The sequence below is a fragment of the Pseudomonas sp. AL03 genome, assembly GCF_029960815.1.
Classification (GTDB): Bacteria; Pseudomonadota; Gammaproteobacteria; order Pseudomonadales; family Pseudomonadaceae; genus Aquipseudomonas.
In genome coordinates, this window is sequence record NZ_JASBRE010000004.1 from 57672 (window position 1) to 284690 (window position 227019).

Consider the following 227019-nt stretch of genomic DNA (forward strand, 5'->3'; position numbering starts at 1 on the left):
CTGGTTCTCGCAGGCTTCCTCGCGTTCCGCGGATACATGGACCTCAAAGTGGTCATGATCGTGGCGTTCCTCGGCAGTTATGCCGGTGATCAGCTGTGGTATTTCCTGGGGCGCAAGCACGGCCGCAAGTTGCTGGCGCGCAAACCGCGCTGGCAATTGATGGGCGACCGGGCGCTGGAACATATCCGCAGGCACCCGGACATCTGGGTGCTGAGCTTCCGCTTTGTCTATGGCTTGCGCACGGTGATGCCGGTAGCGATCGGCCTGTCGGGCTATCCGCCGGGACGTTATCTGCTGCTCAACGGGATTGGTGCAGCGATCTGGGCCGTCGCACTGGCTGCTGCTGCTTATCACTTCGGCGCGGTGCTCGAGGGCATGCTCGGCAGCGTCAAGAAGTACGAACTGTGGGTGCTTGGCGCCCTGTTGATACTGGGCTTTTGCCTGTGGTTGCGCCGACGCTTCAAGAATGCCCGTCTGGCGAAGAAGATCTACGCCGACGAGCAGGCCGAGTTGGCCAAGTCTAACGAGACTAAGACGCCAGCCGAGTGAAACGGTTTCTGCAACAGTAGAGACCGATCCCGCTGAGCAGGCTGTAACTGAGCAAGCCGACCCAGCCCACCGCGCTGGCCGGCCACAGCCCAACGACCGGCGCCAGCCACACCAGCGGCACATTCGACGCCAGGCGCAGCAGTTCCAGCTTCAGCGTCCACGGGCGATTCTCCAGGGCCACGCCCAACGTAAACAAACCCAGCGCCACGGCGCTCCAGCCGAGCACCAGCGCGGCGGTTGGCAAACGCTGCTCCAGGTTCATCAAATAACTGCCCAGCGCGATGTAGATGCAAAACTGCAACACGACGTAAAGCTGCTGACGTCCGTCCAGCGGCACCTCGAATTTACGGAACTGACTCAGATCCGGCTTGTTCATCGGGTACTTGGCCGCCACGTCCGCCGGCCGCCAACCGGTGCGCATGAACCAGATACGCAGCGTGTCCCAGTTGCTTTGCGCACGCCGCGCGTCATCCCACAGCTGCGCGTAGAACTGCACGTTCGCCCACAACGGGTTCCAGCTCGCCAGCGGCGTAGTCACGCCGAAAATCACCGGTTCGTTGTCGTCCTCTTCCTGGAACGAGCCAAATAGACGGTCCCAAATAATGAACACCCCGCCGTAGTTGCGATCCATGTAGAGAGCGTTCTGTGCATGGTGAGCCCGATGATTGGACGGCGTGACGAAGAACCACTCGAACCAGCCGAGCTTGGGAATGTGTTGGGTATGCACCCAGAATTGGTACAGCAAGTTCAGCGCGGCGACGCTGACGAACACCAGCAGCGGCACGCCGAGCACCGCCATCGGCAGGTAGAAAATCCAGCTCAACAGGAAGCCCGTACTGGTCTGGCGCAGCGCCGTGGAAAGGTTGTAGTCCTCGCTCTGGTGGTGCACCGAATGCGCAGCCCAGAGGATGTTGCGTTCGTGGCCCATGCGGTGCAGCCAGTAGTAGCAGAAGTCGTAGAGGACGAAAGCGAATAGCCAGACCCAAACGCTGTCGGCCGAGAGTTCTAAAAGCGCCAGATGCTCAAGGGCAAAGCCATAGGTCACCAGCCCGACACCTTTGGTCAACAGGCCAGTGGTGGTCGACAACACACCGGTGCTGATGCTGTTGATCGCGTCGGCCACGCGATAATTGCTCACCCCGCGCCAACGGTCGGCCAGCAGTTCGACGGCAATCAGCACAAAGAAAAACGGCACCGCATACAGAATGAAGTCCATGACGCGCCCCGATCGGAATCTTAAGGACAGATGCTAGGTGTAGCCGCGAATTAACCCTATGGCAACGAGTGACAAATTAGTGGACATTTAACGCCATGAATCTGGAGAAAAGCCCATGAGCAAAAAAATTGCAGTGATCCTATCCGGCTGTGGCGTGTACGACGGCGCCGAGATCCACGAAAGCGTGATCACCCTGCTGCGTCTGGACCAGCGGGGGGCTCTGGTGCAGTGTTTCGCACCGAGCATCGCGCAGTTAAATGTGATCAACCATCTGACCGGCGCAGAAATGCCCGAGTCGCGCAACGTACTGGTGGAATCGGCGCGGATCGCAAGGGGCAACATCAAGGATATCCGTGAAGCGAACGCCGAAGACTTCGACGCGCTGATCGTGCCTGGTGGTTTCGGGGCGGCCAAGAATCTGTCGAACTTTGCCATCGAAGGCGCCGGCTGCACCGTGCAACCGGACGTCCTGGCCCTGGCCGAAGCATTCGCCGAAGCGGGCAAACCGGTCGGTTTGATCTGCATTTCGCCTGCACTGGCGGCGAAGATCTATGGACCGGGGGTGACCTGCACCATCGGCAACGACGCCGACACAGCAGCCACCATGAATAAAATGGGCGCTACACACACAGACTGCGCGGTCACTGACATCGTTGAAGACAAAGCGCGCAAACTGGTGAGCACCCCGGCGTACATGCTGGCGCAGAGCATCAGTGAAGCGGCTTCGGGTATCAACAAACTGGTCGACCGTGTTCTGGAATTGACCCACGAAAACGACGCCTGAGACCTGATCGTTCCCACGCTCTGCGTGGGAACGATCATTGTGAACGGGATAACCGCGTGAGAATCCGGTCCAGCGCATTGGCAAACGCTTGCTTCTCGCGCTCGCCAAACGGCGCTGGCCCGCCGCTCATCTGCCCCTGTTCACGTAGATCGGTGAACAGGTTACGCACCGCCAACCGATCGCCCATGTTCTGCGCATCGAACTCTTTGCCCCGTGGATCCAGCGCCGCAACGCCCTTTTTCACCAGACGGTCGGCCAGCGGCACATCGCTGCAGATCACCAATTCGCCGGGTACCGCGTATTCCACCAGGTAGTCGTCGGCGGCATCCGGACCACTCGGCACCACGATCAGTTTCACCAGGGCCAAACCCGGCTTGATCTGCGGCTGTCCAGCCACCAACACCACTTCGAACTGGCGCTTGAGAGCGAACTTCACTACCAGATCCTTGGCCGCCCGAGGGCAGGCGTCGGCATCGATCCAGACACGCATTGTGTTTTTCCTTTTAAAGGATCACTCGCTCAGGAAGCCGGCACCCGCCGCTTCTCGGCCATCCGGCTGCGACTGTACAGCACGATGATCGCCATGATCGCCACGACCTGAGCACTCAGCGAATACGCATCAGCGTGGATGCCCAGCCAGTCGAAGTCAAAGAACGGCACCGGTCGGGTGCCGAAAATCCCGGCTTCCTGCAACGCCTTCACGCCGTGCCCGGCAAACACCACCGACAGCGCGCACAGCAAACCGGCGTTGATGCTGAAAAACAGCGACAGCGGCAGTTTCGCCGAGCCACGCAGAATCACCCAGGCCAGACCGACCAGCAACACCAACGCCGTCGCACCACCCGCCAACACCGCGTTATGACCCGCTGGACCGGCCTGCAGCCACAGGGTCTCGTAGAACAAAATCACTTCAAACAGCTCGCGATACACCGAGAAGAACGCCAACGTCGCAAACCCGAAACGCCCACCGCCACCCACCAGGCTGCTCTTGATGTAATCCTGCCAGGCCGCCGCGTGACGACGATCGTGCATCCACACGCCGAGCCAGAGCACCATGACAGCGGCAAACAACGCCGTCGTACCTTCCAGCAATTCGCGCTGCGAACCGCTGACATCGATCACGTACGCTGCCAGCGCCCAGGTCGCCAGACCCGCCAGCAGCGCCAGCCCCCAACCGACGTTGACGCTGCGCACCGCCGATTGCTGGCCGGTATTGCGCAGGAACGCGAGGATCGCTGCCAGCACCAGAATCGCTTCCAGGCCTTCGCGCAACAGAATCAACAAACCGGAAATGTAGCTCAGGGACCCACTTAAGCCATCGCTGCCCAGCAGGCCGGCGGATTCCTTCAACTTGGCCTTGGCCGCGTCCAGACGCTGCTGGGCCTGGACCACCGGCAAACCATCCTGCAACGACTGACGGTATGCCATCAGCGATTTTTCAGTGTCTTTGCGCACGTTGGCGTCGACGTTATCCAGCGAGCTTTCGACCAGTTCGAAACCCTCCAGATAAGCCGCCACCGACAGGTCATAGGCCTGATCGTGATCGCCGGCACGGTAGGCCGCCATGCTCTTGTCCAGGGTCGCTGCGGTGTAGTCGAGCAATTGCGCCGGGCCACGCTTGACCTGCGGCGGTTGCGCCCGCTGCGCACGGAAGGTCGCCGCCGCTTGCGGCCCCTCGGCGACCTGCACTTCTGCGGGAGTCTGACGGGCCAGGTCGGCGATGTTGTAGGTCTTTTCGGATTTTGCAGCAGCCGGGTCGGCGCTGAAGCTGGCGATATAGGTCGCCAGATCCCAACGCTGACGATCGTCCAGCTGATCGGCGAAGGCCGGCATGTCGGTGCCTTCGACACCGAGGCCCAAGGTGCTGTAGATCGCGTAGAGGCTCAGGTGATCCAGCCGCGTCGCATCACGCAGATTGGCCGGCGGCGGCGTCAGACCGACACCCGCCGGACCATCCCCGGCACCCGCGCCACCGTGGCAAACCGAACAATGCTGAGCGTACAGCGGCGCACCACGGGAAGGATCCGGCGTAATGATCGGTGCCTGGCTGACCTCATAGGCCACGGCCAGCCTGGCGCCGAGTTGCCGTGCCTGGCGACCGACATCCGCGCCGTCCTGACGCGCAGCGATCGCGTTGCGCAACGTGCTGACGCCCTGCTCCAGTCCATTTTTTTCCGGTTTGGTCGGCATCGCGGCGATCAAGCCTTGCAGTACCTTGATAAATTCCAGCTGCTCTCGGTATTCGGACTCATCAATGACCTTGCCCGCGTGCACCGTTTGCGGGTAATCCGCGCCGATGTAATCGAGCAAATGCAGCGCTTGCGGCGCGCCTTCCACGGTGTCAGCCAACAGATTGAAACTGCACAAGGCAAACAGCGGCAACACCAGCCAGGCCAGGAAACGGGACGGGGCAGTCATGAATGAATCTCAATTGGAAATACGAAGTAACACATTGTTCACTTCCAATCACTTTCACTCAAGCTTTGTTATGCATTGGCGGCACGGGTGGTGATCGGCGCCTTGGGTCGCGTTTCCGAGCCATAGTGGCATTCCGTGAAAACGCGCGGTTAAAAAGCCATTACATGGCCAGCATCCCTGTTTATAATGCCGCGCCCTCGTTATTGCGATTCGGCATTTAAGCTCCTCTTGTTATGAGGAATTGGCAGGAGGCCAACATCCCCGCCAGTAGGTCTTATCAGCCCGACCAGCATTTGTGGCTGCTTACATTCAGGGAAGAAGTATCCGCCATGGCATCCCGCGCCCTTACCTCGATCGCGCTCAGCGCCGTCACCTTGCTCTCCGGTTGTTCCGCCTTTCGCAACTACGATAGCGAACTTGCGCAAACCAACCAGCAACTGGCGTCCGGCAATGTCGACGCCGCGCTGACCTTGCTGGAAAAGAACAACACCGGCGAAGACAAGGACCTGCTCTATTACTTCGAGAAAGGTGAACTGCTGCGCGCCAAGGGCGATTTGTCCGGCAGCCAGAACGCCTGGACCCGTGCCGATCAAGTGGTGGGCAAGTGGGAAAACTCGGTCAAGCTTGATACCGCCAAGTACCTCGCCCAGTTCGGCAGTTTCCTGGTGAACGACAAAGTCCGTCGCTACGAAGGCTACGATTACGAAAAAGTCATGCTAACCACGCAGATGGCCCTCAACCTGCTGGCGGTCAACGACTTTGACGGCGCGCGCCTGTCGATCAAAAAGACCCACGAACGGGAAGCCGTGATCGCCGACCTGCGCGACAAGGAATACCTCAAGAGCGAAGAGCAAGCCGAGAAAGAAGGCGTCAAAACCCAGTACAAGGATTTGCAGGGTTACCCGGTCGCCAGCCTCGACGCACCGGAAGTAGTCAGCCTGAAAAACAGCTACCAGAGTGCGTTCAGCCACTACCTGGCCGGCTTCGTCTACGAAGCCCTGGGTGAAAAAGACCTGGCCGCACCGGGCTATCGTAAAGCCGTCGAACTGCGCCCGAACACCCCGTTGCTGGAACAGGCGCTGGTGAATCTCGACAAGCCAAGTGGCAAGGGAGAGGAAAGCGACATTCTGATCGTCGTGCAAAGTGGTCTGGCGCCCTCCCGGGACTCGATCCGCGTGCCCCTGCCTCTGCCAATCAGCGGCAATCTGGTGATCACCCCGCTGTCGTTCCCGATCATCAAGCCGGACACCTCCACCGCCACGCTCACCCAGATTGGTGTGGACGGTCAGCAACTGAACCTGACCCAACTCAACAGCACCACCGCCATGTCCCGCCGCGCCCTGCGTGACGACATGCCGGGCATCATCCTGCGCACCACCGTGCGTGCCGTGACCAAAGGCGTGGCGCAGAAGCAGATCAACGAAACCAACCCGCTGGCGGGCCTGGCAGTCGGTATCACTTCAGCCGTGCTCGAAGGTGCCGATACCCGTACGTGGCGCACCCTGCCGGACAACACCCAAGTGGTGCGTCTGCGCCTGAAGAAAGGTGAGCATCAAGTCACCCTGCCGAGCGCCGTGGGCGGTTCGGTGGTCAAGGTCACCGTCGACCAGCGTTACCAGGTCATCAGCCTGCGCGCCGTGGGCAATCAGGTGTTCGCCAGCGGCCTGGCCGCGCACGTGGTCCCGAGCGCCAACCCGACCGCCGTGGCCAGTCTCAAACCTTAAGAACGGAGTCTTTGCATGCGTTTCAAACTCATCACCGTTGTCGCCCTGGCCTTGCTGGCCGGGTGCGCCACCCCGCCACCGTCGGAACCTGGCAGCGCCGCCAGCAAGGTTGTGGCCATGGGCAAACTCAAGAACATCGTGGTCGGCGCCCTGCGCGTCGCCCGGGAAAACGGTTTCATGACGGTCAATGCGCAGCTGAGCAACACCAGCTTCAACAACAAGACCTTCTACTACCGTTTTGCCTGGCTCGGCCCTGAAGGCTTCCCCGTCGCCGAAGAAGAAACCTGGAAAAGCCAGATGATGTACGGCGAGCAGACCCGCTTCATTCAGGCGATCGCGCCAACCGCCAAAGCCGTGGATTTCCGTCTGGAAATCAAAACGCCTTAAGCCCGACACCCTATTCGTTCAGTTCTAGAGAGCATTCCCATGTTTGCACGCTTTTCGTTCATTGCCGTTATCGCCCTTCTGGCCAGCGGTTGCGCCAACACTTCGCCAACGCTGGGCAGCAAAAGCATCAGCTACGGCGACACCAAGGCTGTGGAAACCGTGACCAACGAGTTCGGTTCCACCGACCTGCAGATGATCGCTGAATCCATGACCCGCTCCCTGGCCCAGTCCGGCATCCTGCAGGGCCGTCCGGTGGTTCAGGTCTACGACGTGAAGAACAAGACCAGCGAGTACATCGACACGCGTGAAATAACCACCAGCATCAAGACCCAGCTGATGAAGACCGGCACCGCCCGTTTCGCCAGCGACAACACCGCCATGCAGAGCCAGGTCGACCAGCTCAAGCTGCAAAACCAGAGCGGTCTGTACAAGAAGAACACCGTGGCCAAGACCGGCAACATGATCGCCGCCAAATACCGTATCGAAGGTTCGATCAGCTCGATCGTCAAGCGCAGCAGCGACTACAAGGACGTCTTCTACAAATTCAGCCTGCAACTGATTGACGTTGAAAGCGGTCTGGCCGAGTGGATGGACGAGAAAGAAATCCGCAAGACCACGGAGCGTTAATCAATGCGCGCATGGATTGGCATGATGGCCCTGGCTTGCGCGTTCAGCGTGCAAGCGGCCCCGAAAGTCGCGGTGACGGACCTGGCGTACCAGGAGCGCGTGGAAGAGTACATCCACATTGTTTCGGCGCAGAGCAGCCACAGCCAAAGTTACTACGGCGCCAGCGGGTCTTCGAGTTACAACGAAATCGAAGCCACCAGCAGCTACATCGAACAAGGTGAATTGCGCAAATTCACCGGCGACATCAAAGGCGAGATTCTTCGTACCGGCATGTTCCAGCTGGTCCAGGGCACGCCTTATACATCGGCGTCCAAGGGTGACGTCTATGACGTGATCAAGCGGATCAAGGCCGGCAACTTCAAAGGTGCCGACTACGTGTTGTTCGGCACCGTGTCGGACATCGACTTCAACAACGACATCAACGAGCTCGCCAACACCGACAGCTACTCGGCGGTGCTGGCGTTGACCCTGGTGGCGGATTTCAGCCTGATCAACACCAAGACCTTCGAAATCACTTCGGCCTTCACGGCGATGGGCGAAGGTCAGGACACCAAACTGATGAACCATCGGGACATCCGTGTCTCGCTGAACCGCCCGCGGGTGGTGCGTGACGTGTCCAAGTCCTTGGGGGAAGACGTGGCGGGGCAACTGAGCCAACAGCTCGGTGGCGGCGGTTACGAACAGCCGGGCCAAGCCCCGCTGCGCAATCACCTGCCAGCGGACACAGCGCCGGTCATTCTGCGCTGATAGTGCCGAACGCGGAGCGTCCGTTGAGGCATTCCCACGCAGAGCGTGGGAACGATAAGGCGACCTGTAGAGGTCGCCTTTTTTGTGCCTGACGGTTTTACACCACCGCTTTGCGAAGGGTCGCCATGAACGCCGCCGCACCAATGAACAGCCCGGCAAAAGTGCGATTCATGCGTTTTTGCTGCTTGGGCGTGCGCAACAGGCGCAACACCCTGGAAGCCAGCCCGGTGTAACCGGCCATGACGATCAGGTCGACGCAGATCATGGTCACACCGAGGATCAGGTACTGCGCCACCAGCGGTGCCTGCGGATCAATGAATTGCGGCAGCACCGCGAGCATGAACACTAACGCCTTGGGGTTGCTGACGTTCACCAGGAAACCCCGGAACACCAGCGCCATCGGCTTGCCGATTTGCCGGACTGCCGCGTCGTCGCTCATGTCATTGGGCAGCGCGCGCCATTGCTTGACCGCCAGGTAAACCAGATAGGCCACGCCAAACCATTTGATCGCGTAGAAAGCGGTGGCCGACGCCGCAAGGATCGCACCGACACCGGCGGCGACAATCGCAATCTGTAACGCCAGACCCAGTTGCAGGCCCAGGGCGTTCCAATAACCGCGCCAGAAACCGTATCGCAGACCGCTGGACATCGACGCAATGGCGCCGGCACCGGGGGACAGGCTGATCACCCAGCAGGCGGCAAAAAACGCCAGCCATGTTTGAAGCACCATCGCACACCTCGACTCAGACTCGTGACAGATGTCTAAGCTAATGCGGCGTTGGGCCGATGACTACCGATTTTTTGCAGGACAGTACAGCTGCCGACCAGCGTGGTCGGCATTTCGGCTACTTTTCGAAACCGCTGGAAGGGGTTACATCGTTGCCGCGCCAGCGTCGAACCGAGCGCTGGAAGAACAGGCTGTTGGGCACTTGCACCATCGCGCTGCCGGTGCCGAGTTCTTCGGCTTCGATCAGCGTGGTGTAGAGCAGATTGATCGCCACTACCCGGCCTTTGACGCCAGGCTTGTCGGTGGTGTCCACCAACTCGACCACGTCGCCGAGGCGGAAGGGGCCGACGGTGAAGATCAGGATCGCGCACAGCAGATTGGAGAGCACGCTCCACATCGCGAAGAACGCCACCGCCGCTACCGCGACAAACCCGGACAACGCGGTCCAGAGCACCGTCGCCGACACCCCCAGGCGTTCCAGTACGAAGATCAGCGCACTGCCCATGATCAGCCAGCGCAGACCACCGCGCAGCGGCATCAGCAATTGCGGTGGAAACGGATACCGCTCACCCAGGCGCGTCAGGCACTTGGCGACGCAGCGCTGGGCGACATAGCCCGCCAACAGAATCAGCAGGATTTGCACAAAGAGCCAGATCGGCTCGATCAACACGGCAGGCAATGGCAGCTTGAAGGCTTCCATCAGGACAGCGCCTCCAGCTCCGCCTGCATGCTTTCGAGCAATTCCAGTGCTTCCATCCAGGCTTCTTCCAGCTCGGCTTCACGTACCTTCAGCTTGGCCTGTTCGGCCAGCAGATCACGCAATTCGTTTTTGCGCGCCGGTTCGTAAATGTCGCTGTCGCCGAGGCTGGTATCGATCTTCGCCAGTTTCTCGTGCAGCTTGCCCAGCTCGGCTTCGAGCTTGTCGGCCTCGCGCTTGTGCGGCGCCAGTTGCTGACGCAACGCAGCGGCGGCCTGGCGCTGGGCCTTCTTGTCGGTCTTGTCCGGGTTTACCGGGGTGTTGCTGACGGGCGCATTGCGCTGACGGTAGTCCACCAGCCAACGGGTGTAGTCTTCCAGATCGCCGTCGAATTCCTCGACCTTGCCGTCTGCCACCAGGTAAAAATTGTCGGTGGTGCTTTTAAGCAAATGGCGATCGTGGGAGACCACCAGTACCGCGCCGCTGAACTCCTGAAGCGCCATGGTCAGCGCCAGGCGCATTTCCAGGTCCAGGTGGTTGGTCGGTTCGTCGAGCAGCAGCAAGTTCGGCCGGCCCCAGGCGATTAACGCCAGCGCCAGACGAGCCTTCTCGCCACCGGAGAAATTCAACACCGGCTCATCGATCCGCGCGCCACGGAAGTCGAACCCGCCGAGGAAGTCGCGCAGGGTCTGCTCGCGCTCGGTCGGCGCCAGGCGCTGCATATGCAGCAACGGGCTGGCCTTGGAGTCGAGCGAATCCAGCTGATGCTGGGCGAAGTAACCGACGACGGTGTTCTCGCCACGGGTCAATCGACCGGACAACGGCTCGAGTTCACCGGCGAGGTTTTTGATCAGGGTGGATTTACCGGCACCGTTCGGGCCGAGCAAACCGATCCGTGCACCGGGGGTCAGTTGCAGCTTGACCTTTTCCAGCACGGCTTTGTCGCCATAACCCAGCCGAGCATCAGACAGGTCAATCAGCGGGCTGGAGATCTTCACCGATTCGCGGAAGACGAAATCGAACGGCGAATCAACGTGGGCGGCGGACAGTTCTTCCATCCGCTCCAGGGCCTTGATCCGGCTCTGGGCCTGACGGGCCTTGGTGGCCTGGGCCTTGAAGCGGGCGATGTAGCTTTCCATGTGCGCACGTTGCACCTGTTGCTTCTCGTAGGCCTGCTGTTGCTGGGCCAGACGTTCGGCACGGGCGCGTTCGAAGGCGCTATAACCACCGCGATACAGGGTGATCTTGCGCTGATCGACGTGGGCCACGTGATCGACCACGGCATCGAGGAAGTCCCGGTCGTGGGAAATCAGCATCAAGGTGCCGGGATAGCTTTTGAGCCATTCTTCGAGCCAGATGATGGCGTCGAGGTCCAAGTGGTTTGTCGGTTCGTCGAGTAGCAGAAGGTCCGAGGGGCACATCAAAGCCTGCGCCAAGTTCAAACGCATCCGCCAACCACCAGAGAAATCTCCTACCTGGCGATCCATTTGCTCGTTGGTGAACCCAAGCCCCGCCAGCAATTTGCGCGCTCGGGCGTCGGCGGTGTAACCGTCGGCGCTGTCGAGCTCGGAGTGCAGGCGGGCCTGGGCGGCACCGTCATGGGCCGCTTCGGCTGCGGCGAGATCGCGTTGCACCTCGCGCAGTCGCAGGTCACCATCGAGCACATAGTCGACCGCCACGCGATCGAGGGTGTCGATCTCCTGGCGCATGTGGGCGATGCGCCAGTCCGCCGGCAAGAAGCAATCACCCGAGTCCGGGTGCAGGTCACCCAGAAGCAAGGCGAACAGGCTCGATTTGCCGGCGCCGTTGGCACCGATGAGGCCGGCTTTGTGGCCGGCGTGCAGGGTCAGCTCGGCGTCTTCTAGCAGACGTTGCGGGCCACGCTGTAAAGTCAGGTTCTGAAGTCGAATCATAATGGCGGCGGAGTCTACCAGCTTCGCTCGCAACTGGCGCGAGTAGCACTATGTCCTCTGACCTGTGGAACTTTTCCCTTAGTACTTACGCCCGTCCCGGCGTTGAACACGCATGCCTGCGATTACAGGCGGCGGGCGTGAATGTGTGCCTGCTGCTCGGTGGATTGTGGCTGGCACAGCGGGGTGTTGCCTGTAACGAGCAGCGATTGCAGCTACTTCGCAATGTGGCCGAGCCCTGGGATACCGATGTCGTTCAACCGCTGCGAGCATTGCGCATGCAATGGAAAGCCGCCGCGACTGAGGATGCCGAGCTGACTACGTTGCGCGAACAAATGAAGACATTGGAGCTCGAGGCCGAACGACATCTGTTGTTGCGACTGGAGCGATCGGCGCAGAGTTGGCCGCAAGGTGAGGCCACCGATCTATCGGCCTGGCTGGAAGGTGTGACGGCAGGCGCCGCCCACCTGGACCGCGACGCGCTGCATCAGCTGCGCGTCGCGGTATCCGGCACTTAGGAAGCGCTGGTTGGGGTGGTTGCTGCACTCGAAGCGGTTGCCGGTGTTGACGCCGGCGTGGCTGTCGAGGTGGTTGCTGATGGAGCAGGCGTTGCAGCGGGTTTGGCGGTGGCCGGTTTGGCAACTGGTTTAGCGGCCGGCTTGGCCGCTGCTTTTACAGCGGGTTTGGCCGCGGTTCTCGCAGCAGGTTTTGCAGCGGTTTTAGTCGCGACAGATTTGGCGGCCGGCTTGGCAGCAGGTTTCGCCGCTGCAGTTTTGGCTGCTGGTCTTGCTGCGGGTTTAGCGGCCGTTTTTGCAGCTGGTTTTGCAGCGGCCGTTCTTGCAGCACCAGATTTGGCGGCGGCAGGCTTGGCAGCCGTCGTTTTAGCAGCCGGTTTCGCAGCGCTGGCAGCGACTGCGTTTCTCGCTGCTGGTTTTGCTGCGGCTTTCACCGGTGCTTTGGCAGCCGCAGCTTTCTTGACAGGAGCCGCAGCAGACTTGACCGGTGCTTTTGCAGCAGCCGGTTTGGCAGCGGCTTTCTTGGCAGGAGCCGCAGCAGGCTTGGCCGAACGCAGGGACAACGCCTTGCCGACAGCCTCTTGTACACGACCGACGCCTTGGGCCAATTTCAGGCTTTCTTGAGCATCGCGCTTGAGTTGCAGAATGTAGCTGCGAGTTTCCGATTGACGATCCTTGAGGGCATCAAGCAGGTCCTCAAGCTCCTTCGCCGCTCCCTTGGCTTTGGTTTGTGCCTTGGCCTTGCCGGCCGCCGCAGCGTCCTGCAATTTGGTACGGGACTTGTGCAATTTTTCCTGCGCTTTTCCGCGCTGCTTTTCCAGTTTGGCGAGCAGTTTTTCAGCATCAGCCAAGGCTTGGGAACAAGCGTTTTCCAGATGCTCGAGCAAGCTGCCCGAGAGTTGTTGGAGTAAGTGCAACGGAGTATTTACTGGCTTCTTGGTGGCCGACATGGTTTACCTCCTGGCTGACGTGGGTGCGGCTCATACTAGACCTCTGCTGCTACCGCCGCTAGGGCATGTTGACAGTATCCAAAGCGCTGTGTTGCAACGGATTGAAATTCTTCTTCACCTGCGCAAAACCAGTTCACCGTTGAGCGCATTCACACTGGCATAATCCTGCGCATCTCAGGTCGGAGAATGCCCATGTCGCGCTACCTTTTTTTATCACTGTGCGTGTTTTTTTCCGTGGCTCAGGCCGCCGAAAAACCCAAAGGAGATGACACTCACGATCTCTCTTACAGCTTGGGCGCAAGCCTCGGCGAACGCCTGCGCCAGGAGGTTCCCGATCTGCAACTTCAGGCGCTGATCGAAGGTTTGCAACAAGCCTATCAAGGCAAACCCCTGACGCTGAAAGATGAGCAGATCGAACAGATTCTTGCCGAGCACGAAGCCCAGGTCGCCTTGCAACCAACCCTGCCACAAAGCGAAATCGCTCTCCAAAAAGAGCGGGCGTTTCTCGACGAGGAAAAAGCCAAACCGGGCGTTCGCGAGCTGACCGATGGAATTTTGCTAACGGAGTTGGCGCCGGGCACTGGTGCCAAAGCCGGCCCCAACGGCAAAGTCCAAGTGCTGTATATCGGTCGCCTTCCCGACGGCACGGTGTTCGATCAGAACAGTCAGCCGCAGTGGTTCGGTCTCGACAGCGTGATCAGCGGATGGCGCAGCGCGTTGCAGCAAATGCCGGTCGGCGCGAAATGGCGTCTGGTGATTCCATCGGCCGAAGCCTATGGCGCCGAGGGTGCCGGCGACCTGATTGCGCCGTTTACACCGCTGGTATTCGAAGTCGAATTGCGCGGTGCCACAAGCTGAATACCGGCAACGAAAAACGGCGCGCATAGCGCACCGTTTTTGGAGGTCTTGCAGGAAGGGGTTCAGGCCTGAACCGAATCTTCTTCCTTGTGAGCGGTGTGCAGCACTTCGATCAGGCAGTCTTCCAGTTCGAAGCGTTCGTGCAACAGGCCACCCAGCTCTTTGAATTTCTCTGCCACGCATTGACCTGCATCACACAGGTCGTTGAACGCGAGCAGCTTCTCGGTGATGACGTCGATGCGCGGGTAAATTGTCTCGGCCAACTCCAGACCACGCTTGTCGTTGAAGGCCTTGGCCTCCCCCGTCAACTGTTCGTAGATCTCGAAGTGCCCGGCAGACACGTAATCGACCAGCACGCCGCAGAACTCCTGCAACGGCTTGCGGTTCTCGCTCAGAGTCTCAGGCTTGGCGCCGAGAGCATCATAGGCCCGAACCAGTTCGTGACGCTCCTGCAACCAGCGATCGATCAGCAGATGCACTCCACCCCAGCGTTCTTGAGCATTCTGACAACTTTCGAGCATGGTGATCTCTCTTCCCTTGTGGGTCATGCTGCCCTACACCCGTCGCACACTTGAAGGTCAAGTATCGGCCAGGCAGAGCGTCATTCGAGCAACATAATTCCAATGACACGTGCGGGCCAGATTATGCCCGCGCGACAATGGCTTCAAGGTACGCAGGAGATAAAGTTCATACAAGTGTTTAATCACCCGCCAGCGCCCGGTGTGACAACTCGCCGCTGAGCGGTCGCTGACAGGCTTTCCAGACAAGACGCAGCACCTGATAAATACCTAAAACCGTCATCGCCATGAAGAGCAGCAGACTCCACTCAGGAATGCTCAGATCGAACAGTGTCCAGGAAATTTCCGCGCACTCTGCCTCCCCTTTAAACATCTGCGTGACCTGACAGAACCAGGGCAGGTCCTCGTACTGAACAGCCAGACTGGGTGAGCACGTCAACAGCTGATGCATTGGATCGCTCTGCAGCAATACCTGCCGCCACGCCGTGACCGTTCCCGCCAGACTGCAAAGCAGACCGAGCATCCAATACAGAAAAGACCCGAAGCGGCCCGGCCCATGCACCGAAGCCATCAGGCAGATCCCCGTGAGTAACGCGAGGGAAAACCGCTGCAACAGGCACAACCCGCAGGGCTTGAGGCCGACCGCATATTCCAGGTAATAGGACACGCCCAGGGCCAGGGCACCTGCAATGAAAGCCATGAAAAACAAGGAGCGTGAGCAGGCCAAAGACATGGCATTTCCGTAACAGTAGAGACAGGCGGTTACGGTAGAGGAAAGCGCGCCAGCCTTTCAAGACAGGCCAGCAGGGACACTTCAACAGAAGTGTAGGGAATTCCCGACAGGAACGAGAGGATTAGGTGTAGTCCTCTGTAGGACTCTGCCGATGATGGACTACAAAGGTAAAATCCCGGCAGATTGCAGCCGACTGGATCGCCCGTTCGAGCGACCCGTCATTTACTCATCAAGCGTGAACAGGAACCGGTAACGGTGCCGCCAGCAAGCGCTCGTCCAACAAGCCCAAGCCCTCCTGGAACAACTGATTGCTGCGCTCGGTGTCACCCAGCTGCGCCAGCAACCGCGCCAGTTCCGCGCAGGCTTCGGGATTGCGCTGCATGCGCAAGCTGCTTTCCAGATAGTCCCGGGCCTTGCCCCAAAGGCTGCTTTGCAGACACAAACGCCCCAGGGTCAGCAGCAGGCTCGGGTCGGCCGGATGGTCTTTGAGCCAGCCCTCGGCGGTGTGCAGTTGACGTGCCGGATCACTGCCGCGAACGAGTCCATAGAGGCGTGCAAGATGACTGTTGTAGTTGCGCTTGAGCGCCGCTCGCAGGATTTCTTCGGCGTCGACCTGAGCACCCAGTTGCCGAAGTTGCTCGGCATAAGCGAGCACCAGTTGCGGCTCCTGACGCTGAGCGGAGGTCAACTGCTGCCAGGCGCGATTGAGCGATTGCAGGCCGACCGTCCCGTCTTCTTCCTGATGCGCCGCCAGGGACAGATTCTCACCCCAGGCCCGGCGTTCCAGTTCGGTCAGCTCGGCCGGTGGCAGGACCTTGTCCTTGCGTAGCTCCGGCAGCAGGCGAATCACCGCCGACCAGTCGCCCCGCTGTTGGTGCAAGCGCTGCAACTGACGCAAGGTCTGGACGTTATGAGGATGACGCTCGTGCATGGCTTGCAGGGTCACCAGGGCGCCTTCGGTATCGCCGCGGTCAGTCTGTAATTGGGCGTGGCTCAGGGCAATCGCCAATTCTGCCTGGGGTTGTCGCTCTAGAGCGCGCTCCAGCAGGTTGTCGCTTTCCTCGTAATGACCTTGTTCGTTCGCGGCCCGGGCAGCGCCGAGGTAGTAAAGCAAAGGCTGGCGCTCGGCTTCCGCAGCCCGATGCAGATGGCGCTGCGCACTGGCCCAGCGACCTTCGGCCAGATCCAGCTGACCGTGTTCAATCGCCACCTGCACCCGGCGACTACGGTTGCGTCGCGACCAGGGATTGACCACACCGCTGGAGGTCGTCACCAGTTCGATTAGCGCCTTGATGCCCCAGAACACCAGCCACAGCACGGCGACCAACGCCAGGGTTGCCCACAGGCTCGATTCGTAACGGAAACTTTTGTAGGCGATCAGCACGTAACCGGAATGCTCGGCAATCGCAAGCCCCAGCGCGGCAGCAGCGGCGATCACCAGGAACACGATCACATAGAGGCGTTTCATGGCGTCGCCTCCTGCGCGGTGTCCGCGGCAGGTTTGACCATCGGCTTGATCGAGTCCTCGGCGTTGACGTTACGCCGCTCCAGATACCCCTGAACCGCGCTCAGCGTGCCGGCCAGATCTGGCGTGACGACGGTGACCGGCTGCTTGCTCAACTCGCCAACCTGCTCAAGCATCACTTTGCTCTGAGGGTTGTCCGGATTGAAGTTGCCTTTGAGCACGTCCCGCGCCTCCGCCAGCGCTTGGGTGTAAACGGCTGCCTGGCCATTGAGCGCGGCCCATTGCGCCTGCTCCAGTGCCAGGCTCAGAGCCAGGCGAACCTGGCTCAGGCTCTGCCCAGCCAGCAATGGACGCACATTCTTGTCGGCGTTGAAGTCGATGCGGATGTAGCGCGAGACCTGATCCCACCATTGCGCCCAGCGATTCGCGCCGTCGCCATCGGCGGTGAGACCCAACAGGGATTCACCGCGATCCTTGTACTCGGGTGCCAGCTCGGTGAGGCTGATCACCTGATCGCGCAACGCCCCCAGTCGCAGGAACAGCCCGGTGCGATCCGGCTGCTCGATGCTACGCAATGCCACCAGCGTTTTGGCCACTTGCTCGCGAGCGGCAAAGGAACCCGGGTCGTTCTGTTCGCGCAGAATTTCATCCGCGCCCTGCACCAGGGCCTGGGCACTGCTGATGTCCTGCAACGCGGAAAGACGCAGGCTGGCCAGGCGCAGCAGGTGCTCGGCTTCGGCCAGACGCCAGTCCTTGCGGCTGGCGCCGAGGACCGTTTCCAGACGTTGATTCAACCGTTGCTGATCGCCTTGAAGTTGAGTGACTAAACGACTGCGCGCGTCGAGCTCGTCGGCGGCAGGCATTTGTTCCAGGCGGGCAGTCAGACGTTGTTCGTTGAGTTTCAGGTCCTGCGCCTGATCGTTCAATGCCTGAACCTGGCTCAACTGCTGTTGAGTATGGGCTTGCAGGTGACGCACCTGCCAGACTCCCCAACCGCCCACGGCGACACCGGCAGCGCCCAGCAACAGCGCGACGATTGCCAGCCCATTGCCTCGGCGCTGCACTGCCGCAGGTGGCCCGGTTTCAACCGGTGCATCGAGCACTGGCTGGACGTCATCTTTAGGCAAGGCTGTTTCGCTCACGTATCCATCCTTTGCATTAGAGAACGGGTCCGGGATGCTCCCGTAACGCCGTCAGCAAAGCCGCGGCACTGGCGCCGCGACAATCCACAACTGTTTGGGCCCCGGCGGCACGTGCCAGCTCGGCGACCCTGGGGCTTGGAACAAACAACGGCAACCGCGCCAATTGCGGCCAGGCATCGCCGGCCAATTGATGCAGGTGCTCAAAACCCTGTCCACTGCTGACCACCAGCCCGTTCAAGCGTTCCGCCCGGATCCGCTCAGGCAGGGCCGCTGACGGGTACTTCGGCAGGCGGCGACTGTACAACTCCAGATACTCGACACTAGCACCTAGCTCGCGCAAACGCTCAGCCAGCAACTCGCGTCCGCCCTCCCCGCGCATGATCAGCACGCGTGGACCGGGTCGTGCGATCGCCTCGCGCAACGAGGGAAGCTCAAGCAAGGCTTCGCTGTCATCGCCATCCACCGGGAAGTTGATGTCCAGCCCGCGATCCTCGAGGATCTGCGCGGTGGCTGCGCCCACGCTGAACCACTTCAGACGAGGGGGTTGCGGCCGATACCGGTCGAGCAGATCCACAGCGATTCTGGCGGCTGGCTTGCTGACTACGATCACCGCGCAAAAGCGATCCAGACCCTGAATCACCTCGCGCATTGTGTCAGAGACAGAAATCGGCTCGATCTCCAAAAGCGGCAAACTGCTGCTGAAAATCCCTTTTTCGGTCAAAAGACTGCTCAGTGCCGCCGACTCATCCGCGGGACGCGTCAGCAGCAGGCGCCAGCGCGTCACTCGTGACCTGCCTCGCCGTAGACTGCTTTGAGAATGTCGTTGGCGCCTTGACTCAGCAGGTCTTCAGCCACTTGCACGCCCAGGGCTTCGGCGTCGCTGCGTGGTGCTCGAGCCTCGGCGCTGAGCAGCAGACCACCGTTCGGATCACCGACAAGGCCACGCAACCAGATCTGCTCACCTTCAAGCACGGCGTAGCAGGCGATTGGCACTTGGCAGCCGCCATTCAAATGTTTGTTGAGAGCACGTTCGGCGGTCACGCGGGTGGCGGTGTCCTGATGGTGCAGCGGCGCCAACAGCGCGTGAATTTCGCTGTCGACGCTACGGCATTCGATACCCACCGCGCCTTGGCCACCGGCCGGCAGACTGTCGTCGACGCTGATGGCCGAGGTGATGCGTTCTTCAAAGCCAAGACGAATCAGGCCGGCAGCAGCAAGGATAATGGCGTCGTATTCGCCGGCATCGAGCTTGGCCAGGCGCGTGTTGACGTTACCGCGCAGGAAGCGGATCTCCAGGTCCGGACGCCGGGTCAGCAATTGAGCCTGACGGCGCAAACTGGAGGTGCCGACGATGCTGCCTTGCGGCAACTCATCCAGGCTGGCGTAGGTGTTGGAGACGAACGCATCGCGCGGGTCTTCGCGTTCGCAGATGCAGAACAGACCGAGACCTTCAGGGAAGTCCATCGGCACGTCTTTCATGGAGTGCACAGCGATGTCGGCTTCATTTTCCAGCAACGCGGTTTCAAGCTCTTTGACGAACAGGCCCTTGCCGCCGATTTTCGACAGTGGCGAGTCGAGCAACTTGTCACCGCGACTGACCATGGGCACCAACGTCACGAGCAGACCCGGATGGGCCTCTTCCAGACGAGCTTTGACGTATTCGGCCTGCCACAGGGCGAGAGCGCTTTTACGGGTGGCGATGCGGATTTCGCGAGAGGACATGGATCAATCCGTACTGAATAGATACGGCGGATAATAACAGCTCAGCCAAATCCACTTTGACTTGTATCAGAAACCGCGTGGCCTCCCTGGCCTCAGACACCCAGCAATCGGGATAAAACCCGCCCGTAAAAGGAGGATTAAAGCTGCTGCATCATCTTGCGCACGCCGGCCACATGCCGTCGGCTGACGATCAGGGCATCGCCGTTCAAGCCTCTGAGGAACAGCTGAAAATGCCCAAGAGGCGTGCGCTGCAGGCGTTCGATGCGTTCGCGGGCGACCAGCGCGTTGCGGTGGATGCGCACGAAGCGGTCGCCAAATTCATCTTCAAGTGCCTTGAGCGGCTCATCCAGCAGCACTTCGCCGCCTTCATGGCGCAAGGTCACGTATTTGTGATCCGCAATGAAATAGACCACCTGACCCAACGGGATCAGTTCGATACCTTTACGGGTACGGGCGCTGATGTGACTGCGTGGGCCGCTGCCACTTTCGGCCGCGGGACGGGTCAGGGCCGCGAGTTGGACGCGATTGGGCCGCTCAGCCTTTTTTAACGCTTCATGCAATTGTTCTGTACGCACAGGTTTCACCAGATAGCCTACGGCGCTGGCCTGTAAGGCTTCCACGGCAAATTCATCGGGCCCTGCGCAGAACACCACGGCGGGTGGGGTTTCGCGTTCGCACAATCGTGCAGCCACTTGCAGGCCATCGAGGCCCGGCATGCGGATATCGAGCAGCACGATATCCGGTTTGTGGCTGTCGATCAGTGCCAACGCCTCTTCGCCGTTCGTGGCGCCAGGCTCCAGGACACTGTATCCCTCGAGTTCGCCAACCATTCGGCTCAGGCGCTCGCGGGCAAGGGGTTCGTCATCAACGATCAGGACATTCATATTGCGCTGGATTCCTGCGTGAGTCTCGCACAAGGATAGCGTAGACAGGTGAAGTGACGTCCGTCACCGCGATCCACGCTAAGACTAGCGCGAGGGCCAAAAAGTGCCGCCCGACCGACGGCTAAATTTTCATCTGTCGTGCGTTTGGCGGCCCAGGCCCGCGTTGGCGAAGCATCGCCGTAGGGTTTGTTGATACACAATATGAACACCCCCTCTTCTTATAGTCAGTTGCAGCGCCTGGAAGTGCGCTGATCCACCTGTCCTACTGTCCAACTGTAGACGGTTGCCGGCACGATATTGCTCAATTGGAAAATATCGTTGCGCAATTCCCCGACGCGCTGGCTCGAGTATGGACCGCTGCATGAGAAAAAAACGTGTCGACCAGTGTCAGCGACAGGATTGGCAACCCTGTTATTATTCGCGACAGCTTTCAACGCCATCTTTCTTCAGCCGATACGAGCGAATTCATGAGCACTGACAAGACCAATCAGTCCTGGGGCGGCCGCTTCAGTGAACCCGTCGACGCCTTCGTCGCCCGCTTCACCGCCTCCGTCACTTTCGACCAGCGCCTGTATCGCCACGACATCATGGGTTCGATCGCTCACGCCACGATGCTGGCCAAGGTCGGCGTGCTGACCGATGCCGAGCGCGACAGCATCACCGATGGTCTGAAGACCATCCAGGGTGAAATCGAGGCCGGCCAGTTCGACTGGCGCATCGACCTCGAAGACGTGCACATGAACATCGAGGCGCGTCTGACCGACCGCATCGGCGTGACCGGTAAGAAGCTGCACACCGGCCGCAGCCGCAACGACCAGGTCGCCACCGACATCCGCCTGTGGCTGCGTGATGAGATCGACCTGATCCTGAGCGAAATCACCCGTCTGCAAAAAGGCTTGCTGGAGCAGGCCGAGCGCGAAGCCGGCAGCATCATGCCGGGCTTCACTCACCTGCAAACCGCGCAGCCGGTGACCTTCGGGCACCACATGCTGGCCTGGTTCGAAATGCTCAGCCGCGACTACGAGCGCCTGGTCGATTGCCGCAAACGTACCAATCGCATGCCACTGGGCAGCGCTGCACTGGCGGGCACCACCTACCCGATCGACCGCGAATTCACCGCCCAACTGTTGGGCTTCGACGCTGTTGGCGGTAACTCGCTGGACAACGTTTCCGATCGCGATTTCGCCATCGAATTCTGCTCGGCCGCGAGCATCGCGATGATGCACTTGTCGCGCTTCTCCGAAGAGCTGGTGCTGTGGACCAGCGCCCAGTTCCAGTTCATCGATCTGCCAGACCGTTTCTGCACCGGCAGCTCGATCATGCCGCAAAAGAAAAACCCGGACGTGCCGGAGTTGGTGCGTGGCAAGACCGGGCGCGTATTCGGCGCACTGATGGGCCTGCTGACCCTGATGAAAGGCCAGCCACTGGCCTACAACAAGGACAACCAGGAAGACAAGGAACCGCTGTTCGACGCCGCCGACACGTTGCGTGACTCGCTGCGAGCCTTTGCCGACATGATCCCGGCGATCAAACCCAAGCACGCGATGATGCGCGAAGCGGCCCTGCGCGGTTTCTCCACCGCCACCGACCTGGCCGACTACCTGGTACGTCGTGGCCTGCCGTTCCGTGACTGCCACGAAATCGTTGGCCATGCCGTGAAGTACGGCGTGGAAAGCGGTAAAGACTTGGCGGAAATGAGCCTGGAAGAGCTGCGCAAGTTCAGCGACCAGATCGATCAGGATGTGTTCGCCGTGTTGACGCTGGAAGGCTCGGTGAATGCCCGTGACCATACCGGCGGAACCGCGCCGGCGCAGGTCAAGAAGGCTGTGGTTCGCGGCCAGGCATTGCTGGCTAGCCGCTAAAAGCTTCGCGGGCAAGCCTCGCTCCTACAGATCACACAAATCCTGTAGGAGCGAGGCTTGCCCGCGAATGCGGTCTTGAAGACGCTAAAAAACCTACTTTTTGGACGCGACCATCGCCATAAACGCTGGCATCGCCGCTTCCTTGTCCTTTGCAATCCGCTGCACGTGCGGGTTCTGTTCCAGACGCTCCAGCAACGCTTTGGCCGCCGGCATCTCAGCCAGCAAATCCAGGTCAAACAGCTTCTGCGCCACCGCACACGCCAGCGGCACGCTGTAAAGGAAATACAAATCGGCAATGCTCAGGCTGTCACCTGCCACGTAAGGGGCAAATTTGCCGTGCCTGCTCAATGAGGCAAACCCCAGCAGCAACTCGGCTTTGGTCTTGTCTTTGATCGCCTCCGGCACGGTCATGCCGAAAAATGCTTCGCCATAGCAGGCGCGCCCCGGCAGTTCAATGTACAGCTCGATTTCCTTGGCAAGTGCCAAGACCTGGGACCGCTCAAAGGGATCGCTCGGCAACAGCGGCGCGCCTTTCTGGCTGTGTTCGAGGTATTCGAGAATCACGCTGGTTTCGTTGACGAAACCCTGTTCGACGCCCAGCACCGGTACCTTCCCGCGCGGGCTGATGGCGAACGCTTCGGCGCTCGGCCCTGGGTAAAACAATACTTCTTCAAACGGCAGTCCCTTCTCCAGCAGCGCCAGCTTGACCATGTTGTAGTAGTTGCTGACGGAAAATCCATAAAGCTTGAGCATCACTTAGCCTCCAGGCCGTGCAGGGGTTGGCAGTGCCCTTTATAGAACGCCGAGGTGCTTCTTGCCAGCAGCATCACAGCGCTGAATGCAGGTAAACTGGCCGCCTTAACTTGAGGAGCCTGCCATGAGCGAGCCAACCCCCGATAACAACCAAGACGACATCGACGAAGAAGAGTTCGCCGAAAACACCCTGATCGAAGCCATCGAAAACCAGATTGAAAGCGACAATCCGCCGGCCGCCAAGGCGACCTTCAACAAGCTGACATTGGTGGGTTACGAGCGTGAAGAAATCCTCAATCTGATGGCCCACGTTCTGGCAGTAGAAATCGACGCAATCCTCGAAGAAGACCGCGCGTTCAACACTGAATGGTATGAAACTGCGTTGCGTGCATTGCCAGAGTTGCCGCCCGAAAAGAAATGATCCCCCCTTCTCGTAGGAGCGAGGCTTGCCCGCGAAGACCACAACGCGGTCCCCCATAGAAACCGTGTCATCTTTCTTCGCGGACGAGCCTCGCTCCTACAAAGGCGAAAAAACCCTGTCGCGAGCACTGGACATGCCGCCCGAGTGAGATCACCTTAGGGGCGCTGTCGTCCAATTCCTAGAAAGTCTGGAGTCCTTATGTCGCTTACCCCTGAGTTGGTTGCCGAACTGGAAATCCTCGCACTCTTCAACCTGGACAGTTCCCAGGAAGGTTTGAAAATTCATCAGACCGCTGCCCCGAAAGCCATTGCCGCCGCCCAAAGACTGTTCGACAAAGAACTGATCACCCAGCCAGATGGTGGTTATCTGACCAGTCTGGGTCGTGACGCCGCGCAAAATGTGCAAACCGTTCTGACCATTCTCAACGTACGGGAAACTGCCTGAGCATTACCGCAGCGCCCACGGAAACCCCTGCTACGGGATTTCCGCGGGCTCACTCTGTTGCCTGCCGTCGCCCCGCGATAAAAATCTGACGCCAGAAAAACAAAATCAGCTTAAAAGTCCCAGGGCCGAAGCGCTAAACTGCCCCTCATCCTGAGACCTCCCACGTCCGAGCCCCGCAAGCCGGTTTGAGCTGATATGACCCGCACCCATGAAATCCGCCCCGATCTGGACGAGGGAATCGACCGCAAGGTTCTCAGCCAGCTGCGCGCACGTTTTCTGAAGCTCAACGAAGGCCGCATGGCCCGCGCCATGGAAGGGTTGTCGACCCGTCAGCAAGCGGTGCTGACCCTGTTGCCGCTGTTTTTCCACGTCAATCATCCGCTGTTGCCGGGATACGTTTCGGGCGGTACGCCAGCCGGGCTGTCGAATTACGAACCCGACGCCAACGCCCTTGCCGAAGCCCAACGCCTGACTCGCTCGTTTTCCTATAAGCCCCGCCACGGCAGCAATCCGCCGCGACCGATTCACGGCCTGTTCCTGATGGGCAGTCTCGGTACCCTGGCCCAGGCCGACCAGAGCGACATGGACGTGTGGGTCTGTCACGGGCCGGACTTGAGCGAAAACGAGCTCACTGAGCTGCGCAAAAAATGCCAGCTCCTCGAAGTCTGGGCTGCCAGCCAAGGCGCTGAGGCGCATTTCTTCCTGATCGACCCGACCCGTTTCGTACGCGGCGAACGTGATACGCAACTGAGCTCGGAAGACTGCGGCACCACCCAGCACTATTTGCTGCTGGACGAGTTCTATCGCACCGCGATCTGGCTGGCCGGCCGCACACCCATTTGGTGGCTGGTGCCCGTCTACGAAGAGGCAAGCTACGACCGGTACACCCACACGCTGATGTCCAAGCGCTTCATCCGTGCCGACGAAACCCTGGACTTGGGGCATCTGGCCTATATCCCACCCGGCGAGTTCATCGGTGCCGGGCTCTGGCAGTTGTTCAAGGGCATCGAATCGCCGTACAAATCGGTGCTCAAACTGCTGCTGACCGAGGTCTATGCCAGCGAACACCCCAAAGTCCATTGCCTGAGCCTGCGCTTCAAGCAAGCGGTGTTTGCCAATCGGCTCGACCTTGATGAGTTGGACCCGTACGTCGTGGTCTACCGGCGCATCGAGGAATACCTCACCGCCCGTGGCGAGCCGGAACGGCTGGAGCTGGTACGCCGGGCGTTGTACCTGAAGGTCAATCGCAAACTCACCGGCAACAGCAGTCGCACTCAGAGCTGGCAGCGTTCGTTGCTTAGACGCCTGGCCCACGAATGGCACTGGGATCAGCGTCAACTGGCCCTGCTCGATAGCCGCAGCCAGTGGAAAGTCCGTCAGGTCAGCGCTGAACGCAGGGCCTTGGTCAACGAGCTCAATTACAGCTACCGCTTCCTGACCGAGTTCGCCCGCAACGAACAGACGGTCAGCCTGATCAACAAACGCGACCTTAACGTGCTGGGTCGGCGGCTGTACGCGGCGTTCGAGCGCAAGGCCGACAAGGTCGAGTTCATCAACCCTGGCATTGCACCGGATATGGCCGAAGACACCCTCACGCTGGTGCAAGCGCCGAACAAAAAAGAATCGGGTCAACCTCAGTGGGGTTTGTACAACGGCAGCCTGACGGCCCTGGAGTGGGAGCATTTCGCACCGATCAAGCGCAGCCGCCAGTTGCTGGAACTGCTGACCTGGTGTCACCGCAATGGCGTGATCGACAGCAGCACTCGCCTGGCCTTGCACCCCGGCAGCAGCGACCTGAGCGAGTTCGAACTGTTCAACCTGCTCGGCAGCCTGCAACAGAGCATCGTCCTGCCGCTGACAACCGTCGCTGAAGAGCCGTTACTGCGTGCCAGTGTGCCGAGCGAAGTGCTGATTCTGGTAAACGTCGGTGTCGATCCACTCAAGCACCACCGCGACCTGAACATCCTGATGACCACCGAGCGCACCGATTCGCTCAGCTACGCCGGCGTTCGGGAAAACCTGGTGCTGACGCTGGATCAGGTCACGCTCAATAGTTGGAACGAAGTGCTGGTCAGCCGCTTCAACGGCCCCCACGCGCTGCTCGACTGCGTGCGCGATTACCTCAACAACCTGCCCAGCGGGCTACAACAACCCACGTTGCGAGTACGTTGCTTCTGCCACAACCGCGCACAGTTCATCGCCCAGCGGGTCGAAGAAATCCTCGACACCGCGCAGAACCTGCTGTTGAGCAAACTCAATCATCGTTACCTGATACAGGTCCAGCAGCACTACCACGTGCTGGAACTGGTACCCGGACAAGTCAATCATGTCGCCCTCGCCACGCTGCCGGCGCTGGTCGATTATCTGGGCGAAGAGCTGGCAAGCTACAGCCCGCTGCACCTGGACCCGATGGCACTGGAAGATCACGACCTGGCGCTAGTCCTGCCGATGGGTCAGCCCGACTGCATTCAGGTGTTCTACCGGATCAACGAATACCACGCCGACCTGTACGTACTGGATGAACTCAATGCCCTGTGGCAGCAGCGTTTGCCCTACCACGACGAGCAAAGCCTGCTGGTGCCCTTGCAACGTTTCCTGCAATCGCTCCAGTACCGGCGCGACGCATTGCTGCCGATGGATGTTGCCCAGCCGCTGACCCTGGACACCTTGTATTACCAACTGCTGCCCTCCGGCCCCGTACGGGCACGTCGGGTCGAAGCTCGGCCAGCGCCGCAAACCCCGGTCAACAAACCGTTCTACGACGTGCAGGCGATTGTCGGCAAAGCCGCACCGGGACAGGTGCAGGTCACGTTGTATTGCAATCAGCGGGAGTTTTCAGAGTTGGAGCATGGCGACCAACTGTTCAGCGTGGTCGCCCGGGAAATCGTCGAGCAACGCCGTGAAACCGAACGCTATCGCTGCTACATCACCGACCTGGATCTGTCGGGCCTGCTCGGTGATGGGCAGAACTCAAGCAATCTGTATTTGCGCTACAAGGCCGACCTGGAACGCGCATTGAATGACGCGCTCGAGCAGGTCTGAGGGGACGTCATTCCGGGAAGGCGCCGCCATTGGCAGGCTGCGATTCGACTTCCAGCAGCGTCAGCTTGAGGGTCTTGCCGCCCGGAGCCGGCCAGTCGATGTGCTGACCCACCTTCAGGCCGAGCAAGGCACTGCCCACTGGCGCCAGAATGGAAATCTTGCCTTCGTCGGCATTGGCATCCTTCGGGTAAACCAGCGTCAGGTGATAGTCCTTGCCACTGATTTCTTCACGGCAATGCACACGGGAGTTCATGGTCACGACATCGGCGGGCACATCTTCGTGACCGACCAGGGTATCGGCGCGGTCCAGTTCGGTTTGCAGCGCGATAACGCCCGGCAGCGTGTCATCCAGGCTGTCGATCAGGCGTTCCAGACGTTGAACGTCCAGACGGGTAAGGGTGATTGAAGGTGCGGTCATGATTTGGGCAGACTCCTTTCTTCTGCACAGAAAAAGCAAAACCCCGCCAGAAAAAGGCGGGGTTTTCACGAGCCTCGATGGGTTGAGGCGTAACCGGACACTATCACAGCTCAATAAATATACAAGTCAGGGCGACGACACACTTTTGTAGCAGCTGGCGAAGCCTGCGTTCGGCTGCGCAGCAGTCGTAAAACCTGAGTGCTCGGTATTCCTGATACACCTTAGCGCCTGATCTCACGACTGCTGCGCAGCCGAACGCAGGCTTCGCCAGCTGCTACAGGTCGCGTGAAGGCTTCAGGTGGAGGTCTTGCGCTGAACTGCTTGGGCGCAGATGACACGCCGCCGATCGTCATCGGCCGAGCGCCATTCGCGGATGTCTTCGACAGGGCGAAAACACCCAAGGCAGACCTTTCGCTCATCCAGCCGACACACACCGCTGCACGGCGAAGGCACCGCCGGGCTGACATTGCTGTAGAGCGGCTTGGGCGGACGAACGGGCGCAGGCTGGGTCACGATCTCACAGGCCTTCGAAATCGAGTTCGACGCCAGCTTGCTGCATGACGATGCGCTCAAGCATCTCGCCCAATTGCTCCTCGCTCTTGTCGCACATCCAGCGCTCGCTCTCTTCGTCGTAATCGAAGTGGAACCCGCCGGACACCGCCGCCAGCCACAACTGCCGCAGTGGCTCCTGACGGCTGAAGATCAACTGGCTGCCGTTTTCGAACTTGACGGTGAGCACACCGGCCGAGCTCTCCAGATCAATATCCAGGTCACTTTCGTCAAAAACATCCTCCAGCGTCTGCTGGGTGGCATCGACCAGATCGTGGAAACGGGCTTCAGTCAAACTCATTGCGGGAACCTCAAAAAGTGTCTACTCACGCTCAAGCGCCGCAAGATACGGGCGAGCCCCGGTGATTGCAAAGGATAACGACCAAGGGCCCGACAGCGTTACGAAATATCCGTGTACGGTGCAGGACAAGTTACCGCGCTACGGTCCAAGCCCCGCCGGACGGGAGCCCCGTCGCATAGGCAAGCTGCCGGGTGGCCGGTATACTCCGGCGCAATTAATGCATTTTCAAGGATTTCGCCATGAAGCGCCTGATCTCGTCCCTTGCTGCGCTCGCCGCGGTTGCCTGCCTTGTGTCGGCCTGTGGTCAAAAAGGCCCGCTGTACCTGCCCGATGACAGCCAGGACCCTGCAGAGCAGGCCAAGTCGTCGCAAAAACAGCCTGCATCCAAATCGCACAAGCACGACGTCTACTAAGGGAACGCCATGGACGCTTTTAACTACCGTGGCGGGGAGCTGTTCGCGGAACGTGTTGCCCTGTCCGCCATCGCTCAACGCTTTGGCACACCGACCTACGTCTACTCCCGCGCCCACATCGAAGCCCAGTACCTGGCTTTTGCCGATGCACTGGCCGGCATGCCGCACCTGGTCTGCTTTGCGGTCAAGGCCAACTCCAACCTGGGTGTACTGAACGTCCTGGCGCGTCTGGGCGCCGGTTTTGACATCGTCTCCCGTGGTGAGCTGGAACGCGTACTGGCCGCTGGTGGCAGCGCCGACAAGATCGTGTTCTCCGGTGTCGGCAAGACCCGTGACGACATGCGTCGTGCCCTGGAAGTCGGCGTGCACTGCTTCAACGTCGAATCCACCGATGAGCTGGAACGTTTGCAAGTCGTCGCCGCCGAGCTGGGCGTTCGCGCACCGATCTCGCTGCGCGTGAACCCGGATGTCGATGCCGGCACCCACCCGTACATTTCCACCGGTCTTAAAGAGAACAAGTTCGGCATCGCCATCGCCGACGCCGAAGACGTGTACATCCGTGCCGCCCAGTTGCCTAACCTGGAAGTGGTTGGCGTCGATTGCCACATCGGTTCGCAACTGACCACCCTGGCGCCATTCATCGATGCCCTCGACCGCCTGCTGGGCCTGGTCGACCGTCTCGGCGATTGCGGCATTTACCTGCGCCATATCGATCTCGGTGGTGGCCTGGGTGTGCGTTATCGCGATGAAGAGCCGCCATTGGCTGCCGACTACATCAAAGCCGTGCGCGAGCGTCTCGACGGCCGTGACCTGGCGCTGGTGTTCGAGCCGGGCCGCTTTATCGTCGCCAACGCCGGCGTGTTGCTGACCCAGGTCGAGTACCTCAAGCACACCGAACACAAAGACTTTGCCATCGTCGACGCGGCCATGAACGACCTGATCCGCCCGGCGCTGTACCAGGCCTGGATGGACGTCACCGCCGTGCGCCCGCGCAATACCGCTGCCCGTGCCTACGACATCGTCGGGCCGATCTGCGAGACCGGCGACTTCCTGGCCAAGGACCGTCAGCTGGCCCTGGAAGAAGGCGATCTGCTGGCCGTGCATTCGGCCGGTGCCTACGGGTTTGTCATGAGTTCCAACTACAACACCCGCGGTCGTGCCGCTGAAGTGTTGGTGGACGGTGATCAGGCATTTGAAGTGCGTCGCCGTGAGACGGTAGCCGAGTTGTTTGCTGGCGAAAGCCTGCTGCCGGAGTAAAACCATGCTGCTGCGTTTTACCAAGATGCACGGCCTGGGCAATGATTTCATGGTCCTCGACCTGGTCAGCCAGCACGCGCACATCCTGCCCAAACACGCAAAGCTTTGGGGCGATCGGCATACGGGTATCGGTTTCGACCAGTTGCTGATCGTCGAAGCGCCCAGCAACCCGGACGTGGATTTCCGCTATCGGATCTTCAACGCCGACGGCTCCGAAGTGGAACAGTGCGGCAACGGTGCACGCTGCTTCGCGCGCTTCGTGCTCGACAAGCGCCTGACCGCGAAACGGCTGATCCGCGTCGAGACCAAAAGTGGCATCATCGAACTGGATATCCGCAGCGACGGGCAGATCGGTGTCAACATGGGCGCACCGCGCCTGGTACCGGCCGACATTCCGTTCGACGCGCCGGAACAGGCCCTGAGTTATCAGGTTGACGTCGACGGCACTGCGGTCGAACTGGCCGCCGTGTCCATGGGCAACCCCCATGCCGTGCTACGGGTCAGCGATATCAACAACGCGCCGGTGCATGAACTGGGGCCGAAAATCGAAAATCATCCGCGCTTCCCGGCGCGGGTCAATGTCGGTTTTCTTCAGGTCATCGACCGGAACCGTGCGCAGCTGCGCGTTTGGGAACGCGGGGCCGGGGAAACCCAGGCGTGCGGAACCGGCGCTTGCGCTGCCGCAGTGGCCGCGATCAGCCAGGGGTGGATGGATTCGCCGCTATTGATCGACCTGCCCGGCGGGCGTTTGTCCATTGAATGGGCAGGCCCTGGCCAACCGGTCATGATGACCGGCCCGGCAGTGCGCGTATATGAAGGACAGGTGCGTCTTTGAGTGAGTTAAATCCATGACCGATAAGCCCCAGGTTCCCGCCCTACAGCCCGACGAATCCTCTTCCGAAAGCCTTGAGGCGGCGGCGATTGCCGCGTACCTGGAGGCTCATCCGGATTTCTTCGTCGAGCATGAAGAACTGCTCGCAACCTTGCGCATTCCGCACCAGCGCGGCGACACCATTTCGCTGGTCGAACGCCAGATGACCATCCTGCGCGACCGCAATATCGAGTTGCGTCATCGCCTCTCGCATTTGATGGACGTGGCCCGCGACAACGACCGCCTCTTCGACAAGACCCGCCGCCTGATTCTCGCGCTGATGGACGCCACCAGCCTGGAAGATGTGGTGATCAGCGTCGAAGACAGTCTGCGCCAGGACTTCCAGGTGCCCTTTGTCAGCCTGATTCTGCTGGGTGACAATCCCATGCCGGTGGGCCGCTGGGTGACCCATGCCGACGCGCAAACGGCCATCGGCGGCTTGCTCTCCGAAGACAAAAGCGTCAGCGGCAGCCTGCGTGAACATGAACTGGACTTCCTGTTTGGCGAAGAACAGCGCAAGCAGATTGGTTCCACCGCCGTCGTCGCCATCAGCTACCAGGGCATCCACGGCGTCCTGGCCATCGCCAGCCGCGACCCGCAGCACTACAAGAGCTCGGTGGGCACGCTATTTCTCAGCTACATCGCCGAAGTGATGGGCCGCGTGCTGCCGCGGGTCAACAGCTCCCTGCGCTCGGTACGCTGACCATGGAACGGCAACTGGACGCTTACTGCGAACACCTGCGCAGTGAGCGACAGGTGTCGCCCCATACGCTGTACGCCTACCGCCGCGACCTCGACAAAGTGCTGGGCTGGTGCGTCAAACAGAACATCAGCAGTTGGGCCGCCCTGGACATCCAGCGCCTGCGCAGCCTGGTCGCACGCCTGCATTCACAGGGTCAATCGTCCCGCAGCTTGGCGCGTTTACTGTCGGCAGTGCGTGGGCTCTATCACTACCTCAACCGCGAAGGCCTTTGCGATCACGACCCGGCCAACGGCCTGGCGCCGCCGAAGGGCGAACGTCGGCTGCCAAAAACCCTCGACACCGACCGCGCGCTGCAACTGCTTGAGGGCGCGGTGGAAGATGATTTCCTGGCGCGTCGGGATCAGGCGATTCTGGAGCTGTTCTATTCCTCAGGTTTGCGCCTTTCGGAACTGACCGGGCTCAATCTGGATCAGCTGGACCTGGCCGATGGCATGGTTCAAGTGCTCGGCAAGGGCAGCAAGACCCGACTGCTGCCGGTCGGCAAGAAAGCACGCGAAGCGCTGGAGTTGTGGCTGCCGCTACGGGCCATGAGCAACCCGGCGGACGACGCGGTGTTTGTCAGCCAGCAAGGCCGGCGCCTCGGCCCTAGGGCGATTCAGGTGCGGGTTAAAGCGGCTGGCGAGCGCGAACTGGGACAGAACCTGCATCCGCACATGCTGCGGCACTCCTTCGCCAGCCATTTGCTGGAGTCCTCCCAGGACTTGCGGGCGGTTCAGGAATTGCTCGGCCACTCGGACATCAAAACCACCCAGATCTACACCCACCTGGACTTCCAGCACCTGGCGACGGTTTACGACAGCGCCCATCCAAGGGCCAAACGCATCAAAGGCGATGATTCATGAGAATCCAATTGATCACCTTCGACCTCGACGACACCCTGTGGGACACCGCCCCGGTGATCGTCAGCGCCGAAGCCGTATTGCGTGAATGGCTGACCGAGCATGCACCGAATCTGGGCGCCGTGCCGGTGGAGCATTTGTGGGCGATTCGCGAGCGGATCCTCAGCAGCGAACCAAGCCTCAAGCACCGCATCAGCGCCCTGCGTCGCCGAGTCTTGTTCCACGCGCTGGAAGAGGCCGGTTACGACCCGGGTCAGGCCTCAGGCCTGGCCGATCAGAGTTTTGAGGTGTTTCTGCATGCCCGGCATCAGCTGGAAATATTCCCGGAGGTGCAACCGACCCTGGAGACTCTGGCCAATCACTACGCTCTCGGCGTGGTCACCAACGGCAACGCCGATGTGCGCCGGTTAGGGCTGGCGGACTACTTCAAGTTTGCCTTGTGCGCCGAAGACATCGGCATCGGCAAGCCGGATGCGCGACTGTTTCATGAGGCGTTGCAACGGGGTGGTGCGACGGCTGAAACGGCCGTGCATATCGGCGATCATCCGGGTGACGACATTGCCGGCGCCCAGCAGGCGGGGTTGCGGGCGATCTGGTTTAACCCGGCGGGCAAGGTGTGGGAAGCGCAGAAGGCGCCGGATGCCGAGATTCGCAGTTTGACCGAGTTGCCGGCGTTGTTGGCTCGCTGGAATGCGGCTTCGGCCTGAGCTCAAGAATTTTATTTCACCCATGAAAAAGCCCGCAGCGACGGCGGGCTTTTTCAGCAAGCAAGCTGCTGGCGCTTAGATAGGCCGACTGCCGTACTTGTTGTCAGGCTTCTTGGGAGGATCGGCGACCACATTGGCCTCCACTTCCTGCACCTTACCGCCTTTGGAGAGAAACTCCTCCATGGCGCGTGCCAGAGCGTCACGCTCTTTGTTCTTGGCTTCAACGCTCGGCAGTTCATCAACCGATACCGCTGCCTTGGCTTTGCCTTTGGCGGTCGGAACGGGCGCTTCACCGCCATCGTCGTCAGCAACGTCTTCCGCTGCAGTTTCCAGACCTTCTTCGGTTTCGTCGTCGCCTACTTCGAGGTCGTCGTTTTCCAGATCATCGTCGCTCATGTTCTACCTCATGACTTGCGAAAAGCAGATTAGTTATAGCCCAGCTTCGCCATCTGTCGAAGGCCGCCGGAAAAAATTCTACAACCGCTGGTAACCACGGTTTATGCCCCTTCACCGTAGACGGTGGCGAGGACTTTACGGGCACCGCCATAATCACGGTGCTCGCCCAGATAAACGCCTTGCCAGGTTCCCAGCGCCAGTCGGCCTGCCGAAATCGGCAAACTGAGCTGACAGCCAAGTACACTGGCCTTGAAGTGCGCCGGGAGGTCGTCCAGGCCTTCGTCGTTATGCTCATAGCCGTCTGTTCCTTGTGGGATCAGACGATTGAAAAATCGTTCGAAGTCGCGACGTACCGCCGGATCGGCGTTCTCGTTGATGGTCAACGACGCCGAGGTATGCTGCAGCCACAAATGCAACAGACCGACCCGACATGCCTTGAGTTCAGGCAGGCCAGCGAGTAATTCGTCCGTTACCAGATGAAAGCCCCGGGGCCTCGCCCGCAGGGTAATCAGAGTCTGTTGCCACATACAGTTCTCCGCACGTTCGGGGCGCATTCTAGCGCGCTCTGGGAAAAAACAAAGGCCCTAATATTCCTTCAATCATGTAAGCCATTGGCCGCAGAAAAACGCTCGTCGTAAACGCCACTAAACGTGTACGAAAAAACCTTTCAGCAGTTCCTTCACTGACAAACTCCAGACAAAAAAATGCCCGGCAAGCCGGGCAAGTTTTTTGTGCGCGTACTTACAAGTTGTAGCCGCGTTCGTTGTGAAGCGCCAAATCGATGCCGACCGCCTCTTCTTCTTCCGTGATACGCAGCCCCATGACGGCGTCCAGGACCTTGAGGATGACGAAGGTGACGATCGCGGTGTAGATCACCGTGAAGCCCACGCCTTTGCACTGAATCCAGACTTGTGCGGCGATGTCGGTGACCGTGCCGAAGCCGCCCAGCGATGGTGCAGCGAAGACACCGGTCAGGATCGCGCCGAGGATACCGCCGATGCCGTGCACACCGAAGGCGTCCAGGGAGTCGTCATAACCGAGTTTGCGTTTCAGGGTGGTGGCGCAGAAGAAGCACACCACGCCGGCTGCCAGGCCGATGACCAGAGCACCCATCGGGCCTACGGTGCCAGCGGCTGGTGTGATTGCAACCAGACCGGCCACAACACCCGAAGCGATACCCAGAGCACTTGGTTTGCCGTGAGTGATCCACTCGGCGAACATCCAGCCCAATGCAGCGGCGGCGGTTGCGATCTGGGTCACCAGCATCGCCATACCGGCAGTGCCGTTGGCCGCAGCAGCGGAACCGGCGTTGAAGCCGAACCAACCAACCCACAACATTGCAGCACCCATCAGGGTGTAACCGAGGTTGTGCGGCGCCATCGGAGTGGTCGGGAAGCCTTTGCGTTTGCCCAGTACCAGGCAGGCAATCAGACCGGCTACACCGGCGTTGATGTGCACCACGGTGCCGCCGGCGAAGTCCAGCACGCCCCAGTCCCACATCAGGCCGCCGTTACCGGACCAGACCATGTGCGCGATTGGTGCATAAACCAGGGTGAACCAAATGCCCATGAAGATCAGCATGGCGGAGAACTTCATCCGCTCGGCGAAAGCACCGACGATCAACGCTGGGGTGATGATGGCGAACGTCATCTGGAAGGTAATGAAGACCGCCTCGGGGAACAGCGCCGCGGGACCGGTCAGGCTCGATGGCGTGACACCGGCGAGAAACGCCTTGCCCATGCCGCCGAAGAATGAGTTGAAGTTGACGACGCCCTGTTCCATGCCGGTGGTGTCGAACGCGATGCTGTAGCCATAAATGACCCACAGAATGCTGATCAGACCGGTAATGGCGAAGCACTGCATCATCACGGAAAGAATGTTTTTGGAGCGAACCATGCCGCCGTAGAACAGCGCGAGGCCGGGAATGGTCATGAACAGCACGAGGGCTGTCGAGGTCATCATCCAGGCAGTGTCGCCGGAGTTGAGGACTGGGGCTGCCACTTCGTCTGCCGCCATAGCCAGGCTGGGCATTACGAGGGACAACAGGGCTCCTAGCCCTGCGAATTTACGCAGAGTCATATTGTTTTCTCCTGGGGCGTTGGGTTTGTGGCGGCTTAGATTGCGTCGGTATCGGTTTCGCCGGTACGGATGCGAATCGCCTGTTCCAGATTGACCACGAAGATCTTGCCGTCCCCGATCTTGCCGGTGTTGGCAGCCTTGGTTATCGCCTCGATAACCCGGTCAAGATCCTTGTCGTCAATGGCGACATCGATCTTCACCTTTGGCAGGAAATCGACCACGTATTCCGCGCCGCGGTACAGCTCGGTGTGACCCTTCTGCCGACCGAAGCCTTTGACTTCAGTAACGGTAATGCCCTGCACGCCGATCTCGGACAGCGACTCGCGTACGTCGTCCAGTTTGAACGGCTTGATGATGGCAGTGACTAGCTTCATGAAAACTCTCTCCCGAATTGGTGGACTTGCCCCAGGAAAACAAACCCGACTCAAGTCTAAGCGCAGTGCCTGGCTTTGTAACGCATCGTCGGCCTTACCTGCCCGTCCGACGCCTGCTAACCACTCCGCACGAAACACTTCCCCCGTTCCGCTTGGCGCACTGCATTCGTCACAGCGACTGCATCAGTGCATGGGTTACTACGGACTAAGCAGAAAGCTTGCCATCTCGCCAAAACCCACTGATTTCAAGCGTTTGGCCGCTGCCGCAAGCTACTTCGCTGCAATGACCCGACTGATACGCACAACAACAGTGCATTGCCGTCCGTCCGCATGCGCGAAAAGCGTGCAGCCCTGACTGCGAGATTGACTATAGACAGTGCGTGATACACTGCCCGCCATTGTTGACAGGACATTTCCCATGCTCGCACCCAAAGACTTCCTCGATGCCCTGAGCGGCACCGCCTCCCGCCTCTTCAGCGGCGACACCCCACTGCCGAAAAGCGAAATCGAAAGCCAGTTCAAGGCCCTGTTGCAGAGCGGCTTCAGCAAGCTGGATCTGGTGAGCCGGGAAGAATTCGATAGCCAGATGGTCGTGCTGGCACGGACGCGGGCACGGTTGGAAAGTCTTGAGGCGAAAGTGGCGGAGCTTGAGGTGAAGCTCAATCCGCCGACCGAATAACACCTCCGATCAACTGTGGGAGCGAGCTTGCTCGCGATAAGGGTCGCCTCAGTCTTCCAGCCATCCCACACTGGACCGACCACTCCTGTAGGAGCTGCCGAAGGCTGCGATCTTTTGATCTTCCGCCCCGCCACTATCTCGGCAACGTCCTACAAAGATCACACCGTCGTCCGATTGCGCCACAAAGCCCCGGTTCCTAAGCTCACCCAATGCTGAATGTTCAGCACTGGGTTTGGCGACCCGGATAGCATGTGACGCACCGCAACCACGTTCGACTCTGGGCATTATTCCCCTCTCGAATTATGGCGGCTGGGCGTGGGAGACCTTCGGGTCTGCCGGTTTTTCGCATGCACCGGTTCGCCAACCCGCGCACAGCTGCCACCCTTTTCGTTTGGCGACGATCAGCGGCAGTTTCCTTCATGCGAGTTTGAGTGATGCTCTATGGACGACAACTATCTGATCCCACACACCTTCACCCGCCACAAACTCCACCTCCACGCCCTCCTCCTGGAAAACCAGGCCTGGTTCAGCGCACGCGACCTCGGCCGATTGCTCAGACTATTCCTCGACGAACGAGCACTACGCAAACTCGATTCCGACCAGCGCCAATCTGTGCGAATGCTCATCCACGGCACGGTAGAAGACACACTGCTGATCAGCGAATCCGGCGTCTATGCATTACTGGTCTACCACTACTGCCCCGAACACCGAGGCCTGCGCGAATGGCTGACCCACGACGTAGTGCCAGCCCTCAGAGATGCCCAACAGCCAACGTCAACCGAACGCCCGATCCTGAGCCTGTTGAACTGGCCAGAGATGTCGCTGAGTTTGCTGCACTGGAATAACCAACCGTGGATTCGCTTGCAGGATGTTCCGCACATGCTGGCGGATAGTGAACGGCCGCAGCCTGCGGCCAATGCACCGTGGTGGAAGCGTGCTTCCCGAATACTCCAGGCATTCTGAACGACAAAAAAAACCCCACGTTATAGCGTGGGGTTCGTTCAGGAATTGAGGATCAGGCGCAGTGCGGAAGCCGCTCAACCTGATCCCGGATCGCTGCCCCTCGCTCAATCTCGGCTTTGCGCAAATCGTAAGTCGATTGCAGGTTCAGCCAAAATTCCGGGGTCGTGTCCAGACAGATAGATAGCCTTAGAGCCATATCAGCGCTGACACCCCGACGCTGGAGCACGATGTCGTTCACCGTTGGTGTCGAAACGCTCAATGCTCTAGCCAAGGCTGCCGCCGTAAGGCTCAGAGGCTCCAGGTATTCCTCTTTGAGGATCTCGCCGGGGTGAACCGGGCGCATACCATTCTTAGTCATTACTCACCTCAGTGATAATCGACGATTTCGACATTCTCTGGCCCGTTAAGACCCCAAACAAAGCAAATTCGCCATTGAGCGTTGATACGGATGCTGTGCTGACCTTTTCGGTTTCCCCCCAATGCCTCCAAGCGATTACCCGGCGGTGATCGAAGGTCAATCAGTACGGCAGCAGCATCAAGCATCGTCAGCTTTCGTTCCACGACACTCAGAATGGCTGACCACATACGGGTCTTACCATTGCGAAACAGGTACTCGGTCTCAGAACACTTAAAGCTAACGATCATAATTTAAAGCTTAACGTTATGCATTAATCTTGAGTGTATAACCTGAATTCACTTATGCAAATGCGCCAATGCGACTCTTGGCCACCCCTTCAAAGCTTTAGGAAAAGGACTACCAAGGGCCTTCAGAACTCCTTCCAAACCAAGACGCTTCCTACAAAAAGGAGCACCAATTCTCATTGCATCACTACCGCGCTCACCTCTTAAGCTGACCGACCTGTAAAACCATCTTCAATCCAAAAGAGATCGCTATGAAACCCGGAAAACGAAAAGCCAAACTGCTACTCATCGCTGGATATCATGCGGAGGCACTCCGGCTGGCCGGGAACGTATCAGCCACTCAACGTCGCTTTTTTGAGGTTGCTGCGGCTCGCGGTAAAGAATTGGAGCCAAGCGGCTGGCTCGCCGGTTACAGAGCACCCGCTACGCCTGATTCGACAACAAAAGGTGAACAACCTCAGCACCATGAGTGTATTCACTAAGGACGCAGGCCTTGGCCTCCCCGAAATCTGCACACAAAAAACCGCTTCCTCAAGGCGGTTTTTTTTCGCCTTCGATTCAGCTTTCGCCACCGTCCTTCATAGATCCAGGCAACGTCCTACAACAACCTCATCCCGCGACTGATTACGTCGCAAATCCCCACTCCCTTACGCTTCACCCATCAGAAAGACACTCGCAACATCCTGCGAAAATTTGGCGCCTGCGCCATTACGCGCCCCCGACTACCCTTCAAAAAACCGCAGGAAGCGGTTCCCGTAAAGCTCAAGGAACGACTATGTCACTCTCCATCGTTCACAGCCGCGCCCAGATTGGCGTGGATGCGCCCGCCGTTACCGTAGAAGTCCATCTGGCCAACGGTTTGCCGTCATTGACGATGGTTGGTTTACCCGAAGCGGCAGTAAAGGAAAGCAAGGACCGGGTACGTAGCGCGATCATCAATTCAGGCCTGCAATTTCCAGCGCGGCGCATCACGCTGAATCTCGCGCCTGCGGACTTACCGAAGGATGGCGGACGGTTTGATCTGGCGATTGCCTTGGGGATTCTGTCCGCCAGTGTGCAGGTGCCAACGTTGACGCTGGATGACATTGAATGCCTGGGAGAGTTGGCGTTGTCAGGCGCGGTACGTGCCGTGAGAGGCGTGTTGCCGGCTGCGCTGGCCGCACGCAAGGCCGGACGCTCGCTGATGGTGCCGCGGGCGAACGCCGAAGAGGCGTGCCTGGCGTCGGGGTTGAAGGTGTTTGCCGTGGATCACCTGCTGGAAGCCGTTGCGCACTTCAATGGACATACGCCAGTCGAGCCCTACGTTTCCAACGGGTTGCTCTATGCAAGTAAACCCTATCCGGACTTGAATGAAGTGCAGGGGCAAATCTCGGCCAAGCGCGCATTGCTGATTGCGGCGGCTGGAGCTCATAACCTGCTGTTTAGCGGACCGCCGGGGACCGGGAAAACACTGTTGGCGAGTCGGTTACCGGGGCTGCTTCCCCCGTTAGCCGAAAACGAGGCGCTGGAAGTCGCTGCCATTCAATCCGTCACCAGTTGCGTGCCCTTGAGCCACTGGCCGCAAAGACCATTCCGCCAACCCCATCACTCGGCCTCCGGCCCGGCGTTGGTGGGCGGCGGTTCGAAGCCGCAACCCGGCGAAATCACCCTCGCCCATCATGGCGTGCTGTTCCTCGACGAACTTCCGGAATTCGATCGCAAGGTGTTGGAGGTTTTAAGGGAGCCGCTGGAGTCCGGCCACATCGTGATTTCCCGCGCCAAGGATCGCGTGAGGTTTCCGGCGCGCTTTCAATTGGTGGCCGCGATGAACCCGTGTCCCTGTGGATATCTTGGCGAACCCAGCGGCAAATGCAGTTGTACACCGGATATGGTCCAGCGTTATCGCAACAAATTGTCTGGGCCGCTGCTGGATCGGATCGACCTGCACCTGACCGTCGCTCGGGAGGCCACAGCGTTGAATCCTGCGCTCAAACCCGGAGATGACACGGCAACCGCCGCGCTGCTGGTCGCCGACGCCAGGGAGCGCCAACACAAGCGCCAAGGCTGCGCAAATGCCTTCCTTGATCTGCCGGGACTGCGCCGGCACTGCAAGTTATCCACCGCCGACGAAACCTGGCTGGAAACTGCGTGTGAGCGACTGACACTGTCGCTGAGGTCGGCGCATCGGCTGCTGAAGGTAGCGCGGACGCTGGCCGACCTTGAGCAAGTCGATGCCATTACCCGGGAACACCTCGCCGAAGCGTTGCAGTATCGACCATCGACTCAGTAAGTGAGTAAACGAGTCGCCCCCCTTCGCGAGCAGGATCGCCGCCTCAAGAATGGTGGTCAACCAATCTCTGTGGGAGCGTGGCTTGCCCGCGAAGGCGGCTTCGAAGACGCCTCAACGAAACCGGTCGACCTCCGCTCGCAACTCCGCAGCCAGGCTTTCCAGCTCTTTAGCCGTGACGGCCAGATTCGATACCACTTCACGCTGCTCGCTGTTGGCCAGCGCAATGCTCTGCAGATTGCTGCTGAGCAATGTCGCGGTGCTGCTCTGCTCCTGCGTCGCCGTGGTAATCGCCGCGAATTGCTGCCCGGCAGAACGGCTTTGCTCATCAATCCGCGCCAGCGCCGAAGCGACGTTGGCGTTGCGCGACAGGCCTTCCTGCATCAACACGTTGCCCTGCTCCATAGTGCTGATGGCATTGCCAGTTTCCTGCTGAATGCTTTGGATCATGCCGGAAATTTCGTCAGTCGCTTTGCGAGTGCGTGAAGCCAGGTTGCGAACTTCATCGGCCACCACCGCAAAACCACGACCCTGCTCGCCGGCACGAGCGGCTTCGATGGCGGCGTTGAGCGCCAGGAGGTTGGTTTGATCGGCAATCGAAGTAATCACACCGACAATGCCACCGATTTCCTGGGAGCGCTGACCCAAGGTATTGATCACCGTCGCCGTGCTTTGAAGCGCGCCGGCGATTTGCTCAAGAGACGAGGACGCTTCGTCCATCGACGTACGACCGATCTGGGTTTGCTGTGCGTTTTCCTGAGCCAGACGCTGGGTGCTGCCCATGTTGTCGGCAATGTTCAGGGAGGTGGCGCTGAATTCTTCCACGGCGCCAGCCATGCTGGTGATTTCGCCCGACTGCTGCTCCATCCCTTCATAGGCACCGCCGGACAGACCGGACAAGGCCTGGGCACGGCTGTTGACCTCTTGCGAAGCTTTGCGGATGTGCTCGACCATGGTCGACAAAGCTTGGCTCATCTGGTTGAAAGCGCGGGCCAGCTGACCGATCTCGTCGTTGCTCGACACGTTCAGCCGCACGCTCAAATCACCGGCACCCAAGGCTTCAGCCTGACGCACCAAATCACCCAGCGGCGCGAGTTTGCTGCGCAACAGCCAGACTGCCGAGCCCACAGCGATCAACATCGCCAGCAGACTGCCAATCGCCAATTGAATACCGACACTCCAGGTCACGGCACGGATTTCGGTTTTCGGCATACTCGCCACCACCGACCATGGGCCGCCTTCAAACGGTACGGCAATGCTGTAGAAATCTTCGAACTTGTCGCTCCAGAACTCGCCCTTGCCCGGCGTCTTCGCCAACCCAACGATGCTCGGAGTCGCCTGATCCAGCGCTTGTACACCCGCTATCGGCACCAGCCATTTGTTCTGTTCATCCAGCAGCGCCAGGGAACCGGTCTGGCCGATACGGAAGCGCTTGAGGTTGGCGAACTGCGCGTTCTGCGCGTCGGTGTAGTCGAATCCTACGAACAGGACGGCGATCACCTTACCGCTGCTGTCGCGTACGGGGGTGTACTGAGTCATGTAGGAGCGCTCGAACAGCAAGGCACGACCGACATAGCTCTGCCCCGCCATCAAACGGGCATAGGCCGGGTTAGCGTGATCGAGCAGCGTGCCGATGGCCCGGTTGCCGTCCTGTTTGCTAAGTGAGGTGCTGACCCGAATAAAGTCTTCGCCGCTGCGCACGAACACCGTCGCAACGCCCGCCGTCATTTGCTTGAACTCGTCCACTTCCTTGAAGTTGTTGTTCAACACTTCGCTGCCCAGGTGCAGGCCCGGGGTCTGGGTGCCCGCCACGGTCACCGGTTCGTCCGGATGCACGCTCAGCCCCGCGCTGAAGCGCTTCTCGAACAAACCGGCCAGGCGCTGGGTACTTTCACGCAACGTGCCGTGAAAGGTACTCAACTGATCGGCCAGCAACCGGGCTTCACTGGCCAGGTGCTCTTCGCGGGTGGCGAGATTGGCGGTGTCCAGCGAACGCAGGGCGAACACGGTACTGCCGCTGATGACAATCGCCAGTATCACGGCAAGCGCAAGACCAAGCTGTGAGGCGATCCGGGCACGAGGTTGGGACATGACAGCTCCTGGCCGAGTGACCGGATCATCCTGATCACGACGCACACTCAGCAAAATTTCTAATGGGAATTACGTCGAACCTGCACGAAGGTTCCACCTGCAGACTTTCGGCGGCAAACCTGAATACTTGAGTAATTAACCGGGATATGGCTCAAGGCCGCCATTGCGGCGGCTCTATCGATTCAGCTCAAGTGCTCGACGTCCGGTAACTCCATGGCGCGAACTTCGCCTTGGAGGAAATCGCTGAGCCTGCGCAAACGTTCACCTCCGGGGCGTGTTTTCGGCCAGACGAGGTAATAATTCTCACCGCTGGCGACGGCCGTCGGCCACGGCAGACTCAGACGTCCCTGCGCCACATCCTCCGCCACCATCAGCAGATCGCCCATGGACACGCCGTAGCCTCGGGCGGCGGCGATCATGCCCAGCTCCAGCGTGTCGAACACCTGCCCGCCCTTGAGTGACACCTGGTCCGCCAGCCCCATGCGTTCCAGCCAGCTGCGCCAGTCACGACGATCCGGCGTCGGGTGCAGCAGTTCGGCATTGGCCAGTCGCGCGACATCCCACGGCTGATCCTGCAGAAGATTCGGCGCGCCGACTGGAATCAGCTCTTCCGGGAACAGGAAACTCGCCTCCCAGTCCGGCTGAAAATGCCCGTTGCTGAGGATGACGGCGCAGTCGAACGGTTCATGGTTGAAGTCCACCGAGTCGACGTCCATCCAGGCGCTGGTCAATTGCACCTCATTGCCTGGTTGTAGGTGCCGAAAGCGGCTGAGCCGTGCCAGCAGCCAACGCATGGTCAGGGTCGACGGCGCTTTCATGCGCAGAATGTCATCCTCGGCGCGCAAGGTACTGCAGGCCCGCTCCAGCGCGGTGAAGCCTTCACGAATGCCCGGCAGGATCAGCCGCGCCGATTCGGTCAATTGCAGATTGCGCCCGCTGCGGTGAAACAGCCGACAGGCAAAATGGTCTTCGAGCGTACGAATATGTCGGCTGACCGCACTTTGAGTGATCGATAATTCTTCGGCTGCACGGGTAAACGAGCTGTGCCGAGCCGCCGCTTCGAATGCGCGCAGGGCATACAAGGGAGGAAGACGACGGGACATTCGGAAACCTCCTATAGCGGGATTCGGTCACCCTAGCAGAAACTCTCCAGCATGAGTTTGAATCATGCCACCCATCCTTTTTATCCCTTTGTGCAAACCCCGTAGAGCGCCGAGAATCGACGCCTTCCTGTCCTCTTTGGCTTTCCTTTTCTCTTTAAGAGCGGAGCGTGACGACCATGCAGCATCCAGCACGTACCGAACTCTGGGCCATCCTGCGGCTGGCGGGGCCGTTGATTGCCTCGCAGTTGGCGCACATGCTGATGGTCCTCACCGACACCTTGATGATGGCGCGCCTGAGTCCCGAAGCGTTGGCCGGGGGTGGCCTGGGTGCGGCGACTTACTCGTTCGTGTCGATTTTCTGTATTGGCGTGATCGCCGCGGTCGGCACCCTCGTGGCAATCCGTCAGGGTGCCGGCGACATCGTCGGCGCCGCCAGGCTGACTCAGGCCGGGTTATGGCTGGCGTGGTTGATGGCGCTGGTGGCCGGGCTGCTGCTGTGGAACCTGAAACCGGTCTTGCTGCTGTTCGGCCAGACCGAAACCAACGTCCATGCGGCAGGACAGTTCCTGCTGATCCTGCCGTTCGCCCTGCCCGGCTACCTGAGCTTCATGGCCCTGCGCGGCTTCACCAGCGCCATCGGCCGGGCGACGCCGGTGATGGTGATCAGCCTGGGTGGCACCGTGGCCAACTTCGTCCTCAACTACGCGTTCATCACCGGGATGTTCGGCTTGCCAAAAATGGGCCTGGTGGGGATTGGCCTGGTCACCGCGATCGTCGCCAACCTGATGGCCGTGGCACTGGCGCTGCACATCCGTCGGCATCCGGCCTACGACGCTTATCCCTTGCGTCAGGGCCTGTCGCGGCCCAACCGTCAGTACCTTAAAGAACTGTGGCGCCTGGGCCTGCCCATCGGCGGTACCTATGCAGTGGAAGTCGGGCTGTTTGCCTTTGCGGCGCTGTGCATGGGCACCATGGGCAGTACGCAACTGGGCGCACACCAGATCGCCCTGCAAATCGTCTCGGTGGCGTTCATGGTTCCGGCGGGGCTTTCCTATGCGATCACCATGCGTATCGGTCAGCACTACGGCGCTGGGCAACTGCTGGATGCACGGCTGGCCGGACGGGTCGGGATTGCCTTTGGCGCGGCGGCGATGCTGGGCTTCGCCATGGTCTTCTGGTTGCTGCCGAATCAGCTGATCGGTTTGTTCCTGGACCACAATGACCCGGCGTTTCGCGAAGTCATCAACCTGGCCGTGAGTCTGTTGGCGGTGGCCGCGTGGTTCGAGCTGTTCGACGGCACGCAAACCATCGCCATGGGCTGCATTCGCGGGCTCAAGGATGCCAAGACGACGTTTCTGGTGGGTTTGGGCTGCTATTGGCTGATTGGCGCGCCAGCCGCCTGGTGGATGGCCTTCCATTTGGATTGGGGGCCAACGGGTGTCTGGTGGGGATTGGCGCTGGGGTTGGCGTGCGCGGCGGTGAGCCTGACGTTGGCGTTTGAGTGGAAGATGACGCGGATGATTCGGCGGGAGCCGTCGTCAGGGGCAAGCTTCCAAATCGCCCAGCCTGACTGAGATCCCTTGTAGGAGCGAGGCTTGCCCGCGAAGAGGCCATATCTGATACCACATGTGTTGAATGTCAGACCGCCTTCGCGGGCAAGCCTCGCTCCTACAGGGTCTGTGGTTAGCTCACGACTTCCAATGCGGGCTGCTGATTGCTGCCGAAGCTCAAATACTCAACCAGCTCCGTCAGCGGCAATGGCTTGCTGATCAGATATCCCTGCACCTGGTCGCAACCAAACCCGCGCAAAAGTTCCAGTTGCTCCGGCGTTTCTACGCCCTCGGCAACCACTTCAAGGTTGAGGTTGTGCGCCAGATTGATCATCGCGTGGACCAGTTTGCGATTCTCTTCGCGCTGTTCCATGCCGCCGACAAAGCTCTTGTCGATCTTCAGCAAGGTAATGGGCAAGCTGTTGAGGTGCACAAACGAAGAGAAACCGGTACCGAAGTCATCCAGCGAGAAGCGTACGCCCAGTCGCCCGAGGGCATCCATGGTCTGCTTCACCAGATCGCTGCGACGCATGACGGCGGTTTCGGTCAGTTCGAATTCCAGCCATTGCGCCTCGACGCCGCGCTCGGCAATCAACCGACTCAGCGTCGACAGTAACTGGCTGTCCTGAAACTGCCGGAACGAGAGGTTGATCGCCATGTGCAACGCCGGCAAACCCCGTTCGCGCAACGCCTGCATGTCGCGCAAGGCGCGGGAAATCACCCAGTAACCGAGCGGCACGATCAAGCCGCTATGCTCGGCCAGCGGCACGAATTCGCTGGGTGGCAGCAAGCCTCGCTCGCCATGACGCCAGCGCACCAAAGCTTCGAGGCCGACGATCTGCCCGTCCTCAAGGTTTAGGCGTGGCTGGTAATGCAGCTCCAGTTCATCCCGACGCAACGCCCGGCGCAGCTCGCTTTCGAGGTCGGCCATGCTGCGGGCATTGCGATTGATGCGTTCGTTGAAAATGTGAAAGGTGCAGCCCTGAGTGCTTTTGGCTTGTTGCATGGCGATGTGCGCGTGCCACATCAGCGGGTCGGCGCCGGCCTGGGCCCGGGCGTGGGCAATACCGAGGCTTGAGCCGATCAACAGGCTTTCGCCGTCGACCCAGTAAGGTTCGGCCAGCGCTTCGGTAATGCGTTCGGCCATCCATTCGGCGCGCTGAGGCGCGCGGCGGGTGTCGATCAGCAGGGCAAATTCATCGCTGCCCAACCGCGCCAGTTGATCGCCGGCCTCAAGCTGGCTTTTCAGCCGCGCGACCACTTGCAGAATCAGCCGGTCACCGGCCTGATGGCCGAGGGCGTCGTTGGCGTGACGGAAGTTATCGAGGTCGAGGTGACCAAGGGCCAGGCCGCGGCCGTCGTTTTCCGCCAGGCGTGCCGCCAGCAAGGTCTGGAAACCCTGACGGTTGGCGATGCCGGTCAGCGGGTCTTGCGCGGCCAGGCGTTGCAGTGTGTTTTCCAGCACGCCGCGCTCACGCACATGGCGCAGGCAACGGCGCAACATGCCGGGATCGAGCAGATCGCGCACCAGCCAGTCACTGACACCATCGGGCGGCGACAGCGGCTCATGCTCGAGCAGCAACACCGTCGGCAGGCTGCAACGGCCGGGCAAAGGCTGGAGAGCCGGGATCGTCAATAACACCGCGCTGCGGTTGTCATCAAATAGACTGCTGACCGACTCCCAGCTCGGCGCGCTGATCAGCACGGCCGAGTTCCCCATCGGAGCCAGGCACTCGCGCAACAACGCTGCCCACGCTGGCTCTTCCGCCAGTAGCAGCAAACGCAAGGGTTCGACAGGCGTAGACAAGCTAGCTCCCTAGACTCTGCAAAGATGTAGGCGACGGGCATTATGCAGCGCCGGTAACCAATGACCAAATGACATCGGTTATCAACCGTTGCTTTGTATCGTGAATGACGAACATTAGACGCAAACTCATCGCGCATCCTGCGTGAAAGTATCAAAACCGGCAAATATAGATAGCGTGCTGCGTCACAAGTCGGAGAGAGCAGCACAATTCGCTGAGCCTGTTAAAATGCCGGCCCATTTCGCAAACGACTCCCTGATTTCGTATGTCCCGACTCAATCCCCGGCAGCAAGAAGCCGTGAGCTACGTCGGCGGCCCTCTTTTGGTGCTCGCCGGCGCAGGCTCCGGCAAGACCAGCGTGATCACCCGCAAAATTGCGCATCTGATCCAGAACTGCGGCATCCGCGCCCAGTACATCGTCGCCATGACCTTTACCAACAAGGCCGCGCGCGAGATGAAGGAGCGGGTCGGCACCCTGCTCAAGGGCGGCGAGGGTCGCGGCCTGACCGTCTGCACTTTCCACAACCTGGGCCTGAACATCATCCGCAAGGAACATGTACGGCTGGGCTACAAACCGGGTTTCTCGATCTTCGACGAAACCGATGTCAAAGCCCTGATGACCGACATCATGCAGAAAGAATACTCGGGCGACGACGGCGTCGACGAGATCAAGAACATGATCGGCTCGTGGAAGAACGACCTGATCCTGCCGCCCGAAGCCCTGGAAAACGCGCGCAATCCCAAGGAACAGACCGCCGCCATCGTCTACACCCACTATCAGCGCACGCTCAAGGCGTTCAACGCGGTGGACTTCGACGACCTGATCCTGCAGCCGGTGAAGCTGTTCCAGGAACACCCCGACATCCTCGAAAAATGGCAGAACAAAGTCCGCTACCTGCTGGTGGACGAGTATCAGGACACCAACGCCAGCCAATATTTGCTGGTGAAGTTGCTGATCGGCACGCGCAACCAGTTCACCGTGGTCGGTGACGACGACCAGTCGATTTATGCCTGGCGCGGCGCGCGGCCGGAAAACCTGATGTTGCTCAAGGACGATTACCCGTCCCTGAAAGTGGTGATGCTGGAGCAAAACTATCGCTCCACGAGTCGCATCCTGCGGTGCGCCAACGTGCTGATCTCGAACAACCCGCACGAATTCGAGAAGCAGTTGTGGAGCGAGATGGGCCACGGCGACGAGATCCGCGTGATCCGCTGCCGCAACGAAGACGCCGAAGCCGAACGGGTGGCCGTGGAACTGCTGACCCTGCACTTGCGCACGGATCGGCCGTACAGCGATTTCGCGATTCTGTATCGCGGTAACTACCAGGCCAAGCTGATCGAGCTGAAGCTGCAACATCACCAGATTCCGTATCGCCTGTCCGGTGGCAACAGCTTTTTCGGACGTCAGGAAGTAAAAGACCTGATGGCCTACTTCCGCCTGATCGTGAACCCGGACGACGACAACGCCTTCCTGCGGGTGATCAACGTCCCACGCCGGGAGATCGGTTCGACCACACTGGAAAAGCTTGGCAACTACGCCACCGGGCGAAAAATCTCGATGTACGCCGCCACCGACGAAATCGGTCTGGGCGAACATCTGGATGCGCGCTTCACTGATCGCCTGTCGCGCTTCAAGCGTTTCATGGACAAGGTCCGCGAGCAGTGCACCGGCGAAGACCCGATTTCGGCGCTGCGCAGCATGGTCATGGACATCGACTACGAGAACTGGCTGCGCACCAACAGCTCCAGCGACAAGGCCGCCGATTACCGCATGGGTAACGTCTGGTTCCTGATCGAGGCGTTGAAGAATACCCTCGAAAAAGACGAAGAAGGCGAGATGACCGTCGAAGACGCCATCGGCAAACTCGTCCTGCGCGACATGCTGGAACGTCAGCAGGAAGAGGAGGACGGCGCCGAAGGTGTGCAGATGATGACCCTGCACGCCTCCAAGGGTCTGGAATTTCCTTACGTGTTCATCATGGGCATGGAAGAGGAAATCCTCCCGCACCGCTCCAGTATCGAAGCCGACACCATCGAAGAAGAACGCCGGCTGGCCTACGTCGGAATTACCCGAGCGCGTCAGACACTGGCCTTCACCTTTGCTGCCAAGCGTAAGCAATATGGCGAGATCATCGATTGTGCGCCGAGCCGCTTCCTCGATGAATTGCCGCCGGACGACCTGGCCTGGGAAGGCAACGACGACACACCGGTTGAAGTCAAAGCTGTTCGCGGTAATACCGCATTGGCGGATATACGCGCGATGTTAAAGCGCTAGAATCGACTGCTTTTTAACCGAACCTTCGGCGCACAAGGCGCCAGTAGAGGAAAGCTTCATGGAAGCACTGCACAAGAAAATTCGCGAAGAAGGCATCGTGCTTTCCGACCAGGTCCTGAAAGTCGACGCCTTTCTGAACCACCAGATCGACCCGGCCCTGATGAAGCTGATCGGCGACGAATTCGCCACGCTGTTCAAGGATTCGGGCATCACCAAGATCGTCACCATCGAAGCCTCGGGCATTGCCCCGGCGATCATGACCGGTCTGAACCTCGGCGTGCCGGTGATTTTTGCGCGCAAGCATCAGTCCCTGACCCTGACCGAAAACCTGCTGTCGGCGACCGTTTACTCGTTCACCAAGCAGACCGAAAGCACCGTGGCGATCTCTCCCCGCCACCTGACCAGCAGCGATCGCGTGCTGATCATCGATGACTTTTTGGCCAACGGTAAGGCGTCGCAAGCGCTGATCTCGATCATCAAACAGGCCGGCGCGACCGTGGCGGGTTTGGGTATCGTGATTGAGAAATCCTTCCAGGGCGGCCGTGCGGAGCTGGATGCTCAGGGTTATCGTGTTGAATCGTTGGCACGGGTTCAATCCCTTGCCGGCGGCGTTGTAACCTTCATCGAATAACCCTCGCTGATGATCGTTCCCACGCTCCGCGTGGGAATGCCTCAAGGGACGCTCCGCGTTCCAGCTTTCGAATGGGACGCGGAGCGTCCCGGGCTGTATTCCCACGCAGAGCGTGGGAACGATCAGTCACGATCAGGTTTGCGTGGTGGCTTTCAGGCCCGTGAGCAGCAGCCGCTGAAACAAATCCTCTTTCAGCCCTTCCGGGTTGGTCAGCTGCATCCGTTCCAGATGCACGGGAAACTCCGACGCCTGCGGCGCATCCAGTGCAGCCTTGCCCAGTTCCAGAATCTCCGTGAGTTTGAACTTGCTCTTCAGCCAGTTCAGCGCCCGCAACAGGTCCCGCTCTTCAGCGGTGAAATCACAGCCCAACGGATACTCCGGAAACAAATTCGGATGCAGCGCCTGAATCGCCTGCAAACGCTGCGGGCTGTTATTGGCGAACCGTGGATCAATGCGGAAGTTCTTCGGCAATTTACCAACGTTCTGCGCCTGCTCGATCAACCCCGACTGGAAACGTGAATCGCTGATGTTCAGCAACGCCTCGATCACTGCCGCATCGGTCTTGCCCCGCAGATCGGCGATGCCGTACTCGGTGACCACGATGTCCCGCAAATGCCGCGGGATCGTGCAATGGCCGTACTCCCAGACGATGTTCGAACTCACCTCACCGCCCGACTCGCGCCAGCTGCGCAGGAGCAACACCGAACGCGCCCCTTCCAGCGCATGGCCCTGGGCGACGAAGTTGTATTGCCCGCCGACACCGCTGAGCACTCGCCCGTCTTCGAGCTGATCAGCCACGCCTGCACCCAGCAAGGTCATGGTGAACACGGTGTTGATGAAGCGCGCATCGAGGCGTTGCAAGCGTTTGAGTTCTTCCTGACCGTAGAGCTCGTTGATGTAGCTGATGCGGGTCATGTTGAATTCGAGCCGCTTGCTTTGCGGCAGCTCGCGCAGGCGCTCATAGAAACTGCGCGGCCCGAGGAAAAACCCGCCATGCACCGAGATGCCGTCAGTCTGCGCGGCTTCATCCAGCGTGCCGGCATTGGCCTGTTGCTGGGTCGGCACATCGGGATAGACCTTGCGCCGCACAATCCCGGCGTCGGCCAGCACCAGCAAACCGTTGACGAACATTTCGCTGCAACCGTAAAGGCCTTTGGCGAAGGGTTCGACGCCGCCTTCGTGGTCGATGAGTTGCGCCCACTGACTGAGATTCACGTCCGCCAGCAACGCCTTGTAACCGTCATTGTCGGCCTGCCGCGCCAGCAACGCAGCGGTCAGCGCGTCGCCCATGGCGCCGATGCCGATCTGCAAAGTGCCGCCGTCGCGTACTAGCGTGCTGGCGTACAGTCCGATGAAGTGATCCTGGAAACCCACCGGCATGTTCGGCGTGGAGAACAGCGTGGTGCTGTCCTTCTCGTCGATCAGCAGGTCGAGCGTGTCGATACCAATTTCGGCATCGCCGGGCATGTACGGCAAATCGTTGTGCACCTGGCCCACCAACAAGATCGTCTCCCCCGCCGCCCGACGCTTGGCGATCATGGGGAAGAGGTCGAGGGTGATGTCCGGGTTGCAGCTCAGGCTCAGGCGATCGAGATGTTCGCTGTGGCTGGCCACCAATTGCGCCACCAGGTTCAACCCGGCGGCGTTGATGTCTCGAGCGGCGTGGCTGTAATTGCTGCTGACGTAATCCTGCTGGGCCTGTGCGCTGTGGAGCAGGCTGCCGGGCTGCATGAAGAATTGCTGAACATGGATGTTGGACGGCAGGCTGTCGCGATGCAGCTCTGCAAGGAAGTCCAGTTCCGGATAATCGCCGAAAACCCGTTCGATAAAGGGTTCGAGAAAACGCTTTTGCAAACCGTCGCCCAAGGCGGGACGGCCCAGGCACAGGGCGGTGTAGATCGTCAGCTGCCGTTCGGGCAACTGCGCAATGCGTTGGAACAGCGCGTTGACGAAGTGGTTGGGTTTGCCCAGACCGAGGGGCAGGCCCATGTGGATATGCACTGGCAACCGTGCCAAGACGTCATCGACCGCTTGCTCGATAGAACACAGCTGAACCATCTGATCCTCCCTTACATTCCGTGAACTGGGGTTGGACCGAGCTTGCCGGGCCTTTGCTGCAAAGAATAGTCCCAGGCGCAAATCGCGGGCACAAAAAAGCCGCTCGCAAGCGGCTTTTTCGCTGAAGATGGAGGCTTATTTCAAGCCGGACATCTTCTGGATGGCGCCCTTGAGATCTGCATCAGAGCAGTCGGCGCAGGTACCTTTAGGCGGCATCGCGTTGACGCCGGAGATCGCCTTCGCCAGCAAGCCGTCAAGGCCGCCTTGTTTCTTGGCGCGGTCGCCCCAGGCTGTCGCATCACCGACTTTCGGCGCGCCCAACAGGCCGGTGCCGTGGCAAGCGTTACAATGTTTTGCAATCACGGAATCAGGGGTTTTGGCATCACCACCACCCGCCGAAGCAGCGACTTCCATCCCCTTGCACTCTTTACCCTGAACGCAAACCTGGCCGACTGGCTCAAGGCGTTTAGCAATATCGTCGTTGGTCGCAGCTTGTGCGCTGACTGCCCATAGGGCCAATACGGTTGCTGGTACGGCCAGCATTTTCATAATTAGATTCACGCGTTCACCCTCAATGGTGGCTAGTCACGCCCACGGCCACGGTTCGCAGGCGGGCGCAAGTATAACGGTAAGCCCGCCACACTGAAACAACCCCAAAGTCGAAGGGGTCTTATGCGTGGCGAAAAAACAACTCGGGCACCTGCGCAATGCTGGCGGGACGCCTCTTTTTTTAGAAATTTGCTGGAGTAGCTGCGCTGATTAGTCGCGCCGGCGCATCGAACGGATTACGGAAACGGTGCGGTTTAGTACTTTCAAAGTAGTAGCTGTCGCCGGCTTCGAGCACAAAAGTTTCGAGCCCTACCACCAGTTCAAGTCGACCTTCGAGCAAAATCCCGGTTTCCTCGCCCTCATGGGTGAGCATCTCGTCACCGGTGTCGGCGCCTGGCGGGTAGATTTCGTTGAGGAACGCGATGGCCCGGCTCGGATGAGCCCTGCCGACCAGTTTCATGGTCACTGCGCCATCGGAAATATCGATCAGCTCGTTGGCTTTGTAGACGATCTGAGTCGGTTTTTCCTGCAGGATCTCTTCGGAAAAGAACTCGACCATGGACATGGGAATCCCGCCCAGCACCTTCCTCAGCGAACTGATCGAGGGGCTGACGCTGTTCTTCTCGATCATCGAAATGGTGCTGTTGGTGACGCCCGCGCGTTTGGCGAGTTCACGCTGGGAAAGTCCTTTGAGCTTACGGATGGATTGCAGTCGTTCACCGACGTCCAAGCTTGCGCCTCCAAGATTCAGGTTGTTGGAATATTGAGCGTTATCATGGCGACAGCGTTCAGTATTTACAACACTTGGACCTGAATCCTGTTTGGCGAAGCGACTTTCGGTCGGCGCGCTTTGCGTCAAGCCCCGGAATAGAGCATTGACACCCGGCGCAGGTTGCAGAAGATCTGGTAAGGAATCGTGCCCGCGGCCGCAGCCACGTCACTGGCGAGGATATTTTTGCCCCACAACTCGACGGTCGAACCGAGACCGGCTTGCGGCGCATCGGTCAGGTCGATACAGAGCATGTCCATCGACACTCTGCCAATCAACTGGCTGCGCTGTCCGGCAACCATCACTGGCGTACCGGTCGGTGCCTGACGTGGGTAGCCGTCGGCGTAACCCATGGCTACCACGCCCACGCGCATCGGTTTCTGGGTGATGAATTGGGCGCCGTAACCGATCGGCTCGCCGGCCGGCAGTTCACGCACGCAAATCACTTTCGATTCGAGGGTCATCACCGGTTGCAGGCGCGACGCCACGGCATTGGCTTCTTCGAATGGCGTAGCGCCGTAGAGCATGATGCCCGGGCGAACCCAATCACTGGGAATCTGCGGCCAACCGAGCACTGCTGGCGAGTTGCGCAGGCTGACCTCGGCCGACAAGCCCTGACGCGCGGCTTCGAACACGGCGACCTGTTCTGCACTGGCCTGACTGTGCAGCTCATCGGCCCGGGCAAAGTGGCTCATCAGAACAATCTTCGCAACCTTGCCGCTGGCCAGCAGCCGTTGATAGGCCGCCTGATAATCCTTTGGATGCAAGCCAACCCGATGCATGCCCGAATCGAGCTTGAGCCAGACCGTGATCGGCTTGCTCAGTGCAGCGTTCTCGATGGCTTCGAGCTGCCACAGCGAATGCACCACGCACCAGAAGTCATGCTCAACGATCAGCGACAGCTCATCGGCCTCGAAAAAACCTTCCAGCAACAACACCGGCGCACGAATGCCCGCGGCTCGCAGCGCCAGGGCCTCTTCAATACAAGCCACGGCAAATCCGTCCGCGCAGGCTTCCAGTGCCTGGGCGCAACGCACCGCGCCATGGCCATAGGCATCGGCCTTGATCACCGCGAGGGCCTTGGCCCCCGTGACTTCACGGGCGATTTGGTAGTTGTGACGCAGGGCTTGAAGGTCGATCAGGGCACGGGCAGGACGCATGGCGGCAGACTTCTGGTCGGTCATTGAGGAGGAAAAACCGGCGCTGGCTGACAGCGTGAACCGCGAGTAGCACCGGGAGAGGGATCTTTCTGAACACTTATGTCAGTGCAGTTATGGCAGAGCCGCGACAACTGACAGCTCAACCAGGATTTCCGGTTCACACAACTTCGATTCAACCGTGGCACGGGCCGGTGCGACGCCTTTTGGCAGCCACTTGTCCCAGACCGCATTCATGCCTTCGAAGTGCGCATCAATGTCTTTCAAGTAAATCGTCACCGACAGCAGGCGGCTCTTGTCGGTCCCGGCCAGATCCAGCAGACGCTCGATGTTGGCAAGCGTTTCACGGGTCTGTTGTTCAATCCCGGCGTTCATATCGTCGCCGACCTGCCCTGCCAGATACACGGTCCCGCTGTGGACTACGATCTGGCTCATGCGCTCATTGGTGAGCTGGCGCTGGATTGACATGTTTTGCTGACTCCTGAATTTTTTTGCCGTAACGGGAAATATCGAGGCCTTCGGCACTGATTTGCGGCGTTTTCTTCGCCATCAGATCAGCCAGCAAGCGACCGGAACCGCACGCCATGGTCCAACCAAGCGTACCGTGACCCGTGTTCAAAAACAGATTGCTGAACGGCGTAGCACCCACGATCGGCGTGCCGTCCGGGGTGGTCGGACGCAGACCGGTCCAGAAACTTGCCTGGGCCAGATCGCCGCCCTGAGGATAAAGATCGTTGACGATCATCTCCAGGGTTTCGCGCCGACGCGGGTTCAGCGACAGGTCAAAACCGGCTATTTCAGCCATGCCGCCGACGCGAATGCGATTGTCAAAGCGGGTGATCGCGACCTTGTAGGTCTCATCGAGGATAGTCGAAGTCGGGGCCATCGCCGGGTTGGTGATCGGCACGGTCAGGGAGTAACCCTTGAGCGGATACACCGGAGCCCTGATGCCCAACGGCTTTAGCAACTGCGGCGAATAGCTGCCCAGCGCCAACACATAGCGGTCAGCGGTTTCCAGCTTGCCGTCGATCCATACGCCGTTGATGCGATCACCGGCGTAGTCGAGGCGCTGAATGTCCTGGTCGAAGCGGAATTCCACACCGAGTTTCACGGCCATTTCGGCCAGGCGGGTGGTGAACATCTGGCAATCGCCGGTCTGGTCGTTCGGCAGGCGCAGGGCACCGGCGAGGATGTCGGTGACGCTGGCCAGCGCCGGCTCAACGCGAGCAATGCCAGCGCGGTCGAGCAGTTCGAACGGCACACCGGATTCTTTCAGCACGGCGATGTCTTTCCAGGCGCCGTCGAGTTGAGCCTGGGTGCGGAACAGTTGTGTAGTACCGAGGCTGCGGCCTTCGTAGGCAATGCCGGTTTCGGCGCGCAATTCGTCGAGGCAGTCACGGCTGTACTCGGACAGTCGGACCATGCGCTCCTTGTTCACCGCATAACGGTTGGCAGTGCAGTTGCGCAGCATTTGCGCCATCCACAGGTACTGGTCGATGTCGGCGGTGGCCTTGATCGCCAGCGGGGCGTGGCGCTGCAACAGCCACTTGATGGCCTTGAGCGGAACACCCGGCGCGGCCCATGGTGAGGCATAACCCGGCGATACCTGGCCGGCGTTGGCGAAACTGGTCTCCATGGCAGGGGCGGGCTGACGGTCCACGACCACCACTTCGAACCCGGCTCGAGCCAGATAATAAGCACTGGCGGTACCGATGACGCCGCTACCCAAGACCATAACGCGCATTTTCATATCCCTCATCGCGGCTTGCCGCTGACGTTCGTAGTTGTCGAGCATTGATGTGTGCAGTGTAAAAAAGATTAGGCAGTGCTTTTCACTATATAAGTGCCTATATTTGGCGAGAATTCTCGGCAAAATCCCTTTTCACGGAGGCGCATCCCCTATGCGTACCAACACTCAAACGAAACGTGAGCTGGACAAGATCGACCGCAACATCTTGCGGATCCTGCAAGCGGACGGGCGCATCTCCTTCACCGAGCTGGGGGAAAAGGTCGGGCTCTCGACCACGCCGTGTACCGAGCGGGTCCGGCGTCTGGAGCGCGAAGGAATCATCATGGGCTACAACGCCCGGCTCAATCCGCAGCACCTCAAGGGCAGTCTTCTGGTGTTCGTCGAGATCAGCCTCGACTACAAATCCGGTGATACTTTCGAAGAGTTCCGACGCGCGGTCCTGAAGCTTCCCCACGTGCTGGAGTGCCACCTGGTGTCAGGGGATTTCGACTATCTGGTGAAGGCGCGGATTTCCGAGATGGCCTCGTACCGCAAACTGCTGGGCGACATCCTGCTCAAGCTGCCGCATGTGCGCGAATCAAAGAGCTACATCGTGATGGAAGAGGTGAAAGAAAGCCTGAATCTGCCGATTCCGGATTGAGCCCACGATCAAACGAGGACTTGCCGAGTGCTGGCCATGTACTCGTGAATTTGCTTCTCGACCCGCGGATGAATCAGCTCCACCGGCCCGCGTCCATTGGGGCATGGCAAGGTCTTGGTAGTGCCGAACAGCCGACAGATCAGCGGCCGCTCGTCATACACGGTGCAGCCGTTGGGCCCCAAGTGGACGCAATTGAGTTCATCCATCGCGGCGTCCTGCTCGACCCGGGTCTTGCGCGGCAGGCGAGACATTTCTTCCGGTGAGGTGGTCACCGGCCCACAGCAGTCATGGCAGCCGGGCACGCACTCGAACGAGGGAATCTGCTGCCGTAGCGTGCGAATTTTCTGACTGTTGCAGCTCATCGAAGCGGTGACCAAAAGCGGAATAGAGCGCGATTCTGACGGAAAAGCCCCGATCCAGACAGCACCGATCGACCGACCAGTGTTGCCCGTGTCCGAAGGTCCGGCTTATGCTCCGTCAACTTTTCTAAACACAAGAATCAGGAACACGCACATGAATGCCCGTGCTCAGCAACCTGCCCCGAACCACCAGCACATTGCCTCTTATTACGCCGCCAGCAGCCTGCCGCAGCTCGATCATCCGGTGCTCACAGGCGATCTGGTGGCTGACGTGTGCGTCGTCGGTGGCGGGTTCTCCGGGTTGAACACGGCGCTCGAACTGGCCGAACGCGGCCTCAGCGTGATCCTGCTCGAAGCCCACAAAATCGGTTGGGGCGCCAGCGGACGCAACGGCGGGCAATTGATTCGTGGCGTCGGCCATGGCCTCGATCAGTTCGCTAACGTGATCGGTGCGGACGGCGTGCGTCAGATGAAACTCATGGGCCTGGAAGCGGTGGAAATCGTCCGACAGCGGGTCGAGCGTTTTCAGATCGCTTGCGACCTGACTTGGGGCTACTGCGACCTGGCCAACAAGCCCCGTGACCTCGAAGGCTTTGCCGAAGACGCCGAAGCGCTGCGCAGCCTCGGTTACCGTTACGAAACCCGTCTACTGCAAGCCAACGAAATGCACTCCGTAGTGGGGTCCGACCGCTACGTCGGCGGTTTGATCGACATGGGCTCGGGGCATCTGCATCCGCTGAACCTGGCGCTGGGCGAAGCGGCCGCCGCACAGCAGTTGGGGGTGAAGCTGTTCGAACAATCGGCGGTCACCCGCATCGATTATGGCCCCGAGGTCAAGGTCCATACCGCCCAGGGCTCGGTTCGCGCCAAGACGCTGGTGCTGGGCTGCAACGCCTACCTCAATGAACTCAGTCCCGAACTCAGCGGTAAAGTGCTGCCCGCCGGCAGCTACATCATCGCCACCGAACCCTTGAGTGAAGAGCTGGCTTACTCGCTACTGCCGCAGAATATGGCGGTCTGCGATCAACGGGTAGCGCTGGATTACTACCGACTCTCGGCGGACCGACGCTTGCTGTTTGGCGGCGCCTGTCATTATTCAGGTCGCGACCCGAAGGACATCGCCGCGTACATGCAGCCGAAGATGCTGGAAGTTTTCCCGCAACTGGCCGGCGTGAAGATCGATTTTCAATGGGGCGGGATGATCGGCATCGGCGCCAATCGCCTGCCGCAGATCGGGCGGCTAAAGGATCAACCGAATGTCTATTACGCCCAGGCTTATTCCGGTCATGGCGTGAATGCCACACACCTCGCGGGCAAACTGTTGGCTGAGGCTATTAGCGGTCAGCACAGTGGAGGCTTTGATCTGTTTGCCAAGGTGCCGCATATCACCTTCCCGGGTGGTAAGCATTTGCGCTCGCCGTTGCTGGCATTGGGGATGCTTTGGCATCGGCTTAAAGAGTGGGTCTGAACCTGATTCAGCGACATGTCCGCCCTTGTAGCAGCTGACGAGCACCGGGAGGCAGCGTTCGGCGGCGAAGCCGTCGCAAATGCTGCAACCGCGCTCTTTCAGGCAAACCACGGCGCCTGATTTACGACTGCTGCGCAGTCGGACGTCCGAACGCGGCCCGAACCTTCGGCAGTTGCTACAAGGGATCGCATTTCATCTCACAGACGCCAGAACGGCTTCAAGCCCTCCTCCCGCGCCTGCTCCCGACTTAATCCGACATCCCTGAGCTGTTCCGGTGTCAGCCCAAGCAACGCCTTGCGCGTGTGCAGACGATGCCAGAACAGACCCCAGCGACTCAGGCCGGACGGTGCGTTGCGCATGACCGCCTCGCGTGCGCCGTTGTTTTGCGCTGCCGCCAGTTCCTGACTGTGTAACGTGAGCCGCACATCGCTCAATCCGTTCATTTTGATTGCTCCTGTTTACTTGGGTAGCCAGAGCTTTCATGATGCGCGGACGACGAAAAGCATTACAGATTCAAAGCAACTGTATTATTTCCATACAGATTGACTGTTTAAAGCTCTGAATCCTGTATTTCTGCCCCATCTGTACTGGTCAACCGAATCACCTGCACCGAGGCTGCGCCATGACCCTTTACGTCAATCTCGCCGAATTGCTCGGCACGCGTATCGAACAAGGCTTCTATCGCCCCGGCGACCGGCTGCCGTCGGTGCGGGCGCTGAGTGTCGAACACGGGGTCAGCCTGAGCACCGTGCAGCAGGCTTATCGGGTGTTGGAAGACAGCGGGCTGGCGACCCCGAAACCGAAATCCGGGTACTTCGTGCCAGTCAGCCGTGAGCTGCCAGAACTGCCCGCCGTTGGCCGTCCGGCTCAACGCCCGGTGGACATTTCCCAGTGGGATCAGGTGCTGGAATTGATCCACGCAGTGCCACGCAAAGACGTGGTGCAGCTGGGCCGCGGCATGCCGGACATCACCTCGCCAACCATGAAGCCGCTGCTGCGCGGGCTGGCGCAGATCAGTCGGCGCCAGGACATGCCCGGCCTGTATTACGACAACATCCATGGCAACCTCGAACTGCGCGAACAGATCGCCCGCCTGATGCTCGATTCCGGTTGCCAGTTGAGCGCCGCAGTCTTGGTGGTGACCACCGGTTGCCACGAAGCGCTCTCCACCAGCATCCGGTCCATCTGCGAACCCGGCGACATTGTCGCGGTGGATTCGCCGAGCTTTCACGGCGCCATGCAGACCCTCAAGGGCCTGGGCATGAAAGCCCTGGAAATCCCCACCGACCCGATCACCGGCATCAGCCTCGATGCGCTGGAACTGGCCTTGGAGCAATGGCCGATCAAGGCCATACAGTTAACGCCCAACTGCAACAACCCTTTGGGCTACATCATGCCGGAGTCGCGCAAACGCGCGTTGTTGACACTCGCACAGCGCTTCGACGTGGCGATCATAGAGGACGATGTGTATGGCGAACTGGCCTACACCTACCCGCGCCCACGCACGATAAAATCCTTCGATGAAGACGGTCGCGTCCTGCTGTGCAGTTCCTTTTCCAAGACCCTGGCGCCAGGGCTGCGTATCGGTTGGGTGGCGCCGGGACGGTATCTGGAACGGGTGCTGCACATGAAATACATCAGCACCGGCTCTACGGCGCCGCAACCGCAGATCGCGATTGCCGAATTTCTCAAGGCAGGGCACTTCGAACCGCATTTGCGGCGGATGCGCACCCAATACCAGCGCAATCGCGACGTAATGATCGATTGGGTCAGCCGTTATTTTCCTGCCGGCACCCGCGCCAGTCGCCCCCAGGGCAGCTTCATGCTTTGGGTTGAGCTGCCGGAGGGCTTCGACACCCTGAAACTGAATCGTGCGTTGCACGATCAAGGCGTACAGATTGCCGTCGGCAGCATCTTTTCCGCCTCGGGCAAATACCGCAATTGCCTGCGCATGAACTACGCGGCCAAACCGACGCCACAGATCGAAGATGCGGTGCGCAAGGTTGGCGCTGCGGCGATCAAACTGTTGGCCGAGACTCCCACGGACTGAGGAAGTCCTACCCCGCCCGGCAAACTACCTCGACGGTTGCGTAAGGCAAAGACGATTCGGGAAGCCCGGCCGTGTCGAGTTCAAGATGACAGGGCCGATTATCAGGCAGCATCACTTGCAGTCGAACTTCGTCAGGCGCATCGGCCAGGTACACCAGGCCGGCGTCCACCACGCTGGTCAGGTACTCGCCCTGATTGCCATGAACCGACGCGCCTTTGGGCACCCAGTCGCCCTCGGCCGTACGCACATGCAGCATCAAACGGCGCACCGAGCTCACGCTGAAGTCCAGTCGCGGTACTGCGCCACGTCCGGCTTCGACTTCTTGATAGCCGTTGAGCACGTCCAGGTGACGCGGCAGGCTGACGGTGTCGATTTCGATACGACTGGTCTGGTAGGCCGGCAGGCTCGCAGCCACCGCCCGCCCGCCGCCATCGGTCCAGACCGGGCCTTGGGGCGTGCTGACCTTGACCCCGGCAGCATCGCCAACTTTGAGCAGGCCGAAGGTGTCACGCAACGGATAGGGTGACGGCGTCAGCCCTTCTTCATGGATCGCCAGGCCGCCGCGTAGCGTGAGGTCGTAACTGCTGGCGCCAACGCCACTGCGCGAATAGCCGAGGTCAACGCTGGTGTAACGGGGCAGGGCATTCAGGCGCCCGTTGACGTCCGTCTGACCACTGTCAGAACGGTCTGCACCGAGGCTGTAGCCCAGGGTATCGCTGATCTGTTCTGTGTAACGGGCGCCAGTGCGCAGTCCGTTTCGCTCATCATGGCGCCCGTAGGTATTGAGGCTACGGTTGCGCCCAAGGGGCAGACTGAGGCTGGCATAGAGACCCGTGCCACGGGCGTCGTCACCGCTGTCGCGCTGCACACTCAACGATAGGTTTGCACCACTGAACGCCCGTGACCACGAGGTGCTGACGCGCGAACGGTCCTGCCCGCCTCCCACGGCATACCGCGTCAACGATCCGGAAAACGCGCCCCATAGTGGGTTGGAATGGCTCAACGACGCACCCCACTGGCGCTCAGAGCGACTATCGAAGTCATCGGCAACAGACGCCAGTCCGGTGTCGGCCAGGTGTTGAAACCCTTGACTGCGCTGACTCGCCGTCAGGCTGGCGGACAACCCGGGACCCAATGCCGCGCTGAACGTGGCTTGCAGTTCGCGACCCTGGCCGCTTTGTGGCGTTCGCGAACTCAGCTGCTGGAAACTCACCACCGACCTTCGAGTCAGCGCTTGCTGCACGCCCCAACCCAAGGATTGATATTGACCAGCGCCCATCAACCCGCCACTTAACTGAGTCGCAGACCCCCACTGCCAGTCCTTGCTCACGGCAAAGAATGACGGCGCATCGCGCTCATCCCCGTGAAACCGTCGGACCTTGCCTGCCGCTATGCCATAGCCCGGCAACATCCCGACGCTGACGGGGCGTACGTTAGCCGCCGGTACGCGGAAGTCACGCTGTTCGCCGCTCTCTTCGAAGACGCTGACCTCAAGGTCCAGTCGATGGCTGAGCAACGGCAAGTCGCGCAGGGTGAACGGCCCGCTGGGAACGAGGGTGGTGTAGATCACCACGCCACTCTGGCGCACCTCGACCCGCGCCGGCGAATAGGCCAGCCCTTGCACCGCCGTCCCGGCCCCCAGGCCATCGCCATTTTGGGACGCGAGGGCCGTTTCCGGGAGGATCTGGAGGCCGGTGAACGCTTCCCCGGCAAACAGAGACGAACGCATGTTGAGCTGGCCCAGTTGCACGTTGGCCTGAAAACGCTCCCAAGTACGCGAGGCCTGGGTGTAAAGCGTTTCAAAACGCTCTACGCCCTGAAACGAGGTGTAGTTTTGCCGACTGCGCACCACCCAATCGCTGGCGTTGAAGCCCAACTCGGTGCCAAGACTGCGAAACTGGCTGGATTGCCCGGAGGCAGAACTGGTGAGCATCAGCGCGTCGTAGTTGAGCAACCCGGCCATACCGCCCGAGGCCCAGGTTCGCGGGCGCGGCGCTGATGCGAGCAGCAGGTCGGTTGGCACCAACAGCTGCACTTGTTGCTTGCCCGGGCCGAGCTGTACCTGCACACCCGTCAGACCATCGATGCTCCGTAAACACTGCGCACTGTCAGCGCTCGAGGGCAATCCCGATGGCGCGGCAATCCCGGCCTGATCAAGCAGATTCGAATCGAGGCACAACTGCCCGTCCGCATCGAAGGTCGCCACGACGTGTCCCGAAGGGGCGCCATTGACCTGCAGTGCCACTCGATTGCGCCCTGCCGAAAAGCGTGGCGCGCGACCAAAGTGCTCGGCGACTTTCGGATCGATGCCACGCGCCTTGAGCACTGACGGGTCGAACTCGGTGAGTGCCTCACCCCAGGCGTTGTCCATCGCCAACATGACCAGGGCAACGCCACCGGCCAGACGCCAACCGCTGCCATGACTCACTACTGCAAACTCAGCGGCGCATCGTAGTTGCCGACGGCAAACCCATAGGTTGTCGCGGGAAATAGCCGTACATGGGTGGCCAGGATCGACGGCGCACTGAGGCTCAGCACCTCTCCTGGCAGGATATAGGTGCGCCCCAGGTCCAGCGTCGCGCCACCGGGAATCAGGTTCACTGACCTGGCCAGCCGTACCACATAGGGACTGGGATTGCTGACCCGCACTTGATTGCCGGCGCCCGTCCAGACCAACCGTTTCCAGGGCATGCGCTCTACCGGGAGATTGGCCGGACGCAGGATGACCGGGATGTTCTGCCGGATCCCCAGGCTGACGTGTGCATCACTCGCATTCTGCCGAGGCTGGATGCCTTCCAGCACCACACGCTTGAGCCGTTCGGTTTCCAGGGGTCTGGCGCTACGCAGGATAAACCGCACTTGCTGGCTCTGACCCGGTTCGACGCGTGCCACTGGCGGGTTCAGCAACAACAGAGGCTCATTGTCCTCGGCGATATGCTCAATGGAGCTGTACAGCAACGCCGGTTGGTCGTCGGAGTTCCTGACGTTCAGGGTTGCCTCGCCCAACGCCTGGTCGACCATCACCACTGGCGTCTCGGGGATCATTCCGGCGGCATGCGTACTCGGATTCGTGAACGACAGGCACACAGCTGCGACGGCGCCGAGCACCTTGTAGGATTTAAAGGGGTACATGAAAGTCTCCAGAAGGCATCGACCGACGCTGTTAAACACAGCGCCAGCCGATAACCGTTGATGCAATGACGTCTGTCGATGACGGTCTTTCAGGTAAGCCGTCACCCAGGTTAGCGCCAGGCAAACCCCGTCAATCAGGCAGGTTCAGAGCACAGTGACGCAGTGGCTGCGTCGGTTCAGAGGTAATACATGTCAAAGGTGACCGAACCGTCGAGCAGGAACTCGTCGGTGGTCGGCGGCAGCTCGGAGGTGGCGCGAATGGCCGCTGCCACTCTCATCGGGAATGTGTGCAGACGGGCTGCGGCCGGACCTGCCGCCGCACTCGGCCCCCAGGAGTAGGAGGTCGGCGCATTGGACATCAATCCACTGACCGGAACACGCCACACCGGGTTGGCCGGCGAACGCACCAGGAACATCTGTAGGTTGCCATCGGTCGATGGCTGACCGGTCTCCAGACTGAAACCACCGATACCGACGCCCTGAGTACTGCCCAAGCCGTAGTAAAGAGCGTCGCTGGTCCGGCCATTGAACGTCAGACCCGGCACCTTGGTGGCACCACGGTTATCGGTGACGGCGATTTCCACCGCAGCCGGCGCATCGCAAGCGATCTTCAGGGTGATATCCCGTGGCGGCAGATTGTTTTGCGCGTTAGGGCTCAAGGTGGCGGAAGAGATTCGACCCAGATCGACATTGCTACCGCCGGCAAAGGCCGGAATGCACGATGTCGGGATGACCGTGCCCGAGACCGTCAGATCAACGCTGGCTGCCTGCACCGCCAAAGGCGCCAGTGCAGCGGCCAAAACGCTGACCCAATAAAACTTTTTCATAATCACTTACCTGTGAGATAGCTGGAGACATGGACGCACGGGCAGCGCACGGAAAAAGCCGCTGCCTGCTACCGCATCCGATGCCCAGTCATCATTCCGGGTTTTGTAGGACGTTTATGTAGGAAGCAATGGCAAATCAACGCGGTTTTATCTACAGACTTTGTAGTTTCTGAAAGCTCACGGAGAACTGTCCGACAACCAGCGACTTCACGTCCTGCAAAAGCGATGAATCACAATGACGTGCCATACTTCGGCCTTTGCAATCACCTGAGACGATCCGATTTGAGAGTCAGTCCGGCCCTGCGCTTCGCTCTTTTGCTCGCCTTGCTGCTCAATGGCTGTGCGAGCCTCGACGTCTCCCGTGAGCCCAGCCAGGCATTACCGGCGGCCAGTTCGGCATTCGGTCGCTCAATCCAGGCTCAGGCCGCGCCCCATGAGGGGCAATCCGGCTTTCGCCTGCTGCCCAATAGCACCGAGGCCTTCACCGCCCGCGCCGAGCTGATCCGCAACGCCCAAAGCAGCCTGGATTTGCAGTACTACATCGTTCACGACGGCATCAGCACACGGATGCTGGTGGACGAACTGCTAAAGGCGGCCGATCGCGGGGTGCGTGTGCGCATTCTGCTCGACGACACCACCAGCGATGGCCTGGACCGGATTATTGCCACTCTGGCGGCGCATCCGCAGATCCAGATCCGTGTGTTCAACCCTTTGCACCTGGGCCGCAGCACCGGCGTGACACGAACGGTGGGACGGTTGCTCAACCTCTCACAGCAACACCGACGCATGCACAACAAGCTCTGGCTGGCCGACAACAGCGTGGCCATCGTCGGCGGCCGCAATCTGGGGGACGAGTATTTCGATGCCGAACCCAACCTGAATTTCACTGACATCGACATGCTCAGCGTCGGCCCGGTCGCCGAACAGCTGGGGCACAGCTTCGACCAATACTGGAACAGTGCGCTGAGCAAGCCGATCGACGAGTTCCTCTCAAGCAAACCGACGGCCAAGGACCTGGAAAACACCCGGACCCGACTGGAGGAATCGCTTGAGGAAACGCGCAAACAGAATCACGCGCTCTACCAGCAGTTGATGACCTTTACCACCCATCCGCGCCTGGACATCTGGCGTCGGGAGTTGATCTGGGCCTGGAACCAGGCGCTGTGGGACGCACCGAGCAAGGTGCTGGCCGACGGCGAGCCCGACCCGCAGTTGCTGCTGACCACGCAGCTGGCGCCCGAGCTCAATGGCGTCAGCAAAGAACTGATCATGGTTTCGGCCTACTTTGTACCCGGTCAGCCGGGGCTGGCGTACCTGACCGGGCGCGCCGACGCCGGGGTGTCGGTGAAATTGCTGACCAACTCACTGGAAGCCACTGACGTGCCGGCGGTGCATGGCGGTTACGCGCCGTATCGCGAGGCTCTGCTGAAGCATGGCGTGCAGCTGTTCGAATTGCGTCGCCAGCCCGGCGAAAGCGGCGGCAACGGACCCTATTTGCTCTACAGCAAGTCCTACCGCGGCTCCGACTCCAGCCTGCACAGCAAGGCGATGATCTTCGACCAGCAGAAGTCTTTCATCGGCTCGTTCAACTTCGACCCGCGCTCGGTGCTGTGGAATACCGAAGTCGGGGTGCTGGTAGACAGCCCGGAACTCGCCGCGCGCGTCCGCGAATTGGCGATGCAGGGCATGGCGCCACCCCTGAGTTATCAGCCCAAGATTGAGAATGGCCAGATTGTCTGGGTCACTGAAGATGACGGCAAACTGCACACTCTGACCAAGGAACCCGGAAGCTGGTGGCGGCGCTTCAATGCGTGGATGAGCACCACCGTCGGCCTGGAACGGATGCTCTAGGCCGGTTCGGTCACCGCGCCAAACGCGCCTTGGCGCGACAGCAGAATTACCAACCCCAGCGCGCCTGCCGCCATCAACAGAGGCAACGCATGCCCGCTGATCCACTGACTGCCAGCACCGGCCGCCAACGGTCCGATCAGGCAACCGATACCCCACAGCTGCGCGATATGCGCATTGGCGCGCACCAGTGCATCGTCGCGATAGCGCTCGCCGATCAGGATCAGTGACAAGGTGAACAAGCCGCCGGCACTGGCACCGAACAACACCCACAACGGCCAGATCAGCAACGTGTCGATCAACGACGGGATGGCCAGGCTCGATATCAGCAGGACCACCGCACACCCGGTGAACAACGTGCGTCGTGACAAGCGATCAGCCAGCGCGCCAATCGGCAATTGCAGCAAGGCGTCACCGACCACCACCGTGCTGACCATCGCCAGCGCAATTTCCGTCGTGAAGCCCTGACGCAGGCAATAGACCGGCAACAAGGTCAGGATCATCGCTTCGAACGCCGCGAACAGCGACACCGCCCAGGCAATCGCCGGCAGGCCACGGCAGAAGGTCAGTAAGTCACCGAAGGTCACGCTGCTGGCTTCGCTGGAGGGCGCGCCGCTGCGGCCCAGCAGCAGGAAAGGTGCCGCCGTCAGCAAACCGACGCCGACCCAGAATCCGTAATCGTGTTCGGTGCCCACCACGCCCAGCAGCAACGGTCCGGCCAGCTGACTCAGTGCATAACTGCTGCCATACAGCGCCACCAATCGCCCGCGCCATTGCTCGACCACCAGTTGGTTGATCCAGCTTTCACCGAGGATGAAGACCAGCGTCAGGATCACCCCGATCATCAGCCGCAATACCAGCCAAATCGGATAGCTCGGCAACAGCGCCAGCAAACCGATGGACAACGCCCCGGCCCACAAGCACAGGCGCATCAGGTTGGCCGTGCCCAGACGCGCGGCCAGATGGCTGGAGATCTTGGCCCCCAGCAATACGCCCATGGCGGGCATCGCCGCCATCACGCCGATGGCGAAGGAGTCGTAACCCCAGCTTTCCAGGCGAAACGACACCAGCGGCATGCTGACGCCCAGGGCCAGGCCGACACTCAAGACAGACGCCAACACGGCGAAATAAGTCGCCCAACGCATGTTCCACGCTCCTGTGGATTGTTATTTTTTAACCGCCGCACAAAGCAATGTGGGAGCGAGCTTGCTCGCGATGACGGAGCAACATTCAACATTGACGTCGACTGTCATACCGCTATCGCGAGCAAGCTCGCTCCCACAAGGGATCTGCGTTGTATTGAGCTTACAACTTGATCCAGGTCGCCTTCAGCTCGGTGTACTTGTCGAACGCGTGCAGCGACTTGTCGCGACCGTTGCCGGACTGCTTGAAGCCACCGAACGGGGCCGTCATGTCGCCGCCGTCGTATTGGTTGACCCACACGCTACCGGCGCGCAGCGCTTTGGCGGTCAGGTGGGCCTTGGAAATATCCTTGGTCCACACCGCTGCAGCCAAACCATAAGGCGTGTCGTTGGCGATCTGGATGGCTTCTTCGGCGGTATCGAAAGTGATCACCGACAGCACCGGGCCGAAGATTTCTTCCTGAGCGATTTTCATCGCATTGCTGACGCCGTCGAAAATCGTCGGCTCAACGTAGGTGCCGCCGGTTTCCTGAAGAATGCGCTTGCCGCCCGCCACCAGTTTGGCGCCGTCGGCGTGGCCGGATTCGATATAGGACAGCACGGTGTTCATCTGCTGCGTATCCACCAGCGCGCCGACATTGGTCGCCGGGTCCAGCGGGTTGCCCGGTTTCCAGGTTTTGAGGGCCTCAATCACCAGTGGCAGGAATTTATCCTTGATCGAACGCTCCACCAGCAGACGCGAGCCGGCGGTGCAGACTTCGCCCTGGTTGAAGGCGATGGCACCAGCAGCCGATTCAGCGGCAGCTTGCAGGTCCGGAGCATCGGCGAACACGATGTTCGGGCTCTTGCCGCCGGCTTCGAGCCAGACGCGTTTCATGTTCGATTCGCCGGAGTAGATCAGCAATTGCTTGGCGATCTTGGTCGAACCGGTGAACACCAGGGTGTCCACGTCGTTGTGCAGGGCCAGGGCCTTGCCGACGGTGTGACCGTAACCTGGCAGGACGTTCAGCACGCCTTTCGGGATACCGGCCTCGACGGCCAGCGCAGCAATGCGGATAGCCGTCAGCGGCGATTTTTCGGACGGTTTGAGGATCACCGAGTTACCGGTGGACAGCGCCGGACCGAGTTTCCAGCAGGCCATCATCAGCGGGAAATTCCACGGCACGATGGCGCTGACAACGCCGACCGGCTCGCGAGTGACCAGACCCAACTGATCGTGCGGGGTCGCGGCCACTTCGTCGTAGATCTTGTCGATGGCTTCACCGCTCCAGCTCAGGGCCTGCGCCGCGCCTGGAACGTCGATGTACAGGGAATCGCTGATCGGCTTGCCCATGTCCAGGGTTTCAAGCAGGGCCAGCTCTTCGGCGTGCTGTTTCAGCAGGCCAGCGAAACGAATCATGGTGGCTTTGCGTTTGGTCGGCGCCAGGCGCGACCAGACGCCGGAATTGAAGGTGGCGCGGGCATTTTCAACAGCGCGCTGGGCATCGGCGGCGTCACAGCTGGCAATCTTGCCCAGCAGACGGCCATCGACCGGGCTGATGCACTCGAAGGTCTCGGCGGAGACAGCATCGGTGTATTCGCCATTGATGTAGGCGCGGCCTTCGATCTTCAGATCGCGAGCCCGTTGTTCCCAATCGGCACGAGTCAGGGTGGTCATATGAGTGTCCTCCTCTTGTTGAATACGAGCGCGCCGCGTTCTTCGTGGACGCCCTCAGGAATTCTGCCCGGCCAGCCTGCTTTTTCGGCCCAAGGCAAACGCCACCCTAAACCAGTGGCCGGGGTTGTTTCAATATATTTGACACAAGGTCGGCAAACGGCCTTGCGGTGTTCATTTTAATAAACATAGACTTTGGGCTTTCCAGTCACTTGCGCCGCAATCACGGGGGATTATAAGAATGAGCATCCAGGACATCGTCGACTTCAGCCAGGCCGCCACTGAGCCTGAGCGCTATAGACCGGACCAGGCCAAGATCCTGAAAGGTGACCCCGAACAAGTGGTTTACAACCACTACAACAGCCCCTGCGGCCAGTTGAACGCGGGGGTTTGGGAAGGCGCTGTTGGCCAGTGGCATGTGAACTTCACCGAGCATGAATACTGCGAAATCATTCAGGGCGTTTCAGTGCTGCGCGACAACGAAGGCAATGGCAAGACCCTTCGTGCGGGTGATCGCTTCGTGATCCCGGCCGGGTTCCGCGGCACCTGGGAAGTGCTGGAGCCGTGCCGCAAAATCTATGTGGCGTTTGAACAGAAGGCCTGAAGCCTTTCTTCAAGCCACAAAAAAGGCCCGTATCTCGCGATACGGGCCTTTTTCGTAAGTCGGAAAAATCAATTACTTGATTTTGCCTTCTTTGTAGATCACGTGCTTGCGAACAACCGGATCAAATTTCTTGATCTCGATTTTGTCCGGAGTAGTGCGCTTGTTCTTGTCGGTAGTGTAGAAGTGACCAGTACCGGCGCTCGAGATCAAACGAATCAATTCACGCATGATTATCTCCCTTAGATCTTGCCAGCTTTGCGGATTTCGGCCAGCACGACAGTGATGCCACGCTTGTCGATGATACGCATGCCTTTGGCAGATACGCGCAGACGCACAAAACGTTTCTCTTCTTCAACCCAGAAGCGGTGATGCTGCAGGTTCGGCAGGAAACGACGACGGGTTTTGTTGTTTGCGTGGGAAATGTTATTCCCAGTCACCGGACCCTTACCGGTAACTTGACAGACTCTCGACATGCCTCAGCCCTCTAAAACCACATGCCCAACCCGGCATGGGTTGGCCGCTTAATCTCTCAGTCATTTGGCGCCAGGCGCCGCGTTTCTTTAGAGGTCTTACCGGCTACACCTACAAGTGAAGGAACCGGGCCCCTAGAAAAGAGCGCTGTTTTATACCAGAAAGACTAGAGAGCAACAACATTCCGTGTGCGTTGAGTTGATAAAAACCCCACTTTTCTGGCTTCGAGCGCCTTGGATAAAGGCTCTCGTCGATAGAGACCGCTCGTCGCAGAGAATCGGCCAACACGCCAATCCAGGATTTTTCTCAGCCCGCACTCACGGAAAACAATCGCCTATAGTCCCCTTAAAATGAAAAAGGGGATAGTCATTTGCAAAAGAGCCCACTAGGGTAAGCCTTTTCCAGACTGCACTTGCAGATGGGCCTTCGATCTGTAAAGGAATCCGACCATGCGCCTCGCTGCCCTACCGCTGTTGCTCGCCCCTCTTCTGCTGAGCCCAATGGCCCATGCCGCCGCGCTGAGCGTCTGCACTGAGGCAAGCCCCGAAGGGTTCGACGTGGTGCAATACAACTCGCTGACCACCACCAATGCCTCGGCCGACGTGCTGATGAACCGTCTGGTGGACTTCGATACCGATAGTGGCAAAGTGGTCGCCGGCCTCGCGGACAGCTGGGAAGTCACGCCAGACGGTCTGACCTACGTCTTCAAGTTGCATCCGCAGGTGAAGTTCCACCGCACCGAGTACTTCAGCCCGACACGCGAACTGACCGCCGAAGACGTGAAGTTCAGCTTCGACCGCATGCTCGACCCGGCAAACCCATGGCACAAAGTCGCCCAGAGCGGCTTTCCACACGCCCAGTCGATGCAGTTGCCCGCACTGATCAAGAAGATCGACGCCCTGGACCCGCTGACCGTGCGCTTCACCCTCGACCACCCGGACTCGACCTTCCTCGCGACGTTGAGCATGGGCTTCGCCTCGATTTACTCGGCCGAGTACGCCGACAAACTGATGAAGGCCGGCACGCCGGAGAAGCTCAACAGCCAGCCGATCGGCAGCGGTCCTTTCATCTTCACGCGCTTCCAGAAAGATGCCTCGATTCGCTACAAGGCCAACCCGGATTACTTCCGCGGCAAGCCGTCGGTGGACCCCTTGATCTTCGCCATCACCCCGGACGCCAACGTACGGTTGCAGAAATTGCGCCGCAACGAGTGCCAGATCGCCCTGTCGCCCAAGCCTCTGGACGTACAGGCGGCACTGAAAGAACCGACGCTGCAAGTCGAAAAGACCGACGCCTTCATGACGGCGTTCGTCGGCATCAACAGCCAGCATCCGCCGCTGGACAAGCCTGAAGTGCGCCAGGCGATCAACCTCGCGTTCGACAAGGCCAACTACGTCAAGGCCGTATTCGAAGACACCGCCGAACCCGCCAATGGCCCCTACCCGCCTAACACCTGGAGCTACGCCAGAGGCTTGCCGGGCTACCCGCATGACGTCGAAAAGGCTCGGGCATTGATGGCCAAGGCCGGGCTCAAGGACGGTTTCCAGACCACCATCTGGACCCGACCTTCCGGCAGCCTGCTCAACCCGAACCCAAGCCTCAGCGCTCAAATGCTCCAATCCGACCTCGCGGAGATCGGTATTCAGGCCGAGATTCGAGTGATCGAATGGGGCGAACTGATTCGCCGCGCCAAGGCCGGTGAACATGACCTGCTGTTCATGGGCTGGGCCGGCGACAACGGTGACCCGGACAACTTCCTCACACCGCAGTTTTCCTGCGCCGCAGTCAAGTCCGGCACCAACTTCGCCCGCTACTGCAACCAGGACCTGGACAAGTTGATTAGCGCCGGCAAGACCACCGGCGAGCAAGGTGTGCGTACCAAGCTCTACGAACAGGCTCAGGCGCAGATCCAGCAGCAAGCGCTGTGGTTGCCGCTGGCCCACCCGACCGCATTCGCACTGATGCGCAAGGAAGTCGAGGGTTACTCGGTGAGCCCGTTTGGTCGTCAGGATTACTCGAAAGTCAGCCTTAAGTAATAGCCACACCACAAACCCCTGTGGGCATCGTATTTACCCTTTACATCCACCCATACTCAGCCATCGACAGCGGATCGCCATCGCCTATGATGAAATGGTCGAGTACCCGCACATCGATCAGGTCCAGCGCCTCTTGCAGGCGCTTGGTCAGCGTGCGGTCGGCTTGACTGGGGTTGGTGTTGCCCGACGGATGGTTGTGGCAGAGGATCAACGCTGCAGCGTTGTGGGCAAGTGCACGCTTGACCACCTGTCTTGGATGGACACTCGTGCTGTCGATTGAGCCGCGAAACAACGCTTCAAAGGCCAGCACTTGATGCTTGGAATCCAAAAACAGACACCCGAACACCTCGTGAGGCTCATGGCGCAGCATCGACTTCAGGTAATCACGAACCGCCTGCGGATTTTCCAATGCCGATTTTTGGCGCGCACGTTCGGCTAAATGCCGTCTGCCCATTTCCTGGACCGCTTGCAACTGAGCGAATTTCGCGGGTCCGAGCCCCAATTGCCTGCTGAATGCTTCCTGATCGGCCTCGAGCAGTGCGCGCAGGCTGCCAAACTGATTCAACAGGTGTCGCGCCAGATCTACCGCGCTTTTACCCGACACGCCGGTTCGTAAAAAAATCGCCAGCAGTTCGGCGCCCGAAAGACTCCCAGAGCCCAACTCAAGTAACCTCTCCCGCGGGCGCTCAGCCGCCGGCCAATCACGAATACTCATAGCACCTCCCTGTCGTGTGGGCGCCGCTGTTCCGTAGCGGTCGCTGTGATATCGTAGCCCATCTTTTTTGCTGGCGATTTCATCCCTGGGGAGGGGGTATCGCCATGCAGTCACCATCGAATTGAAAGGCAGACCTATGCAGCGGCTGTATCGGAAACGCATCGTTCTGGGCGTCGGCGGCGGTATCGCTGCCTACAAGAGCGCCGACCTGGTTCGCCGCCTGATCGACCAGGGCGCCGAAGTGCGCGTGGTCATGACCCGTGGCGGCAGCGAGTTCATCACCCCGTTGACCATGCAGGCCTTGTCAGGGCACCCGGTCCACCTCGACCTGCTGGACCCGGCGGCCGAAGCTGCGATGGGCCACATCGAGCTGGCCAAGTGGGCCGACCTGGTGCTGATCGCCCCCGCTACAGCGGACCTGATCGCCCGTCTGGCACAAGGCATTGCCGACGACCTGCTGACCACGCTGGTTCTGGCCACCGACGCCGTGGTCGCCGTTGCCCCGGCGATGAACCAGGCCATGTGGCGCGATCCAGCGACCCAGGCCAACCTGCAACTGCTCGAAAGCCGCCACCTGAAAGTCTTCGGCCCGGCCTCCGGCAGCCAGGCCTGTGGCGACGTCGGCATGGGCCGCATGCTCGAAGCCACCGACCTCGCGCAGTGCGCAGCGGACTGCTTCCAGCGCCAGGCGCTGACCGGCAAACACGTGCTGATCACCGCCGGGCCGACCCAGGAAAACATCGACCCGGTGCGCTACATCACCAACCACAGCTCCGGAAAAATGGGCTTTGCCCTGGCCGAAGCCGCGGTGGAAGCCGGCGCCCGTGTGACGCTGATCACCGGCCCAGTGCACCTGCCAACGCCAGATCGCGTCACCCGCATCGACGTGGTCAGCGCTCGCGACATGCTCGCCGCCTGTGAAGCCGCGATCCCTTGCGACCTGTTTATCGCTTCGGCAGCGGTCGCGGACTACCGCCCGGAAGTCGTCGCCCCACAGAAACTCAAGAAAGACCCTGCGAACGGCGACGGCTTGTTGCTACAGATGGTGCGCAACCCAGACATTCTGGCCACCATCGCCACGCGCCCTGACCGTCCGTTCAGTGTCGGTTTTGCCGCTGAAACCGAACACCTGCTCGACTACGCTGCACGCAAGTTGAAAGACAAGAACCTCGATTTGATCGTCGCCAACGACGTCGCCAACCCGAGTATCGGCTTCAACAGCGAAGAAAACGCCTGCAGCGTGATCGACCGCCAGCTACACGCCACACTTTTCGCCCAGACCAGCAAGAGCAAGATTGCCCGCCAGCTGATCACTTTTATCGCCGAACGTCTGAACCAGGTTTAATTTACATGCACGCTTTGCAAGCCAAGATCCTCGACCCTCGCATCGGTACCGATTTCCCGCTGCCGCAGTACGCCACGCCAGGCTCCGCCGGCCTCGACCTGCGCGCCATGCTGGAAAAAGACACCGTCATCAAGCCGGGCGAAACCCTGCTGATCCCTACCGGCCTGTCGGTGTACATCGGCGATCCGGGTTTGGCGGCGCTGATCCTGCCGCGCTCCGGCCTGGGCCATAAGCACGGCATCGTGCTGGGCAACCTGGTCGGCCTGATCGACTCCGATTACCAGGGTCCGCTGATGGTGTCGTGCTGGAACCGTGGCCAGACCGACTTCAACATGGTGGTGGGCGAGCGTTTGGCCCAGCTGGTTTTGGTGCCGGTCGTTCAAGCGCACTTCGAGATGGTCGAAGAGTTCGTTGAAACCGAGCGCGGCGCTGGTGGTTTCGGGCATTCCGGCAGCCATTGATCACAGGGTCGCAGGCTGGGCAGCCTGCCCGGCCTGACGCCAGTTTTTTTTGCATTCCAGGACGAAAATTGCACTAGCCTCATCTGGAAGGTTTACCGCCCAAAATCAAGGCATTGGCCGGCCAATCGCTAGCTAATGTTGGGGGCATGGCCTTTGCACACCACGAACTCTCAGTGGAAAACGCCGTCATACCCTTCAGTTTGAACCTGCCGACGAGTTCTTCGCAGCAGGTCCAGCCACCCTTCGAGATGGAGCATTTCCAGTAATGAGCAGCCCAGCCCAAGTCGCACCCAAGTTCCCCGACAGCATCTTCCGCGCCTACGACATTCGCGGCACCGTCCCGGAATTTTTGAACGCTGAAACCGCTTATTGGCTAGGTCGCGCCATCGGCTCCCAGAGCCTGGCCCAGGACGAACCGAATGTATCCGTTGGCCGTGACGGTCGCTTGTCCGGCCCGGAACTGGTGGAGCAACTGATCAAAGGCCTCGCCGACAGCGGTTGCCACGTCAGCGACGTCGGCCTGGTGCCAACACCTGCGCTGTACTACGCCGCCAACGTGCTGGAAGGCAAATCCGGCGTGATGCTCACCGGCAGCCACAACCCGTCGAACTACAACGGCTTCAAGATCGTCATCGCTGGCGACACCCTGGCCAACGAACAGATCCAGGCCCTGCACGAACGCCTCAAGACCAACAACCTGAGCACCGGCAAGGGCAGCATCACCCAGGTCGAAATCCTCGACCGCTACAACACCGAAATCGTCCAGGACATCAAACTGGCTCGCCGTCTGAAAGTCGTGGTCGACTGCGGTAACGGCGCCGCCGGCGTGATCGCCCCGCAACTGATCGAAGCCCTGAACTGCGAAGTCATCCCGCTGTTCTGCGATGTCGACGGCAACTTCCCGAACCACCATCCGGATCCGGGCAAGCCTGAAAACCTCGTGGACCTGATCGCCAAGGTCAAGGAAACCAACGCTGACCTCGGCCTGGCTTTCGACGGCGATGGCGACCGCGTCGGCGTGGTGACGAACACCGGCAGCATCGTCTTCCCGGACCGCCTGCTGATGCTGTTCGCCCGTGACGTGTTGGCGCGCAACGCTGACGCGGAGATCATCTTCGACGTCAAATGCACCCGTCGCCTGACGCCGCTGATCAAGGAATACGGCGGCCGTCCGCTCATGTGGAAGACTGGCCACTCGTTGATCAAAAAGAAAATGAAACAAACTGGCGCCCTGTTGGCCGGCGAAATGAGCGGGCACATCTTCTTCAAGGAACGCTGGTTCGGTTTCGACGACGGCATTTACAGCGCAGCGCGTCTGCTGGAGATCCTCAGCAAAGAAAAATCCACTGCGGAAGAGCTGTTTGCGACCTTTCCGAACGATATTTCTACGCCGGAAATCAATATCCATGTGACCGAAGAGAGCAAATTCAGCATCATTGATGCACTGCATGACGCGAAATGGGGCGAAGGCGCCAACCTGACCACCATTGACGGCGTGCGAGTCGACTACGCCAAAGGCTGGGGCCTGGTGCGCGCGTCCAACACCACACCGGTGCTGGTGCTGCGCTTCGAGGCCGATGACGAGGCTGAATTGCAGCGCATCAAGGATGTTTTCCACGTCCAACTGAAGCGCGTTGCACCTGATCTCCAACTACCGTTTTGACCTTCTGAAGCGCCCTTATTTGAAGTGCCGGAGCCCTGAATGACCCTCGAACGCGAAGCCGCCGCCAACACCGCCAAGGTCCTGTCCGAAGCGCTGCCTTACATTCGCCGCTATGTCGGCAAGACGCTGGTGATCAAATACGGCGGCAACGCGATGGAAAGCGAGGAGCTGAAAACCGGTTTCGCCCGCGACATCGTGCTGATGAAAGCTGTCGGCATTAACCCGGTGGTGGTTCACGGCGGCGGCCCGCAAATCGGCGACCTGCTCAAGCGTCTGTCGATCGAGAGCCACTTCATCGATGGCATGCGCGTGACTGATGCGCAAACCATGGACGTGGTGGAAATGGTCCTCGGCGGCCAGGTGAACAAGGACATCGTCAACCTGATTAACCGTCATGGCGGCAGCGCCATCGGCCTGACCGGTAAAGACGCCGAGCTGATTCGTGCGAAGAAGCTCACCGTGACCCGCCAGACGCCGGAGATGACCCAACCGGAAATCATCGACATCGGCCAGGTCGGAGAAGTAGTCGGCATCAACACCGACCTGCTGAACTTGCTGGTCAAAGGCGATTTCATTCCGGTGATCGCACCAATCGGCGTCGGTGCCAACGGCGAGTCGTACAACATCAACGCCGACCTGGTGGCCGGTAAAGTCGCCGAAGCGCTGAAAGCTGAAAAGCTGATGCTGCTGACCAACATCGCCGGCCTGATGGACAAGCAAGGCACGGTCCTGACCGGCCTGACCACCCAACAGGTCGACGACTTGATCGCCGACGGCACGATCTACGGCGGCATGCTGCCTAAGATCCGTTGTGCGCTGGAAGCGGTTCAGGGGGGTGTGGGCAGTTCGTTGATCATTGATGGTCGGGTGCCGAATGCGATTTTGCTGGAGATTTTCACCGATACGGGTGTGGGCACCTTGATCAGCAATCGCAAGCGTCACTGATTCCAGAACGTCAAAAGATCGCAACCTTCGTCAGCACCCACGGATGTACGAATATTCCGTAGGAGCTGACGAAGTCTGCGATCTTTTTATGCGCGAAGGAAATGCCTTACCTGACTCAGCGAAACGTCCGACATCGCGTAGAAAACAATCCGCCTAGGATCTTCTCTGTATCCACAGGAGATCTTCCCTATGCAGAAAAAACACGTTCCCTACGGCAGTGACGTTTCCGCAGGCAGCTATGCCTGCGCAGATTGCGGCCACACATATTCCAACCAGTCGAAGACGTCGCTTCCACCCTGCCCGAACTACGAGCCGAGCACTCACTCGCTCAATGGCTGGAACATTCTGTCGGGACGCGGCGATGCTGTTCGCGACCCTTATCCGACCAAGTAGTGGCGACATTGGAGCCTGAATAGGGCCCCAAAACAAAAAAGGCCCTGTTTTCACAGGGCCTTTTTGTTAGACGCCGAACTGAGCCCGATAGGCTTCAACCGCTGGCAAATGCTGCTTGAGCTGGGGGTCGTCCGCCAGGAATTCCAGCACCTGGTTCAACGAAACAATGCTGATCACCGGAATGCCGAAGTCACGCTCCACTTCCTGGATTGCCGACAACTCGCCGTTGCCACGCTCCTGACGGTTCAGGGCGATGAGTACGCCCGCAGCCTTGGCGCCGTCCTGGGAAGCGATGATCTGCATCACCTCGCGGATTGCAGTGCCTGCGGTGATGACGTCGTCGATGATCAGCACGTCGCCGGTCAATGGTGCGCCGACCAGACTGCCGCCTTCGCCGTGGGCCTTGGCCTCCTTGCGGTTGAAGCACCATGGCAGATCACGGTCATGATGCTCGGCCAACGCGACAGCGGTGGTGGCCGCCAGCGGGATGCCTTTGTAGGCCGGGCCGAAGAGTACGTCGAACGAAATACCGCTCTCGACGATGGCTGCCGCGTAGAAACGACCCAGCTGCGCAAGGGCCGATCCCGAGTTGAACAGGCCGGCATTGAAGAAGTAAGGACTGGTGCGCCCGGACTTCAGGGTGAACTCGCCGAAGCGCAAAACGCCGCGATCGATGGCAAAACGAATGAAATCGCGCTGATACGCTTGCATGAAAAAAACCCCAAATACCACGGATTTAGCTAATTAGGTTGACGCCGTGTATCATACACGCACGCGATTTTTGGGGCCATTTATGCGGATCATCAGTGTGAACGTCAATGGTATTCAGGCTGCAGTGGAGCGAGGTTTGCTCAGTTGGCTGCAAGCACAGAATGCCGACGTCATCTGCCTGCAGGACACCCGCGCCTCCGCCTTTGAACTGGACGATCCAGCCTTCCAACTGGATGGCTACTTCCTTTATGCCTGCGAAGCCGAAGTTCCCGCCCAAGGTGGCGTGGCTTTGTATTCGCGGCTGCAACCGAAGGCAGTCATCAGCGGTCTCGGGTTCGAGACGGCCGACCGCTACGGGCGCTACCTGCAAGCCGATTTCGACAAGGTCAGCATCGCGACCTTGCTGCTCCCTTCGGGGCAGAACGGCGATGAAGACTTGAACCAGAAGTTCAAGCTAATGGACGATTTCGCCCGTTATCTGGATAAACAGCGACGCAAACGTCGCGAGTACATTTACTGTGGCTCGCTGTACGTGGCGCAACAGAAGCTGGATATCAAGAACTGGCGCGACAGCCAGCAATCCCCGGGATTCCTGGCACCTGAGCGTGCCTGGATGGACGAGATTGTCGGCAACATGGGCTATGTTGACGCCCTGCGTGAAGTCAGCCGTGAAGGTGACCAGTACAGCTGGTGGCCGGATAACGAACAGGCTGAAATGCTCAACCTCGGTTGGCGTTTCGACTATCAGTTGCTGACGCCGGGTCTGCGCCGCTTCGTACGTAGCGCGCGCTTGCCTCGCCAGCCACGGTTCTCGCAGCACGCGCCGCTGATCGTGGACTACGACTGGACGCTGACCATCTAAAGCGTCTTTTCGCACACACAAAAAAGCCGACATCAGTGTCGGCTTTTTTGTGCGCAACGATTTATCTGATCAACCGCCACGTGAACGGATACCGGTAAGGCAGCCCTTCATTGGCCTTCACGCCACCGATGATGGTCAGCACCAGCGCACCGATCGCCAACAGACCGAACAGGAAGAACCCGACGATCACCACCATCAGCAGGAAGCAGATGGCGGAAGCAATGGCGACGGTGATCTGAAAGTTCAGCGCCTCCTTGCCCTGCGCATCGATGAACGGGTCCATCTCGCGCTTCATCTGCCAGAGAATCAGCGGACCGATCAACGTACCGAACGGAATCCAGATCCCCAGCAAGGCGGACAGGTGACAAAACATCGCCCACTGCCGAACCTCTTTGCTCGGGGTGGGAAGTAGCTGTTGCTCGTCACTCATAACGTCCTCCTTGCCTGGAGCGGTCCGATCAGTCGGCCAGTGCAGCCTTTTGCAGCTCGAAGATTTCGGTCATGCCTTTCTTCGCCAGTTCCAGCATAGCGTTCAGCTCTTCAGGCTGGAACGGTGCGCCTTCGGCAGTGCCCTGAACTTCGATGAAGCCGCCAGTGCTGGTCATCACCACGTTCAGGTCCGTCTCGGCAGCCGAGTCTTCCAGGTAGTCGAGGTCGAGCACAGGCTCGCCCTGATACATGCCCACAGAAACGGCAGCGATCATTTGCTTCAACGGGTCGCCGCCTTTCAGGCCGCCGCGCTTCTTGATCACTTTCAACGCGTCGACCAGTGCAACCATCGCACCGGTGATGGACGCAGTGCGGGTGCCGCCGTCAGCCTGGATCACGTCGCAGTCGACGTACAAGGTGACGTCGCCCAGCTTGGACATGTCCAGCGAAGCACGCAGGGAACGGCCGATCAGACGCTGGATTTCCAGGGTACGGCCGCCTTGCTTGCCGCGGCTCGCTTCACGCTGGTTACGCTCGCCAGTGGCGCGCGGCAGCATGCCGTATTCAGCGGTCAACCAGCCTTGGCCCTGACCTTTGAGGAACCGCGGCACGCCGTTCTCGACGCTGACGGTGCAGATGACTTTGGTATCACCGAACTCGACCAGTACAGATCCCTCGGCGTGTTTGGTGTAGTTGCGGGTAATGCGGATCGAGCGGAGCTGATCGGCAGCGCGACCACTTGGACGTTTCATAGGGAGTACCTGTACGGGGGACGGAAAACTGCGGAGCATTATAGAGCCGCAGGGCCGTGAGTGGGCACTTCTAAAAAAATCCCCCGACGACTGAAGGCCCTGAATAGCGCTTTACCGACGGCCTGCAGCCCTTTGTCACACCGTGTGTTTGGGCGCATTCGCCCCACTGCGCTACAATCCTGCGCCTTTGCTGCCTCTCGGCTTAAATTCATATAGATCAGGCCTGCGAAACCTTTGGTAACGCATGAACCTGCATTGCGAGGTACCTCCATGGTGCACAGCATGACCGCCTTCGCCCGCGTCGAAAAAGCCGGCGCCCAAGGCACCCTGAGCTGGGAACTGCGCTCGGTCAACAGCCGCTACCTGGAGCCGCACTTGCGTCTGCCGGAGTCCTTTCGCGACCTCGAAGGCGCGGTCCGCGAAGCCCTGCGCCAGGGAATCTCCCGGGGCAAGCTCGAATGCACCTTGCGCTTCACCGAAGAAAACACCGACAAACCACTGCAAGTGGACCGCGAGCGCGCCGCGCAATTGGTCGCCGCCGCCGAGACCATCGCCGGCCTGATCAAGAATCCCGCCGCACTGAACCCGCTGGAAGTCCTGGCCTGGCCCGGCGTGCTGGTGGGCGATGCGACCGACCCGCAAGCCTTGAATGCCGAAGCACTGGCGCTGTTCAACGAAGGTCTGAAAGAACTCAAGGCCGGCCGCGAGCGCGAAGGCGCGGAGCTGGCACGGTTGATCAATGATCGCCTGACCTCCATTGAAGAAGACGTGGTGACCCTGCGTGAACGGGTCCCGCAGATGCTCGCCACCCAGCGCCAGAAAGTGCTCGACCGCTTTGCCGACATGAAGGCCGAGATGGACCCGCAGCGGCTGGAGCAGGAAATGGTCATGCTCGCGCAAAAGAGCGACGTCGCCGAAGAACTGGATCGCCTGAGCACTCACATCATCGAAGTTCGCCGGGTACTCAAATCCGGTGGCGCTGCCGGTCGGCGCCTCGACTTCCTGATGCAGGAGCTCAACCGCGAAGCCAACACACTGGGCTCCAAAGCCTTCGACCCGCGCAGCACCCAGGCGGCGGTCAACCTCAAGGTGTTGATCGAGCAGATGCGCGAACAAGTGCAGAATATTGAGTAAGGCAAACCCCACATGACCCACAGCACTGGCACCCTGTACATCATTTCCGCACCTTCGGGCGCGGGCAAGAGCAGCCTGGTCAAGGCCCTGACCGACGCTAATCAGGAGATCCGCGTCTCCGTTTCCCACACCACCCGGGCCATGCGCCCCGGTGAAGTGAACGGTGTGAACTACAACTTCGTGTCGCGCGAAGAGTTCGTGAAGATGATCGAACACGGGGATTTCCTCGAGCGCGCCGAAGTGTTCGGCAATCTCTACGGCACTTCGCAAAGCCACCTGCAGCAGACCCTGGACGAAGGCCACGACCTGATTCTGGAAATCGACTGGCAGGGTGCAGAGCAAGTGCGCAAGTTGATGCCCCAGGCCCGTTCGATCTTCATTCTGCCGCCGTCGCTGCAGGCCTTGCACCAGCGCCTGACCAATCGCGGCCAGGACAGCGACGAGATCATCGAAGGCCGAATGCGCGAAGCCGTCAGCGAAATGAGCCACTACGTCGATTACGACTACCTGATCATCAACGACGATTTCGCCCACGCACTGAAGGATTTGCAGGCGATTTTCCGTGCCAATCAGCTGCATCAGAAGCGTCAGCAGCAGCGTAACGGAAAACTTTTGGCTGAATTGCTCGGCTAAACGGCGCTTCCCAAAACCGCTGCAAGGGCTTTACATTGGCACTTGCAGCGCGTTGAAGGGCTTGGTCAAAAAATCAGCGCTTCCCTAAACGCTGGTGATTTTTTAAACTGTTGAGTCCGCTCGCCCAACCGGGCAGCGCGCATATTGCATTCGCTCCGAGGAATACCATGGCCCGCGTAACCGTTGAAGATTGCCTAAACCACGTGGAAAACCGCTTTGAGCTGGTCATGCTGTCTACCAAGCGTGCCCGTCAACTGGCCACCGGCGGCAAAGAGCCACTGGTCCAGTGGGAAAACGACAAGCCTACCGTTGTAGCCTTGCGTGAAATCGCTGAAGGCCTGATGAGCTACGAGTTCATCGCCAATGCTGAAATCGTCGAAGACGAACCGCTGTTCGCAGCGTTCGAGGACGAGTCCAACGAGGCCGTCTAAGCCATGCCTGGTCGACGTAGCACGGCGCGGGGTCACAGCGAACGGCAGGATTCATCATGCCGAGCATAGACGCCCTCGCCGATCGCTTATCGACCTACCTCGGCAAGGACCAGGTCAACCTGGTCCGCCGAGCGTACTTCTACGCCGAACAAGCCCACGATGGCCAACGCCGCCGTAGCGGCGAGGCGTACGTCACGCACCCACTCGCGGTTGCGAATATTCTTGCCGAAATGCACATGGACCATCAGAGCCTGATGGCTGCGATGCTGCATGACGTGATCGAAGACACCGGTATTGCCAAGGAAGCGCTGCAAGCGCAGTTCGGCGAAACCGTGGCCGAACTGGTCGACGGGGTCAGCAAACTGACCCAGATGAACTTCGAGACCAAAGCCGAAGCCCAGGCCGAAAACTTCCAGAAAATGGCCATGGCCATGGCCCGCGACATTCGCGTGATCCTGGTCAAGCTGGCTGACCGCCTGCACAACATGCGCACGCTGGAAGTCCTGTCCGGCGAAAAGCGTCGGCGAATTGCCAAGGAAACCCTGGAAATCTATGCGCCCATTGCCAACCGGCTGGGCATGCACGCCATCCGCATAGAATTCGAAGACCTCGGCTTCAAGGCGATGCACCCGATGCGTTCCGCACGGATTAACCAGGCGGTCAAACGCGCCCGGGGCAACCGCAAGGAAATCGTCAACAAGATCGAAGAATCACTCAGCCACTGCCTGGCTATTGATGAAATCCAGGGCGAAGTCAGCGGTCGTCAGAAACACCTCTACGGCATCTACAAGAAAATGCGCGGCAAGCGTCGGGCCTTCAACGAGATCATGGACGTCTATGCGTTCCGGATCATCGTCGACAAGGTCGATACCTGCTACCGCGTGCTGGGTGCTGTGCATAATTTGTACAAGCCGTTGCCGGGGCGCTTCAAGGATTACATCGCGATCCCCAAAGCGAACGGCTACCAGTCGCTGCACACCACATTGTTCGGCATGCACGGTGTTCCGATCGAGATCCAGATCCGCACCCGTGAAATGGAAGAGATGGCCAACAACGGCATCGCCGCGCATTGGCTGTACAAATCCAGCGGCGACGAGCAGCCAAAAGGCACTCACGCCCGCGCCCGTCAGTGGGTCAAAGGCGTGCTGGAGATGCAGCAACGGGCCGGCAACTCGCTGGAATTCATCGAGAGCGTGAAGATTGACCTGTTCCCGGACGAGGTCTACGTGTTCACGCCCAAAGGCCGGATCATGGAGCTGCCCAAAGGCTCCACGGCGGTCGACTTCGCTTACGCGGTGCACACCGACGTGGGCAACAGCTGCATTGCGTGTCGGATCAATCGTCGTCTCGCACCGCTGTCCGAACCGCTGCAAAGCGGCTCCACGGTCGAGATCGTCAGCGCCCCCGGCGCGCGGCCGAACCCGGCGTGGCTCAACTTCGTGGTCACCGGCAAGGCGCGGACCCACATCCGCCATGCGCTGAAACTGCAGCGCCGCTCCGAATCCATCAGCCTCGGCGAACGCCTGCTGAACAAAGTGCTGAATGGCTTCGACAGCTCGCTGGAGAAAGTCGCGGTCGAGCGCGTCAAAGCGATGCTCACCGAGTACCGCCTGGAACTGATCGAAGACTTGCTCGAAGACATCGGCCTGGGCAATCGCATGGCTTACGTGGTGGCTCGCCGACTGCTTGGCGAAGGCGAACAGCTGCCGAGCGCGGAAGGCCCGCTGGCGATTCGTGGCACCGAGGGCCTGGTACTCAGCTACGCCAAGTGCTGCACACCGATCCCGGGCGACCCGATTGTCGGCCACCTGTCCGCGGGCAAAGGCATGGTCGTGCACCTGGACAACTGCCGCAACATCAGCGAAATCCGCCACAACCCGGAAAAATGCATCCAGCTCTCGTGGGCCAAGGATGTCACCGGCGAATTCAATGTCGAGCTGCGCGTCGAACTGGAACACCAGCGTGGCTTGATCGCTCTGCTGGCCAGCAGCGTCAACGCCGCCGACGGCAATATCGAAAAAATCAGCATGGACGAACGCGATGGTCGCATCAGCGTGGTCCAACTGGTGGTCAGCGTGCACGACCGCGTGCACCTGGCCCGCGTGATCAAGAAACTGCGCGCCCTGACCGGGGTGATTCGCATCACCCGCATGCGTGCGTAAGCCACTCATTACAAGGAGTCATTCATGACCAAAACAGTTATCACCAGCGACAAGGCCCCGGCTGCCATCGGTACTTACTCCCAGGCGATCAAGGCTGGCAACACCGTTTACATGTCGGGTCAAATTCCTCTGGACCCAAAAACCATGGAACTGGTTGAAGGCTTCGAAGCCCAGACCGTCCAGGTGTTCGAGAACCTCAAAGCCGTCGCCGAAGCGGCCGGCGGTTCGTTCAAGGACATCGTCAAACTGAACATCTTCCTCACCGACCTGAGCCACTTTGCCAAGGTCAACGAGATCATGGGCAAGTACTTTGACCAGCCTTATCCTGCCCGCGCCGCTATCGGCGTTGCGGCCCTGCCAAAGGGTTCGCAGGTTGAAATGGATGCCATTCTGGTCATTGAGTAATGCGCCCGGCGCAGCCCTTCACGGCTGCGCCGCTGCCGTACGTATAGAAAGCGTTTTGAAAGGATTCCACCATGCGCAAAGCGCTAGTTCTCTCGCTGCTCGCCCTATTTTTGAGCGGTTGTGCCAGCGACCCTGCCGACCGTGATATCAGCGGCACCTGGATCAATCAGTCGGCGATCGATGCTGCATCCAAAGGCGGCCCCCTGCGCGAAGCGCTCCAGGCCTATGGCCCGAACCTGGAATGGGACGTCAACACCAAGGCCAGTCAGGCCCGCTACACCAATGGTTTTGAAAACGTCGAAGGCAAGCTGCTGGGCGAAGAGTCCGGGGCCTGGAAGGTCGACTTTTATGGCAGCTCCGCCAGCGAGCTGAAGCGTGACGGCAAGCAACTGAGCCAGGCCGCCAACGACAATGAGCCGGAGCAGGTCTTCGATCGCGCGCTGACCCCGGTGCCGGACGGCGCGCCGATTGGCGCCAGCTTCGAACGGGCACTGTATTCGGCCTATATGGGTGGCAGCTGGAAAGTCGTCAGCGGTCCCGGTGAAGGCAGCACGGTGCAATTCCAGGCCGACGGCCAGGTTGCCGGCCTGCCGGGCGCGGATCGTTATGCCCTGTGCCTGGCGGGCGATTGCGCGTCGATGAGCGGCGGCAACGATAATATCTGGCTGCAACTCAACGGCCAGGGCAACACCTGGATCTTTGCGCGCAAGGGCAAAGAGCTGGAGATTTTCCAGACCGTGAACACCGCTCAGGCGGACGAGATGCCATCGTTCACGCCGGGTGATCGCAAGTGGTTGCTGGAGAAACAGTGATCCAGCAAAAAGGAGCCCAAGGGCTCCTTTTTCTTTGACTGGCAGATTAAGTCAGCTGCGCCCTTCAAGAATCGCAGCATAGCCTTCGCGAAAGCTTGGGTACTTCGGTGTCCAGCCCAAGGCTTTCGCCCGAGCATTGCTGCATTGCTTACTGCCAGTGCGACGCACGCTCGCGTCTTCGGCCCATTCGGTCACGCCCAGGTACTCACGCAACCAGCCCACCACTTCAGCCAGCGGCGCAGGCGCATCGTCCACACCAATGTAGACGTCATCCAGCGCCACACCGCGACGATCCGCTTCAAGCAGACACGCCATCAACCCCGCCGCGTCGTCGGCGTGAATGCGATTGCCGTACAACGGTGGATCGACGGCCACGCGATAACCCCGACGGACCTGCGTCAGCAGCCATTCGCGGCCCGGGCCGTAAATGCCGGTCAAACGTACGATGCTGGCCGGGATGCCGCTATCGAGCGCCACTTGCTCCGCCTCCAGCATCAATCGACCTGAATAGCCTGCTGCAATGGTCGGAGAAGTCTCGTCGACCCACTCGCCATCCTGCTGGCCATACACACTGCTGCTGGAAACAAACAGCAGGCGATTGGGCACCTGACCGTAGACGTTCAGCCAGTCCAGCACATGCTGCAAGCCCTGCACATAAGCGGAACGATAACCGGCTTCATCGTGATCGGTGGCGGCCGCGCAATACACCAGGTAATCCACCGCACCGACTGGCCAAGTCGCCGGGCAGTCTTCATTGAACAAGTCGCCGGCAACACCAATGACTCCCTCGGGTAGGCGCGAGACGTCACGCCTCAGGCCATGAACCTCCCACCCAGAAGCCACCAATTGCGTGGCCAGACGGCTACCAACATCACCGCAGCCGGCGATCAAAACAGAAGGCGCGGACATCAGAAAACTCCCATCAGAAAGGCACAGACTAGCGCTGGCAATGGACAAGCGGCTAGCAATGAAGGAAAAAAGATACTCTATTACTTTTGTTAACAAGAATTACTTGCAATAATGCCTGCCACTTTTGTTCTCGGCCTCACGAGGCCTGGAAGAGCATCTACCGTTTTTCTTTCTCAGGTCCGGCCAGCATGACACGCAATCAATTCCCCGCTTCGCCAACCAAACGACCTCGCGCCTGGAGCGCGGTAGCCGCCCTGCTGATCAGCTTGATGCTGGCGCCGACCGCCGCGTTCGCTGACGCGCAAACGCCAGCGGATCACGCCGCACCGGCCGTTACCGCGACCGGCCCGGCCCAGGCCGTAGACACCACCGCCGAAGACGTTCCTGAAGTCCTCGAAGCTGACAACTCCCTGGGCATGGCCCACGACCTGTCGCCGTGGGGCATGTACCAGAACGCCGACATCATCGTGAAAATCGTGATGATCGGTCTGGCCATCGCGTCGATCATCACCTGGACCATCTGGATCGCCAAGGGTTTCGAGCTGATGGGCGCCAAGCGTCGTCTGCGCACTGAAATCGCCCACCTGAAAAAAGCCACCACCCTTAAAGAAGCCAGCGCTTCGGCAACCAAGGCCGGCACCCTCGCCAACCTGCTGGTGCACGATGCACTGGAAGAAATGAAGCTGTCGGCCAACAGCCGCGAGAAAGAAGGCATCAAGGAACGTGTCAGTTTCCGCCTCGAGCGTCTCGTTGCAGCCTGCGGTCGCAACATGAGCAGCGGCACTGGTGTGCTCGCCACCATCGGCTCCACTGCGCCGTTCGTCGGGCTGTTCGGTACCGTGTGGGGCATCATGAACAGCTTCATCGGCATCGCCAAAACCCAGACCACCAACCTCGCCGTCGTCGCTCCCGGCATCGCCGAAGCCCTGCTGGCGACCGCACTGGGCCTGGTTGCCGCGATTCCGGCCGTTGTGATCTACAACGTCTTTGCCCGTTCCATCGCCGGTTACAAGGCGCAAGTGTCCGACGCTTCGGCAGAAGTCCTGCTGCTGGTCAGCCGCGACCTTGACCACTTGCCGCCCGAGCGCAGCTCGCAACCGCACATGGTGAAAGTGGGGTAATCGGCCATGGGCCTGCATTTGAAAGAAGGCGCAGACGACGATCTGGCCGAGAACCACGAAATCAACGTCACGCCGTTTATCGACGTGATGCTGGTGCTGTTGATCATCTTCATGGTGGCGGCCCCGCTCGCCACCGTGGACATCAAGGTCGACCTGCCCGCCTCGAGTGCCAAACCGGCGCCACGGCCAGAGAAACCGGTGTTCCTCAGCGTCAAGGCTGACCAACGCCTGTTCCTCGGCGAAGACGAAGTGAAGGCCGAAGCACTCGGCGCTACGCTCGACGCCAAGACCCAAGGCAAAAAAGACACGACGATCTTCTTCCAGGCCGATAAAGGCGTGGACTACGGCGACCTGATGAGCGTGATGGACAACCTGCGCTCCGCCGGGTACCTGAAGGTGGGCCTGGTCGGACTCGAGACGGCAGTCAAGAAATGATCACGACGCGCCAAAAGCTGACGCGTTACAGCGCGAGCCTGGCCGTGGTGCTGGGCGTCCATGCACTGGCCATTGCGCTGGCACTGAACTGGACGTCACGCCCACCGATCGAGCTGCCGCCGCAGGCGATGATGGTCGAGTTGGCGCCGGTTCCGGCCCCGCCACCGCCGGCACCGCCGAAGGTCATAACACCGCCACAGCCACCTGCCCCGGTGGAAGAACTGCCGATACCGAAACTGGCTGAAGTGCCGAAGGCCGAGATTGCGGTGCCGAAACCGGTTAAACCCAAGCCCAAGCCTCAACCGCCCAAGCCTGTGGAGAAAAAGCCGGAACCGCCAAAAGAGAAGCCGTCCGAGGAAAAACCGAGCGACGCGCAACCGACTCAGGCGCCAACGGAAAAATCCGCACAACCGGCACCGGGTCCATCACCGGCGCAGCAAGCGGCCAAGGCCAGCTGGCAAGGCACCCTGCTCGCTCACTTGGCCAAGTACAAGAAGTACCCGGCCAGTGCGCAGTCGCGGGGCAAGGAAGGCATGAACCGTCTGCGCTTCGTGGTGGATGCTGAAGGTAACGTGTTGTCGTTCGAGCTGGTGGGCGGCTCTGGCACTGCCGATCTGGACAGGGCCACCCTGGAAATGATCCGCCGCGCCCAACCACTGCCCAAGCCACCGGCTGACATGTTGACCAATGGCGCCATCGAAATCGTTGCACCGTTTGTTTACTCGCTGGAAAAACGCCGGCGATAAAACAAGTAGCAGCTGGCGCAGCCTGCGTTCGGCTGCGAAGCAGCCGTGAAATCAGGCAGCGCGGTATTTCATGTAGAGCGAGCGTTGCTGGGATTACGACTGCTGCGCAGCCGAACGCAGGCTGCGCCAGCTGCTACAGGGATATGCGTATAGCTCGAAAAAGGTACTGAAAGGTGCCTTTTACCTATCTGCCAGCGGCAAACTTGCTTGCCCGGTGTCACTTAACACACTCAGTCTGATAACGTGCGTCTATCGATTGCAGCCGGTATGCTTGGCCCGCAACTTCATGGACGCTTGCTATGACTCTTACAGAATTACGCTACATCGTTACCCTCGCCCAAGAGCAGCACTTCGGCCACGCGGCCGAGCGTTGCCATGTCAGCCAGCCGACCCTGTCGGTGGGCGTGAAAAAGCTTGAAGACGAACTCGGTGTGCTGATTTTCGAGCGCAGCAAGAGTGCCGTGCGCCTGACCCCGGTCGGCGAGGGCATTGTCGCCCAGGCGCAGAAAGTCCTGGAGCAGGCCCAAGGCATCCGCGAACTGGCCCAGGCCGGCAAGAACCAGCTGACCGCCCCGCTGAAAGTCGGCGCGATCTACACCGTCGGCCCATACCTGTTTCCGCACCTGATTCCACAACTGCACCGGGTCGCCCCGCAGATGCCGTTGTACATCGAAGAAAACTTCACCCACGTGCTGCGCGACAAACTGCGCAACGGCGAGCTCGACGCGATCATCATCGCCCTGCCGTTCAACGAAGCCGACGTGCTGACCCTGCAGCTCTACGACGAGCCGTTCTACGTCCTGATGCCGGCCCAGCACCCGTGGACCCAAAAAGAATCCATCGACGCCAGCCTGCTCAACGACAAAAGCTTGCTGCTGCTCGGCGAAGGCCACTGCTTCCGTGATCAAGTGTTGGAAGCGTGCCCGACCCTGGCCAAAGGCAACGACGGCGCCAAGCACACCACGGTGGAATCCAGCTCCCTGGAAACCATCCGCCACATGGTTGCGTCCGGTCTGGGTATCTCGATTCTGCCGCTCTCGGCCGTCGACAGCCATCACTACGCCCCCGGCGTGATTGAAGTGCGCCCACTGACGCCGCCGGTGCCGTTCCGCACCGTGGCCATCGCCTGGCGCGCGAGCTTCCCGCGGCCGAAGGCGATTGAAATCCTCGCTGACTCCATTCGCCTGTGCTCGGTGGCCAAGCCGCAAGCACCGGTGGTTGCGGCCTAAGTCGCTGCCATGACCGAGTTGTCGCAGGTGTCGGTGACGGCACTCAAGGGTGTCGGCGAAGCCATGGCCGAGAAATTGGCCAAGGTCGGCCTGGAGAATCTCCAGGACGTGCTATTCCACCTGCCGCTGCGCTATCAGGACCGCACTCGCGTGGTCCCGATCGGCCACTTGCGACCGGGCCAGGACGCCGTGATCGAAGGCACCGTCAGCGGCGCCGATGTGGTCATGGGCCGCCGCCGAAGCCTGGTGGTGCGTCTGCAGGACGGCACCGGCGGGCTCAGCCTGCGTTTCTACCATTTCAGCAACGCCCAGAAAGAAGGCCTCAAACGCGGCACGCGCATTCGCTGCTACGGCGAAGCGCGGCCCGGTGCATCGGGTCTGGAAATCTATCACCCGGAATACCGCGCCATCACCGGCGACGAGCCGCCGCCGATGGATGAAACCCTGACCCCGGTTTACCCGCTCACCGAAGGCCTGACCCAACAGCGCTTGCGTCAGTTGTGCATGCAGACCCTGACGATGCTCGGCCCGACCAGCCTGCCCGACTGGCTGCCAACTGAGCTGGCGCGGGACTATCAACTGGCGCCGCTGGCCGATGCGATTCGCTACCTGCATCACCCACCCGCCGATGCCGATGTCGATGAACTCGCCCTTGGTCATCACTGGGCGCAGCACCGTCTGGCCTTCGAAGAACTCCTGACGCATCAACTGTCCCAGCAGCGCCTGCGCGAGAGCATGCGTTCCCTGCGCGCGCCGGCGATGCCAAATGCCACCCGGCTGCCAGCCCAGTATCTGGCCAATCTTGGCTTCACTCCGACCGGTGCTCAGCAACGGGTCGGCAACGAAATCGCTTACGACCTCAATCAGCACGAGCCCATGCTGCGGCTGATTCAGGGCGACGTTGGCGCCGGTAAAACCGTGGTCGCGGCCCTCGCCGCACTCCAGGCCTTGGAGGCCGGCTATCAAGTGGCACTCATGGCGCCCACCGAAATCCTCGCCGAGCAGCATTTCGTCACCTTCAAACGCTGGCTCGAACCGCTGGGCATTGAAGTAGCGTGGCTGGCCGGCAAGCTCAAAGGCAAGAACCGCGTGGCCGCACTGGAGCAGATCGCCAGCGGCACACCGATGGTGGTCGGCACTCACGCACTGTTCCAGGACGAGGTGAAATTCAAGAACCTGGCCTTGGTGATCATCGACGAACAACACCGCTTCGGCGTGCAACAGCGCCTGGCGTTGCGGCAGAAAGGCGTCGGCGGGCGGATGTGTCCGCACCAGCTGATCATGACCGCCACACCGATTCCGCGGACGCTGGCCATGAGCGCCTACGCCGACCTCGACACCTCGATTCTCGACGAACTGCCGCCCGGTCGAACCCCGGTGAACACCGTGCTGATCACCGATACCCGGCGCGTCGAAGTCATCGAGCGGGTGCGCGGTGCCTGTGCCGAAGGGCGTCAGGCCTATTGGGTGTGCACGCTGATCGAAGAGTCGGAAGAGCTGACCTGCCAGGCCGCCGAAACCACTTACGAAGACCTCACCGCGGCCCTCGGCGAGCTGAAGGTCGGGCTCATCCACGGTCGCATGAAGCCCGTCGAGAAAGCCGCCGTCATGGCCGAATTCAAGGCCGGCAACCTGCAACTGCTGGTCGCGACCACCGTGATCGAAGTCGGCGTCGACGTGCCCAACGCCAGCCTGATGATCATCGAAAACCCTGAACGCCTCGGGCTCGCTCAGTTGCACCAGTTGCGCGGTCGCGTCGGTCGAGGCAGCGCCGCCAGCCATTGCGTGCTGCTTTACCATCCACCGCTGTCACAGATCGGTCGCCAGCGACTGGGCATCATGCGCGAAACCAACGACGGTTTTGTCATCGCCGAAAAAGACCTCGAGCTGCGCGGCCCTGGCGAAATGCTTGGTACGCGTCAGACCGGACTGCTGCAATTCAAGGTCGCCGACCTGATGCGCGACGCCGATCTGCTGCCCGCCGTGCGCGACGCCGCCCAAGCGCTGCTGGAGCGCTGGCCGGATCACGTGAGCCCGCTGCTCGACCGCTGGCTACGTCATGGGCAGCAATACGGCCAAGTGTGAGCACCGTCGCAGTTTCTGAACCCTCGTTCTGAGCAAGCTGGTTATACTCCTGCCATTGTTTTAAAACGGATACAGACCATGACCGAAGTTGCCCTCGCACCCGCCACCCCGCACGCTCCGTCGGTTATTCGGCTGCTGCTGGGCAAACTGGGTATCGCCTACGAAGAAGTCCTCGACCATCACGGCCTGAACGCCGCACGCAAAGTGCAGGCTGTTCTGCTTGGTGACGCCGTGGGCACGCTGATGGTGCTGTTCCCGCAGAGCCAATTGCTGGACCTCAATAGCCTCGCCGAACTGACCGGCCGCCACCTCACCGCCGTGCCCACCGAACGCCTGGTAAAAATGCTCGGCAAACACAACCTGAGCTTGCTGCCCGGCCAGCCGGGGCTCACCAGTTCACCGTGTCTGTATGAAGAAAGCCTGCTGCGCGAACCGAAGTTGCTGATCAACTCGGACGAGCCGGGCGTGTTGCTGGAAGTCACCAGCGAAGACTTCAAGACCATGCTGACCAAGTCCAGCGCCGCCAACTTCGGCGAAGCGTTGACCCGCATTCGCCCGAACCTCGATCGCCCCGATGATGACCGTGAGGAAATCACTCAGGCCGTTCAAGCGTTCACCGCGCGGCGCATCCAGCAGCGTCTGGAAGAGACCATCGAAATTCCGCCCTTGGCCGAGACTGCGCAGAAAATCATCAAACTGCGTGTCGATCCCAACGCCACCATCGACGACATCACCGGCGTCGTCGAAACCGACCCGGCCCTGGCCGCACAAGTGGTGAGCTGGGCGGCGTCGCCGTACTACGCCTCGCCGGGCAAGATTCGCTCAGTGGAAGACGCCATCGTCCGGGTGCTGGGTTTCGACCTGGTGATCAACCTGGCGCTGGGCCTGGCCCTGGGCAAAACCCTGAGCCTGCCCAAGGACCATCCGCAACACACCACGCCGTACTGGCAGCAATCGATTTACACCGCCGCCGTCATCGAAGGCCTGACCCGCGCCATGCCGCGCGCCCAGCGCCCGGAAGCCGGCCTGACCTACCTCGCCGGCCTGCTGCACAACTTCGGCTACTTGCTGCTCGCCCACGTGTTCCCGCCGCACTTCTCGCTGATCTGCCGCCACCTGGAGGTCAACCCGCACCTGTGCCACAGCTACGTCGAGCAACACTTGCTGGGCATCAGCCGCGAACAGATCGGCTCGTGGCTGATGCGCTACTGGGACATGCCGGATGAACTGGCCACCGCCCTGCGCTTCCAGCACGACCCGGGCTACGACGGCGATTACGCCGAGTACCCAAACCTCGTATGCCTGGCTGTACGCCTGCTGCGTAGCCGCGGCATTGGCTCCGGCCCGGACGAAGACATCCCGGACGCCTTGCTGGAACGCGTCGGCCTGACTCGCGAGAAAGCCAACGACGTCGTCAGCAAAGTGCTTGAAGCTGAAGTGCTGCTGCGTGAACTGGCTTCGCAATTCACCCAGCCCTGAAAAGCTTCGCGGGCAAGTCGGATCGCCGCACCGCTCGCTCCTACGGATCACTTAAATCCTGTAGGAGCGAGCGGTGCGGCGATCCGACTTGCCCGCGAAGAATCCACCCCGATCCAACTGGCTCTCCCTCGCCACAGGATCGCGCAGAATTCTCAAGCCTTAGACTTAGCCTTCCTCGGCTTCAAATACTTGGTCAACCCCTGAAACCAGATCACCAACGCCGGGTTGCCCTTGATCTGAATCGACTTGTCCTGAATCCCCGTCATAAACGCCAACTGCTTGTTCTTCGCCTGCATCGTGGCAAAGCCATACATCGCATCTTTAAAGGCAATCGCAAACGCAGGCTCGGCATGTACGCCGGACCTGCTGGTAATGCGCTGATCCTTCACAAAGAAATGCCGCGCCACCTTCCCGTCCAGGGTCTGTAATTGGAATACGAGCTCCTTGTCACCCAACTGTTGCTGAAACGCAGGATTAGTCCGACTGGCCTTACCCATCAACAAACCCAGCATCCACAGAAGAAAACGAAATTTCATGCGCACAGCCTCAAAAGGAAAATGAACGGCCGGCGCAGTGTAGCGGCTTCAAGCGAGAACGCCACCATTGCGCAGTGTTAGAAGAAGATGCCGCACTTTTTGACGCTGATGACTACCAAGTCATTGACGAAACGGATCGTTATGGCAGCTGTGTGTGGGAGACCTTCGAGTCTGCCGGTCACGCCCGAAGTTTCAGACGTTGCAGCAAAGACGAAGTGGCGCCCAAGGCGTCACGCAATTGGGCGGCGGTGATGGTGCGCTTGGCCGCATCGAAAGCCAGCGCCGTTCGCAGGGCTGGCCAGCAGTGTTTCGGTAGGTTCCGTGGAGCGTGCAGCTCGCGTTCGAGGTGGCCGTCGCGGGCCTCGGTCGAGGGCAAGCGGCGAAACGGGTGTTTGCCGCCCGCCAATTCGTAAAGCACGCAGGCCACGCCGTAGACGTCGGCACTGGCCGACAGTGGTTGGCCTTCGAGCAGTTCGGGGGCGGCGTAGCCGGGGGTCCAAGCGTTGAAGCGGTTGCGGCTCAGGTGTGGCAGGCCGGGCAAGATGCCCTCCTCGGCCTGGCCCAGACCGAAGTCGAACAGGCGCACGCCTTCTTCGCTGAGCATGACGTTGCTCGGCTTCATGTCACCGTGCAGCACGCCGCGAGCGTGGGCGAAGGCCAGCGCGTCGAGCAGCGGCAGCGCGATGTCGCGCAGTTCTTTCCACGGCAGGCCCAGCGGCCGCTCGCAGAGTAATTTGTCCAGGGTCAGCCCACGCATGAGTTCCATGGTGATGAAGGCGCGCTGGCAATCGGTGTCCACTTCAAAGCTGTGCAAACGCAGCACGTTGTCGTGGCGCAGGCGTCGGGTCAGGGCAAACTCGCTGTAGAGCAAGGCACTGGCGTCCGGCGATTCGGAAAATTCTTCGCTGAGGATTTTCAGCGCGATGTAAGGGTCGGGATCGCCGAACTGCTCGCTCAGCAGATCCCGTGCACGGTAAACCGTACCCATGCCGCCTGCACCAAGCAGGCGCTCGATGCGGTAACGGCCTGCGAGTACGTCGGGCATTTCGCCGACGCTGGCCTTTGTTGGCGCCAGCGCGGGCTCAGCTTTATGCGACTTGGCGAACGCAAAGTAAGTCAGGTTATTGGCTTCCTCGTCGGTCACCAGCAGGTCGTCGAGCGGCGGCATGAGTTCAGTCATTGGCGGATCACCACAGCAGTCAGGTTGTCCCGAGCCGAGCCCCGCAAAGCGCCATCGAACAGACGCTCCAGCGCGACATGCGGCGCGGTCAGGCTCAAGGCATTACCCATCGCGTCGCTGCTCAGCCCGTTGTACAAACCGTCGCTGCACAACAGAAACGTATCGCCCGGATAAACTTCGAGTTCGAGCACATCCAGCGTCAGCACATCGGCCGCCCCAACCGCACGAGTCAGGGCATGGGCCGACGGATGCGCGCGGGCGTCTTCGAGACTCATTTGTTGCTCGTCGATGAGTTGCTGTTGCAGCGAATGGTCTTTGGACAGTTGGTACAAACGCTGGCCACGCCACAGGTAGCAACGGCTGTCGCCGGCCCAGATGCAGGCCGCGCGATTGCCTTCCACCAGCAGCGCCACCACGGTGCTGCCCATGATGCTGTCATGGCGCCCGGCGGTGACGGTCAACTCCTGACCCAAGCGGCGATTCAACCAGTGAAGGCACTGGCGAATGCCTTTGAGTCGTTCGTCGAAATCGTCTTGCACCGGCAATTCCGCCAGGCTGGCGACGATCAACTGGCTGGCGATGTCGCCACCCTGATGACCGCCCATGCCGTCCGCGACCACCCACATACCCTGCCGTGGACAGTCCAGAAAAGCATCTTCGTTGCGCGCCCGAACCTTGCCCGGATCGGTACGCGCAGCGCTGCGCCAGGGACTGGCAACCCGCATCAGAGCTGCACCGGCATACGGAAGGTACGCAGCACGCCCATGTCGAACGGGTTCGGTGTGCGCTGGCTCGACAGCAAGTAGTTGGCGCGCAGGCCGCCTACGTCAGCTTTGAGTACCAGCACATCGCGACCGCTCAGGTACTCGGTCTGCATCAGGTCGAACAGACGGAACAGTGACCATGGGCCGGTGTTCTTCTCGATGCCGATCGGGCGGCCGGCCATTTTGTCGAGGACCAGGCTGGTGCGACCGTCTTCAGCGTCGGTCGGCCATTTGAACGACACCGGCACAATCGGGCCGTGGCGGTATTCGATGGTCTTGTCGCCAAACTTGAACTCGGAACGGCTGACGGCCGGGTCGAGGGTGTACGGCTCCAGTTTGAACTGCACTTGCGGCTCGGCCGGGTTGATGGCGAAGAAGCTCTGACGGATCACTTGTGCGGCGGCCATCTGATCGAGGTAGACCTTGGAGATCGGCATGCTATGACCGTCGATGCTGCGCAGACGGTAGTTGCCTGGATCGCCACTCACGAACGGACGCATATAGTTCTCGAAGAAGCGATCAGCAATACCCTGGGCCTTGAAGAACTCACGGAAGTCGCTGATCGCAACATCGCTGGTGCTGTGGGCGCTGAATGGATAATGCTTGTTGATCGCCTTGCCGTAGAAGCTGTACAGCTCGCGCTGATAACGCTGGTTCAGGTACTGGTAGGAATCGTTGAGCACCAGGCGCCAGGTGTCTTCGGCCAACACGTTGAACCACACGCTGACGGGGCGCGGCAGACGGTTCGACGCGTTACGCAGGTTGCTCAGCGCATCGCGCTGGCCGCTCATGCGAGTCTTGGCCATTTCGAACGCAGCCTGTTCTGGCGCGCTGGCACGGGCCAGGCTTGCCAGTTGCAGTTGCAAGTCGTTGAGCGCATTCAGTGCCGGAGTCAAATCAGCGGCAGGGCCGTTGTTGTCATCCAGCAAACGGTGCAGCGGTTCGAAGCGACGTTGCAGGGATTTCTTCGCGGTGTCGGGCAGCTGCTTTGCCATATTAGCCGCCATGTCCGACGCTTTGCCCGCTGCAGCAGCAGCCAGTTTGCCGAGCTTGCCGCCCTTCTCGCCCAGATTGTCAGCCGCATCGGCGGCTTCATCGGCGCTGTCCGCGATCACCGGGAAACGGGTGTTCTCACGCACTTCCACCAGCAGTTGCAGCACTGGGGAGTTGGCGGACGTCAGGCCAGCCAGTTGCTCGGCGCCTTCACCGGCGTCGTTGATCGGTGGCAAGGCAACCTGGCCGACCGCTTCACTCCAGAAGTTGGCGTAGTCGCGGAAGTACAGTTGCTCCAGCTCGACCATCAAGCGACGAAGGTCCATGCCGCTGATGCCCGCGCCTTCACCCAGCACCCAGTTATCACGCAGGATGTCGGTGACCAGCGCACTGCCCTGAATCGAGAAATACTGCTGATAACCCTGTTGGGTGTAGAAGCCCGGAATCACGTAATCGGTGCCGACAAACAGCGCACCTTGTGACCCCAAGTGTTGGCTGAAGCGGTATTCCGGCAGATTGCGAGCCTGCTCGCGCAGCATCCGGTAAACCACGTTGGCCAGGGACTCGCTACGCAAGACCTGACGCGCCTGGGCCACCAGTTGATCGTTCAGCGGGTAGATAAACGGTTGCTTGAGCAAGCGCTCGAAGTGCGTGTTCAGACCGTTCTGCACCGCGGTATTGCCGGCGTAACGCAGGGACCAGTCAGTGGCGACCCAATCCTTGAGCCATTCAGTGTCGCGACGATCTTTCATGTTCAGCATCAGGTACGCACGCAGGCTGTTGAGCAGGCGTTCGCGGTCCTTCATGTTGGCGCGGATCTGCCCTTCCAGCAGCGTGGCGACTTTCGGCAGCAGTTGCGCTTCGAGCTCGCGCTCGTAAGCCGCCCTGACCACCGGATTGACGTCTTCGCCCTGATACAGGCCGCCACGTTCGTGGTACGACACGTCACCCTTGTTCGGAAAAACCTGAGTCGCCGCGTAGCTGCTGTCGAGAGGTTTCAGTACGGCCATGGAATCATCACGCGCGGTCAGGGCCGAGCGTTGTTGCGTCCAGTTGGTCGCCAGGTCGCGCAGGTTTTCCAGACGCTCGTAGTTGGCCGAGAAACCGCCCGCCCACAGCATGCCGAACAGCGCCAACGACGCCAGAGCGCCGACGTACAACGCACGCTGGCCCCAATGGATGCGGCTGCGCTCGCGCTTGTCCAGACCGGCCAGATCAGCCTCGGGGAAAATCACTCGGCTGAGCAAGTGGTGAATGAAACGCGAACGGCCGCTGCGCAAGGTCGGCAGCACGCCGACGTTCATGCCCAGATTGGCGCCGATGCCGGCGGTGTCCGGGTCCATTTCCTCAGTCAGGTGCGGTGCGCTGGTCAGGTAGAAACCGCGCAACTGGCTGACACGCTGGTAGCGGTTGCCGGTGAACGCCATGTCGACGAACAGGCACAAGCGCTCGCCGATCTGCCCCAGTTGGTGCGGGAAGTCGAGGATGCGACCGCGGCGCTGGGTGTCGCGCTCCTGGTGCATGCGCATGATGACCTGGCTGTTCAGGCGACGCAGCAGTTCTTCGAACTCGCTACGCAACACAGCCACATCGGTGCCGCTCTGCTTTTTGCGGAAGCTGGTACCGAGCACCTGATCGCTTTCTTCGCTAGTCAGCTGATCGAAGAACTCGTCGAAACCAAGCAGCTTGTCAGCCTTGCTCAGCACCAGGTAAACCGGCACATCGACGTGCAGTTTCTGATGCACGTCCTGCAAGCGTGCACGCACCTGCCGAGCCAGGGTGTCGAGGTCTTGCTCGGTGTTGCCCAGCAGGGTTTCCACTGGAATGGTCACCAGCACGCCGTTCAACGGACGGTTGCGGCGACGCTTGCGCAGCAGGTCGAGCAAGGTGAGCCAGGCGCTGCCATCGACTTCAGCATCCGGCAGGGTCAGGTAACGCCCGGCGGTGTCGATCAACACCCCGTGGTCGGCGAAGTACCAGTCGCAATGACGGGTGCCAAGGGTGTCGCGGGTCAGCTTGCGGTCGATCTTGTTGATCGGAAACTCAAGACCAGAGAAGTCCAGCAGGCTGGTCTTGCCGCTGCCCTGTGGACCGATCAGCAAGTACCACGGCAAATCGCTGCGCCAGCGCTCGCTGCGACCGCGATAGAGGCTCGAGTTCTTCAGGGTTTTCAACGCATCCTTGAAGCGCACGCGAAGCTCTTTCTGCTCTTCGTCGATCAGCTCTTCACGGCGGATACGGTCCTGGCCGTCTTCAGTGTCTTCGATGGCTTTCTTGCGTACGCCAGCGCGCCAGCTAACGAAGACCATGCTCAGGCCCCAGATCAGGAACAGCACACTGATGGTCAGCAGGCGGGAGGTCGAACCTTCCCAGAACTTGTAGTCATTGACCGCCAGCAGCGGCCCGACGAGCCACACCAGCAGCGCGACAAACAGCACCACCAGCAAGGTCCAGACCCAGGTCTGGCGCAAGAATGCGCCGACTTTCTTGAAAAACTTTTTCATCACACGTCCCTGTTTACGGCTGCGACTGCGGCGCAGCGGCGGCCGGATCTAGCGGCTGATAAGGTTGCAGAACGGTTTCGCGTTGCTCGCCCAATACCCAGGCAAAACCCGAGTACATCACCACCAGGCAAACCACGGTGAACAGCACCACCATCCGAGCCGGCACGATGCGCACGAGGCTGCGGCGCTGATCGTTCAAGCCTTCCCAATGCGGCGACAGTTCCCGCGGCATGTCGCCGCGCAGTTGGCGAATCTGGCGATACAAGGCGTCGCGGATGCCTTCGAGTTCGAGCATGCCGCGGGCTTGCACGCGGTACTTGCCCTCAAAGCCCAGCGACAGACACAGGTACATCAGTTCCAGCATCGACAGGTGCTTGACCGGGTTTTTCGACAGGCGATCCAGCAGCTGGAAAAACTTCTCGCCGCCGAAGGTTTCGTTGTGGAAGCTGCTGAGCAGACTCATCTGCGACCATTCGCTTTCGTTGCCCCACGGCGTAGTAACGACGGCTTCATCGACCACGGTGCAAAGCACGTAACGCGCGGCCATCACCTGGCTGCTTTCGGCGCCGTTGTGCAGCGCACGCACTTCAAACAGTTTCAACCCGGCCGTCAGTCGCTCGTTGAGCGCGTACAGGTCTTCGCGAGTGTCGCTGTGCTTGAGTCGCACCACTTCCGACAACAGGTCGGACGCTGCGGCTACCAGCGAGTTGAGGCTGATGTTGAACGCTTCGGCCGGACGCAGGCGCGCGGCGTAAATCATCCGTTCTTCGAGCTGTTCGAAACGCGGTGGTGCGGCGAAATCTGTCAGCGGACTCGAAGCAGGGCCGTGGCCCTGACGGTCGAGCAGGACGGTTTTATCGTCCTGGTTATGTTCCATGTCCTTGATCATGTCGGTCAGTTCCTGATGGCCCAGAATTTCAGTTCAAGCTCGGCAAATTCGCCCGATACGTGGAACGCGAAGCCGCCGGAGCGCTCAAGTTGCGCCAGGTCTTCGGAACTGAGTTCGAGAATGAAATAGGTTTTGTTGGAGTGGAACGCGATCTGCCGCGGCGCCACCGGCAACGGTTTGACCTTGATGCCCGGCAGATGCAGGTTGACCAGTTGGCGGATGCGCTCCACCGGGCCGACCTTGAGGTGCGCCGGCAAGCGATGACGCAGTTCTTCGCCATCGCAGTTGGCACTGGCGGCGAGCACGAACGAGGCCGAGCCCAGCAGTTTGTGGTCGTGCAACGGCGAGACGATGATCCCGTACTGACGCGCTTGCAGGACCAGTTCGATGGCGTGCTGCTCGAGCACCATCGACAGCACCTGACGAATCGCTTCCATCAGTTTGCGGAAGCTCGCGCCCTGATCGCTGTGCTGGTAACGGCTGTCCAGACGCGGGCGTTTGCTGTCGCTGGAGAAGGTCGCCAGATCGCCGAGCATGGTCAGCAGCGTGCGGTACAACTCTTCCGGGTGAACCTGTTCCAGGCCGAGGTAGTGGCGCAGCAGCAGTTCGGTGCGGTTGATCAGCTGCAGCATCATGAAGTCGCCGACCTCCGCGCCACCGACTTTGCCGTTGGAACGGATCCGCTCGGCGATGGTGTCGCCTCGGTGGCCGAGCATGCTGATAACTTCCTTGAGGCACGACAGCAGGTAGCTGGACGAGTGCGCCTGAAGGAAGGTCGGGACGAAGTCCGGGTCGAGGCTGATTACGCCGTCGGGCGTGGTGTCGAGCACTTCGCAGATCTTCAGTTTCACGTAGGCCTGGTCGCTCTGCTGCTCGCCGAGCAACAGTTTGAAGTCCGGACGGCCGCAGGTGACCTGGCTGGCAGAGTCGTCGCCGGCGTTGGAGTCGGCGACTTCCGCTTCGTACGCGGTATAGCGCGCCAGCACGTCGGATTGATCCGGACGGCGCGACTCGATGTGGTTGCCGGTGACCAGTGGCAGCGCCAAGTAGATCGGCGTATTACCGGTGTTCGGCGGCACGTCGAGGGCCAGCGGCTCGGTGTTGCCGCCGAGTTCGAACAGGCTGCCGTCCGGCAGAATCCCCGAGGCCTGGCTGATCACCAGTTTGCCCATGTTGAGGAACTGCAAGTCGATGTCCAGGTTCAGGAAGCCCCAGGTGTAGCTGCCCAGCAACTGAGTGCGGGTTTTCATCTGGTGGTCGTAGTAGCGATCATTGTGCTGGAAGTGCTGCGGGCGCAGCAGCATGCCTTCCTGCCAAATCACTTTATGGGAATTCATGATCAGTCATCCGCCTTGGCGAGCGTTTCGTTGCTATTGCGGATACCCGCCTGGTCGAGGGTCAGATCAGCGTTGGTGACGTCCACCGGAGTGATTTGCACCGTGTAGCGCCATTTGGTTTCCGGCAGATCGCGGTAGGCGGCAAGGATGCCGACGTAACGACTGCCCTCCTCCACGCTGAGTTTCATCTCCACGGTTTCACCCGGGCGCAGCTCGATTTCTTCGCTGGCCACCAGGTCCGGGGCCAGGGATTCTTTGGCGCGCTCATACAGGCTGAAGAAGTCAGCGTTCTCGAACGTCACCGGATGCTTAAGCTCGAACAGACGCACAACGATTGGCGACGGACGCCCGTTGAGGTCCGGGTTCAGCTGATCGCTGGCAGTCAGCTTCAGGTTGAGCTTGGTGACGTTGGAATACGGCGACAGTGACGAGCAACCGGCCAGCAGCACGAGGGCCGCGAACGCCGTCAGCGTCTTGAAAAAAGCGGTCGAGCAGCGAGACATGCGCATCATCCTTGGTGGTCGGTGTGAAGGGTGGAAATCAGGCGGATCTGTTCTTCGTAGGCCTGGGCGAAGTCGCGGGCCAGCAGGCGCTCGCTCCAGTCATCGTCCTGACGCAAGGCCTGGTGATAACGACCGTAAGCTCTCCAGCGGCTGCCGGACGTGGCGAGCAACGGCTTGTTGTCGCGCTCGAATCTCAGGGTCAATTGCTGTGGCGAGAAGTGCTCCAGCGTGCCGCGAACGGCAGCGCGGCTAGCGGTCAACAGGGCGACCTGATGCGCCTGCAAATCGCGGAACGCACGGGAGATCGCCTGCTCGGCCGGCAACTGACCCGGCTTGTTCGGCTGCAACAGAATGTCCAGTGCTTCACCGGCATCGACGGCAAATTTGAGCGGGTTTTTGTGGGGGCCTTGCACGGTGGTCTGGGCCAGACGCAGTTCGTTTTTCAATTCCCTGCGGGTGCGCAGGCTCTGCTGCAAACCGCCGACGCTTTGCTTGAGCAGGCGTGCAGCGTTCAGCGCCAGCGCTTCGCGGGCGTCATGATCAAGGCCTTTGAGGTCCACGCCCAATGCCGCACCGAAGTGCTCCCAGAAACCTTCACTTTGACGCTTGACCGCTTTTGGCGGCGGGGCCGGTGCTGGCTCTGCCGGGGCGTTGATCAGCTCCGGGACCATCAGGCTTTCCATGTCGATACGTGCGTAGTCGGCCCGCTGACGGGTGTCCTCGAGGGTGGTGCTCGGGGAGATCAGTTCGTCGATTTCCGAATACACGCGCTCTTGCTGATCGAGGGCATTCAGCGGATCAAGGTCCAGAAACGCATCGTCCGGAATGATGCTGCCTGCCGCTTGCGGACGGCCGACTTCTACGTCGAAGGCCGCCGGGTCGCGAACCAGCCGCGCACGGATCTCGAAGTCACCCAGCACGTAGACGCTGCCGTGCTCGATGCGCATCGCTTCGCCCTTGCGCAGGCGCGCGCCGCTTTCGCTGTCCTGGATACCGTTGCTGCTGGTGTCGGTCAGGAAAAACGTGCCTTCGCGGTAGCTGATCAACGCGTGGTGGTTGGACAGGTGACGCTTGCGGTCGGGAATGATCCAGTCGCAATCCTCGCCCCGGCCGATCACGCCGCCGGCCTGTTTGAAGGTCTTCTGGCACAAATCCGTGGGCACGAACTGCTTGGTGTTCAGCATTTCGAAAACCAGTTCCATGGTGATACTCCTTGCGGTCACTTGCCGCGATTGACCGCCTGCGGATCACCCAATGGGCGATAGGTGTTGTCGTTGAATTTGTAATTGCCGCTACAGCCGCCGAGGCCGCAGAGAACGACGAGGGTCAGCAGGACGGCTTGCCAGTGACGAACAGGCATCAGAGGGTCTCCAGGGTTTGGGCGGCGCTGTTAGAAGCGGATGAAGTGAAGTCGACGGTCTTTTGCCTAGCCATCGAAATCACCCAAGTTGATATTCAGGCGCCCGAGGCGATACAGCAGCGTGCGGCGTGGCAGACCGAGTTCGCGGGCCGCGAGGGTCTGGTTGCCATCGTTTTTGCGCAGGCAATCGAGCAGCAGACTGCGCTCGACCTGCTCCAGGCGTTCGCGCAGGTTCAGGCCGCTGCTGTCTTCCGGCATGGCGTGCATGCGCAGAGAGAAATGCTCGGCCAATAACTCACCGCCCTCGCACAGCAATACCGCGCGTTCGACCAGGCCTTTGAGTTCACGCACGTTACCGGGGAAGGCATAACCGGACAGGTGATCCAGCGCCGCATCGGACCAGCGCACCGCATCGCGCTGCAAGAACGAGCAAGCCTTGTCGGCGAAGTGCCGTGCGAGGTCGAGGATGTCGCCTTCGCGCTGGCGCAACGCCGGCAATTCGATCGGGAATTGCGCGAGGCGGTAGTACAAGTCCTCGCGGAATCTGCCTTCACTGACCAGCACCGACAAATCCCGGTGAGTCGCGGCGATGATGCGCACGTCGATCTTGTGGGTGTCGTTGGAACCCAGCGGGCGGATCTCGCCTTCCTGCAGAACCCGCAACAGCTTGGCTTGCAGGGACAGTGGCATGTCGCCGATTTCATCCAGCAGCAAGGTGCCGCCGTTGGCCGCGTCGAACAGGCCGGCGCGATCTCGGTCGGCGCCGGTGAACGCACCTTTACGGTAGCCGAACAGTTCGCTTTCCAACAGGTTCTCGGGGAACGCCGCGCAGTTCTGCACGATGAACGCCTGGGAGTGTCGCGGGCCGCAATCGTGTATCGCCCGCGCGACCACTTCCTTGCCGGTGCCGGTTTCACCGCGCAGCAGCACGGTATAAGGGCTGTGCAGGACTTTGCTGATCAGCGAACAGGTCTGGCGCATGGCTGAACTCTTGCCGATCAAGCCGTAACCGCTGGCACTCGGGACGCTGACCTTCGCCGGTCGTGCATCACCGGTCGGTTGACGCAAACGTTGCAGCAAATGCAGTTGGCCAAGGACGAACGAGCCCAGTTGACCGAGGGAATCAGCGAAGCCTTGCAGGTCGATGTGCCGGCGACTGGCACACAGCAACAAGCCTTCGACGGCCTTCCGCTGATTGACCAGCGGCACACACAACAGCGACTGCCAAGGCGTGGCCTGAGGCGGCAGAAAACTGGTTTCGTGCAGGCTGCCGCTCAGCTCGCTGAGGCACACCGCACGGTTCTGGCACAGGGCGAATTGCAACAGTTGCTCACCGTTGTAATCCGCCGGCAGGCTCGCCGCTTCCCGGGGCTGCAGGATGCCGTTCAGGCACTCGGCGTTCATTCCCAGGCACGTGTGGGTCGCGTCCAGCAGGTACAACTGCGTCAGCTCACAACCGCTGAGCGCGGCCAACCCGCGCACCAAGTCACCCAGCAGTGCCGCCCCGTCCGCCGCCCGCGACAAACTGGCGAACTGCGCCAGCAAGGCTTCGGCATAGACCAGCGGTTGCGGCACTTGAGTGAACATCACACCCACCTCAGGCGAACTCGCAGGTCACGCTGGCGTTGCCGTCGAGCGTCGCGTGGACACGCTTGAGGCTTTCGCCTGTGGCCATCGCATCGAGCAAGCGGTCGGCCACCAGCGGCAGCACGTGCAGGTCGAGTAAATGGTCGATCAGGCGCGCGCCGCTGTCGCTCTGGGTGCAGCGTTCGGCCAAGTGATCGACGAGGTCCTGCGAGTAGGTGAAATCCAGCTGACGGCGGTTCAGGCGCTCGCCCAAACGATCGAGTTTGATTTCGATCAGCTCGCGCAGCACCGGGCCGCCCACCGGGTAGTAAGGCACCACGCGCATACGCGCCAGCAGCGCCGGTTTGAAGTGCTTGCTGAGGACCGGACGAATGGTTTCTTCGAGGACTTCGGCCGATGGGCGTGCGCCGTTTTCGCAGAGTTCGCTGATGCGGTCGCTGCCCAGGTTCGAGGTCATCAGGATCAGCGTGTTGCGGAAGTCGATCTCGCGCCCTTCCCCGTCGTTGGCCACGCCTTTGTCGAAGATTTGGTAGAACAGGTTGAGCACGTCCGGGTCGGCTTTCTCGACTTCATCGAGCAGGATGACGGAGTAAGGCTTCTGGCGCACGGCTTCGGTGAGCATGCCGCCTTCGCCGTAACCAACGTAACCCGGCGGTGCACCGATCAGGCGCGAGACGGTGTGTTTTTCCTGGAACTCGGACATGTTGATGGTGGTGATGAAGCGATCACCGCCGTACAGCAAATCCGCCAGGGCCAATGCGGTTTCGGTCTTGCCGACGCCGCTCGGGCCGACCAGCAGGAACACGCCGACCGGTGCATCAGGTTTGTTCAGACCGGCAGCGGTGGCGCGCATCGAGCGATCCAGTGCGTGAACCGCTTGTTCCTGACCACGGATGCGCGTGCGCAAATCAGTCGCGAAGCTCGCGACCTTGGCATTGTGCTCGCGGGCCAGTTGCGCCAGCGGCACGCCGGTCCAGGCGCTGATCACTTCAGCCACCAGACGCGGGCAGACTTCGAAGCTCACCAGACGCTCTTTGACCTGAGCCTCGGTCAGGGCGTGGTGGGTTTCGTTCAACGCAGCCTCCAGGGACGCGACGCTTTGCGCTTCGTCCCCTGACACTTCGAGGGTTTCGATCACGGTGCCTTCGGCGTCTTCTTCAACCGTGACGGTTGGCTCGACGGAGGCGACTTCACGGGCCTTGGCCAGTTGCTGACGCAGGTCCAGCAGGCGCTCGGCCAGTTCTTTCTGTTCGCTCCAGAGGGTTTCCAGCGCGACCCTCTCATCTTCGGCTTCGGCCAGACGATCTTCCAAAGCGTCCAGTGCTTCGTTATCGATCAACAGACCGGCCTCGGCATCGCGACGCAGGGCCTGACGCTGACGGCCACCTTCAGCCAGTTCGCCACGCAGACGCTCCAGGCTTTCCGGTGCGGCGGCAAGGCTGATGCGTACGCGGGCGCAGGCAGTGTCGAGCACATCGACGGCTTTGTCCGGCAGCTGACGGCCCGCGAGGTAGCGAGCGGACAACTCGGCCGCCGCAACCACCGCGTCATCGCGCAGGTAGATGCCATGGCTCTGCTCGTAAACCTGAGCCAGGCCACGGAGGATGGTCACCGCTTCGCTGACGGTCGGTTCGTGCAGTTGCACCGGCTGGAAACGACGGGCCAGGGCCGGGTCTTTCTCGAAGTACTTCTTGTACTCCGCCCAGGTGGTGGCGGCGATGGTGCGCAATTCCCCACGGGCCAGGGCTGGCTTGAGCAGGTTAGCCGCGTCGGAACCGCCGGCATTACCGCCCGCACCGATCAGCGTGTGGGCTTCGTCGATGAACAGGATGATCGGTTTCGGCGAGGCTTTGACTTCGTCGATCACGCCTTTGAGGCGACGTTCGAACTCACCTTTGACGCTGGCGCCCGCCTGCAACAGGCCCATGTCCAGCGACAGCAGCTCGACGCCTTTCAAGACTTGCGGCACTTCACCGGCCGCAATGCGCGAAGCCAGGCCTTCGACGATGGCGGTTTTACCGACGCCGGCTTCACCGACCACGATCGGGTTGTTTTTGCGGCGACGGGCAAGGATGTCGACCATCTGACGGATCGCGCCATCGCGGCACAACACCGGGTCAAGTTTGCCGTCGCGGGCCTGTTGGGTCAGGTTGTGGGTGAAGCGCTCCAGCAGCGATTCGCCGGGCACGGCCGTTTTACCCGTGGCCGGTTGCTCTTTTTGCGACAGGGTGAATTCTTTCAGGCGCTCGATATTTAGTTTGGCCAGCAACGGCTGGTAGCGGCTGCCGGCGTAGCGCATCGGATTGCGCAGCAACGCGAGGATCAACGCGGCTTGCTCGACTTGGCTTTGGCCCAGTTCAAGGTTGGCCACCAGCAACGCGTCTTGCAGCCACTGCACCAGTTCCGGGGCGAACACCGGGTTACGCGAGGCGCTGTGCTCGACCCGCGATTGCAGCGCGGCGCTCAGTTCACCGGCATCGACGTCGGCGTCTTGCAGCGCGCGTGCGAGCAGGCCTTGCGGGCGCTCCAGCAAGCCCAGCAACAAGTCTTCGACGAGGATCTTGCTGCCGCCACGGGCGACGCAGCGTTCGGCCGAACTTTCCAGATCACGACGGGTTTCGGCGTCCAGCGCCTGGATAAGTTGTTGCAGGTCTACGTTGATCATAGGTCTCACGTCCTTAATGAATTTTGCTGCCCAGAGTCACCACGCCGTCCGCTTTTTCGCGGCCGAGCCAACTGGTCCATCCCAGGCGACAAGCGTTCTGCTCACCGATGCGCAGTTCGCGGATTTCTTCCTGGCGCAGGACCAGGCGAATGTCGTAATCGAGCGGGTCACGCAGGGTGAACCGCACCAGCGCGCAGAGCGGCTGGTAGCCGAAACCGATCGGCAGGAATTCGTGAAAGCGTTGCCAGTCGAGCTCACGGATGTGAATGCGGAATTTGCCGCTGCGGTCGCGCACGTGTTCGCCCAGCACCAGGTCTTCGCCAAGCAGGCTGTTGGCGCGGCCCAAACGATTGCGCTGCTCATCGAGAATTTCGACGCGACGCTCGATGCACTGCTCGATGGTCAGTTCGGCGTGTTTGAAGTAGTAACGCAGCACCGCTTCGATCAGCGCCGCCGAGTGCGCCCGCAAGCTGAGCAAACCGAGGTACGGCAGCAGGCGTTTCCAGTTCAGCTCCTGGGCCTTGCGGATCTCTTCGCCACCGAGGCCGATCAACGCAAACAGCTGCGAAGAAAACGGGTCAAGGGCGCCGCTTTGGAAGCTCGCGCGGTAGCGGTACTTGCGCCAGATCGGCAGCATCAGCCGTTGCAGGCGATGGTGGAACAGGTCGAGAAAGTTGCGGGTCGGGTTGCCGTCTTCGCTATCGCCCAAGGCCTGTTCGCCGTAGAACGCCGGCAACGGCGAACCGGAACCGACCAGGCCGATCAGGTTGAAACGCAAACGTGCACGCATCTGCCCGTGCTCTTCGAAAAACTCCACGCGATCGACATCACTGCTGGGGAAACCCAGGCTCGGATTGGCCTGGAATTCCAGCTGGTCGTACAGATCGTCTTCGCTCAGGTACGGGTGCGCCTCGCGCAGCCGGTCAACCACCAGCAGCACGGCCTGAAACAGCGAGTACTCGCGTATTACCCGGGTCAGCCCGCTTAAAGCAGGGGTTGCAGACCCATACGTGGTGTCCATTGGTACACCTCTCCCTGTGTGCTTTTTACCCGCAGCTCGTGGTACGAATTGAGACTGGCGTAAAGCGCGAAAAACTCGTTAAGAACCGAAGCGAACACGAACAGGTCGCCCTCTCCGATATACCCTTGCGGGTCGATGGTCAGCTCAGTGCGCAACCCGCGTACCGGCAACCCTCGGTGCAAGCGGTCGACGTGTTGGTGCTTGATCGACTTGAGCCCGCCCAGCAGACGCTTGCTGACTTTTTCCGCGTGTTGGTCGTAGTAGCGCGGCAGGTCGTAGGTTTCGAGAATCACCTTCAACGCATTGACGTCGGCCAGCGACAGATAGTTGAGCGACATGTTGCTGATCAGCTTCCAGAGGAAGTCACGGTTCAGCGGCGGCGCATAACTGGGAGTGGCCGGGGTGATGTTGCGAAAACTGAGAAACTCCGGCGTCTCTTCGCACGCCTGGCTGATGTCGCCGAGCTTGAGCTTGCGCGGCAGGTTCTGGTTGGTGCACATCAGCTCGATCGACAGGGTTTCATAGGCTTCGGTGTGGCGAATGCCGAAGCTCAAGTAAGTGTCGAGGCCGTCGTGCAACGGGGACGAACGCTGGCGGATGCTGTAGTGCGGCCGGCTGTTGGGCACGTCGAAACTCGGGTCGTGCTCAAACGATTCGAACGGCACGTACTCTTGATAACCAAGGCCTCCGGGCTTCCATCCGGTGACGGTTTCCACGGAAAACACGCCGCAGTTTTCCAGGCCGTATTCGGCCGGCAGCAGCAAGTATTCGTCTTGTTTGCCGTCGAGGCGGATCGGCAACGCATCGTGTTTGAACAGATTGACGATCGGCGTGCAGTAGAGCTTCACGTTGTCCAGGGTCGGACGCAGACGCTGGATGCCGCTCTTGCGAATGTCGAAGCGCAATTCCAGGCCGCGCACCTGTTTGAGGGTGTCTTCCGGCAGCGCCTTGAGCAGGTCCAGACCGTTGATATCGACGAACAGGAATTTGTCCTGGAAAGCGAAATATTCCTGCAGGTAGCGATAGCCGCGGAAGGTGTTCAGCGGATACGGGATCAACGCTTCTTCTTCGGCAAAACCCACCGGCTGCACGCGGTCGCCAGGCATCTTGAACGCCATTGGCGTGTCGTTTACACCGTTGATCGGTTTGCCGGCACCGTCCAGCGGGACCAGTTCGATGCCTTCCAGGTTACGCAGCAGGCTCAGGTAAAGCATCTGGCTGATGTAACGCTCACCGGCAAAGTGCAGGCGCAGACGGCTCAGCGCCAGCTCCCCAAGGTGACCGTCAGCGCTCATCTCCAGGCGCAGGCTCAACAGCGACCCGTCGCCCTTCACCGAGTAATTCAGCGCAGCCAGATCCAGCGGCAAGACTTCGGTCGGGTAGCAGGTGCGGAACCGGCAACGTACGTCATCGATCGGCACACTCTCCACCGGCGTATCGCGCGCCACCATCAGCGCAGGACCCGATCGCTTCAACGGGTCGAACTGCAGAATGCTGAATGCCGGCAGCGGCCGCATGTAGTTGGGCCACAGCAGGTGCATCAGCGAGTGGCTGAGCTCCGGCAGTTCATCGTCGAGCTTCTGGCGCAGGCGCCCGGTCAGGAAGGCAAAACCTTCCAGCAACCGCTCCACATCCGGATCCCGCCCGGCCTGACCCAGAAAAGGCGCCAACGCCGGGCTACGCTCGGCGAATCGACGACCCAACTGGCGAAGTGCGGTGAGTTCGCTTTGGTAGTAGTGGTTAAAGGACACGGGGGTTACCTGTAAGTCGTTAGCTGACGCTGACCTGACCGCTACCATCCAGGCGTGCGGCGAAACTGACCTGGCGTTTGAAACCATCAACTTCCAGCAAGCCTTCGATGCTGAAGGACAGGCGAAGCTGATCGTGGTCACGCGGCAGGGAAATGACACGCACATTGCTCAGGCGTGGCTCGTAGGCTTCGATGAAATTTTCGATGGCCAAGCGGGCCTGACTCAGGGAGTCGTGCAGGCTCAGACGCATGTCATTGAGATCGGGTAGCCCGTAGTCGGACAGCGTTTGCACGCTGCCCGCACGGGTGCTGAGCATCTTGGCCAGATGGGCAGCCACGGACGCCATGGCGCAAACCTCGCGGCTCCAGCCGACGCGTTTGTCCGCGTCGCCACCCAGACGTTCGAAAAGGCTGCCGTATCCAGTCATGAGTCGCTCCGCTTACTCTTTGTCCAGCTTGCCAACCAGCGACAGGGTGAAATCGGCACCCATGTACTTGAAGTGCGGGCGCACGTTCAGGCTGACGCGGTACCAGCCAGGCTCGCCTTCAACATCGCTGACGATGATCTGGGCAGCGCGCAGTGGACGACGGCCACGCACTTCGGCACTCGGGTTTTCCTGGTCGGCCACGTACTGGCGGATCCACTTGTTGAGTTCCAGCTCGAGGTCGGTACGTTCTTTCCACGAACCGAGCTGCTCGCGCTGCAGCACTTTCAAGTAGTGAGCCAGGCGGTTGACGATCATCATGTACGGCAGTTGGGTGCCGAGCTTGTAGTTCAGCTCTGCCGCTTTACCTTCAGCGCTGATGCCGAAGAATTTCGCCTTCTGCACCGAGCTGGCGGAGAAGAACGCCGCGTTGTCGCTGCCTTTGCGCATGGTCAGGGAGATGAAGCCTTCCTCGGCCAGTTCGTATTCACGACGGTCGCTAACCAGTACTTCGGTCGGAATCTTGGTTTCGATTTCGCCCATGCTTTCGAAGTGGTGCAACGGCAGGTCTTCAACCGCGCCACCGCTCTGCGGGCCGATGATGTTCGGGCACCAGCGGAATTTGGCGAAACTGTCGGTCAGCTTGGTGCCGAACGCGTAGGCGGTGTTGCCCCACAGGTAATGCTCGTGGCTGTTGGCGACGGTTTCTTTGTACACGAACGATTTGACCGGGTTTTCTTCCGGGTCGTACGGGTTACGCAGCAGGAAACGCGGCACGGTCAGACCAACGTAACGAGAGTCTTCCGACTGGCGGAAGCTCTGCCATTTGGCGAATTGCGGGCCTTCGAAGTGATCTTTCAGATCCTTCAGGTCCGGCAGACCGGTGAAGCTTTCCAGGCCGAAGAATTTCGGGCCGGCCGCTGCGATGAACGGCGCGTGAGACATGCAGGCAACGCTGGAGACGTACTGCATCAGTTTCACGTCCGGCGAGCTTGGGGACATGAAGTAGTTGGCGATAATTGCGCCAACCGGCTGACCACCGAACTGGCCGTATTCAGCGGTGTAGATGTGCTTGTACAGGCCAGACTGCATCACTTCCGGTGAATCGTCGAAATCGTCCAGCAGGTCTTCTTTGGAGACGTTGAGGATTTCGATCTTGATGTTTTCACGGAAGTTGGTGCGATCAACCAGCAACTGCAGACCACGCCACGACGACTCCAGGGACTGGAAAGTCGGGTGGTGCAGGATTTCGTCCATCTGGCGGCTGAGCTTGGCATCGATCTCGGCGATCATGCGGTCAACCATGGCTTTTTTGACCGGCTCACCGTTGTTCTGCGGCTTGAGCAGCTCTTCGATGAACGCCGACACTCCGCGTTTGGCGATGTCATAGGCTTCGTCGTCCGGCGTCAGGCGGGTCTCGGCGATGATGCTGTCGAGAATGCTGTATTCGCCGTTCTCTTTGCTCTTTTGCAGTGCTGCGCTAATGCTCATTGTGTTGGCTTCCTTGGCTGATGGAGACTCAGGCGTCCTGGGCTGCGGCGTTCAGGCCCAGCTCACCCAGTACGCGACCGCGGGATTCGTCGTCGGCGAGAACGCCTTCGATGGCTTTGCGGAACGCAGGCGCGTTACCCAGCGGGCCTTTGAGGGCCACCAGCGCGTCGCGCAGTTCCATCAGTTTTTTCAACTCAGGCACTTGCTCGACCAGGCTGGCCGGGTTGAAGTCCTTCATCGAGTTGACGCGCAGTTGCACGCCCAGCTCTTCAGTGCTGCCTTCTTCCTGAAGACGGTTCGGCACGTTCAACGTCAGGCTCAGCTCTTGCTTGGCCAGCACTTCGTCGAACGTCATTTTGTCGATGCTGATCGGCTTGCGATCTTCGACTTTGCGTTCGTCCTTGCGGTGGGTGTAGTCACCGATTGCCAGTAGCTTCAACGGCAGTTCAATCTCTTCCTGTGCACCACCAGTGGCAGGTTTGAAAGTGACGTTGATGCGTTCCTTGGGGGCTACCGAGCCTTCTTTGGCCATGGCTTTTCTCCTTGCGGTTGTGGCCCTGGGGCCTATTCGAGTACCACTTCGAGATCGAGGTGGCACAGCCTGCGATAAATCTCTTCCTTGCGTTCACGTACGGCATGGTTCTGCGGTAACAACTCGCAACAGCTATGCAGTAAATGCAGCACTTCCAGCGCAAGATCGGGCTCCCAGGCGTGCAGGTCTGAGTCCTGTAATGTTTGGTCCAGGGTTTCGAGCTGGGTCTTGGCCAGTTCGTATTTCTTGGCCATGAAGCACAGCCGCGCGAGGGCGAACTGCCAGAAGAATCGGACGCGTCCGCCGTGGGCGCTTTGCAGGCCTTGCTTGAGGATCTGCACGGCGGCCTTGAGGCCGTCCTTGCGCAGGGTCGGCAGGACTTCTTCCAGAGCCACTTCCCAGGCCGGCTGGCTGTCAGCGACTTCGACCTTGCGCGGCGCACTGGCGCTTTGCAGGTGCGGCATGACGTGGGCGCTGACCCAGGCGCGGGTGGCGGGATCAGCAAACGGCGCACCGTCGTGGAAACGCAATTCGATGATGCCGGGCAGGCGCTGAATCAAAAGCGCGAAGTGGATTTCCACTTCGCGCATAGCCATCTCGGCGTTGAGCCCCTGAAGGCATTCCCAGACCATTCGCTGGCCATCGAACCAGAACGGCGCCTTCGCCAGGCTCGCCTCCAGCTCCACCAGCAGGTCAGCGTATTTGGCCTGGTCGTAACGGTCCTGGCAGGCCTTTAGCTTGTCGGCTGGCAAGCCGCGCAGAGCAGTGATTTGCTCGGCATTGCGCTCGGGCACCGCGTCGATGGGCAACCACAACAGTGTGCGATTAAGGCGCAAGGCGCGCAGGTCGGTGGCTTTCTGCTTGAGCCACCAGGCACACAGCGGACGGGCGTTTTCTTGCTGGGCGCGCAGGGCCTTTTGGGCTTCTTTCTCGTTGTCGATCGGCGCGCCGGGCGTGAACAGCTGCGTGGCGGCCTGCTTGACCTGGGCCACGGCGGCCCCTACCACACCGGGCTCCGGCTGGTTGTCAGCGGCGCGCTGGAGCATGTTTTTCAGGCGACGGGAGATCGGCAGCAGTAACGGCGCATCGTCGCCCAGGTGTTCGGTGCAGGCGCCATCGAGGCCCTCCAGATGTTCCATCAGACGGCGGAACAGCGGCAGCTGCTCTTTGATCGCAATGTTTTCGTTCAGCACCTGCTCAAGACGCGGCACCAACCAACTGATGGCCGCCGAGCGGGTGCGGGACTTGTTGGGATGAACCTCGGCCCAGTGGTTCTCGCACAGGTGGTGCAGAAGTCCGAGGCCGGCCAGCAGCCCCTGGAAGGATTCGCGCTGGTACAGCGCCCAGGTCAACCACGCGCCAACACGCAAATCCTTGGATTGAGTGCGGAGCAGGTTTTCGCTGTTTTCGCGGATTTTCAGCCAGTCGGTCTGACCGCTTTCGTGCATGGACTGGGCTTTGCCCAACTCGCTTTCCAGTGCTTCATATTCGCTCGAAAAGCGAACATCCTCGCCCGCGAAATTCTCTTTGGAAACAGAGGCTTTTGCGAGTTCAAGGTAATGGGCGGAAAGTTTGTTTGAGTAGGACATCCGTGTTCTTTAATTAGGTTTACTTTCATACAGTCATTGGGATTTCAACAGCATCAAAGATGCTGCGATGAGACTCATTTAATTGAGTTCGTTCTCTATAAAGAGCTCGCGGTTCGTAAAGCCGCGAATCATCACTGAGAATTCATACCCTGACGCTGGCGCCAAGCATGCCAAAAATAAAAAGTGATTAATGTAGGAACATTCCGAAACATTACCGGCATCGATAAATAAATCGTTGAGCGCAAACGGCCAAGTAAAAAAATGTATCGAACACTCTGAATGGGGAAATTTCAGACCTGGCTTCCGGACCCTTCCTACATTTTTCTCTAAATTGCCTTGTTAGCGTGCTCTGCAACTTACATTTGCCCAGGCCAAGTATGGTTTGAGCGTTGCAATTTGTTACTTCTTTCAGCTTAAGGACAAGCTGCTAATAGCAAAAGGATAAGCGTATGTTCGCACCGGCCAATGTTGCCCAGTTCACGCTTTTGATCCCAACGGTTCGCAATGATTTTAAGGTGCTGGCCTTTGAAGGCACTGAAGTCATCAGCACTTTGTATTCGATCCAGGTAGAACTGGTCAGCGAGTACCCCGATTTCAATCTGGAAAGTCTGCTCAACCAACCGGCTTTTCTCCAATTCGGCCTTTACGGCGAAGGGATTCATGGCTTTATCGCAGGGGTGTCCGCGGGTGATATCGGTAAGCGCCTGACCCGTTATCGCCTGACCCTGGTACCGGCGCTGCACTTCTTGCAGTTCAGCCACGATCAGCGGATTTTCCAGCGCCAGACGGTGCCGCAAATCATCGCTCAGGTACTCAAGGGGCATGGCATCCAGGCCGATGCTTTCAGCTTCAACGTCAGAACAAATCCCGAGCGCGAATACTGCACCCAATATCGGGAAAACGATTTCGAGTTCGTCCAGCGGTTGTGCGCCGAGGACGGCATCGCCTGGCATCACCAGCACTCCCGGAAAGGCCATGTGCTGGTGTTCACCGACGACCAAACCTTCTTCCCCACGCTGGGCGAAACCCCTTATCAGCAAAACTCCGGCAGGGTGGCGGAGTATTCGGTCGTCAGCCAGTTTTCCCTGGGTTTCAGCACCCGCCCCAGCAAGGTCATCCGCCGGCACTATGACCTGGAACGCCCGAGTCTGTTGCTGGAAAGCCATTTCGCCGCCGAGTTCAGCCCTGAGCTAGAAGACTATCGCTACCCGCTGTTTTTCAAGAGCGAAAAACGCGGTAAACAGCTCGCCCGACAGGCGCTGGAACGGCACCGTACCGATTACCAGTTGGCGGAGGGCGACAGTGACCAGCCGACCCTGCGCAGCGGCCACTTTTTCAGCCTGACGGAACACCCACGCGAAACGTACAACGAGCTATGGCTGTTGCTCAGTGTCACCCACGCTGGAAAACAACCCCAGGTGCTGGAAGAGACAGTCACTAGCGCTGCTGAACCTGAGAATGGTTTTACCCAGGGCTACCGCAACCGCTTCAGCGCGATTCCATGGGACGTGTTTTACCGGCCACCGATGCCCACCCTAAGACCGGCCCTGGTCTGCCAGACCGCCCGTGTCACCGGCCCCGTCGGCGAAGAGATCTACTGCGATGAATATGGTCGCGTCAAAGTCGAGTTCCACTGGGACCGGGCTGAGCGCAATAGCGAACAAAGCAGTTGCTGGCTGAGGGTGTCCTCCGGCTGGGCGGGGGATCATTTCGGCGCGGTGACCATTCCGCGTATCGGTATGGAAGTCGTTGTCACCTACCTGGAAGGCAATCCCGATGATCCGTTGATAACCGGTTGCGTGCCGAACAAGGTCACGTCCGTACCCTATGCCTTGCCCGAAAACAAAACCAAAACCGTACTGCGCAGCCATAGCTCCCCCAGCACGGGCGGTTACAACGAACTGTCGATTGAAGATCGCGCAGGGCAGGAACTGATCTACCTGCGGGCCCAACGCGACATCGAGCAACTGATCCTCAACGACAGCCACAGTCTGATCAACAACGACCGCTTCGAGCAGGTGGACAACCACAGCACCAGCCTGATCAAGGGCAAGGAGTTGCACACCACCCAAGGCATGCGAAGCACGGTGATCGGCGGTGATGAGTTGATCACTATCAGTGGCAACAGCAGCACGACGTCCGCTGGCTCGCTGGTGATTCAGGCCGGTCAACAGGCGCATTTCACCGCCACCAACGTGGTGATCGATGCGGGTATGAGCCTGACGCTCCAGGCGGGTGGTTATCACATCGTCATCAATGCCGGCGGGATCTTCAGCAGCGTGCCCATCGTCGAGGGTGGCGCGCCATTGGCGGGTATTCAGCCGCTACAGGCGCTACAAGCTCCGGCCCGCACAGCCAATGCCGTCATCGCCAACCCAATGTCCATCGTCGCCGGCGCCCGACAGCAGGCGGCGGACTACTGCCCGCTTTGTGAGGCCTGTCTTGCTGGCCAATGCAACATTGGAGACGTCGCATGAGTACGCTTGAACAATGGCTGTTCGATCAATCCCGGTCCGGACGGGAGCTCTATCTGGTGCTCGACTCGGACGGTCAGCTCGACGAGCGCAATGCGTTAACCAAGGAGCTGGGCGCCGATCAGTACCGTAATTTGTATGTGGGCACGGCAGCTAATTCAATGGCGCAAGCAGGCCCTGTTCTTTTTCAACTCGGAACCGTCAACCATCCGGTCATCCAGTCGCTGCTCGCCACGCCCGAGCGTCATTGGGGCTGGCTGGCCAGCGCCGCCCTCACGGACCTTGATACCTTGGTCACACATTGGCGCGACCGGTTGGTAGTCGGCGAGCGCCCGAATCTGGCGCTGTATCGCTTCCACGATAATCGCGTACTGGGGCGCGCCCTGAGCCATCTGCAACCTGAGCAGCACGCCGATTATCTGGGGCCGACCGCCAGCGTTTGTTACTGGCACGCCGAGCAATGGACGGTCACGGACAACCCTGACCCCGGCAAACATTCGCTGCCGCTCGATCCTGCCTGGTTGAAAACCCCGACGCCGGAGATTGTCTACGCGAACGTGCTGTTCGATAACACCCGGCGCTACCTCATCCGTGAGCACACCGAAGCCCTGGCCGCCCTCGCCGCAGAGCGCGATGTCGATGACTGGTTGTGGCGCTTGATTCAATGGGTACGTTTGTGGGGCTGGCAGCAACCTGAGCAGGTGCATTTTTTGCTGACTCAATGCTTGAAGGCGCCGGGTTACCTGCCGCTTAAGACATGGCAACCGAAGCCGGAAGAGGACCCAGCGGCGCATTTTGAGCGGGTGTATGAGCAGGTGCTGTATTGGCAGCGGGATGCGCCTGTATGAAAAGGATCTTTCAACGTTTGATCCTCGGCAGTTGCCTTTCCTTGACCTTGGGTTGTTCCGCGCTGGTGAAGTCGGAGAGCTTCACCTTTGTTCCCGATTTTCCACCTGACTTCAAGTACGAACTGACGGCCGACTACGTGCCCGCCAAAGGGCAAACGTGCACCGTGCCGGGCGGGAAAGGTACTCAGCTTGGATTCAACAAGGTCTACATGGAATACGAAGCGACTTCCGAGATCCCGCTTTACAGAACCGTGAGCGGCTGTCCGCTGGCGTTGAACCGTGTGGAGGTCGAGGTGACGGGCATCTTTGGCCCGGAACGAAGTGATAGAAGCACTGACTATGCCGTAATTGCCGTGCGTCCAGAGTTGTTAGAGCGACAAATGGGCACTTTCAACACTGACGGCGTAGGTGAGTTCTTTGGTGAATGCCAGTGGGCATTTCGCACAGTCGGCCCCAAGCGCTACCTGATAAAACTGCTTACTTGCAAAAAAACGGATGAACAGGGAAATGTCGCCCGAGGTCGTCCTTTCACGGCCTACACACTGACTCAGCTACCGGGGAAAACTGTAAGGCTGAAAATCAAGTTGGCCAAAGAGGAAAAACCAGCCATTGGTGATACCTGGAGCAAAGTACCCGGCGGATGGAAACGCTGCAGGGGCGACAGCGTCGAAGACCAGTACGCGTTTTGCTACGGCAATCACGAGGATTTCAGCACCTTCAAGATGTTGGATGAGCGTACTTGCACCATTTACCCGGGCTGCACGGAAAGCAAGGACGAAACCCCATGATGCATCAGAAAGCTTGGTATTGGCGAGGAGCTGTCCCGCCTTTGAAACGAGTCATTCAAAGCCTGACTTTCGGCATTTGCCTTTCCCTGACCGTGGGTTGTTCCGCGCTCGGCAAGTCTGAGAGCTTCACCTTCATTCCAGACTTCCCGCCTGATTTCACGTATGAACTTAAGGCCGTTTACCTTCCCGCCAAAGGGCAAACATGCACCCTCGCGGGAGGGAGAAATGCTCAGCTCGGCTTCAACAAACTCGACATGAAATACGAAACGACTTCTGAGATCGAGCTGTACAGGACAGTTGAAAACTGCCCGGTTGCGTTGAACCTTTTAGAAGTCAAAATCATTGGAGTCATCGGCAGAGATAGCAAGCGCAGTTACACCACCTACGAATTTATCTCAATCGCAGTGCGCCATGAGTTGCTTGAGAAATACAAAGGCGACTTCAACTCTGAAGGCGAAGGCAGTTTTTCCGGACAGTGCCAATGGTTGTTCCGAACAGTTGGCCCCAATCGCTACATCACAAAAATCCTCGACTGCAGAAAAACCGATGCACAAGGCAATGTCGTAAGGGGTCGTCCTTTTACGGCTTACACGCTGGATCAGCTACCGGGAAAAACCGTGAAGCTAAAGATCACCTTGGCCCAAGAGGAGGAGCCTTATATGGGTGACACATGGGTGAAGGTGCCTGACGGCTGGAAGCGCTGCATGGGGAAGGGTTTCGATGACCAGCATGCGTTTTGCTACGGCAATCACAAGGATTTCAGCACCTTCAGAATGTTGGATGAGCGTACTTGCACCATTTACCCAAACTGCACGGAAAACAAAGAGGAAACCCCATGAACGTCGTAGCTTTGGCTGCAAGTGATATTCCATTTATGAAGGGCAATATCCACGCTTGCCCGTTGCGCGGGCATTCGACAAGTTTTCAGCTGGTAGACGAGTTCGGTGATGGCAAGCCTTTCGCCGGTTTGACGTACGAAGTGACGGACTACGAAGACTCCGTTTACACCGGAAAACTGGACTCCACCGGCTCTGCCAAAGTGGAAAACCACTTCTGCGGCCCGGTGTTACTCAAACTGAGCGAGAAGTATCAAGGAGTTAATGATGATTACAGCGAATTAGTTCGCAGGAAGCATTACCCGCTCCCTATTACCGAACTACAAGTACGCGCCGAAAAAACCCGCTTTTCTGACAAATCAGGTATGCGCACTCTGGCAAATCCTGCGAAAGGTCTCGCTGATCCCAATGCCTACTACCAAGTCGAAGTGAGCGAACTGGTAAAGCACATAGCGCATCTGCCGCCCCTGACCTCGCGTAGCAACCCACCCAATATGGCGGTGCACTCGCTGTTCCGTCAGCCTGGCAAAACCAGAGCGCTCACAAAACAAAATGCCAGTGCCCCAGAGGATGGCATGAACGCGGTCATCTCTCAGCTGGACATGGCGAGGGGCGAGTTGGGATTTGAACCGCCTTCATCCAAATCAAAAGGCATTGCCTTATTGCCGAACAAGCATCATGTGCTGGAAGTACGCCCGATGAGGGCGCTACGACCGATGTTGTCGACCAGCAACGACTTTTGCGCACTCAACCTCTATCAACTGGCATTGATGTCGACGCTGAGTTACACCGATTTTGGTCAAGAGCCGAACACCCAACCCGTAACCACCGACAGCGTGTCATTTCCATCACGGCCGAGCAGCGGCAACTGGTTCGGTCATGCCTTGCCGCAATTTGAAGAGCTGTGGCAAGTCGATGACTCACAGACTGCGAAGTTCTACCCCCTGTATGAAGAGGTGCCTTACTCCAAACGTCTGGAAGTGGTGCCGTTCGATCCGCAGTTGTATCCAGAGGTCAACGACCCTGAACTAGGCGATGCGCAGGAAAACCCGGCGAGGCTGCACTTCCTTGATGATCGCAACCAAGAAAACGAGACCGACACTCAGGCCTTCATCAGCCATCACGACGAGTTGATATTGGTCAGTGTCAGAGGAACCAGTGAAAAATTGCCCGACGCCTGGCTTGATGCGGATGCCCACCAAGTACCCTTCGAGGAAGGGGATGGCAAAGTGCACAACGGTTTTTATCGGGCCGCGAAAGTAGCCTACCCGTTTGTTGTGAAATACCTGGATAAGTTCTTTAGCGGACAAAAAGTGGTGGTTACCGGGCATAGTCTGGGCGGAGCGGTGGCGCTGATCTTGTCTGAGATGTTGCGACGCGACAAACGATTTACGCCAGACATCGTGCTTTACACCTACGGCGCCCCCCGCGCCGCCGACTCAACCTTTATCGAAGCTGCAGAACCGCTGCACCACCACCGCATCGTCTTCCACAACGACCCCGTACCGAGCGTTCCTTCCACCTGGATGAACACGCCGTCCAACCGCGTTCCGGTATATGCCACCCATGGAGCGGTACTTGCCCTCCAGCCGGTCGGTGGTTTGGCTTTCTTCATCGACGGGATCATCAACTTCACGGGTGACCCCTATAGGCATCACGGCAAATTACGACACTTCATGCCGGTGGACTTCGACGATGGACGTAAATCCTCCATTCTCTGGGAACCGGGTTGTAGCACGATCAACGACCATGGCTGCGCCGAGGCGCTGCGACAGATCAATGGCTTGCCCAAGCGTGATTCGTTCCTGCGTCAGATAATAGACAGCGGCCATCACTCGATGGTCGGCAGTTACATTCCCGGCTGCTGGGCCAGCCTGCGCCGCTGGCAGGAAGCGCAGGAGAAAAGACGTTCGCGGGTGACGTTGACGGAATTCGACCGGGTCAGCGCCAACCTGAAAAACGTCAAAGGCCAATTAGAAGCACTGAGCACGAAAATCGAAAGGCAGTCTCGCGCTTATGCCAATCCTCAGAGAGATGCCCAAGACATCAGGGATCTTGAAAAAGAAGTCGAAAATCTCCGGATGACCCAGGCTCGCCTGGAAGCGCCGCACAAGCAGACAGTCACCGTGGCCGATGTTTATGGTAGCCATGCCGACCAGCCCGAGTGGGTGCAAGAAAGCCTGTTACGTTGGAGAGCCCACCCGAAAAATATTGCCCACGATCCACTGGCGATGATCCCGTCCCCCCCCGAAGACAATGACGCAGCTATTGCGGCAATTACGGGCGGTCATGCGGTGGGCAAACCGTTCCATTTGGATATTGATTCGATTGTATAGCGCTCGCCCGAATCAAAAAAAGTGGCAGTGTCGCTGCCACTTAAACACCGCTTGACGGAGCTTGTTTAAAAGCCTTGTAAGTTACTTCCTGAGAGCTACAACACCTTGCGTCGTTGCCTACGGCTACGCCAGAATCCGCCGGCTTGTGCGCCTTGGGGGCGGTCGGTAACTTGGTTTCTGTCACTGCCCATCAGTGATCGGGTTTAGCAGCCCGTGGTAGTTAGTGAGGTGCATAGCGTTTCCTTCAGTCAGGTATTCAAATCCCTGCACTTGATGGTGGCTGTGCGTGGGGCGCCCTCGGGCGCGCCGGTTTGCTAACTCCCCGGTCTGCTAACCCGCGCACAGCCGCCACCCTTCGTTTAGCAGCGACGTGTGATCGGCTCCAGATTTGGAGTTAGTCAATGTTCAAAGTCACCCCAAACCCGCCAGACACCGACCCAATCTCCCCATACGAAAGCCCCGACTCAAACAAACTCAACGAAGCCGCCGAACGCGCCCTCGACCATCACTTCCCGCCGGCCGAATCAAAACCACCAAAACCCAATGGCCAACTCTTCAGCGTTTGCCGAAACATCAACACCGAAACTCTGCTCGCTAATGCCTCGGCGGATTTGCTATCCATCAGCGCCATCGCCGCTGGCCTTGCCAACGATGTGGACGGCTCACGCCGCTCCGTAGCCCTGGCACTCAGCCGCATGGCCGACGGGGTGCAGTTGTTGGTAGAGCGCGCGCTGGATCATCTGGATGAGCCGGAGATGGCGGCGATTTTCGCCAAGCAAGAAAGCCAAGTGGGCTAACTCACTCCAGAATCTGACGGTGGCGCAAATCAAGGAGAGAAAATACGATGGCGGCGCATAGCGCCAATCACTCCCACGCAACGCGTGGGAGCGATCAAAGACCTACAAACTCAATCAAACATTCGGGCAAGGCACCGGTGCCCAGTCGCCCAGGTCCGGGTTTTTGCACATGCTGTTGACCTGAGTGGTGCCGGCGCTGGCGACCTGCTTGCTTTCAGCCTGTTTGGCTTGTGCGGTCTGCAGGGTTTTCTCGGTGGTGACCGCTTCTTTCGGCACGGCTGGCAGCACTGGTTTTTTCGCCGGTTTCACCGCTTTTTTGCTCTTGGTCGGGGTCGGGGTCACGACCGGCGTGGTTTCGGCGGTCGCCACGGTGACCACGTCGGTGCGCTGCACGCCTACTTGCTGCAGGTCTTTTTCATAGGCCTGGGTGTAGTTGTTCAGGTCTTCGTTGGCTTTGCCGTTAACCGCGACGATCAGGTCGTTGGACTCTTTGAGGCCCGCGACGATTTCTACCAGGCGCTTGCGGCCCTCGGTGTCGTTGACGGTCTTGGCCTTGCGGTCGGCGACCAGTTTGGTGAACGCGGTCTGGTAGCACTGCTGCGAAGTCTTGGCGTACGCAGTGCTGCGATCGATGTCGGCGGCGCTTTTGTTGACGTCGGTGGCGTAGGACGCGATGCGCTGGTTGTCATCGGCAATCTGCTTCTGACGCTCGGTGTAGTAACCGGCCGCGCCGCCCGCCAGGGCACCGCCCGCTGCACCGATGGCAGCGTTGCGGCCACGGTTCTCGGAATCGGTCAGGGCGCCCAGCAGTGCACCGCCGACAGCGCCGACGGCCGCGCCGGTGACGACCGACTTGGTCATGTTCGAATCGGTGGCACGCAGGTGCTGCACCGGCTCGTAGCAGTTGGGGTAGTACTCGACCTTGGTGCTCGAGGCGACCTTGGAGGTCGGCGACGTGGCGCAACCGGTCAGTACGGTGCTGAAGCCGACGGCGATCAGCAGCAGGTGACGCTTGGAAAGCGAAGCAAAAGGTTTACGGGAGGAAAGCATAGTTGTGTTCTCTTTTAAGTTTGACCAGCTCAGCACGGCCCACCGCCGCCTGAGTCCCTTCCAAGCTCGCTGTACAACGAACAATCAAGACCGCTGAGCGTTCGATGCGAGCAATTCCTTCAATATCGCCGCCGGGTCGGCTCGTCGTTGCTGACGATAATCACCGACATGGCGAACGAATAACGTCGCGCGCGTGACCAGGCTCTTGCCCAGTACCGGCTTGCGATCCAACTCTTCCTTGATGCGTTGAAACTGCGCCTGGATCACGGCATCGGTGTAGCGCGTGCCGGTTGCCAGGTTGTCGATGTAGATCGCCACCGCGCCGTCCAGCGCGCTGCGGCCGTTGTCGATGGCCGTGGCGAACAGCTTGGCGCTGGCCTCGTCCTTGACGTCCACGGCCTGCTGGCGACTCTTCTGCAAATTGGTCAGGCGAATGTTGTAGTTGTTGATGGTCTCGGCCACCAGGGCCGCTGACTGGATCAGGTTGCCGGCCGCTTCCTCGCGCTGCTGGGCGATGAGCGAGACGTTGCGCTTGAGCTCTTCGTTGACCAGCCCCAACTCGGCTTGCAGGCGTGGGTCGACACTGGCGGCGATGATGCTGTCCAGGCGTTTGGTCGGGTCCTGGGCGTCGTCGATAGCATCGGTCAGCGAAGCCAGCCGACCTTCTTTCTGCCATTGGGCGAACAGTTCCTTGTAGCGCGAACGTGGCGCCGACAACGCGCCAATCGCGACCCGGAACCCGGTGGTTTCGTTGCTTTGTTCGGTGCCGTCGGCGGCGAACAGCGGGTACTCGCGGCGCATCCCGGTGAACAAGGTGCCCTCGCCTTCCAGGTAGTTGCCGCCCTTGACCACGAAGCCGCCGTAGGTGCCTTGGCGGCGTCCGGCGTGCACGAGTTGGAAGGACTCCTGGACCATCTCGGCGGCGTTGCCGATCACGTCGAACAGGCCAATGGGGTTTGGCAGTTTGGTACCGATCGGCATCAGCCGCGCGGCCTGGCCGGTGCCGCCGGCGACCTGGTTGAAGACCGCCCAGTCCGCCAATGGGCCGTCGCTTTCGCTGCCTTCCAGACGACGGGGAAACAGGCGCCCTTCCAGGTCCTGACGGCTAATGGCCTGCCCGCCACGGGCAGCAAATTCCCATTCAACCTCGGTCGGCAAGCGCACAAACCCCAGCCCGCCCTCTTCAGCCGAGGTGCCGCGACCGCTCACCGGTAGAAGGTCCTTGTGGTATTTCATCAGCCAGGCGCTGTACACCGCCGAGAAGCGTTCGGCCTCGAATCGCGATAATTTCACCTTGGGCAAACGCCCGGCCATGCCTTGCGGCGCTTCGGCTTGCAATGCCTCGCAGGCCGGCGCCGGCTCGCCGCTGGCCAACGATTGCGCCTGGGCCATGACCTGGGCGTATTGGCGGGCGGTGACTTCGTATTTGCCGATGAAATAGAGCATCGGTTTAAGCGGGGTCTTGGTGTCTGTCTTGGGCATCAACGGGGAGAGGGTCTTGCCCCAATCCTTGGGCAGATCCTTGAGGGTGAACTGGCCGTTGATAAAGTCCCGGCGGTAACCGGAGATGAACGACTGTTGATAACCGGCCTCGTCCTCACTGAATGGATAGCCGAGGCTGATCTCGCGGTCGTCCAGAGTGCCCTGGGCCAGGATGTAGACGTAACGGAACACCATCTGCCCTTCGCACGGCAGCGGCAGGCTGACGTCATCGGGCAACGGCTTGGGGTTGTCTCGTTTGTCGGTGCTTTCATCGGCACCCACCAGACTCGCCATGGCCATGCTGGCCAGGCTCAGCGCCACGGCGGCGCCCAGTAACTTATACATCTCGGATTCCTTCAAACGCCTGGATACGCGCCACTCGCCAGCCACCACAGGCCGCTGCCACGGCGCTGACGCCAAGCACGGCCATCAGGGCCAACGCGTAGTGACGCGCCAGCAGATGGCTGGCGTACTCGCCTGGCATCTGCACAAATAAATGGTTCAGGCCCGATTGCGCCAGGCCATACAGCCCGGCACTCAACAGGGCGGCAAGGCCGGCGCTGTACAGCGCCTGCAACACCACAAACAAAAGCAACGCTGCCGTGGAAAACCCCAGCAGGCGCAACACCGACAACTCTCGGCGCTTGCGCTCGACCGCCGCCAGCGCGCCGGAAAAGATCGCCGCGAACGCTCCCGCTAAAGCCAATCCGGCGATGATCCAGAATACGATCGACAGGTTGCGGCTCAGTGATTGCACCTGGGCGATGGTCTGGGCCTGGGTCGAGACCAGCAGGTTCTGCGCAGCGAAGTATTGGCGCAGCGGTTCGACATCTTCGAGGCTGCGGGCATACAGGCGAAACGCCGGATACACCCGCTGCTCCGACGCGCCCACCGCATCACCTGGCCAACCGAACGCTGGCACGGCGCGACCGTCCCGGTAATCCTCAGCCGCTTCCAGTAACGTCAATGGCGCGAACAATCCGTCCCGGGCGAAGGCTTCCAGCGGCAGAACGTGCAGCACCTGGACGCGAGTGCGCTGCGCCTCGCCACGACCGGCCACCTGCCGGCCGACACTGGCCTGCAGCCAATCACCGGCCTTGGCCCCGAGCTTTTCGGCGGCGGTCTGGCTGAGCAGTACCTGATCCAGCCCTTGGGGCACCGGAAGACTGCCGAGCAAGGGGTCGTTGACGGCGGTGGGGATCATTTCGACGGTCACCGTCGCAGCGCCAGCGGTCAGATCCGCCGTCGCGGCAATTTGCCGGGTGCGCGGCAAGGCGAAAGTCACGTCGTTGCGCTGGCTCAACTGCTCGATGAACGCGGCACTGAACCGGCCGCCACCCTGGGGGATGATTTCCCGGGTGGCCGGGTCGTTTTCCAAGCGTTCGGTCAAACTGCTGACCAGGCCGAATTTCAAGCCGAACAGCACCAGCAGCGGCGCGACCACCGCCACCAGCGCCAGCACCGAACAGGCCGACAGCCACGCATCGTTGCGGTAATCCTGCCAGGCCAGGGAAGCCACCAACGCGTTGCGCATCAGCAGGCCTCCCCGAGGGTGGCGGTGACACCGCCATCGACGTCGCGACGACAACTGATGCGCCGCACCTGCAAACCGCTGGCGCGGGCCAGCGACTCGTCGTGGGTGGCGACAACGCAGCACACGCCGTGTTCGCGGGCCTGGGTCACCAGCAACTGCATCACTCGTTCCGCATTCAGCGGATCGAGGGCGGCGGTCGGTTCATCGGCCAGCAGCAGGCGCGGCCCATGGGCCAGGGCGCGGGCGCAACTCACCCGTTGCCGTTGGCCGACGGACAAGTCGCCCGGCTTTTTGCCCAGTTGATCGGCGATATCCAACGCCCCGGCCAGGCGATCCACGCTGCCGTCGTCTTTCAAGCCGAGCAGTTTGCGCGACAGGTCGATGTTGCCGCGCACGTCCAGAAAACCCAGCAGGCCGCCGGTTTGCAGCACGTAGCCCAAGTGCCGGCGACGCAGGTCCGCCAAGGCACTTTGAGCATCTGCGCGCCACAGCCCGGTAATGTCCGTCCTGGTTTGGTCGGGCGCAAAATCAAACTGCCCGGCCTGATCCGGAGCCAGCACCAGCGCCAGCAAATCCAGCAACGTGCTTTTGCCGCAACCACTGGGACCGACCACCGCCAGTTGTTCACCGGCACGCAGTTGCAGCCGTGGAATCACCAGGCTGTAGCGCTGGCTGCCGGCGCCCCGGCTTTTGTGCACCGCGCTCATGTTCAGCATCACGGCAGCGTCGACAACGGAACGCGGTACAAGGCATCACCCGGTTCGGCATCGCCGAAACGCACCCAGTTGGCCAAGTCGTTGTGGAAGGTTTCGTAGAGGCGGATTTTCGAATCCAGCTCGTCGATAAAGTCTTCCTGCTCGGCCACGCTCAGGGAAAGCCACAAGTCCTGAGTCATGTTCAACGACTTGCTGCGGTATGGCAGCCCTTCCAGGTACTCACCCAGAACCCCGCCATCGGCCAGGTTGCCACCCTTGCGCAAGGCCGAAGGATCGCGGCTCATGTAGGCACTGGCGCTGGCGATTTCCTGGAAGAAATTCTTCGGCGAGGTCTGGGTCTTGCGAGCGGCATCGACGATCAGTTTCAGCGATTGCTGCAAGTCGTTGAGCTGCAATTTGGTCAGCATCACGCACACCTGGAACGCCGGCAGTGCCGAGTTGGTCAGGTCGCGGTCGGCGGTCCAGGCGCTGACCAGTTGCGGTGCGTGGCTGGCGGCTTTACGCCCCAAAAAGTCCATGTGCATCGCATAGCCGACGGCCGCCGATTTGTCGGTCAGGCTCGGCGCTGCGCTCAGCAGTGGCACGGTTTGCGGCGTGTTGCTGCGCACCTGATGCACCAGGTCTGCAAACACCGAACCGATCTCGTCCACCCGCTGACCAAACTTGCGCACATCGGCGCCCGGTACCGGAATGTACAGGTCGCCGATCTGCGGGTTGGCGTCGGCGGTCAGGGTGCGGTATTGGCTTTGCGCACCGCCGTGGGTTTTCTTGCCGGCGTCGCTGAGCAGGTGCAAGGCGTAGATCTTGATCTGCTTGCCCAGCGCAGCTTGACGCACTTCAGCCTCGTTCATTTGCGTGGCGGCGTACGGGTCGTTCTTGCGCAGGGCGCCAGCATCGGTGACCAACAGAATCAAGCGCCCGCCATAACCGGACCAATCCATGCCCTCGACCGCTTCCATCACACCAGCAAACGCATCTTCGTTGAACGTATGGCTCGAGACCGTGGACGCCTTGACCTGCCGCGCCAGGTCCATGAAGCGCTGTGGGACGCGTCCCTGTTCCAGGGTGATCAAGGTTTTGGCGACGTATTCCAGGCCAGGGGTTTTCTGGGTGCTGCTGCGAAACCCCACCAGGCCGAAGCTGACGCTATCCTGCTCGCCGCGCTCGGCGATGCGGGTTTGCAGCTCGTGTACGACGTCGCGCACCTGATCGATGTAGGGCTGCATGGACACGGTGGTATCGACCACCAGCACCACGGCGGTGCGGAACGCGTCGGCATTGGCGGTGCTGATTGGCGTGTTGTTGGCAGCGACCTTCGGAGTATTACCGGGGTCGATGGACGCCACGTTCAGCAACTGCACCGGCAGGCCGTTTTCATCGAAGCTCTCGCGCGAATCGAAGATCGGCAACAGGTAAAACTGGTTCTGCGGCACCGCGCTGGCGGCCGGTTCCAGGGCCAACACTTGTTGATTGTCTTCGTGGTTCTGCTGGGTCTTGAGCAGCAGGTTTTTTGCCGCCGACGGATCGGCCAGCAGCTTCTCCACGTCGCCGGGATGACGCAGAAACATCACCGGCGCGCGGCCGGAGCGTTCAGTGAACTTGAGCACCAGGCTTTGCTTCCAGTCGCTGACCTGCGCGGCCGGCAACCAGCCGTCACTGCGCCCGTCGGTGGCGGCGCCGACACGCAGCCACGGGCTGCCATTAACCTCTTTGCGCTGATAGACGTAAAGCACGGAAAACGCCGGCAAGACCTTGCCAGGCGCGGCCCCCGCTTCGCTGGCGAGCTTCGCACCCGGCTTGCTGAGCACCCGCTGGAACAAGGTTTTTTTGCCGGCCATCAGCAGCGGACGCTGACCGCCATCGACCTCCGTCGCCGCCACGGCGGGCAGCGTATTGACCGGGGGTGTAGGGGTCGGCGGTGCTGAAACCACCGGCAGCTTCACGTCGGCATCGACTTCAGCATCACTGCCCAGCCACCAGTAACCCAAGCCGCCCAAGGCCAGCGCCACGGCCACCGCGACGGCAGCGAGTGCGAACACGGGGCCCTTTCGCTGCTCCGAGATCGAGGACTGCGGCGTCGGCTTGACGGTCGGCGGAACTGGCGTGGATCGGGGTTGTGGCTGCACGGGGCCGCTGGGTATGTCGATAGACACTGGCGTCAATCCCGCCAGGTCATCGCCGGTCGATTTCGGCGACATCGGAATCGGCAACGGCTGGATCAAGGTCGCTTCAACTTCAGCCGATTCCTTGGGCAAATTATCCAACGCCTGCAACAACGCCGCTGCATCCGGAAAACGCTCCGCCGGATCCTTGGCCAATAGCTTGCGCAGCACGTCCTGATAACGACCGTGGTGCACCGGCAGCTCCGGCAACGGTTCGGTCAAATGCGCCAGGGCCGTGGAGAGCGCGTCGTTGCCGGTGTACGGCAGCTTGCCGACAAGGATTTCGTAAAGCACCACGCCCAGGGCATAAAGGTCGGCCCGGCCGTCAATGTCCTGGCCGCGCGCCTGCTCCGGGCTCATGTAGCTGGGCGTGCCGACGGCGAAACCGGCCTGGGTGAACTGGGTGCGGTCGTCCAGGGACTTGGCGATGCCGAAGTCCGAGAGCACCGCCGTGCCATCGGCACGGAACAGAATGTTCGCCGGTTTGACGTCGCGATGAACCAGCCCCAGCCCATGGGCATAGCCCAGAGCCGAGGCGATCTGGCGGATGTAGATCAGGCCCTGCTCCGGCGTCAGGCCGGCGGCGATGCGCTCCTTGAGCGTGCCATTGGGCAGGTATTCCATGGCCATGTAATACAGCTCACCGACATTGCCGATGTCATGGATGGTGACCGTATGCGGGTGAGACAGGCGCGCCAGGGTTTTGCCTTCGCGCAGGAAGCGCTCGCAGAAGCTCGGGTCGGCCGCCAGCGCGGCGGCCATGATCTTCAATGCCACCTTGCGCTCCAGCGAGCGCTGGGTCGCAAGGTAAACGCTGGCCATGGCGCCTTTGCCGATCTCACCGCCGATGTCGTAACCCGGGATCAGAATGTTCGCGGTGAGGTTCATGAAGGCACCTTCACGACGATGACGGTGATGTTGTCCGGAGCACCGCGCATCAGGCCCAGGGACACCAGGCTGCTGGCGATTTCCCCGGGCTCGTCGTGGCCCAGTACCTCGGCGATTTCATGGTCCTCGACGGTCTTGTTCAGCCCGTCGCTGCACAACAGGTAACTGTCGCCGGGCATCAACAGCAGCTCGACCATCGTCAGCTCCAGTTGCGCCTCGACCCCGATGGCGCGGGTGACAATATTGGCCCGTGGATGCACCCGGGCTTCGGCTTCGCTGAGCAGGCCGTTGTCCTGCAAATCCTGAACGTAACTGTGGTCCCGGGAGATGCCTTCAAGCAGGCCGTCACGCAGGCGATACAAGCGACTGTCTCCCGCCCACAGGCACATCCCGCGCAGGTCACGCGTCGCCAGCACCACCACAGTGCTGCCCATCATGGTCACGCCACGGTTGGCGGTTTCTTCGCGCACGGCGGCGTTGACCCGCAGCAGATCGTTTTTCAGCGCCGCGGCGTATTCATCCAGCGAGCGGCCCACGGTAATGCTACGCAGACTGTCGACAATCAGACTGCTGACGTAGTCGCCCGCCGCGTGCCCGCCCATGCCATCGGCGACCACCCACAGGCCGTTTTCCGGCAGGTCCAGGCAAGCGTCTTCATTAACCTGGCGGACCATACCGACATGGCTCTTGCTTGCAGACTTGAACGTCTTTCCAGCGCTTGGACGCATCTACACAACACCTTCTTGGCCGAGCAAAAATTGCGCAAAATCGGCGGCGACAGGCAGGCCCTGACACCGCAATAAAGCGGGGGCGATACGCTCCGAACCCTGGCCCCACCACAGGCTTGCGCCTTCGCAGGCCAGTTCGGCAAGCGCGGTCATTCGCGCCTTCGGGTCGGTGGCATCAAAGCGATGCAGGCCGGCAAAACGGCTGCTTGGCGTGCGTGGCTGGCACGCCGGGCTGCCCAGTGTCTCCAGTCCTGCACCGAAGGCTTCAAAGTTCGCCTCCACGCTCAACGTGCTCAACAGCAATTGCTCAACCTGTTCAAACCAGACATCCGAACCGCCCACCACCGACGCCGGATCAGCGTCGTGATCCAGCAGCACCGCGACGGTCAGCGGAAAATACCGGCCAACTCGATCGATGCTCGGCATCACCACCCCAACGGCGGCCTGCGGCCCACATACACCGGGCCCGACCATAAAGCGCCACAGCGGACTGACCAGATAGGCGTCCAGCCAACGGTCCCCGAGGCTGGTCTGGCTGGCGAGCAGGCCGGCCGCCAGCCACGAATCCCAGGGGCCGATAAAACTCTGCGGCAAGTCACGGCTGACAAAGTCCCCGCGACTGGCCAACTTTCCATAGAAGCCCGGCGTGTTCATAACCGCTCCGGCAAGCTGAAACCGCCGAGCACACGGCCCTTGAACGGGTTGAAGGCGCTGTTGGCCCGCAGCTCATAAGAGGCGCTGGCGCCGTCGACCCGCAGCCGCAGGTTGAAGCGGTCCGGCGCATTGCCGGCCGTCAGATCCGATTGCTCCAGCAGGCGGAACCAGGCCCAGGGCCCGTCCAGGGTGATGCCGGAACGACCGCTGGCCGAAGGCGGCATGATCGAGATCCGCACCACGCCGATGCTGCCGGGGTTGGGCCATTGCATGGCGGTCGGGCGGCTCGGGCCGTGGTCATAGCTCAATTGCTGGCCATCGAGGTCGAGCAAAAACTGGGTGATGGTGGCGTCCATCGCCACTGGCTTGAGTTCGAAGCGCACCATCGGCTGGGTGCCGCCGGAACGGAAAAACGCATCCCGGATGGCCGCTGCCCGCTGGAAGGTTTGCAGCACGCCTGGGGCGATGCCGAGCTTCTGTGCGGCGCCCGGTTGCCAGCGCCAGGCCTGGGTCGAGGTATCCACGTACGGCTGCAGGTATTTACGGAAGTAGTTGTCCATCACCCCGCCCACGCCGAAGAACTGGCCGAAGTCGTCCAGGGTCGCGTCCCGCGCACTGCCCGGCGACATCGGATAACGCCCGGCCAGGGACTGGCGATAGATGTTCACCACTTCGCTGGTCCAGGCCGCGTTCAGTTGATTGCGTACCCCGCCCATCATGCTGTTGGTGGTGGAGTTGACCACCGACTTGACCAGGCCCTGCACCAACGCCGGTTGACGCTCGGCGTTGAGGCTGACCCGTGTCGCGGCCGCTGCGGCCTGGTTCTTGGCTTCGCCGAGCAAGGCGTCGCCGCTGGCACCGACCATGGCGCTGACCTGCACATACAGGGCATTCATGTCGGCCAGCAGGCCGTCGATGACCGCCGGTTCGCCTTCGTTTTTGCTGACGATGCTGTTGAGTTCAGCAAAATGCGCGGTGATTGGATCTTCACTCGCCTCAGGTGTGTTTTGCGTCGCCTGCTCCTGGCCGAGCAAGGTGCCCAGGCGCTCCTTGAGCTTGTCGACCCCACCTTCCACCGGCGCGCCCTTGGCGGCCAGCAGGCGTTCTTCCTGTTGCAGGTCGGTTTCCTTCGCCACCGCCACCAGCAGTTTTTTCAACGGCGAGGTCGGGCCGGAAATCACCCGCAACACATCGGCGGCCTGGGCCACGCTGGTGATCGGCACGAAGTCGATATCAGCCAGCAAGGCGTCCCACTGGCGCTGGTAATCCTGGAAATACAGGCGACGCACGTCGGCGGCCAGGCTGGCGACGTTCTGCTGTTCCGCCTGGTCGTGACCGAGCACCCACTGCTCCTCGGCCAGGGTGCCGGTCTGGTTCAGGCTGGTGAGCAAAAACCCTTGGCGATAACCCTTGGCGGTGAAGAAGCCGCTCAAGGGTTCGCCCAGCGGCTTGCCGCTCTTGCGGCTGAACACCAGCGCGGCGTCGCGCCCGGCCGCTTCGTTGATACGAAAGTCCGGAATGCCGTCCGGCAGTTTCTGCCGCTTGACCCGGTCATAGACACGCTGGGCCACCGGCAGTTGTTGCAACTGTCGGCGCAGGTCGTCGATCAGGCGTGGGTCCAGACGTGCAGTGGGCGGATGGCGCTCGAACAACGCCTGCAAGTGCTCCGCCAGGGCCATACGCTGCTCGGCCGGCAAGTCGCGCGGCAGGCTGCGGTCCCAGTCCAGGGCGATCCACGCCTTGATGAAGTCGGCATCGTAATGCTCGCTGTCGGCGAGCATCAGGTAGGCCTTCAAACCTTCATAAAGGAAGTCCGAATTGCCGCCGCCGTGCAGTTGCTCTTCGATGCGCGTGAGCAAGCGTGGCGCGAAGACCGCGATCAACAGCTTGCGATAGACGCTGCCGGACTCGGCCTCAAGCATGTCGCCCTGATACAGACCCAGGCCTTCGGCCCAGCTCGGCGCGTCGCCGGCCAGGTGCTTCACCGCGTTAAGCAGCGGCAATACAGCGAGCACGTCCCGCTGGGCCGGGCTGAGGTTTTGCACGGTCTGGCCCAGGGGCGCGACTTTCTGATCAACTTGCGCGATATACGCCTGGTTGGCGCGGTAGCTGACCCACCACAAGGTCCCGACCACCAGCACCAGAACCACAGTCGAGGCCAGCACACCCCGGGCGATCCACTTGCGCCGACGTTCGACTTTCGGGTTGACCCCCACCAGCCCACGCTCGGCAAAGGCCACGGCGCTGAAGAGTTTTTCGATGAAGTAACTGCGCCCGGTACCGTTCTGGCGCGCCAAGTGCTGGCGGTCCAGGTTCATGCTCTGGGCCATGGAGCCGATCAGCCGGTCAATCGGGCTGCCTTCCTGGGTGCCGCTGGTGAAATACACCCCGCGCAACAGCACCCGCTCTTCAAAGGCGTTGGGTTTGAATACGCCCTCAAGGAAGCTTTGCAGGCAATCCTTCAACGCGCCGAACTGCTGCGGGAAGCCGTAGATCAGATCGCGCCGCGCCGGGTCGCGTTCCTGCTGCAAACGCTCCACCAAACGATCGTTGAGGCGCTGTTCCAGGCCGGCGAACTCGCTTTGCAGATGGGCCAGCGGGCTGTCATTGCTTTTACCGTCATCCAGGGCAAAGGTCATGCCCCAGACCTGGGTCCGCTCTTCCTTGCTCAGGGTATCGAAATACTCCATGAACCCCGGCACCAGATCGAGCTTGGTCAGCATCAGGTAGATTGGAAAACGCACGCCCAGTTGGGTGTACAACTCCTGGATACGCAGGCGGATCGCGGCGGCATGGGCGGCGCGCTCGGCGTCGCTGCCCAGCAGCAGGTCGGAGAGGCTGATGGCGATGAACGCACCGTCAATCGGGCGTCGGGCCCGCTGTTTTTTCAACAGGCCGAGAAAGCCCAGCCACGCGGCTTTATCCACCGTCGCATCGCTGTCCTGGGTGGTGTAGCGCCCGGCGGTGTCGAGCAGCACGGCCTGATCGGTAAACCACCAATCGCAATTGCGCGTGCCACCGACGCCGCGTACCGCCCCGGCGCCCAACTGCGCCGCCAACGGAAAATGCAGCCCGGAATTGACCAGCGCGGTGGTCTTGCCCGAACCCGGCGGGCCGATGATCACGTACCACGGGAGTTCGTAGAGATTGCGGCGCTCGTCACCGCCCAGCCTGGCTTTCTTCAACAGCGCCAAGGCTTCGTCCATGCGCTGGCGCAGGGTTTCGAGCTCTTCGGTCGTGGCGATGCTGGTCGGGTCCGGCGGGGTTTGCGCCGCCAGGCTGCGCATCACTTCGGCGGCCTGACGGCGGGCCTGGATGATGCGAAACACCCGGTAGGCAATCCACACCGCGAACACCAGAACGATCAGCGCCCAGCGCCGACCTTCGGGCACCAGGATTTCGAGCAGCGGCCCGACAAACCAGATGATCAGGCTCAGGGCGATCAGCCCCAGCAGCGGGATGACCCAGCGGATGATAAAACTGAAAAACGCCTTCACTCGACCCCCTCCGCCAATACTGTGATTTCGACCCGACGATTGCGTGCGCGGCCCTCTGTTGTAGCGTTCGAGGCCAGCGGCTCGGTGTCGCTGCGGCCTTCGGCGCTGAAGCGCTCAGACTGGCCGGTCTTGACCGAGAGGATTTGCAGCACCGAATTGGCCCGCGCCTCGGACAAGGCCCAGTTCGATGGAAACCGCAGGGTGGCAATCGGGCGATTGTCGCTGTGGCCGGTCACCCGGACCTGGCCCTTGACCTTGCGAATGGCATCGGCGATGCGCAGCATCAGCGGCTGGAAATTGTCGATGATGCTGGCGCTGCCCGAGGCGAACAGCTCATCGCCACGGATGGTCACCACTGAACGGTCAACGGCGTCTTCCACCGAGATTCGACCGGCCTTGATTTCATCGGCAAGGAAGCCCGCTAGGCGCGGGCGCTCGATCAGTTTCGGTTGCACCACCGGACGGTCGATGGCCTGCACCGGAATTTCGCCCAGGGCATGGATATTTTTGAACACCGGTTCGGCATCAGAAGCCAGTTTCAAGCGCAGGCCGAACAGCAGTGCCAACAGCAACGCCACGCCGATGGCCACGGCGATCCATGGCGGCATGAATTGCGCCAGCCGGTCGCGGGCCACGGTGACGCCGCGCCAATGGGGTGACAGTTCACGCTCATAATCGCCACGGGCGCTGCGGATGACCGCACTGGTGCGTTCACGCAAGGCTTCCAGTTGGCTGCGACCGTCGTTCATGACCCGATAGCGCCCTTCGAAACCCAGGCACATGCACAGGTACAACAGCTCCAGCAGATACAAACGTTCGCGGGGGCTTTGCAGGCAATGTTCCAAGAGCTGGAACACCTTTTCGCCGCCCCAGGCTTCGTTGTGCACGGTGATCAGCAGGCTCTGTTTACCCCAGTCGCTGGTGCCGCCCCACGGCGTACTCAACACCGCTTCATCCAGGGCGGTGCACAAGGCGTAACGGGCCAGCAACACATCGTTGCGCACCACGCCGGCGGCCTCGGCGCGCTCTTCGAACTGGCGCAGGTAGGCCAACAATTGCGCCCGCAGGCTCGCCGGCGCCGGGTGGGCAATGGTGTTGCGCAAGCGGGTCAGCAAAGCCAGCAGCGGGCCAGCGGCGCTCTCCAGGGGATTGAGACCTTCGGCTTTACCGGTCAAAACCGGCGCGGCCGGCATCGAAAGCGGCGCGGGCTGGCCGCGGCCAGCATCCGGGTGGGCCGGAGCGGCGCCACGGCCACCGGGGGTCGGCATGAACTGGGTACGATCGTCATTGCTCATCGCGGTTTATCCTCGGATCGCCCAGAAAGCCAGGTTCAACCCCGGGAACTGCCCCGCGATGTGGAACGCAAAACCGCCGGAGTTGGCCAGTTGCTGCCAATGCTCGCTGCCCCGGTCCAGTTCGTAATAGGTGCAGCCGGCGTGGTAAGGAAGCTGCCGTGGTGCCACCGGCAGCGGCAGGAGGCCGATGCCCGGCAATTGCAGGTTGACCAGGTTGCGGATGTGCTCCACCGAGCCGACCTTGCTCTGCTGGCCGAAGTGGCCGCGCAGGGTCTCGGCGGGCACGTCGGCGCGCACCACCAGGATGAAACTGGCGCTGTCGAGCAGGGTCCTGTCGGCCAGCATCGCTACATGGACGCCGTAGGCTTTTTCGACAATCGGAATCGGCGTGGCCTTGCTGTCGATCAGCATCGACAGCGCCTCGCGCAGGGCTTGCATCACCGGCGCAAAACTCAGCGCCAGGTTATCGTGCTGGTACTGCGGGTATTCCTGCGGTCGCCGCCCGGAAGCGGTAAAGGTCGAGAACTCACCGGCCAGGCTTACCAGCTCACTGTAGAACCGCTCGGGGTGCAACGGGCTCAACTGGCTCAAGTGCTGGATCAACGGCTGAGCTCGGTTGACCAGTTGCAGCAGCATGAAGTCGGCAATTTCCGAGGCACCGCCGGCACCGGAAGCGACCACCCGCCCGGCGAGGGCTTCGCCACGTTGGTGCAGGAGGCCCAGCAGTTCGCTGCGAAACGCGGCCAGCGGTTTGGAGGCGGACACATCCAGCAGCGGCGGGATGTAAGCGTCGTCGAGCACCAGGGCGCGGTCGACGCGTTTCTCCTTGATTCGCACCAGGCCGATGGCGGCGTAGTCGCTGATGCCATCCTCGGCTATCAACAATCGCAGCGCCCTGGAACCCACGGCCACCGGCGCACGGTTTTCGAACGGCGCGTTGTCGTCCCGTACTTCGCGCACCTGGCTCACGTAGCGCGCAGCGCCCAGGGTTTCGCCGTCATCAACGGTGTCCCGCGCACCGGCGCGCTTGAGTGGCAAGGCCAGGTACACCAAACCATCGCGCAGGTTGTCATCGACATTCAGCGGGCTCGGCGCCAGGTCATCCTGGGGAATGTTGAATGGCGTGCCGTCCGGCAACAGGCCTCGCGCCGAGATGATTGCCAGTTTGCCCTGGGCCAACAGGCCCTGATCAATCAACAATTCGGAAAAACCCCAGGCGCCGGCCGACAACGGGCGGCTTCGGGCGTCGATGAGGTGTTCCAGGTAACGGTCATGCTGTTGGAAGTGCTGCGTTCCAATGAACATGCCTTCCGACCAGACCACGCGATTGTTCCAGGACATGGGGGCTCCGATTGCTTATTGGGCAGGGCTGGATGGGGGAACAACGACGGCGCTGCGCACGGCGCGCACATCGAGGCTGATCTGGTATTCGGTGTATTGGCGCGGCGCAACATTCATCACCGTGCGCCACTGCGCCTGATCCAGTTCGCGATACCCCACCAGCACACCGATGTGGCGGGTGGCCGGGTCGAGGTCGCGTTGCAAGCTCAATTGCTGGCCGGGCTGGACCAGCACTTCGTCCTGGTCGATCAGATCCGCGCCGAGCGTCGTCTGGGCCCGTTCGGCCAAGGCGAAATAATCCGCACGGCCGAAGGTGGCGGCATTTTTCAATTCGAAAATGCGCACCCGGACCGGGGCCGGCTGGGCGGTGGCGCCGGGGTTGAGGCCGGCGATGGCGTGGAAGTGCAACTCGACGGCGGCGGTGTCGGCCTCGGCCTCTTCGGGCTGGGGTTTGGCCGTATCCTTCGCACACGCGGTCAGCAGAAGCGCGGTGGCAACTGCGAGTAAAAACCTGGGAATCATCCTGCGTCCTCAATGACGTTCAGCTATCCGTTGTTCCGTTCGTTGCTATGAATGGCGTTATGAGGCGGCGCTCAGCCGCGGCACTGCCTTGTACTGTGCTCTTCGTAGGCGCGGCTGAACTCCCGACCGAACAGGTCCTGGAAATCCTCTTGGGCCTCACGGGAAATATTGCTGTAGAGCTCGGTGAACTGCTGCCAGTACTGGGCCTGTCGCGAGCCATTGAAAATGCTCGACAGGCCACCGGGCTTGCCCATGCGCTCTTCCAGTTGTGCCGGCTCGAAGCGCGCCAGCAGGTGCTTGATCGCCGCTTCCACACCGGCCATCACTGCCAATTGGTGGGCACGCAAGTCATCGAAGCTGTCGCGCACCGCCAGGTCCGGCGCCATGAACGCCTGATTGCTGTGGCGCAACAGCAACAGCAAGGCTTCATCGACGTTGGGAGCGAATTTCAGCGGGTTGTTTTCCACCGGTTGAATCATCGTCTGCTGAATGCGGAACTCGCCCTTGAGGCTGCTGCGGGCGCGCAAGACATCGATCAAGCCTTCGACCATCAGCCGATAACTGCGGCCGATGCTTTCCATTTGCGCTTCGGCCTGGGCCTTGTCCAGGCGCAACTGATCAAGCCCGGCGCCGCGCAGGAAGGCTTGCAACAGGTCGGGTTGAGCACTGTCGGCCGGGCTGACCGGATTGACCGGGCGTTCGACGATCGCCACGGGCGGCTCGCAAAGGGGTGCCGGCTCGATCGGTACGCTGATGTGAGGCACGGGTGGCTGCGTAACCTCTGCAACAGGCAAGGGGGCGACAGGCCGCGGGGCAACCGCCACCGGCGCAGGCTTGTCGCTGAACAGGTCCCAATCTTCCGGAATCACCGGGGCCGACGCTAACGGTACAGGCACAGCCATGGGCGTTGGGTCGGGGATCGGGGTCGGTGGGCGGAAGTCGTGCTGCTCGGCCGGGACATGGTCGGGCTGGGTGGCCGAAGGGACGCTGGCCGGTGCCAGAAAGTCGAACAGGTCCGGCAGAGTGTCCATGGCCGACACGCCCTGGAAATGTGCAGGGGGTGTCATGGGCAACGACGTCGGCGTATTCGCCACGGCGCCCTGGCGCCCCATCAGGGCCTCGAAGCTGTTGGACGAATCGGCGAAAGGGTTGCTGTCAGTCACCGGCAGACTGAAATCGATGCGCACCTGGATTTCATAATCACCGATGCGGATAACTTCGCCATCCTGCAATGGCTCGCTGTTTCCCTTGCGCAGACGAATGCCGGCCTTGACCAATTCCACACCATTAGTGCTGTTATCGGTTAAGTAGTAGCGGCCATCTTTGTATTGAATAACGCAATGTTTGCCGGAAATAAGGCGCTCAGGGTCAGGCAATACCCAGTCGTTATCAGAATTGCGGCCAATTGCCATCACGCCCTGATCCATGGATTTTTCAGAGCACTGACCTGGGGTAATCTTGTGATAACTAGTGATAGTCAAACACAGCGACATCTTGCCTCCTTGCTGAACACTTTGCGCGCGGGCGAGTGAGGGGGCCTACGCCCGAGCGACTCGCCAACAAACCTTGCAAACAACCTCTAAAACGGCTTTTTACTAGCATGATTGCTGATCTTAACCGGCTTTCGTGACAAAAAACCTGCACCAGTGCCTGCCTCGACCCACCGGTCGCGCGGGTTGTTAAGCACCTCACATCTGTCACACAGAGGAAATAGCTTACCTTGACAAGCCACAAGTACTACACCAAAAATGCACAACTTCTTGAATATGGGCGATGGCACTTCAAGATCACTGCGCCTCAAAAGAGCAATGACCGTCAAGGAAACATGTGAAGTTCCATCCGGAACTAGTGTGTGAAATGCCCGACTCTGTCAGCGGGCGATAGGGAGATCAAATTCAGTGGAAGTAACTTCGCTGCTCGCCGCCGTTTCCGAGACTTCGCCTTGCGGTGAAGATCTGGAATATGACCAGGCTTTTTTGCGCCTGGAACGCGATTCCCGCGGCCAGCCCGAGCGCAGCATGGGCGATTCGATATTGCCTGCCGAACCCCCTGAATGGCGCAGCATTCAGCAGCAAAGCCTGGATTTGTTGCAACGCAGCAAAGACCTGCGCATCACCCATTTCCTTTTGCAAAGTTCCCTTGCCCTTGAAGGCGTCACGGGCCTGGCCCGCGCCCTGACGCTGATCAGCGAATTGCTCAAGCAATACTGGACCGACCTGCATCCGCGCCTGGATGCCGATGACGACAACGATCCTACCGTGCGCATCAATGCCCTCGCCGGCCTGACGTCGGACACCACCGTTCGCCTGCTGCGCGAAAGCATCCTGGCCCGCTCGCGGACCTTTGGCCCTGTCAGCCTGCGCGCCGCCGCCAATGCCAGCGGCCTGCAAAGCTTCCCTGACGAAAACCTCGGCGCCGAGCAGCTCGCCGGGGCGTTCCTCGACAGCGATCCCGAGCAACTGGAAATCACCCGCGCAGCCTTGCACGAGGCCCGCAGCGCCGCCGAGGCCATCGAGCAACAGGTCAGCGAACACGTCGGCTCCGCCCAGGGCGTTGACCTTGGCCCGTTAAAGCAGCCGCTCAAAATGGCCCTGCAGATCCTCGGTCAGTTCGCCCCGCAGAGCGGCGACAGCCCCCTGCCCGATGCCATCAGCGACGACAGCGCCACGCCGGTTGAATACGCCACCGCACCGAGCGCACCGCGCAGTACCGGCACTGGCGAAATCAACAACCGCGACGACGTGCTACGCAGCCTGGACCGGATTCTTGCGTTCTACGCCCGTCAAGAGCCTTCCAGCCCGCTGCCGGTGCTGTTGAACCGGGCAAAGAATCTGGTGCACGCCGACTTTGCGGCCATCGTGCGCAACCTGATTCCCGATGGCATGAGCCAATTTGAAAACCTGCGCGGACCAGACAGCGAATAAAAGCGAACGGATCACGCAGTCACGTCACCGGTACCACCGATGACGCCAACACCGTCGCTTGAGCGACCAGGAGCAGCAACGTGGCGAAGCAAAGTTCTCAGAAATTCATCGCGCGCAACCGCGCGCCTCGAGTGCAGATCGAGTACGACGTCGAGCTCTACGGCGCCGAGAAAAAGGTCCAGTTGCCCTTCGTAATGGGGGTTATGGCTGACCTCGCCGGCAAGCCGGCCGAGCCTCTGGCCCCTGTGGCCGATCGCAAGTTCCTTGAAGTGGACGTCGACAACTTCGACTCGCGCCTCAAGGCCATGCAGCCACGCGTCGCGTTCCACGTGCCCAACGAGCTGACCGGCGAAGGCAACCTGAGCCTGGACATCACCTTTGAAAGCATGGACGACTTCAGCCCCGCCGCCGTGGCGCGCAAGGTCGACTCGCTGAACAAGCTGCTCGAAGCGCGCACCCAACTGGCCAACCTGCTGACCTACATGGACGGCAAGACCGGCGCCGAAGAAATCATCATGAAGGCCATCAAGGACCCGGCGCTGCTCCAGGCGCTTGCCAGTGCGCCGAAGCCAGCCGAGCCTCAGGCTTAATCAGGACGAATGATCATGACCGATTCAGTACGTGCAGACGCTCAGACACTGGGCACCACCGAAGAAGCCAGCGAGTTCGCCTCCCTGCTGCTACAAGAATTCAAACCCAAGACCGACCGCGCTCGCGAAGCCGTCGAGACCGCCGTGCGCACCCTGGCCGAACAGGCCCTGGCGCAGACCGACCTGGTGTCCAACGACGCGATCAAGTCGATCGAGTCGATCATTGCCGCCATCGACGCCAAACTCACCGCTCAGGTCAATCAGGTCATCCATCACCCGGACTTCCAACAACTGGAAAGCGCCTGGCGTGGCCTGCACTACTTGGTCAACAACACCGAGAGCGACGAGCAGCTCAAGATCCGCGTGCTCAACATCTCCAAGACCGACCTGCACAAGACCCTGAAGAAATTCAAGGGCACCGCGTGGGACCAGAGCCCGATCTTCAAGAAGATGTACGAGGAAGAATACGGCCAGTTCGGCGGCGAACCTTACGGTTGCCTCGTGGGCGATTACTACTTCGACCAGTCGCCGCCGGATGTTGAGTTGCTGGGCGAGTTGTCGAAAGTCTGCGCCGCCATGCACTCGCCGTTCATCGCCGCCGCCTCGCCGACCGTGATGGGCATGGGCTCGTGGCAGGAACTGTCGAACCCGCGCGACCTGACCAAGATCTTCACCACCCCGGAATACGCCGGCTGGCGCTCGCTGCGTGAATCGGAAGACTCGCGCTATATCGGCCTGACCATGCCGCGCTTCCTGGCGCGCCTGCCCTACGGCGCCAAGACCGACCCGGTGGAAGCCTTCGCCTTCGAAGAAAACACCGACGGCGCCGACAGCTCCAAGTACACCTGGGCCAACGCCGCTTACGCGATGGCGGTGAACATCAACCGCTCGTTCAAACACTTCGGCTGGTGCTCGCGCATTCGTGGCGTGGAATCTGGCGGCGAAGTGGAAAACCTGCCGGCTCACACCTTCCCGACCGATGACGGCGGCGTAGACATGAAGTGCCCTACCGAAATCGCCATTTCGGACCGCCGTGAAGCGGAACTGGCGAAGAACGGTTTCATGCCGCTGCTGCACAAGAAAAACACTGACTTCGCCGCCTTCATCGGTGCCCAATCGTTGCAGAAACCGGCCGAGTACGACGACCCGGATGCTACCGCCAACGCCAACCTGGCCGCGCGCCTGCCGTACCTGTTCGCCACTTGCCGTTTCGCCCATTACTTGAAGTGCATCGTGCGCGACAAGATCGGCTCTTTCAAAGAGAAGGACGAGATGCAGCGCTGGTTGCAGGACTGGATCCTCAACTACGTCGACGGTGACCCGGCGCACTCCACCGAAACCACCAAGGCCCAGCACCCATTGGCTGCGGCCGAAGTGATCGTCGAGGACGTGGAAGGCAACCCGGGGTACTACAACTCCAAGTTCTACCTGCGCCCGCACTATCAGCTCGAAGGTCTGACCGTGTCGCTGCGCCTGGTATCCAAGCTGCCTTCGGCCAAGGGCGCGTAAGACTGTCCTTGATCATTCCCATGCTCTGCGTGGGAACGATCAACGTAGAAATTTCGCAAGGTCGGCGTTAACAAAACAATGTGGTAGAGACCACACAGGGAGAAAACATGGCTGTTGATATTTTCATCAAGATCGGCGACATCAAGGGCGAGTCGATGGACAAGGCCCACAAGGATGAAATCGACGTCTTGAACTGGAGCTGGGGCATGTCCCAGTCCGGCAATATGCACGTTGGTGGTGGCGGTGGCGCGGGCAAGGTGAATGTCCAGGACCTGTCACTGACCAAGTATGTCGACAAGGCCTCGCCGAACCTGATGATGCACTGCGCCGCCGGCAAGCACGTCGACAAGGTCAAACTGACCGTGCGCAAGGCCGGCGGCGAAAGCCAGGTCGAGTACATGATCATCAACCTGGAAGAAGTTCTGATCACCTCCCTGAGCACCGGTGGCTCGGGTAGCGATGATCGCCTGACCGAAAACGTCACCCTGAACTTCGCCAAGGTGCTGGTGGACTACCAGCCGCAGAAAGCCGACGGCACCAAGGACGGCGGGCCGATCAAGTTTGGCTGGAACATCCGTCAGAACGTCAAGGCGTAATCGAAGATGCCCCCGGCGTTATGCGTCGGGGGGGTTTCCAATCCTTTCCCTTCGGTGTCTGAATCATGGCCAAGCCTTCGTTTATCAACTTGTGGAAAGCGTATTCCGATCTGCTGGTTACCCATCCTGACGCAAAGCCCTGTGGCGGCCCCTGGGCAAACCAGTGCGCTATCCGTATGAGCATCACGCTCAACGCAGAGCTGACCATCAAGGTCAACAAGTCCACCTACACCGAACCCAAGTGTGCTCATGAGCACGCGCGGGGTGCTGAATCACTGGCAAATTGGCTGTGGAAACATCACTTGGGCCGTCCAACTATTCTCGGGGGTGGCGCAGAAGAACGCCGCAAGCTGATGGACAAAAAAGGCCTTATCTTCTTCAAGGACTGCTTCCAACAACTGGGAGAGTCTTCAGACGGTCGCACCGGCGATCATATCGATCTTTGGAACCGTGGCCTTACCGCTAGCCGGTATGACGACCCTGCCTATCGATCAAGGGCGATCTGGTTCTGGGAGCTCTTATGATCAAGGCTCACTGCGCCGTATTTATTGGCTGCCTGTTATCAAGTCTGACTGCCTGTGCCGGGCAACGAGCCTCATCGGCAACACCCTCCGCAGCTGTGGATCAAGTGGTCTCAATGGGCGGGCAACAGCTAACGCTGGAGAACGACCAACAGCGCTGTGTGTTACGCAAACCAGACCAGACCCTATTGCCACTCGACTTGCCGTGGCCCTGCCAATTCACTGTCGACCGACAAGGCAAATCGTACGTCGAGACCTTCGGCAAGGTCCCCATTGTCATCGTTATTCATCTGGCAACAGACCCTGAGAATAGTCACGAATGTCGCTCCGAGTACCGCGCCATACGTCAGATCAATGGACAGCTCGAGCCTTCAATAATCGCTCGGAATGCCAGTTGCATGCGCGGCGCAGGTGACCAGAAGAATTACACGGGTCTATTTACTTGGTAACCGAAATCGCCACCCGCGATCGCCTGCAACCGTCCCTGCTGGATCGGTTGACCGACGACGACCCGGGCAACCTCAAGGAAAGCGCCGACAAGCGCGTGCTGTCCCTGACCCAATTGAAAGCCTCGGTGCTGCGTGACCTGGCGTGGCTGCTCAACACCACTTCATTGCTCAGCGCCGATGCGACGTTGCACACCCCGGCCGGTACTTCGGTGGTCAACTTCGGGCTGCCAGCCCTGGCTGGCAACAGCGCGTCGAACGTCGATATCGCGGCGCTTGAAGCGCTGATCCACCAGGCCATCGCCACGTTCGAACCGCGGATTCTGCGCAATACCCTGCGCGTGCGAGCTCGGGCATCCGCCGAAATGAACCACAACGCCCTGAGTTTCGAGATTGAAGGCGATCTTTGGGCGCAGCCGGTGCCGCTGCGCCTGATGCTGCAAACCGACCTGGACCTGGAATCCGGCCATGTGCGGGTGATCAACGCCGACCAGCGGAGACGCTCATGAACCCGCGCCTGCTGGAGCTGTACAACCAGGAATTGCTCCACGTGCGCGAAAGCGCGGCGGAGTTCGCCCTGGAATACCCGAAAATCGCCAGTCGGCTGACGTTGTCCGGCATGGACTGCGCCGACCCGTACGTCGAGCGCTTGCTGGAAGGGTTCGCCTACCTGACGGCGCGGGTACAGCTCAAGCTCGACGCCGAATACCCGACCTTCACCCACAACTTGCTGGAAATCGCTTACCCCCATTACCTGGCGCCGACACCGTCGATGACCGTGGTGCAACTGCAGGCCGACCCCGATGAAGGCTCGCTGAGCAGCGGCTTCCCGCTGCCCCGGGACACGGTCCTGCGCGCTGCCCTGGGTCGCGAAACCCAAACCTGCTGCGAGTACCGCACCGCCCACGCGGTGACGTTGTGGCCGCTGCAGGTCAGCCAGGCCGAGTACTTCGGCAACCCGTCCGCCGTGCTCGGGCGCCTGGCCGCCAGTGAACCCAAGGCCAAGGCCGGCCTGCGCCTGACCCTGCGCACCGGTGCCGAACTGCCATTCAACAGCCTGACCCTGGACAACCTGCCGCTGTACCTCAGCGGCGCAGACGAGCAGCCCTTCCGCCTTTACGAACAACTGCTGGGCAACGCCTGCGCCGTGTTCGCTCGTCAACCCGGCAGCGATTGGGTGGAACGCCTGCCGCAGGACGCACTGCGTTCCCTGGGATTCGACGATACCGACGCCGCGCTGCCAGTGGTCTCGCGAGCCTTCCAGGGCTATCGCTTGTTGCAGGAATACTTCGCCCTGCCCCACCGTTTTCTGTTTGTCGACTTCACCCAGTTGAACCGTGCGGTCAAACGCTGCGACGGCCAGGAACTGGAATTGATCGTGCTGTTCGACCGTCACGATCCGAGCCTGGAAGGCAGTGTCGGTGCCGCGCAGTTCCTGCCGTTCTGCACCCCGGCAATCAACTTGTTTCCCAAGCGCCTGGATCGCATCCACTTGTCCGAACGGGTCCATGAACACCATGTGATCGCCGACCGCACCCGGCCGATGGATTTCGAGATTCATTCCCTGACCACCCTCACCGGCCATGGTACCGGGTCAGAGCAGCCTTTTTTGCCGTTCTATGCGGTACGCGATCCGTCTCGCTACGGCCGCGATCAGGCCTGGTACACGGTGCGGCGCGAACCCCGTGTGCTGTCCAGCGGCCAGCGGCGCAACGGCCCGCGCTCGACTTACATCGGCAGCGAAACCTTCGTCAGCCTGGTGGACAGCCAGCAGGCACCCTATCGCCACGACCTGCGCCAACTGGGCGTAACGGCGTTGTGCACCAACCGCGACCTGCCGCTGTTCATGAGCGTGGGCAATAGCAAGACCGACTTCACCCTGGCCGACAGCGCCCCGGTAGCGGCGGTGCGTTGCGTGGCAGGCCCGAGCCGCCCACGCGCCAGCCATGCCCATGACGCCAAGGCCTGGCGGTTGATCAGCCAGCTTTCGCTGAACTACCTGTCCCTCAGCGAGCAAGGCCAGGGCGCCGCCGCCCTGCGCGAACTGCTGCGCCTGTACGGCGACAGCAACGATACGGCGCTGCAATTGCAGATCGAAGGCCTGCGCGAAGTCAGCAGCAAGGCCTGCACCCGACGTTTGCCAATGCCGGGCCCGATCGTGTTTGGTCGTGGCCTGGAGATCACTCTGGAATTCGATGAAAACGCGTTTCGCGGCACTGGGGTGTTCTTGCTCGGCGCAGTGTTCGAGCGCTTCCTGGCACGCTACGTGTCGATCAACAGTTTTACCGAGACGGTGATCCGTACCACCGAACGCGGCGAGATCATGCGATGGAAAGCCAAGCCCGGACGCCGTCCGACCCTGTGAGTACCCTGGACGCGATGCACCGGGAGCCTTGGGAATACGACTTCTTCCAGGCGTTGCGGCGCATTGAGTGCGAATCGCCTGAGCTGCCGCGCCTGGGCCATTCGTTGCGCCTGGCCGATGATCCCCTGCGCCTTGGGCAACAGGCCGATTGCACCTTCGCCCCGGCGACCCTGGCCTCGGTACAGCCAGGCATCGACGGTTCGCCGGCGCGCCTGGAGCAGTTCTTTTTCGGCCTCGGCGGCCCTAACGGCCCGTTACCGCTGCACATCACTGAGTATGTACGCGAACGCCAGCGCAACAACGCCGACAGCACCAGCAAACGCTTCCTGGATGTGTTCCACCATCGCCTGCTGAGCCTGTTTTACCGGGCCTGGGCCGAAGCGCGGCCGACGGTCAGCCATGATCGCCCGGACGATGACTACTGGTCGGCACGCCTGGCAGCACTGAGCGGCCGGGGCATGCCGAGCCTGCTCAAACAAGGGCTGATTCCCGACACGGCGAAGCTGCATTACAGCGGTCATCTGTCGGCACAAACCCGCTACCCGGACGGTTTGAAGGCCATTCTCAGCGAATACTTCGGCCTGCCGGTGGAGATCGAAGAGTACGTCGGCCAATGGCTGGAGCTGCCGGAACGCAGCCGCGTGGGCGTCAGCGCCCATCAATTGGGCATGGATTTTTGCCTGGGTCGTTACGTCTGGGATCGGCAGCACAAATTCCGCATTCGCCTGGGGCCACTCAAGCTGGATGACTACATGGGCATGCTGCCCGGCAGACAACCCTTCAATGAGCTGGTGGCCTGGGTGGCCGAATACCTGGGCCATGAACTGGACTGGGACTTGAACCTGATCCTGGAACAGCCCGAAGTACCGGCGCTGCAACTCAATGGCCGCTTCCGCCTGGGGTTCAATACCTGGCTGGGCCGGCCAGAAACAGATGCCAAGGATTTAATACTGGCCAGGCATTACGCCGAGCAGGCCAACACCTCACAGACCTCAAGGAGCCATGAGCATGGGTGAAATCAGTCGCGCCGCGTTGTTCGGCAAACTCAACAGCGTGGCCTACAAAGCCATCGAAGCCGCCACCGTGTTTTGCAAGTTGCGCGGTAACCCTTATGTGGAACTGGCCCACTGGTTTCATCAGTTGCTGCAATTGCAGGACTCGGACCTGCATCGCATTATCCGCCAGTTCAATATCGAACCGTCACGCCTGGCCCGGGACCTGACCGAAGCCCTGGACCGTTTGCCACGGGGCTCGACTTCAATCACTGACTTGTCCTCCCATGTGGAAGAAGCCGTGGAACGTGGCTGGGTCTACGGCAGCCTGATGTTCGGCGAAAGCCAGGTGCGAACCGGTTACCTGGTGCTGGGCATCCTCAAGACGCCGAGCCTGCGCCACGGGCTACTCGGGCTGTCGGCAGAGTTTGACAAGATCAAGGTCGAGGCCCTGAGCGAGCGGTTCGACGAATACGTCGGCGACTCGCCGGAAAATGCGCTCAGCGCCAGCGATGGTTTCAACGCAGGCAGCGTGCCCGGTGAAGCCAGCGGCGCCATGGCCCCAAGCGCCATGGGCAAGCAGGAAGCGCTCAAGCGTTTTACCGTCGACCTCACCGAGCAGGCCCGCAGCGGCAAGCTTGACCCGATTGTCGGCCGTGACGAAGAAATCCGCCAACTGGTGGACATCCTCATGCGTCGTCGGCAGAACAACCCGATTCTGACCGGTGAAGCCGGCGTCGGTAAAACCGCCGTGGTCGAAGGTTTTGCCCTGCGCATCGTCGCCGGTGACGTGCCGCCAGCGCTCAAGGATGTGGAACTGCGTAGCCTCGATGTCGGCCTGTTGCAGGCCGGCGCAAGCATGAAAGGTGAATTCGAACAGCGCCTGCGCCAGGTCATCGAAGACGTCCAGGCCTCGCCAAAACCGATCATCCTGTTTATCGACGAAGCCCACACGCTGGTAGGTGCCGGTGGCGCCGCCGGTACCGGGGACGCGGCCAACCTGCTCAAGCCGGCCCTGGCCCGGGGCACCCTGCGCACCGTGGCCGCCACCACTTGGGCCGAGTACAAGAAGCATATCGAAAAAGACCCGGCCCTGACCCGCCGCTTCCAGGTGGTGCAAGTGGCCGAGCCGTCGGAAGACAAGGCGTTGCTGATGATGCGCGGCGTGGCCTCGACGATGGAAAAACACCATCAGGTGCAGATCCTCGACGAAGCCCTGGAAGCGTCGGTCAAGCTGTCTCACCGCTACATCCCGGCGCGCCAGTTGCCGGACAAATCCGTGAGCCTGCTGGACACCGCCTGCGCCCGGGTCGCCATCAGCCTGCACGCCGTGCCGGCCGAAGTGGACGACAGCCGTCGCCGCATTGAGGCGTTGGAAACCGAGCTGCAAATCATCGCCCGCGAGCACGCCATCGGCATCGTCATCGGCGCCCGCCAGAGCAACAGCGAAAACCTGCTGGCCGCCGAGCGCGAACGCCTGGCCGAACTCGAAAGCCGCTGGGCCGAAGAGAAAACCCTGGTGGACGAACTGCTCGCCACCCGCGCCATCCTGCGTGAAAGCGTCGGTGTCGTGGACAGCGATGTCGGCAGCGAAGACAGCCACGCCCTGCGCGAGAAACTGGTGGACCTGCAACAGCGCCTCAGCGCCCTGCAAGGCGAAACCCCGTTGATCCTGCCGACCGTGGATTACCAGGCCGTGGCCTCGGTGGTCGCCGACTGGACCGGCATTCCGGTGGGCCGCATGGCCCGTAACGAACTGGAAACCGTGCTCAACCTCGACCAGCACCTGAAGAAACGCATCATCGGCCAGGACCACGCCTTGCAGATGATCGCCAAGCGCATCCAGACCTCCCGCGCCGGCCTCGACAACCCGAGCAAACCGATTGGCGTGTTCATGCTCGCCGGTACCTCCGGCGTGGGCAAGACCGAAACCGCCCTGGCGCTGGCCGAAGCCCTGTATGGCGGCGAGCAGAACGTCATCACCATCAACATGAGCGAATTCCAGGAAGCCCACACCGTGTCCACGCTCAAGGGCGCGCCACCGGGCTACATCGGCTATGGCGAAGGCGGCGTGCTGACCGAAGCCGTGCGGCGAAAACCCTACAGCGTGGTGCTGCTGGACGAGGTGGAAAAAGCCCACCCGGACGTGCACGAGATCTTCTTCCAGGTCTTCGACAAAGGCGTGATGGAGGACGGCGAAGGCCGGGTGATCGACTTCAAGAACACCTTGATTCTGCTGACCACCAACGCGGGCACCGAGCTGATTGCCCGGGTCTGCAAAGACCCGCAAAACGTGCCCGAGCCCGAAGAAATTGCCAAGGCCCTGCGCCAGCCGCTGCTGGAGATTTTCCCGCCGGCATTGCTGGGCCGCCTGGTGACCATTCCGTACTACCCGCTCAGCGACGAGATGCTCAAGGCCATTACCCGCCTGCAACTCAACCGCATCAAGAAGCGCGTGGAGAACACCCACAAAGTGGCGTTCGATTACGACGACGCGGTGATCGACCTGATCGTCTCCCGTTGCACCGAAACCGAAAGTGGTGGGCGGATGATCGACACCCTCCTGACCAACAGCCTGCTGCCGGACATGAGCCGCGAGTTCCTCACCCGCATGCTCGAAGGCAAAGCGCTGGCAGGTGTGCGGATCAGCGCCCGGGATAACGAATTGCACTACGACTTCAGCGACGCCGCCTAAGCGGCGAACCCCTCTGTAGGAACTGCCGAAGGCTGCGATCTCTTGATCTTTTAAAATCAAAAGATCGCAGCCTTCGGCAGCTCCTACGGAAGGAATCCAGCAGTAACAAGGGATACCTGATGCTATTCAAGCAACTCTCACGCCTGGCAAAAATCACCAGCCCCCTAGGGCCGGATGTGCTGTTGCTCCAGGACATGGGCGGCGGCGAAGAGCTGGGGCGGCTGTTCAACTATGAGTTGCAGCTGCACTCGCTGGACAACGCCATCGACCTCAACCAGTTGCTCGGCAAACCCATGTGCCTGAGCCTGCAGCTGGACGGTGGTGGCGAGCGTCATTTCCATGGCATCGTTGCCCGTTGCAGCCAGAACGTCGACCAGGGCCAGTTCGCCAGCTACCAGGCCACGCTACGGCCCTGGCTATGGCTGTTGACCCGCACCTCCGATTGCCGGATTTTCCAGAACCAGACCATCCCGCAGATCATCAAGCAGGTTTTTCGCGACCTGGGTTTTTCCGATTTCGAAGATGCCCTGAGCCGGCCCTATCGCGAGTGGGAATACTGCGTGCAGTATCGCGAAACCAGCTTCGATTTCGTCAGCCGCCTGATGGAGCAGGAAGGGATCTACTACTTCTTCCGCCATGAACAGGGGCGTCATGTGCTGGTGCTGGCCGATGCCTACGGCGCCCACACCAGCGCGCCCGGCTATACCTCGGTGCCCTACTACCCCAAGAATGAGCAGCAGCGCGAACGCGATCACATCCACGACTGGCACCTGGCCCAGCAAGTCCAGCCGGGCTCGCTGGAACTCAACGACTATGACTTCCAGCGCCCCAGCGCGCGCATCGACGTGCGCTCGGCCATGCCCCGTCCGCACACCGCCGGCGATTATCCGCTGTACGACTACCCCGGCACTTATGTGCAAAGCGAAGACGGCGAACACTATGCTCGCACCCGCATCGAAGCCTTGCAGACCCTGCACGAACAGGTCGAGTTCGCCGGCAACGCCCGGGGCCTGGGCTCGGGTCATTTGTTCAGCCTCACCGGCTTCAGCCGCCAGGACCAGAACCGCGAATACCTGATCGTCGGCGCCCGCTACCACATCGCCCAGGAAAGCCTGGAAACCAGCGGTGGCGCGCCTTCAGCGCAGTTCGAAAGCAGCCTGACCTGCATCGACGCCCAACAAAGCTACCGCCCGCTGCCCAACACCCACCGCCCCATCGTCAAAGGCCCGCAGACCGCACTGGTGGTTGGCCCCAAGGGCGAGGAAATCTGGACCGATCAGTTTGGCCGGGTGAAGGTGCATTTCTATTGGGACCGCCACGACCAATCCAACGAAAACAGTTCGTGCTGGATTCGCGTGTCGCAATCCTGGGCCGGTAAAAACTGGGGCTCGATGCAGATCCCACGGATCGGCCAGGAAGTGATCGTCAGCTTCCTCGAAGGCGACCCGGACCGGCCGATCATCACCGGCCGCGTCTACAACGCCGAACAGACCGTGCCCTACGACTTGCCCGAAAACGCCACCCAGAGCGGCATGAAAAGCCGATCAAGCAAGGGCGGCACGCCGGCAAATTTCAATGAAATTCGCATGGAAGACAAAAAAGGCGTCGAGCAGCTGTACATCCATGCCGAGCGCAATCAGGACATCGTGGTCGAGGTGGATGAAAGCCACTCGGTGGGCCACGACCGCAACAAGAGCATCGGGCATGACGAGACGGTCACCATCGGCAACAACCGCCTGCGCATCGTCAAACAAGAAGACATTCTTTCGGTGGGCCAGCGCAAGACCGACAGCATCAGCCAGAGCTACGTCATTGAAGTGGGTGAGAACCTGCGGCTGGTCTGTGGTGAAAGCATCCTGGAGCTCAATGCCAGCGGCCAGATCAACCTGACCGGCGTGCAAATCAGCTTCTATGCCAGCGGTGATGCCGAGTTCAACACCGGCGGCGTGCTGCACCTGAACAACGGCGGCGGCGCTGGCGCCACGCCTGACGGCCAGGGCGTCAAGGCCAGCATCGACGCCAACATCAATGCCGCGTTTCCCAAGCCCAAGGGCTAATCACGAGGTCTGTGTTCCATGACTTACCGAATCAATGAATTCCAGTTCCAGCTGCCGGCAAGCGAGTTGCTGGACGCGACGATCAACATCCTCAAGTTCCCCGAACTGGGCACTTCGCTGATTGTCAGCCGCAGCTTGCTGGCCGAGGGCGAAACCCTGCAAAGCAACTTCGACGACCAGCTCAAGCGCCTGGAAAAACAAGTGCAAGACTTGCGTTTTCAACCGGGCGTCGCCGTGCGCCTGGGCGCCAGTCAGGAAGTCGAAGGCATCGAGTTATGCAGCCAGTTCAACAAGGGCAACGACAAAGTCTTCCAATACCAGTTGGCACTGGTGTTGCCCGGCACCCGCAAAATGCTCGCCCTGAGCTACGTGAAGGCCGAAAAACTCGGCGATGCCGAAGCCGCGCATTGGGCGACCATCAAGCGTTCGCTGTTGTTCGACGTTCCGGCCTGACAGCCACCGCCAATCTCTGTGGGAGCGAGCTTGCTCCGGGCGGCGATCCGACGATGGCGGTGGGTCAGCTTTCTCGATGTCGAAGGAGTTCGCCCCATCAGATATTGGCAGGCACAAAATCCGGCCCACCCAATGTGTCCCGCACCATCACCGCCGAGCGCATCAACGGCGTCCACATACCATCCGGGCTGTTCCACGCCGCGCCTGCCCAACGGGTGTCGGCGACCAACTTGGCCTTGTGGCTTTCCAACTGGCGCTTGAGCGCCACGGCGACACTGCCCATATCCACGTCAAACAAATCGCCATAGGGTCCTTGCGGCTGCTTGCGCTGTTTGTCCTGGCAAAAGCGGTAATACCAAACCCAGTCGTGAGCGATGTAGATCGCTCGCGTGCGGTCTGGATAAGTCGCCAGCATCGTCAGCAAGGCCGACACGAAACGCATGGGGAAACTCGCGTCGTGGGTCTGGCGCCAATACGGCATGATCAACTGGTCGAACGCCGCCACTACGTTCTGTGGTTCGTCGTTTTCGTTCTTGGCTTCGAGAAAGTAGAACGGCTCACCCACCAGAAATTTGTCCAGTTCATCATTGGCCAGTGCCAACAGCAGCACGTTGTCTTGCGGGTTGCTCATTGGATTCTCACTACGTCTCGGGTCGTCATCAGCGCATTGATGTCGTTACCGTGGGAGATGGGTACGTTGTCCAGCACCGCTTCGCGCATGCCGCCGGGATGGGTCAGGCCGCCCGGTCGCCAGAGCGAGTTCACACCACCTTCGTTACCGGTAGGCATCAGCACCTTGGGGTTGTCCAGGTTCATCATGTAGATGTCCTTGCCAACCAGCGATCCCGGATCGTACCCCAAGGCCGACTCCAGTACCGAAACGTCGCCGGTTTTCTTGTACTCGCCGACCACAGTGTTCAGGTCGGATTTTGCCATGACGAACTTGTTCGGATTGAACGAGCCATACTTGGGGTTTGCGATGTCGTCGGAGGTGAAGAGGAAACTGCCGCCCTCGTCTTCGAAAGTCTTGAGGTGTTTGTCAACATACGGGCCTTCGAGATAGTCGCTCGGCGGCGGCCGACTGCCCTTGGGAATCGCCATGATATCGGCTTCGGTCATACCCGGTTTGTAGGCCGCCACACGGGGTTTCGGTGCTGCACCGAGACGAGCCATTTTCGGCCCCAGCCCCAACAGCGCCATACCGGCGATACCTTGAAGCAGGTCGCGATAGCCCGGTCCAAGACGGTCGCCCAACTCGCCCAACAGCGCCATGCCGCCCATCATCGCGCCGCCAATCACCACGAACCCGGCTAAAGCCGCCGCGCCTGCCATTGCGGCCAGTACGGCTGCGGCGCCCATGGCGACCAGCCCCAGTGCTTCGAGACCGGTGTGCAGCCAACCTTCGATATCGAGGACAAACGCAACGGAGATCGTTGGCCCGCCGATAAACGTATTGGGGCTGCCGCTCTTGATGTGCGCGCCGCAGACCATCTTGCTCTGCAACCGCGCCGCCGGTTTACCGTTGATGTAGACGCAGGCGCTGCCTTCGGCAATCAGCACCGGAAACGGCCAGACCGGATGATTCAGGGGCAGGCCCGAGCATTCGGCAGCGACGTCGATCCCTGCGCGCATCGCGTTGCGCCGATTAATGTGGACGTTAACGCTGCCCATGATCAACACCCCCGTGGTCGGTTCGGGCAGGTTGAAAAGGGTGTTCAGGCCCTTGATGATCTGGAACATCGACAGGCCGCCCGCCGCAATCGAACCGGCCATGATCGCCAGCGCCACGCCGCCGGTCGCCACGGTGGCCGCAACCACCGCCGCCCCGATCAACGCACCGGCGACGGCGCCCGCCACCATCGCGGCGACACCAAAACCATGGGCTATTTCATCGCCAAGGCGCGCGGCGGCTAGCATATCCATTGCGTTTATTGTCTTCCTGGAAGGTAATCAGGCGATCTGAGGCAGGAGCTTGAGGGTATGCATGGCAACTTTCCATGCCGGCTCGTGATACACGAGATCGTTCGGCGTGGTAGTCAGCGTCGTAATCAACCCCACAGGCTGACGGTCGATGAAAACCTGGCGCAGCATCAGCTCACGCCCTTCGCGCTGCCAGCTGTAATCGAGCAGCACGGCAGCATGGTCGTGGAGAAGGAAGTTCCACCGTTGGATCAGGCTGAATCCGGGCAATTGCTGTTCGGCGCTTGCCAGTTGCCCGTCAACGTAGTCACTGAACAGCGTGTCACCCCGGCTCGGATCGCGACTGATGACGAAACTGGCTTCCTTGGCACCGCCGACGGCGGGCAGCTTGAAGATGTTGATGCTCTGGTCCTGCCAACTGTCAGGTATATCGAGATCAGCTTCTTGAAGGCGATAGAGCGTCATGATACGGATCGTTTTCCAGGCTAGAGGGATGGCTCAATGAGCGGCTGATCTTCAAGCAATAAATGGCAACAATCAAGGCACCTGGACACGCCGTTTTCGAGGCCATGACGCCAGTCTCACTTTTGATGCCCGTACCAGGCTCTGCGGTGTAGTACGCTAACAACCGGGCCGAAGCTGATCAAACGCTTGAGGACTGCGCTAACGCGCATGCTGTAACCGACAAGGAGAAAGGTGCAATGGAAGGCATCGAGTTACGCAACAAATGCAACGATTGCGCGGCGGCTAGACCCTTGTGTCAGATGAGCACCGCGCATGTCTGACGCACTCTGGGCCGCCCGGCTGGGCGATGCCCTCAACCACACCTCAATGATGGCCGACATCCTCGGCGGCGTGCTGGAGGTGGCGGCCAACATCGCGATTACCGCACTGGCCACCGCCGCCGTGGTGGCGGCCACCGGCATCACCGTCGTCACTGGCGGATTAGGTTGCTTCGTGCTCGGCTTGGTGGTGGGCACGATTGTCGGCCTTGCCATGAGCAAGACCGGGGCCGACAAGGGCCTGAGCAATTTATGCGAAAGCTTTAGTAACGCACTGTTTCCGCCCACGGTGCAGGCGACGATTCTCACCGGCTCCACTAATACCCTCACCAACAACATCCCTGCTGCCCGGGCCGCTGGGGCGATTCCGTCCCATGTCGCGCCGGCCGGTACCGAGCTGGAAATACCCGAGCCGGAAGCCGAAGCCAGCTACCTGGACATGGCCGAGAGCTTCTTCTCCCAGATGTGGCGACCCACCGTCGCCCCCCCCGCGCCGGGCGCCGTGCCCAAGCCGCTGGACCTGCTCATCTGCATGAAGCATCCGCCGATGCCGCCGCAGTTTCTGGCCGAAGGTTCGGACAAGGTCACCATCAACGGCCAGCCTGCCGTGCGCAGCGGCGATCGCAGCACCTGCGATGCCACGGTGGTGTCGTCCGGGCTGATCTCCCCCAACGTGACCATCGGTGGCGGTTCGGTGGTGGTACGCGAGATCCGCAGCGGCAAGACCCCGGGCGTGGGGCTGGCGGTCACGGCGTTGCTGATGCTCAAGGGCGGCAAGGGCAAATTCCTCAGTAACCTGCCGTGCATGCTGATCGGCGGCGCGACGTCGATGGCCGTCAGCAGCGCGATGGGTGCGATGGCCAACGCCGCCATGGGCTCGGCGAACCCGGTGCACGCCGCGACCGGGGCCAAGGTGCTGGGTGGCGGCGAAGAGCTGGATTTCGTACTGCCCGGCGTCTTGCCGATGGATTGGCAACGCTTCTACAACAGCCGTGACGAGCGCCACGACGGGTTGTTCGGCGCCGGTTGGAGTGTGTCCTACGAGGTGCAGGTCGAGATCCTGCCACATCCAGAAGGCGGCGAAACGCTGGTCTATACCGATGAACAGGGCCGGCGTATCGACATGGGCTCGATCCCTCTGGGCGGCGCCGTGTTCAGTGCCGGTGAAGGGCTCAGCGTTCGGCGTCATCGCAATGGGCAGTTGTTGATTGAAAGCGATGACGGGCGGTACCGGCTGTTCGACGTCGCACCCGTTAACCCGTCTTTGTTGCGTCTGAATCAGCTCGGTGATCGCAACGACAACCGCATTTACCTCGACTACGACGGCGCCGGACGGTTGGTGCGGCTGCGCGACACCTTCGATCTGGTGCAGGTGGAGCTGATTCAAGAGCGCGGTCGTGTGGCTCGGGTGGAACGCCTGTATCCCGACCAGCATCGCGAAGTGCTCGTCAGTTATGGCTATGACGCGGTGGGCAACCTGACCGAAGTGCGCGACACAACCGGCCAGGTGCAACGGCGCTTCAGCTACGACGCCGGACAGCGGATGGTCGAGCATCAGTTACCCACGGGGCTGCGTTGTTTCTATGAATGGGCGTTGATTGAAGACCTTGAATGGCGCGTGGTCCGGCACTGGACCGACGAGGGCGACGCTTACCAGTTCGACTATGACCTCGTCGCCGGCGTCACGCGCATCACCGATGGCTTGCAGCGCGTCAGTACGCGGCGCTGGAACACCCAGCACCAGATCACCGAGTACACCGACAACCTCGGCCACACCTGGCAGTTCGAGTGGGACGATGAACGCCAACTGCTCAGCGCCACCGACCCACAGGGCGGACGCTACGAATACAGCTACGACGACGCCGGCAACCTGATTGGCGAAACCGACCCGCTGGGCCGCAGTGACTCGACCTTATGGCTGGAGCATTGGCCTTTGCCGCTGGTGGAAACCGACGACGCCGGCAACAGCTGGCAGTATCGCTACGATCAGCGCGGTAATTGCATCGCCGAGACCGATCCGCTGGGCCACATCACCCGCTACCGCTACGACGCCCACGGCCAGGTCGTGGAAATCATCGACGCCACCGGCAAAAGCAAAAAGCTGCGCTGGAACCCGTTCGGTCAACTGGTCGAGCACATCGATTGCTCGGGTTATCCGACGCGCTTCAGCTATGACAACCGGGGCTATCTGCAAGTCATCACCGACGCCCTCGGTGAACGCACCCAATTCAGCTACGACGCCCATGGCCGGCTGCTCAGCAGCCAATTGCCGGACGGGCGCACCGAGCACTATCAGCGCGACGTCAGCGGCCAGTTGACCGGCTATACCGACCCGGCCGGGCACACCACGCTCTATCAACACAACCGTCGCGGCCAGGTACGCCAGCGCACCGACGCCCAGGGTCGGCAGGTGCAATTCGCGTATGACGACTACGGGCGGCTGCAAGCGTTGACCAACGAAAATGGCGAAAGTTATCGGTTTGCCTGGGACGCCGCCGATCGACTGACCGAACAACAGGATCTGGATGGCAGCGCCAAGCGCTACGCCTATGACCTGTTGGATAACGTCGCGGCGGTCACGGCTGTTCCGGCGCCTTACGGCAACGGCCTGGCCGTGGTCCCCGAAGCGCCTTTGGCCCCCATCGTACATCGGTTAGAACGCGACGCCGTCGGCCGGCTGATCGCCAAAATCACCGACGATGGCCGCACCGACTACACCTACGACCTGCTGGACCAGCTCACCGCTGTCACCTTCACCAACCACCAGGGCAACGCACACACCCTGAGCTTCGCCTACGACGCCCTCGGCCAGTTGCTCGAAGAACAAAGCGCGGCTGGCAGCCTGCACCACCACTACGACGAACTCGGCAACCTGATCCAGACCCAACTGCCCGACGACCGCTGGATCAATCGCCTGTACTACGGCAGCGGCCACCTGCACCAGATCAACCTCGACGGCCAGGTCATCAGCGACTTCGAACGTGATCGTCTGCATCGCGAAGTGCTGCGCACCCAAGGCCAGATCAGCACCCGCAGCGAATACGACCGCAGCGGCCGCTTGCGCGCACGCCAACGCCAACACACCCGCCAGCCATCGCTGATGCCGGCAGCCGTGCAGAAACATTTCGAGTACGACCCCGCCGACAACCTGATCGGCAAACTCGACCAGCAACCCAACGCGCAACACCGCCAACTGCTGCACTACGACGCCACCGGCCGCATCATCGCCAGCCAGGACAGCCTGCACGGTCAGCGCGAAACCTTCGCCTACGACGCCGCCGCCAACCTGCTGGATGGCCCGCAACCTGGCGCCGGGCTGGTGGTGCACAACAAACTGCTGACCTATCAGGACAAGCGTTACCGCTACGACGCGTTCGGCCGGATGATCGAAAAACGCAGCGCTAAACGGAGCCTGCAACGCTTCGGTTACGACGCCGAAAGCCGCTTGATTGAAGTGCGCAATGAAAACGGCAGCGTGGTCCGGATGACCTACGACCCGCTGGGCCGGCGCATCGAAAAAACCGAGCACGACACCCACGGCTACCCACTCGGCGAAACCCGCTTCACCTGGGACGGCCTGCGCCTGTTGCAGGAACATCGCCATCAGCAGACCAGCCTTTACCTCTACGAAGACGAAGGCTACGAACCCCTGGCTCGCGTCGACGGCACCGGCCCGCTGCAAAAAATCCGCTATTACCACAACGACCTCAACGGCCTGCCGGAACAGCTCACCGAAGCGGACGGCCACAACGTCTGGCAGGCAACTTATCGGGTGTGGGGCAACACGCTAGAAGAGGTGCGCGAGCCGTACTACATTGAAGAGCAGAACCTGCGGTTTCAGGGGCAGTACCTGGACCGGGAGACAGGGCTGCATTTCAATACGTTCAGGTTTTATGATCCGGATATGGGGCGGTTTACGACGCCGGATCCGATTGGGTTGGCCGGTGGAATCAATCTATATCAATATGTAATCAATCCATTTGGGTGGATAGATCCGCTTGGACTCAAGTCTTGTGGCAGCGGACCGAAATGGACAAAAAAAGGTTGGAAACATGTTTACGAGCGTCACTTTAGAACTCCGGGCTCACGCTGGTCGCATAAGAGCAAGTTTACTGTCGGCAACGAGCAGAAATTGAAACTCATGGTGAACAAAACAGTTAAACGAGGCACCGCGACTTATCAGAAAGATAAGCAGGGCAATACAAAATACGAATATGAATTTGGACAGCCCGTTGGATCTCGGACCAACAAGCAAACCGGCATCGTTGAGCATCAAAATAAGATGACTGTTATCCTCAATAAACACGGCGAAGTGGTTACAGCCTTCCCGTCCTGAAAATTAGGTACCCCTATGCCGCTCGACTTTATGGCTTCAGAAAGTCAAAAAAATATCAATGAAAAAACCCCCATATTTTCTCTGAGTGAAAACGCACACGATATTCTGCTGAGCATCGCAAAACCCAAAAAAGACTTCCCCAAAATACATAAATTTTCCGATTACTACTCCGACACCTGCATTCTTTTTGGGGAAATAAAACCTCTAATAATTGAAATTGAAAAAGCAATGAAAACCGGCAAAACAAATTCAAGCGAACTGAATGACTTAATCAAATTCCTAAACAATACCTACGATGAAAATTTTAACTTATACATTTATTGCGATTAAACCAGCTGCACCTATGACGCGCAGATAACGTCGGTGACTGCTGTCCCATCGCCTGTATTACGGCAGTGGCCACCTCCACCAAATCAACCTCGACGGCCAGGTCATCAGCGACTTCGAACGTGATCGTCTGCACCGCGAAGTGCTGCGCACCCAAGGCCAGATCAGCACCCGCAGCGAATACGACAGCGACGGGCGCTTACGTTCACCCCAACGCCGACACACCAGCCATCCAGCCATTGCTGATGCCGGCAGCCGTGGAAAAAGGCAAAAAAAACGGGCACCCGATTCAATCGGCGTGCCCATTCTTTTCATTACCGTTTTCCCCTCAGTATTCGAGGTACTTGCAGCAATTATGGATTGACGCTGTCTTTCAACGACTTGCCTGGCTTGAAGGCGACGGTGTTGCTGGCCTTGATTTTGACCGGCTCACCGGTTTGCGGGTTTTTGCCGGTGCGGGCACCGCGATGGCGTTGCAGGAAGGTACCGAAGCCCACCAGCGTGACGCTGTCCTTGCGGTGCAGAGCGCCGGTGATTTCTTCGAGAACGGCGTTGAGAACGCGGTTGGCCTGCTCTTTGGTGAGGTCTGCTTTTTCAGCAATTGCAGCGGCGAGTTCTGGTTTACGCATGTTAGTGAAGCCCCTTTGACGGTTTTTTGTTGTTATGTCCGTGCTGTCCTCGTTGGAACAGCGCCCAAAGCGCCGCAGGTGCTCTACTCTGCGGCAGACGGGAGTGAGAATGGCATGCACGGAAGACCCGCGCCAGTCTCGGCGCGACCTTTGTAGTGGCAAAAGAGGGGTGATTCCGACAGAACGACCGGTATTTACGCCAGCAGTGCCGGAAGCTCTTTGTTCAGGGCCAGTTTTTCCATCACCGCCGCGCCTGTCAGGGCATATCCCAGCAGTTTGCCGCTGGCATCGCGGCACAATACCTTGATGTCCGCGCCCTGCCCTTCGACCGTCCAGACGCCTTCGAAACCCCGTGGCGGTGGTGAAACCACCAATGGGCAAACCGGGGTTTTCACGGTGATGGGCATCGGGCCATAACTCACCGCCGTCGGGTTTCCGGCGAGGGTCTGAGCCAGCGCTCTCGCACAGCTCATGAGGGGCATCACGTACAACAGATTCAGCCCATCGACCTCGCCGCAGTCGCCCAGAGCGTAGATGTTGGCGTGGGAGGTTTTCAGGTGACGATCGACCACCACCCCGCGATTGACCTGCACACCGGCAGCGGCCGCCAGGTCGATGCGCGGACGCAGACCAATGGCCGAAACAACCACGTCACAAGGAATCACCTGACCGTCAGAGAGATGCGCTTCCAGGCCGCCAGCCACGCGCTGCAAGCGATTGAGCACCGGCCCGAGGTGGAAGCGTGCGCCGAGGCTTTCCAGCCCGGCCTGGACCGCAGCGGCCGCCGCCGGGTGCAGCAAGGTCGGCATGACTTGCTCGCACGGTGCAACCAGTTGCACCTCGTAGCCGCCGAGGATCAGGTCGTTGGCGAACTCGCAGCCGATCAGACCGGCGCCGAGCAACAACACCCGACGTTTGCCGGCCGCCGCTGCGCGAAAGCGTGCGTAATCTTCCAGGTCGTTGATCGGGAAAACGGCGTCAGTCGCATCGCCTTCGATCGGCACCCGCACGGTTTCCGCGCCCCAAGCGAGGATCAGGTCACGGTAAATCACCGATTCCTCACCGATCCACAAGCGCTTGTGGCCCGGGTCAATGCCGCTGATGCGTGTGTGCGTGCGCACCTCGGCCTTCAATTGCTCGGCCATGGCGCCCGGTTCGGCCATGCTCAGGCCATCGGCGTCTTTGTTCTTGCCAAAACCAGTGGAAAGCATCGGCTTGGAGTAGGAGCGTCCGTCATCGGCAGTAATCAGCAGCAGCGGGGTTTCGCCATCGAGTTTGCGAAACTCCCGGGCCAGGTTGTAGCCAGCCAGCCCGGTGCCGACGATCACGACAGGTGCGTTCATTCCCTACTCCTCTAAATGTCTTAGTTGATTTCAATCATTTCGAAATCCATCTTGCCCACGCCGCAGTCCGGGCACAGCCAGTCTTCCGGCACGTCCTGCCACAGGGTGCCCGGCGAAATGCCGTCATCCGGCCAGCCGTCGGCTTCGTTATAAATCAGGCCGCAGACCACACATTGCCACTTTTTCATTCACATACATCCTCAGAATTCAGGCTTTTGCCGGCGCGAACGGTCAATGGTTGGAGCGCTGCCGTCCGGCTCAGGGGCGTTTTGTACTGATCGGGCCCGGCAGATGCAAGCCTGTTCGACGCGACGGCTGGCCGGATCAATCAAAATCGCCGGCTGACATGGTAAGCTCGCCACCTCATTTGCTGCCAATAATGACTCACTGTGCCGCACTCAAAATCCCCCACCATGACCCCGCTCTGGCTCCCTGAAAGCCAACTGACGCCCCTCCCCGACACGTCCACCCTCGACTGGCTGTTCGACGAAGGCTCTCTGACCCGACGGCTGATCCGTTTGTCGAATGACGGCTTCAGCGTCACGCCACTCTTCGAAGGCTGGCAGCCCCTGCGCGCCGACGAATGTGCCGCACTGGATCTGGCCGAAGGCAGCGAGGGCTGGGTTCGCGAGGTGTATCTGCGCGGCCACTGCGAGGCCTGGGTGTTTGCACGCAGTGTGGCGGCGCGCAGCGCGTTGCAGGGCGACGGTTTGCACATGGACGAATTGGGCAGCCGCTCTCTGGGCGAATTGCTGTTTTGTGATCAAGCGTTTCAGCGCCGTGCTATCGAGGTTTGTCACTATCCTCAACAGTGGCTGCCGATGGAGTCTCGGGCACCTGAACTCTGGGGCCGGCGCTCGCGTTTCGACCGCGGCGCCTTGAGCGTGCTGGTGGCCGAAATTTTCTTGCCGACCCTGTGGAACGCTACCCGCGCCCATCCGGAGAATTGCTGATGTACCAGAGCCTGCTCAAGTCCCTGAATCGCTTGAATCCACGGGCCTGGGATTTCGTTCAGCTGACCCGCATGGACAAGCCGATCGGCATTTATCTGCTGCTGTGGCCAACCCTGTGGGCATTGTGGATTGCCGGTAAAGGCTCGCCATCATTGGCCAACATCGTCATTTTCGTCCTTGGCGTGGTGCTGACCCGTGCCGGCGGCTGCGTAATCAATGACTGGGCGGACCGCAAAGTCGACGGCCACGTGAAGCGCACTGAACAGCGGCCATTAGTGAGCGGCAAGATCAGTTCCAAAGAAGCCCTGGTGTTCTTCGCGCTGCTGATGGGCGTGAGCTTTTTGCTGGTGCTGTGCACCAATGCCACGACGGTCTGGCTGTCGTTCGGTGGTTTGGCTCTGGCCTTCACTTACCCGTTCATGAAGCGCTACACCTATTACCCGCAAGTGGTGCTGGGCGCGGCGTTCTCTTGGGGCATGCCGATGGCATTCACCGCCGAGACTGGTGAACTGCCAGCGGCCGCCTGGCTGCTGTGGATCGCCAACCTGCTGTGGACGGTGGGCTACGACACCTATTACGCCATGACCGACCGCGACGACGATCTGAGAATCGGCGTTAAATCCACGGCGATTCTGTTTGGCGAAGCGGACCGGGTGATCATCCTGACGCTGCAAGGGTTGGCGTTGGGTTGCTTGCTGTTGGCCGGGTCGAAATTTGAGCTCGGCGGCTGGTTCCACTTGGGATTGCTGGCGGCAGCGGGCTGTTTTGCGTGGGAGTTCTGGTACACCCGCGGCAAGGACCGGATGCGTTGCTTCAAGGCTTTTTTGCACAACCACTGGGCCGGGTTGGCGATTTTTGTCGGGATTGTGCTGGATTACGGGTTGCGTTGAATCAAACCTGCTCCCGGCATGGGGGCAGGTTTGTGGTTTCTGGACTCGCTTACTTCTTCGGTCCGGTATTGGTGATGACGTGCCAGACGTCCTTCATTTTGTCGCCTACCATGTCACCGGGTTTTTTGTCACTCACGAACGTGTAAAGCGGTTTACCGTCGTAGGCATATTGACTCGTGCCGTCATCGCGCTTGATAACGCTCCACTTGCCTTCGGCCTTTGCACCCGCCGGAGCCATCATTGGCGGCCAGTTCTTGGCACAATCATCGTTACACATTGACTTGCCGCCAGCATCCTTGTCGAACGTGTACACCGTCATACCCTTATGATCGACCATCATTCCGTCTTTCATCATTGCTGGCTCAGCCGCGAAGGCCATCGATGGCAACGCCAGGGCCGCGGTCAGCATCAGAGCCTTGATGGATTGCGAGTATTGCTTCATGGAAACCTTCCTTTTGTGGTTGTCAGGATTCGGAATTAGAGCTTAGTTCAGGATCACAACAATCGCAGGGCGACTAAAATACTGTCACACGACTGCAATAATTCCGTTATCTAATGCGGCGCAAGACAGTTAAATGACAAGAGGATTAAAGGCATGGTTGGCAGGAGCATTCTGATCGTCGACGACGAAGCGCCCATTCGCGAGATGATCGCCGTTGCGTTGGAAATGGCCGGCTATGACTGCCTGGAGGCTGAGAACTCCCAGCAGGCCCACGCCATCATCGTTGACCGCAAGCCGGACCTGATCCTGCTCGACTGGATGCTGCCCGGCACGTCCGGCATCGAGCTGGCCCGGCGCCTCAAGCGCGATGAGCTGACCGGGGACATCCCGATCATCATGCTCACCGCCAAAGGCGAAGAGGACAACAAGATCCAGGGCCTGGAAGTCGGCGCCGATGACTACATCACCAAGCCTTTTTCCCCACGAGAGCTGGTGGCGCGCCTAAAGGCCGTGCTGCGCCGCGCCGGCCCTACCGATGGCGAGACGCCGATCGAAGTCGGTGGCCTGCTGCTGGACCCGATCAGCCACCGTGTGACCATCGACGGCAAACCCGCCGAGATGGGTCCGACCGAATACCGCCTGCTGCAGTTCTTCATGACCCACCAGGAGCGCGCCTACACCCGTGGCCAGTTGCTGGATCAGGTCTGGGGCGGCAACGTCTATGTCGAAGAGCGCACCGTCGACGTGCACATCCGTCGCCTGCGCAAAGCCCTCGGCGACGCCTACGAAAATCTGGTACAAACCGTGCGCGGCACCGGCTACCGGTTTTCCACCAAGGCCTGAGCTGACCGCCAGACTCGCTGACAAGGACGCATATTTTCCGTGAACCAAAACTGGCATGGCATCCTGATTCGCCACATGCTGTTGCTGGTCACCACCTGCCTGGTGATCGGCCTGATTTCCGGCTACTACGGCTGGAGCCTCGCCGCGGGCCTGGGCCTTTACCTGGCCTGGACGCTCAAGCAACTGCTGCGTCTGCACGAGTGGCTGCGCCTGCACAAATCCGATGAAGCACCGCCCGATGGCTATGGCCTGTGGGGTGAAGTGTTCGACAGCATCTACCACCTGCAACGCCGCGACCAACGGGTGCGCGGGCGTCTGCAAGCGGTGATCGACCGGGTCCAGGAATCCACCGCCGCGCTGAAAGACGCGGTGATCATGCTCGACAGCGACGGCAACCTGGAATGGTGGAACCGCGCCGCCGAAACCCTGCTCGGCCTCAAGACGCCGCAAGACAGCGGCCAGCCGGTGACCAACCTCGTACGCCATCCGAGCTTCAAAGAATACTTCGAGCAGAACAGCTACGCCGAGCCGCTGGAAATCCCGTCGCCGACCAATGATCGCCTGCGCATTCAGCTGTACATCACCCGCTACGGCAACAACGAACATTTAATGCTGGTACGCGACGTGACGCGTATCCATCAGCTGGAACAGATGCGCAAGGACTTCATCGCCAACGTCTCCCATGAACTGCGCACGCCGTTGACAGTGATCTGCGGTTATCTGGAAACCCTGCTCGACAACGTCGAGGAAGTGAACCCGCGCTGGACCCGTGCCTTGCAGCAGATGCAACAGCAAGGCGGACGCATGCAAACCTTGCTCAACGATTTACTGCTGTTGGCCAAACTGGAAGCCACCGATTACCCGTCGGACAACCAGCCGGTGGCCATCGACGGTTTGCTGCAATCGATCAAGAGCGACGCTCAGCAGCTGTCCGGTCAGCGTAACCAGACGATCATGCTGGAAGCCGACCCGACGATTCTGCTCAAGGGCAGCGAAGCCGAATTGCGCAGCGCATTTTCCAATCTGGTGTTCAACGCGGTGAAATACACACCGGCCGAAGGCAACATCCGCATTCGCTGGTGGGGTGATGAGCAAGGTGCACACCTGAGCGTGCAGGACTCCGGCATCGGCATCGACAGCAAACACCTGCCCCGCCTGACCGAACGCTTCTACCGTGTCGATTCCAGCCGCAACTCCAACACCGGTGGCACGGGGCTCGGGCTGGCGATCGTCAAACACGTGCTGCTGCGCCACCGCGCGCGAATGGAAATCAGCAGTTTGCCGGGCCACGGCAGCACCTTCACCTGCCACTTTCCGCCAGCCCAAGTCACAAAATCCCGAGTCATCAGCGCCACCGACTGATACCGGCCAGCACTCGCCCCTAGGCAATCGCCCGGTCAGCCGCTACATTGGCTGACTTGTGCCTGCCCTTCAGGCGCACTTTTTTCTTTCCTTTCGAATACACGGAACCCGCAAAACTCCATCATGGACCCTTCCCCTGGCTTGACCCTCGCGACACTCTTCGCCGATTTCGGCATGATTCTTTTTGCTCTGATCCTGGTATTGCTCAACGGCTTTTTCGTTGCGGCGGAATTTGCCATGGTCAAATTGCGCTCGACCCGGGTCGAAGCCATCGCTGAAAAAAACGGCTGGCGCGGACACATCCTGCGCACCGTTCACAGTCAGCTCGATGCTTACCTGTCGGCCTGCCAATTGGGCATCACCCTCGCCTCCCTGGGCCTTGGCTGGGTCGGTGAACCGGCGTTCGCGCACATCCTCGAACCGCTGCTTGAAGCCGTTGGCGTGCAGTCGGCCGAAGTGGTCAAAGGCGTGTCGTTCTTCACGGCGTTCTTCATCATTTCGTACCTGCACATTGTGATCGGCGAGTTGGCCCCGAAATCCTGGGCCATCCGCAAACCCGAGTTGCTGTCGCTCTGGACGGCCGTGCCGCTGTACCTGTTCTACTGGGCGATGTACCCGGCCATTTACCTGCTCAATGCCAGTGCCAACACGATTCTGCGGATCGCCGGCCAAGGTGAACCCGGCCCTCATCACGAACACCATTACAGCCGTGAAGAACTGAAACTGATCCTGCACTCCAGCCGTGGCCAGGACCCTAGCGACCAAGGCATGCGCGTATTGGCCTCGGCGGTGGAAATGGGCGAGTTGGAAGTGGTCGACTGGGCGAACTCCCGGGAAGACCTGGTGACGCTGGAGTTCAATGCGCCGCTGAAGGAAATCCTGGCGATGTTCCGTCGCCACAAATTCAGCCGTTATCCGGTGTACGACAGCGATAGTCAGGAGTTTGTCGGCCTGCTGCACATCAAGGATTTGCTGTTGGAACTGGCGGCCCTGGACCACATTCCCGAGTCGTTCAACCTCGCCGAACTGACCCGTCCGCTGGAGCGCGTCTCTCGTCACATGCCGCTGTCGCATCTGCTGGAACAGTTTCGCAAGGGCGGCTCGCACTTCGCCCTGGTTGAAGAAGCTGATGGCAACATCATCGGCTACCTGACCATGGAAGACGTGCTGGAAGTGCTGGTCGGCGATATTCAGGACGAACACCGCAAGGCTGAACGCGGGATCCTCGCGTACCAGCCGGGCAAGCTGCTGGTGCGTGGGGATACGCCGCTGTTCAAGGTCGAACGCCTGCTGGGCATCGACCTGGACCACATCGAAGCCGAAACCCTCGCCGGGCTGGTCTACGAAACCCTGAAACGGGTGCCGGAGGAGGAGGAAGTGCTGGAAGTCGAAGGCTTGCGGATCATCATCAAGAAGATGAAAGGGCCGAAAATTATTCTGGCCAAGGTGTTGATGCTCGATTGAGCATCAACCTTTGACTCACTGCTTGCCCAACGCAAAGTTGGGCAACGCGCCTACCGGTTGATTGAACTGGTACGGAATCGACACCAGCCCCAACCCGGTATTGCGCTGCACCACAAAATGCAGGTGCGGCCCACTGCTGTTGCCGGTGTTGCCCGACAGCGCCAACGCGGTGCCCACCGACACCCGTTGCCCCTCGCGAACGCTCACCGAACCTTGCTTGAGGTGCAGGTACACGCCCATGGTCCCGTCATTGTGCAGCACCCGCACGAAATTGCCCGACGGATCGGTGCCGCGTCCGGTCTGAGCATTTTCGGTTTTCACCACCACCCCGCCTCGCGCCGCGATGATCGGCGTGCCTTCGGGCATGGCGATGTCCATCGCGTAGCGGTTCTTTGGACCGAAGTGGCTGTACTGACCATTAACCCCCTGACTCAGCCGAAACGGTCCGCCGCGCCAGGGCAACGGGTATCGATAGGCCATGGCGGACCCTGAGGGGTCGCCCAGGGAATACTCGAACTTTGGGGTATACGCGAGCGCTCTTTCGGGGTGCGTGGCCGTGAGCAGCGCCAGACGAATACTGCTGCGTGCCGGCATCACCCGACGAATCGGTCGGCTCGGCGCACCGCTGACGTTTTTCAGCCCGCCGAAGCTCAATTCGATCTCTACCGGTGCATACAGGTCATTGCGCACGTAAACGCTGTCCACGCCCTTCTTTTTCGTAATGACGACGTACACCTGACGCTCAAGATTCTCGACCATGCGATCACGAAAAACGAACACCTTGGAGCCTGTCGTGGGGCGGTCGCTGTAGGAGACCACGCCATTGGCGTCGGTGGACTTGTAGATCGTCATGGCCGTCGCTGAGGTGGATGCCATAAAAAGACCACAGAAAAACAGCAGGCGCGCGAGCATGGGCAAGATTCTGTCGAGTAAGGCCTGGGTAGGAGCCTAGCAGCTGCAATGGACCCGGGTAGTCGGCAGATGTTTCAAATGATCGTTCCCACGCAGCGCGTGGGAACGATCAGCGGTACAAATTACGCGCCGGGCACGAAATGCTTCTGCGCCGTGCCACGGGCAATCAGGCGGGAGATGTAGTCGAGCTTCTGCGCATCCTGATCGACGAAGCGGAAGGTCAGTTGCAGCCACTCGCTGTCGGGCTTCTGCTCGTGGGCGACGATGGCGTGCAGGTAGCCGTTCAAGCGGGCGGTTTCGGCGTTATCGCCCTGCTCCAGGTCGAGCACGGCGCTGTCGAGCACTTGCGGCAGCGTATCGGTGCGCTTCACCACCAGCAGTGCTTCCTTGAGACTCAAGGCCTTGATCACACATTGCTGAATGCCGTTCGGCAGGCGCAGTTGGCCCTGGCCACGACCGCCAGTGGGTGCTGCAGAGGACGCTGGAGGCTTGATCGGCGGGCTGTTGAGCAGACCGCGAGACGGAGCAGCCGCCGGGGCTGACGCGGCGGCCACAGGTTTGGCGAACGGGTTGACCGGCGCCGCTGCGGGTGCGATCACGGCAGCCTTGCCACCCGTCAAGGCGCTCAGGGAATCGTTGCCGAACGCCGAGTTCATTTTGGTCGGCGCGCTGTTCATCAAGGTGTCGAGCTTGCCGACCTTGTTCAGGGCCTGCTTGACCTTGGTCAGTAGTTGCTCGTTGGTGAACGGCTTGCTGACGTAGCCGGAAACCCCGGCCTGGATCGCCTGGACCACGTTCTCTTTATCGCCCCGGCTGGTCACCATCACGAACGGCATGGTCTTGAGGTTGTCCTGCTCGCGGCACCAGGTCAGCAGTTCCAGCCCGGACATTTCCGGCATTTCCCAGTCGCACAGCACCAGGTCGAACGCTTCACGCGCCAGAATCGCCTGAGCCTTCTTGCCGTTGACCGCGTCTTCGATCCGGATCCCCGGGAAGTAGTTGCGCAAACACTTCTTCACCAGGTCACGAATGAACGACGCGTCGTCCACGACCAACACACTGACCTTACTCATCCATCACCCCTTTAAAAAATCCCGGCAAGCATACCGCTTTGCTGATGGCACATTGCCAAAAACCTTCAGTCACGCCGGGACTTTTCGTTCGCGGGTGCTGCTTTCGAATTCATTACCAAAAACAAAAACGCCCGGCCAGAAGGCCGGGCGCTTTTCTCAGGCAATCTTACTTATCGTCAGCTTTACCCGGAACATTAGCGGTTTCGCCACTTGTGCCTTCAACTTCTTCTTTCATGCGCTTGAGACCCAAGTGACGCACGTCGGTGCCGCGCACCAGGTAAATCACCAACTCCGAGATATTGCGCGCGTGGTCGCCGATCCGTTCCAGCGAACGCAGCACCCAGATAATGCTCAAGACCCGCGAGATAGAGCGCGGGTCTTCCATCATGTAGGTGGCCAGTTCGCGCAGCGCGGTTTTGTATTCACGGTCGATGATCTTGTCGTACTGCGCCACCGACAACGCCAGGTCGGCGTCGAAGCGGGCAAAGGCGTCCAGCGCATCGCGAACCATGTTACGGACCTGGTCGCCAATATGGCGAACCTCGACGTAGCCGCGTGGGGCTTCGCCTTCTTCGCACAGCTGGATGGCGCGACGGGCGATTTTGGTCGCTTCATCGCCAATGCGTTCCAGGTCGATCACCGACTTGGAGATGCTGATGATCAGACGCAGGTCCGACGCCGCAGGCTGTCGACGGGCCAGAATGCGCAGGCACTCTTCGTCGATGTTGCGTTCCATCTGGTTGATCTGGTCGTCGATCTCGCGAACCTGCTGGGCCAGACCGGAGTCGGCCTCGATAAGCGCGGTCACCGCGTCGTTGACCTGCTTTTCCACCAGCCCGCCCATGGCCAGGAGGTGGCTGCGCACTTCCTCGAGCTCGGCGTTGAACTGCGCGGAAATGTGGTGAGTAAGGCCTTCTTTACTAATCATGTTGGCGTCCTTGGAGCGTCCGGTAAGGTGCGGTGGACCGCAGCGTCAGTTCAGTGAGCAACAACAGCTTCCTAGCCGTAGCGACCAGTGATGTAGTCTTCGGTCTGCTTCTTCGCCGGATTGGTGAACAGGGTATCGGTGTCGCCGAATTCCACCAGTTTGCCCATGTACATGAACGCCGTGTAGTCGGAAACCCGCGCGGCCTGTTGCATGTTGTGGGTCACGATGACGATGGTGAACTTCGATTTCAGTTCGTAGATCAGCTCTTCGACTTTCAGCGTGGAGATCGGGTCGAGTGCCGAGCACGGTTCGTCGAGCAGCAGCACTTCTGGCTCCACGGCGATGGTGCGAGCGATCACCAGACGTTGTTGCTGACCACCGGACAGACCGAGTGCCGATTCATGCAGACGGTCTTTGACTTCGTCCCACAGCGCAGCGCCTTTCAACGCCCACTCGACGGCTTCGTCGAGGATGCGCTTCTTGTTGATGCCTTGAATGCGCAGGCCGTAGACCACGTTCTCGTAGATGGTTTTCGGGAACGGATTTGGCTTCTGGAACACCATGCCAACGCGACGACGCAGCTCGGCCACGTCTTCGCCCTTACGGTAGATGTTGTTGCCGTAGAGGTTGATCGCGCCTTCGACACGGCAGTCATCCACCAGGTCGTTCATGCGGTTGAACGTACGCAGCAGCGTGGACTTACCGCAGCCGGACGGGCCGATGAAGGCGGTCACGCGCTGTTTCGGGATGTTCAGGCTGACGTCGTACAGCGCTTGTTTGTCGCCGTAGAACAGGTTCAGGCCTGGTACTTCGATGGCGACGGTTTCCTGCTCGAGGCTCAAGCTCTGTTTATCGCGGCCCAAGGCCGACATGTTGATGCCGTGGGTATGTGGTTCGTGCTGCATGGGAGGCTCCCTGTGCTAACAAATTCGGTTCGGTTGGCCGCTGGCCTCACAAAAATGGGCCAGCGGTGTTGCCACTCTGTAGGAGCGAGGCTTGCCCGCGAAGGCGTCCTTGAAATCGCCTTCGCCGGCAAGCCTGGCTCCTACAGGGAGCAGCGGTAATCAGCTGTCCAGCGCTTTGTACTTCTCGCGCAGGTGGTTCCGGATGTATACGGCTGACAGGTTGAGCGTAGCGATCACCAGCACCAGCAGCAGCGCCGTGGCGTACACCAGCGGCCGCGCGGCCTCGACGTTCGGGCTCTGGAAGCCGACGTCATAGATGTGGAAGCCCAAGTGCATGATCTTCTGATCCAGGTGAAGGTACGGGTAGTTACCGTCCAGTGGCAGCGACGGTGCCAGTTTCACCACACCCACCAGCATCAGCGGCGCCACTTCACCGGCGGCGCGAGCCACGGCGAGGATCATGCCGGTCATCATCGCCGGGCTGGCCATTGGCAGCACGATCTTCCACAAGGTTTCAGCCTTGGTGGCGCCGAGGGCCAACGAGCCTTCACGCACGGTGCGAGGAATCCGCGCCAGGCCTTCTTCGGTGGCCACGATCACCACCGGCACCGCCAGCAAAGCCAGGGTCAGGGACGCCCAGAGCAGACCCGGCGTACCGAAGGTCGGTGCCGGCAGCGCTTCCGGGAAGAACAACCGGTCGACCGAACCGCCGAGTACGTAGACGAAGAAGCCCAGACCGAACACGCCGTAGACGATAGCCGGAACGCCCGCCAGGTTGTTCACCGCGATGCGGATCAGACGAGTCATGGTGTTCTGTTTCGCATACTCACGCAGGTAGACCGCCGCCAGCACGCCGAACGGCGTCACGACCATCGCCATGATCAGGGTCATCATCACAGTGCCGAAAATCGCCGGGAAGATCCCGCCTTCGGTGTTCGCTTCACGCGGGTCGTCGCTGAGGAATTCCCACATCTTGCTGAAGTAGAAACCGATCTTGGTGAAGGTGCCCATCGCGTTCGGCTGATAAGCGTGAACCACCTTGCCGATGCCGATTTCAATCTCTTTGCCGTTTGCATCGCGGGCCGTCAGGCTGTCGCGATTGAACTGGGCGTGCAGGTCGTTCAGGCGGACTTCGATGTCTTGATAACGAGCGTTGAGTTCGGCGCGCTCGGATTCCATGTCCGCTTGTGCGGTGGCATCGAGTTGGCCAGCCAGTTCCAGTTTGCGGCCGTGCAGACGGACGCGTTCAAGACCCGCGTTGATCGCACCGATGTCGGTTTTTTCCAGGCTCTTGAGCTGTGCCGCGAGTTTGTTGACACGATCGACACGGGCCTGCAACTCAGGCCACGCGGCCTCGCCTTCAGCGATGACCTTGCCATCCTGCTTGACGTTGACCAGGTAGCCGTAGAAGTTGCCCCACTCGCGACGCTCAATGGCCATCAACTCAGGCGGGGTCTTCTGGTTAGTCAGCCACTCGCCGACGATCCAGGTGAAGTCGTTGCCGTTCAAGTCACGGTTGCCGACCTTGATCAGCTCGCGAGTCATGAACTCCGGGCCCTGATCAGGCACCGGCAGGCCAGCGCTTTTCAGGCGCTCGCGCGGCACTTCTTCTTTCTGCACGATCTCGCCGATGACCAGGTGATTGGCCTGGCCCGGCACGTCGTAGCTGGCGTGAATCAAGTCCGCCGGCCAAAAATGACCCAGACCGCGCACGGCAATCACCGCCAGCAAGCCAATGGTCATGATGACCGCGATGGACACCGCGCCGCCGCTGATCCAGACGCCGGGGGCGCCGCTCTTGAACCATCCGTTCAGGGAGTTCTGTTTCACAGACTTCTACCTTTCTTAAAGCGACGAGTATTTCTTGCGCAGACGCTGACGAATCAGCTCCGCGAGGGTGTTCATGACGAAGGTGAACAGCAGCAGCACCAGCGCCGAGAGGAACAGCACGCGGTAGTGGCTGCCGCCGACTTCCGATTCGGGCATTTCCACTGCAACGTTAGCGGCCAGCGTTCGCAGACCTTCGAACAGGTTCATTTCCATGACCGGGGTGTTACCGGTGGCCATCAGCACGATCATGGTTTCACCGACCGCACGGCCCATGCCGATCATCAGTGCCGAGAAGATGCCCGGGCTGGCGGTGAGGATCACCACCCGCGTCATGGTCTGCCACGGCGTGGCACCGAGGGCCAGAGAACCGAGGGTCAATCCTCGAGGCACGCTGAACACGGCGTCTTCGGCGATGGAGTAGATGTTCGGGATCACCGCGAAGCCCATGGCCAGACCGACCACCAGTGCGTTGCGCTGGTCGTAGGTGATGCCCAGGTCGTGGGAGATCCACATGCGCATGTCGCCGCCGAAGAACCAGGTTTCCATGTACGGGCTCATGTACAGCGAGAGCCAGCCCACGAACAGAATCACCGGAATCAGAATCGCGCTTTCCCAGCCGTCCGGCACTTTCAGGCGGATGGACTCAGGCAGGCGGCTGAAGACGAAACCGGCCACCAGAATGCCGATCGGCAGGAGCATCAGCAGGCTGAAGATCCCCGGCAAATGCCCTTCCACATACGGCGCGAGAAACAGGCCGGCGAAGAAACCGAGGATCACCGTCGGCATCGCTTCCATCAATTCGATCACCGGTTTGACCTTGCGGCGCATGCCCGGGGCCATGAAGTATGCGGTGTAAATTGCAGCAGCGACGGCCAGCGGTGCGGCCAGCAGCATGGCGTAGAACGCGGCCTTCAGGGTGCCGAAGGTCAGTGGCGACAGGCTCAACTTCGGTTCGAAGTCGGTGTTGGCGGCGGTCGATTGCCAGACGTACTTAGGCTCGTCGTAGTTCTCGTACCAGACCTTGCTCCACAACGCGCTCCAGGAAACTTCCGGGTGCGGGTTGTCGAGAAGCAGCGGTTGCAGCTTGCCGCCCTGCTCCACAATGATGCGGTTGGCCCGTGGCGACATACCGAAAAGGCCTTGGCCATCGACCACCTGATCCACCAGCAAGGTGCGGTGAGCGGTGCTGTGGAACACGCCGAGCTTGCCTTCAGCGTCAAGGGCGATGAAGCCTTTGCGACGTTCTTCGGCGGTGATTTCAACGATCGGTGCGGTGCCCATCTGGAAGGTACGGATCTGCTTCAGGCGCTGTTCACCATCCGGGTCGCGGGCCATGAACCACTGGGCCAGACCACCCTTGGAATCGCCGAGGATAAGCGAGATACCGCCTACCAATTGAGTACTGGCGGTAATTTGCGTTTCGCCGTCTTCAAGCAGTTTGTAGCGACCGTTGAGGCTCTTGTCGCGCAGGCTGAACACATCGGCCTGGGCACGACCGTTAATCACGTATAGCCATTGCTGGCGCGGGTCGACGAAGATATTTTTCACCGGCTCGGTCATCTGCGGCAGATCGATGCGCTTCTGCTCGTTGGTGACTTCGCCGGTCATCATGTTTTCTTCGCTGGTCAGCGACAGCACATTGAGTTGCGCACCGGTCGAGCCGACGAGCATCAGCGTGGTGTCGGTGGCGTTGAGGCTGACATGCTCCAGCGCACCGCCCGCCTCGTTCAGCGCTATCGGGGTTTCGCCGTACGGGTACTCGATGGCTGGCGTGATCGTCTTCTTGCCATCCGGGTAGCTGACTTTATAGGTGTGACGGAACACCAAAGCCTGACCGTTGGAGAAACCCACCGCGACCAATGGATGGCCGGGCTGGTCTTCGCCGATGGACGTGACGCTGGCACCCGCCGGAACCGGCAGATCGACGCGCTTGAGTTCGGCGCCACTGTCGATGTCGAAGAACAGCGCCTGCCCCTTGTCGGAAACGCGCATGGCGACCTGGTTCTGTTCTTCCAGTGAGATCATCAACGGCTTGCCGGCGTCTTGCATCCAGGCCGGCGTGATGGCGTCCTTGGTCGTCAGGTCGGCACCCTGGAACAGAGGGAAGACGATGTAGGCGAGGAAGAAGAAGATCAGCGTGATCGCGCCGAGAACGGCAAGGCCGCCCACGAGGACGTACCAGCGGGTCAGGCGATCTTTGAGCGCGCGGATGCGGCGCTTGCGTTGCAGCTCAGGCGTATTGAAATCAATTCGCTTGGGAGGATTAGTAGTCATGGTGGAATTGGCCAGATCATTCATGCGCACACCCTAGCGGTCCTGTATGACAGAAAGATGACAATGCAGTGACGCAACAAATCCGCCGCCAGTGGGAACTGGCAGTGGATCAAAAATTTGGGGGTGTAGGAGCGGGCGTACCCGCTCCCACTGGAGCCCGGAAATCATCCCGGACTCAAGGTTTTACTTCTTTACGACGTTGCCGCCTTCTTGCAGACCCAGGTCAGCCAGTGCTTTTGCAGCAACCTTGGCCGGCAGTGGGATGTAGCCGTCTTTCACTACAACTTCCTGACCCTGTTTGGACAGAATCAGCTTCACGAACTCGGCTTCCAGCGGGGCCAGAGGCTTGTTCGGGGCTTTGTTGACGTAAACGTAGAGGAAACGCGACAGCGGGTACTTACCGTTCAGGGCGTTTTCTTCGGTGTCTTCGACGAACTCGGTGCTGCCTTTCTTGGCCAGAGCTACCGTCTTCACGCTAGCGGTTTTGTAGCCGATGCCCGAGTAACCAACGCCGTTCAGCGAGGAGCTGATCGACTGCACGACCGAAGCCGAACCTGGTTGTTCGTTGACGTTTGGCTTGTAGTCGCCTTTGCACAAGGCTTCTTCTTTGAAGTAGCCATAGGTGCCCGATACCGAGTTACGACCGAACAGTTGAACCGGCTTGTTCGCCAGGTCGCCGGTCACACCCAGGTCGCCCCAGGTTTTCACGTCGGTTTTAGCGCCGCACAGACGAGTGGACGAGAAGATCGCGTCGACTTGTTCCATGGTCATGTGCTGGATCGGGTTGTCTTTGTGCACAAACACTGCCAGGGCATCCACGGCAACCGGGATAGCGGTTGGCTTGTAACCATATTTGGTTTCGAAGGCCTGCAGCTCGTTGTCCTTCATCTTGCGGCTCATCGGGCCCAGGTTAGCGGTGCCTTCAGTCAGCGCAGGTGGCGCGGTCGACGAACCGGCGGCCTGGATCTGGATATTTACGTTCGGGTATTCTTTTTTGTAGTTCTCAGCCCACAGGGTCATGAGGTTGGCCAGGGTATCGGAGCCGACGCTGGACAGGTTGCCCGACACACCAGTGGTCTTGGTGTAGCTCGGGATAGCAGGGTCAACAGCGGCAACCGCGTTGGCAGTCGCAACGCCAGCAGCGACAAAAGTCATTGCCGCCATCAAACGCTTCAGTTTCATGCCTTACTCCTAGCAGATAGGTGTGTTAAGTCGGGGCCAAGTATCAGCAGGCCGTGTGAACACTCTATGGCTGAAATATGACAATTAGATGAAAGGCCAGCATTCGAAGTACAGAAGCGCCGAGATACAGAAGCAGGGTTGACAAATCAAAACAAAAATATAGCCTTGTCAACCACGAGGGGAACCCATGATCAACGACCGAATCCGCCGCGCTCGCCTTCTGCGAGGCATGTCTCTGGAAGCCTTGGCGCTCCAGCTTGGCGACATCACCAAGCAAGGCCTGAGCAAATACGAGAAAGGGTTAAGTACCCCGAACTCGGCGCGCCTGCTCCAAATGGCCAAGGTGCTGCAGGTCAATCCTGAATACTTCTTCCGTGCGGATGCCATGCCGCTTGCGCCGCTGGAGTTTCGTAAACTTGCCAAGATGCCCAAGTATCGCCAGGTTCAAGTCGAAGAACAGATTCGTGAACACCTTGAGCGTTACATTGCTCTGGAAGAATGCTTTGACCCGGTAGACATCCAGACTCCGGCCACCCCTGCGCAAATGCTGCCGGTCTCCTCTATCGAGGAAGCTGAACACGCTGCCGAGGCACTACGCGAATATTGGGGAATTGGTAGCGATCCAATTTCCAACCTGACCGAGCAACTGGAAGAGCACAGCATCAAGGTCGCGATGCTCATGGGGCCGGCTGACTTCGAAGGGGCCTGCGCAGCTACCGGTGACGGTCGCCACGTCTTGATCGCCCTGAACGCAGAGCGCCCAGGCGAACGCATACGCTTTACCGCGGCCCATGAACTCGGCCATTGGGTCATGCAATTACCCGACGACATGCCCGAGCGTGATAAGGAAAACTGCTGCCATCGCTTCGCCGGTGCGTTCCTCTACCCGGCTAAAGGTGTCACCAGTGACTTCGGTAGCCACCCTCGCTCACGCGTCCATCCCCGCGAGTTGCTCATCGCCAAGCGCCAATACGGGATTTCGATGCATGCAGCATTGAGGCGCCTCAAGGATCTGAATCTCCTTAGCGATAGTGGATATAAATCCCTGACCATCCAATTCAGCGCGAACGGCTGGCGCAAGGCCGAACCTGAACCCTTGCCATGCAAACCACCGCAACGTTTTGAATCGCTGGTGTTCTGGGGGCTAGCGGAAGGGTTGATCACCAAATCCCGTGCAGCCGAACTTCTACGCAAACCAGTGAGCGCTCTTGACCCCAATTTTCTGGGCTCACTGGAGAGTGCATGAGTCTGATCTACATCAGCGATACGAATATCTGGATCGATTTCAGAAATGCAGGACTGCTGGAGCAGATGTTCAATCTGCCATTCACTCTTTGCTGCACAGATTTTGTGCTGCATGAGCTCGAAGATTTCCCCCATGACGAATTACTCGGTCGGGGATTGATTGTGAATCCTTCGACGAACCGGGGGTTACCAGGCTGTTCAATCTCAAAATAGAGCACAACAACAGCTCATTAGCCGATGTGTCGTGCTACCTGCTCGCCCAAGAGACAGGCCGGCCGTTGCTCACCGGGGATGGCAAGTTAAGGCGTCAAGCGCAGAGGGATGGGTTACAAGTGCATGGCGCACTCTGGTTACTCGATTTGATGGTGGAGCATCAGGTTATTCAACCGAAGCACGCTGCGGATGCTCTGGACCATATGCTTGAGCATGAAGCACGTTTACCGGCGGGCGAGTGTGGAGTAAGGCTTTCGCACTGGCGAAAGCCTTAACTACTGGCGGTTTAGCGTTATCGGCCCTTCTTCCAGAGATACCCACCCACCAGAATCCCGACACCGCAAATGATCGCCACGTAATAGGCCGGCCCCATTGGGCTTTCCTTGAGCAGCAAAGTGACGACCATCGGGGTCAGGCCGCCGAAGATGGCGTAAGCCAGGTTGTAGGAGAACGACAGACCGCTGAAGCGCACCACTGCCGGGAAGGCTTTGACCATCACGTAAGGCACTGCACCGATGGTGCCGACCAGGAAGCCGGTCAAGGCGTACATCGGGAACAGCCAGTCAGGGTGGTTGAACAGGCTGTGATAGAAGGTCCACGAGCTGATCAGCAGCAGCGCACTGCCGAATACAATGATGCGACCAGCACCAAAGCGGTCAGCCAGTGCACCGGAGGCGACGCAGCCCACGCTCAGAAACACGATCGCCAGGCTGTTTGCCTGCAACGCGGTGGTTGGCGAGAAGTGGTAGACGGTCTGCAGCACGGTCGGGGTCATCAGAATGACCACGATGATGCCGGCGGACAGCAGCCAGGTCAGCAGCATGGAAATCAGGATCGCCCCACGATGGTCACGCAACACGGCGCGCAGCGGCACTTCTTCAGCCAGGGCCTTGCGCAGTTGCAGCTCGGCAAACACCGGCGTCTCGTGCAACCAGCGGCGCAGGTAAACCGAGAACAGGCCGAACACGCCGCCCAGCAGGAACGGAATCCGCCAGGCGTAATCCGACACTTCCACCGGGGTGTAAATGCTGTTGATCGCGGTGGCGACCAGCGACCCCAGCAGGATGCCAGCCGTCAGACCGCTGGTCAGGGTGCCGCAGGCGTAGCCGATATGACGCTGCGGTACGTGTTCGGAAACGAATACCCACGCGCCCGGCACTTCACCGCCAATCGCCGCGCCCTGAATCACCCGCATCACCAGCAACAGGATCGGCGCCCACATGCCGATCTGCGCATAAGTCGGCAGCAACCCCATGATCAGGGTCGGCACCGCCATCATGAAAATGCTCAGGGTGAACATCTTCTTGCGTCCCAGCAGGTCGCCGAAGTGTGCCATGACGATGCCGCCCAGTGGCCGCGCCAGGTAGCCGGCGGCAAAGATCCCGAAAGTCTGCATCAACCGCAGCCACTCAGGCATGTCGGCCGGGAAGAACAGCTTGCCCACCACCGTGGCGAAGAACACGAAAATGATGAAGTCGTAAAACTCCAGCGCGCCGCCCAGGGCGGACAGCGATAAAGTCTTGTAGTCGTTGCGGGTCAGCGGACGTGCGGACTGAGTGGGCTGCGCAATGCTCGAGGGCGCGGTGGTCATGGCAAGGCTTCTCTTATAGTCGGATCTGCAACCCCAACAACGCTGGCGGAGGCTTGGGCAGGTCCGGCACGATAGCAAATTGTTCGAAAAAGCACATAGAGGCGCGTAATTGACGGTCTAAATGAGAACCGGACGGTCGTCTCGGAGTCTACCGATCGATATACTCGCAATCCTGCACCTGCTTGTAAGGGGTTGCTGTGCGAAAACGTCGTTGGCACCTGTCAGCCGATTTCGCAGAGTTTCCCTTTAGGCGCCTTACGAAAAACGTGACGAACGTAGTATGTTCGGGGCTGAATCGTTTTTCCAAGACGGCTATTCACCCGCAACACTATGAAGAGTCACGGGTCAGAGGCCCCCCCGGCATGATAGAGCTCGAACAAGAAGATCCAATCCCGCAAGGCGACCTTGCCCTGCAAATTACCGCGCTCCCCCGCGAAACCAACGGCTTTGGCGATATTTTCGGCGGTTGGCTGGTGTCGCAGATGGATTTGGCCGGCACCGCAATGGCCAGCAAAGTCGCGGGTGGTCGCGTGGCCACCGTTGCGATTGACCGCATGGCGTTTCTGGTTCCGGTAGCGGTGGGCGCCCAGCTCTCCTTCTATACCCAGGCGCTGGAAATCGGCCGCAGCTCGATTCAGATGATGGTCGAAGTCTGGAGTGACGATCCGCTGTCCAGCGAGTGGCGTAAAGTGACCGAAGCCGTGTTTGTGTTCGTCGCCATCGATGGCAGCGGCCGCACCCGTTCGGTTCCGTCACGAGCTCGTTAAACACTGCGACCTTTCAGCGGTCCATTGCAGTCATTGTTCCTGATCGAGAGTTGCCCCATGAGCACGCCCAACGTTGAAGCCGTGAAACTGGATGAACTGAACTGCTGGCGCATCCGTCACGGTCAGGCCGAATTGCTGGTCGCCCAGCAAGGCGCGCACATCCTCAGTTATCAATTGGCCGGTCAACCGCCGCTGATCTGGCTCAACGACGAGGCCGTGTTCAAGACTGGCAAGAGCATCCGCGCCGGGGTTCCGGTGTGCTGGCCGTGGTTCGGTAACTTGCCGCGCAACCCGCAAAGTGTTCAAGCGATGCGTGTCAGCAACGAACCGCCGACCGCCCACGGGCTGGTGCGGGCGATGGACTGGGAACTGGGCGGCATTGAAACCGAGGGCGAAAGCCTGAAGGTGGAGTTTGTTCTGCCCTACCCTGAGGGCGGTTTGCCAGGTTGGCCACATCAGGTGGATTTGAAGCTGAGCATTCGTCTGGATGAGCAACTTCACATCAGCCTGACCAGCCACAACCAAGGCACTGACAACGTCACCATCAGCCAGGCGCTGCACAGTTATTTCGCGGTCAGCGATGTGCGCAATGTGCATATCGAAGGGCTGGATGGCTTGAGTTATATCGAGACGCTGGACGACTGGAAGACCGTCACTCAGACCGGCGATCTGCGTTTTGCCGGCGAGACTGATCGCATCTACCTCAATACCCCGGCAAAGCTGAGCATTGTCGATCCGGCCTGGGAACGGCGCATCGAGCTGACCAGCAGCGGTTCACGCTCGGCGGTGATCTGGAACCCGTGGATTGATCGCGCTGCGGCGTTCAGTGACATGGCGGACGATGGCTGGCAGCGGATGCTGTGCATCGAAACGGCGAATGTGATGGACGATGTGGTGACGCTAGCGCCGGGTGCCAGCCATACGCTGGGCGTGAGCATTGGCAGCGCACCTTTATAAGCAACACCATAGAACATTGTGGGAGCAAGCTTGCTCCCACAGTTGAGATTTTCTACAAATCCGACTCCTGCACCACCCGCACCTTCGCCGCATCCAGCGCATACGCCGCGTCAGCCAGGTCGTTGTTGACCTTCTCGACTTTCAGCGTGCCGGTCACCCACAGCGGTGTATAGATGTCATTCAGCTTCAAGCCTTTCGGATAACGCACCAACACCAGTTGATTAGGCGGTGGCGGCGGCACGTGGATGCAGGCGCCCGGATACGGCACGAGGAAGAACAGCGTGCTGCGGCCCTTGGCGTCGGACTCCAGCGGCACCGGATAACCACCTATGCGGATGTTCTTGTCGTTCATCGACGGCACGGTTTTGGTCGAATACATCACCGCCGGTAAGCCCTTGCTCTGCTTCATGCCACCCTTTTGATTAAAGGTGCCATTGGCTTCGGGGGAGTTGTGGTCGATTTCGGGCATGGCTTCGAGGGCTTTCTGGTCCGACTTGGGCATCAATTCGAGCCAGTCGGTTTCCGGCAGTTCGCCGGCGTGGGCAAGGCCCGTACCCAGTAAAAGGAGCGTGAACAGAAGACGGCGCATGGAGGTGCTCGGCAAAGGAGAGGACGATGCAACGCCGAGCATTCTAGCCCTCTCTGCGTGCGGCGCAGAGGGGGCTTTGTCGCTTTGAATCAGTTTCTTTTGATCAAGCCGTAGACCACCAGCAACACCACCGCGCCGACCAGCGCACCGATGAAGCCTGCGCCTTCGCCCGCGTGGTAGATGCCCAGAGCCTGGCCGCCGTAAGTGGCCGCCAGCGAACCGCCGATACCGAGCAAGATGGTCATGATCCAGCCCATGTTGTCATCGCCCGGTTTCAGGAACCTAGCCAGCAGGCCGACGATCAAGCCGATAAAGATGGTTCCAATAATTCCCATGGCATTTCCCTCTGATTAAGTGCTACGTCCAAGCCTAGTCAGACTTTGGCATCCTGCCATGAGAGAGCGGCGGCACCTGAATGGTTCCGCCGCTGCCACATGAAACTATTCGGCGATGAGCGCTTCGACCTTGAGGATCTGCTGCTCCAGCGTGGCCCTGTCGGCGCAGCGCAGATTGGCGTGACCGACCTTGCGACCGACCTTGAACGCCTTGCCATAGTGATGCAGATGGCAATCGGCAATGGCCAGGACTTTCTCGGTGTCCGGCACTTTACCGATGAAGTTGAGCATTGCGCTTTCACCGACCTTGGCCGTCGAACCCAGTGGCAGACCGGCAACGGCCCGCAGGTGGTTTTCGAACTGGCTGCACTCGGCGCCTTCAGTGGTCCAGTGACCCGAGTTGTGGACCCGCGGGGCAATCTCGTTGGCCTTGAGGCCACCGTCGACTTCGAAGAACTCGAACGCCATCACGCCGACGTAATTCAGCTGCTTGAGCACGCGGCTGGAATAGTCCTGCGCCAAGGCTTGCAGCGGATGGTCGGTGCTGGCTACGGACAGCTTGAGGATGCCGCTGTCGTGGGTGTTGTGAACCAGCGGATAAAACTGGGTCTCACCATCGCGAGCGCGCACGGCGATCAACGAGACTTCACCGGTGAACGGCACGAAGCCTTCCAGCAGGCAGGCCACGCTGCCCAGTTCGGCGAACGTGCCGGCCACGTCTTCAGGCTTGCGCAGGACTTTCTGGCCCTTGCCGTCATAACCCAGGGTGCGGGTTTTCAGCACGGCCGGCAGACCGATGGAAGCAATCGCAGCGTCCAGATCGGCTTGCGATTGAATGTCGGCGAACGCCGGGGTGGGAATCCCCAGGTCCTTGAACATGCTTTTTTCGAACCAGCGATCACGGGCGATGCGCAGGGCTTCGGCGCTTGGGTAGACCGGAACGAATTGCGACAGGAAGGCCACGGTTTCGGCCGGAACGCTCTCGAACTCGAAGGTCACCAGATCGACTTCATCGGCCAGCTGACGCAGGTGGTCCTGATCGCCGTAATCGGCCCGCAGGTGCTCGCCCAACGCAGCTGCGCAAGCATCCGGCGCGGGGTCCAGAAAAGCGAAGTTCATGCCCAGCGGAGTGCCCGCCAGCGCCAACATGCGACCCAACTGGCCGCCACCGATTACACCGATTTTCATCGTCAACAACCTCAGGCGATGCGTGGGTCTGGATTGTCCAGGACGCTGTCTGTCTGCTCAGCACGGAAAGTTTTCAGCACAGTGTGGAACTGCGGGTGCTTGGCGCCGAGGATACTCGCCGAGAGCAGCGCTGCGTTGATCGCACCGGCCTTGCCGATGGCCAGGGTAGCAACCGGGATGCCTGCGGGCATCTGCACGATAGACAGCAGCGAATCGACACCCGACAGCATCGACGACTGCACCGGCACGCCCAGTACCGGCAGGTGGGTCTTGGCCGCACACATGCCTGGCAAGTGGGCTGCGCCGCCGGCACCGGCGATGATCACCTCGATGCCACGCGCCTCAGCCTCTTCGGCGTACTGGAAGAGCAGGTCCGGGGTGCGGTGGGCAGAGACCACTTTCACCTCATAAGGGATGCCGAGCTTTTCCAGCATATCGGCGGTGTGGCTAAGGGTGGACCAATCGGACTTGGAGCCCATGATCACGCCAACCAGTGCACTCATCGTCGTGCCTCTTCTCTCTGGGCGCCCGCAGGCGCGTCAAAAAACAACAAACCACGCAAAATGCGTGGCTTGATTGTACGAATTATGGCCGGACGAACCGGCCAAAGGCCGCGCAGTATACCTCAATGCCACAGATAAACAGCCCCTGCGGTGACCATCTGTCATACGACTGGTTTCTATCAACGGCGGGCACCTTTATTGACTTTATAGTCAAAGCATCTGAACACGATTTTTCACCGCCCCTTTCCAATAAAACATTTCCTGCAATAAAGCCACCCATTACAAATAACGCGCCAAGTATTATTAATAACAGTCGGCGCAGAAAAAACGGTTCCGTCAACTAATCACACTTAACACGCTGATGCGGTGATCCACGCATTAAGTTCGAGATTCTCGATGTCAACACTCACCAGATTCACGCTTTTCTTGATAATTTTTCTAACAACTCAGATGGGCCATGCAACAACAGTACTGAACGATACTCCCTGGCCTCCAACCCACTCAAAAGCTTCTGTAACATTCAAAGGCTTCAGTACTACCTCTATAGAAAAAAAGCCGATTTTTGTCTTTGCATTTATTCATGACGACATACCCGAGTCGGCCATTGACTCGATTTTCCAACGTTATCTGCTGGATTGGGTTAAGGAAATCACAGCCATTTCAGGTCGACGCGTGTCGATGGAGTTCATCAGGAACAGGCCGCCCTACACAAATTATTCATACCAGGCTGCCAGCGAAACTTCTTATCGCGGATGGGAAACGCTTGCCCGAAACTACCGCGACGATCAGAACCTCCCGCACAACAGGACCACAAAATTTTTACTGTTGACCAACAGTGCAATGATCAACAATGAGGTTCTGGGCGTCGCGAGCCCTGGCCAACAGTTCGGTATTGCGTCACTGATCGGAAAACAAATAGTCGGCCATGAACTGGGACATATGTTCACTGCCAATCATGAACTTTCCGACGTTCAATACAACGGATGGTGGTGTGAAACTTTCATGCGCGATGTCACTCCCGGGCTGTCCAATTGTTATCGCTATAGCGACGGTAATCGGGAACTTATCAAGTCGTTCCTCGGTGACGTTCCGTAACCACTCGCTGTTTGTCCATCTCAGGTATTGCCCGCCGCCCCGCCCTCAAGCTTGCGCCACAGTAATCGTACGTTGGCCTTGCGCACCAACGCGCAGCGGTACAAACGAATCTCCAGCGGCACATGCCATTGCGGGCCGCCGCAGACCACCAGCTCACCGCGCGCCAGTTCGGCGCGCACGCTGAGCTGCGGCACCCAGGCGATGCCCAGCCCTTCAAGCGCCATACTTTTAAGGCTGTCGGCCATGGCTGTTTCATAAATGGTAGTGAAGCGCAGCGCCCGTTGGCGCAGCAGCATGTTCACCGAACGCCCGAGAAACGCCCCGGCGCTATAAGCGAGCAGCGGCACACTGCCTTCGCCTTCCAGGTCGAACAGTGGCTTGCCCTCGGCGTCCGCCGCGCAGACAGGAAGCATTTCGGTGGCTCCAAGGTGCAGTGACGGGAAGATTTCCGGGTCCATCTGCAGTGCAGCATCCGGGTCGTAGAACGCCAGCATCAGATCGCAACCGCCTTCACGCAGCGCATGCACCGCGTCGCCGACGTTGGTCGCCACCAAGCGCGTTGCGATGTTCAGGCCTTCATTACGCAATTGCGCGATCCAGCGCGGGAAGAACCCCAGCGCCAGAGAGTGAGCGGCGGCGACCTGCATCACCTCGCCCTGCCCGCCTTCCAGATGATGCAGGTGACGCAACACTTCACCGAGTTGTTCGACCACGGTCCGCGCGGTAACCAGGAACAACTGCCCCGCCGCCGTCAGCTCCACCGGGGTGCGCGAGCGATTGACCAGGGTCAGTCCCAGCGCGGCTTCAAGGCTGCGGATCCGCCGACTGAATGCCGGCTGCGTCACGAAGCGTCTTTCGGCAGCCTGGGAGAAGCTGCGGGTGGCAGCCAGAGCACTAAAGTCCTCAAGCCATTTACTTTCAAGGTTCATCACGACCTCCCGGACACGCACCAATTTAGGTCACACGCTCGCCGCAGACACGGCGTCACACGGGCATTATGCCGAATGTGCATAGGCTAGTGTTTAACAGCATTGGCCCAAAATTCTCCACAAGCCTAGCATTTGCGGTGTTCCGGCACAGACCGGGTCCCTATCGAGATGATTTCTATCATGTCTTCCGCTGCATCTTTCCGCACAGAAAAAGACCTGCTTGGCGTACTCGAAGTACCTGCTCAAGCGTACTACGGCATCCAGACCCTGCGAGCGGTGAACAACTTCCGTCTCTCCGGCGTTCCGATTTCGCATTACCCGAAGCTGGTTGTCGGTCTGGCGATGGTCAAACAGGCCGCCGCTGACGCCAACCGCGAGCTGGGTCACCTGAGCGAAGCCAAGCACGCTGCCATCAGCGAAGCCTGTGCACGTTTGATCCGCGGCGATTTCCACGAAGAGTTCGTGGTGGACATGATTCAAGGCGGCGCTGGCACTTCAACCAACATGAATGCCAACGAAGTCATCGCCAACATCGCACTGGAGGCCATGGGTCATCAGAAAGGCGAATACCAATACCTGCACCCGAACAACGACGTGAACATGGCGCAGTCGACCAACGACGCCTACCCGACCGCGATCCGTCTGGGTCTGCTGCTGGGTCACGATGCGTTGCTGGCCAGTCTCGACAGCCTGATCCAGTCGTTCGCGGCCAAAGGTGTAGAGTTCAGCCACGTATTGAAGATGGGTCGTACCCAGCTGCAAGACGCTGTGCCGATGACCCTGGGTCAAGAATTCCGCGCTTTCGCTACCACGCTGGGCGAAGACCTGGCGCGTCTGAAGACACTGGCTCCTGAGCTGCTGACCGAAGTGAACCTGGGCGGCACCGCGATTGGCACCGGCATCAACGCCGACCCACGCTACCAACTCCTGGCCGTTCAGCGTCTGGCACTGATCAGCGGTCAACCGCTGGTTCCAGCCGCCGACCTGATCGAAGCCACCTCCGACATGGGCGCCTTCGTGCTGTTCTCCGGCATGCTCAAGCGCACCGCGGTCAAGCTGTCGAAAATCTGCAACGACCTGCGCCTGCTGTCCAGCGGCCCACGCACCGGCATCAACGAAATCAACCTGCCGGCGCGTCAGCCAGGCAGCTCGATCATGCCCGGCAAGGTCAACCCGGTTATCCCGGAAGCGGTCAATCAGGTGGCGTTCCAGATCATCGGCAACGACTTGGCGCTGACCATCGCGGCCGAAGGCGGCCAATTGCAGCTGAACGTGATGGAGCCGCTGATCGCGTTCAAGATCTTCGACTCGATCCGCTTGCTGCAACGCGCCATGGACATGCTGCGCGAGCACTGCATCGTCGGCATCACCGCCAACGAAGAGCGTTGCCGCGAACTGGTCGAACACTCGATTGGCCTGGTCACCGCGCTGAACCCGTACATCGGCTACGAAAACGCCACTCGCATCGCCCGTATCGCGCTGGAAAGCGGCCGCGGCGTGCTGGAACTGGTGCGTGAAGAAGGCTTGCTCGACGACGAAATGCTCGCCGACATTCTGCGCCCGGAAAACATGATTGCTCCGCGTCTGGTGCCTCTGAAGGCTTAACCAAACGCAACGCCGGCGCTTGCTCTTTTAACGAAGAGCACGAAGCGCCACGCTCACCAGGTCGAGGGACTAGACACCTCTCACCTTTTGAGGGCTTGGGGATTTATTCCCCAAGCCCTTTTTTTTAACTCATTGGCAGGAAAAAGACTTCTGTGGAAATGGGGCTCTCGCCCTCCCACACGAGCCTGACTTCAAAAAAGTCAGGTGTTTCAAAGGCTTCGTTTCGTCGCTTGCACCACAACCGTGCAGACGGATGGCACGCTCATAGGTATAGTGCCGCCCCTCTTCGCGTGAGCGGTCGTCGGTAACGAGGCCCAAACCCATGCGAAACCCGAACTAATAACAAACCTGCGATATGGGCCCGGGACGAACACTCGCCTCACTGTTGTGCCACGCGCACGTCGGTGTAACGCGATGTTTCTACCTGCCCAGCATTTGCCTACACAAAAAACAGCGAGGAATAATCCATGCTCGAAGTCATTAACGACTTCCTCTCAGGGAAAGTACTGATCGTGCTCATTGTCGGGCTCGGTAGCTACTTCACGATCCGCTCGCGTTTCGTACAATTGCGCCACTTCTTCCACATGTTCGCGGTGTTCCGCGACAGCCTCAAAAGCAGCGCCGGTCAACTCAGTTCGTTCCAGGCCTTGATGCTCAGCCTCGCCGGCCGTGTCGGTGCGGGTAACATCGCCGGTGTCGGTATCGCCGTGACCCTGGGTGGTCCGGGCGCGGTGTTCTGGATGTGGGTGACTGCGTTGGTCGGCATGTCCAGCAGCTTCTTCGAATGTTCCCTCGGCCAGCTCTACAAGCGCTGCGATTCCGACGGCACGTACCGTGGCGGTCCGTCCTATTACATCCAGCACGGCCTGCAGAAACGCTGGCTGGGCATGATCATGGCCTTCCTGCTGCTGATCACCTTCGGCTTCGCCTTCAACGGTCTGCAATCCCACGCCGTGACCCACTCGCTGAAAAACGCTTTCGACCTCGACCCCACTTACACGGGCCTGGCCCTGGCGGTGTTGCTGGGTCTGGTGTTCATCGGTGGCATCAAGCGGATCGCCAAGGTCGCTGACCTGTTGGTGCCGGTGAAAACCCTGGTGTACATCGGCGTGACCCTCTACGTGATCGTGCTGCAATTCGACCACGTTCCGGGCATGTTGATGACCATCGTCAAAAGCGCCTTTGGTCTCGACCAGGCCTTCGGCGGCCTGATCGGCAGTGCCATCGTCATGGGCGTGAAGCGCGGCGTGTTCGCCAACGAAGCAGGCCTGGGCAGTGCGCCAAACGTGGCCGCTGTGGCCTCGGTCGAGCACCCGGTTTCGCAAGGCGTGGTTCAGGCGTTCAGCGTGTTCCTCGACACCTTTGTGATCTGCACCTGCACCGCGTTGCTGATCCTGCTCTCGGGCTTCTACACACCAGGCTTCGAAGGCGACGGCATTGCCCTGACCCAGAACTCGCTGGCCGCCGTCGTCGGTGACTGGGGCCGGAGTTTCATTTCCGTGGCCCTGTCGTTGTTCGTGTTCACCTCGATTCTCTACAACTACTACCTGGGCGAGAACAACCTGCGCTTCCTGATCGGTGAAAACCGCAAGGCGCTGATCGGCTACCGCGCATTGGTATTGGTGTTGATCTACTGGGGTGCGATCGAGAACCTGGGCACGGTGTTCGCGTTCGCCGACATCACCATGACCCTGCTGGCGTTCGTGAACCTGATCGCGCTGTTCCTGCTGTTCAAAGTCGGCATGCGCATCCTGCGTGACTACGATGATCAGCGCGCAGCCGGCATCAAGACGCCCGTGTTCGATTCGAGCAAATTCCCGGATCTGGACCTGGACTTGAAAGCCTGGCCAGCCAATCCACCAGCCGTTGCCCCTAAGGCTGAAGCTGAGCCGCAAGGCGTACCCGCAGCGCAACGCTGATCGGTAAAAACCCGGGCGCATCCCCTGCGCCCGACGTGACACAACGTGCGGTCAGCGTCATGCTCGACCGCATGCTGTCATCGTTCTCGGAGACCCCCCATGAATTCCTCGACCTATCCTGCCGCCCAGCACGTCATGGTGCTCTACACCGGTGGCACCATCGGTATGCAAGCCAGCGCTCACGGTCTGGCCCCGGCGTCCGGTTTCGAAGCGCGGATGCGCGAGTATCTGCACAGCCAGCCTGACCTTGTCGTGCCGCAGTGGCGCTTTCGCGAGATGTCGCCGCTGATCGACAGCGCCAACATGAGTCCGGCTTACTGGCAGCAACTGCGTGAAGCGGTGGTCGACGCCGTTGATGTCCAGGGCTGCGACAGCGTGCTGATCCTGCACGGCACCGACACCCTCGCCTACAGCGCCGCCGCCATGAGCTTTCAGTTGCTCGGCCTGCATGCCCGCGTGGTGTTCACCGGTTCCATGCTGCCAGCCGGCGTAGCCGACAGCGATGCCTGGGAGAACCTCAGTGGCGCGCTGGTTGCTCTGGGGCAAGGCCTTGCGCCGGGCGTTCATCTGTACTTCCACGGCGAGCTGCTGGACCCGACTCGTTGCGCGAAGGTTCGCAGTTTCGGTCGTCATCCGTTCAAGCGACTGGAGCGTCAGGGCGGCGGTGTGAAAGCGTCCTCAATTCCCGCGCAACTGAATTACAACCAGCCGAAGCAACTGGCGAACGTCGCAGTATTGCCATTGTTTCCCGGCATAAGCGCTGAAATTCTTGATGGACTGCTCGACAGCGGCATTCAGGGACTGGTGCTGGAGTGCTATGGCAGCGGCACCGGACCGAGCGATAACCCCGAGTTTCTCGCCAGCCTGGAACGGGCACGGGACAAGGGGGTTGTGGTTGTGGCGGTTACGCAGTGCCATGAAGGCGGCGTTGAGCTGGATGTTTACGAGGCCGGTAGCCGATTGCGCGGTGCAGGCGTGCTTTCGGGCGGCGGCATGACCCGTGAAGCGGCTTTCGGCAAGTTGCATGGGTTGCTCGGTGCCGGGCTCGACACCGCTGAAGCGCGGCGCCTTGTAGAACTGGACCTGTGCGGCGAACTTATCTGACACCACACGGTGCCTGTAGGAGCGAGGCTTGCCCGCGAAGGCGTTTTCGATAACGCCAAAAGCTTCGCGGGCAAGTCGGATCGCCGCACCGCTCGCTCCTACAGATGACTTGGACGCGGCACACAACTTGCTCCTTTTCCAGCATCTCAAGGCTGGAACCCCCCATGCTCCACTCCCACCTCACCACCCTCAACGCCGTCTCTCTGGTGCTCAACGCCTTCAAGGCCGAAGGCCTGTCCAGTGAAGCGCTGCTCGTGGGAAGCGGCATCAGCGCGGCAGACCTGAGCCGAGCGGACACACGCATCACTACGAACCAAGAGATGCAGGTCTGCGCCAATGCCGTCGCCCTCAAACGCGATATCGGCCTGGAACTTGGCCGGCGGATGCACGTTTCGTCCTACGGTATGCTCGGTTATGCGCTGCTCACCAGTGCCACCTTCGGTGACGCTTTACATCTGGCGATGCGCTATCCGGCGCTGTTAGGAACACTTTTCGAACTGAGCCTTGAAGATGACGGCGAGCGCATCTGGTTTGTCGCCGCTGATTACCGGGAGAATCCGGCGCTGGCGGTATTCAATGCCGAGTTCTGTCTGGTGTCGTTGAAAGTCACCTGCGACGATCTGCTCGGCCATACGCTGCCGCTACTGGCTGCACGCTTCGAACACGCAGCGCCCGACTATCAGGCGACCTACGCCGAGCACTTCGACTGCCCGCTGCACTTCGATGCGCGGGACAACGCCTTCGCCTTCGATAAACACTGGCTCGACCAACCGTTGCCACTGGCCGACGTCATCACCCATCAGGCCATGACTGAACGCTGTCGCAAACAGAACACCGAATTCACTGGCCGCCAGGCCTGGCTGGGGCGGATTCGCCAACTGCTCAGTACGCAATTGAATGCAGCGCCTGGCCTCGAAGGGTTGGCTGAACAGATGAATTGTTCGGCGCGAACCCTGCGCCGGCACCTCAAGGATCTGGGTTGCAGCTATCAGGAATTGCTCGACGAATTGCGCTTCGAACAGGCCAAACTAATGCTCTGTGAAGATCAAATGCCGATTTATCGAATCGCCGAGGCTTTGGGTTTCAGCGAAACCGCGAGTTTCCGCCATGCGTTTGTGCGCTGGAGCGGCGTGGCACCGAGCCAGTTCCGCCCCTGACTGATCGTTCACTCTGCATGGGAATGATCGGCTTGGGTACGCCCTACGCCGGGGCACCGTCGCGCCGATAAGGGGCGAATTTCGGTCAGATCTTTTGGCCATATCGATCCCCTTTTGGCCTTTCCTGCCGTTCTCCGAAACACCTCCTGCCGCAAGACTGTGTTCAACCGAATCAGCCTGCGGAGAACAAGAAATGCTGACGATCTACTCGGACGATCACCACCTGCACCACGGCCGTTGTGAATTGATGGACGGGCAATTGATGCCCTGCTTCGAAATGCCCTCGCGTGCCGACCATGTGCTGCAACGCGTGCAATACCGCGACCTCGGCCCGGTCGAAGCACCACAGGATTTCGGCCTCGAGCCGATTGCGCGCATCCACAGCCGCGACTACCTCGACTTCTTCAAAGGCGCCTGGGCACGCTGGACCGAATTCAATACCGACGGCGACTTGTTGCCCTACACCTGGCCGGCTCGTACGCTGCGCCGAATCATGCCCACCAGCCTGCACGGCCAGCTCGGCTATTACAGCTTCGACGGCGGCGCACCGATTACCGCCGGCACCTGGCAAGCGGCGTACAGTGCGGCGCAAGTTGCGTTGACCGCTCAAGCCGTCATTCAACGCGGCGCCCGCAGTGCCTTCGCTTTATGCCGTCCACCGGGACACCACGCCGCCAGCGATTTGATGGGCGGTTATTGCTACCTCAACAACGCCGCCATCGCCGCTCAAGCCTTCCTCGACCAGGGCCACAAGAAGGTCGCGATCCTCGACGTCGACTATCACCACGGCAACGGTACTCAGTCGATTTTCTATGAGCGCAGCGACGTGCTGTTCACCTCGATCCACGGTCATCCGGAAGCCGAGTTCCCCTTCTTCCTCGGTTATGAAGATGAGCTCGGCGAGGGGGCCGGCGAAGGTTTCAACTTCAACTACCCTTTGCCGGCTGGCAGCGGCTGGGACAGTTGGAGCGCCGCGCTGGAACACGCCTGCAAAGAGATCGAAAAATACGGCGCCGATATCGTCGTCGTCTCCCTGGGCGTGGATACGTTCAAGGACGATCCCATCTCCCAATTCAAGCTCGACAGCCCGGATTACCTGGCAATGGGCGCGCGCATCGCGGGCCTCGGCAAGCCGACGCTGTTCGTGATGGAAGGCGGCTACGCGGTTGAAGAAATCGGCATCAATGCCGTGAACGTTCTCGAAGGTTTTGAAAGCGCCCAATGAGGAATTAGAACAATGAACAGACTCAAGCGTTTTATCGCGCCAGCGCTCTTCCCCACAGTGCTGTGCACCACCGTGCTCTGTGGTGCCGCTCACGCGGAGGAGCGAACGTTGCGCGTCTACAACTGGTTTGACTACATCACCCCCAAAGCGCTGGAAGACTTCAAAGCCCAGAACACCCAGATCAAACTGGTCTACGACATCTTCGACACCAACGAAGCGCTGGAGGCCAAGTTGTTGACCGGCAATTCCGGCTATGACGTAGTCGTGCCGTCCAACGTGTTCCTCGCCAAGCAGATCGAGGCCGGCGTGTTCCAGCCGCTTGATCGCAGCAAATTGCCGAACTGGAACCACCTTGATCCCAAGCTGATGAAGCTGATCGAAGCCAACGATCCGGGCAACAAATTTGCCGTGCCTTACATGTACGGGACCATCCTTATCGGCTTCAACCCCGACAAGATCAAGGCTGCATTGGGTGACAACGCACCGGTGGACAGCTGGGACCTGATCTTCAAGGAGGAGAACATCAGCAAGCTCAAACAGTGCGGCGTGGCCCTGCTCGACTCGCCTTCGGAGATTCTGCCACTGGCCCTGCAACACCTCGGCCTGGACCCCAACAGCAAGAAGCCTGCGGACTACGAAAAGGCTGAAGCGCTGTTGATGAAGATTCGTCCGTACGTCACCTACTTCCATTCTTCGAAGTACATGGCCGACATCGCCAACGGTGACATCTGCGTCGCCGTCGGTTACTCCGGCAGCTTCTCCCAGGCCGCCAACCGCGCCAAAGAAGCCAAGAACGGCGTGATCGTCGACATGCGCCTGCCGAAAGAAGGCGCGCCGATCTGGTTCGACATGCTCTCGATCCCCAAAGGCGCGAAGAATCCGGAAGACGCCTACACCTTCATCAACTACTTGCTGCAGCCGCAGGTGATCGCGCCGGTCAGCGACTTCGTCGGCTACCCGAACCCGAACAAGGACGCCACGGAAATGGTCGACCCGGCGATCCGCAACAACCCGAACCTGTACCCGACCGAAGCGGCAATGGGCACGCTGTACACCTTGCAAGCTTTGCCTCGCGATGCTGAACGCGCGCGGACCCGGGCCTGGACCAAGATCAAGTCCGGAACCTGACCCGCTGCCGAAAGCCAAGACCCGCGCTGATGCGGGTCTTTTTTTGCCTGCGATATTTATCTACCGCCAAGTGTTCGGTCGAGTTCGCCATCCTGCCCTGATCCGGCGCTGCTCACGACAGCGGCCGCCGCCGTCAGACAAGGAAATGGTCATGCCCGAAACTTCAACACCAAGTGCTGTGGATGTACTGACTCAACTGGTGACAGGCCCTTCGCTCACCGAAGTCGCCGCGAATGCCTTGCGTCCCGCGCTCGCTACGCTTTACCCGCACCTGAAAATCGACCCGGCGCGGGCCATGGTTGCGACACCGACCTGGTTGACCGACGCAGAAACGGTCAAGGCTGGTCCCTGCCGATTCGAATCCCTCACCGATGCACTGGTTCGCCTCGCGCTGTCCGGCACCGCCGCGACCTGCATCGATGGCGAACACTTCCTCACCGAACAACCCGGCGTCGAACCGGTCACCCAGCTTCCAGTAAAGATCGAAGCGATCGCAGCCCGGCTCAACGAACTCGCCCCGCTGCTGTTCATCGCCTATCAGGAACAGCAGCTCGACTACTGGAACGAAACCACCGCGCCCGACCAGCCGCGCTGGCATCAGCTTTCGCACACCTTGCAGCAGCTGTGGAACGTCAGCGCTAACAACGGCTGGGATGAGGATCAACGGGCCATGGCGCACGCTGTGTTCGGGCAACCCGATAAATCACTGCGGCTGGCCACCGACAAGTACAAGACCCGCGTCTGCCTGATCGACCTTGATGACACGGCACACAAGCATCTCAACGTTCTGGACGCCGCTGTACTGGTGGGCACGCTCGGCAAGCGCACATTGATTCTCATGCACTCGCTGACGGAAGGATTTCAACGCTTCGATACGTTCGAGGAGTTGGGACAAACGCTGCAATCACTGGTGAAAAACGCTGCAAGCAGTCTGAGCTGGCGATTGTTCGAACCCGAGGGCAACTTTTTCGACCACCAGGCTTGCACCCTGATTGCGCTAGAGGCCGAGGCAATAGGCTCAATCGATTTTTTCCAGCGCTCGGACGATCCGATTATAACGGCACGACGCGGTGCACCCGACAACCAGCAAGCCATGACGGAGCAGCGAACACCTCATTTCTCGCGGCTGCAACATTCACTTCCGCAGTGGCTTGAAGACGCCACCCCCGCCGACCAAAACCGTTACAGCCGACACCTGCTGGACCTGGCGGTCATGCAGCAGCAAAACGCTGGTAAAACCTTTCAAAGCGAGCTGCCCGGTATCAAAAAATTCACTCGGGATGAGCTGGAGAAACAAATAAAACAGACACCTGCCCAGACAGAACATGTCGATTTGAAAGACGTGGAGATCACCGTCACCCGCGTCGAAGTCTGGGGCACTTTCGTGCCGCCGGGGCAGATAGACACTCAGACGCTGTCGCTTGTCGACCTTGCACTTGAGAATCTGGGCGCCCTGGCACTGGGAAATAAATCGGTGCGCCACCGGGACGGCGCTGTGCTGCCGGAATGGATGACCATTGGTTACCTGGAAGAACTGACGACAACGGTCGACATCGGCGAAGCCTATCCGGCCTTGCTGCAAAACAGGCTAATCGACGACACCTCCCAGGCCTCCCGCTTGCAGCAGCTCTTCACCCAGCAGTTGCCGCTCGAGCTGCCGTTGCTGGCCCTGCAAGACAAAATCCGCGGCGAAGGAGGCCTGACTGAGCAAGGTTACCGCTACGTCGTCGCGGCGCTGGCAAGCGAGCAGGTGGAACAACAGGTCGACGGCCAACGGATCGTGGTTCGTCCATTGGCCTTCGCCACTGGCGACTCCCCCAACGGGAAGACCGACGAGGTGGTCAACATGTTTGTGATCGGCCCACAGGATCAAGATAAGGGTCCGTGCCTGCTTTACCGTCCGTTGCTTGAACCTGCGCTGTTGCAATACCCGTCGACGGCCAATTTGCTGTATGCCATCAAACACTCAAGGTCACTGCGCCAGTCCGTACTGGCGTGGCTACCCGACAGCGTACGTTTCAATTACTCGCAATACGTTTTTCCAGGGGCGCTGCCTTCGGTGTGGACGGTGCCGCAACTTCTGATCGACTCCACCCTGTCACTGAACCTGCCAGGGCCAGTGACGCTCGGTCATCGGGTGATTGAAAACGATGTGCTGTCGACCTTGTTCAAGGCCAATGCCGAGGCACTGATCGCTCAAGCGAACAGCCAATCGGTGTCCAATGCCGAGGCGCGATGGGCTTCTCTCAAGCGTGGCGGATGGGCGCTGTTCAGTGTGGCGCTGCCATTTCTGGGTCGTGGAGTGAACACGGCCGCATGGATCTGGCAGATCCTGGACGACTTGCAGGACATCGCAGATGCCGCTGAGCAGCAGCAAAAACCTCTGGCCTGGGCGGCCCTGGCGGATCTCTTTTTGACGCTGGGCATGGTGCTCGCCCACCGAGCGGCCACTCGTAAAAAACCTCAACGAGCGTCGTTGGCCATCGACACGGAAAAAGCGCCCGCGGCGACGGAAGAAGTGAAGATAGCCCGTATCAGCGCGACCCGGTTGGCAGACATCCCTGATCATGAGCTGCCGAGCAGCCATGAACTGTCGTTGCACGATCTTGGCGCAGTGGATCGATCCCGACCAGGCCTGGGTACCGTGCTCGACAGCCTGAAAATCACGAAGCCAGAAACAAACGCCAAACCGGCAACCGAGGGCCCCTACAGGCACCTCACTGCCAGCGGTCAAAAATGGTACGCCCGAGTAGCCGAGCGCTGGTTCGAAGTCGAACTCAACGATAACGACGATGTGCAAATCATCGATTCTCGCCAGCAACCGCCGCGCAAGGGACCGTTACTGATCAGTAACCAGCGCGGCGAATGGTTTGTCGACCTGCGCTTGCGACTGCGCGGCGGCGGCCTGAGGAGCCGGCGCAAACAACTGCAACAACAGAATCAGGAGCAACTGCGCAAAAAGAAAGAAGACATCACCGCCTTTGACGCTGGCCTGACCGCCAAGCGATTGCAGCTGGTCGAAGTCCGTCGTGCCATGCTGGAGGCGACGCCTGAAACGGCCGACAGTGCGCGCCAGCACTTCCTCGACACGCTTGATACGCAGATCGATGAATACACCACCCACATTCAAGAACTGAAAGCACTGAACATTCTGGAAGCCGTCCCCAATTACCGGACTGCGATGCTGGACCGGATATCCCTGCAACTGTTCCTCATGCAGTCCTGGCTGAGCGAATGCGACACCACGTTCCACGATAGCCTGCGTATCACTATGGAACTGCTCGACGAAACAAACAGCGAATCCACGAGCAGCCGTTCCGAGCCTTTTGAAACGATGACCGAGTTGACACAGGGGGTGATCGACAAAGTCGAATTCGCGCAGACCCGTTTCGCAGAACTCAGCCTGTTGGGCAAAGAGGCCGCCGAGGTCACGCGTCAATACAAAGCCAGACTTCCACCTTTTTCGCTGGATGATCTGAAGATGCTGCAGATCACGCTAGGGCAGAAACTCTGTCTCAAGGGTGCCTCGGGTGCCGCTCGGGAAGAAGCTCAAGTCGCACTGGAAAGCCTGGTCGAAGATGCCGCACTCAACATTCAAAGCGCTTTGGATCTGAGCACGAATGAAAGCCTGAACAATCTCAGTGAACGGACAGACGCGCTGAACAACCTGGTCGAACAGTTCGCAATCATCGACCAGCGTTTTCTCGATTTCGCCGCCGAGTTTCCGGAGCATCAGGTACCCGACCGTCTCGAAAAAGTGCAGAAACGCGTCGCGGAATTTGGCCAACGTACTGCGCAACACTTATCGGATCTATTGCGCGAACAACGACACCTTGAGCCGGTCGCCGGCCCATCGAAACCTGCTGCCTCGACGGCAAAAAAAATCATCATCAAGACCCGTTTCAAAGGCACGCTCGTGGGTCAGCGACGCCAAAGCGCAAAGGGTAAAGACAGCCATCTGGTCGATGTGCTGGCGCCGCTGACGGGAAAGGTGATTGCCACTTTTCATGAGAAAACGCCAGGCGTCTGGCTGGAACGCGTCTCGGAAAAGAACACCCCGTCACCCAAAGCAAAGCCCGATCTGGCCAAAAGCATGCTCGATGGCAAGGCATTGCTGGACCAATTACCGGCGTTTAAACAGCGCACGCAGGCACACCTCAATCGGGCGCAGCGCAATCCAACGGAAACCGAGGAGGTCTATTACCTGCATGCCAATCGTCTACGTAACGTCATGGACAGGATTGATCAGGCGCTCACGGCGGGTAATAGCTCCACTACTGAAACGGCCACCGCCACGTTGCGTCAGCAGCTCGATACCGAAGCGACAGCTCTCTACGCCATGGGTCGCGTCAACCGCATCGCGATGACCAAGCAACAGGCCCCCACGGCGGCGCGAGTTGAATGGCTGCACGAGAAGGGTGAATTGCGCATTGCCAAGACTGCCGAGCGACGCCGGCTGAAAGGCCCGCGCAGAGACTATTTGCAGGAGTACGAAATACTCGACAAGAAAACCAACAAGGTTCTGTGGTACGCGCACTTTCACTACGCCAATCCCACAGATCCTCTGCCTTCATTCACCGCCGCGCACCTGAAAACTGTCGATCAGCGACGTCTCGGCGGTGCTTACGATTGGCGCGAAAACCACAGCAACCACGAGCTGATTGCCATCCACCGCAGCGCCATCAGCCGCTCGCAGGCAGCCGCGCTGTTCTTCTCCTGAGCCATCATTTGACTCACAAGCCCGTCGAGCGCGGGCTTCTTTTCAACCCATATATATCTACCACCTGACCCGGTGGATGCGCGGGTACTTTCGATTGCAGACGGCAGTCTGCCGTCACGCCCATCCCCAACCGGTCACGATGTCATGAGCAAAACAACCCGAACGAACACCGCCCCACTGCTGTTGAACAAAAGCCGTCTGGTGGAGCAATCCAGCGGTGGTCCGACCCTGCATGGCGCCGCTGCGCATTTACTGCGCAAGGCCTTGTTAAAAAGCTTTCCCGAGCAACAGATCGATCCCGACAAAGCCGTGTTGATGACCCCGTTATGGCATGAGCAGGGCGAGGAAATCGTCACCCGCAGCAGCCGTTTCGAATCATTGACGCACGCACTGGCGCGTATGGCCTTTACCCCAGCAACAGCCAACTACATCGAAAGTGAACACTTTCTGACCTTCACACCTTATGCCGCCGAACCCATCCATCTGCCGGTCAGCATGGACGCCATCACTACCTTGTTAAACGAGTACGCACCGTTGCTGTTCATTGGCTTCGAACAAAGCCAGCTGGACTATTGGAATGAAATCACCGAAAACTTGCCGCGCTGGCAGGTGTTGTCCGACACCCTGAAAGAGGCGCCCGATGTTCAGTCGGTCACTGGATGGGACTCGGATGAGTGCAGCCTCGGGCGACTCGTCTCGCAATACCCCGACAAGCTATTGCGCCCGGCTTCCGACAACGGGCTGTCGAACGTGCGCGCCGGCTTACTTGATCTCGATCTCGATCTCGCCGTTGAATCGGCAGAGGACGCTACCCGGCATCTGATGATCGGCGGCGCCTTGGTGCTGACCGCCACTTTGGGCAGCCGTAAGCTGATCACGATGTACACCATCGCCGGCGGCTACGAATCGTTCAGCTCAATGGAGCAACTGGGCACCAGCCTTCCCGCACGGATCGGCATCGATCTGAGCGGCCAGAGCCTGAAGTGGCGACTCTACGAACCTGAAGGCAATATTTTTGATGCCATGGTTTGGGCATTGGTGGGGTGTCAGATCGACTCCATTGATGCTCTCGATCCAGCCAGTCGCTCGCCCTTGGCCGGGTTTACCTCCCGACAGGACGAAAGCAGCACGATCAGCACCGGGGAAAAGGCGCGTATCGAACAGCTGGAAAGCTCAATTCCCTCGTGGCTATCAACGGGCTCACTTGACGATATCCAAGCCTACGGCGGGTACTTGACCGAGCTTGGAAACCTCAGAGACGAGACCGGCAATGACGCTTTTGACGCCAACGATATTCCGCTGATTCAAACCTATGCCCAGCAGCGCATGCGTGACGCCATGCTCGCCGACAAAACTGACACAGACGCCGTGAGCCTGCGCCTTGATGACGTTCGGATCACCGTCACCCATAGCTTCGAAGCCGGCGGTTTCACCCTGCCCGACCCGCGCAACGTCAGCGTCGAAACCCTGGGCGAATTCGCCCTGCAAAACACCCGCCCCTATAGCGCGACGGTGGCCTATGCCGATGGCACAGCCGTGCCAGAGTGGATGACGGTTACGTTCCTATTGCGTCTCGCCAACGCGATCAACCTCGGCAAAACCTATCCGCAGCTGATCAAACGCACACTCATCGATGACCCGGTGCAGGCCCGCCGTCACAAGGTCCGCTACTGCCGTCAGCTGCCGTTACTCCTGCCCATGTTGGCGCTGGAGTGCAAACTCAAGCGCCAAGGTGAAGTCGATGAGCTGGGTTACCGTCAGGTCTGCCAACTGATGGAGTCGATCAAAAACGACTCCCCCTCCGCCGAGTGGCCGGTGCAAATCCGCCCGCTGGCGTTCATGCCCCGCTACCGTCTTGGCAACACACCCGACACCGTCGCGAACATGTACATCATCGAGCCGCGCAAAGGCTCGAGCGGCCCATGCCTGCTTTATCGACCCTTGCTGGATCAACCGCTGCACCAGTTTCCTTCCGAGCAAAACATGCTGTACGCGTTTTATCAGTCGGGCGAAATGCGCGACTCGATACTGGCCTGGCTGCCTACCCGCGCGTTGAGTTTCGAGTACGCCCAGTATGTGTTTTCCAGCGGCATTCCCTCGCCCTGGACCATTACCGAACTGGCCTTCGAGCCATTTATTCACCTGGACCTGACCGCCTCGGTTGAACTGGCACACACACCTCTGAACGGCGACGTTCTCACGACCCTCTATACCCAAAATAGCCAAGCCATGGCCGAGCTCGCCGACCGCCAATCGACTTCCAATGGCGAGCGTCGCTGGGCGCTGCTGGCGGACAGTGGCTGGGCGACTTTCTCGGTGGCGGCCAACTTTCTCAGCGGCCCGGCGGGTACTGCGGTCTGGGTCTGGCAAAGCATCAGTCAGATCCAGCAGGCTCTGGATGCCAGAGAACGCGGCGACACACTCGTGGAATGGTCCTCGATCGGCGACCTGCTACTGACCCTGGGCATTCTTCTCTCGCAACGCGTCGCGACACGGCGAATTCAGCTATCAAGTCCCCTTGATGAAGTCTCTGCGCCGAAACGCGTGCCCATGGACGAACCTCAACTCATTACCTCCTCCGCTGAGGCTGTGATGGTTACGCATGACGCGACCCCGCTAAGCGCTGAACTGCCCGAGGCTCATCTGTGCGCCCTGGCGCCCGCCGGGCCGACCCGTAGCAGTGCAGAAGCCCAATTTTTACAAAAGATCGATCAACTGAAAGTATCGGCTCCGCACCTGCCAGATGGAACACTATCCAATGCCGACCATCTTTATGAGCACGAGGGAAAGCTGTACGCCCAGGTGGGTGTGCGATGGTTTCAGGTCAGCGCCGACGCGGACGAACCGGTGCTCGTTCTCGATCCGAATAATCCCGCCTACCCAGGATTTTGCGTGAAGTACGACGAAAAGGCAGGTAGCTGGCACTGGGATCTCAAGCTTCGGTTACGCGGCGGCGGCCCAACTCGCCGGATCGAAGCGATGCGGCGAGAAAAGATCAAAAAAAAGGACGATGCGTGGGCCGCACTGCATCGGTTCATCGAACAGGAAGCCATTCGAAAGGCCAGTGTGGATGAAGTCTTGAACCCTTTGGAAAGCAGCGACGAATCAGCCCCGATGTCCGACGAAACGATAGCCAGTTACATCTCCAGGTCCGATGAGGTGGCGAACGGATATGGCCAGGCGCTGGAAGCCCTCGAAACGTGGCGTGAAGCGGGTGGCGCTGGCGTGTTTTATCAGTCTCAGCTAATGCGTTTCACCATTGAACAACATCGCTACCTGAACGGCTGGATGCGAATGAAGTTGCGTGAATACGTGAAAATCATCGCGCCCCAGTTCAGTCAGACGGAACCTTCAACGACGAGATCCCGTGCCGCGCAAATGGAGGCGGCACAAAAGGCCATCGCCGTGAGCGATGAATTGATCGACCGTCTCGGCCGCATGCACGCCTCACTGGACCGGTTGATGAACCACACCGGTATCACGCGCAAGGTGGCTGGCGATCTGAGAAAGCTACTGCCCGCAATGTCCCAATACGACCTGAAGGCCAATGAAATTGGCATGTCCACGGAGCTTTGCCTGCATGAGGCGTCGGACAGTGAGATGAGTCAGGCACGTCAATCGGTCGTCGATATTTTTGAAAATGCGGCCGACGCGGGCCACAGCCTGGTCGAGCGGCGCAGTACCGCACAGCCTTCGCACATCCAGACACTCGATGTCGAGCAACTCACCGTGCTGGTAGACCGTCTGGCAGAAGCCGAGCGGCGTCTGGAGGAGTTGTCTGCCAGCTTGCTCGATCAGCTGGAACCCGTCCGCTTTGAGCGCGTTCAGACGTTGGTTGCCGAATTCCATCAACTGGCGCGCAGCCGTCTGCTCACTTTGCTTCCGGAAGCGGAAGAAATACCGGTGGCCCAGATGGCGAGACTTGAACCGGTGCCCTCTACTTCACGCGCCATCGGCAAAGTGAGCAAATCACGGCCACGAGTCGTCGAGGCGCAAAAAAAACCGTCTATCGAGACACCGCAGACTAGCGATGAGGTTCCCATTATCAAGACGGCTAACAGACGCCCGGTGCAACCGGCGGCGCTGAACGATCAAGACATCATCGGCAACGGGCTGTCTCTGAGTGTCGAACTCGATGCGTTCATTGAACGAATCCGCGCCGATGCGCAACGCCCCTACCGCGTTCCGGCAGACATGAAAGACCTGCTCGACCAGCAGGCGACCCGACTCGATCAATCGGCTGATGACGTTGCACTAATACTGGCTCGCAGAGCCGCCGACTTCCCCGTGGGGAGCCTGAATGCAGAACTGCGTACGGGGGCCGCAAAAGCCCGGCGCGAAGGGGTGAGCGTCTACCGCGCGATGCTCATCAAGCGCAGGCCCCGCGAAACTTACCTGAAATGGCTCATGGAGCACGATCAGGTATCAATCATCAAAGACGCACGCGGTCGTATCAAGACCCAACAGCGCAAAGACTACTTTCAGGAGTACGGCATTTTCGACAAGACACGCCAAAACAAAGCGTTGTGGGTCGCGCATTTCCATTACAACGAACTGACCGATCCGGATGAACGATTCACCGCCGCACATCTCAAGTTCGCCGAAGGCTATTTGAAAGAACTCCCGGCCAAGACCCGTCAGGAACTCGATGTCTTCGATGCACTGGACAATGCGTTGCGCCGAATCGTCGATCCGGCCATTCGGGATCTGTTCCTGAAACCCCAACCGAACGTAGCGCCTGAGGCATAAAAAACCACGTTCGGCATCAATTGCGTAATTGCATGGACGTGACCACCCATTTGCATTGCCGTTGACCAGTCAATTGCATTCGTACTGACCAACCGTTTGCATTCGACTTGACCAGCACACGTGGTAGTGACGACCGGCAAAGAACGGCCAGAAGCCGCCTTTCAGCTTGGCGGCCTAGGCAAGTACCGGCAATACCGACGCGCAGAACAACGTTAATCGCTCGCTCCGCATCCGAGTGCAGGTCGTGCGTTGTTTTCAAGGCTTACCCAAGGCAAGTGGAGAACCGACAGACCATTGCCTCGAAAAAATCAACTGGCCCAGGGGTTCTCTCGTTAGACCACTACACTCACATAAGTGCGTAGGCACACAGACCTACCCTTGCCTCACACGCGAACTTCTTCGCACGTTGCACTTGCAGCGCGACGATCCACATTAAGGAGGTTCATGATGAAAAAATTCTTATTCGCAATACTATCTATATTAACAGTGACACTGGCACTGTCTCTGCAAGCCGCTCCGAAAACAGAGAATAGCCTGTATGACCGGCTCGGCGGTGTCTTCGCCATCGCCGCGGTCGTTGACCACTTTAGCGACGCGATTGTACAGAACCCAATGGTGGGAAAGACTTCGCAGAACCCAGCCCTCAGGGAATGGCACACGAAGAACCTAGACAGGTTGCCGGGCCTCAAGTTCATGCGAACCCTGTGGGTCTGCGAGGTCACGGGCGGGCCGTTCAAATTCTCGCCAACAAAGCCGGGTAAAAGTCATTTAGGCCTTGAGGAGGCGCATCGCGACCTCAAGATCTCACCAGCAGAATTCGACGAGGTGGCGGCCGAACTGGGGCGCAGCCTAGACTTCGCCAAAGTGCCTGCGCGTGAAAAGGGAGAAGTCCTCGCCGCCTTCGCAGTGCATAAGAAGGAGGTAACGGCTGGCTACAAGACGAACTGATTTTGGCTGGCTTGCGCTTCAGCCCATTATTCATCACCCGCACCTAGGCTTGGCCAGCCATCAGCAAATCATCGTTCTTCTTTGCGGTTGCTGCCTTCTGGCCCTAGGTCGAGTTCCCGCCCGGGCTGCATTCATTGCAAGCGGTGATTTGGCCGTCGCCGTCGTCTTCGCTTCTTGGTTGTGCGCAGATAGTGCCCAACTCGCGGTTCAAGCCGTCAATTCGGGACGAGAAATTCCATTTTTTTCATTCGTTAAAGGTCTGCCTTCAAAGCGCCTGATTGGCAGCTTTGGGTCGATTGCAGTCCTTCAGTGCTTGGCTGACGCACTCCCCCTGAGTGGCACCCGCTGACACCCATCAACTGCAAGCAACTGGTCAGTGGCGATGCAATTAGGCGGTCAAGTGAGATGCAATTACGCGTCAATCGTCCCAAACTGTTTGCAACCGCTCCAGAGCCGCTTCGATAGCCGATTCTGGTACAGCGGCGAAACCCAGCACCAGCCCGGCTCGCTGATCCAGCGGTGTCTGCGAATCGGGCAACCAGTAACGACTCAAACCATTGACCTCAACGCCCACGCTTTCGGCTTGTTCAATCAATTCGCGTTCGCGCGCCACGCTGCTCACCGGGACTGTTAAGTGCAACCCGGCCACCACATTGGGCAGATCGCCAACGCCCTCGATGTTTATTGGCCAACGGGCCAACAGACAATTGCGTCGACTCAACGCGGCACGGCGCATGCGTCGGATATGCCGCTGGAAATGCCCCGCGGCCATGAACTCCGCCATGACCGCTTGGGTGCTGACTTCGGAATGTCGGACATCGACCGCGCGCCGCTGAGAGAAAGCGCTCACAAGCGCCGGCGGCAGGACCAGGTAACCCAGTCTTAGCGCTGGAAATGCAATCTTGCCAAACGTTCCGACATACAGCACCCGCCCCTGACGATCCAGCGCAGCCAACGGCGCCAGCGGAGCGCCGCTGTAACGGTATTCGCCATCGTAATCATCCTCGACGATCCAGCCCTGGGTGCGTTCGGCCCAGGCCAGCAACTCCAGGCGTCGCGCCAGACTCATCACCACCCCGGTCGGGTATTGATGCGACGGTGTGACATACGCCAATCGGCAATCGTTAAGCCCGTTCAATTCGGTGCAGTCGATACCCTCGCTGTCCACCGCCACCCCGTGCAATCGCGCACCGGCCACGGCGAACGCATGACCGGCCGCGCGGTATCCCGGATTTTCAATGGCCACCCCATCGCCTGGCTCGACCAGCAGCTGTGCACAAAGGCTAATCCCCTGCTGTGCGCCACTGGTGATCACTATTTGCTCAGCCGTGCATTGCATCCCCCGGGAACTGCGCAAGTACGCGGCAATTAGTCCGCGCAGACGCTCATCGCCCGCCGGATCGCCGTAACACAACTGCTGGAGATCCGGTTTACGCCAGAAAGCCGCATTCAGCTTGGCCCAGACCTCGAACGGGAACAGATCAAAAGCCGGAACACCCACCCGAAATGCGCGGGGTGGGCCGACGGGAGGCAGGGCCAAATGGTTCCTTTCAACGCGCCCCAATGCGCCGCTGTGGATAACTTTGCTGGATGAAACCACAGGTAAATCCAGCCAGTTTGTGGATAAGGCTGTGGGTAACCCTGTTGACAACCCTGTGGATACTTTTGTGGATAGTTTTTTTGCCGGGAGCGCGGTTTGCGGTAACTGTGCGACATAAGTCCCATCACCGACACGCCCATCAATAAAGCCCTCGGCGTAGAGCTGATCGTAGGCACGGACCACGCTGTTTCGGGAAATTGACAACGCCGCCGCCAGATCGCGACTCGCGGGTAATCGCGTACCGCCGGCCAGCCTTCCGTCGAGCACTCGTACGCGAAGCGCTTGATAGAGCTGGCGACTCAAACCCAGGCGGCGATCGAGTTCGATACCCGCTGGGTTGAATGACAAGGACTGTGGCTCGCGGGTCATGGCAATGGACCTATGAAATTTGTCGTTAATGGCTCTTACAACAGACCAATAGCCTGCCTAGGATGCAAGCATTCGCCAAGGAAAATCTCCATGTACAACCCAAGCAGCTTTGCCATAGAGGATTTGCATGAACTGCACCAACAGATACTCGGCACCCGCCTCGCTGTGTTGGTCACACACGGGGAACAAGGTCTGCAAGCCAGCCATTTGCCGGTGCTGTTGAGTTCAGACCAGGGTCCGAATGGCACCCTTTACGGACACTTCGCCAAGGCCAATCCGCAATGGAAGGCATTGCAGAGCGGCGCCGAAGCCCTGGTGATTTTTGCCGGCGCCGATGCTTACGTCAGCCCAGGGTTTTACCCGAGCAAAGCCGAGCACGGCAAAGTCGTGCCGACCTGGAACTACGTCGCCGTACATGCGTACGGCACGGCCGAAGTGTTCACCGACGCCGATCGCCTGCGCACTCTGGTCAGCGCCCTGACTGATCGTCATGAAGCGGGTCGCGCCAGTCCATGGAAAGTCGTCGATGCCCCCGCCGACTACATTGATGGGATGCTCAAGGCCATCGTTGGTTTTGCCATGCCGATCCAGCGTCTGAAAGGCAAGCGCAAGCTCAGCCAGAACCGCAACGTTGCAGACATTGCCGGTGTGCGCGAGGGGCTTGCCGCCAGCCCTGATGTGCACGACCAGGCCCTCGCCCACTTGATGCGTTAAGGAACGACCATGAGTCAGATCGACATCCGCCAGGTCACCGCCGACGACCACACCACCTGGTTGCCTTTGTGGCAAGCATACCTGCGCTTCTACAACACCGAACTGCCTGAGGCCGTCACCCAAAGCACATGGCAGCGCCTGCTCGACCCAAGCGAGCCGACCCATGCCGCGCTGGCCTGGGCCGACGGCAAAGCGGTGGGCATGGTGCACTTCATCTACCATCGTTCGAACTGGAGCATCGAAAACGCCTGCTACCTGCAAGATTTGCTGGTAGTGCCGGAAACGCGCGGCACCGGCGTCGGCCGACAGCTGATCGAATTCGTCTACGCCATCGCCAAAGAGGACGGTTGCTGCAAGGTCCACTGGCTGACTCACGAAACCAATGCCACCGCGATTCAGCTTTATGAGCGCATCGCCGAACGCCCCGGTTTCATCCAGTTTCGCAAAACCCTTTAAGGTTCGAGGAGAACAACATGTCGACTTCACTCACCGACTGGAAAGGCGTCCCGGCACCGTCGGTTCAAACCCTCGAAGGGCGCTTCATCCGCCTGGAAAAACTTGACCCGGCGCGTCATGGCGACGGTTTGTGGCAGGCCCTGCAAGGCCCGGGTTCCGACCCGAAACTCTGGGACTATTTGCCTTACGGTCCTTTTCCGGAGCGCAGCGCGTTCAACGATTGGCTGAACAATCATGCAGCCAATAACGACCCGTACTTCTTCAGCGTGATCGACCGTGCCAGCGGCGATGTGCAGGGCATCCTCAGTTTGATGTCGATTGTCCCTTCACAAGGTCGGATCGAGATTGGCCATGTCACGTTTGGTGCGCCGATGCAGCGCTCACCGAAAAGCACCGAGGCGGTTTATCTGCTCGCCAAAGAGTCGTTTGCCTTGGGTTACCGGCGCCTGGAGTGGAAGTGCAACAACGGCAATGCCCGCTCCAAGTACGCAGCCGAACGACTGGGGTTCAGTTTTGAAGGCGTGTTCCGCCAGCACATGGTGGTGAAGGGGCAGAACCGGGATACCGCGTGGTATTCGATTCTGGATTCGGAATGGCCGGCGAATGGGGCGGGGTTTGAGCGCTGGCTGTCCGATGAGAACCAGACGGATTCGGGGCAGGTGAAAACGTTAGCGGAGTGCCGCGGGTAATCTTCGGCGCCCGAACGGACGCCATCGTCGGAACGCCGCCCGGAGCAAGCTCGCTTGTATGTTTAGACTTGAAGGGGTGGGCGTGTTGATGGAAAGCTATCCACCCTTCTCGTTCCTCAATGATCAGAACCAGCTCGATGGATTTGACGTCGACGTGGCCAAGGCCGTGGCAGACAAGCTGGGCGTCAAACTGCGCCTCGAAACCCCGTCCTGGGACGTGATCGCTGCCGGTCGCTGGAGCGGGCTCCTCGCTGCTGGGCTTCATCACCGCCCTGGCGCGGCTGTCGAAAAGCGCTGTGGCCTTTGGGATTGCGAGCTTCTATGCCTCGTTCTTTCGTGGCACACCGCTACTGATCCAGATCCTGCTGATCTACCTCGGCCTGCCACAACTCGGCATCGTGCCCGGCGCCATCGCCGCCGGCATCATTGCCCTGTCGCTGAACTACGGCGCGTACCTGAGCGAAATCTTCCGCGCCGGCATCCTCGGCGCCCCTCACGGCCAACGCGAAGCATCCCTGGCGCTGGGCATGCGCGAAACCGTGATCTTCTGGCGCGTCACCCTGCCCCAGGCCATGCGCACCATCATCCCGCCGACCACCAACCAATTCATCTCGATGCTCAAAGACTCGTCGCTGATCTCGGTGATGGGGGTTTGGGAGGTGATGTTTCTGGCGCAATCATATGGGCGCTCGAGCTATCGCTACATCGAGATGCTGACGACGGCGGCGGTGATTTATTGGGTGATGTCGATTGGGCTGGAGCTGATTCAGGCGCGGATGGAGCGGCATTATGGGAAGGCGTATTTGAAGCGGAGTTAGCGAGAGGCAGATCAGTTTCCGATTTTTTGCGATAGCCGACCGTGTCTCGATTTGTTGTAAGAAATAGCGTCAGTTCGAGCGGATAAAGACAACCGACCTCGGGCATTTGGCAATTTTCTACACAACCATCTGACACTCCCCGCGAGCCCGTCGGAAGCAGCTGACATCGGCACCTGTTGCCTCCCTCTTAGAGTTTGGCCTCCTTTCAAAACAGGCCGAACTCGATGTCCGCTCAACACAAATACCGACCAAAACGCCTTGCCTTTGCGATTGCACTTGCCCTGAGTTGCGGTGAACTGGCGATTGCCCAGCAACCCAGTGCTGATCCATCTTCCGCACCTTTCGAAACGTCCGAAGATCTGATTACGAAACTCGATGCTTTCATCGGCGCCGATGATACCCAACCCCATTCGATCAACAAAATCGCGGAGTGGAACAAGCTGCAACCGAGTGAGCGTAACGATCTGGTCAGCGTGCTTTCCGGAGGAGGCTTTACCAAACGGCTGGACGGTGGTGGTGGCGTCGACGTCATACGACTTGATCACGCCAAAGGGGGCACGTTGGGTGAAACCCGACATTTCGCAGGCCTGGATATCAAACAGGGCGCATGGACCCTGAATGGCGCCAAAGACTCCGGGGACTTCCACATCGGTGCCTTGGTCCGCCCCGAAGCGATGCTCACCAACAACCGACATATCGAAGGGCGCGCTGTCGCTCAAGGCGCGTTGGTGAACAACGGCTCCATTGGCGGAAACGTCGAGGTGTACGAGTCGGGCACTTTCAGTGGCAAGGGCCGGGTTGGAGGGCTGGACGTGCGCGGTGAGCTTGTCGTCAACCGCCTGCACGGCGCTCCTGTCGTCGCGGGGGACATGAATTTGTCCAACACAGCACTACTTGCCTATGAGGTACACGCCGATGGCCGGGGTGAAACGATCAAAGTCGATGGCATCGCCAGCCTTGGACATTCAACCCTGAAAATTGTCGCAGCAGGTGATTATCCGCAAACCAGCCAGTACACCCTCATTAAGGCGGCCAAAGTCATGGGTCATTTCGGTGATATACAAAACGACCTCGTATTCATGACACCTGAATTAAATTACGACGATCCGGAGATTGTTAGCCTGACCTACACGCGTAACGGTGTCTCTTTAGACAGCGTCGCAACAAATGTAAGCGGCAAGCAGCTCGGTGCCAGCATTGTAGAACCAGTGGCCAGCCCGACCGGACAAAAGCTATCCAGCCCGACAAATACCGCCGTCACTGCCCTGCTCGGCTCCAATAGAGAAACCGCCGCCTACGCCCTCGAAATTCTGGCCGGCGACAGCAACGCCAATCTCGCGAAGGCGACCTTAAACAGTGACGGCCCGATCAGCGCCACCCTGCTCTCGGCGATGCGCCAGCTCGATAACGTCAGTGTTTCTTACAATCAAAACAGCGCGCCTCGTCTGGCGGCTGGAAGCGAAGCCAATGGCAGAGTCTGGCTCCAGGCGCTGGGACATAGCGGGAAACTGGATCGCGACTATGACCCGCTGCAACACTCCACCGAAGGATTGTTGCTGGGCGCCGACTGGCAGGTCAGCGAGCATTGGCGCCTGGGTGTGATGGGCGGCAACTCCCGCACTCGTCAGAAAAGCAGGGAACTCGACGGCGATCTGGACAGCTGGCATTTAGGCGCTTACGCACTTCGCCAGGATGGGCCGATGTCGTTGCGCCTGGGCGCAACACACAACAGCCACGACGGAAGCAGCGCGCGCCGGGTCGAATTCTACGGTTTCAAGGATCGCCCCAAGGGTAGTTACGAGGCCAATACCCAACAAGCCTTTGCAGAAGTGGGCTACAACCTGGGCCGCGCGAATGTCAGCATCGAGCCGTTTGCCAGTCTTGGATACCAACGGTATCAACGCGACAGCTTCACGGAAAAAGGCGGCGCTGCAGCACTGAAAATCCACGGGCAATCCGAGGAAAACTTCAGCAGCACATTCGGTCTGCGTCTGGCGAAGCTCAACACCCTGGGTAACGGTATGCAACTGACTCCGCGCGTTAGCGCAGGCTGGAAACACACGTACGGCGGGGTCTACACGGAAACCCGGCAACGTCTTGTCACAGGTGGCAACGACTACAGCGTCTACAGTGCGCCGCTGGATCGGGACAAACTCATGGTCGATGCCGGCGTGGACCTCAGGCTTTCCGCACGCAATACGCTCGGCGTGGCCCTCACGGGTGAAATGGGCAGCGATAGCCGCAGGCATGGCATCACGGGCCAGTGGGGAATGAGCTTCTAACCCCCCGACAAATCCCGGGCGAAAAAAAGGGGAGCACATGCCCCCCCGAGGTTTAAAGCGGTATATCGAGGCTGTTAACTCAGCCTTCGATCTCGATCAGGATTTCGCCCGGGTTCACCCGGTCGCCCTTGGCCACGTGGATGGCGGTGACTTTGCCGGCGATGGCCGATTGGACTTCGGTTTCCATCTTCATCGCTTCGGTGATCAGCACGGCCTGACCGGCTTTCACGGTGTCGCCTTCCTTGACCAGCACGTCGACGATGTTGCCCGGCATGGCGGTGCTGACGTGGCCCGGTGCAGTGGCTTGCTTGCGCTTGCTGCTGCCGCCGCTGACGAATTCGTTGAGCGGTTCGAACACCACTTCTTCCGGCATGCCGTCGATAGACAGGTAGAAGTGACGCTTGCCTTCAGCCTTGACGCCGACACCCGTGATGTCGACGCGGTAGGTTTCGCCGTGGACGTCGATGACGAACTCGGTCGGCACGCCTTCGCCACCGGCCGAGGTCACGCCGCCGGCTTCAGGAATCGGTAGCAGCACTTCTGGAGCCAAGGTGCCGGCGGCGCGTTCTTCGAGGAACTTGCGACCGATGTCCGGGAACATGGCGTAGGTCAGCACGTCTTCTTCAGACTTGGCCACCGTGCCGATTTCGGCACGCAGTTTGGTCATTTCCGGCTTGAGCAGGTCGGCCGGACGCACGTCGATCACTTCTTCGCTGCCGATGGCCTGGCGACGCAGTTTTTCGTTCACGATGCCTGGCGCCTTGCCGTAGCCACCCTGCAGGTAAAGCTTCACTTCGTTGGTGATGGTCTTGTAGCGCTCGCCGGCCAGCACGTTGAAGAACGCCTGGGTGCCGACGATCTGCGAGGTCGGGGTCACCAGCGGAGGGAAGCCGAGGTCTTCACGAACGCGCGGGATTTCGGCCAGCACTTCGGCCATGCGGTTCAGGGCGCCTTGCTCTTTCAACTGGTTGGCCAGGTTGGAAATCATCCCGCCCGGCACCTGGTTGACTTGCACGCGGGTATCGACGGCGGTGAACTCGCTTTCGAACTGGTGGTATTTCTTGCGCACGGCGTAGAAGTACAAGCCAATCTCTTGCAGCAGCTCCAGGTTCAGGCCGGTGTCGTACTCACTGCCTTTAAGGGCGGCAACCATCGACTCAGTACCTGGGTGGCTGGTGCCCGAGGCGAAGCTGGAGATCGCGGTGTCGATGTGATCGGCGCCGTTCTCGATGGCCTTCAGTTGGCACATCGTTGCCATGCCAGCGGTATCGTGCGAGTGAATGAACACGGGCAGCGATTGCTCGGATTTCAACGCCCTGACCAGTTCGCCGGTGGCGTACGGCGTCAGCAGGCCAGCCATGTCCTTGATGGCCACCGAGTCGCAACCCATGGCTTCCATTTGCCGGGCTTGCGCCACGAAGGCTTCGATGGTGTGCACCGGGCTGGTGGTGTACGCGATGGTGCCTTGGGCGTGTTTACCGGCAGCTTTTACTGCTTCGATAGCGACGCGCAGGTTACGCACGTCGTTCATGGCGTCGAAGATGCGGAACACATCGATGCCGTTGACCGCGGCCTTGGCAACAAAGGCTTTGACCACGTCATCGCTGTAGTGGCGATAGCCCAGCAGGTTCTGGCCACGCAGGAGCATTTGCAGACGCGTGTTAGGCAATGCCGCGCGCAGTTGGCGCAGGCGCTCCCAAGGGTCTTCTTTGAGGAAGCGTACGCAGGCGTCGAATGTCGCGCCGCCCCAGCATTCCAGCGACCAGTAGCCGACTTTGTCGAGCTTGTCGCAGATCGGCAGCATGTCTTCGGTGCGCATGCGGGTGGCGAGCAGCGATTGGTGGGCGTCGCGCAGGATTGTGTCGGTAACGTGTATCTTTTTAGAAACAGGGGTCTTAGTCATTGGAATATTCCTCACAGGCCTGCGTGGGCGGCAATGGCGGCGGCGATGGCCAGGGCCAGCTCTTCGGGTTTGCGCTTGATCGAGTAGTTGGTCAGTTCAGGATGGCTTTCAACGAAGCTGGTATTGAACTGGCCGCTACGGAATTCCGGATTACGCAGGATTTCCTGGTAGTACGCGGCGGTGGTCTTGACCCCTTGCAGGCGCATGTCGTCCAGAGCGCGCAAGCCACGATCCATCGCCTCTTCCCAAGTCAGCGCCCATACCACCAGTTTCAGACACATGGAGTCGTAGTACGGCGGAATGGTGTAGCCGGTGTAGATCGCCGTGTCGGTGCGCACGCCGGGGCCGCCGGGCGCGTAGTAACGGGTGATCTTGCCAAAGCTTGGCAGGAAGTTGTTTTTCGGGTCTTCGGCGTTGATCCGGAATTGCAGCGCGAAACCGCGGTGCTGGATGTCTTCCTGTTTCACCGAAAGCGGCAGGCCGGACGCGATGCGAATCTGCTCACGCACAATGTCGATGCCGGTGATTTCTTCGGTGATGGTGTGTTCCACCTGCACCCGGGTGTTCATCTCCATGAAGTACACCTCGCCCTCGGCGAGCAGGAACTCCACGGTGCCGGCGTTCTCGTAACCCACGGCCTTGGCCGCACGCACCGACAGGTCGCCGATGTAGGCACGCTGTTCCGGGGTCAGTTGCGGGCTCGGGGCGATTTCGATGAGCTTCTGGTTACGGCGCTGGATCGAGCAGTCACGCTCGAACAGGTGCACCACGTTGCCAAAGCTGTCGCCGAGGATCTGCGCTTCGATGTGTTTCGGATTGACGATGCATTTTTCCAGGAACACTTCCGCCGAACCGAAGGCCTTGGTGGCTTCGGAAATGACTCGCGGGAAGGCTTGTTCGAGTTCTTCTCGGCTGTCGCAGCGACGGATACCCCGGCCACCACCACCGGAAGTCGCCTTGAGCATCACCGGATAACCGATGCGGTCGCCTTCAATCAAGGCTTCGGCGATGTCCGCGACGTTGCCTTCGGTCCCCGGGGTGACGGGTACGCCGGCCTTGATCATGCTGCGACGGGCTTCAGTCTTGTCGCCCATACGGCGAATCACTTCAGCCGATGGACCGATGAACTTGATGCCGCGTTCTGCGCAGATATCTGCCAGTTCAGCGTTTTCCGAAAGAAAGCCGTAGCCGGGATGCAACGCATCACAACCGGTTTCCACCGCCAGATTCACCAGTTTACGCGCGTTCAGGTAACCAGCCAGTGGCTCGGCACCGATGCTGTGGGCCTCATCCGCACGCTTCACATGCAAGGCATGGCGGTCGGCGTCGGAATAGATCGCGACCGAGCGAATGCCCATCTCGGCGCAGGCACGCACGATTCGTACGGCAATCTCACCACGGTTGGCGATCAGGATCTTTTTTATCACTTGGAGGTTCCCTTGAGCCGGTGGTACCCACGACCTGGTAGCCCAGGTCGACGCGTGACCAAATGTTTCGATTCAGTCGCAGCCCCACACTAGCCCTCTCAAGGGATTAACAAAAATGAATAATAATTGGGTCAGCCATAAGTAAAGACTTATAGTTGACGCATCAGTCTGCAGCGAGAGCGCAAAAAAATGCGTAAGTCATTGATGCGTATGACATTGCGTCAATTACAGATCTTCAATGAAGTCTGTGATTTGAGGTCCTACAGCCGCGCAGCTGAAGAAATGTCTCTCACACAACCTGCCGTGAGCCTACAGATTCGTCAACTTGAGGAGCTGATTGGTCAACCGTTGTTCGATTACGTCGGCAAAAAGCTTTACATGACCGAGGCAGCCGAAGCCCTTCAGCGCGCCAGCCGGGATATTTTCGGACGCCTGGAAAACCTCGACATGCAGCTTTCAGACATGCAGGGATCGCTGCAAGGTCAGCTGAAACTGGCGGTCGAATCCAGCGCCAAGTATTTCGTGCCGCATCTGTTTGCCGCGTTCAAACGCCAGCATCCGGAAGTGAACCTGCACCTGACAGTGGTCAACCGCGGCCAAGTGATTCGACGCCTGTCGGACAACCGCGATGATCTGGTGATCATGTCGATGGTGCCGCAAGACATGGGGCTGGAGTTTCTGCCGTTTCTCAACAATCCAATTGTCGCCGTGGCGCCGCCGGATCACCCGCTGTCCCATATGGGACCGCTGCGCTTGCAGGATCTTGAGCCCTACACCCTGCTACTGCGCGAACCGGGCTCAGGTACGCGGCTGGCTTGCGAGGAGTATTTCAAGGAAAAGCGCGTGCACTTCACGCAGACCCAGGAAGTGGCGTCGGCTGAAGCCCAGCGTGAATGCGTACTGGCGGGTCTGGGCCTGGCACTATTGACGCGCCACGCCCTGAACCTTGAGTTGGCGACCGGCGCACTCATAGAGCTGCCGATCGAAGAGCTGCCGCTGTACCGCAGCTGGTGCCTGGTGCAGGCCAAGGCGAAACGGCTGTCGCCGGTGGCGCACGCGTTCCTTGCGTTTATTCGCAGCGAGCGGGTGCAGATCAGCGCGCTGGTTGAGCGCTTCGACGGGAAGTTGCCGGTGCGGCCTGCCAGTAGTTGAGCTCCAGATCGCCAGGAAAATCGCCGATCTCGGCCAGAAGCTGGCGGCGTTCGCAGCGATCTTCGATAGCGCGGCGAAATTCCATGCGGCGCTGGTCTTCCTGCTGACGACGGGTTCTGACGGCGCTGTTGCGTTCTTCGTAGGGCTGGGCCATTTCGAGTCTCCCAAGGCGATTACGGGAGTTACAGGATGGGCACCAGGGATGACGGTTTGGCGGCTTGCACGTTACAGGCAGATGAAAGTTGTCGTATTTGAGGACGCCTTCGCGGGCAAGCCTCGCTCCTACGGGCACCGCTTAACCTGTAGAAGCGAGGCTTGCCCGCGAAGACTTTCTCAAGCCAAACGACGAATCAATCGTCCAGCGCTTTTACCGATTTAGGCGACAGCCGCAAGCTGCGAAGGCTGCGCTTGACGCTCTTGAGGTGATTGACCAGGCTCGGCCCGCGCGCCATGGCCACGCCCATCGCCAACACGTCGATCACCACCAGGTGAGCGATCCGCGAGGTCAGCGGCGTATAGATCTCGGTGTCTTCGTGCACATCGATCGCCAGGTTGACGGTCGATAGCTCAGCCAACGGCGTCTGGCTCGGGCACAAGGTGATCAGCGAAGCGCCGCTTTCACGCACCAGATTGGCGGTGATCAACAGGTCCTTGGAACGCCCGGACTGGGAAATACAGATCGCCACATCGGTCGGTTTCAATGTGACCGCCGACATCGCCTGCATGTGCGGGTCGGAATACGCCGCCGCCGTCAGCAACAAACGGAAGAACTTGTGCTGGGCGTCTGCCGCCACTGCACCCGAAGCACCAAAGCCATAAAACTCGACCCGCTGGGCCTGCGACATGAGCGACACAGCGCGCTGCAACTCCACCGGATCGAGCTTCTCGCGAACCTCCATCAGGGTGTGCAGGGTGGTGTCGAAGATTTTCAGGCTGTAGTCAGCGACTGAATCGTCTTCATGAATCGCGAACTGCCCGAAGCTCGCGCCGGCAGCAAGACTCTGCGCCAGCTTCAGCTTCAAATCCTGGAAACCGGAACAACCGATGGCGCGGCAAAAGCGCACGATGGTCGGTTCGCTGATGCCCACGTTGTGGGCCAGGTCGGCCATGGAGCTGTGCATCACCGCCGCAGGATCAAGCAGCACGTGGTCGGCGACCTTGAGCTCCGACTTGCGTAAGAGGTGGCGTGACTGGGCGATGTGTTGCAGCAGATTCAAAGGGCTGGACTCTTTGTTATTGGCAGGTGCCGGGGATGTAGCGCGCTTGTAGTTATACTACAAGAATCGGCTTTTTGCCTGCTCAATGCGTAACTCGATGTCCCCATTTCACGCCACATGCGCTCCATGTAGCCCCTACAAGGGTTTCGCGTCCGCACGCAACAGCTCGGCCAGGCCATCGGCCTCGACCGGGCGGCTGATCAAATACCCCTGCACTTCATCGCAGTGCTCGGTTTTCAAAAACTCAAGCTGCTCCGGCCGCTCCACCCCTTCAGCCACTACTTTCAACGACAACCCGTGTGCCATGGCGATGATCGCCCGGGTGATCGCCGCGTCCTCGCTGCCCTCCCCCAGACCGCGGATAAACGCCTGATCGATCTTCACGTAATCCACCGGGATGCGCTTGAGGTAGCTCAGGGACGAATACCCGGTGCCAAAGTCATCAATCGCCAACTTGACCCCCAAATCCCGCAATTGCTGGAAGGTAGCGATAATGTGCTCGACGCTATCCAGCAACTGGCTTTCGGTGAGTTCCAGTTCGAGGTAGTGCGGCGCCAGGCCGGTTTCTTCCAGCACCTGGCGGACAAGGCTGACCAACTTGCCCTGACGCAGTTGATGCACCGACAGATTGACCGACACCCGAATCGGCGCAAGCCCCTGGCGCTGCCACTCACAGGCTTGCCAGCAGGCCTGACGCAACACGAACTCGCCGATCGGACCGATCAACCCCGTTTCCTCGGCCAGGCCGATGAAGTCCCCCGGCGGCACCCGCCCCATGGTCGGGTGATCCCAGCGCACCAGCGCCTCGGCGGCATTCAGTCGACCCGTGGCGAGGCACAGTTTCGGTTGGTAAAACACCTTCAACTGCTTCTCTTCGATGGCTTTACGCAGCTGATTTTCCAGCTGCAAGCGCTCCAACGTACTGGCTTGCAGGCTGTCGGTGTAGAACTGGAAGTTATTTCCGCCCAGGTGCTTGGCGTGCTGCATGGCCATATTCGACTGACTGACCAGCGCGGAAATTTCTCGCGCGTTGTCTGGCAACAGGCTGATGCCCATGGATGCGCTGACCACCAGTTCATGGCCATCGACAGTGATCGGCAAACGCAGCTTGGTCGACAGTCGGGTCGCTACCCGCGCCAGACTCGACAGGTTGCCGTAGGCATTGAACAACACGGCAAATTCATCGCCGGATAAGCGAGCGATGGTGTCCGCCTCAGGTAACGCATTGACCAGCCGCCGGGCCATTTTCTGCAAGAGTTGGTCGGCGATTTCATGGCCAAGGCTGTCGTTGAGCAGCTTGAAACGATCCAGATTGATATGCAGCAACGCCAGATTGCGGTGGCCGCCCTGGCGCACCCGCTGATGGGCCTCGCTTAGCCGTTCGCGGAACAGTGAACGGTTAGCCAGACCCGTCAATTCGTCGTAATGAATCAGGTAACGCATGCGTTCTTCGGATTCGCGGCGAGCCGATAGATCGGCGAAGAAGCCCACGATATGGCTCACATTTCCCCGAGCATCGCGCACAGCATTAAGTTGCAACCATTGCGGATACACCTCGCCATTCTTGCGGGTTTCTACCAGCTCGCCCTGCCAACTGCCGTGCTGCTCCAGCGCCTGATGAATCGCCGCGTAGTGCCGGCGGGCATCGCGACTGCATGGCAACTCAATCACGTTGCGTCCGATCATGTCTTCAATGTCGTAGCCGGTGACTCGACTGAAGGCCTGATTGATCGCGATCAGCGCGTAATTCGGATCGAAAATCACAATGCCTTCGCTGGCGGCCTCGAACACCGTCGCGGCCAATTGCCGCTGCTCTTCCAGACCTTTGCTGACACTGATGTCGCGACGGGTGCCGACCATGCGGATCACTCGGCCATTTTCGCCGCGCTCAACGGCTCGTCCTCGGTCCTCAATCCAGACCCAATGGCCATCGCCGTGGCGCACGCGGTACTCGATTTGGTAATCCTCGCTGCGCCCCTTCAAATGCTCGACCAGCGCGCGCTTGAGCGACGGCAAGTCATCAGGGTGCAAGCGCGGCTTGAGGTGGCGGAGCATCGCCGTTACGAGTTCCGGTTCCAGGCCGAACAGCTCCTGAAGGTGGGTGTGATGGACTTCGTCGGTTTGCAGGTTCCAGTCCCACAAGCCCAACTCACTGGCCTTCAACGCCAGCGCCAGACGCGCTTCACTCTTGCTCAGGGCCTGGTTGGCGGCGTCCAGCTCCAGGCTGCGCTGGGCGACGCGGCTTTCCAGCTCGATCTGAATTTGCCGCAGTTCGTCTTCGGCACGACGGCGCTGGTCGATTTCCTTGGCCAGCTTGTGATTGAGCTGGTCACTGCAACGTTGGGCCTGCTGCAAGTGCTCGATCAATGCCTGATTCTGGAAGCGCCGCAACAGCCCGCTATCGATGAGCCGATTGACCTGCCAGGCGACCACACTTAGCGCGCCCAGTAAAATCAACCCGAACCAGCCCCATCCCTGACCTTGTTCATCGCCGCCCCAGAACAGATAGCCGATGGCCGGCAACAAACAGGGCAAGGTAAAGGACAGAAACGCCGGCAGGTTGACCGCGTAGGCAACGCTGGCCGAAAGCGCCGCTGCGCCGATCAGGCCGAACACCCAGGCTTGCTGCATGAAATTGTCGGCGGGTACCAGGGCAATGCCGGCGCCGGCCAGGGTCAGGCCGGTCATGGCCGACCCCAGCAAAAACATGCGGCGCCAGATCGGCTGGGCTTGGCGGTTGGGTATCGCCGAATCAAAGGCTGCGACTTGAATCACCCGCAATGCCACCAGCGACAACAGCCACACCAGCCAGACGCTGACCAGGAAATAGCGCTGCGGACTCCAAAGCAAGCCAGCGCAGACCAGACCATTGATCAACATGAATAACGTGGGCAGCAACGAGCCCTGATAAAGCAGACGCGTGCGTTCGACCGCCATTTCCATCGCGTACTGTTTGCGGATAACCCGGGGCTCCACAACGGGGCCCGACAGGTCGGTGCTGAGGGTCATAGGCAATGTTCTTGTTCTTATAATGATGAGCATGAGCCCGAAACGTCGACGGAGCATACACAAGCAAATGCTCGGACCAAACTGCCCGAGATCATAAAAACGACAAAAACTGCCCCCCTCCTTAGCCGCTGAAAAGGCTTGGAGCGAGCCCCGCCAACGCCTGCAGCCAGTGACCGACCGGTCGTCATCCGTGCTTCTTTCATCGGCTAATGCAAAGCTCGGTTTGCCCGGTGTGACGGCGCACCCTAGAATGCCCCGATGCGCGATGATCTCTCCCTTCTGCTGAACTCCCTCAACGATGCCCAACGCCAGGCCGTAGCTGCCTCCGTGGGTCGTCAGTTGGTCCTGGCCGGTGCTGGTTCCGGTAAAACCCGAGTGCTGGTGCACCGTATCGCCTGGTTGATCCAGGTCGAAAACGCCTCGCCCCACTCGATCCTGTCGGTGACCTTCACCAATAAGGCCGCTGCCGAGATGCGTCATCGCATCGAGCAGCTGATGGGTATCAACCCGGCCGGCATGTGGGTCGGTACCTTCCACGGCCTGGCGCACCGCTTGTTGCGGGCGCACTGGCAGGAAGCCGGCCTGAGCCAGACTTTCCAGATTCTCGACAGCGACGACCAGCAACGGCTGGTCAAGCGGGTGATCCGCGAGCTGGGTCTGGATGAACAACGCTGGCCGGCCCGTCAGGCCCAGTGGTTCATCAACGGGCAGAAAGACGAAGGTCTGCGTCCGCAGCACATTCAAGCCAGCGGCGACCTGTTTTTGGCGACCATGCGCAGCATTTATGAAGCCTATGAGGCCGCGTGCCTGCGCGCCGGCGTGATTGACTTCTCCGAACTGCTGCTGCGCGCCCTCGATCTGTGGCGCGATCATCCGGGTCTGCTGGCGCACTATCAAAAGCGCTTCCGGCACATTCTGGTGGACGAGTTCCAGGACACCAACGCCGTGCAGTACGCCTGGTTGCGTTTGCTGGCCAAGGGCGGCGACAGCTTGATGGTGGTCGGCGACGACGACCAGTCGATTTACGGCTGGCGTGGCGCGAAAATCGAGAACATCTATCAGTACTCCGACGACTTCCCGGACGCCGAAACCATTCGTCTGGAGCAGAACTACCGCTCCACCGCCGGGATTCTCAAGGCCGCCAACGCCCTGATCGCCAACAACACCGGACGCATGGGCAAAGAGCTGTGGACCGACGGCGGCGAAGGCGAAGCGATCAACCTGTACGCCGCATTCAACGAGCACGATGAAGCACGCTACGTGGTGGAAACCATCGAAAGTGCGCTGAAAACCGGCTTGGCCCGCAGCGATATTGCGATTTTGTACCGCTCCAACGCCCAATCGCGCGTTTTGGAAGAAGCCTTGCTACGCGAGCGCATTCCGTACCGAATCTATGGCGGCCAGCGCTTCTTCGAGCGGGCAGAAATCAAGAACGCCATGGCTTACCTGCGTTTGCTCGAAGGTCGTGGCAACGATGCAGCGCTGGAGCGGGTGATCAACGTTCCGGCCCGTGGTATCGGTGAGAAAACCGTCGAAGCGATTCGCGACCATGCCCGTCACAGCGATGTGTCGATGTGGGAAGCCATGCACCTGCTGGTCGCCAATAAAGGCCTGACCGGTCGCGCCGCTGGCGCACTCGGGGCATTTATCGAGCTGATCGAGAACCTCGCCGCCAAGTGCATGGAAATGCCGCTGCACCTGATGACCCAGACCGTCATCGAGCAATCCGGGCTGATTGCCTATCACGAAGCGGAAAAAGGCGAGAAAGGCCAGGCCCGGGTAGAAAACCTTGAGGAACTGGTCAGCGCTGCGCGCAATTTCGAAAATGCTGAAGAAGACGAAGATCTGACGCCATTGGCGGCGTTCCTCGGTCACGCGTCGCTGGAGGCCGGGGATACTCAGGCCGACGAGCACGAAGACAGCATTCAGTTAATGACCCTGCACAGTGCCAAGGGCCTGGAATTCCCTTACGTGTTCCTGGTGGGCATGGAAGAAGGCCTGTTCCCGCACAAGATGAGCCTGGAAGAACCTGGCCGCCTTGAAGAGGAACGCCGTCTGGCCTACGTCGGCATCACCCGGGCCATGCAGAACCTGGTGATGACCTATGCTGAAACCCGACGCCTGTACGGCAGCGAGACCTACAACAAGGTGTCGCGTTTCGTACGTGAAGTACCGAAAGGCCTGATCCAGGAAGTGCGGCTGTCCAACAGCGTCAGCCGTCCGTTCGGCGGCGGCCAGCAGCAGAGCTCCAGCAGCCTGTTTGGCGGTAGCGAGATCCCGGATACCGGATTCAGCCTCGGCCAAGCGGTACGGCATTCGGTGTTCGGCGATGGCGTGATCCTGAACTTCGAAGGTGCCGGTGCACAGGCCCGGGTCCAAGTGAACTTCGGTGAAGGCAGCAAGTGGCTGATGCTGGGATACGCGAAGCTGGAAGCGATCTAAAGCCCGCCAGAGGGCTTATGTGGGAGCGGGCTTGCTCGCGAAGAACGATAACGCGGTGTTTCTGACAAACCGCGGTGCGGCCTTCGTCGGAACGCCGCCCGGAGCCGGCTCGCTCCCACAAGGTTTATCCGACCGGACACCCTTCCTACAGAACTTATCCACTCGTCCTACAGACCAAAGTTAACAGGCCTTATTGCGCTGACTGAAGCTGAACGCAACCTGTCAGGCAAAAGCCCGAAACACTCTGCCGCTAGCCAGTAACACTTCAGCTGTGCAACATGGCGCGCGTGCCTTCCACAAATGGGAATTCCCTTTATGAAACGTTTTCTTAGCATCGCCATGGCGTTGTGCATTGGCCTGACGATGAGCCTCGACGCCAATGCCGCCAAGCGCTTTGGTGGCGGCAAGAGCTCCGGCGCTGCGCCGACTCACCAGACCAGCCAAATGGCGCCTTCTACTGCCGCCGGTGGCGCTGCTGCTACTGCCGGCGCGGCCGGTGCCGCTGGCGCTGCCGCCAAGGCCGGCGGTGCTTCGCGCTGGCTCGGCCCTCTGGCCGGTATCGCTGCCGGTGGCCTGCTGGCCTCCATGTTCATGGGCGGCGGCTTCCAGGGCATGCAGATCTTTGACATCCTGATCATGGCGGTCATCGCCTTCCTGGTCTTCCGCTTCATTGCCGCTCGTCGCCGCAAGCAGCAAGAGCACCTGGCTCCAGCTGGCGCACCAATGCAGCGTGAAGTGTTGGAACAGAAGCCTGCAAGCGGTTCGATCTTCGGCGGCTCGGCAGCACCGGCTGCCGCTCGTCCGGTGATCAATGCTCCGGCCTGGTTCAATGAAAAGAGTTTCATTGAAGCGGCCCGCAACCACTTCCAGTCCCTGCAACAGCACTGGGACGCCAACGAAATGGACAAGATCTCCGAGTTCGTGACCCCACAGCTGCTGGAGTTCCTCAAGCGCGAACGTGCCGACCTGGGTGAAGGTTTCCAGTCCACCTACATTGATAACCTCAATGTACAACTGGACGGCGTGGATGATCGCGCCGACAAGACCATTGCCACCCTGACCTTCAGCGGTGTGTCGAAGACCTCGCGCTTTGACCAGGGCGAAGTGTTCAGCGAAAGCTGGAACATGGAACGTCCGCAGGGCGAGAACCAGCCTTGGCTGGTCGCCGGTATCCGCCAGAACGGCTGATCCCTCCTGCGTTAAGCATGCTGTAATGAAAACCCCGGCCTTTGCCGGGGTTTTCTATTTCGCGGTTGCATCTATAGCGAGCTACTGTATAAACCGCCCCAACTAAACCGCGCCATCAAGCAAGAGGATCCCGGACGTGGAAGAAATCATCGAACAACTGCGTGAAGCCAACGAACCGGTACCGGTCCCCTTGGAGTTGCCCGACGAAGATCAATTGGTGGAAATCGAAGAACAGCTGTTCATCGATATTCCGTTTGTCTTCAGAGAGTTTTTGCTGACCGTCAGCGACGTCGTCTACGGCAGCCTGGAACCGGTGACTGTTACCGACCCGCAATCCCACACTTACCTGCCGGACGTTGCCGCCAACGCCTGGGATGCGGGCGTTGATCGCAGCATGATTCCGATCTGCCAGGACGGTGACAACTACTACCTGGTCGAAGAAGACGGCACCGTGGTGTTGTGGTTGGCCGAAGAAGAGCTGATCGCCGAAGAAACCTGGGAATCGGTTTGGCACTGGGCGCGGGACGTCTGGCTGGAAAGCTGAACAAGGGCGACTTTGTAGCAGCTGGCGTAGCCTGCGTCCGGCTGCGCAGCAGTCGCAAAATAAAGCAATGAAGTGTTTCAGGCTAACTGAGTCGTCAGGGTTTACGACTGCTGCGCAGCCGGACGCAGGCTGCGCCAGCTGCTATGTATGGACTCGCCCCCACTGTCTACCCGCTTTTGAAAAACCG

At 60.0% G+C, this 227019-nt stretch carries 196 protein-coding genes and 3 pseudogenes (1 of these 199 cut by a window edge); 97 read left to right on the forward strand and 102 right to left on the reverse strand.

The genetic code is table 11. The annotated features are described in order from the left end of the window. On the forward strand, positions 1 to 549 hold the 3' portion of the coding sequence (locus QK293_RS05765) for a DedA family protein (protein WP_282376140.1). It extends 75 nt beyond the left edge of the window; 549 of the gene's 624 nt are visible here — the last part of the coding sequence; the start codon falls outside the window, past its left edge; it ends in the stop codon at positions 547 to 549. Here QK293_RS05765 and QK293_RS05770 read toward each other — a convergent pair. Further along, entirely contained in the window at positions 530 to 1765 is a 1236-nt protein-coding gene (locus QK293_RS05770) for a sterol desaturase family protein (protein ID WP_282376142.1), read from the reverse strand. The genes QK293_RS05765 and QK293_RS05770 overlap by 20 nt on opposite strands. 115 nt (positions 1766 to 1880) lie before the next feature. Between QK293_RS05770 and elbB the strand changes: the two genes are divergently transcribed. Then, a complete protein-coding gene (gene elbB / locus QK293_RS05775; RefSeq protein ID WP_282376143.1) occupies positions 1881 to 2549 on the forward strand; it encodes an isoprenoid biosynthesis glyoxalase ElbB in 669 nt (222 codons plus the stop codon). A 34-nt stretch (positions 2550 to 2583) separates the two neighbouring features. On the opposite strand, the gene QK293_RS05780 is transcribed toward elbB, so the two are convergent. Next, positions 2584 to 3039 carry a YaiI/YqxD family protein gene (locus QK293_RS05780; RefSeq protein ID WP_282376144.1) on the reverse strand — a complete coding sequence of 152 codons (456 nt, stop codon included), beginning with the start codon at positions 3037 to 3039 and terminating at the stop codon, positions 2584 to 2586. Positions 3040 to 3068: 29 nt separating this feature from the next. Further along, positions 3069 to 4967, reverse strand: coding sequence for a cytochrome c/FTR1 family iron permease (locus QK293_RS05785; protein WP_282376145.1), 1899 nt, complete (start codon positions 4965 to 4967; stop codon positions 3069 to 3071). 329 nt (positions 4968 to 5296) lie between these two features. On the opposite strand from QK293_RS05785, the gene QK293_RS05790 reads away from it, so the two are divergent. Genes QK293_RS05790 through QK293_RS05805 form a run of 4 tightly spaced genes read left to right on the forward strand, consistent with a single transcriptional unit; the run spans position 5297 to position 8452 of the window. Then, positions 5297 to 6691, forward strand: a complete 1395-nt coding sequence (locus QK293_RS05790) for a hypothetical protein (protein ID WP_282376146.1) — start codon at positions 5297 to 5299, stop codon at positions 6689 to 6691. A 15-nt stretch (positions 6692 to 6706) separates the two neighbouring features. After that, positions 6707 to 7078, forward strand: a complete 372-nt coding sequence (locus QK293_RS05795) for a YcfL family protein (protein ID WP_282376148.1) — start codon at positions 6707 to 6709, stop codon at positions 7076 to 7078. Between the two features lie 39 nt (positions 7079 to 7117). Then, entirely contained in the window at positions 7118 to 7705 is a 588-nt protein-coding gene (lpoB, locus tag QK293_RS05800; protein WP_282376149.1) for a penicillin-binding protein activator LpoB, read from the forward strand. A 3-nt stretch (positions 7706 to 7708) separates the two neighbouring features. Continuing rightward, positions 7709 to 8452 (forward strand): penicillin-binding protein activator LpoB, encoded by a 744-nt coding sequence (locus QK293_RS05805; protein ID WP_282376150.1) that lies wholly within the window; start codon positions 7709 to 7711, stop codon positions 8450 to 8452. 97 nt (positions 8453 to 8549) lie between these two features. On the opposite strand, the gene QK293_RS05810 is transcribed toward QK293_RS05805, so the two are convergent. The 3 genes from QK293_RS05810 to QK293_RS05820 all read right to left on the reverse strand — a co-directional run bounded on the left by QK293_RS05810 (position 8550) and on the right by QK293_RS05820 (position 11789). Beyond that, the gene (locus tag QK293_RS05810) at positions 8550 to 9182 is read right to left on the reverse strand and encodes a LysE family transporter (protein ID WP_282376151.1); all 633 of its coding nucleotides are present in this window, start codon (positions 9180 to 9182) and stop codon (positions 8550 to 8552) included. Positions 9183 to 9297: 115 nt separating this feature from the next. Then, positions 9298 to 9879 carry a mechanosensitive ion channel family protein gene (locus QK293_RS05815; protein ID WP_282376152.1) on the reverse strand — a complete coding sequence of 194 codons (582 nt, stop codon included), beginning with the start codon at positions 9877 to 9879 and terminating at the stop codon, positions 9298 to 9300. Beyond that, a complete protein-coding gene (locus tag QK293_RS05820; RefSeq protein WP_282376153.1) occupies positions 9879 to 11789 on the reverse strand; it encodes an ATP-binding cassette domain-containing protein in 1911 nt (636 codons plus the stop codon). Before QK293_RS05820 ends, QK293_RS05815 begins: the two co-directional genes overlap by 1 nt. Before the next feature lie 50 nt (positions 11790 to 11839). Between QK293_RS05820 and QK293_RS05825 the strand changes: the two genes are divergently transcribed. Next, entirely contained in the window at positions 11840 to 12304 is a 465-nt protein-coding gene (locus QK293_RS05825) for a TIGR02444 family protein (protein ID WP_282376154.1), read from the forward strand. Here QK293_RS05825 and QK293_RS05830 read toward each other — a convergent pair. Continuing rightward, positions 12301 to 13251, reverse strand: a complete 951-nt coding sequence (locus QK293_RS05830) for an AlgP family protein (protein WP_282376155.1) — start codon at positions 13249 to 13251, stop codon at positions 12301 to 12303. The two genes, QK293_RS05825 and QK293_RS05830, sit on opposite strands and share 4 nt — an antisense overlap. A gap of 192 nt (positions 13252 to 13443) precedes the next feature. Between QK293_RS05830 and QK293_RS05835 the strand changes: the two genes are divergently transcribed. Beyond that, the gene (locus tag QK293_RS05835) at positions 13444 to 14109 is read left to right on the forward strand and encodes an FKBP-type peptidyl-prolyl cis-trans isomerase (protein WP_282376156.1); all 666 of its coding nucleotides are present in this window, start codon (positions 13444 to 13446) and stop codon (positions 14107 to 14109) included. Between the two features lie 62 nt (positions 14110 to 14171). On the opposite strand, the gene rsd is transcribed toward QK293_RS05835, so the two are convergent. The 7 genes from rsd to QK293_RS05870 all read right to left on the reverse strand — a co-directional run bounded on the left by rsd (position 14172) and on the right by QK293_RS05870 (position 20573). Beyond that, on the reverse strand, positions 14172 to 14630 hold the full coding sequence (gene rsd / locus QK293_RS05840; RefSeq protein ID WP_282376157.1) for a sigma D regulator: 459 nt from the start codon (positions 14628 to 14630) through the stop codon (positions 14172 to 14174). Between the two features lie 178 nt (positions 14631 to 14808). Beyond that, positions 14809 to 15360, reverse strand: coding sequence for a disulfide bond formation protein B (locus QK293_RS05845; RefSeq protein WP_282376158.1), 552 nt, complete (start codon positions 15358 to 15360; stop codon positions 14809 to 14811). 229 nt (positions 15361 to 15589) lie between these two features. Continuing rightward, positions 15590 to 16828 (reverse strand): heme biosynthesis protein HemY, encoded by a 1239-nt coding sequence (locus QK293_RS05850; protein WP_282376160.1) that lies wholly within the window; start codon positions 16826 to 16828, stop codon positions 15590 to 15592. Then, positions 16825 to 17967 carry a uroporphyrinogen-III C-methyltransferase gene (locus tag QK293_RS05855; RefSeq protein WP_282376161.1) on the reverse strand — a complete coding sequence of 381 codons (1143 nt, stop codon included), beginning with the start codon at positions 17965 to 17967 and terminating at the stop codon, positions 16825 to 16827. Before QK293_RS05855 ends, QK293_RS05850 begins: the two co-directional genes overlap by 4 nt. A 16-nt stretch (positions 17968 to 17983) precedes the next feature. Further along, positions 17984 to 18751, reverse strand: coding sequence for a uroporphyrinogen-III synthase (locus QK293_RS05860; RefSeq protein ID WP_282376162.1), 768 nt, complete (start codon positions 18749 to 18751; stop codon positions 17984 to 17986). Continuing rightward, entirely contained in the window at positions 18748 to 19689 is a 942-nt protein-coding gene (hemC, locus tag QK293_RS05865; protein ID WP_282376163.1) for a hydroxymethylbilane synthase, read from the reverse strand. The genes QK293_RS05860 and hemC overlap by 4 nt, the downstream gene beginning before the upstream one ends. A gap of 137 nt (positions 19690 to 19826) precedes the next feature. Continuing rightward, positions 19827 to 20573, reverse strand: coding sequence for a LytTR family DNA-binding domain-containing protein (locus QK293_RS05870; RefSeq protein ID WP_282376164.1), 747 nt, complete (start codon positions 20571 to 20573; stop codon positions 19827 to 19829). Between the two features lie 467 nt (positions 20574 to 21040). On the opposite strand from QK293_RS05870, the gene argH reads away from it, so the two are divergent. Then, entirely contained in the window at positions 21041 to 22435 is a 1395-nt protein-coding gene (argH, locus tag QK293_RS05875) for an argininosuccinate lyase (RefSeq protein ID WP_282376166.1), read from the forward strand. A gap of 93 nt (positions 22436 to 22528) precedes the next feature. Here the strand turns inward: argH and QK293_RS05880 are convergent, their stop codons facing one another. Further along, positions 22529 to 23188 (reverse strand): glutathione S-transferase, encoded by a 660-nt coding sequence (locus QK293_RS05880; protein WP_282376167.1) that lies wholly within the window; start codon positions 23186 to 23188, stop codon positions 22529 to 22531. Between the two features lie 124 nt (positions 23189 to 23312). Here QK293_RS05880 and QK293_RS05885 point away from each other — a divergent pair, with 124 nt between their 5' ends. From QK293_RS05885 to QK293_RS05895, 3 genes are all read left to right on the forward strand, one after another. Further along, positions 23313 to 23609 carry a hypothetical protein gene (locus QK293_RS05885; RefSeq protein ID WP_282376168.1) on the forward strand — a complete coding sequence of 99 codons (297 nt, stop codon included), beginning with the start codon at positions 23313 to 23315 and terminating at the stop codon, positions 23607 to 23609. A gap of 198 nt (positions 23610 to 23807) precedes the next feature. After that, positions 23808 to 24053, forward strand: coding sequence for a TIGR02647 family protein (locus QK293_RS05890; RefSeq protein WP_008150272.1), 246 nt, complete (start codon positions 23808 to 23810; stop codon positions 24051 to 24053). A 195-nt stretch (positions 24054 to 24248) separates the two neighbouring features. Beyond that, positions 24249 to 27095, forward strand: a complete 2847-nt coding sequence (locus tag QK293_RS05895; protein ID WP_282376170.1) for a class I adenylate cyclase — start codon at positions 24249 to 24251, stop codon at positions 27093 to 27095. A 7-nt stretch (positions 27096 to 27102) separates the two neighbouring features. Here QK293_RS05895 and rnk read toward each other — a convergent pair whose 3' ends face one another. The 3 genes from rnk to cyaY form a co-directional block, all read right to left on the reverse strand. Then, complete coding sequence (gene rnk / locus QK293_RS05900; protein ID WP_282376171.1) at positions 27103 to 27513, reverse strand: nucleoside diphosphate kinase regulator; 411 nt, start codon at positions 27511 to 27513, stop codon at positions 27103 to 27105. 294 nt (positions 27514 to 27807) lie between these two features. Beyond that, positions 27808 to 28026 carry a DUF1289 domain-containing protein gene (locus QK293_RS05905; protein WP_282376172.1) on the reverse strand — a complete coding sequence of 73 codons (219 nt, stop codon included), beginning with the start codon at positions 28024 to 28026 and terminating at the stop codon, positions 27808 to 27810. Between the two features lie 4 nt (positions 28027 to 28030). Continuing rightward, positions 28031 to 28363: an iron donor protein CyaY gene (cyaY, locus tag QK293_RS05910; protein WP_282376173.1), complete on the reverse strand. Its 333-nt coding sequence runs from the start codon at positions 28361 to 28363 to the stop codon at positions 28031 to 28033. A 239-nt stretch (positions 28364 to 28602) separates the two neighbouring features. On the opposite strand from cyaY, the gene QK293_RS05915 reads away from it, so the two are divergent. The 6 genes from QK293_RS05915 to QK293_RS05940 are packed head-to-tail and all read left to right on the forward strand — an operon-like array spanning position 28603 to position 33213. Next, entirely contained in the window at positions 28603 to 28776 is a 174-nt protein-coding gene (locus tag QK293_RS05915; protein WP_282376174.1) for a lipoprotein, read from the forward strand. Positions 28777 to 28785: 9 nt separating this feature from the next. Beyond that, a complete protein-coding gene (gene lysA, locus QK293_RS05920; RefSeq protein WP_282376175.1) occupies positions 28786 to 30033 on the forward strand; it encodes a diaminopimelate decarboxylase in 1248 nt (415 codons plus the stop codon). A gap of 4 nt (positions 30034 to 30037) precedes the next feature. After that, positions 30038 to 30868, forward strand: coding sequence for a diaminopimelate epimerase (gene dapF, locus QK293_RS05925; protein ID WP_282376176.1), 831 nt, complete (start codon positions 30038 to 30040; stop codon positions 30866 to 30868). 13 nt (positions 30869 to 30881) lie between these two features. Beyond that, entirely contained in the window at positions 30882 to 31607 is a 726-nt protein-coding gene (locus tag QK293_RS05930) for a DUF484 family protein (protein WP_282376177.1), read from the forward strand. Between the two features lie 2 nt (positions 31608 to 31609). Continuing rightward, positions 31610 to 32509, forward strand: coding sequence for a tyrosine recombinase XerC (gene xerC / locus QK293_RS05935; protein ID WP_282376178.1), 900 nt, complete (start codon positions 31610 to 31612; stop codon positions 32507 to 32509). Then, the gene (locus QK293_RS05940; protein WP_282376180.1) at positions 32506 to 33213 is read left to right on the forward strand and encodes an HAD family hydrolase; all 708 of its coding nucleotides are present in this window, start codon (positions 32506 to 32508) and stop codon (positions 33211 to 33213) included. The genes xerC and QK293_RS05940 overlap by 4 nt, the downstream gene beginning before the upstream one ends. 75 nt (positions 33214 to 33288) lie before the next feature. Here the strand turns inward: QK293_RS05940 and sutA are convergent, their stop codons facing one another. From sutA to glnK, 4 genes are all read right to left on the reverse strand, one after another. Next, a complete protein-coding gene (gene sutA, locus QK293_RS05945; RefSeq protein ID WP_282376182.1) occupies positions 33289 to 33609 on the reverse strand; it encodes a transcriptional regulator SutA in 321 nt (106 codons plus the stop codon). A 101-nt stretch (positions 33610 to 33710) separates the two neighbouring features. Further along, the gene (locus tag QK293_RS05950; RefSeq protein WP_282376183.1) at positions 33711 to 34136 is read right to left on the reverse strand and encodes a secondary thiamine-phosphate synthase enzyme YjbQ; all 426 of its coding nucleotides are present in this window, start codon (positions 34134 to 34136) and stop codon (positions 33711 to 33713) included. A gap of 214 nt (positions 34137 to 34350) precedes the next feature. Next, entirely contained in the window at positions 34351 to 35688 is a 1338-nt protein-coding gene (locus tag QK293_RS05955) for an ammonium transporter (RefSeq protein WP_282376184.1), read from the reverse strand. A 35-nt stretch (positions 35689 to 35723) separates the two neighbouring features. Next, the gene (glnK, locus tag QK293_RS05960; RefSeq protein WP_002555808.1) at positions 35724 to 36062 is read right to left on the reverse strand and encodes a P-II family nitrogen regulator; all 339 of its coding nucleotides are present in this window, start codon (positions 36060 to 36062) and stop codon (positions 35724 to 35726) included. Between the two features lie 418 nt (positions 36063 to 36480). Between glnK and QK293_RS05965 the strand changes: the two genes are divergently transcribed. Continuing rightward, positions 36481 to 36741 carry an accessory factor UbiK family protein gene (locus tag QK293_RS05965; RefSeq protein WP_282376185.1) on the forward strand — a complete coding sequence of 87 codons (261 nt, stop codon included), beginning with the start codon at positions 36481 to 36483 and terminating at the stop codon, positions 36739 to 36741. Between the two features lie 441 nt (positions 36742 to 37182). Continuing rightward, positions 37183 to 37704 (forward strand): Bro-N domain-containing protein, encoded by a 522-nt coding sequence (locus QK293_RS05970; RefSeq protein ID WP_282376186.1) that lies wholly within the window; start codon positions 37183 to 37185, stop codon positions 37702 to 37704. Positions 37705 to 37756: 52 nt separating this feature from the next. Here the strand turns inward: QK293_RS05970 and QK293_RS05975 are convergent, their stop codons facing one another. Then, on the reverse strand, positions 37757 to 38062 hold the full coding sequence (locus tag QK293_RS05975) for a HigA family addiction module antitoxin (RefSeq protein WP_030129123.1): 306 nt from the start codon (positions 38060 to 38062) through the stop codon (positions 37757 to 37759). An 8-nt stretch (positions 38063 to 38070) separates the two neighbouring features. Next, on the reverse strand, positions 38071 to 38349 hold the full coding sequence (locus QK293_RS05980) for a type II toxin-antitoxin system RelE/ParE family toxin (RefSeq protein ID WP_150631401.1): 279 nt from the start codon (positions 38347 to 38349) through the stop codon (positions 38071 to 38073). Positions 38350 to 39121: 772 nt separating this feature from the next. Here QK293_RS05980 and QK293_RS05985 point away from each other — a divergent pair. Next, the gene (locus QK293_RS05985; protein WP_282376189.1) at positions 39122 to 40615 is read left to right on the forward strand and encodes a YifB family Mg chelatase-like AAA ATPase; all 1494 of its coding nucleotides are present in this window, start codon (positions 39122 to 39124) and stop codon (positions 40613 to 40615) included. Between the two features lie 111 nt (positions 40616 to 40726). Here QK293_RS05985 and QK293_RS05990 read toward each other — a convergent pair whose 3' ends face one another. Both QK293_RS05990 and QK293_RS05995 read right to left on the reverse strand, forming a co-directional pair. Continuing rightward, positions 40727 to 42703, reverse strand: a complete 1977-nt coding sequence (locus tag QK293_RS05990; protein ID WP_282376190.1) for a methyl-accepting chemotaxis protein — start codon at positions 42701 to 42703, stop codon at positions 40727 to 40729. A 182-nt stretch (positions 42704 to 42885) separates the two neighbouring features. Further along, positions 42886 to 43806: a LysR substrate-binding domain-containing protein gene (locus QK293_RS05995; RefSeq protein ID WP_282376191.1), complete on the reverse strand. Its 921-nt coding sequence runs from the start codon at positions 43804 to 43806 to the stop codon at positions 42886 to 42888. Positions 43807 to 43982: 176 nt separating this feature from the next. On the opposite strand from QK293_RS05995, the gene QK293_RS06000 reads away from it, so the two are divergent. Then, positions 43983 to 45380, forward strand: coding sequence for a NorM family multidrug efflux MATE transporter (locus QK293_RS06000; protein ID WP_282376192.1), 1398 nt, complete (start codon positions 43983 to 43985; stop codon positions 45378 to 45380). A 109-nt stretch (positions 45381 to 45489) separates the two neighbouring features. On the opposite strand, the gene QK293_RS06005 is transcribed toward QK293_RS06000, so the two are convergent. Next, complete coding sequence (locus tag QK293_RS06005) at positions 45490 to 47163, reverse strand: bifunctional diguanylate cyclase/phosphodiesterase (RefSeq protein WP_282376193.1); 1674 nt, start codon at positions 47161 to 47163, stop codon at positions 45490 to 45492. Between the two features lie 263 nt (positions 47164 to 47426). Between QK293_RS06005 and rep the strand changes: the two genes are divergently transcribed. After that, positions 47427 to 49436: a DNA helicase Rep gene (rep, locus tag QK293_RS06010; RefSeq protein ID WP_282376194.1), complete on the forward strand. Its 2010-nt coding sequence runs from the start codon at positions 47427 to 47429 to the stop codon at positions 49434 to 49436. Between the two features lie 58 nt (positions 49437 to 49494). Beyond that, positions 49495 to 50067: a xanthine phosphoribosyltransferase gene (locus QK293_RS06015; RefSeq protein ID WP_020799401.1), complete on the forward strand. Its 573-nt coding sequence runs from the start codon at positions 49495 to 49497 to the stop codon at positions 50065 to 50067. A gap of 132 nt (positions 50068 to 50199) precedes the next feature. Here the strand turns inward: QK293_RS06015 and QK293_RS06020 are convergent, their stop codons facing one another. The 6 genes from QK293_RS06020 to dadA form a co-directional block, all read right to left on the reverse strand. Further along, positions 50200 to 52125 carry an acetyl-CoA hydrolase/transferase C-terminal domain-containing protein gene (locus tag QK293_RS06020; RefSeq protein WP_282376195.1) on the reverse strand — a complete coding sequence of 642 codons (1926 nt, stop codon included), beginning with the start codon at positions 52123 to 52125 and terminating at the stop codon, positions 50200 to 50202. 135 nt (positions 52126 to 52260) lie between these two features. Beyond that, complete coding sequence (locus QK293_RS06025; RefSeq protein ID WP_348775346.1) at positions 52261 to 52686, reverse strand: c-type cytochrome; 426 nt, start codon at positions 52684 to 52686, stop codon at positions 52261 to 52263. Between the two features lie 169 nt (positions 52687 to 52855). Next, the gene (locus tag QK293_RS06030) at positions 52856 to 53404 is read right to left on the reverse strand and encodes a cupin domain-containing protein (protein WP_008150195.1); all 549 of its coding nucleotides are present in this window, start codon (positions 53402 to 53404) and stop codon (positions 52856 to 52858) included. A 125-nt stretch (positions 53405 to 53529) separates the two neighbouring features. After that, positions 53530 to 54603: an alanine racemase gene (alr, locus tag QK293_RS06035; protein WP_282376196.1), complete on the reverse strand. Its 1074-nt coding sequence runs from the start codon at positions 54601 to 54603 to the stop codon at positions 53530 to 53532. 111 nt (positions 54604 to 54714) lie between these two features. After that, entirely contained in the window at positions 54715 to 55068 is a 354-nt protein-coding gene (locus QK293_RS06040; RefSeq protein WP_008150191.1) for a RidA family protein, read from the reverse strand. Then, positions 55040 to 56344, reverse strand: a complete 1305-nt coding sequence (gene dadA / locus QK293_RS06045; RefSeq protein ID WP_282376197.1) for a D-amino acid dehydrogenase — start codon at positions 56342 to 56344, stop codon at positions 55040 to 55042. The genes QK293_RS06040 and dadA overlap by 29 nt, the downstream gene beginning before the upstream one ends. Before the next feature lie 157 nt (positions 56345 to 56501). Here dadA and QK293_RS06050 point away from each other — a divergent pair, with 157 nt between their 5' ends. After that, positions 56502 to 56990, forward strand: a complete 489-nt coding sequence (locus tag QK293_RS06050; protein WP_003206849.1) for an Lrp/AsnC ligand binding domain-containing protein — start codon at positions 56502 to 56504, stop codon at positions 56988 to 56990. Between the two features lie 8 nt (positions 56991 to 56998). Here the strand turns inward: QK293_RS06050 and QK293_RS06055 are convergent, their stop codons facing one another. Then, positions 56999 to 57352, reverse strand: coding sequence for a YkgJ family cysteine cluster protein (locus tag QK293_RS06055; RefSeq protein WP_282376199.1), 354 nt, complete (start codon positions 57350 to 57352; stop codon positions 56999 to 57001). A 151-nt stretch (positions 57353 to 57503) separates the two neighbouring features. On the opposite strand from QK293_RS06055, the gene QK293_RS06060 reads away from it, so the two are divergent. Further along, positions 57504 to 58817, forward strand: coding sequence for an FAD-binding oxidoreductase (locus QK293_RS06060; RefSeq protein WP_282376201.1), 1314 nt, complete (start codon positions 57504 to 57506; stop codon positions 58815 to 58817). Positions 58818 to 59014: 197 nt separating this feature from the next. On the opposite strand, the gene QK293_RS06065 is transcribed toward QK293_RS06060, so the two are convergent. Then, positions 59015 to 59260 (reverse strand): DUF1127 domain-containing protein, encoded by a 246-nt coding sequence (locus QK293_RS06065; RefSeq protein WP_282376203.1) that lies wholly within the window; start codon positions 59258 to 59260, stop codon positions 59015 to 59017. A gap of 179 nt (positions 59261 to 59439) precedes the next feature. Between QK293_RS06065 and QK293_RS06070 the strand changes: the two genes are divergently transcribed. Then, positions 59440 to 60867, forward strand: coding sequence for a PLP-dependent aminotransferase family protein (locus QK293_RS06070; RefSeq protein WP_282376205.1), 1428 nt, complete (start codon positions 59440 to 59442; stop codon positions 60865 to 60867). A 7-nt stretch (positions 60868 to 60874) separates the two neighbouring features. On the opposite strand, the gene QK293_RS06075 is transcribed toward QK293_RS06070, so the two are convergent. The 3 genes from QK293_RS06075 to QK293_RS06085 form a co-directional block, all read right to left on the reverse strand. Next, complete coding sequence (locus tag QK293_RS06075; RefSeq protein WP_282376206.1) at positions 60875 to 63295, reverse strand: fimbria/pilus outer membrane usher protein; 2421 nt, start codon at positions 63293 to 63295, stop codon at positions 60875 to 60877. Further along, on the reverse strand, positions 63295 to 63999 hold the full coding sequence (locus QK293_RS06080; protein WP_282376207.1) for a fimbria/pilus chaperone family protein: 705 nt from the start codon (positions 63997 to 63999) through the stop codon (positions 63295 to 63297). Before QK293_RS06080 ends, QK293_RS06075 begins: the two co-directional genes overlap by 1 nt. 176 nt (positions 64000 to 64175) lie before the next feature. Beyond that, a complete protein-coding gene (locus QK293_RS06085) occupies positions 64176 to 64826 on the reverse strand; it encodes a DUF1120 domain-containing protein (protein ID WP_282376208.1) in 651 nt (216 codons plus the stop codon). A gap of 282 nt (positions 64827 to 65108) precedes the next feature. On the opposite strand from QK293_RS06085, the gene QK293_RS06090 reads away from it, so the two are divergent. Then, entirely contained in the window at positions 65109 to 66677 is a 1569-nt protein-coding gene (locus QK293_RS06090; RefSeq protein WP_282376209.1) for a phospholipase D family protein, read from the forward strand. Here the strand turns inward: QK293_RS06090 and QK293_RS06095 are convergent. Next, positions 66674 to 67819: an MFS transporter gene (locus tag QK293_RS06095; RefSeq protein WP_282376210.1), complete on the reverse strand. Its 1146-nt coding sequence runs from the start codon at positions 67817 to 67819 to the stop codon at positions 66674 to 66676. The genes QK293_RS06090 and QK293_RS06095 overlap by 4 nt on opposite strands. A gap of 160 nt (positions 67820 to 67979) precedes the next feature. Then, positions 67980 to 69473: an aldehyde dehydrogenase gene (locus QK293_RS06100; protein WP_282376211.1), complete on the reverse strand. Its 1494-nt coding sequence runs from the start codon at positions 69471 to 69473 to the stop codon at positions 67980 to 67982. A 238-nt stretch (positions 69474 to 69711) separates the two neighbouring features. Here QK293_RS06100 and QK293_RS06105 point away from each other — a divergent pair, with 238 nt between their 5' ends. Then, entirely contained in the window at positions 69712 to 70074 is a 363-nt protein-coding gene (locus QK293_RS06105; protein WP_282376212.1) for a cupin domain-containing protein, read from the forward strand. Positions 70075 to 70146: 72 nt separating this feature from the next. On the opposite strand, the gene rpmG is transcribed toward QK293_RS06105, so the two are convergent. Together rpmG and rpmB are read right to left on the reverse strand one after the other, a co-directional pair. Then, entirely contained in the window at positions 70147 to 70302 is a 156-nt protein-coding gene (gene rpmG / locus QK293_RS06110) for a 50S ribosomal protein L33 (protein WP_007894709.1), read from the reverse strand. Positions 70303 to 70313: 11 nt separating this feature from the next. Then, a complete protein-coding gene (rpmB, locus tag QK293_RS06115) occupies positions 70314 to 70547 on the reverse strand; it encodes a 50S ribosomal protein L28 (protein ID WP_007894701.1) in 234 nt (77 codons plus the stop codon). A 447-nt stretch (positions 70548 to 70994) separates the two neighbouring features. Here rpmB and QK293_RS06120 point away from each other — a divergent pair, with 447 nt between their 5' ends. Then, positions 70995 to 72581 carry an ABC transporter substrate-binding protein gene (locus QK293_RS06120; protein ID WP_282376214.1) on the forward strand — a complete coding sequence of 529 codons (1587 nt, stop codon included), beginning with the start codon at positions 70995 to 70997 and terminating at the stop codon, positions 72579 to 72581. Between the two features lie 40 nt (positions 72582 to 72621). On the opposite strand, the gene radC is transcribed toward QK293_RS06120, so the two are convergent. Next, positions 72622 to 73296: a DNA repair protein RadC gene (radC, locus tag QK293_RS06125; RefSeq protein WP_282376215.1), complete on the reverse strand. Its 675-nt coding sequence runs from the start codon at positions 73294 to 73296 to the stop codon at positions 72622 to 72624. Between the two features lie 136 nt (positions 73297 to 73432). On the opposite strand from radC, the gene coaBC reads away from it, so the two are divergent. The 5 genes and pseudogenes from coaBC (at position 73433) to QK293_RS06150 (ending at position 78103) form a co-directional block, all read left to right on the forward strand. Further along, on the forward strand, positions 73433 to 74641 hold the full coding sequence (gene coaBC, locus QK293_RS06130) for a bifunctional phosphopantothenoylcysteine decarboxylase/phosphopantothenate--cysteine ligase CoaBC (RefSeq protein WP_282376216.1): 1209 nt from the start codon (positions 73433 to 73435) through the stop codon (positions 74639 to 74641). Between the two features lie 5 nt (positions 74642 to 74646). Then, positions 74647 to 75102, forward strand: a complete 456-nt coding sequence (dut, locus tag QK293_RS06135) for a dUTP diphosphatase (protein WP_134420907.1) — start codon at positions 74647 to 74649, stop codon at positions 75100 to 75102. 259 nt (positions 75103 to 75361) lie between these two features. Continuing rightward, positions 75362 to 76765, forward strand: a pseudogene (locus tag QK293_RS06140) (phosphomannomutase/phosphoglucomutase); the annotation flags it as partial. A 39-nt stretch (positions 76766 to 76804) separates the two neighbouring features. Further along, positions 76805 to 77710, forward strand: a complete 906-nt coding sequence (gene argB / locus QK293_RS06145) for an acetylglutamate kinase (RefSeq protein ID WP_214379802.1) — start codon at positions 76805 to 76807, stop codon at positions 77708 to 77710. Between the two features lie 189 nt (positions 77711 to 77899). Further along, positions 77900 to 78103 (forward strand): hypothetical protein, encoded by a 204-nt coding sequence (locus tag QK293_RS06150; RefSeq protein WP_282376221.1) that lies wholly within the window; start codon positions 77900 to 77902, stop codon positions 78101 to 78103. Between the two features lie 66 nt (positions 78104 to 78169). Here QK293_RS06150 and pyrE read toward each other — a convergent pair whose 3' ends face one another. Then, positions 78170 to 78814 (reverse strand): orotate phosphoribosyltransferase, encoded by a 645-nt coding sequence (pyrE, locus tag QK293_RS06155; protein WP_007934609.1) that lies wholly within the window; start codon positions 78812 to 78814, stop codon positions 78170 to 78172. An 82-nt stretch (positions 78815 to 78896) separates the two neighbouring features. Between pyrE and QK293_RS06160 the strand changes: the two genes are divergently transcribed. Then, the gene (locus tag QK293_RS06160) at positions 78897 to 79676 is read left to right on the forward strand and encodes an exodeoxyribonuclease III (protein WP_007934608.1); all 780 of its coding nucleotides are present in this window, start codon (positions 78897 to 78899) and stop codon (positions 79674 to 79676) included. A gap of 61 nt (positions 79677 to 79737) precedes the next feature. On the opposite strand, the gene QK293_RS06165 is transcribed toward QK293_RS06160, so the two are convergent. After that, positions 79738 to 80106: a DUF4870 domain-containing protein gene (locus QK293_RS06165; RefSeq protein ID WP_282376225.1), complete on the reverse strand. Its 369-nt coding sequence runs from the start codon at positions 80104 to 80106 to the stop codon at positions 79738 to 79740. Between the two features lie 28 nt (positions 80107 to 80134). Beyond that, positions 80135 to 80857 (reverse strand): ribonuclease PH, encoded by a 723-nt coding sequence (rph, locus tag QK293_RS06170; RefSeq protein ID WP_010465211.1) that lies wholly within the window; start codon positions 80855 to 80857, stop codon positions 80135 to 80137. A 270-nt stretch (positions 80858 to 81127) separates the two neighbouring features. Here rph and QK293_RS06175 point away from each other — a divergent pair, with 270 nt between their 5' ends. The 6 genes from QK293_RS06175 (at position 81128) to QK293_RS06200 (ending at position 86434) form a co-directional block, all read left to right on the forward strand. Further along, positions 81128 to 81991, forward strand: a complete 864-nt coding sequence (locus tag QK293_RS06175; RefSeq protein ID WP_282376228.1) for a YicC/YloC family endoribonuclease — start codon at positions 81128 to 81130, stop codon at positions 81989 to 81991. Between the two features lie 12 nt (positions 81992 to 82003). Next, positions 82004 to 82624, forward strand: a complete 621-nt coding sequence (gene gmk / locus QK293_RS06180; RefSeq protein ID WP_282376229.1) for a guanylate kinase — start codon at positions 82004 to 82006, stop codon at positions 82622 to 82624. A gap of 167 nt (positions 82625 to 82791) precedes the next feature. Then, positions 82792 to 83055 carry a DNA-directed RNA polymerase subunit omega gene (rpoZ, locus tag QK293_RS06185; RefSeq protein WP_007894670.1) on the forward strand — a complete coding sequence of 88 codons (264 nt, stop codon included), beginning with the start codon at positions 82792 to 82794 and terminating at the stop codon, positions 83053 to 83055. A 56-nt stretch (positions 83056 to 83111) separates the two neighbouring features. Then, positions 83112 to 85217, forward strand: a complete 2106-nt coding sequence (gene spoT, locus QK293_RS06190) for a bifunctional GTP diphosphokinase/guanosine-3',5'-bis pyrophosphate 3'-pyrophosphohydrolase (protein ID WP_282376230.1) — start codon at positions 83112 to 83114, stop codon at positions 85215 to 85217. A 24-nt stretch (positions 85218 to 85241) separates the two neighbouring features. Next, positions 85242 to 85622, forward strand: a complete 381-nt coding sequence (locus QK293_RS06195; RefSeq protein ID WP_003229509.1) for a RidA family protein — start codon at positions 85242 to 85244, stop codon at positions 85620 to 85622. 71 nt (positions 85623 to 85693) lie between these two features. Beyond that, the gene (locus QK293_RS06200) at positions 85694 to 86434 is read left to right on the forward strand and encodes a hypothetical protein (RefSeq protein WP_282376231.1); all 741 of its coding nucleotides are present in this window, start codon (positions 85694 to 85696) and stop codon (positions 86432 to 86434) included. 51 nt (positions 86435 to 86485) lie between these two features. On the opposite strand, the gene QK293_RS06205 is transcribed toward QK293_RS06200, so the two are convergent. After that, on the reverse strand, positions 86486 to 87343 hold the full coding sequence (locus QK293_RS06205) for an SDR family oxidoreductase (protein ID WP_282376232.1): 858 nt from the start codon (positions 87341 to 87343) through the stop codon (positions 86486 to 86488). A 188-nt stretch (positions 87344 to 87531) separates the two neighbouring features. Here QK293_RS06205 and exbB point away from each other — a divergent pair, with 188 nt between their 5' ends. From exbB to QK293_RS06235, 6 genes are all read left to right on the forward strand, one after another. Next, positions 87532 to 88464: a tonB-system energizer ExbB gene (gene exbB, locus QK293_RS06210; RefSeq protein WP_282376233.1), complete on the forward strand. Its 933-nt coding sequence runs from the start codon at positions 87532 to 87534 to the stop codon at positions 88462 to 88464. A gap of 6 nt (positions 88465 to 88470) precedes the next feature. Continuing rightward, entirely contained in the window at positions 88471 to 88899 is a 429-nt protein-coding gene (gene exbD / locus QK293_RS06215) for a TonB system transport protein ExbD (RefSeq protein WP_150631335.1), read from the forward strand. Further along, positions 88896 to 89645, forward strand: a complete 750-nt coding sequence (locus QK293_RS06220) for an energy transducer TonB (protein ID WP_282376236.1) — start codon at positions 88896 to 88898, stop codon at positions 89643 to 89645. Before exbD ends, QK293_RS06220 begins: the two co-directional genes overlap by 4 nt. 299 nt (positions 89646 to 89944) lie before the next feature. Then, a complete protein-coding gene (locus QK293_RS06225; protein WP_010465236.1) occupies positions 89945 to 90874 on the forward strand; it encodes a hydrogen peroxide-inducible genes activator in 930 nt (309 codons plus the stop codon). A 9-nt stretch (positions 90875 to 90883) separates the two neighbouring features. Then, complete coding sequence (gene recG, locus QK293_RS06230) at positions 90884 to 92959, forward strand: ATP-dependent DNA helicase RecG (protein WP_282376238.1); 2076 nt, start codon at positions 90884 to 90886, stop codon at positions 92957 to 92959. Between the two features lie 78 nt (positions 92960 to 93037). After that, positions 93038 to 94438 (forward strand): aminoacyl-tRNA deacylase and HDOD domain-containing protein, encoded by a 1401-nt coding sequence (locus QK293_RS06235; protein ID WP_282376239.1) that lies wholly within the window; start codon positions 93038 to 93040, stop codon positions 94436 to 94438. A 152-nt stretch (positions 94439 to 94590) separates the two neighbouring features. Here QK293_RS06235 and QK293_RS06240 read toward each other — a convergent pair whose 3' ends face one another. From QK293_RS06240 to tssA (QK293_RS06320), 17 genes are all read right to left on the reverse strand, one after another. Beyond that, the gene (locus QK293_RS06240) at positions 94591 to 94974 is read right to left on the reverse strand and encodes a helicase (protein ID WP_282376240.1); all 384 of its coding nucleotides are present in this window, start codon (positions 94972 to 94974) and stop codon (positions 94591 to 94593) included. A 178-nt stretch (positions 94975 to 95152) separates the two neighbouring features. Beyond that, on the reverse strand, positions 95153 to 96154 hold the full coding sequence (locus tag QK293_RS06245) for a serine/threonine-protein kinase (protein ID WP_282376241.1): 1002 nt from the start codon (positions 96152 to 96154) through the stop codon (positions 95153 to 95155). Further along, the gene (locus tag QK293_RS06250; RefSeq protein ID WP_282376242.1) at positions 96151 to 96879 is read right to left on the reverse strand and encodes a PP2C family serine/threonine-protein phosphatase; all 729 of its coding nucleotides are present in this window, start codon (positions 96877 to 96879) and stop codon (positions 96151 to 96153) included. Before QK293_RS06250 ends, QK293_RS06245 begins: the two co-directional genes overlap by 4 nt. After that, on the reverse strand, positions 96879 to 100415 hold the full coding sequence (gene tssM / locus QK293_RS06255; RefSeq protein ID WP_282376243.1) for a type VI secretion system membrane subunit TssM: 3537 nt from the start codon (positions 100413 to 100415) through the stop codon (positions 96879 to 96881). Before tssM (QK293_RS06255) ends, QK293_RS06250 begins: the two co-directional genes overlap by 1 nt. A 13-nt stretch (positions 100416 to 100428) precedes the next feature. Next, the gene (icmH, locus tag QK293_RS06260; RefSeq protein ID WP_282376244.1) at positions 100429 to 101304 is read right to left on the reverse strand and encodes a type IVB secretion system protein IcmH/DotU; all 876 of its coding nucleotides are present in this window, start codon (positions 101302 to 101304) and stop codon (positions 100429 to 100431) included. 5 nt (positions 101305 to 101309) lie between these two features. Continuing rightward, complete coding sequence (tssK, locus tag QK293_RS06265) at positions 101310 to 102641, reverse strand: type VI secretion system baseplate subunit TssK (protein WP_282376245.1); 1332 nt, start codon at positions 102639 to 102641, stop codon at positions 101310 to 101312. Positions 102642 to 102643: 2 nt separating this feature from the next. Continuing rightward, on the reverse strand, positions 102644 to 103144 hold the full coding sequence (gene tssJ, locus QK293_RS06270; protein ID WP_282376246.1) for a type VI secretion system lipoprotein TssJ: 501 nt from the start codon (positions 103142 to 103144) through the stop codon (positions 102644 to 102646). A 5-nt stretch (positions 103145 to 103149) separates the two neighbouring features. Beyond that, a complete protein-coding gene (gene tagH / locus QK293_RS06275; protein ID WP_282376247.1) occupies positions 103150 to 104346 on the reverse strand; it encodes a type VI secretion system-associated FHA domain protein TagH in 1197 nt (398 codons plus the stop codon). 17 nt (positions 104347 to 104363) lie between these two features. Further along, positions 104364 to 104504 carry a type VI secretion protein gene (locus tag QK293_RS06280; RefSeq protein ID WP_092276060.1) on the reverse strand — a complete coding sequence of 47 codons (141 nt, stop codon included), beginning with the start codon at positions 104502 to 104504 and terminating at the stop codon, positions 104364 to 104366. Positions 104505 to 104570: 66 nt separating this feature from the next. Then, the gene (locus QK293_RS06285) at positions 104571 to 106091 is read right to left on the reverse strand and encodes a sigma 54-interacting transcriptional regulator (protein WP_282376248.1); all 1521 of its coding nucleotides are present in this window, start codon (positions 106089 to 106091) and stop codon (positions 104571 to 104573) included. 10 nt (positions 106092 to 106101) lie between these two features. After that, a complete protein-coding gene (gene tssH, locus QK293_RS06290; protein ID WP_282376249.1) occupies positions 106102 to 108756 on the reverse strand; it encodes a type VI secretion system ATPase TssH in 2655 nt (884 codons plus the stop codon). 13 nt (positions 108757 to 108769) lie between these two features. Continuing rightward, positions 108770 to 109777 carry a type VI secretion system baseplate subunit TssG gene (gene tssG / locus QK293_RS06295; RefSeq protein WP_282376250.1) on the reverse strand — a complete coding sequence of 336 codons (1008 nt, stop codon included), beginning with the start codon at positions 109775 to 109777 and terminating at the stop codon, positions 108770 to 108772. After that, positions 109741 to 111528 (reverse strand): type VI secretion system baseplate subunit TssF, encoded by a 1788-nt coding sequence (gene tssF / locus QK293_RS06300; RefSeq protein WP_282376251.1) that lies wholly within the window; start codon positions 111526 to 111528, stop codon positions 109741 to 109743. The genes tssG (QK293_RS06295) and tssF (QK293_RS06300) overlap by 37 nt, the downstream gene beginning before the upstream one ends. Before the next feature lie 19 nt (positions 111529 to 111547). Continuing rightward, positions 111548 to 111955, reverse strand: coding sequence for a type VI secretion system baseplate subunit TssE (gene tssE, locus QK293_RS06305; RefSeq protein WP_282376252.1), 408 nt, complete (start codon positions 111953 to 111955; stop codon positions 111548 to 111550). Positions 111956 to 111967: 12 nt separating this feature from the next. Continuing rightward, a complete protein-coding gene (gene tssC, locus QK293_RS06310; protein WP_282376253.1) occupies positions 111968 to 113443 on the reverse strand; it encodes a type VI secretion system contractile sheath large subunit in 1476 nt (491 codons plus the stop codon). A gap of 28 nt (positions 113444 to 113471) precedes the next feature. After that, positions 113472 to 113975: a type VI secretion system contractile sheath small subunit gene (gene tssB, locus QK293_RS06315; protein ID WP_282376254.1), complete on the reverse strand. Its 504-nt coding sequence runs from the start codon at positions 113973 to 113975 to the stop codon at positions 113472 to 113474. A gap of 32 nt (positions 113976 to 114007) precedes the next feature. Further along, on the reverse strand, positions 114008 to 115564 hold the full coding sequence (gene tssA / locus QK293_RS06320; protein WP_282376255.1) for a type VI secretion system protein TssA: 1557 nt from the start codon (positions 115562 to 115564) through the stop codon (positions 114008 to 114010). Positions 115565 to 116013: 449 nt separating this feature from the next. Here tssA (QK293_RS06320) and QK293_RS06325 point away from each other — a divergent pair, with 449 nt between their 5' ends. From QK293_RS06325 to QK293_RS06350, 6 genes are all read left to right on the forward strand, one after another. After that, positions 116014 to 118041 carry a type VI secretion system tip protein VgrG gene (locus tag QK293_RS06325; RefSeq protein ID WP_282376256.1) on the forward strand — a complete coding sequence of 676 codons (2028 nt, stop codon included), beginning with the start codon at positions 116014 to 116016 and terminating at the stop codon, positions 118039 to 118041. Beyond that, positions 118038 to 118886 carry a DUF4123 domain-containing protein gene (locus QK293_RS06330; RefSeq protein WP_282376258.1) on the forward strand — a complete coding sequence of 283 codons (849 nt, stop codon included), beginning with the start codon at positions 118038 to 118040 and terminating at the stop codon, positions 118884 to 118886. Before QK293_RS06325 ends, QK293_RS06330 begins: the two co-directional genes overlap by 4 nt. Next, positions 118883 to 119674 carry a hypothetical protein gene (locus tag QK293_RS06335; protein WP_282376259.1) on the forward strand — a complete coding sequence of 264 codons (792 nt, stop codon included), beginning with the start codon at positions 118883 to 118885 and terminating at the stop codon, positions 119672 to 119674. The genes QK293_RS06330 and QK293_RS06335 overlap by 4 nt, the downstream gene beginning before the upstream one ends. 41 nt (positions 119675 to 119715) lie before the next feature. Beyond that, a complete protein-coding gene (locus tag QK293_RS06340; protein ID WP_282376371.1) occupies positions 119716 to 120513 on the forward strand; it encodes a hypothetical protein in 798 nt (265 codons plus the stop codon). Next, on the forward strand, positions 120510 to 122846 hold the full coding sequence (locus QK293_RS06345; RefSeq protein ID WP_282376260.1) for a lipase family protein: 2337 nt from the start codon (positions 120510 to 120512) through the stop codon (positions 122844 to 122846). Before QK293_RS06340 ends, QK293_RS06345 begins: the two co-directional genes overlap by 4 nt. 401 nt (positions 122847 to 123247) lie before the next feature. Further along, positions 123248 to 123643, forward strand: a complete 396-nt coding sequence (locus tag QK293_RS06350) for a DUF6124 family protein (protein WP_282376262.1) — start codon at positions 123248 to 123250, stop codon at positions 123641 to 123643. A 114-nt stretch (positions 123644 to 123757) separates the two neighbouring features. On the opposite strand, the gene tagQ is transcribed toward QK293_RS06350, so the two are convergent. From tagQ to tagH (QK293_RS06410), 12 genes are all read right to left on the reverse strand, one after another. Next, positions 123758 to 124693, reverse strand: a complete 936-nt coding sequence (gene tagQ / locus QK293_RS06355; protein ID WP_282376263.1) for a type VI secretion system-associated lipoprotein TagQ — start codon at positions 124691 to 124693, stop codon at positions 123758 to 123760. Positions 124694 to 124777: 84 nt separating this feature from the next. Next, positions 124778 to 126520, reverse strand: coding sequence for an SUMF1/EgtB/PvdO family nonheme iron enzyme (locus tag QK293_RS06360; protein ID WP_282376264.1), 1743 nt, complete (start codon positions 126518 to 126520; stop codon positions 124778 to 124780). Then, on the reverse strand, positions 126513 to 127709 hold the full coding sequence (locus QK293_RS06365) for an ABC transporter permease (RefSeq protein ID WP_282376265.1): 1197 nt from the start codon (positions 127707 to 127709) through the stop codon (positions 126513 to 126515). Before QK293_RS06365 ends, QK293_RS06360 begins: the two co-directional genes overlap by 8 nt. Continuing rightward, a complete protein-coding gene (locus tag QK293_RS06370) occupies positions 127709 to 128425 on the reverse strand; it encodes an ABC transporter ATP-binding protein (RefSeq protein WP_282376266.1) in 717 nt (238 codons plus the stop codon). Before QK293_RS06370 ends, QK293_RS06365 begins: the two co-directional genes overlap by 1 nt. Continuing rightward, complete coding sequence (locus QK293_RS06375) at positions 128425 to 131475, reverse strand: serine/threonine-protein kinase (RefSeq protein ID WP_282376267.1); 3051 nt, start codon at positions 131473 to 131475, stop codon at positions 128425 to 128427. Before QK293_RS06375 ends, QK293_RS06370 begins: the two co-directional genes overlap by 1 nt. Continuing rightward, on the reverse strand, positions 131472 to 132203 hold the full coding sequence (locus QK293_RS06380) for a protein phosphatase 2C domain-containing protein (protein WP_282376268.1): 732 nt from the start codon (positions 132201 to 132203) through the stop codon (positions 131472 to 131474). Before QK293_RS06380 ends, QK293_RS06375 begins: the two co-directional genes overlap by 4 nt. Then, on the reverse strand, positions 132204 to 132857 hold the full coding sequence (gene tagF / locus QK293_RS06385) for a type VI secretion system-associated protein TagF (protein ID WP_282376270.1): 654 nt from the start codon (positions 132855 to 132857) through the stop codon (positions 132204 to 132206). Beyond that, a complete protein-coding gene (gene tssM / locus QK293_RS06390) occupies positions 132854 to 136354 on the reverse strand; it encodes a type VI secretion system membrane subunit TssM (protein WP_282376271.1) in 3501 nt (1166 codons plus the stop codon). The genes tagF and tssM (QK293_RS06390) overlap by 4 nt, the downstream gene beginning before the upstream one ends. Then, entirely contained in the window at positions 136351 to 137649 is a 1299-nt protein-coding gene (locus QK293_RS06395) for a DotU family type VI secretion system protein (RefSeq protein WP_282376272.1), read from the reverse strand. The genes tssM (QK293_RS06390) and QK293_RS06395 overlap by 4 nt, the downstream gene beginning before the upstream one ends. A 6-nt stretch (positions 137650 to 137655) precedes the next feature. Continuing rightward, positions 137656 to 138990: a type VI secretion system baseplate subunit TssK gene (gene tssK, locus QK293_RS06400; RefSeq protein ID WP_282376273.1), complete on the reverse strand. Its 1335-nt coding sequence runs from the start codon at positions 138988 to 138990 to the stop codon at positions 137656 to 137658. A gap of 15 nt (positions 138991 to 139005) precedes the next feature. Further along, positions 139006 to 139512: a type VI secretion system lipoprotein TssJ gene (gene tssJ / locus QK293_RS06405; protein ID WP_282376274.1), complete on the reverse strand. Its 507-nt coding sequence runs from the start codon at positions 139510 to 139512 to the stop codon at positions 139006 to 139008. Between the two features lie 71 nt (positions 139513 to 139583). Further along, positions 139584 to 141005 carry a type VI secretion system-associated FHA domain protein TagH gene (gene tagH / locus QK293_RS06410; RefSeq protein WP_282376275.1) on the reverse strand — a complete coding sequence of 474 codons (1422 nt, stop codon included), beginning with the start codon at positions 141003 to 141005 and terminating at the stop codon, positions 139584 to 139586. A gap of 405 nt (positions 141006 to 141410) precedes the next feature. On the opposite strand from tagH (QK293_RS06410), the gene tssA (QK293_RS06415) reads away from it, so the two are divergent. The 11 genes from tssA (QK293_RS06415) (at position 141411) to QK293_RS06465 (ending at position 154660) form a co-directional block, all read left to right on the forward strand. Continuing rightward, the gene (gene tssA, locus QK293_RS06415; protein ID WP_282376277.1) at positions 141411 to 142436 is read left to right on the forward strand and encodes a type VI secretion system protein TssA; all 1026 of its coding nucleotides are present in this window, start codon (positions 141411 to 141413) and stop codon (positions 142434 to 142436) included. An 80-nt stretch (positions 142437 to 142516) separates the two neighbouring features. Continuing rightward, a complete protein-coding gene (gene tssB / locus QK293_RS06420; protein WP_007894500.1) occupies positions 142517 to 143026 on the forward strand; it encodes a type VI secretion system contractile sheath small subunit in 510 nt (169 codons plus the stop codon). Positions 143027 to 143041: 15 nt separating this feature from the next. Next, positions 143042 to 144535 carry a type VI secretion system contractile sheath large subunit gene (tssC, locus tag QK293_RS06425; protein ID WP_282376283.1) on the forward strand — a complete coding sequence of 498 codons (1494 nt, stop codon included), beginning with the start codon at positions 143042 to 143044 and terminating at the stop codon, positions 144533 to 144535. A gap of 107 nt (positions 144536 to 144642) precedes the next feature. Then, on the forward strand, positions 144643 to 145131 hold the full coding sequence (locus tag QK293_RS06430) for a type VI secretion system tube protein Hcp (RefSeq protein ID WP_282376284.1): 489 nt from the start codon (positions 144643 to 144645) through the stop codon (positions 145129 to 145131). Between the two features lie 65 nt (positions 145132 to 145196). Continuing rightward, complete coding sequence (locus QK293_RS06435) at positions 145197 to 145655, forward strand: T6SS effector amidase Tae4 family protein (protein WP_282376285.1); 459 nt, start codon at positions 145197 to 145199, stop codon at positions 145653 to 145655. A gap of 439 nt (positions 145656 to 146094) precedes the next feature. After that, positions 146095 to 146607: a type VI secretion system baseplate subunit TssE gene (gene tssE, locus QK293_RS06440; RefSeq protein ID WP_282376286.1), complete on the forward strand. Its 513-nt coding sequence runs from the start codon at positions 146095 to 146097 to the stop codon at positions 146605 to 146607. After that, entirely contained in the window at positions 146604 to 148463 is a 1860-nt protein-coding gene (tssF, locus tag QK293_RS06445) for a type VI secretion system baseplate subunit TssF (RefSeq protein ID WP_282376287.1), read from the forward strand. The genes tssE (QK293_RS06440) and tssF (QK293_RS06445) overlap by 4 nt, the downstream gene beginning before the upstream one ends. Next, positions 148427 to 149479, forward strand: a complete 1053-nt coding sequence (tssG, locus tag QK293_RS06450) for a type VI secretion system baseplate subunit TssG (RefSeq protein WP_282376288.1) — start codon at positions 148427 to 148429, stop codon at positions 149477 to 149479. The genes tssF (QK293_RS06445) and tssG (QK293_RS06450) overlap by 37 nt, the downstream gene beginning before the upstream one ends. Further along, the gene (gene tssH, locus QK293_RS06455) at positions 149472 to 152150 is read left to right on the forward strand and encodes a type VI secretion system ATPase TssH (protein ID WP_282376290.1); all 2679 of its coding nucleotides are present in this window, start codon (positions 149472 to 149474) and stop codon (positions 152148 to 152150) included. The genes tssG (QK293_RS06450) and tssH (QK293_RS06455) overlap by 8 nt, the downstream gene beginning before the upstream one ends. A 119-nt stretch (positions 152151 to 152269) precedes the next feature. Then, positions 152270 to 154207 (forward strand): type VI secretion system tip protein VgrG, encoded by a 1938-nt coding sequence (locus tag QK293_RS06460; protein WP_282376292.1) that lies wholly within the window; start codon positions 152270 to 152272, stop codon positions 154205 to 154207. A gap of 18 nt (positions 154208 to 154225) precedes the next feature. After that, positions 154226 to 154660, forward strand: a complete 435-nt coding sequence (locus QK293_RS06465) for a DcrB-related protein (protein ID WP_282376294.1) — start codon at positions 154226 to 154228, stop codon at positions 154658 to 154660. Between the two features lie 97 nt (positions 154661 to 154757). Here QK293_RS06465 and QK293_RS06470 read toward each other — a convergent pair whose 3' ends face one another. The 3 genes from QK293_RS06470 to QK293_RS06480 are packed head-to-tail and all read right to left on the reverse strand — an operon-like array spanning position 154758 to position 157045. Beyond that, positions 154758 to 155291, reverse strand: a complete 534-nt coding sequence (locus tag QK293_RS06470) for a hypothetical protein (RefSeq protein WP_282376296.1) — start codon at positions 155289 to 155291, stop codon at positions 154758 to 154760. Next, positions 155288 to 156583, reverse strand: coding sequence for a PAAR domain-containing protein (locus tag QK293_RS06475; RefSeq protein WP_282376298.1), 1296 nt, complete (start codon positions 156581 to 156583; stop codon positions 155288 to 155290). Before QK293_RS06475 ends, QK293_RS06470 begins: the two co-directional genes overlap by 4 nt. A gap of 27 nt (positions 156584 to 156610) precedes the next feature. Next, positions 156611 to 157045, reverse strand: coding sequence for a DcrB-related protein (locus tag QK293_RS06480; protein ID WP_282376300.1), 435 nt, complete (start codon positions 157043 to 157045; stop codon positions 156611 to 156613). Positions 157046 to 157357: 312 nt separating this feature from the next. Here QK293_RS06480 and QK293_RS06485 point away from each other — a divergent pair, with 312 nt between their 5' ends. From QK293_RS06485 to QK293_RS06495, 3 genes are all read left to right on the forward strand, one after another. After that, on the forward strand, positions 157358 to 161698 hold the full coding sequence (locus tag QK293_RS06485; protein ID WP_282376303.1) for an RHS repeat-associated core domain-containing protein: 4341 nt from the start codon (positions 157358 to 157360) through the stop codon (positions 161696 to 161698). Positions 161699 to 161713: 15 nt separating this feature from the next. Next, positions 161714 to 162028 (forward strand): hypothetical protein, encoded by a 315-nt coding sequence (locus QK293_RS06490; RefSeq protein ID WP_282376305.1) that lies wholly within the window; start codon positions 161714 to 161716, stop codon positions 162026 to 162028. Between the two features lie 139 nt (positions 162029 to 162167). Continuing rightward, positions 162168 to 162389, forward strand: coding sequence for a hypothetical protein (locus QK293_RS06495; protein ID WP_282376307.1), 222 nt, complete (start codon positions 162168 to 162170; stop codon positions 162387 to 162389). On the opposite strand, the gene QK293_RS06500 is transcribed toward QK293_RS06495, so the two are convergent. The 3 genes from QK293_RS06500 to QK293_RS06510 form a co-directional block, all read right to left on the reverse strand. Beyond that, the gene (locus QK293_RS06500) at positions 162379 to 162654 is read right to left on the reverse strand and encodes an HU family DNA-binding protein (RefSeq protein WP_003213368.1); all 276 of its coding nucleotides are present in this window, start codon (positions 162652 to 162654) and stop codon (positions 162379 to 162381) included. The genes QK293_RS06495 and QK293_RS06500 overlap by 11 nt on opposite strands. A gap of 194 nt (positions 162655 to 162848) precedes the next feature. Further along, a complete protein-coding gene (locus QK293_RS06505; RefSeq protein ID WP_282376310.1) occupies positions 162849 to 163997 on the reverse strand; it encodes an FAD-dependent oxidoreductase in 1149 nt (382 codons plus the stop codon). A gap of 20 nt (positions 163998 to 164017) precedes the next feature. After that, positions 164018 to 164185: a rubredoxin gene (locus QK293_RS06510; protein WP_282376312.1), complete on the reverse strand. Its 168-nt coding sequence runs from the start codon at positions 164183 to 164185 to the stop codon at positions 164018 to 164020. Between the two features lie 201 nt (positions 164186 to 164386). Between QK293_RS06510 and QK293_RS06515 the strand changes: the two genes are divergently transcribed. Both QK293_RS06515 and ubiA read left to right on the forward strand, forming a co-directional pair. After that, on the forward strand, positions 164387 to 164950 hold the full coding sequence (locus tag QK293_RS06515; protein ID WP_282376314.1) for a chorismate lyase: 564 nt from the start codon (positions 164387 to 164389) through the stop codon (positions 164948 to 164950). After that, positions 164950 to 165840 (forward strand): 4-hydroxybenzoate octaprenyltransferase, encoded by an 891-nt coding sequence (gene ubiA / locus QK293_RS06520; protein WP_282376316.1) that lies wholly within the window; start codon positions 164950 to 164952, stop codon positions 165838 to 165840. The genes QK293_RS06515 and ubiA overlap by 1 nt, the downstream gene beginning before the upstream one ends. A 49-nt stretch (positions 165841 to 165889) precedes the next feature. Here ubiA and QK293_RS06525 read toward each other — a convergent pair whose 3' ends face one another. Further along, the gene (locus tag QK293_RS06525; protein WP_282376318.1) at positions 165890 to 166282 is read right to left on the reverse strand and encodes a hypothetical protein; all 393 of its coding nucleotides are present in this window, start codon (positions 166280 to 166282) and stop codon (positions 165890 to 165892) included. Positions 166283 to 166435: 153 nt separating this feature from the next. Here QK293_RS06525 and phoB point away from each other — a divergent pair, with 153 nt between their 5' ends. The 3 genes from phoB (at position 166436) to QK293_RS06540 (ending at position 169951) form a co-directional block, all read left to right on the forward strand. Next, positions 166436 to 167125, forward strand: coding sequence for a phosphate regulon transcriptional regulator PhoB (gene phoB, locus QK293_RS06530; RefSeq protein WP_008150066.1), 690 nt, complete (start codon positions 166436 to 166438; stop codon positions 167123 to 167125). A gap of 75 nt (positions 167126 to 167200) precedes the next feature. Beyond that, the gene (phoR, locus tag QK293_RS06535) at positions 167201 to 168487 is read left to right on the forward strand and encodes a phosphate regulon sensor histidine kinase PhoR (protein WP_282376372.1); all 1287 of its coding nucleotides are present in this window, start codon (positions 167201 to 167203) and stop codon (positions 168485 to 168487) included. A gap of 123 nt (positions 168488 to 168610) precedes the next feature. Continuing rightward, positions 168611 to 169951: a hemolysin family protein gene (locus QK293_RS06540; RefSeq protein WP_282376320.1), complete on the forward strand. Its 1341-nt coding sequence runs from the start codon at positions 168611 to 168613 to the stop codon at positions 169949 to 169951. A 15-nt stretch (positions 169952 to 169966) separates the two neighbouring features. Here QK293_RS06540 and QK293_RS06545 read toward each other — a convergent pair whose 3' ends face one another. From QK293_RS06545 to QK293_RS06575, 7 genes are all read right to left on the reverse strand, one after another. Further along, the gene (locus QK293_RS06545; protein WP_282376322.1) at positions 169967 to 170863 is read right to left on the reverse strand and encodes a peptidoglycan DD-metalloendopeptidase family protein; all 897 of its coding nucleotides are present in this window, start codon (positions 170861 to 170863) and stop codon (positions 169967 to 169969) included. Between the two features lie 122 nt (positions 170864 to 170985). Further along, entirely contained in the window at positions 170986 to 171936 is a 951-nt protein-coding gene (locus tag QK293_RS06550) for a response regulator (protein WP_282376324.1), read from the reverse strand. A 166-nt stretch (positions 171937 to 172102) separates the two neighbouring features. After that, positions 172103 to 172864, reverse strand: coding sequence for a phosphate signaling complex protein PhoU (gene phoU / locus QK293_RS06555; protein ID WP_008150055.1), 762 nt, complete (start codon positions 172862 to 172864; stop codon positions 172103 to 172105). Positions 172865 to 172935: 71 nt separating this feature from the next. Then, on the reverse strand, positions 172936 to 173769 hold the full coding sequence (gene pstB, locus QK293_RS06560; protein ID WP_282376328.1) for a phosphate ABC transporter ATP-binding protein PstB: 834 nt from the start codon (positions 173767 to 173769) through the stop codon (positions 172936 to 172938). 159 nt (positions 173770 to 173928) lie between these two features. Then, the gene (gene pstA, locus QK293_RS06565; RefSeq protein ID WP_282376330.1) at positions 173929 to 175599 is read right to left on the reverse strand and encodes a phosphate ABC transporter permease PstA; all 1671 of its coding nucleotides are present in this window, start codon (positions 175597 to 175599) and stop codon (positions 173929 to 173931) included. A 15-nt stretch (positions 175600 to 175614) separates the two neighbouring features. Continuing rightward, positions 175615 to 177648 carry an ABC transporter permease subunit gene (locus QK293_RS06570; protein WP_282376374.1) on the reverse strand — a complete coding sequence of 678 codons (2034 nt, stop codon included), beginning with the start codon at positions 177646 to 177648 and terminating at the stop codon, positions 175615 to 175617. Between the two features lie 408 nt (positions 177649 to 178056). Next, positions 178057 to 179055 (reverse strand): phosphate ABC transporter substrate-binding protein PstS, encoded by a 999-nt coding sequence (locus QK293_RS06575; protein WP_131062509.1) that lies wholly within the window; start codon positions 179053 to 179055, stop codon positions 178057 to 178059. A 187-nt stretch (positions 179056 to 179242) separates the two neighbouring features. On the opposite strand from QK293_RS06575, the gene QK293_RS06580 reads away from it, so the two are divergent. Next, complete coding sequence (locus QK293_RS06580; protein WP_282376333.1) at positions 179243 to 180301, forward strand: XRE family transcriptional regulator; 1059 nt, start codon at positions 179243 to 179245, stop codon at positions 180299 to 180301. Then, positions 180298 to 180513 (forward strand): hypothetical protein, encoded by a 216-nt coding sequence (locus QK293_RS06585; protein ID WP_282376334.1) that lies wholly within the window; start codon positions 180298 to 180300, stop codon positions 180511 to 180513. Before QK293_RS06580 ends, QK293_RS06585 begins: the two co-directional genes overlap by 4 nt. 292 nt (positions 180514 to 180805) lie before the next feature. On the opposite strand, the gene QK293_RS06590 is transcribed toward QK293_RS06585, so the two are convergent. After that, a complete protein-coding gene (locus tag QK293_RS06590) occupies positions 180806 to 182104 on the reverse strand; it encodes an MFS transporter (RefSeq protein ID WP_282376335.1) in 1299 nt (432 codons plus the stop codon). 362 nt (positions 182105 to 182466) lie between these two features. Between QK293_RS06590 and QK293_RS06595 the strand changes: the two genes are divergently transcribed. Together QK293_RS06595 and QK293_RS06600 are read left to right on the forward strand one after the other, a co-directional pair. Continuing rightward, positions 182467 to 182871, forward strand: a complete 405-nt coding sequence (locus tag QK293_RS06595; protein WP_010566936.1) for an acyl-CoA thioesterase — start codon at positions 182467 to 182469, stop codon at positions 182869 to 182871. Positions 182872 to 182928: 57 nt separating this feature from the next. Then, complete coding sequence (locus QK293_RS06600) at positions 182929 to 183828, forward strand: D-hexose-6-phosphate mutarotase (RefSeq protein ID WP_282376336.1); 900 nt, start codon at positions 182929 to 182931, stop codon at positions 183826 to 183828. Positions 183829 to 183880: 52 nt separating this feature from the next. Here QK293_RS06600 and QK293_RS06605 read toward each other — a convergent pair whose 3' ends face one another. From QK293_RS06605 to purE, 4 genes are all read right to left on the reverse strand, one after another. Then, the gene (locus QK293_RS06605; protein WP_282376337.1) at positions 183881 to 184417 is read right to left on the reverse strand and encodes a DUF3299 domain-containing protein; all 537 of its coding nucleotides are present in this window, start codon (positions 184415 to 184417) and stop codon (positions 183881 to 183883) included. An 89-nt stretch (positions 184418 to 184506) separates the two neighbouring features. Beyond that, positions 184507 to 184752: a GlsB/YeaQ/YmgE family stress response membrane protein gene (locus QK293_RS06610; protein ID WP_282376338.1), complete on the reverse strand. Its 246-nt coding sequence runs from the start codon at positions 184750 to 184752 to the stop codon at positions 184507 to 184509. Positions 184753 to 184857: 105 nt separating this feature from the next. Then, positions 184858 to 185940 carry a 5-(carboxyamino)imidazole ribonucleotide synthase gene (locus QK293_RS06615; RefSeq protein WP_282376339.1) on the reverse strand — a complete coding sequence of 361 codons (1083 nt, stop codon included), beginning with the start codon at positions 185938 to 185940 and terminating at the stop codon, positions 184858 to 184860. Positions 185941 to 185951: 11 nt separating this feature from the next. Then, the gene (gene purE / locus QK293_RS06620) at positions 185952 to 186443 is read right to left on the reverse strand and encodes a 5-(carboxyamino)imidazole ribonucleotide mutase (protein ID WP_282376340.1); all 492 of its coding nucleotides are present in this window, start codon (positions 186441 to 186443) and stop codon (positions 185952 to 185954) included. 396 nt (positions 186444 to 186839) lie between these two features. On the opposite strand from purE, the gene QK293_RS06625 reads away from it, so the two are divergent. Next, on the forward strand, positions 186840 to 187538 hold the full coding sequence (locus QK293_RS06625) for a hypothetical protein (RefSeq protein ID WP_282376341.1): 699 nt from the start codon (positions 186840 to 186842) through the stop codon (positions 187536 to 187538). A 20-nt stretch (positions 187539 to 187558) separates the two neighbouring features. Here the strand turns inward: QK293_RS06625 and QK293_RS06630 are convergent, their stop codons facing one another. Beyond that, a complete protein-coding gene (locus QK293_RS06630) occupies positions 187559 to 188467 on the reverse strand; it encodes a LysR substrate-binding domain-containing protein (RefSeq protein WP_282376342.1) in 909 nt (302 codons plus the stop codon). 180 nt (positions 188468 to 188647) lie between these two features. On the opposite strand from QK293_RS06630, the gene aspA reads away from it, so the two are divergent. The 9 genes from aspA (at position 188648) to QK293_RS06675 (ending at position 207022) form a co-directional block, all read left to right on the forward strand. Then, positions 188648 to 190072, forward strand: a complete 1425-nt coding sequence (aspA, locus tag QK293_RS06635) for an aspartate ammonia-lyase (protein ID WP_282376343.1) — start codon at positions 188648 to 188650, stop codon at positions 190070 to 190072. A gap of 467 nt (positions 190073 to 190539) precedes the next feature. Further along, complete coding sequence (locus QK293_RS06640) at positions 190540 to 191991, forward strand: alanine/glycine:cation symporter family protein (protein WP_282376344.1); 1452 nt, start codon at positions 190540 to 190542, stop codon at positions 191989 to 191991. A 99-nt stretch (positions 191992 to 192090) separates the two neighbouring features. Next, positions 192091 to 193095 (forward strand): asparaginase, encoded by a 1005-nt coding sequence (locus tag QK293_RS06645; protein WP_282376345.1) that lies wholly within the window; start codon positions 192091 to 192093, stop codon positions 193093 to 193095. A gap of 164 nt (positions 193096 to 193259) precedes the next feature. Continuing rightward, positions 193260 to 194252 carry an AraC family transcriptional regulator gene (locus QK293_RS06650; RefSeq protein WP_282376346.1) on the forward strand — a complete coding sequence of 331 codons (993 nt, stop codon included), beginning with the start codon at positions 193260 to 193262 and terminating at the stop codon, positions 194250 to 194252. Between the two features lie 193 nt (positions 194253 to 194445). Beyond that, complete coding sequence (locus QK293_RS06655; RefSeq protein ID WP_282376347.1) at positions 194446 to 195477, forward strand: histone deacetylase family protein; 1032 nt, start codon at positions 194446 to 194448, stop codon at positions 195475 to 195477. A gap of 12 nt (positions 195478 to 195489) precedes the next feature. Then, complete coding sequence (locus tag QK293_RS06660; protein ID WP_282376348.1) at positions 195490 to 196605, forward strand: polyamine ABC transporter substrate-binding protein; 1116 nt, start codon at positions 195490 to 195492, stop codon at positions 196603 to 196605. 151 nt (positions 196606 to 196756) lie between these two features. Continuing rightward, entirely contained in the window at positions 196757 to 201325 is a 4569-nt protein-coding gene (locus tag QK293_RS06665; RefSeq protein ID WP_282376349.1) for a DUF6543 domain-containing protein, read from the forward strand. A 378-nt stretch (positions 201326 to 201703) separates the two neighbouring features. Then, entirely contained in the window at positions 201704 to 206074 is a 4371-nt protein-coding gene (locus QK293_RS06670) for a DUF6543 domain-containing protein (RefSeq protein WP_282376350.1), read from the forward strand. Positions 206075 to 206521: 447 nt separating this feature from the next. Next, the gene (locus QK293_RS06675) at positions 206522 to 207022 is read left to right on the forward strand and encodes a group 1 truncated hemoglobin (protein ID WP_282376351.1); all 501 of its coding nucleotides are present in this window, start codon (positions 206522 to 206524) and stop codon (positions 207020 to 207022) included. Between the two features lie 418 nt (positions 207023 to 207440). On the opposite strand, the gene QK293_RS06680 is transcribed toward QK293_RS06675, so the two are convergent. Then, positions 207441 to 208991, reverse strand: coding sequence for a PLP-dependent aminotransferase family protein (locus QK293_RS06680; protein ID WP_282376352.1), 1551 nt, complete (start codon positions 208989 to 208991; stop codon positions 207441 to 207443). A gap of 90 nt (positions 208992 to 209081) precedes the next feature. Here QK293_RS06680 and QK293_RS06685 point away from each other — a divergent pair, with 90 nt between their 5' ends. The 6 genes and pseudogenes from QK293_RS06685 to QK293_RS06710 all read left to right on the forward strand — a co-directional run bounded on the left by QK293_RS06685 (position 209082) and on the right by QK293_RS06710 (position 213950). Beyond that, complete coding sequence (locus QK293_RS06685; RefSeq protein ID WP_282376353.1) at positions 209082 to 209705, forward strand: FMN-binding negative transcriptional regulator; 624 nt, start codon at positions 209082 to 209084, stop codon at positions 209703 to 209705. A gap of 9 nt (positions 209706 to 209714) precedes the next feature. Continuing rightward, entirely contained in the window at positions 209715 to 210161 is a 447-nt protein-coding gene (locus QK293_RS06690) for a GNAT family N-acetyltransferase (RefSeq protein WP_282376354.1), read from the forward strand. Between the two features lie 17 nt (positions 210162 to 210178). Next, the gene (locus tag QK293_RS06695; RefSeq protein ID WP_282376355.1) at positions 210179 to 210850 is read left to right on the forward strand and encodes a GNAT family protein; all 672 of its coding nucleotides are present in this window, start codon (positions 210179 to 210181) and stop codon (positions 210848 to 210850) included. Positions 210851 to 210926: 76 nt separating this feature from the next. Next, positions 210927 to 211094 (forward strand): annotated as a pseudogene (locus QK293_RS06700) (transporter substrate-binding domain-containing protein); the annotation flags it as partial. Between the two features lies 1 nt (position 211095). Further along, positions 211096 to 211668, forward strand: a pseudogene (locus QK293_RS06705) (amino acid ABC transporter permease); the annotation flags it as partial. A 224-nt stretch (positions 211669 to 211892) separates the two neighbouring features. Continuing rightward, positions 211893 to 213950, forward strand: a complete 2058-nt coding sequence (locus tag QK293_RS06710; RefSeq protein WP_282376356.1) for an autotransporter outer membrane beta-barrel domain-containing protein — start codon at positions 211893 to 211895, stop codon at positions 213948 to 213950. Positions 213951 to 214029: 79 nt separating this feature from the next. Here the strand turns inward: QK293_RS06710 and oadA are convergent, their stop codons facing one another. Together oadA and QK293_RS06720 are read right to left on the reverse strand one after the other, a co-directional pair. After that, the gene (oadA, locus tag QK293_RS06715) at positions 214030 to 215853 is read right to left on the reverse strand and encodes a sodium-extruding oxaloacetate decarboxylase subunit alpha (RefSeq protein ID WP_282376358.1); all 1824 of its coding nucleotides are present in this window, start codon (positions 215851 to 215853) and stop codon (positions 214030 to 214032) included. An 11-nt stretch (positions 215854 to 215864) separates the two neighbouring features. Then, entirely contained in the window at positions 215865 to 217280 is a 1416-nt protein-coding gene (locus QK293_RS06720) for an acetyl-CoA carboxylase biotin carboxylase subunit (protein WP_282376359.1), read from the reverse strand. Positions 217281 to 217469: 189 nt separating this feature from the next. On the opposite strand from QK293_RS06720, the gene QK293_RS06725 reads away from it, so the two are divergent. Continuing rightward, positions 217470 to 218432: a LysR family transcriptional regulator gene (locus tag QK293_RS06725; protein ID WP_282376360.1), complete on the forward strand. Its 963-nt coding sequence runs from the start codon at positions 217470 to 217472 to the stop codon at positions 218430 to 218432. On the opposite strand, the gene QK293_RS06730 is transcribed toward QK293_RS06725, so the two are convergent. From QK293_RS06730 to QK293_RS06740, 3 genes are all read right to left on the reverse strand, one after another. Then, positions 218374 to 218586 carry a hypothetical protein gene (locus QK293_RS06730; RefSeq protein WP_282376361.1) on the reverse strand — a complete coding sequence of 71 codons (213 nt, stop codon included), beginning with the start codon at positions 218584 to 218586 and terminating at the stop codon, positions 218374 to 218376. The genes QK293_RS06725 and QK293_RS06730 overlap by 59 nt on opposite strands. Positions 218587 to 218782: 196 nt before the next feature. Then, positions 218783 to 219649 carry a transcriptional regulator HexR gene (gene hexR / locus QK293_RS06735; protein WP_008156648.1) on the reverse strand — a complete coding sequence of 289 codons (867 nt, stop codon included), beginning with the start codon at positions 219647 to 219649 and terminating at the stop codon, positions 218783 to 218785. 135 nt (positions 219650 to 219784) lie between these two features. Beyond that, positions 219785 to 222658, reverse strand: coding sequence for an EAL domain-containing protein (locus QK293_RS06740; protein ID WP_282376362.1), 2874 nt, complete (start codon positions 222656 to 222658; stop codon positions 219785 to 219787). Between the two features lie 258 nt (positions 222659 to 222916). On the opposite strand from QK293_RS06740, the gene uvrD reads away from it, so the two are divergent. From uvrD to QK293_RS06755, 3 genes are all read left to right on the forward strand, one after another. Further along, positions 222917 to 225100, forward strand: coding sequence for a DNA helicase II (gene uvrD, locus QK293_RS06745; protein WP_282376363.1), 2184 nt, complete (start codon positions 222917 to 222919; stop codon positions 225098 to 225100). A gap of 315 nt (positions 225101 to 225415) precedes the next feature. Continuing rightward, complete coding sequence (locus QK293_RS06750) at positions 225416 to 226288, forward strand: Tim44 domain-containing protein (RefSeq protein ID WP_282376365.1); 873 nt, start codon at positions 225416 to 225418, stop codon at positions 226286 to 226288. A gap of 136 nt (positions 226289 to 226424) precedes the next feature. Further along, positions 226425 to 226832 carry an SMI1/KNR4 family protein gene (locus QK293_RS06755; RefSeq protein ID WP_008156656.1) on the forward strand — a complete coding sequence of 136 codons (408 nt, stop codon included), beginning with the start codon at positions 226425 to 226427 and terminating at the stop codon, positions 226830 to 226832. The last annotated feature ends 187 nt before the right edge of the window (positions 226833 to 227019 follow it).

Coding starts and splice junctions, on each gene's coding strand:
- QK293_RS05770 (WP_282376142.1), bottom strand. CDS start 1,765: ATGGACTTCATTCTGTATGCGGTGCCGTTTTTCTTTGTGCTGATTGCC.
- elbB (WP_282376143.1), top strand. CDS start 1,881: ATGAGCAAAAAAATTGCAGTGATCCTATCCGGCTGTGGCGTGTACGAC.
- QK293_RS05780 (WP_282376144.1), bottom strand. CDS start 3,039: ATGCGTGTCTGGATCGATGCCGACGCCTGCCCTCGGGCGGCCAAGGAT.
- QK293_RS05785 (WP_282376145.1), bottom strand. CDS start 4,967: ATGACTGCCCCGTCCCGTTTCCTGGCCTGGCTGGTGTTGCCGCTGTTT.
- QK293_RS05790 (WP_282376146.1), top strand. CDS start 5,297: ATGGCATCCCGCGCCCTTACCTCGATCGCGCTCAGCGCCGTCACCTTG.
- QK293_RS05795 (WP_282376148.1), top strand. CDS start 6,707: ATGCGTTTCAAACTCATCACCGTTGTCGCCCTGGCCTTGCTGGCCGGG.
- lpoB (WP_282376149.1), top strand. CDS start 7,118: ATGTTTGCACGCTTTTCGTTCATTGCCGTTATCGCCCTTCTGGCCAGC.
- QK293_RS05805 (WP_282376150.1), top strand. CDS start 7,709: ATGCGCGCATGGATTGGCATGATGGCCCTGGCTTGCGCGTTCAGCGTG.
- QK293_RS05810 (WP_282376151.1), bottom strand. CDS start 9,182: ATGGTGCTTCAAACATGGCTGGCGTTTTTTGCCGCCTGCTGGGTGATC.
- QK293_RS05815 (WP_282376152.1), bottom strand. CDS start 9,879: ATGGAAGCCTTCAAGCTGCCATTGCCTGCCGTGTTGATCGAGCCGATC.
- QK293_RS05820 (WP_282376153.1), bottom strand. CDS start 11,789: ATGATTCGACTTCAGAACCTGACTTTACAGCGTGGCCCGCAACGTCTG.
- QK293_RS05825 (WP_282376154.1), top strand. CDS start 11,840: ATGTCCTCTGACCTGTGGAACTTTTCCCTTAGTACTTACGCCCGTCCC.
- QK293_RS05830 (WP_282376155.1), bottom strand. CDS start 13,251: ATGTCGGCCACCAAGAAGCCAGTAAATACTCCGTTGCACTTACTCCAA.
- QK293_RS05835 (WP_282376156.1), top strand. CDS start 13,444: ATGTCGCGCTACCTTTTTTTATCACTGTGCGTGTTTTTTTCCGTGGCT.
- rsd (WP_282376157.1), bottom strand. CDS start 14,630: ATGCTCGAAAGTTGTCAGAATGCTCAAGAACGCTGGGGTGGAGTGCAT.
- QK293_RS05845 (WP_282376158.1), bottom strand. CDS start 15,360: ATGTCTTTGGCCTGCTCACGCTCCTTGTTTTTCATGGCTTTCATTGCA.
- QK293_RS05850 (WP_282376160.1), bottom strand. CDS start 16,828: ATGAAACGCCTCTATGTGATCGTGTTCCTGGTGATCGCCGCTGCTGCC.
- hemC (WP_282376163.1), bottom strand. CDS start 19,689: ATGTCCTCTCGCGAAATCCGCATCGCCACCCGTAAAAGCGCTCTCGCC.
- QK293_RS05870 (WP_282376164.1), bottom strand. CDS start 20,573: ATGAATGTCCTGATCGTTGATGACGAACCCCTTGCCCGCGAGCGCCTG.
- argH (WP_282376166.1), top strand. CDS start 21,041: ATGAGCACTGACAAGACCAATCAGTCCTGGGGCGGCCGCTTCAGTGAA.
- QK293_RS05880 (WP_282376167.1), bottom strand. CDS start 23,188: ATGCTCAAGCTTTATGGATTTTCCGTCAGCAACTACTACAACATGGTC.
- QK293_RS05885 (WP_282376168.1), top strand. CDS start 23,313: ATGAGCGAGCCAACCCCCGATAACAACCAAGACGACATCGACGAAGAA.
- QK293_RS05890 (WP_008150272.1), top strand. CDS start 23,808: ATGTCGCTTACCCCTGAGTTGGTTGCCGAACTGGAAATCCTCGCACTC.
- QK293_RS05895 (WP_282376170.1), top strand. CDS start 24,249: ATGACCCGCACCCATGAAATCCGCCCCGATCTGGACGAGGGAATCGAC.
- rnk (WP_282376171.1), bottom strand. CDS start 27,513: ATGACCGCACCTTCAATCACCCTTACCCGTCTGGACGTTCAACGTCTG.
- cyaY (WP_282376173.1), bottom strand. CDS start 28,363: ATGAGTTTGACTGAAGCCCGTTTCCACGATCTGGTCGATGCCACCCAG.
- QK293_RS05915 (WP_282376174.1), top strand. CDS start 28,603: ATGAAGCGCCTGATCTCGTCCCTTGCTGCGCTCGCCGCGGTTGCCTGC.
- lysA (WP_282376175.1), top strand. CDS start 28,786: ATGGACGCTTTTAACTACCGTGGCGGGGAGCTGTTCGCGGAACGTGTT.
- dapF (WP_282376176.1), top strand. CDS start 30,038: ATGCTGCTGCGTTTTACCAAGATGCACGGCCTGGGCAATGATTTCATG.
- QK293_RS05930 (WP_282376177.1), top strand. CDS start 30,882: ATGACCGATAAGCCCCAGGTTCCCGCCCTACAGCCCGACGAATCCTCT.
- xerC (WP_282376178.1), top strand. CDS start 31,610: ATGGAACGGCAACTGGACGCTTACTGCGAACACCTGCGCAGTGAGCGA.
- QK293_RS05940 (WP_282376180.1), top strand. CDS start 32,506: ATGAGAATCCAATTGATCACCTTCGACCTCGACGACACCCTGTGGGAC.
- sutA (WP_282376182.1), bottom strand. CDS start 33,609: ATGAGCGACGATGATCTGGAAAACGACGACCTCGAAGTAGGCGACGAC.
- QK293_RS05950 (WP_282376183.1), bottom strand. CDS start 34,136: ATGTGGCAACAGACTCTGATTACCCTGCGGGCGAGGCCCCGGGGCTTT.
- QK293_RS05955 (WP_282376184.1), bottom strand. CDS start 35,688: ATGACTCTGCGTAAATTCGCAGGGCTAGGAGCCCTGTTGTCCCTCGTA.
- glnK (WP_002555808.1), bottom strand. CDS start 36,062: ATGAAGCTAGTCACTGCCATCATCAAGCCGTTCAAACTGGACGACGTA.
- QK293_RS05965 (WP_282376185.1), top strand. CDS start 36,481: ATGCTCGCACCCAAAGACTTCCTCGATGCCCTGAGCGGCACCGCCTCC.
- QK293_RS05970 (WP_282376186.1), top strand. CDS start 37,183: ATGGACGACAACTATCTGATCCCACACACCTTCACCCGCCACAAACTC.
- QK293_RS05975 (WP_030129123.1), bottom strand. CDS start 38,062: ATGACTAAGAATGGTATGCGCCCGGTTCACCCCGGCGAGATCCTCAAA.
- QK293_RS05980 (WP_150631401.1), bottom strand. CDS start 38,349: ATGATCGTTAGCTTTAAGTGTTCTGAGACCGAGTACCTGTTTCGCAAT.
- QK293_RS05985 (WP_282376189.1), top strand. CDS start 39,122: ATGTCACTCTCCATCGTTCACAGCCGCGCCCAGATTGGCGTGGATGCG.
- QK293_RS05990 (WP_282376190.1), bottom strand. CDS start 42,703: ATGTCCCAACCTCGTGCCCGGATCGCCTCACAGCTTGGTCTTGCGCTT.
- QK293_RS05995 (WP_282376191.1), bottom strand. CDS start 43,806: ATGTCCCGTCGTCTTCCTCCCTTGTATGCCCTGCGCGCATTCGAAGCG.
- QK293_RS06000 (WP_282376192.1), top strand. CDS start 43,983: ATGCAGCATCCAGCACGTACCGAACTCTGGGCCATCCTGCGGCTGGCG.
- rep (WP_282376194.1), top strand. CDS start 47,427: ATGTCCCGACTCAATCCCCGGCAGCAAGAAGCCGTGAGCTACGTCGGC.
- QK293_RS06015 (WP_020799401.1), top strand. CDS start 49,495: ATGGAAGCACTGCACAAGAAAATTCGCGAAGAAGGCATCGTGCTTTCC.
- QK293_RS06020 (WP_282376195.1), bottom strand. CDS start 52,125: ATGGTTCAGCTGTGTTCTATCGAGCAAGCGGTCGATGACGTCTTGGCA.
- alr (WP_282376196.1), bottom strand. CDS start 54,603: ATGCGTCCTGCCCGTGCCCTGATCGACCTTCAAGCCCTGCGTCACAAC.
- QK293_RS06040 (WP_008150191.1), bottom strand. CDS start 55,068: ATGTCAATCCAGCGCCAGCTCACCAATGAGCGCATGAGCCAGATCGTA.
- dadA (WP_282376197.1), bottom strand. CDS start 56,344: ATGCGCGTTATGGTCTTGGGTAGCGGCGTCATCGGTACCGCCAGTGCT.
- QK293_RS06050 (WP_003206849.1), top strand. CDS start 56,502: ATGCGTACCAACACTCAAACGAAACGTGAGCTGGACAAGATCGACCGC.
- QK293_RS06055 (WP_282376199.1), bottom strand. CDS start 57,352: ATGAGCTGCAACAGTCAGAAAATTCGCACGCTACGGCAGCAGATTCCC.
- QK293_RS06060 (WP_282376201.1), top strand. CDS start 57,504: ATGAATGCCCGTGCTCAGCAACCTGCCCCGAACCACCAGCACATTGCC.
- QK293_RS06065 (WP_282376203.1), bottom strand. CDS start 59,260: ATGAACGGATTGAGCGATGTGCGGCTCACGTTACACAGTCAGGAACTG.
- QK293_RS06070 (WP_282376205.1), top strand. CDS start 59,440: ATGACCCTTTACGTCAATCTCGCCGAATTGCTCGGCACGCGTATCGAA.
- QK293_RS06080 (WP_282376207.1), bottom strand. CDS start 63,999: ATGTACCCCTTTAAATCCTACAAGGTGCTCGGCGCCGTCGCAGCTGTG.
- QK293_RS06085 (WP_282376208.1), bottom strand. CDS start 64,826: ATGAAAAAGTTTTATTGGGTCAGCGTTTTGGCCGCTGCACTGGCGCCT.
- QK293_RS06095 (WP_282376210.1), bottom strand. CDS start 67,819: ATGCGTTGGGCGACTTATTTCGCCGTGTTGGCGTCTGTCTTGAGTGTC.
- QK293_RS06100 (WP_282376211.1), bottom strand. CDS start 69,473: ATGACCACCCTGACTCGTGCCGATTGGGAACAACGGGCTCGCGATCTG.
- QK293_RS06105 (WP_282376212.1), top strand. CDS start 69,712: ATGAGCATCCAGGACATCGTCGACTTCAGCCAGGCCGCCACTGAGCCT.
- rpmG (WP_007894709.1), bottom strand. CDS start 70,302: ATGCGTGAATTGATTCGTTTGATCTCGAGCGCCGGTACTGGTCACTTC.
- rpmB (WP_007894701.1), bottom strand. CDS start 70,547: ATGTCGAGAGTCTGTCAAGTTACCGGTAAGGGTCCGGTGACTGGGAAT.
- QK293_RS06120 (WP_282376214.1), top strand. CDS start 70,995: ATGCGCCTCGCTGCCCTACCGCTGTTGCTCGCCCCTCTTCTGCTGAGC.
- radC (WP_282376215.1), bottom strand. CDS start 73,296: ATGAGTATTCGTGATTGGCCGGCGGCTGAGCGCCCGCGGGAGAGGTTA.
- coaBC (WP_282376216.1), top strand. CDS start 73,433: ATGCAGCGGCTGTATCGGAAACGCATCGTTCTGGGCGTCGGCGGCGGT.
- dut (WP_134420907.1), top strand. CDS start 74,647: ATGCACGCTTTGCAAGCCAAGATCCTCGACCCTCGCATCGGTACCGAT.
- argB (WP_214379802.1), top strand. CDS start 76,805: ATGACCCTCGAACGCGAAGCCGCCGCCAACACCGCCAAGGTCCTGTCC.
- QK293_RS06150 (WP_282376221.1), top strand. CDS start 77,900: ATGCAGAAAAAACACGTTCCCTACGGCAGTGACGTTTCCGCAGGCAGC.
- pyrE (WP_007934609.1), bottom strand. CDS start 78,814: ATGCAAGCGTATCAGCGCGATTTCATTCGTTTTGCCATCGATCGCGGC.
- QK293_RS06160 (WP_007934608.1), top strand. CDS start 78,897: ATGCGGATCATCAGTGTGAACGTCAATGGTATTCAGGCTGCAGTGGAG.
- QK293_RS06165 (WP_282376225.1), bottom strand. CDS start 80,106: ATGAGTGACGAGCAACAGCTACTTCCCACCCCGAGCAAAGAGGTTCGG.
- rph (WP_010465211.1), bottom strand. CDS start 80,857: ATGAAACGTCCAAGTGGTCGCGCTGCCGATCAGCTCCGCTCGATCCGC.
- QK293_RS06175 (WP_282376228.1), top strand. CDS start 81,128: ATGGTGCACAGCATGACCGCCTTCGCCCGCGTCGAAAAAGCCGGCGCC.
- gmk (WP_282376229.1), top strand. CDS start 82,004: ATGACCCACAGCACTGGCACCCTGTACATCATTTCCGCACCTTCGGGC.
- rpoZ (WP_007894670.1), top strand. CDS start 82,792: ATGGCCCGCGTAACCGTTGAAGATTGCCTAAACCACGTGGAAAACCGC.
- spoT (WP_282376230.1), top strand. CDS start 83,112: ATGCCGAGCATAGACGCCCTCGCCGATCGCTTATCGACCTACCTCGGC.
- QK293_RS06195 (WP_003229509.1), top strand. CDS start 85,242: ATGACCAAAACAGTTATCACCAGCGACAAGGCCCCGGCTGCCATCGGT.
- QK293_RS06200 (WP_282376231.1), top strand. CDS start 85,694: ATGCGCAAAGCGCTAGTTCTCTCGCTGCTCGCCCTATTTTTGAGCGGT.
- QK293_RS06205 (WP_282376232.1), bottom strand. CDS start 87,343: ATGTCCGCGCCTTCTGTTTTGATCGCCGGCTGCGGTGATGTTGGTAGC.
- exbB (WP_282376233.1), top strand. CDS start 87,532: ATGACACGCAATCAATTCCCCGCTTCGCCAACCAAACGACCTCGCGCC.
- exbD (WP_150631335.1), top strand. CDS start 88,471: ATGGGCCTGCATTTGAAAGAAGGCGCAGACGACGATCTGGCCGAGAAC.
- QK293_RS06220 (WP_282376236.1), top strand. CDS start 88,896: ATGATCACGACGCGCCAAAAGCTGACGCGTTACAGCGCGAGCCTGGCC.
- QK293_RS06225 (WP_010465236.1), top strand. CDS start 89,945: ATGACTCTTACAGAATTACGCTACATCGTTACCCTCGCCCAAGAGCAG.
- recG (WP_282376238.1), top strand. CDS start 90,884: ATGACCGAGTTGTCGCAGGTGTCGGTGACGGCACTCAAGGGTGTCGGC.
- QK293_RS06235 (WP_282376239.1), top strand. CDS start 93,038: ATGACCGAAGTTGCCCTCGCACCCGCCACCCCGCACGCTCCGTCGGTT.
- QK293_RS06240 (WP_282376240.1), bottom strand. CDS start 94,974: ATGAAATTTCGTTTTCTTCTGTGGATGCTGGGTTTGTTGATGGGTAAG.
- QK293_RS06245 (WP_282376241.1), bottom strand. CDS start 96,154: ATGACTGAACTCATGCCGCCGCTCGACGACCTGCTGGTGACCGACGAG.
- QK293_RS06250 (WP_282376242.1), bottom strand. CDS start 96,879: ATGCGGGTTGCCAGTCCCTGGCGCAGCGCTGCGCGTACCGATCCGGGC.
- tssM (WP_282376243.1), bottom strand. CDS start 100,415: ATGAAAAAGTTTTTCAAGAAAGTCGGCGCATTCTTGCGCCAGACCTGG.
- icmH (WP_282376244.1), bottom strand. CDS start 101,304: ATGATCAAGGACATGGAACATAACCAGGACGATAAAACCGTCCTGCTC.
- tssK (WP_282376245.1), bottom strand. CDS start 102,641: ATGAATTCCCATAAAGTGATTTGGCAGGAAGGCATGCTGCTGCGCCCG.
- tssJ (WP_282376246.1), bottom strand. CDS start 103,144: ATGTCTCGCTGCTCGACCGCTTTTTTCAAGACGCTGACGGCGTTCGCG.
- tagH (WP_282376247.1), bottom strand. CDS start 104,346: ATGGAACTGGTTTTCGAAATGCTGAACACCAAGCAGTTCGTGCCCACG.
- QK293_RS06280 (WP_092276060.1), bottom strand. CDS start 104,504: ATGCCTGTTCGTCACTGGCAAGCCGTCCTGCTGACCCTCGTCGTTCTC.
- QK293_RS06285 (WP_282376248.1), bottom strand. CDS start 106,091: ATGTTCACTCAAGTGCCGCAACCGCTGGTCTATGCCGAAGCCTTGCTG.
- tssH (WP_282376249.1), bottom strand. CDS start 108,756: ATGATCAACGTAGACCTGCAACAACTTATCCAGGCGCTGGACGCCGAA.
- tssG (WP_282376250.1), bottom strand. CDS start 109,777: ATGGACACCACGTATGGGTCTGCAACCCCTGCTTTAAGCGGGCTGACC.
- tssE (WP_282376252.1), bottom strand. CDS start 111,955: ATGACTGGATACGGCAGCCTTTTCGAACGTCTGGGTGGCGACGCGGAC.
- tssC (WP_282376253.1), bottom strand. CDS start 113,443: ATGAGCATTAGCGCAGCACTGCAAAAGAGCAAAGAGAACGGCGAATAC.
- tssB (WP_282376254.1), bottom strand. CDS start 113,975: ATGGCCAAAGAAGGCTCGGTAGCCCCCAAGGAACGCATCAACGTCACT.
- tssA (WP_282376255.1), bottom strand. CDS start 115,564: ATGTCCTACTCAAACAAACTTTCCGCCCATTACCTTGAACTCGCAAAA.
- QK293_RS06325 (WP_282376256.1), top strand. CDS start 116,014: ATGTTCGCACCGGCCAATGTTGCCCAGTTCACGCTTTTGATCCCAACG.
- QK293_RS06330 (WP_282376258.1), top strand. CDS start 118,038: ATGAGTACGCTTGAACAATGGCTGTTCGATCAATCCCGGTCCGGACGG.
- QK293_RS06335 (WP_282376259.1), top strand. CDS start 118,883: ATGAAAAGGATCTTTCAACGTTTGATCCTCGGCAGTTGCCTTTCCTTG.
- QK293_RS06345 (WP_282376260.1), top strand. CDS start 120,510: ATGAACGTCGTAGCTTTGGCTGCAAGTGATATTCCATTTATGAAGGGC.
- QK293_RS06350 (WP_282376262.1), top strand. CDS start 123,248: ATGTTCAAAGTCACCCCAAACCCGCCAGACACCGACCCAATCTCCCCA.
- tagQ (WP_282376263.1), bottom strand. CDS start 124,693: ATGCTTTCCTCCCGTAAACCTTTTGCTTCGCTTTCCAAGCGTCACCTG.
- QK293_RS06360 (WP_282376264.1), bottom strand. CDS start 126,520: ATGTATAAGTTACTGGGCGCCGCCGTGGCGCTGAGCCTGGCCAGCATG.
- QK293_RS06365 (WP_282376265.1), bottom strand. CDS start 127,709: ATGCGCAACGCGTTGGTGGCTTCCCTGGCCTGGCAGGATTACCGCAAC.
- QK293_RS06370 (WP_282376266.1), bottom strand. CDS start 128,425: ATGCTGAACATGAGCGCGGTGCACAAAAGCCGGGGCGCCGGCAGCCAG.
- QK293_RS06375 (WP_282376267.1), bottom strand. CDS start 131,475: ATGAACCTCACCGCGAACATTCTGATCCCGGGTTACGACATCGGCGGT.
- QK293_RS06380 (WP_282376268.1), bottom strand. CDS start 132,203: ATGCGTCCAAGCGCTGGAAAGACGTTCAAGTCTGCAAGCAAGAGCCAT.
- tagF (WP_282376270.1), bottom strand. CDS start 132,857: ATGAACACGCCGGGCTTCTATGGAAAGTTGGCCAGTCGCGGGGACTTT.
- QK293_RS06395 (WP_282376272.1), bottom strand. CDS start 137,649: ATGAGCAATGACGATCGTACCCAGTTCATGCCGACCCCCGGTGGCCGT.
- tssK (WP_282376273.1), bottom strand. CDS start 138,990: ATGTCCTGGAACAATCGCGTGGTCTGGTCGGAAGGCATGTTCATTGGA.
- tssJ (WP_282376274.1), bottom strand. CDS start 139,512: ATGATTCCCAGGTTTTTACTCGCAGTTGCCACCGCGCTTCTGCTGACC.
- tagH (WP_282376275.1), bottom strand. CDS start 141,005: ATGTCGCTGTGTTTGACTATCACTAGTTATCACAAGATTACCCCAGGT.
- tssC (WP_282376283.1), top strand. CDS start 143,042: ATGACCGATTCAGTACGTGCAGACGCTCAGACACTGGGCACCACCGAA.
- QK293_RS06430 (WP_282376284.1), top strand. CDS start 144,643: ATGGCTGTTGATATTTTCATCAAGATCGGCGACATCAAGGGCGAGTCG.
- QK293_RS06435 (WP_282376285.1), top strand. CDS start 145,197: ATGGCCAAGCCTTCGTTTATCAACTTGTGGAAAGCGTATTCCGATCTG.
- tssF (WP_282376287.1), top strand. CDS start 146,604: ATGAACCCGCGCCTGCTGGAGCTGTACAACCAGGAATTGCTCCACGTG.
- tssG (WP_282376288.1), top strand. CDS start 148,427: ATGGAAAGCCAAGCCCGGACGCCGTCCGACCCTGTGAGTACCCTGGAC.
- tssH (WP_282376290.1), top strand. CDS start 149,472: ATGGGTGAAATCAGTCGCGCCGCGTTGTTCGGCAAACTCAACAGCGTG.
- QK293_RS06460 (WP_282376292.1), top strand. CDS start 152,270: ATGCTATTCAAGCAACTCTCACGCCTGGCAAAAATCACCAGCCCCCTA.
- QK293_RS06465 (WP_282376294.1), top strand. CDS start 154,226: ATGACTTACCGAATCAATGAATTCCAGTTCCAGCTGCCGGCAAGCGAG.
- QK293_RS06470 (WP_282376296.1), bottom strand. CDS start 155,291: ATGAGCAACCCGCAAGACAACGTGCTGCTGTTGGCACTGGCCAATGAT.
- QK293_RS06475 (WP_282376298.1), bottom strand. CDS start 156,583: ATGGATATGCTAGCCGCCGCGCGCCTTGGCGATGAAATAGCCCATGGT.
- QK293_RS06480 (WP_282376300.1), bottom strand. CDS start 157,045: ATGACGCTCTATCGCCTTCAAGAAGCTGATCTCGATATACCTGACAGT.
- QK293_RS06485 (WP_282376303.1), top strand. CDS start 157,358: ATGTCTGACGCACTCTGGGCCGCCCGGCTGGGCGATGCCCTCAACCAC.
- QK293_RS06490 (WP_282376305.1), top strand. CDS start 161,714: ATGCCGCTCGACTTTATGGCTTCAGAAAGTCAAAAAAATATCAATGAA.
- QK293_RS06500 (WP_003213368.1), bottom strand. CDS start 162,654: ATGCGTAAACCAGAACTCGCCGCTGCAATTGCTGAAAAAGCAGACCTC.
- QK293_RS06505 (WP_282376310.1), bottom strand. CDS start 163,997: ATGAACGCACCTGTCGTGATCGTCGGCACCGGGCTGGCTGGCTACAAC.
- QK293_RS06510 (WP_282376312.1), bottom strand. CDS start 164,185: ATGAAAAAGTGGCAATGTGTGGTCTGCGGCCTGATTTATAACGAAGCC.
- ubiA (WP_282376316.1), top strand. CDS start 164,950: ATGTACCAGAGCCTGCTCAAGTCCCTGAATCGCTTGAATCCACGGGCC.
- QK293_RS06525 (WP_282376318.1), bottom strand. CDS start 166,282: ATGAAGCAATACTCGCAATCCATCAAGGCTCTGATGCTGACCGCGGCC.
- phoB (WP_008150066.1), top strand. CDS start 166,436: ATGGTTGGCAGGAGCATTCTGATCGTCGACGACGAAGCGCCCATTCGC.
- phoR (WP_282376372.1), top strand. CDS start 167,201: ATGCTGTTGCTGGTCACCACCTGCCTGGTGATCGGCCTGATTTCCGGC.
- QK293_RS06540 (WP_282376320.1), top strand. CDS start 168,611: ATGGACCCTTCCCCTGGCTTGACCCTCGCGACACTCTTCGCCGATTTC.
- QK293_RS06545 (WP_282376322.1), bottom strand. CDS start 170,863: ATGCTCGCGCGCCTGCTGTTTTTCTGTGGTCTTTTTATGGCATCCACC.
- QK293_RS06550 (WP_282376324.1), bottom strand. CDS start 171,936: ATGAGTAAGGTCAGTGTGTTGGTCGTGGACGACGCGTCGTTCATTCGT.
- phoU (WP_008150055.1), bottom strand. CDS start 172,864: ATGATTAGTAAAGAAGGCCTTACTCACCACATTTCCGCGCAGTTCAAC.
- pstB (WP_282376328.1), bottom strand. CDS start 173,769: ATGCAGCACGAACCACATACCCACGGCATCAACATGTCGGCCTTGGGC.
- QK293_RS06570 (WP_282376374.1), bottom strand. CDS start 177,648: ATGCAAGACGCCGGCAAGCCGTTGATGATCTCACTGGAAGAACAGAAC.
- QK293_RS06575 (WP_131062509.1), bottom strand. CDS start 179,055: ATGAAACTGAAGCGTTTGATGGCGGCAATGACTTTTGTCGCTGCTGGC.
- QK293_RS06580 (WP_282376333.1), top strand. CDS start 179,243: ATGATCAACGACCGAATCCGCCGCGCTCGCCTTCTGCGAGGCATGTCT.
- QK293_RS06585 (WP_282376334.1), top strand. CDS start 180,298: ATGAGTCTGATCTACATCAGCGATACGAATATCTGGATCGATTTCAGA.
- QK293_RS06590 (WP_282376335.1), bottom strand. CDS start 182,104: ATGACCACCGCGCCCTCGAGCATTGCGCAGCCCACTCAGTCCGCACGT.
- QK293_RS06595 (WP_010566936.1), top strand. CDS start 182,467: ATGATAGAGCTCGAACAAGAAGATCCAATCCCGCAAGGCGACCTTGCC.
- QK293_RS06600 (WP_282376336.1), top strand. CDS start 182,929: ATGAGCACGCCCAACGTTGAAGCCGTGAAACTGGATGAACTGAACTGC.
- QK293_RS06605 (WP_282376337.1), bottom strand. CDS start 184,417: ATGCGCCGTCTTCTGTTCACGCTCCTTTTACTGGGTACGGGCCTTGCC.
- QK293_RS06610 (WP_282376338.1), bottom strand. CDS start 184,752: ATGGGAATTATTGGAACCATCTTTATCGGCTTGATCGTCGGCCTGCTG.
- QK293_RS06615 (WP_282376339.1), bottom strand. CDS start 185,940: ATGAAAATCGGTGTAATCGGTGGCGGCCAGTTGGGTCGCATGTTGGCG.
- purE (WP_282376340.1), bottom strand. CDS start 186,443: ATGAGTGCACTGGTTGGCGTGATCATGGGCTCCAAGTCCGATTGGTCC.
- QK293_RS06625 (WP_282376341.1), top strand. CDS start 186,840: ATGTCAACACTCACCAGATTCACGCTTTTCTTGATAATTTTTCTAACA.
- QK293_RS06630 (WP_282376342.1), bottom strand. CDS start 188,467: ATGAACCTTGAAAGTAAATGGCTTGAGGACTTTAGTGCTCTGGCTGCC.
- aspA (WP_282376343.1), top strand. CDS start 188,648: ATGTCTTCCGCTGCATCTTTCCGCACAGAAAAAGACCTGCTTGGCGTA.
- QK293_RS06640 (WP_282376344.1), top strand. CDS start 190,540: ATGCTCGAAGTCATTAACGACTTCCTCTCAGGGAAAGTACTGATCGTG.
- QK293_RS06645 (WP_282376345.1), top strand. CDS start 192,091: ATGAATTCCTCGACCTATCCTGCCGCCCAGCACGTCATGGTGCTCTAC.
- QK293_RS06650 (WP_282376346.1), top strand. CDS start 193,260: ATGCTCCACTCCCACCTCACCACCCTCAACGCCGTCTCTCTGGTGCTC.
- QK293_RS06655 (WP_282376347.1), top strand. CDS start 194,446: ATGCTGACGATCTACTCGGACGATCACCACCTGCACCACGGCCGTTGT.
- QK293_RS06660 (WP_282376348.1), top strand. CDS start 195,490: ATGAACAGACTCAAGCGTTTTATCGCGCCAGCGCTCTTCCCCACAGTG.
- QK293_RS06665 (WP_282376349.1), top strand. CDS start 196,757: ATGCCCGAAACTTCAACACCAAGTGCTGTGGATGTACTGACTCAACTG.
- QK293_RS06675 (WP_282376351.1), top strand. CDS start 206,522: ATGAAAAAATTCTTATTCGCAATACTATCTATATTAACAGTGACACTG.
- QK293_RS06680 (WP_282376352.1), bottom strand. CDS start 208,991: ATGACCCGCGAGCCACAGTCCTTGTCATTCAACCCAGCGGGTATCGAA.
- QK293_RS06685 (WP_282376353.1), top strand. CDS start 209,082: ATGTACAACCCAAGCAGCTTTGCCATAGAGGATTTGCATGAACTGCAC.
- QK293_RS06690 (WP_282376354.1), top strand. CDS start 209,715: ATGAGTCAGATCGACATCCGCCAGGTCACCGCCGACGACCACACCACC.
- QK293_RS06695 (WP_282376355.1), top strand. CDS start 210,179: ATGTCGACTTCACTCACCGACTGGAAAGGCGTCCCGGCACCGTCGGTT.
- QK293_RS06710 (WP_282376356.1), top strand. CDS start 211,893: ATGTCCGCTCAACACAAATACCGACCAAAACGCCTTGCCTTTGCGATT.
- oadA (WP_282376358.1), bottom strand. CDS start 215,853: ATGACTAAGACCCCTGTTTCTAAAAAGATACACGTTACCGACACAATC.
- QK293_RS06725 (WP_282376360.1), top strand. CDS start 217,470: ATGCGTAAGTCATTGATGCGTATGACATTGCGTCAATTACAGATCTTC.
- QK293_RS06730 (WP_282376361.1), bottom strand. CDS start 218,586: ATGGCCCAGCCCTACGAAGAACGCAACAGCGCCGTCAGAACCCGTCGT.
- QK293_RS06740 (WP_282376362.1), bottom strand. CDS start 222,658: ATGACCCTCAGCACCGACCTGTCGGGCCCCGTTGTGGAGCCCCGGGTT.
- uvrD (WP_282376363.1), top strand. CDS start 222,917: ATGCGCGATGATCTCTCCCTTCTGCTGAACTCCCTCAACGATGCCCAA.
- QK293_RS06750 (WP_282376365.1), top strand. CDS start 225,416: ATGAAACGTTTTCTTAGCATCGCCATGGCGTTGTGCATTGGCCTGACG.